The sequence below is a fragment of the Micromonospora sp. NPDC005173 genome, from assembly GCF_040608515.1.
GTDB lineage: Bacteria > Actinomycetota > Actinomycetes > Mycobacteriales > Micromonosporaceae > Micromonospora.
Window position 1 is genome coordinate 1 of the sequence record NZ_JBEXIK010000002.1, and the last position, 227,469, is coordinate 227,469.

The window sequence follows — 227,469 nt, forward strand, 5'->3', positions numbered from 1 at the left end:
GACACCGTCAAGCAGGCCTGGTCGATCGCGCTGCTGCTCGGCGTCGGGGCGATCCTGGGCTTCCGCGTCGGCAACGGGCTGCTCGGGTCAGATCTTGGCGACCTGGTTGAAGTTGAGCTCCACCGGCGTCTCCCGACCGAAGATCGACACCAGCACCTTGAGCTTCTGCTGGTCGGCGTTGATCTCGCTGATCGTGGCCGGCAGCGACGCGAAGGCACCGTCGGTGACGGTGACCGAGTCACCCACCTCGAAGTCGAGGACCTTGATCTCGGGCTTCGCCTTCTTCTGCTCGGTCTCGATGGCCGGTGCCAGCCACTTCAGCACCTCGTCAAGGGAGAGCGGCGCGGGCCGGTCGGCCCGGTCGGTCGCGCCGACGAAGCCGGTCACACCCGGGGTGTTGCGGACACACGAGTAGGACTCGGCGGTCAGCTCCATCCGGACCAGGATGTAGCCCGGGAAGACCTTGGCCTGGACCTGGGACCGCTTGCCGTTCTTGACCTCGACTTCCTCCCGGGTCGGCACCTCGACCTGGTAGATGAAGTCCTCCATGTCGAGGCTCGTGATCCGGGTCTCGAGGTTGGTCTTGACCTTGTTCTCGTAGCCAGCGTAGGAGTGCACCACGTACCAGTCGCCCGGCGCGTAGCGCAGCTTCTGCCGCAGCTCGGCGACCGGGTCGTACTCCTCGTCCGGCGCGGGCTCGGTGGTTGGGAACTCCGGCTCGCTGGCGGCCTCAACCGACTCGTCACCAGCCGCCGTCGCGACCGTGGACTGCTCGTCCACCGGTCCGGCGGTCTCGTCGTACTCAGGCACGCTCGCTCACTTCCGTCACTATCGGCTCTGGAGTCAGCCGGTCAGCTCGAGTTGCCGAAGACAAACAGCACGACCTTGGCGAACCCGTAATCCAGCACGGCCACGATCGTCAGCATCACCGCGACGAACGTCACCACCACCGCGGTGTAGGTCAGCAACTCCTTGCGCGTCGGCCAGATGACCTTACGCAGTTCGGCCACGACCTCGCGGAAAAACCGGGCGATGCGCCCGAAGACGCCCACCCGACCAGTTTCCGACCGGGTGGTCGGTCGGCTGTCCGCCGACTCCGCCCGGGCACGGGACCGCGTCGCGGTGCCTCCCCGGGAGACCGGCTCGTCCGCGCTGGTGGCGTCGTCGTCAGCTACCTCGTCGACGACCTCGTCGTCCAGACGATCGTCGCCGGCGTCCTCGCCGCGCCGCTTGTTGTCGGCCACTTCGCCCTCCGTCGCGGAAATCTCGGGTCGCACGCCGGGCGGCGTGCGCGGCGCTGTTCACGCCGGCCGGACCAACCGTCCCGCGACGGGCCGCGGCCGGTGGATCAACCGGGTGGCCCGATACCTCGGGACCACCCCGCCAATGCCACCACCACGGGCCGGACGCCGCCATCTCGGCGGCGCGACCCACGGGAACGGTCAGGCCTGAGGCGCAGGGGTGACAGGACTTGAACCTGCAGCCTGCGGTTTTGGAGACCGCTGCTCTGCCAATTGAGCTACACCCCTGTGCGGCAACACTCGCCCCACGCGGCCACAGACGACCGAGCAGGGGTCACTTACCCCACGGCGGACCAGTGTACGGGTAGCCGCTCGACTTTCCCAACCGGTCTCCCCGCCACGCGTGGCGGGCCTGACTCAACGCTTCGTACGGATGGTGGCGCGGGCCTGTGAGAGCACCTTCTCGCCCAGGCAGGTGGCGGTCACATCGAGCCGGGTGAGGCCGTCCTCGGTCACCTCACGGACCACCGCGGTGACCTCGATCTCGGTCCCCTGGTCGTCGTCGGGGACCACCACCGGCCGGGTGAACCGGACGTTGTAGTCGACCACCGCGTCGGGCGCCCCGGCCCACTCGGTGATCGCCCGGCCGACCAGCGCCATGGTGAACATGCCGTGCGCGATCACCCCGGGCAGACCCACCTTGGTGGCGAACCGGTCGCTCCAGTGGATCTGGTTGAAGTCACCCGAGGCACCGGCGTAGCGGACCAGGTCCGCGCGGGTCACCTGGAAAGTCTTGGCTGGCAGCTCCATCTCACGCCTCCCCGCGTACGACGATCTTGGACCAGACGGCGACGACCGGCTCGCCGGCGACGGTGCTGACGTCGGTGCGGGTGGTCAGGAAGCCGTGCCCGCCCCGGGTGCTGACGTCCTCGATGGTGCTGGCGCAGACCAGCTCGTCGCCGGCGACCACCGGCCGGGTGTACGCGAACCGCTGGTCACCGTGCACCACGCGGCTGTAGTCGACGCCGAGCTCCGGGTCCTCGACGATCTGACGGCTGGCTGCCATCGTGACGACCACCGGGAAGGTCGGCGGAGCGACCACGTCCGGGTGGCCCAGCGCCTGGGCCGCCGCCGGGTCGTGGTGGGCGGGATCGGTGGCGCCGATGGCGGTGGCGAACTCACGGATCTTTTCTCGGCCCACCTGGTAGGGGGCGGTCGGCGGATAGGTCCGGCCGACGAAGGAAGGGTCCAGAGACATGCCGCGAACCTACACGGAAACACAATCGCCGATCTGCTCGGTCGGCGGCGGTGGAACCGCGCCAGCCCGGTCAGATCGGCGATCGGAAAGCTTCAACGGTGGCCGGCGTTGGAGCCGGCCGCAGGTCAGCGGGTCTCGCGGTGGACCGTGTGCCGACCGTCGCGCGGGCAGAACTTCTTCAGCTCGATGCGGTCGGGGTCGTTACGACGGTTCTTGCGCGTGATGTAGTTGCGCTCCTTGCACTCCACACACGCCAAAGTGATCTTCGGCCGGACATCGGTAGCCTTCGCCACGGCGGAGTGCCTTCCTCGCTAACGGAAACAACTACGACGCGCCAGCCTAGTCGCTGACAGCGCGGACATGCAAAGTGGGCGCCAGTGGCGCCCATCCCCACGACCACCGGAAACAAGCCCGGAAGACGAGAGTAGCGGTGGCCGGACTTGAACCGGCGACACAGCGATTATGAGCCGCTTGCTCTACCATCTGAGCTACACCGCCGTGGTGGGTCCAGCTGAACCCTCGAGCCCCCTTACGGAATCGAACCGTAGACCTTCTCCTTACCATGGAGACGCTCTGCCGACTGAGCTAAGGGGGCCTGCGCGATCTCCCCGTGGGGCGCGCAGAAGTAAGAGTACACGGCCCGGCTCGGCAGGTGAAATCGGATCCCCGGAGATCGTCTACGCCCAGTTCAGGGCACGACACGAAGGCGGGGAAGCTCTCCGACGGAGATCGTTTCCGGGTCGGCCTGGGCGCCGAACCAGGCCGCCAGCCGCTCGTACGGCAGCGGTCGGCTGAACAGGAAGCCCTGCCCGATCTCACAGCCGATGTCCTGGAGCAGCTCCAGGGTCAGCTCGCTCTCCACGCCCTCGGCCACCACCGCCAGGCCGAACTGCTGAGACAGGGTCACCACCGCGTTGACGATGGCCAGGTCCCCCGGATCGGTCGCCATGCCCTGCACGAAGGAGCGGTCCACCTTCACCTCGTGCACCGGCAGCCGCCGCAGATGGGCCAGGGACGAATCACCGGTGCCGAAGTCGTCCACCGACAGCCGGACGCCGAGATCGCGTAGCCGGTGCAGGGTCGGGATGGGTCGGTCAGTGCCGTCCAGCACCCCCGCCTCGGTGATCTCCAGGGTGAGGCTCTGCGCCGGCACCCCGTACTCGGTCAACAACTCCTGCACCCGGTCGGGGAAATGCTGGTCGGTGAGCGTACGGGCGGAGAGGTTGACCGCGACGGGCAGCGGAAGGTCCGCCTCGGCCCAGTCCCGGCTGCGCCGCAGCCCCTCGCGGAGCACCACCTCGGTGAGCCGGCTCAACTGGCCGGTGTGCTCGGCCACCGCGACGAAGTCCTCCGGGGCGACGGTGCCGTGCGTCGGGTGCTCCCACCGGGCCAGGCACTCGACACCGACCAGGCGACGCTCCCGCAGCGTCACCTTGGGCTGGAAGTAGACCTCCAGCTCGTCCTGGTCCAACGCTCGGCGCAGGTCGCCCGCGAGGCCCAGTCGGCGCAGCGACCGCGACTCCAGCGCCGGGTTGAACAGCTGCACGCTGCCCGGTACCGATTTGGCGGCCGTGGCGGCGAGGTCGACCCGGAGCAGCAGGGTGGCCGCGTCGCTGCCGTGATCCGGGTGTACGGCCACCCCGACGGCAGTGTCCACATCGAGGGTGAGCGCGTCGAAGACCATCTCGTCACGAATCTGGTCGCGCAGTTGGCCGGCCAACTCCAGCGCCGCGTCGGCGTTCTCCAACCGCAGCGTCACCAGGAACTCGTCGCCACCAACCCGGCCGACCAGAGCCGACGACGGTGCGCTGGCCCGCAACCGGTTGGCGACCTCGGCGAGGACCTTGTCCCCGGCCGCGTGACCGAGGGACTCGTTGACCTGGCGCAACCCGTCGACGTCGAAGAGCAGCAGCGCCACCACCTCGTTGGGTGCGCCGATCTTGACCGACTCGTCCAGCGCGCCGGTGATCCGCCGCCGGTTGGGCAGCCGGGTCAGGGCGTCGTGGTACGCGTCGTGCCGCAGTCGATCGACCAGCCGAGAATTCTCCAGCGCCACGGCGGCGTGCGCGGCCACCGTCTCGAAGATGGGAATGTCGCCGGGGGCGAAGTGGCCGATGTCGCTGAGCCGGTTCGCCACCTCCAGGGTGCCGATCACCGCCTGCCCGGAGCGCAGCGGCACCACGATCACGTCCTTGATCTCGCGGGCGCTGATCTCGCCACGTAGCGCACTCTCGTCACCCAGCAGACGCCCCATCGACAACGTCTTCGCCAGGTCCCGCGCCCGCTCCCGCAGTATCGACGGGGTCGGGGCAACATCGAGCAGCCCTGGCGTGTCGACCCGGGCCGTCAACAGCACCTCGGGGTGCCGGCCCTGGGCGGGCAGCCAGAGGGTGGCGGACTCCGCCTGCATGAGGGCACGGACCCGGTCGAGCAGAACGTCGGCCAGCGACCCGTCGGCGCCGCTGGTCGTGATCAACCGGGCCAGGTCGTACATCCCGGTCAGGGTGCGGTGCTGCCGGAAGAACTGGGCGTAGGACCGGTAGACCAGGGTGAGCGCGGCGAAGAGGGCACCCAGCAGCAACGCGGACCACCAGGTCTGGTCCAGAGCGATCAGGACGAGCAGACCGACGGACGCGTTGATCGAGGTGGTGAGGAGCACCGACGGGGTGGTCCGCAGGGCTTCCCGGCCGGCCTGCCAGCCCTGTAGCAGCACGTGCACGCCGACGACAGAGGCGAGACTGACCAGGGTGATGGTGTTTACCGCGAGGAAGAGACTGCCCCAGGTGCCGGGGCCCACGCCCTCCAGCGGTGGCAGTCGCAGGAGAAGCAGACTGGCCAGCGACGTGGCCGCGGCGGCCCTCGCGACGTTGAACCAGAACTTCGCTGGCGCGAAGCGCTGCGAGGCGCTCCAGATCAACGAGGCGACCGTGTAGATCAGGATCACGGTCAGCGGTGGCAGGAAGAACAGCCCCACCACGAGTGGGATCTCGGTGAGCGTCACGCCCACGGACTGCCGACGGACGACGAAGTTCAGCACCGGAATGCTGATGCCGGCCATCGCCAGGAAAATCAGGAACGCCAGCCCCCACTCCCCGTAGGGATGGTCGGAGATGACGCTGATCGCGGTGCAGGAGAGGATGGCGACCAGTGCCAGCGGGCCGGTGATTAGCCAGGCGTGATCCGTGGACTTGCGCCGTTGGTCACGCCTGGCCATACCGCTCCCTCTGAAAGACGCCGCCCATGGGTGCTGCCCTCATGGGCGACGACCCGCGAGGCTACCGGGAGGCGTCCACGCCCCAGACGACATCACCCAACCCCGCACCCCAAACGACGTCAGTCAGCTGAGCGCTACCTGCGCCGGGAAGGAAATCGGTGCCGAGCAGTCCTCCGAGGACAGCGGCGAGCACGAGGAGCGGGCCAAACAGTCGACCCAGTCTTCGACCAGACATGTTTGCTCCTGTCGGGGAAGTGTCACAGGGATGGTGGAGGTTCCACGATCGTGCCACACGGTCGGTACGCCGAAAAGCGGTGAGTGTGGGACCGGTCCGAGCGTTGAGAAGGTTGCCCCCTTCGGCCCAGTCCCCCGCGACGTGCCGGGCCAGATCAGGGCTGCTTCCTGCGACTTCAGCGCTTCACACAGCGCTTGATACGACCTTCAGCACAATTCACCCACGCCGTTCGGCTTCCGCCGGCGTGATCACGTGCAGTCGCTCTCCGTGACGGATCTGCTGGCCTGGAAACGCGCCGATGCGAGCCGAGACATCGACCACCATACCCGCTTACCGCCTCGACACAAGAAGCCGGACGGACGAGTGGCACCGACCGCTCATGCCTCCATCGCACCGCTGGACAATTCAGCGACAGCGGGGACGCGGTGGCACATCATGTACGGATGCCCGGTCGCGACGTCCTCGCTCGCCTCCAGGACGCCGCCGTCTTCTGGAGTATCGGTTCGGGCAGCTCAGCCCAGGTGATCGAGGCCGCCTGCGACTGCCTCACGGCAGGCATGGACAGCCCGACCCTCCGGATCCTCGCCGGCATCTCGCCCGTGAAGGGCAACGAGAGTGACGAGTTGCGGCGATGGCTCGACGTCGCTCTGGCGCAGCACTCCCTGACCTACCACCAGGAGGGCAGTCGCGAGGGTGCGGAGGAGGCGCTTCGGATCATGGCCCGGCGACTGCTCGCAGTGACCATCGCGCCTCGCGATCTCACGTCCTGGGCGTACAGCTTCATCACGTACGAGGGCACTCCCCGGGCAGCCGAGTTGATCGCCCTCGACAACGCGTACGAGTACGTGGACGCCGTCCATGACGGGAACCCGTGCACCAGTACCGCGACCGTGGACATCGACGCGGACGTCATCGCCGAAGCTCGGCGCCTGGTCGGCGACACCACCGGCGAGAACAGCTGATCGACGACTGCGGGTTGCCTGTCAGGTGTTCGGCATCCGCCCACCCGTTGAACGGCATGAAGGATCACAAGCTGGGTGGCGTACCCGAAGCGGCGAACGTCCTCACGGCCTGGAGCAGGCGGTCGAGGAAGGTGGACAGGTCCGGAGCCGCCACGTCAAAGTGCGGGTTCTCTGAGGTATAGATGCCGGTGAGGACGAGGCCCGGCGGGAGGCGATAGACCGGTGATCCGGCCGGCATGGCCAGCCCGTACTGCAGGCCGCCGCGTCGCTGGCGAACACGACCACGTCGGCGCCGTGGCGGCTGCGATCGCTTTCAAGATCATGCGCGACGGGCGTCACGGGATTGATGCCGCAGGCGGCAAGCGCCCGGTGAGGAACCCGAGTGCCACGCGCTGACTTCGCAGCCCTCGCCTGTGACCTCCACAGGACTGACCAGGAGGGTCAGGCGCGAACCGGAGCGGGCTCAGGATTCCCGCAGCGGCCGGAACGCGGCCCGAACCTCGGCGGAGAAGAGCTCCGGCTCCTCCCAGGCGGCGAAGTGGCCGCCGCGGTCGGCCTCGTTGAAGTACGCGGGGTCGGGGTAGACCGTCTCGACCCAGCTGCGCGGGGCAGCCCAGATCTCCTCGGGGAACGTCGTGAAGCCAACCGGAACCGAGACCGGCGGAGGAGCCTGGCCGGACGCACCGGCTGCGGCCAGGAACCGTCCGAATTCCCAGTACCACCGGGCGGACGAGGCGCCGGTGCCCGTCAGCCAGTACAGCGTGACGTTGTCGACGATGGTGTCCCGGGTGAGACCGCCCACCGGCTTGCCGTCGACGAGCGCGCGGGAGATCTTGTAATAGCTGTCGGTGTCGTGGTCGAACATCCAGGCCGCCAGCCCGACGGGTGAATCCAGCAGGGAGTAGCCGATCGTCTGTGGCCGGGTGGACTGCTCCAGGAAGTAACCGAAGCCGTCCATCATGAACAGGTTGAGCGCGTCGTGCGCCGCGCGTTCCTGCTCGGACTTCGCCGGCAGTTGGTCCTTGATACCGATCGCCCCGGCGAGCAGGTTGACGTGGATGCCGAGCAGCCCATCGGGTGCTTGGCGGCCCATCGCGTCCGTGACGGCGGCACCCACGTCACCCCCCTGGGCGACGTAGCGCGTGTAGCCGAGGCGGGCCATCAGCTCCGCCCACGCTTGTGCGATGCGGCCGTTCTCCCAGCCGAGCTCGGTCGGCTCGCCCGAGAAGCCGTAGCCCGGCAAGGACGGCAGCACCAGATGGAATGCGTCCTCGGAGGTGCCGCCGTGCGCGGTCGGGTCGGTGAGCGGGCCGATCACCCCGAGCAGCTCGACGACCGAGCCCGGCCAGCCGTGCGTCATGATCAGCGGCAGGGCGTTCTCATGCTGCGACCGCACGTGGATGAAGTGGATCTCCACGCCGTTGATGTTGGTCGTGTACTGCGGCAGGGCGTTCAGCTTCGCCTCGAACGCGCGCCAGTCGTGATCGGTCGTCCAGTAGCGGGCCAGCTCCTGGACCGTCGCCAGCTGCACGCCCTGAGACCGATCGGTGACCAGCTCGCGGCTGGGCCAGCGCGTGGCCGCGATCCGGCGACGCATGTCGGCAATCGCATCTTCCGGTATGTCGAGCCGGAAGGGACGGATTTCGTTGTCGTTGGACATGCTCTCCACCTGCCGGATCGGGTCGGCCGACGCCGGGGCGCCGGCGGGGCTGGCACGCGCCCAGTCTCGCAGCGGCCCGGCGACCGGCGGACCGAAATGCGATTTCGCGCTCGGGTCTGGCTCGGACCGGTTTACTCACTTTTGTCGTGGAAAGTGCGCCGGTCACGGTGGCAGTCGCCATTGGCCGCACTGAGGCCGAACTGGCCTTCGGTCTGTTGCACAGCCGGCCTGCAGGCGACGCGACGTACATCGCGGGCGGCGTCGGTGGGCAGGAGCCGCGGCTGGGATGGCGGCTTGACGCGGACCTGACCGGCGAGCCCGGCTTCCAGGTCGTGCAGCGCCGCCCGGCCGAGGGTCCAACGGCACCCCTCACGAGCTGGTGCCTAGATCGGGCTGGACGCCCGTGGACTCCACGAGAAAGACCCCGGAGCGCGTTTCCGCAGCTCACGGGGCCGTCTCTGCACCTGGTGGCGGGTAGAGGATTCGAACCTCTGAAGCTTTCGCGACGGATTTACAGTCCGCTCCCATTGGCCGCTCGGGCAACCCGCCAGGGCACCCCACCGCGTCGCAACGCGGCGGCGGAAGCAAGGATAGCGGCTCACCCCACCCCCGTCGCAACCGGGTACGGTCAGGGGGTCGTGCCGCTGGTCGGTGGCCGACGGCAGGCCCAGACCTCCGGACAGCAGGAGTAGAAGCATGGCAGCGAACCCGTCGTTTGACATCGTGAGCAAGGTTGATCGCCAGGAGGTCGACAACGCCCTCCGCCAGGCGGAGAAGGAGCTCGCGACGCGGTTCGACTTCCGCGGCACCGGTGCGGAGATCTCCTGGTCGGGTGAGGAGGCGATCGGCCTTCAGGCAGAGACCGAGGAGCGGGTACGCGCCGCGCTGGACGTGTTCAAGGAGAAGCTGGTCAAGCGGAACATCTCGCTGAAGTCGCTGGACGCCGGCGATCCGCGCCCGTCCGGCAAGATCTTCAAGATCGACTGCAAGGTGATCCAGGGCATCGAGACGGACAAGGCCAAGGCGATCAGCAAGAAGATCCGCGACGAGGGCCCCAAGGGTGTGCAGGCTCAGATCCAGGGCGACCAGCTGCGGGTCACCGGCAAGAAGAGGGACGACCTTCAGGCGGTCATCTCACTGCTCAAGGGCGAGGACTTCGGCGTCGCCCTCCAGTTCAACAACTACAGGTAGGACAGCAGGGGAATAGTGGGGCCGGCCAAAAAGATCATTTAGCCGGACGCCACGTCCCGAGGCTAATCTGTCCGCTTTTTACCGGTGAGTGGTCGATGAGAGTTCTGGCTATGCTCCCCGGTCATGAGCGAGACGGTTCCCCAGCTTTCCCCGCCAGCAGCTCCCACCGAGGCCGAGTCCCTGCTGTCAGTCCTCGAGCGCAACCGGCGGACCTTCGCCTGGAAGACGTCGGGGCTGGACGAGAAGGGTCTGCGCGCGACCACCGCCGCCAGTGCGATGACTCTCGGCGGCCTCGTCAAGCATGTGGCCCTGGTCGAGGCGGACTGGCTGGCTGTCAAGCTCGCCGGACAGGACTACGGAGCCCCGTGGGACGCCGTGGATTTCGACGCCGACCCTGACTGGGAATGGCGCACCGGGGCGCTGGACTCTCCGGAAGACGTCTACGCGGTGTGGCGAGACGCTGTCGAGCGGTCGCGCGAGCTCGTTGCTGACGTCATCAAGGAGCGCGGGCTGGACGGACCAGCGTCCTTTACCTGGCCGGACGGCCGCACCCCCACTGTCCGCGACATGTTGTTGGACATGGTTGAGGAGTACGCACGCCACACCGGCCACGCCGACATCCTCCGTGAGGCAGTGGACGGCCGCGTGGGTGAGGGCGCGCCCCCGGACTTCACCGTCTAACCGTCTGCGTGCGGTAAGACCGGGTGGCGCCCTCACTCGCCACCCGCAGGACTTTCCTCGGTCCGCCCCCCGAACGGGCATCTCATGCGGCCCGTAAATTGTGTAACGGTCAACAAAGTATCGGAATCCCCCTTCGCTGGCCGGAACAGCCTCGCCGAACGCTTCAGCAGCGGCAACCCGCGCGAAGCACGGGTGACTACGACGACAATTCTTTGGCAGTCGTTCCAGATAATCCTACCGTTGCGGCTGGCCCGCGATCGCGTGGCCGCACTGCGCAACTAGTGGAGCGAGCATGAACCGCCTGCAGTCCAAGGTCGTCATCGTTACCGGAGGGACCTCCGGCATGGGTTCGGCGTTTGCCAGGCGCGCCGCCTCTGAGGGGGCAACAGTCGTGATCGGGGCACGTGACAAGGCACGCGGCGAGGCGACCGCTGCGGCGATCACGGCCGACGGAGGCAAGGTCCTCTTCGTCCCGACGGATGTCACGGTCGAGGAGGAGGTCGCCAACCTGGTCGACGTCACGGTCAGGGAGTTCGGGGGGCTGCACGCCGCCTTCAACAACGCGGGCGGCGGCAACATCCAGGGAACGATCCGGGACAGTGCGGCGTCGACCTGGGATCGCATCATCGCCCTCAACCTGACCAGCGTCTTCTACAGCCTCAAGCACGAGCTTCCGGCGATCCTGGCCAGCGGGGGCGGCTCCGTCGTCAACAACGCCTCCGTGGTCGGTGTGGCCGGCGATCCGACGGCTGTCGCGTACTCGGCCGCCAAGCACGGCGTCGTGGGCCTCACCCGCTCCGCGGCGCTCGACGTCGCCAAGCAGGGCGTGCGGGTCAACGCCCTGGTGACGGGCCTGGTGGACACCCCGCTCTGGCGCACCTTCACCGCGGCCAACCCGGATGCCGCGAACGACCTCCTCAGCCAGCAGCCGAGCGGCAGGGCAGCAGGGGAGGACGAGGTCGCCGCCTTCACGGCGTTCCTCCTCAGCGACGAGTCCGCGTTCATCAACGGTGCGGCCCTCGCGATCGACGGTGCGTTGACCGCCCGCTACTAGAGCCTCCACATCCGGGCCCGGCCCCGCACCCGGCGGTCCGGGCCCGCGCTGCCTCCGCACAGGTCGGGCGCGGCAGGTGACTCAACCGGCTGCGGGGTTGCATCCGGTACCCGGGTACGGGCTTACCGTCGGGAGGTGAGCGAACGACACCCAGCGGCCGACGACACGTGGGTCCCCGACTCCTGCCGCCTGCCCACCGCCGAGCTGCCTCTCCGCCTCGCCGAGTTCGACCGGTTCTTCGCCGAGGCGGTTCTTCGGATCGACCGGCCGTCCGCGCGGCGGCTGCGGCTGCACCTGGTCGGCACGGCGGAGGCCGAGCGCGGCGCCCGGGACCTGACCGCGCGCGAATCGGCGTGCTGTTCGTTCTTCACCTTCGACGTCACCCGCACCGGCCCGGACGCGGTGACCGTGGACGTACAGGTGCCGGCCTCGCACGTCGGCGTCCTCGACGGCCTGGCCGAGCGGGTGCGGCCGGGCGACGCACCGGGGGCGGCCGGGGCGTGGCTGCGGAGCGGACAGCTGGCCGGCGCGGCGGGGGTGAACCCGCAGACGCTGCGCTACTACGAACGTCGCGGCCTGCTCGCCGCACCGCGGCGGTCCCCCGGCGGACACCGGCTGTACCCGGCGGAGTCGGTCACCCGGCTGCGGATCATCAAGACGGCGCAGCGTCTCGGCTTCACCCTCGGCGAGGTTGCCGAGCTGCTCGACGCCGAGCGGCGCCGACACGACCGCGGTGTCGGCCTACCGGCGCGGGCCACGGCCAAGCTGGCCGAGGTGGAGCAGCAGCTGGCCGACCTGACGGCCGTCCGAGACTCCCTGCGGGCGGCGATCTCCGCCGGCTGCGACGACCTGATCGCGTGCGCCGGCAGTTCCTGCTGCCCCCTGCCGTTCCCGGACCCACCGCCGGTCGATGCGACCACCGCCCGATCCCGCCGAGACCCCGGCTAGGGGCGACACGCCAGGAAGCCGGGTCGCCGCGTCCGGCGGGTGGCTGGTCCGGCCCAGCCGCGCCGTGCCGATTCAGACCGTGACGGGTTCGTCGGTGCGTACCGTCGAGATTTCCGCGCGGGCGATGGGCCCGGCGGGCAGCGCGGCGACCGCGGCCCCGACGGCGACCGCCGCCCCGGCGAACAGGAACGCCCACGGCACGCCGCCGGCGTTGTCCACGATCAGGCCGGCCACCGCGCCGCCGGCGGCGCTCGCCGCCACCGACATGGTGACCACCCAGGTGTACGCCTCGTTCAGCATTCCGGCCGGCGCGATCCGACCGACCAGGGTGTTCTCCAGGGTCAGCGCGGGCGCGATGGTGGCCCCGCCGACGACCAGCGCGGCACCCAGCGCCAACGGTGTGGGCATCACCGCGAACACCACGAAACTGCCGGCCACCGCGGCGAGCAGCATGGCGAACTGCCGGGTCATGTTCGGCGACGGCCTGCGGACACCGAACCAGAGCCCGCCGGCCGCACTACCGATCCCCCAGACCGCCAGCAGGATCCCGGCCAGGCTCTCCGGGTCGTCGACGGTGTAGTCACCGGCGTACGCCGGGACGATCACGCCTGCGGCGCCGAACGCGATGCCGAGGCTGGCCACACAGACCAGCAGGGCCGGGAAGCCGGAGACCCGCAGTGGGCCCAGCCCCCGGGCGTGGTGCTCGCGCGGGTGCGGACGCCAGCCGCGCATCACCCGGCCGAGGGCCACGGCGGTGGTGCCGACCAGGGTGACCACGGCCGCCCCGATCAGCGCGGCCGCCGCGTCGGCGAGCAGCACGAAGCCGGCGACGAGCAGGGGGCCGATCACGAAGACGATCTCGAACAGTGAGGTCTCCGCGGCCAGCGCGGTGTTGCGCAGGGGGTACCGGCCGGAGGCGGGGCCGGTCAGGTCGTTCCATGCGCCACGGATGGCGGCGGTGAGCGGTGGATAGGTGGCACCGGCGACACCGGCGGCCAGGTAGATGGCGGGCAGGGCGTCGTCGCCCGACCGGCTGGCCAGCAGCAGGCCGGTGAGCGCCAGCGGGTGGGCCACAGCGGTGACCAGCAGGACCGGGCTCGGGCCGACCCGGTCGGCGATCCGCCCGGCCACCGGGCTGAGCACGGCACCGGCGATCGCGTAGATCCCGCCCGCCACCGCGGCGAGTGCGTACCGCCCGGTCACCTGCTCGACCACCAGCAGCAGCGCCAGCGGCGTCATGCCGATCCCGAGCCGCCCGATGATGCCGGTGACCAGCAGCATCGGCGCCCCCGGGATCCGCCAGACACCCAGATACTGGCGCAGTGCGGCCACCGTGAACCTCCCGAGAATGTAATGAGCGCAAGCCCTTTAGACCCTAACGCCGGGTGCTTAGCGGGCAGAACCGGATATCGTATCGCGGCCGACACAGCACTCCGCCCGTACTCGGATGCGGCCGGGTACGGGCGGAGGCGGAATCAGCAGGTCAGCGCTGGAACTGCACCGGGCCCGCGTTGGCGGCCATCTGCTCCAGCCGGGCGACCCGGTCCTCCATCTTCGGGTGGGTGGCGAAGAGCGTGGCCATGCCGCCACCCTTGAACGGGTTGGCGATCATGAGGTGCGCGGTGCTGGTGAGCTGGCCCTGGGCTGGCAACGGCCGACGCCGGGCCACCGCATCGATCTTGCGCAGGGCACTGGCCAGAGCCAGCGGGTCACGGCTCAACTCGGCACCCGAGGCGTCCGCCTGGAACTCACGGCTCCGGCTGATCGCCAACTGGATGACGCTGGCCGCGATCGGGCCCAGGATCAGGGTGAGCAGCAGCACAGCCGGGTTCGGCCGATCCTCGTCGTCCCCGCCGCCCAGCGGGATGAAGAAGGCGAGGTTCGCCAGCAGGGTGATGATGCTGGCCAGGCCGGCCGCCACGCTGGAGATGAGGATGTCCCGGTTGTAGACGTGTGACAGCTCGTGCCCGATCACACCGCGCAGTTCGCGGTAGTCGAGGATCTCGGTGATGCCCTGGGTCACACAGACCGCCGCGTGCTGCGGGTTACGACCCGTGGCGAACGCGTTGGGCTGCGCGGTCGGGCTGACGTAGAGGCGCGGCATCGGCTGCCGGGCCTCGGCCGCCAACTCGCGCACCATCCGGTACAGCTCGGGGAACTGTGCCTCGGTGACCGGTTGCGCCCGCATCGAGCGCAGCGCGAGCTTGTCGGAGTAGAAGTAGGAAACGCCGTTCATGACCAGAGACACGAGGACGGCGATGAACAGTCCGCCACTGCCGCCGAACCAGTAGCCCACCACGAGGATCAGCGAGGTGAGCAGGCCGAGCAGCGCGGCGGTCTTCAGACGGTTGTGGTGCACAATCACTCCTTCGGTGCACGGATCGCCGGGATCCGCTGACCGGTGTAACAACTCCGTACCCGCCAACCATCCGTCTCAACGCTGAGAAATGACTGAGACCTGCGGGAACGGGCCGCCCGGAGCGTGGCGGTCGGGTCAGCGGGCGGCCAGGTCGAGCACCAGTTGCGGCGCGACACCGAGCACCACGGTGGCCACCGTGGCCACCGCCAGCACCACGGCCACCACGCCCACCACGGGTACGGCCGCCGCGCCACCTGGGAGCGTCGAGGCCGGTGCGGGCGTCGCCGTCGGCGCCCACAGTGCGGCGGTCACCCGCAGGTAGTACGCCAGGCCGATCACCGCGTTCACCGCCACCACCAGCGCCAGCCAGGCGGCGCCGCCGTCCAGCAACGCCCGGACCACGGTCACCTTCGCGAACAGTCCCGCCAGCCCAGGCGGCAGACCGGCCAGTCCGACCAGCGCGAGGCCGAGCGCCGCGCCCCGCCACGGGTGCCGGCGGGCCGCCCCGCGCAGGTCGTCCAGCGTGCCGCCGTCCGCACCCGCCGGGCGCAGCGCGGTCACCGCGGCGAACGCGGCCAGCTCCAGGGCCACAAAGAAGACGGTGTACGCCACCGCGGCGGCGTACGCGGCGTCGCGTGCCTCACCCGTGCGGCCGGCGGCCAGCGCCAACGCGCCCAGCGGGGCGAGGATGTAGCCGGCCTGCGCGACCGAGGACCAGGCCAGCAGCCGGACGGTACGCCGCTGACGCAGGGCGACCAGGTTGCCGACGGTCATGGTGAGCACCGCGAGCAGGGCGAGCACCGGACCGGTCTGATCGGCCGGCAGTGCCCGCTGCACCACGGCGAGCAGCGCGACCACCCCGCCCAGCTTGGACGCCGTGGACAGGTAGGCGGCCACCGGCAACGGTGCTCCGTCGTAGGTGGCCGGCGCCCAGGCGTGGAACGGCACCGCCGCCACCTTGAAGGCCAGCCCGACCAGCACCAGCGCCACCGCTGCGGTGGTCAGCGGCAGGTCGCGCAGCTCCGGCTGCTCGGCGAGCAGCGCGCCGAGCCGGTCCAGGTGCAGTCCGCCGGTCACCGCGTACAGCAGCGCGGCACCGAGCAGCGTCACTGTGGTGGCCACCACACTGACCACGAAGAAGGTGACCGCCGCCTCGGCACTGGCCAGGCTCCCCCGACGCAGGCCGACCAGCACGTACAGCGGCAGGGTCAGCGTCTCCAGGGCGACGATCAGGGTGATCAGGTCGCCGGCCGCGCCGAGCACCACGCCGCCGGTCATCGAGCAGGCGAGCAGGAAGCAGTACTCCCCCACCGGCGACCGCCCCGCCCGCAGCGCGGGCACGGACAGCCCGAGCACGCCCAGCGTGAGCAGCGCCACCACCGCGCCGACCAGGGCCGCTCGACCGCCGAAGATCCAGGAGCAGTCGGCGCCGACGCAGAACGTCTGTCGCTCCCCACCCGCGCCCACCACGGCGGCGCCGACGGCGGTGCCGAGCGCACCGAGCGCGGCCACCACGATCGTGGCCCGCGGCCGGGCCAGCAGCAGGTCGGTGATCAGCACGAGCACGGCGGTGCCGGCGGCCAGGTAGGCCGGCAGCAGCGCCACGCTGTCCACGCTCTGCACCACGTTCACGGGAAGACCACCCCCACGAGGGCGTCGACCGGGGCCTCGGCGACGCCGAGAACGAGCGCCGGGGCCAGCCCGATGGCCAGCGCGAGCAGGACCAGCGGCACCCACGCGGTCAGCTCGGCACCGGCCAGAGCGGGGCCGACCCGGCCGACCGCAGTGCTCGGCCGACCGTGGGTGACCTGGCGCAGCAGCCGCAGGAAGTACGCGGCGGTGAGCGCGCCGCCGATCGCGGCCAACACCCCGAGGGTGGTCCAGAGCGGGCCGCCCACCTGGACCGCTGCGATCACCGCGAACGCCTCCCCCCAGAAGCCGGCCAACCCGGGCAGGCCGAGCGACGCGATCGCCGCGAACGCGAGCAGACCGGCCAGCCGGGGCGCGGTCTCCCGCAGCCCGGACAGCTCGGTGAGGCTGCCCGTGCCAGTACGGTCCTTCACCGCACCGGCCAGGAAGAACAGCAGACCGGTGATCACCCCGTGCGCGACGTTGCCGATCAGTGCCGCCTGGATGCCGGTGGTCGTCAGCGTGGCGACGCCCAGCAGCACGAAGCCCATGTGCCCCACGCTGGAGTACGCGATCAGCCGCTTGACCTCGTCCTGCGCCAGACAGACCAGCGAGCCGACCAGGATGGCGGCGACGGCCAGCACACCGAGCACCGGCGCCGCCCAGCGGGCGCCCTCCGGCGCCACCCCCACCGCCACCCGGATCAGGCCGTAGGTGCCCATCTTGAGCAGCACCCCGGCCAGCACGACACTGCCGACCGTGGGGGCCTGCGTGTGCGCGTCGGGCAGCCAGGAGTGCAGCGGCCAGAGCGGGCTCTTCACCGCGAACGCGAGCGCGAGCAGGGTGAACGCCGCGAGCTGGGTGCCTCGGGACAGCCCGCCACCACCGGTCAGCGCCACGATGTCGGCGGTGCCGGCGGCGGCGACCACGACATACACGCCGACCAGCAGCAGCACCGAGCCGAGCAGGGTGTAGAGCGCGAACTTGCGGGCCGCCCGACGCCGGTCAGCGCCACCCCAGCCGGCGATGATCGCGTACATCGGCAGCAGGACGACCTCGAAGAAGAGGAAGAACAGCACCAGGTCCAGGGCGAGGAAGGTGCCCAGGATGCCCACCTCGACCACCAGCAGCAACGCCACCAGCGTCCGGCCGCTGCCGCCCTCCGGCACCCGCCACAGCGAGTAGCCGCAGCAGAGCAGGGTGAGCAACGCGGTCAGCACCACCAGCGGCCAGGAGATGCCGTCGACGCCCAGGTGGAAGCGCAGCTCCAGGCCGGGCACCCAGGGCAGGTCCAGCTCGTGCCACGGGCGCACGGCCGGCGCGCCGGCCGACCACGCGAACCAACTCCGGTCGCCGAACACCAGCGGCACCGCGGCCAGCAGGGTCAGCGCCGCCGCGACCGTGCCGACCAGCCGGGCAGCCCGGTCCCGGGGCGTCGCGGCCACCGCGACCGCACCAAGTGCCGGCACCGCCAGTACGGCCACCAGCAGCACCTGCCCGAAGCTCATCGGGTCCCTCCGATCAGTGCGGCGGCCAGCCCGATCAGCAGCGCGCCGGCCAGCACCCCGGCGGCGGCACGGGGCAGCGCCGCCCGGTGCAGGGCGGCCAGCCCGGCACCCAGAGCGGACGCGGCCCGCCCGCTGCCCTCGACCGCCCCGTCCACGACCACCTCGTCGCCAGTGCGCGCGACCCGGGCGAGTGCGCGGACGGGGCGTACGACCAGGGCGTGCTGGACGTCGTCGAGCCGGAACGCGCGGGCGAAGACCGGCCGCAGCGGACCCAGCGCGGACGCCGGGTCGGCGGTCCGGTCCCGGCGCCAGCCCAGCACCACCAGCCCCGCGCCGACCAGCAGCAGCGCCAGCGGCAGCAGCAGCCCCGGCCCGAGATGGACCAGGCCGTCCTCGGCGCCCGCCACCGGCACGGTGGGGAACCGCAGCCGGTCGGCGAACGCCCCGACGAACCCGGCCAGGCCGAGCAACGCGGCCGGCACGGCCAAGAGCAACACCGGCCAGCGCAGCAGCGCCGGCGGGTCGTGCGGCTGGACCAGCGGCAGCCGGGGAGTGCCGAAGAAGGTCCGCAGCAGTAGCCGGCCGGCGTACCAGGCGGTGATCGCGACGCCGACAAGCCCGGCCAGCCAGACCAACCAGCCCACCCAGGACGGCGCCGGGCCGGTGCCCTCCCGGGCGGCCGCCTCGGCAACGGTCAGCACGCCGTCCTTGCTCCAGAAGCCGGCCAGCGGCGGCACCCCGGCCAGCGCGCCCAGGCCCACCACCGTGCACCAGAAGGTCACCGGCATGCAGCGACGCAGCCCGCCCATCTCCGACATCAACGTGGTGCCCACGGCGTGGATCACCGCGCCAGCGGCGAGGAACAGCAGCGCCTTGAAAGCGGCGTGGGTGAGCAGGTGGAACAGCGCCGCCGACGGCGAGCCGACCGCCAGCGCGCCGGTCATGTAGCCCAACTGGGAGACGGTCGACCAGGCCAGGACCCGCTTGATGTCGTCCTGTGCGGTGGCCGCGAGGGCGCCGAGCAGCAGGGTGATCGCGCCGATCACCCCGAGCACGGTCAGCGTCACCGGCGCGGCCGTGAACAGCGGGTAGAGGCGGGCGACCGCGTACACCCCCGCGGCGACCATCGTCGCGGCGTGGATCAGCGCGGAGATCGGCGTCGGGCCGGCCATCGCGTCCGGCAGCCAGGTGTGCAGCGGGAACTGCGCGCTCTTGCCGGCCACCCCGGCCAGCAGCAGCAGACCGGCGGCGGTCAGGGTCGCACCGGAGTGGTCGTGGGCGAGCACGTCGGCGATCCGGAAGCTGCCCGTGGACACGCCGAGCAGTGCGATGCCGAGCAGGAAACCGACGTCACCGACCCGGGTCACCAGGAACGCCTTCATCGCGGCGGCGGGCGCGCCGGGCAGCCGGCGGTCGTGGGCGATGAGCAGGTACGAGCAGAGGCCCATCACCTCCCAGCCGACCAGCAGCATGACCAGGTCGCCGGCGACGACCACCAGCAGCATCGCGGCGGTGAAGAGACTGATCTGCGCGGCGTACGGCGGATAGCGGTGGTCGACGTCGACGTCATCGTGCGGACCGCGCCGCAGGTAGCCGATCGAGTAGACCTGCACGGCCAGGGCGACCGCGGTGACCGCCACCGCGACCAGCGCGGCGGCGCCGTCCAGCCGGACCCCCAGGGTCACCGTCAACCCACCGATGTCGACCCAGGTGGTCGACGTCTCCCTTGGTTCGTCGACCGTGACCAGCAGCGCGACGGCCAGCGCCAGCGCGCCGGCAGCGCCGGTCACACCGAGCGCGACGGCCACCCGTCGGGCCCGGTCACCGCTCCCCGCGCCAGCGGTGGGATGGCGCGGGGCCGGCGGCAGCAGCAGGCCGAGCAGGCCGGCGACCAGCGGTACGGCGGGCAGCAGCGCCCCCAGCAACCCGGTCACCGGCCCACCTCCGGGTGCTGGCCGGCGCTAGCGGCGGCCGGCTGCGGCATGCCGGCGGGCCGCAGTGACTCGGCGGGCTCGGTCAACGGCACCTCGTCCACCGCCACGGTGGCCCGTAGCCGGTAGAGCTGAAGGACGATCGCCAGCCCCACCCCGATCTCGGCGGCGGCGAGGACGATGACGAAGAGCGCGAAGACCTGACCGGAGTGCGGCAGCACGGAGCGCGCGGTGGTGTCCGCGGTGACCAGGATCAGGTTCACCGCGTTGAGCATCAACTCGACCGCCATCAGCACCAGCACCGCGTTGCGCCGGCGCAGCACCCCGTAGACGCCGAGGCCGAACAGCAGCGCGGCGGTGACGTACGGGATGACCGGCCTCACCGTCGACCCCCGGTCTCCACGTCGACCTCGCCCGGCTCGGCTGTGCCGTCGGAGCCGGGGCCGGGCCGGCCGATATCGGGCCGGGACAGCACCACCGCACCCACCAGTGCGGACAGCAGCAACACCGACAGCACCTCGAACGGCAGCACCCAGGACCGGAAGATCTGCTCCCCCAGCCGCTCGGCGGTGCCCGCCCCGGGCAGCGCCACCGTGCTCCACCGGTACGCGTCGACGAGCAGGACGGTCAGCCCCAGCCCGGCACCGCCACCGATCAGCGCGGCCGGCCAGCCGGGCCGGTCCAGGTCGTCGGAGGCGCCGATCGGCGCCCGGGTCAACATCACCGCGAACAGCAGCAGCACCACCACCGCGCCCACGTAGATCAGCACCTGCACCCAGGCCACCAACTCGGCGCTGAGCACCAGATAGTCGCCGGCCAGCGCGCCCAGGCAGACCACCAGGTAGAGCCCGGCACGGACCAGGTGTTTGGTGGTCACCACCAGTACGCCGGAGCCGACCGCCACCGCACCGAGGGCGAGCAGCAGCAGGTCCGCGCCGGTCACCGGGCCGCCCTCACAGCTCGGACCGCCCCGCGTCGCGCCGTCACGACGCGGGACCCGGGTCGGTGCCGGGCTCGGGGCGTACCGCCGGCGGAGCCGGGCGTGCGGCGGCCGCCTTACGCGCGGCCGCCGTCTCCTCCTTGGCCGGATCGCCGTTCGGGTCGTGCGCGGGCGGCGGCGGGACGGTGGCCATCCACTGACCGAGGTGGTCCTTGTCGTGCAGCAGGTCCTTGATGTCGTACTCGGCGTACTCGAACTCGGGCGACCAGTACAGCGCGTCGAACGGGCAGACCTCGATGCAGATGCCGCAGTACATGCAGAGCGAGAAGTCGATGTCGAACTTGTCGAGCACGTTGCGCTGGCGGGGGCGGGCGGCGCCGGGGACCGCCACCTCCTCCTTGTGCGAGTCGATGTAGATGCACCAGTCCGGACACTCACGGGCGCAGAGCATGCAGACCGTGCAGTTCTCCTCCGAAAGCGCGATCACTCCGCGCGAGCGGGGCGGCAGCTCGGGGACGACGTCGGGGTACTGCTGCGTGGTCGAGCGGCTGGTCATCGTCTTGAGGGTGACCGCCAGCCCCTTTACCAGGCCCGCGCCGGGAAGGCCGCGCTCGCTGGCGCCGGCCGGGTCGCCGTGCTCGCTGGGGTCGCTCATGTGGACCATCCTGCCCTGTGGCCCCGGCGCGCGCGACCACCACCCGTGCGTCGACGGCGGTACCCGTGGTCGCGGGGAGAGCTGACCATCCCGTTGGACCGGTTCACGCGCCGGTAGCGGCGATACCTCCGGTCGGCGGGAGCATCTCGACGCCGAGCTGCTGGAGCAGCTGGAACAGCTCGTTGCAGCTCCACACCTCGACGATCCGGCCGCTCGCGTCGAAGCGCAGGAACGTCGCCCCGGAGTAGCTGACCACCTGCCCGGTCGGCGGCACCGGCCCGAACTGCCCGGCCTGGGTGCCGGCCGCCCGCCAGTGCACTGCCACCCGCTCACCGGCGGCCAGCACGTCCACGATCTTGTAGCGCAGGTCCGGGAAGGCGGCCCGCCGCTCGCGGTGCCAGGCCAGCGTGGCCTCCGGGCCGGTGCCGCCCAGCCCGGGGCACTCGTCGGCGATCAGCTCGTACGCCGACTCCTCCCGGCGGGCGTTCCACACGTCGGCGATGAATTGCCGGGCCGCCGCCTCCACATCCGTCATCCCGGCAGGTTAGCCGGCACCGAACCGGTCGGGCAGGACCGGTCGGATCGCGAGGCGGTCGTGGCCGGATCGCACGCCGGCGCGCAGCGCGGACCGTAATCCGCGACGATGGGGACGAGACGGCAAGCAACCGGAGGAGTGACGTGGGCGAGGAAACACGCGGGAAGTACGTCGAGCCGGGCGCCGAGTTCACCCGGGACCAGCGGTACATCGCCACCCGGATCACCGCCGACGGGCGGGACGGGTACCCGGTGGAGCCGGGCCGGTACCGGCTGGTGGTCAGCCGGGCCTGCCCGTGGGCCAACCGTCTGATCATCGTGCGGCGGCTGCTCGGTCTGGAGGACGACATCTCGATGGCGGTGGCCGGTCCCACCCACGACGCCCGGAGCTGGACGTTCGACCTCGACCCGGGCGGGCGGGACCCGGTGCTCGGCATCGAGCGCATCCAGGAGGCGTACTTCAAGCGCTTCCCCGGCTACGAGCGGGGCATCACCGTGCCCGCGATCGTCGACGTGCCGACCGGGCAGGTGGTGACCAACGACTACGCACAGATGAGCCTCGACCTGTCCACGCAGTGGGGCGCGTACCACCGCGAGGGCGCCCCGCAGCTCTACCCCGAACACCTGCGGGCGGAGATCGACGAGGTCAACGACATGGTGTTCCGGGACGTCAACAACGGCGTCTACCGGTGCGGCTTCGCCGGCAGTCAGGAGGCGTACGACAAGGCGTACCACCGGCTCTTCGACCGGCTGGACTGGTTGACCGAGCGACTGGCCGGCCAGCGCTACCTGGTCGGCGACACCATCACCGAGGCCGACGTGCGGCTCTTCACCACGCTGGTCCGCTTCGACCCGGTCTACCACGGCCACTTCAAGTGCAACCGGCAGAAGCTGAGCGAGATGCCGGTGCTCTGGGCGTACGCCCGGGACCTGTTCCAGACCCCCGGGTTCGGCGACACCATCGACTTCGATCACATCAAGCGGCACTACTACGAGGTGCACCTGGACATCAACCCGACCGGGATCGTCCCGCTCGGCCCTGATCTGTCCAACTGGATCACCCCGCACGGTCGGGAGGCCCTCGGTGGCCGGCCCTTCGGCGACGGCACGCCGCCACCGCCCCCGGCCGAGCCCGTCGACCCCGCGCACACCCCGCTGCGCTGACCCGCGGCCGAGTCAGAGGGCGATGCGCACGGCGGCGGTGAGCACCAGCTGCGCGAGGGAAGCCGGCACCAGCACCAGCCAGCAGAGCCGCTGGAGCTGGTCCTCGCGCAGCCGGGGGTAGGACACCCGGAGCCAGATGATCACGAACGCCACGGCGAAGACCTTGAGCAGGGTCCAGAGCCAACCCAGCTGATCGTCGGCGAACGGACCCTGCCAGCCGCCGAGGAACAGCACCGTGGTCAGCGCGGCGATCACCACGATGCCGACGTACTCGGCGAGCAGGAAGAACGCGAAGCGCAGGCCGGTGTACTCCGTCATGTACCCGAAGACCAGCTCCGAGTCGGCCACCGGCATGTCGAACGGCGGCCGGCGGATCTCGGCCAGCCCAGCGACGAAGAAGATGATCATCGCGGGCGCCTGCCAGAGCAACCACCACGGCTGCCACGCCTCGACGATGCCCGACAGGCTGAGCGTGCCCGCCGCCATCGCCACCGAGGCGGCGGCCAGCACCAGCGGCAGCTCGTAGCCGAGCAACTGGGCGGCCCCGCGCAGCCCGCCGAGCAGGCTGTACTTGTTGGCCGACGCCCAAGCCGACATGAGCACCGCCACCACACCGACGCCGACCACGGCCAGCACGAAGAACAGGCCGATGTCCAACGGCTGCCCGACCAGGTCGTTCGGGCCGAGCGGAATGACGAGCAGCACCAGCAGGTAGGGCACCAGGGCCACCGCCGGCGCCAGCCGGAAGACCGCCCGGTCCGCCTCGCGGGGGGTGATGTCCTCCTTCTGCACGAACTTGACCCCGTCCGCCACGAGCTGCGCCCAGCCGTGGAAGCCGCCCGCGTACATCGGACCGAGCCGGCCCTGCATGTGCGCCATCACCTTGTGCTCGGCCTGCCCGACCAGCAACGGCAGGGTGAGGAACGCGACCAGCACGCCACCCACCCGCAGCACCAGCTCCACCCAGAGCGGCATCAGGCCGTACCCCCGTCGTGCTCGGTCCGGTCGTCGCGCGCCGGCGGGTCCGCAGCCGGACCGTCGGCCGCGCCGGGCGCGGGCTTGTCCCCCGGGCCGGCTGCGGGCGCGGGCTTGTCCGTCGGGGCCGGGCCGGCGCCGGGCGCGGGCTGGTCGGCCGGGGCCGGGCCGTCGGCGGTGCCGGCAGGCCGGGGAGTACGCGCCGGACGGGCCCCCGGAGCGGGCCGCGCGGGCCGCTCACCGGCCGGTCGGGCCGGGGTGCCGCCACGCGGACCCTCCCCCACGCCGCCCGCGCCGGCCGGGGTGGGTGTGGTCCCCCACTCGCCCGGCGCCGGCACGCCCGGCGGGCGGATCGGTCGACGGCCACCGCCGGCCTCGGACTCGCCCGGTTCCTTCGCGCCCGGCCAGGGTTTGGCCACCCGGGAGGCGAGCACGAACTCCTTGCGCAACGGATGGCCCTCGAACTCAGGCGGCAGCAACAGCGGTCGCAGCTCGCCGTGACCGGCGAAGCCGATGCCGAACATCTCGTGCGTCTCCCGCTCGTGCCACGCGGCGCCCGGGTAGACGTCGACCACCGAGGCCACCGTGGCCGCGCCGCGGGGCAGCCGGGTGCGCAGCAACACGCCGTGCCGCAGCCGGGTCGACCAGAGGTGCGCCACCACGTCGAAGCCCTCGGCCAACTCGTCCACGGCCGAGAGCCAGTCGAAGAAGTCGCAGGCCAGCTCGGTGTCGTCGCGGGCGGCGCGTACCGCCTCCGGCCAACTCGCCGGCGGCACGTCGACGGTGGCCCGGGCGAACCGCTGCCCGCCGGAGACCGACGGGGTCGCCTCGACCGGAGCGAGCAGCGCGACCAGCCGAGCGCCGACCTCTTCGGGAGTCATGCCGCTGATCCTAGGACGTCTGTCCCGCGTGGGCCCGGCCCGCGCCGGTCCACCGCCGGCACCCGGCGATCTGCCCGCTTTGCGGACGGCACGGCGGTCGGCGGGGAAAGATGAGGGGCGTGCGCGCTGTGACTGTGAAACCAGGGGTCGCCAACTCGCTGAGCCTCATCGAGGATCAGCCCGAGCCGCCGCCCGAGGAGGGTGCGGTCCTGGTCGAGGCGCTGGCGGTGGGGATCTGCGGCACCGACCACGAGATCATCGCTGGGGATTACGGCGAGGCGCCGCCCGGCGCGGACCGCCTGATCATCGGGCACGAGTCGCTGGGCCGGGTGCTGGAGGATCCGACCGGCACCCTGCAACCGGGCGACCTGGTGGCCGGGATCGTCCGGCACCCCGACCCGGTGCCCTGCCCCAACTGCGCGGTCGGCGAGTGGGACATGTGCCGCAACGGGCAGTACACCGAGCACGGCATCAAGGCGCTGCCCGGTTTCGCGCGCGACCGCTGGCGGATCGAGCCCGAGTTCGCGGTCGGGCTCGACCCGGCACTGGCCCGGGTCGGCATGCTGCTGGAGCCGACCAGCGTGGTGGCCAAGGCGTGGGACCACATCGAGCGGATCGGGCACCGGGCCGAGTGGCAGCCGCAGACGGTCCTGGTTACCGGGGCCGGGCCGATCGGGCTGCTGGCCGCGCTGCTCGCCACCCAGCGCGGGCTCGCCGTCCACGTGCTGGACCGGGCGACCTCGGGGCCGAAACCGGAGCTGGTTGCCGCGCTCGGCGCCACGTACCACGCGGTGCCGGTCAACGACCTGCCCTTCGATCCGGACGTGGTCGTCGAGTGCACCGGTGCGCCCACGGTGGTCATCGACGTGATGTGCAAGGCGGCCCCGACCGGGATCGTCTGCCTGGCCGGGGTGTCCAGCGGCGGCCGGACCATCGACTTCGACGCCGGGGCGCTCAACCGGGCACTGGTGCTGGAGAACAACGTCGTGTTCGGCTCGGTGAACGCCAACCGGCGGCACTGGACCATGGCCGCGCAGGCACTCGCCCGCGCCGACCAGTCCTGGCTCGAATCGCTGCTCACCCGTCGGGTGCCGGTGGAGCGGTACGCCGAGGCGTACACCGCCGAGGCGAACGACATCAAGGTGGTGCTGGAGTTCGCCTCCTGATCAACGCGCTGCCGGCTCAGATGCCGGGCAGCCGGCCGTTGCGGAACAGGTCCACGAAGAGCTGGTGGTCCTCCCGGGCGCGCAGCCCGTACGCGTGCGCGAAGTCCACCAGATGGGTGACGAAGCCCGACTCGTCGGCGCCCACCACGGCGACGATCGCCTCCTCGGTGGAGTAGTCCACCAGGTCGTGGCTGGACTCGTCGTCGGCGACCGAGTGCATCCGGGCCACCGCCCGGCCGAGGTCGACGAGCACCCCGGTCAGCTCCTCCGGCTCGTTGACGTCGGACCAGTCCAGGTCGGCGGCGTATGGGGAGACCTCGGCGACGAGCTGGCCGGCCCCGTCCAGCTCGGTGAAGCCCAGCCACGGGTCGGCGTGCGCCTGCAACGCCCGCTGCGACTCGGCGGTCCGGTGGCCCTGGTGCTGGAAGTAGCCCCGGACCGACTCGTCGGTGACGTACCGCGCCACCGCCGGCACCTGCGCCTGCTTCATGTAGATGACGACGTCGTTCTCCAGCGCCTGGGTGTGCCCCTCCAGCAGCAGGTTGTACGACGGCAGCCCGGCCGAGCCGATGCCCACCCCCTTGCGCAGCACCACGTCCTTGATCTGTGCCGCCACCGGGCGCGGCCGGGCCGAGGCGGTGGGCAGGGTGCCCAGGTAACCCTGGAAGGCGGCGAGGACCTTGGCCCGGGTGTCCCCGTCGATCTCGAAGACCCCGTCGCTCACGGAGAAGCGTCGCTCGTAGTTGTCGATGGTGGTCTGCGTGGCGAGCAGGTCGACCCGGGTGTTGAGCCGGGCCTGCTGGAGCACCCGGCGCAGCACCCCGTCGGCGTTGTCCAGGGTGATCGAGCCGATCGCGTCGTCCCCACCGGCGGCGATCGCCCGCAGCTCGGTCAGGTACGACCGGGCGAAGCCGGCCACCAGGTTGCCGATCACCGTGTCGGAGAGCGCCTTGCTGTAGCCGAGCAGCGCCACGCTGGCCGCGAACCGCCGCAGATCCCAGGTGAACGGCCCGACGTACGCCTCGTCGAAGTCGTTGACGTTGAACACCAGTTGCCCGGAGGCGTTCATGTAGGTGCCGAAGTTCTCCGCGTGCAGGTCGCCGTGGATCCACACCCGGCCGGTCCGCTCGTCCAGGAACCGGTCGTCGGCGAAGTCGCCGCGCTGGTCGGCGTAGAAGAGCGCGGCGCTGCCCCGGTAGAACGCGAACGGCGACGCCGCCATCTTGCGGAACTTACGGCGGAAGGCGGCCGGGTCGATCGCCATCGAGGCGCCGAACTCCTCGGTGAGCACGTGCAGGATGTGGGCGGACCGCTGGTCCACGGGGTTGCTCATGGTCCGCAGGCTAGCCCGGCCCCACCACCCCGGGTGATCAGACAACCGACTGGTCCGCTCGGGCCGACCGGGCGAGGTGGGGGCCGTCTCAGTCAGCGGTGGGCGGGCGTACCGGAGGTGCGGTGAGCGAGTCGACGGAACGCGGGGCGGCGGCTTCGCGGGGCGGGGCGTCCAGCGGCGCGGCGAGCAGATCCGGGCGGGGCACCCCGCCGATGCCGGACTGCTCGGCGGCGATCTTCTCCTGCAGGCGCAGGATGCCGTGCAGCAGCGCCTCCGGCCGGGGCGGGCAGCCGGGCACGTAGACGTCGACCGGGATGAGCTGGTCGACGCCCTTGGTCACCGAGTACGAATCCCAGTAGGGGCCGCCGCAGTTGGAGCAGGCACCGAACGAGATGACGTACTTTGGCTCCGGCATCTGGTCGTAGAGCCGCTTGATCGCCGGGGCCATCTTGTCGGTCACCGTGCCGGAGACCACCATCAGGTCGGCCTGCCGGGGACCGTGGGCGAACGGAATGACGCCGAGCCGCATGAAGTCGTGCCGGCCCATGCTGGTGGCGATGAACTCGATCGCGCAGCAGGCCAGGCCGAAGTTGAAGACCCAGAGCGAGTAGCGGCGCCCCCAGTTCAGCACGAACCGGATCGGCTCTCCCAGCACTGCCGGTAGCTGCACGACGCCCCCCTCCTGTCACCCACTGGACAGTCAACCACAGCGTCCGGCGGCAACCCCGAGGGCCGCTGTGGACTTCTATCGGGGTACGGCGCCGAGAACGGCCGGGCCCGGATGTCCCGCACCCGACATAGAACCTCCGCCGTCGTGCGCAACCGGCCGACGCGTCCGGTTGTGTGACCGGTGCTGGCGGACTCACCGCCCGCGGCCACCACGGGGAGGACGAGTGCTTGTGACGAGAGACGTACGGGTGGGTGGACCCCCACCCGAGCCACCGGGAACCACAGTCCCCCCGCCGGCCGAGCTGGTCTTCGACGACTTCTATCACGCCCACTTCCGCGGGCTGGTGGTGCAGCTCACCGCGTACACCGGCGACCGCGGGCAGGCGCAGGACCTGGTTCAGGAGGCGTTCTGCCGGGCGTACACCCGGTGGGACCGGCTGGCCCGGTACGAGGACCCGCTGGCCTGGGTGCGCCGGGTCGCCTGGAACCTCGCCCACAACCGCTGGCGGCGGCTGCGCACCGCCCAGGCGTGGCTGCTGCGGCAGCGGGAGACGCACGTAGCGGGGCCGAGCCCCGACCGGGTCGCTGTCGACGCTGCGCTGGCGCAGTTGCCCCCAAAGCAGCGGCGGGCCGTCGTACTGCACTACCTCGCCGACCTCTCGATCGCCGAGATCGCCGCCCAGGAACGGGTCGCCGAGGGGACGGTCAAGTCCTGGCTGCACCGGGGGCGGGCTGCCCTCGCGACACACCTACGCGACACCAACGAGGAGGTGCGGGATGTCTGAGCAGGAGACCCTCGGCCTCGCCGAGGAGTTCGCCCACTACCGCCGTACCGTGCTGGCCGAGGTCGAGGTGCCCGGACCCGCTGCCGTCCGGCGGGCGGCACGAGGGCGCGGCCGTCGCCGGTTGGCGGCGACCACCACCGTGGTGCTCGCGCTGTTCAGCGGGTCGGCCGTCGGGTACGCGGCGATGAACGACCCGGAGCTCCGCCCGGGTCCGGTCGAGCCCACGCCAAGCGCGCCGGTGTCGCCGTCGAGCGCCCCACCCAGCCCGACCGCCAGCCCTTCCGCGACCAGCGCCAGCCCGACCTCGCCCGGACCCGACGGCCGGCTCAGCCGGTCGCAGCTCCTGGGCGCGCCGGTGACCCTGCCGGCGTGGCGGGCCGGACGCGGCTGCCCGACGTCGGGCGTACGGCTCACCGCCGACGCCCGGGAGGGCGCGAACTGGCTCCAGGCGCTCGACCACGGCGACGTCGACGGGGACGGCGCGGTGGAGACGGTGGCGCTGGTGCAGTGCGTGCTCGGCACCGGCGGTCCGCAGCAGGTGGTCGTCTTCGACCGGGATGACACCGGCCGGCTCGTCACGCTGGGTCGGGTGGTGGCGACGACCAAGGACAAGCCGCAGTGGCTGTTCGCGCTCGACGTCGTCGACGACGGCACGGTACGGGCGCAGGTCGGCGACATCGCGCCCGGAGGCGGCTGGCCCGGCGAGTGGTCACAGCGGCAGTGGCGTGGCTACCGCTGGCAGGGTGACGCCTTCGCCCAGGTCTCCGGCCCGACCAGCTTCGGCCCGAACCCGCACTCGGCGGATCTCGCCGTGACCGCCACCGATCTGGTGCTCGGCACCGCGTCGGACGGTTCCCACACGGGTACGACGACGGTACGGATCCGCAACCGGGGCGCCGGGCCGGTCCCGTACGTGTCGCTGCGGCTGAACGTGCCCCCAGGCGTGCGCCCGGACGTCGACGGCTGGGCCCCGTGCCGCAACGAGCCGCAGACGACCCAGGAGCCGGTGACCTGCGACCTGGGCAGGCTGGAGGCAGGGGCCGAGATGACGCTCACGCTGAGTTTCCGAGCCGGCGAGGGCGTCACGGTGGGCACGGGAACCGCCGAGGTGGACGCCCGGCCGATGGACAGCGGGTTCAACTTCCTGCTGGACACCCACGACGCCGACAACGTGGTCCGGATCGCCTATCGGTGAAGCGCTCGACGGGTTCGCGACGGCCGTGCCGTACGCCGGGTGGCGTGCGGCACGGCCGTCGCTCCCGTCACCAGCTCGGGCGTTGCAGCAGGCCGACGAACTCGACCAGCAGCCGCTCGCGCAGCGCTGGCGGCGCGGCGTCGAGCAGCGTGTTCACCAGCGCCATCCGCTCGGGCAGCGGCCCGACGCCCGAGTCGCCGTCCGGACCCGGCTCGGCACCCAGGCCCAGCCCGGCGGCCAGGCCGACGACCAACTCCGGGGTCAACGCGTCCGGCGTGAGGGCGCCGACCACGGCGCTCAACTCCGCGGGCAGTTGGACCGGGCCGGCCGCCCGGGCAGCCGCCACCGCGTCGGCCAGGTCCGGCCCGAACTCGGCCACCCGCGGCGCCACCGCGGCGGTCACCGTGAGGTGCACACTGGCCGGCAGGCCGGCGTACGACAACTGCGGCTGGGTGTGCCAGCCGCGCGCGGTCAACTCATCGACGAGGACGAACAGGTCGGGGCCGCCCTCGGTGGCGGTGAAGCAGACCACGGTGGACTCCGGCTCGGCCATCAGCCGCAGCCCGTCGACCCCGCGCACGGCGGCGGCCAGCCCGGCCACCGCTTCCCGGGTGCGCTCGGCCAGCGCCAGGTACCCGGCGTCGCCGAGGTGCCGCAGGGTCGCGTACGCGGCGGCGATCGGCCCGCCCGAGCGGGTGGAGGCGATCGTTGGGTTGATCATCGTGTAGCCGGGCCAGTCCGCGTAGGCGAAGTACTGCGGGGCGCGCAGCGCGGCGTCGCGGTGCAGCAGCACGGACACCCCCTTCGGCGCGTACGCGTACTTGTGCAGGTCGACCGAGATGGAGGTGACCCCGGGTACCGCGAAGTCGAACGCCGGCACCGGGGCACCGAGGCGGCGCAGGTACGGCAGGGTCCAGCCGCCGAAGCAGGCGTCCACGTGGCAGCGCACCCCGGCCTCGGCCGCCGCCGCCGCGATCTCCGCGACTGGGTCCACCACGCCGTGCGCGTACGACGGCGCGGAGCAGGCCACCAGCACCGTCTCCGGGCGGATCGCGGCGGCCATCGCGGCCGGGTCGGGGCGCAGCGTGTCCAGGGAGACCGGCACCACGTCCAGTGCCACCCGCAGGTAGTGCGCCGCCTTGGCGAACGCCGCGTGCGCGCTCGCCGGCCCCACGATCCGGGGTGCGGCCAGCTCGGGGTGGGCGTCCCGGGCCGCCTTGACCGCGAGGATCAGTGACTCGGTGCCGCCACTGGTGACACTGCCGACCACGTCCGGGGCGGTCGTGCCCGGCCCACCGCCGAGCACCCGGCCGGCCGCGCCGACCAGCGCGTTCTCCATCGCCAGCAGGGACGGGAACGCGGTCGGGTCCAGCCCGTTGACGTGCGCGCTCTCCCGGTGTGCGGCGGCGGCGAGGTCGTCCAGCCCCGGCACCGCCGGGTCGTAGACGTACGCGAACAGCCGCCCGCCGTGGGTCGGCCGATCGCCCGCGCGCAGCTCCCGAACCTCGGCCAACGCGACGTCCGCCGCCACCCCGTCCCGGGACAGCGCCCCGGCCCACACCCTGTTCTCGTCGATCATGGACCTGTGGTGCCCTTCTCGTGACGGTCAATGGCTTTCGTCCCCCACCACAACCCCATGATCGACGCGCCGGTTGTGCGTGGCTGCGGCGAGGAGGGCGGGGGTGAGGGTGTAGCGGCGCAGCAGGAGGACGGGGAGACCTACCAGCAGGGCGGGCAGGACGGTGAAGCCGAGCAGGACGCCGAGGCGGGCGGTGTCGGACTGGGCGGCCGCCGTGCCGGTGTCGGAGGAGACGTAGCCGGAGAACTGGAGCACCAGGCCGTAGATGCCCGGGCCGAGGGCCAGACCGAAGGTCTCCCCGGCGGTCCAGAGGCCGGTGAAGACGCCGGCCTGTCGCCGGCCGGTGCGCGCCGTGTCGTACGCGATGCAGTCCGGCAACATGGCCAGCGCGAACACCTGCTGACCGGCGTAGCCGACGCCGATCACCGCGACCAGGAGGTAGACCGCGACCGGCGGCAGCGCCGGCGCGGCGACCAGGGCGAGTGCCCCGGCGGCGAGGATCAGCGCGGCGGCGACCAGGGCGGCTCGCTTACCCAGCCGGGCGCCCACCCGGGTCCAGAGCGGCATCACCAGCAGCGCCGGCCCGACGAAGCAGACGAAGAGCAGGGTCGGGCCGCTCTGCTCGTCGCGCAGGATCTGCCCGGCGAAGTAGTTGACCCCGGCCAGGATGGTCGCCACGCCGGCGGACTGCACCACGAAGCAGATCAGCAGCGCCCGGAACGGCCGGTTGGCGCCGGCCACGGCGAGCTGGGCGCGCAGCGTCGGCTCGCTGCCGCCCACCGTGCCGGTCGGGGCGGACCGGGTGCCGAAGAACGCGCCGACGGCGCCGAGGGCGATCAGCACCGCCACGAACAGGCCCATCCACCGGTGCCCAGGCAGGCCGTCACCGCTCGCGGTCACCACCAGCGGGGCGACCGCGCCGGAGACCAGGATGGCCAGTGCCAGCACGGCGATCCGCCAGGTCATCAGCCGGGTACGTTCGGCGTAGTCGTCGGTCAGCTCCGCCGGCATCGCCACGTACGGCACCTGGAAGAAGGCGAACGCGGTGGCGGTGGCGAGGAAGGCGAGCGCCACGTACGCCGGGGCGGCCGGTCCGTTGCCGAACGGTGCGGCGAAGATGGCCGCGAAGAGCACGGCGAGCGCGAGGCCGGCGACGAGCAGGTACGGCCGGCGGGCGCCCCAGCGCGACCGGGTGCGGTCGGAGATTCGCCCGGCGACCGGGTTGACCAGCACGTCCCATGCCTTGGGCAGCAGCACCAGAAGGGCGGCCACCCCGGCGGCGACGCCCAGCGTGTCGGTCAGGTACGGCAGCAGCAGCAGACCGGGCACGGTGCCGAACGCGCCTGTGGCCAGTGAGCCGAGCGAGTACCCGGCGTGCACCGACCGGGGCAGCGGACCGGCGGCGGGCGAGCCGGCGTCACCCGGCGGCGGGTTCATGGGGCCGAATGTCACTCACGTTATGGCGCCGGTCACATCCCCTCATCCGGCGACCAACCCGCGGCCCGGATGTCCACGCCCTCGCCGCGCAGCGGTGTCCCCTCGGCGCGCAGCCGGGCCCGCGCCTCCCGCTCGTGCCCCGGGGGCAGCCGACCGGCGGAGGTGACCACCCGGTGCCAGGGCACCGAGCCGCCGTGCCGGGCCATGATGCTGCCCACCAGCCGGGCCGACGCACGGCCGGAGCGCTCGGCGAGCGCGTCGGCCACCGCGCCGTACGACATCACCCGCCCGGGCGGGATCCGCTCGACCAGGTCCAGCACCGCCTCGACGTACTCGTCCGGAGTCACAGTCCGCCACGATATGGGAACGCGACCGGGCCGCGCCGCACCGACCACGCAGAATGGGCGGGTGCGCGACGCAGTCACGGCGGCCCGACGGGTCGTCGTCAAGATCGGATCCTCCTCGTTGACCACCGCCAGCGGCGGGCTGGCCGACGAGCGGGTCGACGCGCTGGTCGACGCTCTCGGCAGGCTCGCCGCCGAGGGGCGCGAGGTGGTGCTGGTCTCCTCGGGCGCCATCGCCGCCGGCCTGTCCCCGCTCGGGCTGGCCCGACGCCCGCGCGACCTGGCCACCCAGCAGGCCGCCGCCAGCGTCGGGCAGGGCCTGCTGATCGGCCGGTACGCGGCCAGCTTCGCCCGGCACCGGCTGACCGTCGGGCAGGTGCTGCTCACCGTCGACGACGTGACCCGACGGGCGCACTACCGCAACGCGTACCGCACCCTGCGCAAGCTGCTCGACCTGCGCGCGGTGCCGATCGTCAACGAGAACGACACGGTGGCCACCGACGAGATCCGGTTCGGTGACAACGACCGGTTGGCCGCCCTGGTGGCCGCGCTGGTGCACGCCGATCTGCTGCTGCTCCTCTCCGACGTGGACGCACTCTGGACCGGTGACCCGGCCCGCCCGCACTCGACGCGGATCGCGGATGTCCGCGACGAGGCCGACCTGGCCGGGGTCGCCATCGGCAAAGCCGGCCGCTCCGGGGTCGGCACCGGCGGCATGGTGACCAAGGTCGAGGCCGCCCGGATCGCCACCGGCTTCGGCATCCCGGTGGTACTCACCGCCGCCGACCTGGCCGCCCCGGCGCTGGCCGGCGAGCCGGTCGGCACGCTGTTCCACCCGCAGCGGCAGCGCCCGGCGGCCCGGCTGTTCTGGCTCGCCCACGCCACCTCACCACGGGGGCGGCTGCACCTCGACCCGGGCGCGGTGGCCGCCGTCGTCGGGCGGCGCAAGTCGCTGCTGCCGGCCGGCATCACCGCCGTGGACGGGACGTTCACCGCCGGCGATCCGGTCGACCTGGTGGACACCGCCGGCGCGCCGGTCGCCCGAGGGCTGGTCAACTACGACGCGGTGGAGCTGCCCGGGCTGCTCGGTCGCTCCACCTCCGAACTCGCCGCGGCGCTCGGCCCGGCGTACGAACGGGAGGTCGTCCACCGCGACGACCTCGTACTGCTGTGAGCAGCTTGTCATCACGTGAGGAGTGCAGGATGAGCGTCGTCGAGCAGGCCCGACGGGCGCGGGACGCCGCCGCGGAACTGGCCGTGGCGACGCGTACCGCCAAGGACGCCGCGCTGGCCGCGATGGCCGACGCCCTGGTGGCGCGTACCCCGGAGATCCTCGCCGCCAACGAGACGGACCTGGCGGCCGGTCGGGACGCCGGGCTGACTGCGGCCGCGCTGGACCGGCTCGCCCTCGACGCGGGCCGGGTGGCCGGCATCGCCGACGCGCTGCGCCAGATGGCCGCGCTGCCCGACCCGGTCGGCGAGGTGGTCCGCGGCTCGACCCTGCCCAACGGCCTGGAACTGCGCCAGATCCGGGTGCCGTTCGGGGTGGTCGGCATCATCTACGAGGCACGTCCCAACGTGACCGTGGACGCGGCCGGGATCTGCCTCAAGTCCGGCAACGCGGCGCTGCTGCGCGGGTCGTCCTCGGCCGCGCACTCCAACGCGGCGCTGGTCGCGGTGCTGCGCGACGCGGTCGCCGGGGCGGGGCTGCCGGCCGACGCGGTGCAGCTGCTCGACGCCAGCTCCCGCGAGTCGGTCAAGGAGCTGATGCGCGCCCGAGGGCTGGTCGACGTGCTCATCCCGCGCGGCGGCGCGTCACTGATCCGCACCGTGGTCGAGGAGTCGACCGTGCCGGTGATCGAGACCGGGGTGGGCAACTGCCACGTCTACGTGGACGCCGCCGCCGACGTGGCGAAGGCCGTAGCGGTGACGCTGAACGCCAAGACCCAGCGGCTGTCCACCTGCAACACCGCCGAGTCGCTGCTGGTGCACGCGGACGTCGCGGACGCGTTCCTGCCGCCGATGCTGGCCGCGTTCGCCGAGGCCGGCGTGACCGTGCACGGTTCGCCCGAGGTCGCGGGACACTCCGCCGCCGTGGTCCCGGCCACCGAGGAGGACTACGCCACCGAGTATCTCTCCGCGGACATCTCCGTCGCGGTGGTCGACTCGCTGGACGCGGCGGTCGCGCACATCCGGCGCTACGGCACCGGGCACACCGAGGCGATCCTCACCGACTCGGCGAACGCCGCCCGCGAGTTCGTCGCCCGGGTGGACGCGGCGGCGGTCATGGTGAACGCCTCGACGCGGTTCACCGACGGCGGCGAGTTCGGCTTCGGCGCGGAGATCGGCATCTCCACACAGAAGCTGCACGCCCGCGGCCCGATGGGCCTGCCCGAGCTGACCAGCACCAAGTACGTGGTCACCGGGGACGGGCACCTGCGCTAGCGGTACGGGCCGCGCCTCAGCCGGCCGGCGCCGGCCGGCAGGCCCGGATGGCGGAGAGGGTCGAGTGCACGTCGAACTGGTGCCCGTCGTCGCTCTCCCAGCCGCCGTCGCTGCGCTGGGTCTCGGCCAGCCGGCGAAGCGCCCGCACCATGATCCAGTCCTGCGGGTCGATGCCGACCCGGCGCAGCGTGGCCGCCAGCCAGGCCACGTCCCCCGGTGACATCCCGGGCATCCGCTCGGCGAGCACCACCTGGATCCGCGCCGACTCCTGGAACATGTCCTGCCGGTGCAGCACCGCCGCGCTCAGCCAACCGGCGGCCAGGAAGGACGGCCAACTGCCGTCGGGGCGCAGCCGCTTGGCGATCGACTGGGCCGCCCCCTGCACCACCCCGGCGTACGCCCCGCCGACCCGGTGATCGAGCGGACCGGCGGCACGGGCGTCCAGGCCGGCGACGGTGAGCCAGAAGCCGGCGTTGGCGGTGAGGAAGAGCCCCGCCTCCGGGTCGCCGGGGCGGGCCCACTCCGGAGCCGACCCGGCCAGCGAGGGGTCCTCCTCCCAGCCCCCGTCGGGCTGCTGCCGGGACGCCAGCCAGTCCAGCGCCCGGCGCGCGGCGGGACGGCCGAGCGCCCCCAGGTCGTCCAGCTCGGCGAGCCGGAAGCAGGTGGCGTCGATCGAGGCCATCTCGCCGCCCCAGGTCGCCGGCCAGCCGCCGTCGGGAGCCGGGGCGACCTCGACCGTCTCCAGCAGCTCGGCGGGCACCGGCGTGCCGTTGAGCAGCCAGGAGAGGCGGGCACGTTCGACCGCATCTCCGTGCGCCACGACGAACCCGATCGCGGCTTCCAAGTCGACCACGGCGGAGACGCTACCTGCGCAGACACGATTCCGCCTCGGGGAATCGGCCAGCCGGGAATGGCTGCGTCGCTCCGCTCGGAGGGCTGCTCGGGGTCACTTGCGTCGATTCGCCGGCGGACGGCGCCGGCCGGGCCACGCCGGAGCCGGGGCGGCGGTGTGCGCCGCCCCGGCCGGCCGGTCAGTACGCGGGCAGCGAGGGGTCGATCTGCTTGATCCAGGAGAGCACGCCGCCCTGCACGTGCACGGCGTCGCGGAACCCGGCCGCCTTGAGCGCGGCGAGCGCCTCCGCGGAGCGGACACCGGACTTGCAGTGCAGCACGATCTGCCGGTCCTGCGGCAGCTGGGCCAGCGCCTCGCCCGAGATGATGTCGCCCTTGGGGATCAGGGTGGCGCCGGGGATCCGGACGATCTCGTACTCGGCCGGCTCCCGGACGTCGACCAGGAAGATGTCCTTGTCGGCGTCCTGCCACTCCTTGAGCTCCAACGCGGTGATGGTCGAGTCGACCACCGCCTCCTGGGCCTCGTCGGAGACAGCGCCGCAGAAGTCCTCGTAGTCCTCCAACAGGTCGGTGACCGTCGGGTTCTCGCCGCAGAGTGCGCAGTTCGGGTCCTTGCGAACCTTGATCTTGCGGTACTCCATCTCCAGGGCGTCGTAGACCATCAGCCGGCCGACCAGCGGCTCACCGATGCCGGTGAGCAGCTTGATCGCCTCGTTCACCTGGATCGAGCCGATCGACGCGCAGAGCACACCGAGCACGCCGCCCTCGGCGCAGGACGGGACCATGCCGGGCGGCGGCGGCTCCGGGTAGAGGCACCGGTAGCAGGGGCCGTGCTCGGCCCAGAACACCGACGCCTGGCCGTCGAAGCGGTAGATCGAGCCCCAGACGTACGGCTTGCCGAGCAGCACCGCCGCGTCGTTGACCATGTACCGGGTGGCGAAGTTGTCGGTGCCGTCGACGATCAGGTCGTACTGGGCGAAGATCTCGCGGACGTTCTCCCGGTCCAGCGCGGTGTTGTGGATCTCCACGTTGACCAGCGGGTTGATCTCGCGGATCGAGGCGGCGGCGGACTCGGCCTTGGACCGGCCGACGTCGGACACGCCGTGGATGATCTGGCGCTGGAGGTTGGACTCGTCGACGGTGTCGAAGTCGATGATGCCGAGCGTGCCGACCCCGGCCGCGGCGAGGTACATCAGGGCGGGCGAGCCGAGGCCACCGGCGCCGACACAGAGCACCCGGGCGTTCTTCAACCGCTTCTGCCCGGTCACCCCGACGTCCGGGATGATCAGGTGGCGGGAGTAGCGGCGGATCTCGTCAACGGTCAGCTCGGCGGCGGGCTCGACGAGCGGGGGCAACGACACGGTGGACTCCCCGGGATCGGCGGTGTGAACCGCGCCATTGTTGCTCGCCGGGGCACCGCTCGGCCATGAGGGAGGACACGTGGCCCGCAATGCGGGAGGGGAATAACCGACGGACCCATCGATCAGGGGACGAGGTCCCCCGCGTACCGACGGCCGTCGAGGTAGGGCCAGGCGTTGGCGACGCAGCCCTCCAGGCCGTACGTCTGCTGCTGCATCACCGGCGCCGGCTGGCCGGGGCCCGGGCAGGCCTCGTGCTCCTCACCGAACTCGTGGCCCACCTCGTGGTTGATCACGTAGGTGCGGTACGTCTCCAGCGGCGCGCCGTAGTCGGGGACCGCCTCCATCCAGCGGGCCAGATTGATGATGACCTGGCCGGGGAGCCGGCAGGAGGTGTACCGCTCGGTGGTCAGCCCGCCCTCGGCGCACATCTGCTCGGAGGTGACCGGGGTGGCCAGGTAGATCGTGAAGTCGGCGACCCCCGCATCGGCCACCCGCTGCACGCGCACCTCACCGGAGGCGATCCAGCTGCGCGAGTCGGTCAGCGCCTCGTCCACCGTGCCGGCGAAGGCGTCAGCGTCCTGGCCGGTGCCGTGCTCGACCACGACCCGGTAACGGCGCAGCGGCCCGTCCTCGCCGTGCACCGGGGTCTCACCGTCAGCCACGGTGAACCGTCCCGCGCCGACCGACGGGTAACTGGTGGGCGCCGGGTGCGCGCCCACTCCCCCGCCGTGACCCACCCGGCCCTGGGTGGCGGCGGGCGCCTCGGCTGGCGGTTCGCCGCCCCACGTCAGCGTCACTCCGGCGCCGACGGCGAGCACGACCACCAGACCGAGCAGCAGACTGCGGCGGCGTCGCCGGCGCATCCGGAACAGTGCAGGCCGCGCGTCCGACGCCCGGTACGCCGGTCGGCCGGGCGATTCGGGCGGGCCGTAAGGGGACGACGGCGTCATGACGTCCAGCCTGCCAGATTAATCGGGCATTTCTCCGCTTTCACCGCTAATAACGCAAGACACCTTATAAAGGCGTCGATTAGGTGCCGTGGAGGCGCTCAGAGCGGAGGACCGGCGTAGCGGCGACCGTCCAGGTACGGCCACGGATTGACCCGGCACCCGTGCAGAAAGAGGGTCTGCTGCATCATCACCGGCGCCGGCCGACCGGAGCCCGGGCAGCGCTCGTGCCGGTGCCCCAACTGGTGGCCCACCTCGTGGTTGACCACGTACGTCCGGTAGACCGCGAGCGGCACACCGGCCTGGACGTAGTGCGGCACGGACAGCCGCCACCGATCCAGATTGATGATCACCCTGCCCGGCGTCCGGCAGGACGTGTACGGCCGGCCGCCGACCCGGATGTCCACCCCACCGTCGGCGCACATCCGGCCAGCCGTACGGGCAGTGGCCAGGTAGACGGTGAAGTCCCGGGGTGAGGCCCCGGGCACCTGCTGCAACCGCAGCCGGCCGCTGTCGACCCAACTGCCCGGCCCGGCGAGCGCCGTCTGGACCGCCTCCCCGAACGCGGCGGCGTCCTCGCCACTGCCCGACTCGACCGCCACCCGATAGCGCCGCAGCTCGCCCGCGCGGCCCAGCACCGGGCCGGCGCGGTCGTCGTAACCGAACCGGCCGGTGCCGGCGGTCGGCACCGCCCCGGACAGTCGCAGCACCGGGGAGGGGCTCGGCGGCCCGGCAGGCGACGGGTCGGCCGACGGCCGCAGCGGCGCCGCCAGCAGGGGAGGTGGTGCGGCCGGCGACGGTGTGCGGATCTCCTCAGCGGCCAGCCGCTCGGCGCCGGGGTGCCCGCCCGGCCCTTCGGCGATCACGGAAACCGCCGCGCCGACGGCCAGCACCACGGCCACCAGTTGGGCGATCAACGCGAATCGCCGCTGACGGTGACCGGGGCGGCGGGCGGGGGTGGGCACCCGGTTCAGCCTGCCAGATCAGGCCGCCGGGCGGTCTCCTCCGTTTCGGCGAGCAGGCCGACAACCGCCCGGGCCACCAGTCGGGGCACCTCCAGTTGCGCCACGTGGCCGACGCCGTCGAGCATCAGCAGCCGGCTGTCCGGGATGGTCCGGGCGGTCTGCGGCGCGACCCGCACGTCGACCAGCCGGTCCTGCCGGCCACCCACCACCAGGGTCGGCGCGCGCACCGCCGCGGCGAGCCGCCACAGCGAGCCCGGCCCCGGCAGGTACGACCGCAGGAAGCTGGAGACCAACCCGCGGAACGTCCGGACGTACGCAGAGGCGTAGTGCTCCGCCTCGTAGCGCACCAGGATCTCCTCCAGCGCCTCGGCACGACGCTGCTCGCAGATCCGGCTGAGGTCGGCGACGCAGGCCTCCAGGACCTGCTCAGCCATGACCTCGGGGGCGAGCTGGGTGAGCCGCCAGGCGACCAACCGTTCACCCCCGGGGATGGCCAGCACCGGCAGCATCCGCCCCTGCAACGAACGACGGAAATCCAGGAACGGCAGCGCAGGAGAGATCAGGGTGAGGGTGCGGACCAGGTCGGGCCGGAGCCCGGCCACCTGGACCGCGACCGCACCGCCCAGGGAGTTGCCGAACAGGTGCACCGGCCCTCGACCGGAGTGCTCGATCCAGCGGACCACCAGATCGGCGAAGGCCGGAATGGTGTAGCGGCGGCCCGGCTCGCTGCGGCCGAACCCGGGCAGGTCGATGGCCTGGCCGTCCAGCCGGTCGGCGAGCAGCCCGGCCAGGTCGGTCCAGTTCTGCGACGAGCCGCCCAGCCCGTGCACGTACAGCGCCGGCTCCGCGCCGACGGCGGTGGCCGGGGTGTCCCGCACGTACGTGACCACGCCGTCGAGGCGGACCTCCCGACCCGGCCACGGCGGCGGGACCCGGTCCTCGGGAAGGAGATGGTCCGGCCAGAGGGTGGCGCGCTTCATCGCTCCAGTCTGCCCTGGACCACTCAGGACAGCAGCGCTTCCAGCCTTCGGTTGACCGCCGCCAGCGTCGCACGGACCACCGCCTGGCGCGGGTCACCGGCGACCAGGGCCGAGCCGGCGAGCTGCTCGACCCAGCCGTCACAGACCAGCAGCACCACCACGGTGGCCACCTCGCAGTTGCCGAACGGCACCACCGCCGCGTGCTCGACGAAGCAGCGCCCCCGCTCGGCGTTCTCGGCGCCACGCAGCAACTCGTCCACGGCGGCGGCCGCAGCGACCGCGCAGAGCCGCAGCACGTAGCCGTCGACCGCCGGCCCGGTGGCGTACCCGGCGGCACTCTCGCCGCCGGCCAGCAGCCGGACCTCCACGTTCGCGTCCAGGCCGAAGGTGCTGACCTGCACATGGTCGATCACCACCCGCGGCCCCGGCGCGCCGCCGGTGTCCAGCGGTCGGGACGGTGCCGACTCCGTCGTGGTCACCTGACCACCGGAGTACGACGTACCGGCCGTCGCCGGACTGCCGGTTGCCGCGCCAGCGGGCGCGGCCGAGACCGAGCCCGGCTCCTCCACCGTGGCGCGACCCCGGTGCGGGGCGCTCGGCCGACGCCGACGCGAGCCGTCCGCCCCGACCTCCTGCTCAGGGCCTACGGGCGTGGCCTCGACCCGACCACCCGACGGCCGACCGACCGTGGGCGACCCGGTGGGCAGCACCTCGCCGGTACGGAGTTCCGCACCGGCGTCGCGCGGCTCGGCGCTCCGGGGGTCGGCGCTCCGGGGCTCCGGGGTACGCCGCTCGGCGGCCCGGGGCTCGACAGCCCGACGGCGGACCGGCGGGACCGGCGTGGTCGGCGGGCCGGGCAGGTTCTGCGGTGCGGCGGCCAGCCCCATCCGCTCCTGAAGCAGCCGGGCCACCTGTCGGCTCACCTCGGCCGGGTCGGCGCCGTCGGACAGGTCCAGGCGGAGACTGTGCGCGCCGGCCGGGGTACGGCGCAGCGCCGCGTCGCGTACGCCGGCCACCTCCCGAACGGCGTCCAGGATGGCGTTGACGTCGAACCCCTCGGGGCGCTCCCGCAGCGGTGCGGGTTCGTCGTCGCGGCGCAGGTGGGTGGCGATGCGGGCGAGCTCAGGGGTTTCTGCGGGTGGCTCCACGGCTGGCGGCTCCGGCACGACGGGCACGTCCGGTTCCGCAGGGACGCGCTGCGGCAGCACCGCCAACGTCGGATCCGGCGACCGACCGTCGTCGGCCGGTTCGGTCGGCGACGCCGAGTCGGGGGCGGATCGGCGAGCCGCGTAGGGAGGGGCGCTCGTCGGGGCGGGCGCGGGTGAGGTCCGGTCGCGGCGCCCGGGCCCGCTCGTGGCAGGGGCGACACCGGTCGAGGTCGGCGGGATGGCTGCTGGTGACGTGCCGGTCGCCGAGGGAGCTGAAGGGGACGGCTCGACCGGGGACGGCAGGGGCGGCTCAGGAGTCTCCGACCGGAGCCGGAACGGTGCGGCCGGCCGGGCTTCGGGCCGGAGCGGGCCGGACGGCTCATCCGCGCCGTACGCGCGGGGCGTGCTCGCCGACCGACTGACCGGCCAGGAAGGGCGCTCGGTCGGGGTGCCAGCCGGAATGCGTCCCTCGGACCAGTCGGGTCGCTCGGCCCGCGTCGGGGTCGTCGGGGTCGGGGTCGTCGGGGCCGTCGGCGACCCGCCGGCCCAGGAGGGCCGCTCCCTCAGCAGCGCCGGTCCGGCCGGGGCCGGTGGCGCGTCGGCCAGCACCGGAGGTGGTCCGGCCGACGCCTCGGGCGGCGCCGGTGGCGGTGCTTCGGTCTGCGCAGGGTCGGCCCAGGACGGCCGCTGGACAGGGGGCGCACTGGTGGGCGCAGGGTCGCCGGCCCGGGCTGGCGGGCCACTGGCCGGGGTCGACCCGCCAGTCGGGGCTGATTCGCCAGTCAAGGACGGGCGCGACGGCCGGGCGCTGGCCGGCGTCGGGTCCGAACCGCCGGCCCAGGACGGCCGGCCGGGCGGCGGGGCACTGGTCGGGGCCGGACCGGCCCAGGACGGCGGGGACGGCGCGCCGCTGGTGGGCGCCGGGTCCGGGCCGCCGGCCCAGGACGGCCGATCGGCGCGTGCGGCACTGCTCGGCGCGGAATCGGCCCGGGAGGGCCGCTCGGCCGGTGGGCCACTGGTCGGAGCGGACCCGCCGGCCCAGGAGGGGCGATCGGCCGGTGGGCCACTGGTCGGAGCGGACCCGCCGGCCCAGGAGGGGCGATCGGCCGGTGGGCCGCTGATCGGAGCGGGACCGCCGGCCCAGGAGGGGCGATCGGTGGCGGGCGGCGCAGCCCGCGGCACCGGTGGCCCGCTGGTCGGTGTCGGGTCCTCGCCGCCGGCTCGGAGCGACCGATCGGCCGGCGGGACAGCGGTCGGCGCCGAACCGGCCCAGGACGGGCGGTCCGTCGGCGGCGCGCTGGTCGGCTCGGCTGTCGGCCCGCCCGCCCAGGAAGGCCGGTCCGCCGGGCCGGCCTCGGACGACGAATTCGGGGCTGTGCTGGTAGGGCTCGTCGCAGGGCGTCCGCCCGCCCAGGAGGGGCGATCGGCCGGGCCGCGCTTGGCGACCCGCTCCGGCGACGCCTCGGGCTCAGGTTCGTCTCGGGCGATGTCGCGCCCGCGCGGCGGGTCGACGCGTACGGGCTCGTAGGGGCGGGGTGACTCCACGCGCGCCGGCTCGTACGGCCGGTTGGGCTCGGCGACCAGGCCCGGCGCGGGCTCGTCCCGGGCCGGGCGGCCAACCGGCTCGCCATCCTGCCGCGACCAGGGCGGGGCCCAGCCGCTGCCCCAGCTCGGGCGGTTCCAGCTCGGCCCGGACCAGTCCGGCTCGATGGTCGGAGGCTCACCGGCCCGGGGCACGTCCCCGCCGCGGTCGCCCCTGGCGGCGCGACCCGGATCGGAGTCCTCGGCGTGCCCGGCCCCGTCCGGGGTGCGTCCCGGCTCAGCCGACGCGTCCGGGGTGAGCGGATCCCGCCAGCCGCGCGGCGCGGCCGGCGGTTCGTCGGTGGCCAGCCGCTCGGCGGTGGGCGCGTGGAAGCCGGGCGGGACCTCGAAGCCCGAGGCGGCGGTGCCGACGGGCGGCACCTGGACAGCCGGCGGCGCCGAGGTCGGCAGACCGGGCTCGGCCCAGCGGGCGCTGTGGCCGCCGGCCGGGTCTGCAGTGGAGTGCGGGGCGGGGCCGGTGTCGGGCTCGCCGGTCCCCTGCTCCGGCGGCGGTGCGGGACGCTGGGCGGGCACCACCAGCCGGTCGCCGGCCTGGTCGGGCCGGTCCTCGGCGGTCAACCCGGGCGGCGCGCTCACCGGCGCGGGCCGGCCCGCCGAGGGCTCGGCGCCAGGGTGGCGGACACCATTGGCCTCGGCACCGGGGCGGCGGACGCCGTTGGCCTCGGTGCCTGCGTGGCGGACGCCGTTGGCGTGGTGGCCGTTGACCCGGGCCGGCGGCTGGAGGTCGTCGGGCAGACCGGACACAGGTGGCGGCAGGTCGCCGTGTCGCGAGGAAGAGGTGCGCCAACCGGACGCGGGGTCGGGCTGCCAACGCGGTGTCTGCTCCTGGGCACCCTCGTGCTCGGCAGCGCGGGACCATCCGCCCGCCGAGGGCGCCCACCCGCTGACGGGACGGCCCGGGTCGTCGTGCTGACCCGCTCCGTCGCCGTGCTCTCCCGGGGTGGGGACTCCGGGTTGCCCTGTTTCACTCACCGCGCGCTCCTTGGTCGCCCTCGCTGAGGCTACCGTGTGGTGACAGTGGCGATAAGTTACAGCGGCGGGCCATTTCCACGACGCGGGTCACGGGCTTCGCCCGGTCTGGGGGGAAAATGCCGGCTCGTACGCAGAACTCGGAGGAACCCATGACCGCTGCGGGCAACGGTGCGCAGACCGCCGGCAGGCCCACCCGCCTGCCTCGTTCCGCGCGCCGCAAGCAGTTGCTGGCGGCGGCGCAGGAGGTTTTCGTCGCGCAGGGCTACCACGCCGCCGCGATGGACGACATCGCCGAGCGGGCCGGGGTCTCCAAGCCGGTGCTCTATCAGCACTTCCCGGGAAAGATGGACCTCTACCTGGCTCTGCTGGACACGCACTGTGACGCCATCGTCGCCAAGGTGCACGACGCGATGCGCGGCACCAACGACAACAAGGAGCGGGTCGGCGCGTCGGTGCGGGCGTACTTCGACTTCGTCGATCACGAGAGCGAGGCGTTCCGGCTCGTCTTCGAGTCGGACCTGCGCAACGACCCAGCGGTGCGGCAACGCGTCGAGCGGGTCGAGCAGGGCTGCATCGCCGCGATCACCGACACCATCATCTCCGACACCGGGGTGAGCCGGGCGCACGCCGAGCTGCTCGCCTCCGGGCTGGTCGGTGCGGCCGAGACGGCGGCGCAGTTCTGGCTGGCCGGCGGCCGGCAGGTGCCGAAGGCCGAGGCCGAGGCGTTGGTGGCCGCGTTGTCCTGGCGGGGCATCGCGAGCTTCCCGCTGCAAGGTGAGTCAGCCTGACCACTGCCCCCGTGATCGGATAGCCTTCGCAGGGCGGTTCTTTCGCCCCAGTTGAGGAGGCACAGTGGAGGTCAAGATCGGCGTGCAGTACGCGCCGCGCGAGCTGGTTCTGGACAGCGCGCAGTCGCCGGCCGAGATCGAGCAGATCGTGACCGACGCCTTCGCCGGCAACGGCGGCACGCTCTCCCTGACCGACGAGAAGGGCCGGCGGGTCATCGTGCCGGTCGAGAAGGTCGCGTACGTCGAGATCGCCGAAGCGTCGCCCCGGGCGGTCGGTTTCACCGTCCGCTGACCGGTTCGGCCGTCGCGGCAGGTCGGCGCTGGCCCACCTGCCGCGGGCCGGCACCGCACCCGGCGGCCCGGGTGGTCAGTTGTTGAGCCCGACGGCGGCCATCCGAGCGGTATGCGCGGCGGTGAGCCGCCGGAACAGCCCCGGCACGTCGACCCGGTCGCCCTGCGCGATCAGCGTGGTGAGCGCGGCCCGTTCGGCGGCGACCCGGCCGGCCTGGGACAGCGCCTCGCCGACCAGCCGCCGGGCCCACATGGAGAGCCGGTCGGCCACCCGGGGGTCGGCGGCGACCGCCACCCGGATCTCGGCGGCGGCGAACTCCGCGTACCGGGAGTCGTGCAGCACATCCAGCACCAACTGCCGGTCGGGCTCGTCCAGCGCGTCGGCGGTCTCCCGGACGAAGTCGTCGGTGATGGCGTCGCCGACGTACGCCTTGGTCACCACCTCCGCCCAGTCCCGCGGCTCGGTCGAGTCGTGGTACGCCTGCAACGGCCGCAGGTAGGGCGCCATCGCGTCCTCGGGCGGCACGCCCAGCGCGGTGAGTCGGTCGGCGAGCCGGCGGTAGTTGGCGATCTCGGCCGCGGCCATCTCGCTCAGTGCGGCGCGGCGGCGCAGGTCGGGCGCGAGCCGGGCGTCGCCGGCCATCCGTTCGAAGGCGAGCAACTCACCGAAGGCGACCAGGCCCAGCAGGTCGGCGACGGCGGGACCGGGGGTGGTCGGCGCGGACACGAGCGCAGGTTACCGTGCGCGGCCCGGTGGTGTGGCCCGCACGTGGTACGACCCAGACATCGACCCACCGTGTGACGCAGGTCACATCTCATGCCCCCGCGTGGCGGGTGCCCGACGGGGAATCGGGACGGGTGCCTGCCTGTTCAGGTAGCATAGAGCAGTTGCCGTGGGCGCCGATCTGATCGAAGCTCAGCCCGCGGCGCGCGTGCGGCCCGGTCCGGCTCGGCAGTCTGCCCCCGACCGTGTGGCCCGCGTCATACCGACAGCGCCCTGAGGACATGATGGGGCGCACCCACGAGAGGGCACCCCCAAATCCATATGAGCGAGCTGACTCAAGATCTGATGGACGGCCAGGAACTGGCCCCCACCGCCCCGGTTCGACCCGAGGCTCCCACCTTCGCCGCACTCGGCGCCCGCGAAGAGACCGTCGAGGCGCTGGCCGCGGCCGGCATCACCCGCGCCTTCGCCATCCAGGAGTACGCGATCCCGATCGCGCTCCGTGGCGTCGACCTGATCGGCCAGGCGCCCACCGGCACCGGCAAGACCCTCGGCTTCGGCGTACCGCTATTGGAGCGGGTCTTCGCGCCGAACGAGGGCAGCGACGGCGTGCCGCAGGCACTGGTCGTCGTCCCCACCCGTGAGCTGGGCATCCAGGTCGCCAAGGACCTGGCCGCCGCCGGCCGGACGCGGGGCGTCCGGGTGCTGCCGATCTATGGCGGCGTGGCGTACGAGCCGCAGATCGACGCGCTGCGCAAGGGCGTCGAGGTCCTGGTCGGCACCCCCGGCCGGCTGCTCGACCTGGCCAAGCAGAAGCACCTGCGACTGGACCGCGTACACGCGCTGGTGCTCGACGAGGCCGACCGGATGCTCGACCTGGGCTTCCTCGACGACGTCGAGAAGATCCTGGCGATGCTGCCGGAGGATCGGCAGACCATGCTCTTCTCGGCAACCATGCCGGACCCGATCGTCACCCTGTCCCGGCGCTTCCTGCGCCAGCCGATGACGATCCACGCCGGCCACACCGCCGAGACCGGCCCGTCGCCGCAGACCCAGCAACTGGTCTACCGCACCCACTCGATGAACAAGGTCGAGATCGTGGCCCGGATCCTCCAGGCCGAGGGGCGCGGGCTGACCATGATCTTCACTCGCACCAAGCGGGCCGCCGACCGGGTCGCCGAGGACCTCGACTTCCGCGGGTTCGCGGTCGCCGCGGTGCACGGTGACCTCGGCCAGGGTGCCCGCGAGCGGGCGCTGCGGGCGTTCCGGGCCGGAAAGATCGACATCCTGGTCGCCACCGACGTGGCAGCCCGCGGGCTGGACGTCACCGGCGTCACCCACGTGATCAACTACGACTGCCCGGAAGATCAGGACACCTACACCCACCGGATCGGCCGCACCGGCCGGGCTGGCGCGACCGGTGTCGCGGTGACCTTCGTCGACTGGGACGACATGCCGCGCTGGCGGATCATCGACAAGACCCTGGGTCTGGAGATGCCGGAGCCGCCGGAGACGTACCACACGTCTCCGCACCTCTACACCGACCTGCACATCTCTACCAGTGTCGCCGGCACCCTGCCCACTGCGGAGCGGACCAGGGCCGGGCTCTCGGCCGAGATCGAGGAGGACCTGGGCGGGACGCGTTCCCGCCGGGGCGACAGCGGTGGCCGGGGCTCCCGACGCGGTGAGAGCCGCGGCGAGGGCAGGAGCGAGGGCCGGGGCGAGCGTCGCGGCCGGGGCGATGACCGCCGGGACCGCACCGACGCCGGCACGCCGGCCGCCGAGGCACCCGCGGACGCCGCCGCCGACGAGGAGGGCACCCGTACCCCGCGCCGCCGGCGTCGCCGCCGGGCCGGCGAGGCGGTTGCGGGCGAGCCGACCGCGGTGATCTCCACCGAGGTGGCTCCGGCCGAGCCAGCCGCCAGCGCCGACGGTGAGCCGTCGAAGCCGCGTCGCCGCCGGCGTCGCCGTGGTGGCGGTTCCGGCGCGGGTACGCCGGCCGAGGCGACCGCGGACTGACCCACAGCCACACCCGACATCCCCCGCACCGCCCCGCGCGGTACGGGGGATGTTCCCTTCCCACCCCACCTTTGGAAGATGGAACGATGCCCGAACCGCTCGACGCCGCCCTCACCGAGGTCCGGGCGCTGCTACTCGACCCCGCGCTGACCCGGGCGGTCGCCGCCGGGCGCCGCCGCGGACGCCGCCCCACGGTGGTCCGGGCCGAGCTGCGGCCGGTGACGCTCAAGGCCGGGCCCCGGCTCCAGATCACCACCTCCGACGGCGCCCGCCCGTACACCCGCAATGTCGCCCCCGGACCGGAAACGGCCGCGGCGGTCGACGAACTGCTGGCCGAGCCATTCGGCAACTGGCACCTGGAGACGGCCGACGCGACGCTCCAGCTGCGGGTGACCAAGTCGGGCGAAGCGCAGGTGCACCGGGCCGCGACGGCGCGGCCGGCGGCGACACCGGGCGGGAACGACCGGGCGAAGGAGTACCTGCTGGACCCTGGGGACGAGATCTTCACCGAGATCGGCGGCTCGGCGGCGAAGCGCCGCCAGGTGGACGCGTTCCTGCGAGCCCTGGCCGCGACCCTGCCCGACGAGCTGACCGGCCCGCTGCGGGTGGTCGACCTGGGCTGCGGCAACGCCTACCTGACCTTTGCCGCGTACCGCTATCTCTCCGGTCGGGGGCTCGACGTCGAGTTGATCGGCGTGGACGTCCGGGAGGACCAGCGGCGGCGCAACACCGAGTTGGCGCAGCGACTGGGCTGGGCCGACCAGGTCACCTTCGTGGCCGGCACGATCGCCGACGCCGTCGTCGACCCCGCACCGGACCTGGTGTTGGCGCTGCACGCCTGCGACACCGCCACCGACGAGGCGCTGGCCCGCGCGGTGCGCTGGGAGGCCCGCTGGGTGCTCGCCGCGCCCTGCTGCCACCACGACCTGGCGAAGCAGCTACGCGCCGACCCCGCCCCGGCCCCGTACGAGCTGCTGACCCGACAGGGCATCCTGCGCGAGCGCTTCGCCGACGTGCTCACCGACGCCCTGCGGGCCGGGCTGCTGCGGGTGCACGGGTACCGGGCCGAGGTGGTGGAGTTCGTGGACTCCCAGCACACGCCGCGCAACCTGCTGATCCGGGCCCGCCGTACCGGCGCCGGGGCCACCGACCCGCAGCGCGCGGAGTACCGCGAGCTGGTGGACCAGTGGCGGGTCACTCCCCGGCTGCAGACCCTGCTGGCCGCCGACGAGCCGCCCGCCGCCTGACGAGGACGGCGCCTCGGCGGTGGTCTGGTCGGTCGCTGCCTGAGACAAGTCCCATCAACGGGACAGTTTGTGCGGTCAGTCAATTGTTTCCGGCTGTGGGCGTACTACCCTCGGAAGGCGCATCGTCCCAGTGCTCCGGCCGGGAGGAGAAGACCCGCGAGGATGGCTTCCGCAGACGTTTCGCCGCAGATGGCGTTCGCCCGCTTCGTCCGGCGAGCCATCGATGACGCTCGCGACGAGCGCGGGTGGACGGTGACCGACCTCGCCTCCCACACGGGTGTGGGCCGCTCCACGGTGTTCCGTTGGCTGGCCGGTGACTGGCAGGACTACCCCGAACTGGCCAAGGTCCGCGGCTTCTGCGCCGCGCTGGACCTGCCGGTCGCGGCCGCGTTCCGGGCGCTCGGGCTGCCCGACGCCGGCCCGGCACCCCGCCGGCGTAACGACGAGGGCCCGGTCGAGGCGGACGTCCGGGCGATCCTGGACCGGCTCGCCGACCCCACCGTCCCCGCCGAGGAGAAGCACCACATCCGCGATCTCCTCCGCTACCTGGCCCGCCGCCCCATCCGCCGCGCCGGCTGACCTACCCCTCCGGGGGTTACGGGACCGTGAGGGTGAACTCGGCGGTGTGGACCTTGGCGGCGACCTGGAAGTCGAGGTAGAGGCGGTAGCGGCCAGGGCCGGGGGCGGTCAGCCAGAACTTCACCTGGCCGTCCACCAACTCCGGCTCCGGGTGCACGTGCAGGTAGCCCAGGTCGCCCTCGCGCAGCGCCACCAGGTGCCCGTACGCCCCGAGGTAGCGCTCCAGCGGTGCGGCGCCGCCAGCGGCGTCGACCCGGAAGGTCAGCGGCACCGTCTCCCCGGCCTGCGGGTTGCCCTGGTAGCCGACGGTGAACCCGTCCACCGTCGTCGAGGTGGCTGGCGCTGGCAGCGCACGGGGCTGATACCCGCCGGGCGCGACCAGGTCCGCGCCGAGGGTCAACGCGGTCTGGCCGCCGTCGTCGGCGACCACGGTGAAGTCGGCGTACGCCCGCCAGACGCCGGGCTGCGCGAGGGTCAGCGGCACGGACCAGGTGCCGTCCGGAGCCATGGTCGGGTGCAGGTGCTGGTAGCCGGTCAGGTCCCGGCGGACCACGATGAGGTGCAACGGCTTGTCGTGCACGACGGCGAAGCGGGTGACCGGCCGGCGCTGCGCGTCCCGTACCTGGAACCGGAGCTGCCCCGGGCGACCGGCCAGGAACTCGGTGGTCAGCGGGGCCAGGGTGTACCCGGCCGAGCTGACCGACAGGCCACCCGGCTCGCCGCCCACGCCCTGGTCCGTGCCCGTGGCGCTGCCGTGGTCGTGCGGCTCCGTGCCCGCCGGGTGGGTGTGGTCGGCGGCCAGCGCCGAGCCGCCGGTGGTGGCGCCGTCGGCGTTCATCCGGCCGAGGCCGAAGCCGAGCAGCACCGCGAGCACCAGCCCACCGACCACCAGCGCCAGTCGGAGCGTGCTCCGGTCCGGCGCGGCGGAGATCTGGTCAGGCACCGCCGGCGTCCAACGCGTGGCCGGCCTCGTCGACGGGCTGATCGGTCATGCCGCCCACGGTACCGCCGCACCGGGCCGGGCCCGGCCGACGTCGGGACGGCGTGGCGACGGTCGCAATCCGTCCTGCCCGGGAACTTTTCCGCCGCGAGCGCGCGGCGGGCTCAGCCGGCCACGGCGAGGGCGAGCGGGAGCACGTCCGGCGCGCCGGCCCGGCGTAGGGCGCGGGTCACCATCGTCATCGTCCAGCCCGAGTCGACCAGGTCGTCCAGGAGCAGCACCGGCCCGGCCAGTTCGGCCAGCGCGTCGGCCAACTCGGCCGGCACGGTGAACGCGTCGTGCAGCGCGCGTACCCGCTGGGCGCTGTTGCCGCGCGGCCCGCCGGGGCCGCCCGGACCGGTCCGGGTGACCTCGCCCAACAGCGGCAGCCGGCCCACGGCGGCGACCCGCTCGGCCAGCGATCCGATCAGCCGGGGCCGCCGACGGGAACCAACCGCGACCACCGCCACCGGGCGGCGAGGCCACGGGTCGTCGCCGTGCGCCCACGCCTTCAGCACCTCCACCACGGCGCCGGCCACGTCGTCGGGCACCAGCGCGTCGGGCGCGTCCGGGCCGACCAGGCCGCGCAGCCGGCCACCCCAGCCCAGGTCGGAGAGGCGCCCGACGGCCCGGCCCGGCAGCGCCTGCTCCGTCGGGGGGATCCGGCCCTTCAGGGGTACGCCCACCGCGTCCAGTCCGGTCGGCCAGAGCTTCTTCGGGGCGATCTCCACGCCGGGTCGGCCCAGGAACGTCTGCGCGGCGGTCAGCGCGGCCGTCGACACGTCCGAGGAGAACAGCGGGTCAGCGCACCGGTCACACCGACCGCAGTCGGCTGTCCCGGTATCGTCCAGGCACTCCCGCAGATACCGCATCCGGCAGCCGGACGTGGTCGCGTACTCCCGCATGGCCTGTTGCTCGGCGGTGCGCGCCTCGGCGACGCGGCGCAACCGGGCCTCGTCGTAGACCCAGGGCTCGCCGGTGGCGAGCCAGCCACCGCGCACCCGGCGGACCGCGCCGTCCACGTCGAGCACCTTGAGCATCAGCTCCAACCGGGCCCGACGGAGGTCGACCAGCGGTTCGAGTGCCTGGGTGGAGAGCGGTCGGTCGCTCTGCAGGGCAGCCAGTACGGCCCGGACCTGCTGCTCGGGTGGGAACGCCAGCGAGGCGAAGTAGCGCCAGATCGCGGCGTCCTCGGCACCGGGCAGCAGCAGCACCTCGGCGTGCTCGACGGCCCGGCCGGCGCGGCCGACCTGCTGGTAGTACGCGATCGGCGAGGGTGGCGCGCCGAGGTGGACCACGAAGCCCAGGTCTGGTTTGTCGAAGCCCATGCCGAGCGCGCTCGTGGCGACCAACGCCTTGATCTTGTTGTCCAGGAGGTCCTGCTCGGCGGCCCGCCGGTCGGCGTCGTCGACCTGCCCGGTGTACGAGGCCACCGGGTAGCCCCTGGTACGCAGGAACTCGGCCGTCTCCCCCGCCGCCGCGACGGTCAGCGTGTAGATGATGCCGGAGCCGGGCAGCTGGTCCAGGTGGTCGGCTAGCCAGGCCAGCCGGTGCGCCGGGGTGGGCAGGTCGAGCACGCCGAGGCGCAGTGACTCGCGGTCCAGCGTGCCGCGCAGGACGAGGGCGTCCCCCAACTGCTCCGCCACGTCCTGGGTGACCCGGGCGTTGGCGGTGGCGGTGGTGGCCAGCACCGGGGTGCGCTCGGGCAGGTTGCCGAGGAACGTGCGGAGCCGCCGGTAGTCCGGCCGGAAGTCGTGCCCCCAGTCGGAGACGCAGTGCGCCTCGTCGACCACCAGCAGCCCGGTGGTCGCGGCCAGCTTTGGCAGCACCCCGTCGCGAAAATCCGGGTTGTTCAGCCGTTCCGGGCTGATCAGCAGCACGTCCACCGCGCCGGCCTGGATCTCCGCGGTGATCTCGTCCCACTCGTCGAGGTTCGCCGAGTTGATCGTGCGAGCCCGGATGCCGGCTCGGGCGGCCGCCTCGACCTGGTTGCGCATCAGCGCCAGTAGCGGCGACACGATCACCGTCGGGCCGGCGGGGTGCTCGCCCTGGCGTAGCAGCGCGGTGGCCACGAAGTAGACCGCCGACTTGCCCCAGCCGGTGCGTTGGACGCAGAGCACCCGGCGCGCGTCGACCACCAGCGCCTCGATGGCCCGCCACTGATCTTCGCGCAGCCGGGCATGGTCACCGGCCAGCCGGCGCAGCACCGCCTCGGCCCGCTCCCGTACCGCCGCCCGCTCTTCGCTCACCCGGCATTTCTACCAGCCGCGCCGGAAAACCCCGCGATCATCGAGGCCCGGCTGGCTCCGCCTTCACCGCCGCGGGGGTGCCTGTGGGCGGGGCGGGTGGCGGCAGGAAGAGCAGGACGCTGCGAAGCGCGTCGGTAACCGCGAGCGGCAGCGGGCAGCGCGCGGCCAGCTCCTCCATCGACGTGTACGGGCCGCGTACCCACCGGTCCATCGCCACCTGCCGGCGTTGCGCGTCGGTGAGCCCGGGCAGTGTGGCGAGTACGTGGTCGGGTACGGCGTTGACGTCGATGAGCCCGCCGTCGTCGAAGGCGCGGGCCAGGTCCGGTCGGCCGATGGCGAACTCCTGACGCGCCGAGGGGTAGCGGTGCAGCAGGTTCCGCGCCTGCTGGCGGCGAACCCGTCGCTCCTCGTCGCGTGCCTGGGCCACGAGCGGCCGCCCGGTGACCCGTCCCCAGACCCATCGGTTGAGCAGTACCACGTGCGCGGCGCCCACCACCCAGCAGAGACCGATCACGCCGAGCCCCAAGAACGCCTCCGCCGCCGAGTCCTCCGTCTCGAGGTCGTCGGTGGCGATCATGTAGACCAGCAGCGACGCGGTGATGAGATAGCCGACGGCCGCAAGGCCGAGCCGTCCACTGCGCCGCCGCACCGCGTACGCCAGCATCACCAGCCAGGTCCCGGTGCCGAAGGACAGCAGTGGCAGGAGGGTGCCGGCGACGGTGGCCGTGGTGCTCACCCACGTGGGCAGCGGGTGCCGCTCCTGGCGCGGCTGGTCGACCCCGAACGGGGAAGGCGGGCCGGCGGACAGACCGCCCAGCGCGGGGTACAGCGGCGAGGGGAGATCCGCGTAGGGCGGGACGGCCGCCGAGAACGGCGGGGCCGACGCCTGGACCGGGGCGGTCGAGGCGGGCGGTGAAACGGGGGGCGGCACGGTCGGGTTGAGGGCCGGGGCAGCCGGATGTGTGTCGGCGGACGGATGCGCCGGCACCGGGGGCACCATGCTCTCCACCTGCTGTGCGGCGGGAGCCGAAGCGGGCCACCCCGATTCCGGGATGCCAGCGGTGAGGGTCGGATCGGCGCGCAGTATCCGCCCGTGCAGCTCGCGGAGCGCCGCACCGGGCCCGATGCCGTACTCCTCGCGGAGGAAGCTGTCGATCTCCCGATACGCGGCCAGCGCCTCCGCCTGCCGTCCGCTGCGGTACAGCGCCAGCATGTACTGGTGGCGCAGCCGCTCCCGGACCGGGAACTCGGCCACCAGCTCGACCAGCTCGCCGACCAGCTCGCGATGCCGTCCGCTGTCCAGTTCCAGCTCCACGCGGGTCTCCAGAGCAACGGCCCGCAGTTCCACCAGTCGGTGCCGGGCAGCCTCGAAGACTCCTCCGGGGACGCCGGCGAACGGCTCTCCCCGCCACAGGTCCAGGGCAGCGGTCAGCTCGGCCAGCGCCTGCTCCGTACGTCCGGCAGCGTGCCGCTGCCGTGCGGCCTGGACGCCCCGTTCGAAGCGGACGGCGTCCACCGCCTCGGGATCCACCCGGAGCAGGTAACCCGCGTCGGTGAGGCTCAACACCTGCCCCGGCGTACGCGGCGACCGGTCGGGCTCCAACACCCGACGCAGCCCGGCGACATACTTCTGCACCACGTTGGGGCCGTTCGCGGGCGGATCGTCCGGCCACACCGCCTCGACGATCTGTCCGGTGGTGACCGAGCGACCGGCGGAGAGCAGCAGTACGGCCAGCACGGCGCGCTGCTTACCGGGGCCGAGATCGAGCTGGCGGTCGCCGTACCAGGCCCGCTGAGGCCCGAGGATCTCGAAACGCAGCGTTCCTGACATGCGAGTTTCCGCTCCTGACACCCCCGAGGGCGCCGGACGGCAGTGCCCGGCAGCCGGACGGCAGCATATCGGCAGCCGGACCGCCGTGCCGGCCGGCAACCTCGTCGTCGGCAGAAGCCACGCAGCGAGAAAGAGAAGTGCGATGACACAGGCAACGGGCACCGCCGGCACCATCCGACGGACGGTCGGCACGGTCGCCGCCGTGCTGGCCACGACCACCCTGCTCGCGGGTTGCGGGTCCAAGGACGAGCTGACCGCGGCACCGCAGAGCAGCCCGACCGCCAGCCCGAGTGCCAGCCCGAAGGACGCGCTCCTGGACGCCGTTCCGGATGGCACCGAGGGGGCGTTCCGGTTCAGCGGCAAGGACTCGTCCAGCACGCTCACCGGCCGGATCGACCCGGAGGCGAAGGCGTTCGAACTCAACACCACCATGGCGCCGGACTCCGACGGCATCGTCGTGAAGATGTCGTTCCTGGTGATCGAGGACGAGAACTGGATAAAGGCAAAGTTCAGCGGCCGCCCGGGCCTGCCGAAGTTCCCGGACAAGTGGATGAAGCTGGACCGCACGAAGCTGACCGATGGCGGGAGTATCCCGACCTACGACGGCGTGGACCAGGGCAACGCCGGTCCGCTCATCCAGGCGGCAACCTCCGTCGAGGAGCAGAGCGCCGGGCAGTACGTCGGATTCATCGACGTGAGCGACACGGAAGCGGCGAAGGCGCTGGATGACGGTGAGGCGGCGGCGCTCGGCGAGGCCGCCAAGAAGGTTCCGTTCACCGCCGTGGTCGGTGCGGACAAGCACCTGGCCTCGCTGACGCTGAAGATCCCGGCCGCTGGCAAGGCGAAGGCGTACGACTACGTGGTCACGTACGCCGACTACGGCAGCACTCCGAAGATCAGCGTTCCGACCGGCGCCGCCGCGACGAGCGCACCGAAGATGGCGTACGAGATGTTGAACAACTGACCCACGACGCAGGGAGGGCGGCGGCCACACGGGGGGCCGCCGCCCCTTCTGTCGTACCTGGACGCTTGTGTGCTCAGCGGCCGAGGACCGAGCCCCCGTTGACGCCGAGCACCTGACCGGTGACGTAACCGGCAGCCGGGCTGGCGAGATAGCGAACGGCCTCGGCGATGTCGTCCGGCACTCCGGCCCGCCCGACGAGGGTCGCCGCCACCCGTTTGGCGTGCCCCTCGGCGGTCATCCGGTCACCGAAGAACTCGGTCTCGGCGACGTAGCCGGGGCTCACCACGTTGACCGTGATCTGTTCCGGGCCGAGCTGCGCGGCCAGGTCGTACGCCCAGCCGTGCAGGGCGGCCTTCGCCGCCGAGTACGCCCCGGCGCCGCCGCGCTGGGCGGCGATCGAGCTGACCAGGATCACCCGGCCGCCGGGGCGACGCAGGGCCGGACGCAGCGCCTCGGTCAGCAGCACGGCGGTGAGCACGTTGGCGTCCAGGTTGGCCCGCCAGTGCGCGGCCGTTCCGGCGAGCGTGCCGGTGTCCCCGCCGAGGTAGCCGCCAGCGTTGTTGACCACCACGTCGACCGGTCGGTCGCCGATAGCCGCGAGAACCCGGCCGAGCTGCTCCGGGTCGGTCAGGTCGGCGGTAACGATGGTGACGGCGTCGGTACGACCACAGCCGGCGGAAATCCGCTCGGCGGTATTCGCCAACACGTCCGCCCGCCGCCCGACGATCAGAACGTCGTACCCATCCCCCGCGAGCACCCCCGCAACGGCCGCGCCAATCCCAGTCCCGCCCCCACTAACAACCGCAACCCGCCCGTCCATCTCCCGACCTCCCCATGCAGAGAACTCCGTCGATCATGAAGTTATCGCCCTTGGCCACGGCGCGTCGTGGCAATAACTTCATGATCGACGGGGTGGGGGGTCAGCGTGAGGGGCGGAGGGATTTGCGGAGGTGGGACAGGCGGGGGGCCAGGCTGGCCAGGCCGCCGGGGAAGAAGTAGACGGCCAGGATGAAGACCGTGCCGAGGACGAACAGGGGCTGGCTCAGGGGGTGACTCAGGACGGCGGGCAGCTTGTCGACCGCGTCGGAGGTGCCGAAGGCGGTGAGCCGGTGGTCCAGGTACATGTAGAGGACGCCGCCGAGCACCGGCCCCCACCGGGTGCCCGGCCCGCCGAGCACCACCATGACCAGCAGCGACAGGGTCAGCTCGGAGGACGTGATGTGCGGCGACGCGCCGCCGACGATCAGGCAGTAGACCACCCCGCCGGCCGACGCCAGCCCGCCGGCCAGGGTGAACGCCACCAGCTTGTAGCGGTACGGGTCCAGCCCGAGCACGCCGATCCGCCGCTCGTCGTCGCGCAGCCCGGCCAGCACCCGCCCGGTCGGCGAACCGCTCACCCGGTGCACCACGAAGACCACCAGGGTCAGGTACGCCAGCGCCAGCCAGTACAGGTTGACCGTGTTGGTCACCCCTACCAGCCCGGCGGGCAGCCCGGACACGTCCAGCGGCAGGCCCTCCTCGCCGCCGGTCAGCCCGCCGAAGTCCCGTGCCACCAGGATCGCCCCGACCTGGGCGAAGGCCAACGTGACCATGGCGAACGCGATGCCCACGGTACGCAGCGCCACCGCGCCGAGCAGCGCGGCGAGGATCGTGCCGCCGGTGACGGTCAACAGCGCCGCCTGCCAGAGCGGCAGGCCGGCCCGGGTGACCAGGATGTCGGTGCCGTACACGCCAGCGGCGAAGTACAGCGCGTGCCCGAAGGAGAGCATCCCGGTCCGGCCGAAGAGCAGGTCGTACCCGGCGGCCAGCCCGCCGAAGATCAGGCAGATGGCGAGCAGTTGCAGGGTGCCGGGCGAGTTGACCGGCCCCTCGAAGATCCCCGGCAGGGAGATCGTCGAGTACGGCAGGATCGCGAAGACGGCCAGCGCGACCAGCGGCAGGAACGGACGGACACGGTGCCACCGCCCCCGCTGCGGGGTCAGCTCGTCGGGTACCTGCGCGGGGGGCGCGTCGACCACGGAGTTCGTCATGCTGTTGCCACCTTTCCGGCGATGCCCTGCGGACGCAGCAGCAGCACGACGGCCAGCAGCCCGACCACGCAGATGTCGCCCAGACCGGACGTGCCGTAGTAGTTGACGAACTGTTGGACCAGCCCGACCACGACCGCCGCGTACGCGGAGCCGACCACCGAGCCCATCCCGCCGATCACCACCACGATGAACGCGAAGATCAGCAGTGAGCTGCCCTGCCCGGGCGAGACGGTGCCGAAGTAGACCCCGCCGAGTGCACCGGCGAGCGCGGCGGCCGCCCCACCGATCGCGAAGACGAGCGTGAACGCCTTACGCACGTCGATGCCGAGCGCGGTCACCATCTCCCGGTTCTCCACTCCGGCCCGAATCACCAGGCCGTACCGGGTCCAGCGCAGGAAGGCCAGCAGCGCGCCGAGCACCAGCACTGCCGCGATGATCAGCAGCAGGCCGCCGTTCGGCACCTGCGCGCCGAGGATCCCGGTGACCTGCCGGGTCCAGTCGGGGCGGGGGAACGGTCGGGCGTCCGCACCCCAGGTGGCCTGGAGCAGCGCCACCCCGGCCAGCGACAGGCCGACGGTGACCAGCACCTGCTCGATGGTGCGGGAGTAGAGCGGGCGAATCAGCACCAGCTCGACCAGCACCGCCACCAGCGTGCCGGCGGCCACCCCGAACGCGACCGCGAGCACGAAGCCGAACCCGTCACCACCGGCGCCCGGCAGGTTGCCCGCCGCCCACCAGGTGGCGTACGCGCCGACACCGAGGAACAGCCCGTGCGCGAAGTTGAGCACGTCGGCCAGGCCGAAGACCAGGGACAGCCCGGAGGCGACCAGGAAGTACAGCGCTGCCAGGCCGAGCCCGGTCAGCGTCAACAGGATGACGGTGCCCATCAGTGCGCCACCTCCGCCGAGCCGACGCCGAGCAGCGACTTGGTCAGCGCGGTCTCCAGCAGCAACTCGCGGGCGTCGCCGGTCCAGGCGACCTTGCCGGCTGCCAGCACCACCGCGTCTCGGGCCAGCCGCCGTACCACTGCCAGGTTCTGCTCGACGAGCAGCACCGGCACCGACTCCGCGACCCGTTCCAGCACCTCGGCCACCTCGGTCACCACTTTCGGCGCCAACCCCTTGGTCGGCTCGTCGACCAGCAGCAGCCGGTTGTCGTTGAGCAGCACCCGGCCGATCGCGAGCATCTGCTGCTGCCCGCCGGAGAGCGAACCGGCCCGTTGCCGTCCGCGCCGGTCCAGCTCCGGGAAGAGCGCGAAAACCTTGTCGTACGCCGGAGTGACGCCGCGCCGCTCGGCGAGCCGCAGGTTCTCCGCGACGGTGAGGCCGGCGAACACGCAGCGGTCCTCGGGCACGTAGCCGAGCCCGCCGCGAACCAGCCGGTGGGTGGGGCGGGCCAGCAGGCTCTGCGCGCCCATCCGGATGGTGCCGCGGATCTCCCCGGCGGGCGGGGTGAGGCCGACGATCGCGCGCAGCGTGGTGGTCTTGCCAACCCCGTTGCGGCCGAGCAGGACGGTCACGCCGGTCGGGGCGACCGTGAAGGACACCCCCTGGAGGATGTGCAGCCCGGAGATCCGGACCGACAGGTCCTCCACGTTGAGGATCGGCTCGGTCATAGCGACTCTCCGAGATAGGCCTCTTGCACGGTGGGGTTGGCCATCACCGTCTCCGGGGTGTCGCAGGCCAGCAACGCGCCGTGGTGCATGACGGCGATCCGGTCGGCCAACTCCAGGATGACGTCCATGTGGTGCTCGACCATCAGCACCGCCCGGCCGCTGTCCCCGGTCAACGACTTGATCACCGAGACCAGCTCGGGCACGTCCTCGGCGCTGACCCCGGCCATCGGCTCGTCCAGCAGCATCACCCGCGGTTCGCCGGCGAGCAGCAGAGCGATCTCCAGCTTGCGCTTCTCGCCGTGCGCCAGGGTGCCGGCCAGCGCCGTACCCCGGTGGCCGAGACCGACCCGGTCGAGCGCCGCGTCGGCGGCGGCGGCCACCTCCCGGTCGGCCGCCGCCCGCCGCCACAGTTTCATCGAGCCCCCGCGGTGCGCCTGCACGGCGAGCCGGACGTTCTCCCGCACGCTGAGCGAGCCGAAGACCGAGGACGCCTGGAAGGTACGGCCCAGCCCGAGGCGTGCCCGCCGGTGCGGCGGGAGCGCCCCGATGTCCTGCCCGTCCAGGGTGATCCGGCCCTCCGTGGCCTGGCGCAGGCCGGTGATCAGGTTGAACAGTGAGGTCTTGCCGGCGCCGTTCGGCCCGATCACGCCCAGGAACTCCCCGGGCGCCAGGTCGAGGTAGACGCTGTCGACGATGGCGACCTCACCGATCCGCCAGGTCAGACCGCGGGTGGCGAGCATGGTTCAGCCCTTCATGGCCACGGCCGGCGGCGCGGACTCGTCACCGGTGAGGCTCTTCTGCGCGGTTGCCGTGAAGGCGGTGCCGCTGCCGGTCAGCTTGGCCTGGAACATCGGCTGGAGCAGCGCGTGGTCCGCGGCCCGGATGGTCATCTTGCCCTTGACCCCGTCGAAGCTCCAGCCCTCCAGGGCGGTCACCATCTTGTCGACGTCGTCCCCGCCCTCCTGCACGGCGCGGACCACCATCTGGGCGGCGGCGAAGCCGTCCGGGTGGAACAGGTCCAGCGTGCCGCCGGGGATCTTCGCCTTGGCGGCCTTGGACGCCTCGGTGTCGCTGGCCCCGTCGAAGTAGTGCGACAGGAAGGAGATCTTCGTGCCGGCGGCGCCGAACGTCGGCCAGGAGGAGCGGATGTCCAGGCCGGTGACGACCGTGGTGGAGGAGAGCACGCCCTGCTGGTCGAGGCTCTGCCACATGGCCGGGGCGGTGGTACCGGCCCAGGCGACGAAGAGCAGATCCGGCTTGGCCGTCTTGATCTGGCTGGCGAACGGGGTGAACTCGGTGGCGCTGGCCGGCGCCCGGACGCTGCTCACCGTGGCGCCCGCGCCGCCGATGACCGCCTTGACGGCAGCCTCGTTGGCGTCGCCGAACGCGCCGTCCTGGGCAAAGACCACGACCTTCTTGCCGGACGGGTCGCCGATGAACGACTTGGCGGTCACCACATCCTGGTAGGACTGGCGGCCAGAGCGGAAGGTGTACTTGTTCGCACCGGTCACCGCGTCGGTGGCGGCCGGCCCGGAGATGAACAGGACCTTGTTCTGCGCCGCGATCGGCGCGACCTGGAGCGCCACGCCGGAGGCGGTGGAGCCGGCAATGATCTTCGTGCCCTTGCCGATCAGGTCCTTCGCCGCGGAGACCGCCTTGGCCGGGTCGCCCGCGTCGTCGACCTCGGTCAGCTCGATCTTCCGGTCACCGACCTTGCCGGTGCCCTGGGTGGCGAAGTCGAGCCCCGCCTTGAACCCCTCGCTGTACTGCTTTCCGTAGCTGGCCAGGGCTCCCGACTGGGAGTACACCAGGCCGACCTTGACCGGTGCGGCGCTGTCGCCGCCGCCGGTGGCGGTGTCCTGCGGGCTGCCACAGGCCGTGGCGGCCAACGCCGCGGCCATCATCGTGGCGGCGGAGAGGAACACCCGCCGCGTCGTCCGGACCGTCATTGCGACTCCACATGAGGACTCGGAGGGAGAGAACTTCTTCGTGTCGGCTCACGCTAGAAGTGACGTCACCCACGAGCTATGTGGCGGAAACACACAAGTAACAGGAATGAGGTGGCCGGGCGTTACAACGGGCCGACCTACCACGCGAAAGCCCGGTCGCCCGATGGCCCGAACCCCCACGGACCGCCCGAGCCCTGTGTCGTCGCGCGCCATCCGCGGGCCCGGGGCGATCTTGCGAGCGGGTCGTCGGTGAGCGTGGGTGGCGCGGGGTGGAGGTGCCGCTGGCCCGCCGTCCGGGTGACGGACGACGGGCCAGCCTGCGAGCCAGGCGCGGATCAGCCCGGCGGTACGGCTCGGAGCCGATCAGCTCCGGGCCGGGTCAGCTCTCGGCGAGACCGGCGCGGGCGGCGACGGCGGTGTCCGGCTGGTCGGTGAAGACGCCGTCCAGGCCCAGGCCGAGGAAGAGCTCGTATTCCGCGGTGATGTCGCCGCGCCCGTTCGGGTCGGTACCGATCCGGAAGTCCACCGGCAGGAACTGGTTCTCCGCGCGGAACGTCCAGGAGTGCACGAGCAGCCGCTCCCGGTGCGCGTCGCGCACCACCGTGGTCGGGGCGAGCAGCGCGCCGGCCGCGTCCCGGGGCACGATCAGGTTCTTGTTCGCCCCGATGCCGTCGGCGTACGCGGCGATCCACTTCAGCCCGGCCGGCTTGGCCAGGTCCTGGTAGCTACGGGCGTCACCGGCGACGGTGAAGTCGTACGGGCGGCCGGTGGCGTCGAGCAACTGGACCAGGTTGACGTCGATCATCCGGTTCAGCTTGCGCAGGTTGGCCGTCTCGAACGACTGGATGAAGACCGGCGCGTTGCGGTTGGTCAGCTTGTTCTGCCGGAGCACGCGGACCAGCGGCTCCTCCAGCGGCAGCCCGATCGAGGCGAAGTAGCTCGGGTGCTTGGTCTCCGGGTAGATGCCGATCGTGCGGCCCCGTGCCCGCCCCTCGGCACGGGCCAGGTCGATGACCTCCTGGAGAGTGGGCACCTCGAAGCGACCGTCGAACGCGGTGTTCGCAACCCGGACCTGCGGCAGCCGCTCCTTGGCCCGCAGTGTCTTCAGCTCGGCCAGGGTGAAGTCCTCGGTGAACCAGCCGGTGACCGCGACACCGTCGATGGTCTTCGTCGCCTTGCGGGCGGCGAATTCCGGGTGCGTCGACACGTCGGTGGTACCCGAGATCTCGTTCTCGTGCCGGGCGACCAGGATGCCGTCGGAGGTGGAGACCAGGTCCGGCTCGACGTAGTCGGCGCCCATCCGGATCGCCAGCCGGTACGCCTCCAGGGTGTGCTCCGGCCGGTAGCCGCTCGCGCCACGGTGACCGATCACGATCGGCCGGTCGGACGCCCGGGAGCGGTCCGTCTTGGCCGCCGGGTCGGCGGTGGCGATGGTCGGTACTGCCACGGCGGCGGCGAGCAACACGCCGGCCAGGCCGAGGGTCGAGAGGGTACGTCGCAACGCCGTCTCCTGTCGTCGGGGGAACCGCTTCAGCAGATCGGCTTCGATTGACCGGGAGTTGGTCGGTGACTGGCCGGCAGATGAATCTCCGGAATGGGCGTTCCCACTCCCCTGATGACACGGAAAAGGAAGATTGTCTGGTGCGCCGGTTTCTCCGCAACCCCGTGCGGCTGGTGCCGTTCGGGTTCCTGGTGCCGATCCTGCTCGGCACCGGGCTGCTGATGACGCGCTGGGCGACCGTCGACCACCAGCGCCCACCCCTGGTCACCGCGCTCTTCACCGCCACCTCCGCCGTGTCGGTCACCGGCATGGCCGTCACCGACACCCCCAACTACTGGTCCGGCGGCGGACTGTTGGTGATCACCCTGCTCACCCAGCTCGGCGGCCTCGGCATCCTCACCGTCGCGGCGCTGGTCATCCTGGTGGTCTCCCGCCAGCTCGGGCTGCGTAACCGGCTACTGGTGCAGGCCGAGACGGCGGAGTTCGGCATCGGTGACGTGGGGCGGCTGCTGCGCCGGATCGCGGTGACCGTCTTCGCCTGCGAGGCGGTGATGACCGCGCTGGTCGCCGGCCGGCTGTGGCTGGCCTACGACTACCCACCCGGGCGGGCCCTCTGGTCGGGCGTCTTCCACGCCGTCCAGGCGTTCAACAACGGTGGCTTCGCGCTCTACTCCGACGGTCTGCTGGCCTTCGACCGCGACCCGTGGGTGTCGCTGCCGCTGGCGTTCGGCGCGATCGTCGGTGGGCTCGGGTTCCCCGCCCTGTTCGAGGCGGTCCGCGAGTGGCGCCAGCCGACGCGCTGGGCGGTGGCCACCAAGCTGACCATCTGGGGCAGCGCCGTGCTGCTGTTGCTCGGCTTCGCCGGCCTGCTCGCCGCCGAGTGGACCAACGACGGCACCATCGGGCCGTACGACGTCCGGGGCAAGGCGCTCGCGTCGTTCACCCAGATCGCGCTGAGCCGCACCGGGGGCTTCAGCGTCCTGGACACCACCGCCCTGCAGGAGGAGAGCTATCCGCTACTGATCGTGCTGATGTTCATCGGCGGCGGCAGCGCCAGCACAGCCGGCGGGATCAAGGTCTCGACGTTCTTCCTGCTGGCGTTCACCCTCTGGGCGGAGCTGCGCGGCGAGCCCGACGTGACGGTCGGGCACCGCCGGGTGGCCACCGCCAGCCAGCGACAGGCCATCACCGTGGCGCTGCTCAGCGTCGCGCTGGTCACGGCCGGGACGATGACCCTGCTGCTGCTCACCGAGGGGGTCCGCTTCGTCGCGGCCCTGTTCGAGGTCACCTCCGCCTTCAGCACCACCGGCCTGACCATCGGGCTGGCCGGCACGCTGCCGGCCAGCGGCCAACTGACCCTGACCGTGTTGATGTTCATCGGCCGGGTCGGGCCGCTCACCCTCGGTTCGGCGATCGCCCTGAACACCCGGCGCCGGCTCTACCGCTACCCCCAGGAACAACCCGTTGTCGGTTAGCAGCAAGGAGGGTCGAGGTGTCAGCTAGACGCGCGGACGGCCGCGGCGTCGTGGTGATCGGGCTGGGTCGGTTCGGCTGCCACCTGGCGGGGTCGCTGAGCCGGATGGACCGCGAGGTGCTGGCCATCGACCGCAACCCGGAACAGGTCCAGCGCTGGTCGGCTCAGCTCGACCGGGTCGTCCAGGCCGACGCGACCGAGGAGGGGGCGCTGCGGCAGCTCGGCGTTGCCGGCTTCGGGCGGGCGGTGGTGGCCATCGGGGCGTCGGTGGAGGCGAGCGTCCTCACCGTGCTGGCGCTGGTCGAGCTGGGCCTGCCGCAGATCTGGGCGCGGGCGACCTCGCAGAAGCACGCCAAGATCTTGTCGTCGGTCGGTGCGCACCACGTGATCTTCCCCGAGGCGGAGACCGGCGACCGGGTGGCGCACCTGATCGTCAGCCGGCTGCTCGACTTCATCGAGTTCGACGACGACTTCGCGATCGCCACTGTCCGGGTGCCGGAGTCCCTGGTCGGGCGGACCCTGCTCGACCTGCGTCCGGAGGAGCGCTACGGGGTCCGGGTGGTCGGCGCGAAGCTGCCGGGCGAGCGCTTCCGGTACGCCTCCGACAGCATGGCGCTGTCCGAGGGTGTGGTGCTGGTCGTGGAGGGCGGGATCGACCAGGTGCAACGGTTCGCGGGGCAGCGCTGAGCGGCCCACTTCTTCCCGCCGCCGTGACCCTTGGTCACTTTTCCGCTTTTCCCGAACCGCCACCCTTGCCCTTGCTGGGCTTCGCGGGCTTGGCCTTCGTGGTGCCACTGGCCGGACCCGAGCCGCCACGGACCGTCGCCGCCTTCGCCGGGGCCTTCGTGGCCGGCTTCTTCGGCGGGGCGGTGGACGGAGCCGTGCCGGCCACCCCGGAGACCCGTACCCCGCAGGTCGCGTCGCCGAGCCGGAACTCCACCGGCAGCGGGTTCGCCCCGCTGTACTTCCCGGCCAGGGTGAGCTTCTCGGCCGCGCCGGGCGCCAACGTGGCGCGCTGGGCCGCCGGCCGGATCAGGACCGTGCGCCCCTGCTGGTGCACCGGGGTCGGCTCCGCCTTCGTCACCGTCTGCTGACCCGGAAAGGTGAAGCTCATCGTCCAGTCACGCAGCTCGCTGCCCCCGGTGTTGGTCAGGGTCAGCTCGGCGGCGAAGTCCTTGCCGGAGTCCGCACGCAGCGCGTACGCCACCTCGCAGGGCGCCGCCTTCGGCAGACCCATCCGGGCCTCGGTCGGCGGCCGGTCCTCACCGCTGGCCGGGCTGCGCGAGGTGAACCCCCACAGCGCCCCGGTGACGGCGATCAGGCTGGCGGCGGCCACTCCGGCCTCCACCCGTCGGCGCCGGTTCGCCCGCCGGATCCGGTTGCGGGTACGGGACAGCGGCAGCGCGTCGGTCTCCGCCGACCAGGGCAGGATCGTGGTGCCCGCGCTGGCCAGCGCGGCCGGGTCCAGCGGTCCGGCGGCCGGCGAGACCGGCACCGCCGCCAGCATTCCGGCCGCGTCGGCGAGGGTGCGGGCCAGCTCGGCGGTGGCCGGCCGGTCCCCGGGCTGCTTGGCCAGGCAGCGCCGCACCAGGTCGGTCACCTCGTCGGGCAGCCCCGGCACGGCCTGCATCGGCTCCGGTTCGTTGTACATGTGCGCGCGCAGCATCTGCGTGGTCGTGCTGGCCTGCCACGGCAACCGGCCGGTGAGCATCCGGTAGAGCAGCAGCCCCACGGCGTACACGTCGGTGGCCGGGGAGACCTGGCCGTTGTCCAGCCGCTCCGGTGCGAGGTACGCGGGCGTGCCCAGCAGTGTCCCGTCCGGGCCCTTCTCGCTCTCCCCCACCAGCGCGGAGATACCGAAGTCGACCACCTTGACCCCGGTCGAGGTGAGCATCACGTTGCCCGGGGTGACGTCGCGGTGCACCACGCCGCGGGCATGCGCGGTGGCGAGCGCGGAGCTGACCTCCGCGCCGACGGTCACCGCCTCCCGCCAGGGCAGGCGGCCTTCCCGGCCCAGCCGGTTGGCCAGCGAACCGCCGTCGACCAGCTCCATCACCACGTACGGCACGGTCAGGCCGACCTGTTGGGACTCGCCGTAGTCGTACACGTTGGTGATGTGCGGGTGGCAGAGCCGCGCGGCGGCCTGCGCCTCAATCCGGATCCGGTGCCGGAAGGCCCGGTCGCTGGCCAGCCGGGAGGCCAGCACCTTCACCGCGACCTGGCGGCCGAGCACCTCGTCGTAGCCCCGCCAGACCACCGACATGCCGCCCGCGCCGAGCTGCTCGACGAGCCGGTACCGCTCATCGAGGAGTTGCGCGCTGTTCCGGTCCCCACCACCCATGGTGGCCGTTGTTGCCCGCACGGGGCCCGGCTACACCTCAAGTATCGGAATCGGTCAGGAATGTCACCCGTTCAGGCGGTCGCCAGCAGTTGGTCCACCGGGGCGTAGTCGTCGGTCAGCACCAACGCGGCACCGATGAAATCCGTCAGCTCCGGGCCGGACAGCAGGCTCACCTGCCGATCGACCTCGTCGAGCCGGGCGCGGACGGCGGCCAGCGGCAGTGGCGCGTCGGAGGCGACGATGAGGAAGTTGGCACCCTGCTCCTCGGCGAGCGCCTCCGGCGGGGCGATCAACGCGATGTGCTCGAACTCGGCGGCCACCGTGGCCAGCTCCGCGCGGATGAACCGCAGCGGCGGATAGTCGATGACGTTCTGCACGTACACCCCACCGGGGCGGGTCACCCGCCGGACCTCGGCGGCCATTTCGCGGGTGGCCAGGTGCCAGGGCACCACCAGGTGGCCGAACGCGTCGCCGACCACCAGGTCACGGCTGTCCGTCGGCTCACCGACGACCAGCATCCGGGCGTCACCCACCACCGCCCGCAGCTCCGGCCCCGGGCGTACGCCCAACTCCCGCTCGCCCAGCTCGACCAGCCCGCCGTCGATCTCGAACACCACGTTGTCGGTGCCCGGCCGGGTGGCGGTCAGGTAGCGCGGCACGGTGAACCCGCCGCCGCCCAGGTGCAGCGCGTCCAACCGCTGCCCGGCCGGCGCGGCCACGTCGGCGACCGCGCCGATCCACTTCGTGTACGCGTACTCCAGGTGCTTCGGGTCGGCCAGGTCCACGTACGAGTGCTGGGCCGAGTTGAGCAGCAGCGTGCGCCCGCTGGGCCGGTCCGGGTCGGACGTCACCCGGGCGCAGTGGTACGCCGTCTCGATGTCGCACGGGTTCGGCGCCACGGTGGTCAGCCCCGCCCCGACCAGGCCGAGCACGGCCAGCGCGGCCCGGGCCCGGGCCGGACCGGGCAGCTCGGTGGGCGCCTGCCGGCGCAGGTACCAGCCGAGGCCGATGCCGGCCAGACCGAGCGCGATCGCCAGCGCGAGCAGGATCACCGTGCTGGGTAGCGCGGCGACCAGCACGAAGCCGGTGAGCAGGGTGGCGGTGATGCCGCCCAGGGTGCCGATCCCGGACAGCCGCCCGACCACCTGGCCGGTCCGGCGCAGGTCGGCGAGCTGGAGCTTCACCACCAGCGGGGTGACCGCCGCCAGCAGCGCCGCCGGCACGAACACGGCCAGCGCCACCAGCAGCAGGATGGCGGTCGCCGCACCGCCGCGCAGCACCTCACCGGCGTACCGGACCACCGGCAGGGTGATCGCGGTGGCGATGCCGGCCAGCACCAGCGCCGGCGCCAGCAGACCCCGCGGGTTGCGCCGGTCGGCCAGCCAGCCACCGGACCACGCCCCGTACGCGATCGCGGCCAGCGCGATGCCGATGACCGAGCTGGTCACCTGGAGGGTCACCCCGACGTACGGGCCGACCAGGCGCAGCGCGACGGTCTCCAGCACCAGTACGGCGCCGCTGGAGAAGAAGACCAGAAAGGCGGCCAGGCCGTTGGGCAGCGCCCGGCCGGTGATCGGCACGGACGAGGCCGAGGACGCCTGCGGGGCGGCCACGTCGGACGGTGGGGAGCTCATCGTCGCGATGGTACGCAGCGAAGCTGGTGCTCCGGGTCAGTACATCGAGAGATGAACATGGTTCGTGTGGCTCGCTGCCGGGCTGCCGCTGCCGCTGTACGAGCGCCAGCCGGTGCCGGGGTGCCAGATCTGCCGGTACCAGATCACGTAGAGCACGCCCAGCCGGTCGGCGTTGCGCACGTGCCAGGCGGCCAGGCTGTCCCCGTACGCCTTGTCGCCGCCGGTCGCGTTGCGGTCCTCGAAGCCGTTGGTGGCAGCCGCGAAGTCGCAGGCCCGCCCCTTCGGGTGCTCACCGCCGCCACCCTCGCGTTTGCAGGAGACGTACCGCTTGTAGCCGGCCGCCTGGGTCTGCTTGAGCGCGTTGAGGGTGCGGGGGGTGATGCAGCCGGAGGTGGTCGGGTCGTCCACCGAGCAGGACTCCGACGGCCAGGAACCGTCGGGGTTGCGCGGAGCCGGCTTCGCCGAGGCGGAGCTGCCGCCGCTGAAACCGTTGCTGCTGCCCGAGCTGACCTCGGCGAGCGCCGCCTCGGCCTCCTTCTTCTTCTTCGCCATCACGGCGAGCTGCTTCTGCTGCTCGCGGACCTCGGCGTCGATGGCGACCTTGGCCTGCTGCGCCTGCTGCCGGGCGTCGGCGAGATCGCGCAGCCGCTTGCTGTCCCGCTGCGCCATCAGGTCGAGGTCGGAAGCGCGTTGCAGGAACGCCTGCGGCGTGGCGGTGTTGAGCAGCATCGACGCCGGGGTGAGCCGACCGACCCGGTACGACTGCGCGGCCACCTCGCCAACCTGGGCGGTGAGCCCGACCAGCCGGGCTTCGACGGTGGTCAGCTCGCCGCTGAGGGCGGTCTGCCGGCGCTTGGAGTTGTCCAGCTTGGCCTTGGCCTCGATGTGGCCCTTGGCGGTCAGCTCCAGCGCGTCCTGCAGCTTCTTGCTGCCGCCCTCACCGGGCTCCGCGTACGCGGGCACCGCACCACCGGCGAGCACCAGCGTGACGGTAGCGAGCAGAGCGAGCAGCTGACTGAGCCTGGTCCTGGGCACGAAAGCGTCCTTCCGTCGACCGCCGGCCCCCGGTGAACTCCACTGCACGGCGGCGTCCCCGCCGGCGCCGATCGGCGGCCTGCTGGCGGAGACCGCCGGTCACGATACCGGAACGAGCGCCGGTGACCAGCCCCGTGCCCGCCCCGCCGCTCCGGTGTCGACGCAGCGTGCTGCCACCGTCGCGGACTGCGTGGATCAGGAGCCGAGCAGGGCGTCGTGCACCTCGGCCCAGACCTGCTCGTTGGCCGCGACGAGCAGGCCTCGCCCCTCGCCGGCAGGGTGATAGTCGACGCCGTCGAACCGACGGGCAACGCCACCGGCCGCGCGGACCAGCAGGGCACCTGGGGCGTGGTCCCACGGCAGGGTGCGCCAGAAGAGGGTGAACTGCTGCTCGCCGGTGAGGATGTCCAGGTACTCGCGGCCGGCGCAGTGCTGGCCAGGCAGCAACTCGCCGAGCCGCCGGCCGCCGGCGCGGACCCGGTCCCGGGCCTCCGGTGGCAGGAAGCGGGTCATGGCCGCGCCGCGCAGCTCGCCCAGCGGCGGCACCCCGACCGCGCCGCCCACCGGCCGGCCGTTGAGCAGGGTGCCGTCGTCGGCCCAGCCGGCGGCCAGGGTCTCGGCCAGCGGGTCGAGGATCCAGCCGGCGGTCAGCCGCCCGTCGGTCAGCAACGCCACCATCAGCGCGAACGGTCGTCGGCCGGCGGCGAAGTTGGCGGTGCCGTCGATCGGGTCCACCAGCCAGACGTCCCCGCCGTCGCGCAGGTGCCGCAGCAGCCCTGGATCGTCGGCGACGCCCTCCTCACCGACCACCATCGAGCCCGGCCGCAGCCGGCGCAGCCTCGCGGAGATCAGCTCCTCGGCCCGGCGGTCGGCGATGGTGACCACCTCGCCGGGCGCCTTCTCCGACACGTCCGCCTCGTCGAGCTTGCGGAACAGCGGCAGCACGATCTGGTCGGCGGCCTCCCGGAGCAGGTCACTGACGTCGTCGAGCAGGGTGTCAGCCACGCGGCGGCAGCTTGACCACGCTGACGAAGAACTCGTCGATCTGGCGGACCACCGAGATGAAGCGCTCGAAGTCCACCGGCTTGGTCACGTAGGCGTTGGCGTGCAGCTGGTAGCTGCGCAGGATGTCCTCGTCGGCCTGCGAGGTGGTGAGCACCACCACCGGGATCCGGCGCAGTTCCTCGTCCTTCTTGATCTCTTCCAGCACCTCCCGGCCGTCCCGGCGCGGCAGGTTGAGGTCGAGCAGGATCAGGTCGGGCATCACCGCGTCGGCGTACTGGCCCTCCTGCCGCAGGTAGGCGAGCGCCTCGGCGCCGTCGGACACGACGGTCAGCCGGTTGCGCAGCTTGTGCTCCTCGAACGCCTCCTGGGTCATCAACACGTCACCCGGATCGTCCTCCACGAGCAGGACCTCGATCGGGCTCTTGCCGTCCGCTGGCGCGGTCATCCCACCGTCTCCCTCATGTCACCCGTTCTACCGCTTTCCCGGGACCCGTCGGCCCGGTCCGGCCGGTCCGCCTCGGCGGACTGCTCCGGCAGCGCGGGCGGCGTCTCGGCCGAGGGCTCGGATTCGCCCGTCGCGTCACCCTCGACCGGCGGCTGCTCCGGCGTCTCGGCGGCCGTGGCGGCCGCCTCGATGGCCTCGGGCAGCGCCGGCAGGGTGAACCGGATGGCGGTGCCCTCCGGCACGTCGGTGTCCACCCAGACCCGGCCGCCGTGGTATTCCACGATCTTCTTGGCGATGGCCAACCCGATGCCGGTGCCCGGGTACGCATCCTTCGAGTGCAGCCGCTGGAAGATCACGAAGATCTTGTCGGCGAACTCCGGCTCGATCCCGATGCCGTTGTCCTGGCAGGTGATCTCCCACTCGGTCCCGACCAGCCGGGCCGAGACGTGCACCTTCGGCGGCACGTCCGGGCGGCGGAACTTGATCGAGTTGCTGACCAGGTTGGCCAGCAGGTTGGTGAGCAGCGGCTCTTCGCCCCGGATCACCGGCAGCTCGGTCCAGGTCAGCTCGGCGTCGGCGTACTGCCGGGCGGCCTCGGTCTGGCCGGCCACGTCGCCCATCACCTTGTTGAGGTCGACATCGACGAAGCCCGCGGTGAGCCGGCCGATCCGGGAGAACGCGAGCAGGTCGTTGATCAGCCGCTGCATCCGCTGCGCGCCGTCCACCGCGAAGGCGATGTACTGGTCAGCCCGCTCGTCGAGCTGCCCGGCGTAGCGGCGCTGGAGCAGCTGGCAGAAGCTGGCCACCTTGCGCAGCGGCTCCTGGAGGTCGTGTGAGGCCACGTACGCGAACTGCTCCAGGTCGCGGTTGGACCGGGTGAGCTCCTCGGCCTGCTTCTGGAGCTGGGTGTTGACCCACTCGATGCGCTCGCGCGCCTCCCGCACCTCGGCCAGGTCGGAGGCGATCTTCTGGCGCATCGCGTCCACGTCCTCAGCGAGCCGGATGAACTCCGGCGGGCCGGTGGTGGCGATGCCGTGCTGGTAGTCGCCGTCGGCGACCTCGCGGACCTGGTCGGCCAGCCCGACGAGTGGCCGGATCACCATCCGGTCCAGGGAGAGCAGCAGCACCGTGCCGGCGACGACCACCACCAACGCGGCGATGATCAGGAGCACGACCAGCACGTTGCTGCTGCTACGCACGGCGGCCGCGGCCTCTTCCCGGGCGGTCAGGATCTCCTGCTGAAGGTCGCCGACCGCCGACCGGACCTGGTCGAACTGCTGCCGGGCCTGGTCGTTGACCAACGCCTGGCCGGCGGTGGTGCCGCGCTGGTCGGTGGTGGTGATCACCGGCTCCGCCACCACCTGCCGCCACTGCTCGGCACGCTCCTCGACGGTCCGCAGCTCCTGGCCGATCTGTGGATAGTCATCGAGCAGCGTGCGCATCGAGGCGACGAGGTCCTTCTCCTGGTCGAGCCCCGCCCGGTACGGCTCAAGGTCGGCCGGGTCACCGCTGACCGCGTACCCGCGGACCCCCGTCTCCTGGTCGAGCACCGCGTTGAGCAGTTCCTGCGCCTGCACCCGCAGCGGGCCGGTCTTGTTCAGGATGGCGTCGATCTGGGTGCGGTTGCGGGCCGCCATCGCCGCCTCGGCGGCGGCCAGGCCGATCAGCAGCACGCCAACGACGGTGAGCAGGGTGATGACCCTGCGGCGCAGACTCCAGCCGCCGACCACCGGCGTCACCGGCCACCGCCCCGGCTGACCAGCAGCATGGCAACGTCGTCGGCGAGCGGGCCACCGTTGATCTGCTCGGCCCGGCCGACCAGCCACGCCGGCAGCTCGGGCAGCGGCACCTGGCGGTTCGCCGGCTCATCGAGCAGCCCGCTCAGACCTGGCACGTCGAGCCGCTCGTTGCTCGTGCCCACCCGCCCCTCGATCAGGCCGTCGGTGTACATCAGCAGGGACCAGTCATCGGTGTCGAACTCCAGGTCGTAGGCGATCGGCCGGCGGGGTCGTACGCCCAGCAGCAGGCCGCCGGGCGCGGGCACCGGAACGACCCGGCCGCCGGAGAGCAGCAGCGGCGGCGGATGCCCGGCGAGTCGGACGGTGGCCCGGTTGGCGTCCAGGTCCAGTCGGGCGGTGGCCACCGTCGCGAAGATCTCCTGGAGCCGGCGCTCGCTCATCAGCACCTGCTCCAGCGCGGGCAGCACCTCGTCGTCCGGTACGCCGGCGAGCACCAGTGCCCGCCAGGCCACCCGCAGCTCGACGCCGAGCGCGGCCTCGTCCACGCCGTGCCCGCAGACGTCCCCGACGATCAGGTAGAGACGGTCCGGACTGGTCTGCACCACGTCGAAGAAGTCGCCGCCGATCAGCGCGGCGTGCCTGCCGGGTCGGTAGAAGGTGTGCACCGCCACCTGGTCGGTCGTCATCAGTGGCTGGGGCAGCAGGCCGCGTTCGAGCCGAGCCGACTCGGCCTGGCGCAGCTCGACCTCGCGCAGCCGGCGGGCGTTCTCGTCGGCGCGTTTGCGCTCCACCGCGTAGCGCAGCGCCCGGGTCAGCAGCACCCCGTCGACCTGGCCCTTGACCAGGTAGTCCTGCGCGCCCTCGGCGACCGCCACGATGCCGAGGTGCTCGTCCGAGCGGCCGGTGAGCACGCAGACCGCCGCGCCGCTGGACATCTCCAGCACCTGGCGCAGCCCGTCCAGCCCCTGCGCGTCCGGCAGGCCCAGGTCGAGCAGGACACAGTCGACGTTGCTGATCCGTTGCCGCGCCTCGCTGAGGCTGCTGGCGATCAGGAGGTCGATCATCGAGTTCGTCTCGGCGAGCAGCTCACCGACGAGGAAGGCGTCACCCTCGTCGTCCTCCACCAGCAGCACGCGCAACCGCTCGCCCGGCGGCAGGTTGGCGTGCCTCGACAGGCCGCCGTGCGGGTACGGCACAACGGGGGAACCGGCCAGGCCGGCTCCCCGGTGCGGCCGGGTCACCGCCGCGAGGCGCGGGAGATCGCTGGTGATGTCGGGCTCCTTCCGAGTGCCCTGCTGATCCTGTATTAGACAACGGTCGGACACAACACGATGGCGTCGGCGCGACCGGTAATGGGCCGGATCACTGCCCGCGAAGGACAAACCGGGCGGCGGTGGAGGCCAGGACGTCCGGCCGTCCCACCCGGAGCCGCCTAGGGGAAGGATGGTGCCACCCCAGGCCCCACCACCCCGAGGAGTTCCCGTGGGCGCACCCCCCACCCCCGTCACGAAGGGCAGGCCGGCCCGCACGGGTCCGGACGTACCCCTCGCCGACCGTGCGCTGGCCCGGCCCCGCCGGCGGCTCGCGGCCGCCGTGGCCGCCCTCGTCGCGCTGGTCGCCGTCGGCGCCGGCGGCCTGCTGGACCTGCGCACCCCGGCGCCGAGGGCGGCCGACGCGCCGGCGGACGCGTTCAGCGCCAGCCGGGCGTACGAGGACGTCCAGGTCATCGCAGCCCGGTCGCACGTCGCCGGCAGCCCGGCCAACGACCAGGTCCGCGCGCACATCGAGCAGCAGTTGCGCGGGCTGGGCCTGGAGACCGAGGTGCAGGACACCGTCGCCCCGGAAGCCGGCCAGCTCAGCGGGGCGGCAGGTGGGGCCACCCTGGCCCGGGTACGCAACGTGGTGGCCCGGCTGCCCGGCACCGACCCGACGGGCCGGGTCTTCCTGGTCGCCCACTACGACTCGGTGCAGACCGGGCCGGGCGGCAACGACGACGCGGCCGGCACCTCCGCCATTCTGGAGGTCGCCCGGGCGTTGGCGGCCGGCCCCCGGCCGCGCAACGACATCGTCTTCGTGCTGACCGACGCCGAGGAGGCGTGCCTCTGCGGCGCCTCCGCGTTCGCCGCCAGCCATCCGCTGGCCGCCGACGGTGGGGTGGTGCTCAACCTGGAGGCGCGCGGCTCGACCGGCCCCGTGATCATGTTCGAGACGTCCCGGAACAACGCGAAGCTGGTGGACGTCTTCGGCCGCGCCGCCCCGCACCCGGTCGGCACCTCGTTCGCCGTGGAGATCTACCGCGCGCTGCCCAACGACACCGACTTCACCGCGTTCCTGGACCGGAAGTTCGTCGGTCTGAACTCGGCGTACATCGACGGTGGCGCGATCTACCACACGCCACTGGACACCCCGGCATCGATGGATCGGGGCAGCCTCCAGCAGCATGGGGACAACGCGCTGGGTCTGGCCCGGGAGTTCGGCCGCACCGACCTGACCGACCTACGCTCCGGGAACGACGCCACCTACTTCCCGGTCCCCGGCGGGCTGGTCCGCTACCCCGGCTGGCTCACCCTGCCGCTGGCCCTGCTGGCAGTGCTCGCGGTGGCCGCGCTGGGCTGGCTGACCCGTCGGCGGGGTCGGGCCAGCACCGGCCGGCTTGCCGCCGGCTTCGGACTGGCCCTGGTGCCGATCGTGGCCGCGCCGCTCGCCGCACAGCTGCTCTGGATGGCGATCACCGCGATCCGGCCGGGGTACGCCGAACTGCTCGACCCGTACCGGCCGATCTGGTTCCGGTTGGCCGTGCTGGCGCTCGCCGCCGCCATCCTGTTCACCTGGTACGCGCTGACCCGCCGCCGGATCGGGCCGGCCGCGCTCGCCGTCGGCGGGCTGGCCTGGCTGGCCCTGCTCGGGGTGCTGCTCGCCGTGGCGGTGCCCGGCGGGGCGTACCTCACCACCCTGCCGGCGCTGGCCGGCGCCCTCGGCGGGCTGGTCGCGCTGCGCACCCGGCAGACCGGGCCGTGGCCGGTGGTGGCGGTGACCGCCGCCAGCGCGGTCGGCGTGGTCATCCTGCTGCCGACCGTGGTGCTGCTCTTCCCCGCGCTGGGGATGGCCATGGGCGGCGTGGCCGCGCTGGTCGCGGTGCTGCTCGGCCTGGCCGCGCTGCCAGTGGTCGACCTGCTGCATCCGCAGGCCGGTGGCCAGCGCGGGATGCGGGCGTTGCGGGCCCGGCGGCTCGCGGTGCTGCCGGCCGGGGCCGCCGCCGTGGCGGCGGTGGTGCTCGCGGGAGTCGGTCTGGCCGTGGACCGCTTCGACGCCGCCCACCCCGCGCCCACCCACCTGATGTACGCCATGGACGCGGGCACCGGCCAGGCCCGCTGGCTGAGCCACGAGACCGATCCGCAGCCGTGGACCGATGGCTACGTGGACGGGGTGACCGACGTCGGGGACGAATTCCCCGGGCTCGGCGATGGTGAGCTGCGGGCCGGCCCGGCGCAGGCGGCGAGCCTGCCGGCGCCGAAGCTGGAGGTGCTGGCCGACAGCGTCGCGGGCGGCGAACGCACGCTGCGGCTGCGGCTCACCCCGCAGCGGGTGGCGCGGCTGGCCACCCTGCACGTCGACACGTCGACCGCCACCGTGCTGCGGGCCGAGGTGGCCGGTCGGTCGGTGCCGGTGGAGCCCCGCGCGGGCAGGTGGGGCTTCGGGCTGGTCTTCCACGCCCCGCCGGCCGAGGGGATCGAGGTCACGCTGACCCTGCGACCGATCGCCGGGCAGGTGGCGCTGCGGGCGATGGACGCCAGTGACGGGCTGGACGCGCTGCCCGGCTTCCGCCCCCGGCCGCCAGCCGTCGGCGTCGTCGGCTCGCACAGCTCCGAGATGCTGGCGGTTGCCCGCACCTATCCCCTGTGACGGACGGGCCGGTGGTCCGGCGGAGCCAGTTCTCCGGCGGGCCACCGGCCGTGCGTACCGATCGGAAATGCCGCATGGCGCCGTTGCGGATCCGCCCGGCGATATCCGGTCAGCTCGCCGGTTCGGGTTGGCCGGCGCCGCTGCGCCGCCAGCGGTTTCCGTCGTGATCGGTGTACGTGAGATCCACCAGAACGGTGTCGGCCGCGCGCAACCGATGCTCCGCCGTCACGGTGACGAACAGTTCGTGACTGTCCCGACCGTGTATCCGGCGCACCTGTTTCACCGCGGCCAACTCGGTGGGCGTGCCCTCCGGATCGTCGGGCGGGACGAGCCGCGGCAGCACCGTCACGTCCAGCACCGGGGCGTCGCTCTCGTTGGCCACGGTCACCCGGAGCACCGAGTTGCCCCGGATCTCGGCCACCGCCGAGATCAGCCGGGCCTGGGTGGCCCGGACCCGCAGCTCGTCGGTCCGGCGGGCACGGATCTCCCGGCGCAGTCCAAGGTAGACGAACAGGACGCTGGCGATCGAGCCGACCGCGCCAAACCAGTCCGGCACGGAACCCCAGTCGACGGCGGCCTGGTGTGGCGACCAGTTCATGCGTCCATCGTGGATGCGCCAGGCGAGTGTCCCGTACGGCGGATCGGCCCGAATCTATCGCGAAATGGAAATGGCGGCACCGATTCCGGTCACGCGGGTGACCTAAACGGAGAGTGTGCGAGTCAGTACGGTGGTGGATATCCTTGCGGTTGGCGTGGTGCGAGCGACAATCCCTCCCACTGTCCACCAGCTGGACATGATCTTTTCTGTCGCCTACCCCGCCGCAATTTCGCCACCGAAGGGGGACCGCATTGACTGCGGACGTTCCACCCGACGATGCCGGCGTGCCCCGGCCGGCTTACGACCGGCCGAGTCGGGTCTCTGTCGACCCGCCGCTCGGGCGGCTGGACTGCCCGTTGCACGGGCGGGACGACCTGATCGACGAGATCATGCGGCAACGGGAGATCGCCGGGGACCGGGCCTCGGTGCACATCCTCTGCGGCATGGGCGGCTCCGGTAAGAGCCACGTCGCCCTGGAGATCGCCCGCCGTGCCCGTTCGGACGGACGGACCGTCTGGTGGGTGCAGGCGGGCCGGCTCAACTCGGGGATGCGCGAGGTGGTCAGCCAACTCGGCGCCTCGGAAACCCAGGTCGACCAGGCATGGGCCGGGATGATCAGCGCAACGGACCTGGTCTGGCGCTACCTCAACCAGGCCGGGCAGCCCTGGCTGCTGATCTTCGACAGCGTGGACGAGCCCGGCACGCTCGGCCCCACCGACGGGGTGCTCGCCGACGGCACCGGCTGGCTGCGCAGCCCGGAGGCAGAGGACGGCATGGTCCTGGTGACCACCCGGGACGGCAACCGGAGCACCTGGGGCACCTGGTCGACTCTGCACCAGGTGCGCCCGCTCGACGCCGACGCCGGCGCGCAGGTGCTGATCGACCGGGCCGGCCCGCAGGCCGGTGACCTGGCCGACGCCCGGGAGCTGGCCCGGGAGCTGGGCGGGTTGCCGCTGGCCCTGCGCGCGGCCGGCAACTACCTCCGGTCGGTCAACGCCAGCCCGGTCTGGCGCGGCTCCTCCACCATCACCACCTTCGCCGACTACCGGGCTGCGGTGGAGCGCCGGTTCCGCTCGCCGCGCGACGCCGCCGACATCGACCTCGACGAGTCACTCGGCCTGGAGATCGTCCGCGAGGTCGACGACATCTCACTGGACCTGCTGGCCCGCCGCCAGCTCCAGCAGAGCCGCCCACTGCTCAACGTGCTGGCCTGCCTGAGCATCTCCCCGGTGCCCTACGAGGTGGTGCTCAAGCCGGCCATCCTGGCCGGGTCGCCACTGTTCGAAGGGCTCACCGGTCGGCAGCGGGTGAAGGTGCTGGAGGGCATCGGGGACCTCGCCCTGGTCGACTTCGACGTCCGGGAGGACGTCACCGACCCGGCCTTCGCACACGTGCTGTCGCTGCACCCGCTGGTGCACGCGATGTTCCGGGACCGGGACGAGGTCCGCGAGCAGATCGCCGAGTACCACGGGCTGGTGATGAGGCTGCTGCTCGCCGCCACCGACGGGCAGAGCCCGGACGACTCGGCCGTCTGGGCCAACTGGGACGTGCTGGTGCCGCACCTGGTCGAGGCGGTCCGCGAATACCTCGTGCCGCAGCAGCAGAAACACGACCCCGAGACGGTACGCCGGGCGCTGGAGCTGGCCCGGCTCACCGCCCGCTACCTCATCGCGGTCGGCCTGCCGGGCTCGGCCTTCGACATCCTCGACCCGATCGTGCGCGGTTGTGCCGCGTACGACCACGAGCGCGACCGGCCTCAGGTACTGGCGCTGCGGCACGAGCTGGGCCGCACCTGGCTGGAGCGGAACCAGCCGGAGATGGCCGAGCGGGTGCTCCGCGACGTGATCGCGGACCGGACCAGGGTGCTCGGCAGCGACGACGCCGACACGCTGGCCAGCCGGCACAAGCTGACCAAGGCGATCATGGCGCAGCGTCAGTGGCCAGAGGCCGAGCTGGAGCTGCGGCAGATCGTCATTGCCGAAGACCAGGTCCGCGGTCCGGAGCACTGGGACACCATGGTGGTGCGGCACAGCCTCGCGCTGGCCGTGCTCGCCCAACGCCGGGCCGCCGAGGCCGAGGAGATGCTGCACGCCATCCTGGAGGTCCGGTACCGCACCTGGCCGCTCAACCAGCCGGAGACCTGGCAGGCCCGGCACACGCTGGCCCGCTGTATGCAGGAGCAGGGCCGGCTCGACGAGGCGGAGACGGAGCTGCGGGCCACCCTGGCAACCGTCGAGCCTCGGCACGCCGACCGCAGCGAGGTGCTCGCCATCCGGGCCACCCTGGCCGCGCTCCTGCTGCTCGACGGGCGTCTCGACCCGGCGATCGAGGCGTACGAGCAGTTGCTGGCCGACCGGCGGCGGCTGCTCGGAGACACCCACCTGGACACTCTGCAGGTGGAACATGCGCTACGTCGCCTGCGCAACGGCGACGACACGGCCGGGCCCACCGCCGGACGCTGAGCACCGGCGACCGGCAGCGGGCTCGGCGCAGCGGGCGTCGGGGTCAGTGCGGGGCGGCCGGGCCCAGGTCGCTCGGGTCGGTGTTGCCGCCGCAGACGATCAACGCCACCCGCTCCCCCGCCTGCGGCACGTACGCGCCACCGACCAGCGCGGCCAGCGCCGCGGCGCCGCCCAGCTCGGCGGCGACCCGCAGCTCCGACCAGAGCAGCCGGCGCGCCCGCACCAGGTCCTCGTCGCGGACCAGCACGGAGACCACCCCCGTCCGGCGGGCCGTGTCGAAGGCGATCTCGCCGATCCGACGGGCGCCCAACGAGTCCGTGGCGATGCCGCCCACCTCGATGTCGACCGGCCGGCCGGCCTTGAGGGCGGAGTGCAGGGTGGGGATCTGCTCGGGCTCGACGGCGACGACGCGTACCGACCCGTCGAACCAGGTGGCGATGCCGGACACCAGCCCGCCCCCGCCGACCGCCACCAGCACGGTGTCGATCCCGTCCAGCTGCCGTTCCAGCTCCCGACCGACGGTGCCCTGACCGGCCACCACCTCCGGCTGGTCGTACGCGTGCACGACCAGCGCGCCGGTCTCCTCGGCCCGCTGGGTGCTCGCCGCCAACGCCTCCGCGTAGTGCTGGCCAACCTGCCGCACCTGGGCGCCCAGCCCGGCCAGCCGCTGCACCTTCACCGGCGAGGCGGTGACCGGCACGAAGACCTCCGCCGGCACGCCCAGCGAGCGGGCCGCGTACGCGACGGCGAGGCCGTGGTTGCCACCCGAGGCGGCGATCACCCCCGCCGAGGGCAGCGACCCCTGGAGCATCCGGTTGAACGCGCCGCGCGGCTTGAACGAGCCGGTGTGCTGGTGCAACTCCAGCTTGAGGCTGAGTTGCCCCGGCACACCCAGATCGGCACCGTCGATGGTCAACACCGGGGTTTCCCGGACCCGCCCCTCGACCAGCGCCGCAGCCGCCTCGACGTCGCTTCTGTCCACCATGGGAAAACGCCCTTCGCTACGACCAGAGGGCCAGTCGACCGTCGTCGGTGAGCCCGACGAAACATCCTATGGAGATCCGCCGGCCATCCGTCGCGGGACGCACCGTGTGGTAGTGCCGCGGGTCGAACAGGAAGCCCTCGCCGAGCGTGGGTCGCAGCGTCAACGACTGCGCGTCGGCGGTCACCGACTCGTCATAGCCGTACCCGCCGGGCACGCGCAGGTCCTCGTCGTCCGGCTGCCACCGCCGCCGCCACAGCACGGTCTCACCGCCGGCCGGCGGCACGCGGACGTAGATGTTGAAGGCCAACTGGGCCACCACATCGGTGTCGAGCAGTCGGCCGGCGTACTCCCGGACGGCGTCGTCGAAGTGCACCTGGAGGCCGGCGTTGATCTCGCGGACGATGCCGACGTGCATCTCCCGCCGCTGCCGCCGCCCGGGTGCGACGTCCGGCCAGGCGGCCCGGAACGCGGCCAGACACAGCTCCCGCGGCGCGTCCGACAGGCCCAGCGTGGACCAGGTCTTCTCGGCCGCGCGGGCCGCATCCCAGTAGTCCTCACGCAGGTCACCGGCATCGCGGTGGTCGTTGATGGCCGGGCCGAACTTGGCGACGACCGGAAACACCCGGCTCTCCTCGTAGCGGTCCATCGGGGCGGCGGCGAGGGCGGCGGTGATCGCGTGACAGCGGGCCGGGGAGAGCAGGCCCGGCACCCGGACGGCAGCCAGCCGCCCTGCGACGAGCCCGGCGACGTCCGCTCGGGTGATCAGTTCGGATTCGACGGCGACGAACAGCGGGTCGGTGTTCCTCGGTTGCTGCACGGCGGTCCTCCTGTTGCGAAGATCCCTCACCGGACATGTCGCGCCCCACGACAGCGCACCGTGCAATGTACCGACCGACGGCAACCGGGCCGGGGTCATCGACATTGACCGCGCCACATGCCGCGAACAGTTTCCGCAGTTCCGGATGGGGTGGCGCGGACACCGCTACCATCGGCGCAACAGGGGTACGGCGCACAGAGCCGTACGGCGGTTGGATTCCGCCGATCGGGGAATGGTGACAGCCCCCGGCCTGACGGATGATGCGACTAGTTCGAACGCTGACAAGGAGTTCGATATGGCTGGCGCCGGCCCGACGGATCTTGACAGGCAGACCGACCGCCTGGAGATGGCGCGTCGAATAGCCCGGGAAATGATCGAGTCCGACCATCAGGCACTGGAGCTCGCCATCCGGCAGCGCCCGCAGTGCTGGTCCCGGCGCCCGACCGGCCACGGTGCCCGCCCGGAGCCGACAACTCACTGACCCGACAGGTCACGGGAGCCGTCGCCGAGTCAGCTCGCCGGCTCGTGATCTCCGTCGTGGTCACGGATCAACGCCGCCCACGCTCTCCGCTGTCACGGGTGGACCTGCTCCAGGTCGTACCCGCAGGTAGCGCCCGCTATGGAATAGCCGACGGTGGCTGCCGCCAGCACGAGGCCGACACCGACGCCGAGGGCTGCCGCGCCTTTGCTGGACAGCCCAGTTCGCCAAACGAACACGGCCGTCACCACGGCGGCCAGGGGCAGCGAGAACGCGAGGGAGAGCCACACGGTCTCGCGGAACACCCAGACCAACCAAGCTGGATCCCCGGTGATCTCCTCGCACGGGACCGGGTGTGCGGGCCTAGGTACCGCCGCCAGCGGCGCAGTGGCAAGACCAACGAACGCGTATGCCAACACCGTCCAGCTCAGCGCAGCCCGGGTCCTCGGCCAGTCGATCACAACGGCGACTGTGCCAGACGTCACCGAAGACGGCTACGGAACGCGGACCTGATCGCCGTACAGTCGGGGCCTCTACTTCCAGCGGTATTGATCGCGGGCCGAGGCGTAGTCGATCAAACCGGACGAGACGTCCTGTGACCTGGGCCGGGACGCGTCATCGAGGGTCATCGGTGGGCACTGCTGGTTCACCTCAGACGGCCTGGAGACGGCCTGATCTTGAGGGCTCGCGCGTAGTTGTCCCGGAAGGTGAGCCGAACGCGGGTGTGCAACGATGATCGGCATGTCGACTCCACGAAAGGGCAATGCCGCGTAGGCGCCCCGCACAACTGCGTGCCGACTCCATCTACCGGCGACCGCTTGACGAGTCAACCTCCGTCATCCCCGGGCTCTCGGCCCGCGGCTTGAAAGCCATCGCCTACCTCGAACGCACCCGCCTCTGGAACCAGGCCGTGTCTGATGCACTGCGGACCTGGTCATGGTTCATGCGCCACCCCTGGCATCGCTTGTGGGACCCGAATGCCGGCTGCGGAGTGATGGAGTGCTGTCCGAACCCGCCCGAGTTGCGCTGGATCCTGGACGTCGCCGTTGCCGTCCTGCCGCCGCAGGACGCCCGAACCCTCCGCAAGCAGATCGCGGCCCTCGATGAGCTGTGGTGACCCGCCGCAACGGCTCGGGCGTCTCCGACCCGTCGTTCATGACCCCCGTCGGGGGGAGCCTGATCGCGCTTGTCAACCTGTGTCAGCAGAGGCCGTCCCGTGCGGTCAGGCACGTCGGCTGCCTCGGTCCTTCCGGCCCGGCATCGTCGAGTCGCGCGCTGGTTGCTGACTTGTCGCTGACTGGGGGCTGGGCCCTGACTCCTCGCTCACAAGCCCTGCCTACCGCATTGGCGCCCGTCCGAGAACGGTCGCAGGCTCCGACCGGCACCCGTGCCGGCGCTCGTCGGCATGCGGCCGTCGGATGCTGTTGCTGTCAGCGTTGGTGTCGACAGCCGTTGCGCCGGCGACCCCGATCTACCCCCGCGCCGGGGGGGCCTGCTCCCGCTTGTCAGCATGTGCCAACGGACGCCGTCCCGTGCGGCCGCACACGGCCGCAACTCGCCCTTCCGCCCGACGTCGTTCAGCAGCACGCTAATGCTGAGTGCGCCTGGCGCAGCCGTCTCGCTCGTGGGCAGTTCCAGCCTCGTCTAGCTCCCCTACTCTGGCTCGTGGACAGCCGGGGGCCGGTAAGCGTACTCGGTTGGGGTAAGCGCTTCGTTATCGATCGTCCAAGGCCAGATGCACCGATCCACTCCCCCAAAGGCTTCGACGGCCGGGGAGCGCCGCAGTTGGATGTTGGCCACGACGAAGAGCGCATGTTCGGCGTCGCAGCCGTCTGTCAGTTGGTTGTGGCGTACTTCGTTCCGGGTGAGGACTACTTCCTCCCCGAGCGACTGAGTGCCCTTTACCTCGACGTGCAGTTGACGGCCGTCTGGGTGCGAGCATTCGAGGTCGTAGCCGCGGTTGAGTGGCCCAACCCTCTTGACAGTCCAATCTCGCTTTCGAAGGTAAGCTTCGGCGACGTTCTCGGCGTGCACTTCGATAGCTCTCCGCGCGAGCGGGTCAAGCTGTCTGCCTTGTGCCCGCCCGAGGGCTCGCCTTGCTGTCTTTACGACCTCGTCGCCGGATGCGCCCAATCCTTCTGACGTCTCGTCCAGCGTCTCTGGCATGGCAATGGAGCCATAGAGGCATGCGAGCAGGGGCAGCATCGCGGCGACGTCATCGAACAGCTGGCTGTCAATGGGGATCTGGCCAGACTCGTACAGGCTGGCCGCGATGTTCCCGTCCTCGTAGTTGCGGATACGGATCTTGCTTTCGCGGCCGACGGAGGTGAGGCCAGACCAGGCCAAGTCAATCTCTAGCCTAGAAGCCCTCTCGGGTAAGGCCTCGCCGTAGTCTTCCAACCGGCAGCGAGCCTCCGACGCCCGTGATAAGAGAACCCTCCTGTCGTTGACAGGTCTCATGGCGCCCGAGCGGTACTCGCTGGTGCCTTGGTTCAATGAGAGATAAAACCGAGATCCGTCCGCAGCGAAGAGGTAGACCAGGTAAAAGCCCTCCATGGCGGTTGGAGAGTGCCGCTTCGAGTACAGGCGAACCCATGGAACGGGGCTGTAGTTCGATTGCCGCCCGCCGGTCTGAACTTGGAGATCAAGGCCACCGAGCCCTAGTTCTTCAGCGAGCGGTACGACGAACTTCCGTAGGGCTTCAGCTATCTGCCTGGTCCGTGCGTCCCGCTCCGCCATCTCAGGCGTCGAGTCCTTGGAGTAGCAGGACGCAAGACCGAGTATGGCTTGGCAGGCCCGCTGCAAGCCGGGCAACTCCTGTGGCTGCCTCGGGCTGGGAAGGCCCTCCGGGCCCTCGACGGTGAACCCTAGCGTTACATCAGCGTGTGCCACGCGGGCAGCATAGGCCCATCGGCAGCGCCCTTGTGGACCGCCGGGTCGACCGTTCCTCAAACCAGGGCGCTGCGTGCAGAAGGTGGGAGGAGCACCTCCACGTCGGCCGGAATGCGCCACGGTGGGAGCCCATCGCGCTCGCACTCGATCATTAGTCGCACCGGCTTGCCCGAGTATTCATCGCGCCACCAGTTGGGACTTCGGCTCTCGCTCCAAGCTGGAATCAGCGTCTCCTCCAGGGAGCAGACCAGGTCCTCGCCGACCGTTACTCCGTCGGGGAATGCGACTCGTCGACCGTGCGGCTTGTCGACGTTCTCCACGTTCGTGTTGAACCGGTACGGCCCCCACACCTGGTTGGCAACCTGCTCCGCCGTGGGCCCGCCGGCGAGCAAATGCCGGCCGCGGTCGGGTCGGTCATCGCGGATGCTGACGGTGACCCGGTCGATACGTTCGAGCGTGTACGGGCCGTCCAGCCGGATTCGCAGATCGGCGCGTGCGTTGTTTTGCCCGGCGACACAGGTGAATGTGAACTGCGGTAGCAGGGCTGACCAGCGCCGGTCGCGATCGGAGTCCGACGCGACCCGGGCTGACGTGTGTGCTGCTTCGCTGGCTGATCGCGCCGCCCGCCAGGCGAGGTATCCGGCGCCCGCGCCCGCGATGGTGGCGACTGCGGACAGGCCTGCGAAGGCCAGGTTGTAGTCGATGTTCACTGCGGCAGTCTGCCGGTGAAGAGCGGCGCACGTGTGCCGCTGGTCAGGCTTGGTTGGGTCGGCTGTTCGGTTCGCTGTTTGCCTGCGTTCGGGCGACGTGCGGGTCTCTTCAGTTTCAGCCTGGCGGCCTAGGGTCCCGACCCCCGCCGGGGGAGATGGACAAATGTTGTAGGCCTGTGCCGGTCGGTGCCGAGCACCTCTGCTGCGCACCTGGCACTAAGTGTCCCCTACTGCTTCGTACCGACCTGGCTCTAGGAGCTTCCAGCCTCGTCGCTGCCTCCAGCCCCGGCTGGAACGTGGCCGTAGCCTGGACCAAGGACGGACCAGCAGAGCGGTTAGGGTTGCGCCGGCTGTTGCGTCGCAACGTCCTGCGGTTGGTTGTGGCCGGGAGCAGCCGATGCGCCTGCCGGACAGCAGAGATGTGCCACCTGCTGACCGACGCATTACGAATCGGTCGCGGCGTGCTGGCCGTCGCGGTCCTCGTCCTCGCTCACCTGCGATCTGGGTGATCATGGGAGGCCTGCCACAAGTAGGCATGGTGTCTCGAGTTTTTCGGTGATCCTTTGTATCGTCGGTGGATTGCAGGAGTTAAGGAGGATGACTGTGACCGGCTCGTTCCGGGTTGCTGGTCTGTTCGCAGGCATCGGTGGAATCGAGACCGGCTTCCGGCGCGCGCTTGGGGATCAGCTTGAAACGGTCCTGCTCTGTGAGTCCTGGGGACCGGCGCAGCAGGTGCTAGAGGCGCGCTTCCCAGACGTGGAGATGCACGCAGACGTCGCCACACTACGGGATCTTCCGGCACAGTTGGACCTGGTCGCAGCCGGCTTCCCGTGCACGGACCTGTCCCAGGCCGGCAGGACAGCGGGGATCCGCGGTCAAGAGTCGGGACTGGTCGCTCATCTGTTTGAGGTGCTACGGCTGGCCGAGGATCGTGGTGACCAGCTGCCGTGGCTACTCATCGAGAACGTACCCAACATGCTCGCCCTCGACCGTGGCGAAGCCATGGCCTACCTGGTGAAGGAACTCAACAACCTGGGTTACCGTTGGGCTTACCGCGTAATCGACTCCCGCTTTACCGGCGTACCGCAGCGGCGTCGCCGCGTACTGCTGCTCGCCTCGCGCACCGAGGACCCGCGAGCGGTCCTGTTCGCCGACGACAGCGGTGGCCTGGACGAGGAGGCCCTACATGATGACGCGTTCGGGTTTTACTGGACCGAGGGGCGCGGCGGCCTTGGCTGGGCTAGGGATGCCACACCCACGTTCAAGGGTGGCTCTACCGTAGGGATTCCATCGCCACCCGCCGTGTGGTTACGAGACGAGCAACCGGGGCGCAAGGTCGTGATTCCCTGCGTCGAAGACGGCGAAGCGTTGCAGGGCTTCGAACGCGGATGGACCTTGCCTGCAGATCTAGGACGCCGCAACGGACCCCGATGGAAGCTTGTCGGAAACGCAGTCACCGTCGGCGTCGCGCAGTGGGCCGCAGAGCGCATCGTTTCGCCAGGAGTGTTCGACCGTCCCTCAAGGGAGTGGGCTCGCAAGGGCGCGTGGCCCACTGCCGCCTGGGGCGAAGGCGAGAAGGTCTGGACGGTGGATGTCTCAGAGTTCCCCCGACTGGCGCCGTACACGCACCTCCGGGATCTTCTCGACTTGGACAAGGCACGGCCGCTGTCACACCGGGCGGCGAGCGGGTTCTGGCGACGCCTACAGGAAGGCAACCTAGGGCGTTATCCGGGCTTCCGCGTTGACATCGCCGAGCATGTCGACATCGCCGCTACCGATCCCCTATCCGTGGCGGTCTGACTGCTTAAAAAAGTCAACCAGTCGCACGACGGCGGTCTGCGTGGTTGGGCTCGATGGCTTCGGCGTGACCATCTTGGGTCTCCATCCCAACGGCGATGACGTGGGAGTCGCCGAGATGCGGCCCGCCTGCGCACAGCGACCACGTCCACTGCTTCAGAACGATCGCCCGGTTGACAAACTAGTACGACTCGGTCTTCGCCTGGGCGCGACGGCGCGTGCCCAACGAGGTGGCGGCAGGCACCGTGAGATTGTCCAGCCGTTTGGCCTCCCCCAGCGCAAGGCGAACCCGAAGTAGTCTGCCTGACGTGGTAGATCCCCGCGGCCTCCCCGACACAGTTGAAACGCGCGTCGCTGGCTTGCTGTCCAGCGTAAATCACGCTGCTCCAAGCATCGCCAAGTATCGAGGGCTTGAGCGTCTCCTAGCCGAGACACTGGCCATTGACCCGAGAGACCTCTACGCCGCTTACATCTCAAAAGCGGCCAATACCTCAGTTCGGTTCAACCAATCTGATCGTTCTCGGTCCGCCATCGTCCTAGTGGCGTTGATCGACCCGCCGTCCACGGAGCCTGTGGAGCGAACGATTGAAGCCCTGCGGCGCTACTGCTCAAAGCGCTCTGGAGTCGAAGTCCTCGTCTTCCTGCTGAGAGATGACAAGTGGCAGTTCCTTCTCGCACTCGTGCCGAGAGAAGAGCCGTCACCTCTACTGTTGATGGCTTTCTCCGGCTTAGAATACGGCGTCAGCGTTCAGACTTATGAGACGGGCATTTCCCAGGCTGGCCCTGTACCTGCTCAGCCTCGGAGGGCCAGCCCTCAAGCGGTTCCCATCGTTGTAGTGGACCCTGAGCTTGAGCCCTGGTCTATCAACAGCTTCCCCCACGCGTATCTCACCCGCGATTACTGGGACGACTTCGGTCTAAAGACCTCCTTCGAGCTGATCGTCCAACTAGAACCCGGTAGAGCGATCAACGTCGGGGCCGTAAAGATTCTCAGGCGCGGCCAAACGGAAGGACCTACGGAGCTTCCGGTAGTCCCCTTCACCCACTTGGCCGACATTTACTGTTCACTTGGACAGAGCCACTCCTATTACCAGACACTCAAGCTTTTACCCCAAGCGGTCTATCGATCGATTCTGACGGGACTGCGGGACATTGTCTTCAATCCCAAAGTCGAAGCGAGCTTCAGAGGCGAAGAAGGCCTGCGCACCTCTCTACTCAGAACGGGAACGGCAGCCAGAGCCCTAGAGGACGCGAAAGCCCTGTTCCGTACGCAGGCCCGGCCTTCACCTTCAACGGCTACTACCTTTACTTTCGAGACGACAGTAGGAGGAGATTGGTTTAACATCGATTTTTCTTTCAGCGGGCTGGACCGCCTTCCTGACAGAATAAACGCGATCATTGGCTATAACGGGACCGGCAAGACGCAATTACTTGCTAATATCGCGCGCATTGCCTCTGGAGACCTGCAACAGCGCGCAGAGTTGGCAGACAAGGTAGGCCGCATCAGTTCAGAGGATGAGCTTCGCTTCGGGAAGGTCATAGCAATCTCGTACAGCGCGTTCGACACCTTTGCTCTGCCCGATTCCTTCTGGCGCGGCGAGGAGTCCCGGCTTGCGCATCAGAAGCTCGAAGAGAGCGGCGAAGTCGGAGGGTACGCGTATTGCGGCCTCCGCAGACGCGCCGATAATCAGAGGATTGATACGGACTCGCCTCGCGAGCTCAAGAACATAGACGAAATTGGTTCGGAGTTTTCACAAGCGCTGTACCTAGCGATGTCGGGCAAGCGGCGGCCGGTCCTGCGACAGGTTCTCTCGATCATTTCAGATGAACCGTCTATTGGTCGGCTGGGCCTCAACCCTCAGCTAACTGGAACGGGTACCGACTGGTTCGTACGGTTCGATCGCCTGAGTACCGGCCACAAGATTGTCATCAACATACTCGTCCAAATCATTGGACGGATCGAACCCCGCTCTCTTGTTCTGATCGATGAGCCGGAATCCCACCTGCACCCGTCCCTACTGGCCGCATTGATCCGGGCGTTGAATCGGGTGCTTCAAGAGTTCGACTCTTACTCGATAATCTCGACACACTCAGCTGTCGTCCTACAAGAGATACCTAAGCGGTTCGTCCGCATACTGCAGCGCTACGGCAGCCGGACTATGGTCAGGGAGCCCCTCGCTGAAACGTTTGGCGAGAATGTCGGCTATCTAACGAGCAACGTTTTTCACCTCGACAGCACTAAAACCGACTATCACGCGGTTTTGGAGGATTTGGCCGAAGATTTGTCGTTGGACGAGATTGATGAGCTTTTTGACTTTGATATGAGCACGCAGGCTCGATCGTACGTACTCAATATCAAGCAGGGGCGCGAATAATGATATTTTCGATGCCAAAGCCTACTCGTGACAGTGAGGCTGATTACCGGCTTGCACTTTCGAAGCGACCCAGCGAGGACCAGTTCATCCTGGCGTATTTGCAGGACAAAGTATTCGAGGCCTACCGGAAGTACGACGAAGTAGGCGGCGTACCTCACCTGATCACAGCCATCACCGACGACCGGACCCGGGCCCGAGCTCTCCAAGGCATGTACGGCCTGACCTATTCGGGTAAGTGTCTAGGAGAGATAAGCGAGCAGGCATTCGCCGCGGCTCCGTACGATCTTTGCCCAATGTGCGGCCGCGTTACGCCCACTACCATCGACCACTTCCTGCCCAAAAATAAGTATCCGGAGTTCTCGCTACTCAGCATCAATTTGATACCCGTCTGCCCCGACTGCAACCGCTACAAGTCGACATTAACGGGATCGCAGGACGGTGCGCGGTTCTTCCACGCCTACTACGATGAGATCCCTCAGGAGGTTTCGTTACTGACATCCCAAGCAACTGTCGAGAGGGGTGTCGTAATCTCTTTCTTTGTCAATGACGCACTTTCGGGCAGCGTATACCAGAATGCGCGATACCAATTCGATAGGCTCCGCCTTGGAAAGCTTTATCCGAAGGCGTCAGTGTCAGAGTTGCTAGAACGCTACGATGCATTCCCGGCCGCCTTCGCTTCCGGCGGAGCGGATGGCGTTGCTCGTGAAGCAAGGAGGATAGGCAGGGGAATCGAACGCAAGCTGGGCCGACACTACTGGAAGGTCGCGCTGTACGAGGGCCTCGCCCGAAGCAGATCTTTCTGCGATGGCGGCTTTGCGCTGCTGGAATCGAAGACGCCCGGTGAGATGACATCCCGTCTGCCATCGACCCGCCCTCTTGGGGAGCGGTCCGCCGCCCGGCCCGCCACGCCAAGCGGACCTTGACGGGACGTTCGGGCGCTGGCGGGTCGGGCGGTGGTCTGCTCGGCTTGCCCAGGGCGATGGCAGACGGGATGACCTACCGCAACCACCCACGGACCCGGCACCCGCCGAAGGAGCCCCGCCATCCCGGAGCCGGAGCGCCCCCGCCGGAGGCGCCGTGACCGCAACCCCGCGACCGCCGCCAGCTCGCCTTTGCGGCTGGCGTCCGCTCCCGCACGCCGCGCGGGCCTCGGCCGTGCGGCCCGGCCGGCTGCCGGCTTACCATTTCACCGGTGAACAGTCTGTCGTTCTGCGGCGGCTCTCCGGGCTTCCCCGCTGTCCGCGCCAGCCGCCGGGCGTCAGGCGGGACGGCCGCAGAGCGACAGCGGCAGCGGCCGGCGCGCGTCCAGGCGGCGGCGCGTGCGGCCCGTTACGGGCCGCCTTGAAGACGTACAGAAACTTTGCACAACATCGCCGGCAGTCCGGTGTCCGGTCTCAGGACCGCCGTGACACATCGGTATCAGGACCTGGGTGACATTCCGCCGTCCTGTAGCGCCGGCCGGACGGCCTGGGCAGAGCTCTACAAGCCGATCAGGCTGGAGGGAATTCACCGAGCTTCACCGTCGCCCGTCGGGGCAACGCGGCCGCCCGCCTCCAGGCAACGGCAGGACATCCGTATCCGCCAGCGCTGCTGGCTGGTACGAATGCTTCAGCGGCCGAAAAAAGCGGCAGAAGCGGGGCGAGACAATGACCAGGAGTAGGGCCGGAGAGCTGCTGCGGAGGCCCGAGGAACCGCGGGCGGGGTTCCTGGAGTTGTTCTTCGACCTGGTGTTCGTCTTCGCGCTCGCAAAGCTCTCGCAGAATCTGGTGGAGCATCTGACCTGGAGCAGCGCCCTTCAGACGCTGGTGTTGCTGCTTGCCCTGTGGCAGGTCTGGACCCGTACCGCCGGGCTCACCGACCGGCTGGACCCGCAGCAACCGCCGGTGCAGGTGCTGGTCATTGCGACCATGTTCGGCACGCTGGTGATGGCGGCGGCGGCGCCTGAGGCGTTCGGCGAGCGAGGCGTGGTCTTCGCAGGCGTGTGGGTCGCCGTCGAGGTCGGTCGCAACGTTTTCCTGGTGCTCATCCTGTCGGGCCACGAGACGCAGCGCCTGTTTGCGCGACTTTTCTTTTGGAGCGGTGTGTCCGCGGTGCCGTGGATCGCGGGCGCCGTCGCTGAGGACACGGGGCGGATCGTGCTGTGGACCCTGGGGGTGGCCGTGGATTACGGGGCAACCGCGCTCGGCTTCCCCACACCATGGCTGGGCCGATCGAGTGCGGCGGACTTCGCGATCTCTGGCGAGCACCTTGCCGAGCGCTTCCGGCAGCTGTTCATCATCGCGCTCGGCGAGCTGATCCTGGTCACTGGGCTGGCCTACAGCGGCAGCGGGTTCGGGGCCGACAGCACCGCCGCGGCGGCGGTGGCGTTCGCCATCACCGCGCTGCTGTGGCGGATCTACATCCACCGCGCCGGGCAGCTGCTGGCGGAAGCAATCGCAGCGGCCGCCGACCCGGTCCGCGTTGCCGTCTCGGCGGTACTCGCCCACCTGGTGATGGTCGCCGGCATCATCGCCATCGCCGTCGGCGACGAGCTTGTCATCGAGCACCCGTTCGGGCACACCTACCCGGCCCTGACCGCCGTCATCCTCGGCGGACCTGCGCTGTTCCTGGCCGGACGCGCCCTCTTCGAGTACGGAGTGTTCAGCCGGGTGTCCCCCAGCCGGCTGATCGGTATCGGGGTTCTCGCCGCCCTATCACCGACGATGATCTTTCTACCGCCGCTGGTGGTCGCGGCCGCCGCTGCCCTCGTCCTGGCCGGCATCGCCGTATCCGATGCAGCCCGCGCCCGAGGACGCCCACCCGAGCCGCCGTCACCACCCGCCTAGCCGGACGTGTCACCCACGTCCTGAGACTGATCTGTCAGGACGTCCTGAGACTCGACATCGCCGGCAGTCCGGTGTCGTACTCCGCTTGATGCGTTACCCGGTGGCTTCGCTTGACGGGTGACTCCGGAGTCTGATGACTACCTGCGGTCCGGGCCCGGTAAGGTGGCGCCTTCGGCGGGCGCCAGCTCCGGTCCTGATTGGAGTTCCCACATGGGTGAGTGGAGCACGATCACCTACCTGCGCACCGCCGACCTTGACCACGCCGAGCGCGCGGTCACCGCGCTATGCGCCGGCGAGGGATACGCGCCGCTTCCGCCGGGCACGCCGCCAGGGCACGACACATGGCGGCCCGGACCGTCGTACGTCCAACCGCTGTGGACGATGGCGCTGATACCCGGCGCCGGCGAGTGGACCATGGTGATGACCCTCCCGCACGCGTTGCTCGGCACCCGCCGCCCCGGAGCCGACCGCCCCCGGCTTGTCGACCTGGCGGTCGCGGCCGGGTGTGACGCGTTCACCTTCGACCTGTTCGACGGGACCGCCTGGGTGCTCGCCGAGGCGAACCCGCGCGGCGAAATGGCTCTGTCCGGGTTCCTCGACGACGATTGGCGCTACTTCGAGGAACCGCTCAGCGAGGACAACGCCGATGTCGGATTCCGGCTGCTGGACGTACCGGAACCGCTACGCCAGGCCGGTAGGCGCGGCCTGATGTCGTTCCTCGATATCGGCGAGCTGATGGTCGGCGACCGGTACCCGGACGAGTTCGGTCCCGCCGACCGGCCATGGAGCCGGCACTGGCTCTGGTACAACGGCGTGCAGGCGGAGCTGCAAGACGGCCGGGACATTCCCGTTCCGGGCGTCCGGGTGCGCTTGTTCGCGGCGTAGCACCCGGACCCGGCTACGGCATCCTGCACGGCGGCCCTCCGGCGGCTCGATGTCCACCCGCTGAGGCGAAGATCGTCTAGCCGGATGGGTAACGGATCAACTGAGCGCAATCCGTAACACATCAACTGGAGCCCGACATCGCCGGCAGTCCGGCCGGCCCTCCGGGTGACGACCGCCGCCGGTTGCCCGGGTCAGGCGTTGGTCGAAAGAAGGAGGGCTCGTAGCGCGATCGCCCGGGACTCGATGAGCTGCATGCGGAGCTGCCACTCCGCGGTTGCAGTCCAGTCGGCCTGTGCGGTGATCTGGTCGGGGTGCTTTCGGTACAGCAACCCTGGTTCGTCAATGAAGTACCCGTCGGCGACTACTGAGGCTGCGAGTAGTAGTCCGGTGTCCTCGCCGCCGGGTAGCGCCATCCAGCCGCCGAGGGCAAGCGCGAGTTCTCGTCGGATGCACAGCGTTGCTGGGTGCACAGGTAGCCGGTAGCCGTTGTTGTGAAAGTAGGACAGCACCTCGGCCCGGTCGAGTCTGCCTTCCGCCGGGTCGGCATGCTGCCAACTGACCGTTGACCCGTCAGGCATCAGGTCAAGGACGCTTGATGTTGTCCAGCCAATGTCAGGGCGAGAGCTAAGAACCTCGATCTCGCGTGCGAGGGCGCCGGGTGTGAGCTGGTCATCGGCATCTAGGACCCGCAGTAGTGAGCCCTGGCTCCGCGCCATCGCCATGTTGCGGGCGACTCCGGGGCCGCCCGCTTTGCCGGTCGCGCCCAGGACGCGTGAGTCTTGGGGTAGAGCGGCCTCGACATCTCCGGTGCGGCCATCCTCCTGAACGAGCCATTCCCAGTTCCAACCGTCGGGCATCTCCTGTGCCCGCAGCGACTCGTAGGAGTCCGCAAGGTAGGGGATGCTCGGCGCGTGGACCGGGGTGACTACGGAGATCAGCCTTCTCATTCCGACCACCTCGCCAGCTTCGTTGTGTAAACGAACTCAGTTCGGTCACCTGGAAGGACGACGTTCGACACCTCGACCACGCAGTCGCGCGTGTCGATAGAAATCTTTCGGAGGATCAGCACTGAGACCCCCGGCGGCAGATTCAACGCCTCGGCTTCCTCCGGCCCCGGAGGTCGCGCAGTGATCTCGTCAACGATCCGATCTAGCTCGATCCCGATGCTGAGGAGCTGGTTCTGCGTTCCGCCCGGCCACGGCTCGTTGTGAGCATCAAGGAGCGCTGGATTCTCGGCAACGACGTCGTACACCATGTAGGAGTTGTTCAGGCTCAATGGCGCGTGCTCTCGTCGTGAACCTGTTCGATAGACGCGCTCAAGCATCTTGGCACCTACCGGGACACTGAACAGTCGACCCAGCTCGACGGTCGCGGGAACTGTTCGGTACTCCGCCGAGAACTCAAGGTCCTGCATGGTCAGTCCCGTGTCGCGTTCCGTCGCGCCCGTGCGACGTCTCTGGGACTCGGGTAGCCGTGCTCGGTCCTTCTCCCATTGGTACCGCTCTGGCGATCGCCGCACACGCTGACGTGGTGCCCGAACGAACGTGCCTCGTCCGTGGCGACGATCTACCAGCCCTTCGGCCTCTAGTGCGTCCAGGGCTTGCCGCACAACCGGAAGGCTGACCTCGTAGTCGGCCTTCAACGTCTGTTCGTTCGGCAGCTTGAATTCCGGTGCCAGCTCGCCCGAATGGATTTTTTCCCGCCAGTCTGCGGCGATTCGCTCCCATTTAGCCACGGCTTCACACTCCTTCGCGTCACCACCGAGTTTAGGTCTTCATGAAGTCTTGACGCGAGACATCCACCGTCGTACGTTGTCTACACGTCTTCATGAAGACATGATGACGACGGAGTGCACCGATGAACGGTGCCCCAGCAGAAGGAGACAGCCTTGAAGCTGTACGTGGACACCACGAGCAAGCAGGTGACGGCGTCGAAGGACCCGGAGCCGAAGAACGACCAGAACGGCAATCAGAAGTCCGAGAAGAACACGGGCCGGCTCATGTGGTCCACCCAGGTCTTCGTGCTCGACGAGAACGGCGGGGAGGTCATCACCATCACCACGGCGGGTGAGAAGCCGAGCGTGAAGGTGGGCGACTTCCTGGCCGTCGAGCAGTTGGAGGCCATTCCGTGGGCGACCAACGGGCGCAACGGCGTCGCGTTCCGGGCGGTCTCGCTGAAGCCGAAGACTGGTTCTCCGGCCGGCAAGTAGGTCCCTCGCACCGCTGTGCTGTGTGAGCCGCTGGTGTCTGTGGCTCGCGAAGCGGCCTGATGGTCCGCTGTTCCCATCCACACCATGGGTCCGGGAGTGCTTCTGACTCCTACATTCCCGTACCTGGTCATCACCTGTGGTGGTGGCATCCCCGTAAGAGCTGGCGCGGGGTCGGTCTGACTCCTACATCACCCGACCCCGTGCCTTCCAACTCATCCCAACCCAACTTGCACTTGGGAGGACTCGTCGTGTCCAAGTCTAGCCCCCGCCGCTTCGGCGGCAGGTCAACCGGAACGGTGACGGTCATCGAGGCCAAGGTCCACCGTTCCTCAGCACGCAACGCCAAGATGGCGTTCATCCTGACGGCGGTCATCGTCGGCCTTCTGTCGGCCGTGGTGGCCGCTTCCTACATCCACCCGATCCTCGCCGTCTTCGTCGGCGCGTTCATCGGCGTACCGACCGGCGGGCTCGTCTGGGTGCTCGTCCGCGTGTGGCCGGTGATCCGGCTGCTGTGGTGGTGGACCCCGGAAACCATCCTCGGTGTCCTTCTGCTCACCGCGTGGGTGCAGCTGGCCAACCACACTCCAACCCTGGTGACCCTGCTCGTGGTCGCCCTGGTCGTCGGCGTCCCCGCCGCCATCCGTCCGATTCGCCGCCAGGTCAAAGCCTGGACCTGGTGCCTGATCGTCCGGCACCGCCTGCGCGTGTGCTTCGCGCAGTTCATCATCGCCAACCAGTCCGGCAGCCTGCCGCTGATCCTCTGGGCACGCCCCACCCCCGTCGGCGAACGAGTGTGGGTCTACCTGCGCCCTGGCCTGTCCGCCAAGGACCTGGAAGGCCGCCTCGACAAGATCGCGGTCACCTGCCACGCCTCCACCGTGCTCATCGAGCGCGCCTCGGAGAACAACGCCGCCTACCTGCGGTTCGACATCAAACGCCGCGAGGTGCTGACCGCCCACGTCGGTTCCCCCCTGGTGGACGTGATCGACCCGACCGCCCCCGTCTCGGCGTCGCCGCTGACGGTCCCCACCGCCCTGGACCTGCCGGACATCGACGCTCCGACGATCACCCTCCCGACCCAGGGCAAGCCGGCGAAGAAGCCGGCCGCCACCGCCAACGGCAGCAAGCCCGCGGCTTCGTCGTCGTCCGTGCCGGACGACGACACCTCCGACTGGATCTGACCCACACCCACCCGGGACGCGAGGAGTCGACTTCGGCTCGTTCCTGTGGCTCCTCGCGCCCACAACGCCCAGGAGGGCACCCATGACCACCACGACTCCCACCACCGCTGAGGCGGTGCCGGTGGGTCCTGGCCTGTCGATGTTCGACCCGATCTTCATCGGAATCGACGAGTTCGGCCAACCCGTCTACCTGGACGTCATCTACCGCAACCTGCTCACCGCAGGCGAACCCGGCGGCGGTAAGTCCGGCCTGATCAACAACATCTGCGGTCACGCCGCCCTGTGCGACAACACCCGCCTCGTGCTCTTCGACGCCAAACTCGTCGAACTCGGCCCCTGGCGCGACCTCGCCGACGCCTTCATCGGCCCCGACATCGACCAGAGCATCGACGTGCTACGCCGCCTCCTGGTCGTGGCCACCAACCGCTACGCCTGGCTCCTTGCCAACCGGCGCCGCAAGCTCGCCGACGGCGACGGCATGTCCGTCATCGTCACCATCATCGACGAACTCGCCATGTTCTCCACCGTGCTCGGCACCAAGCAGCAACAGGAGGAGTTCTCCACCCTCCTGCGAGGGCTCGTCTCCCTCGGTCGGGCCTGCGGCATGCCTGTTGTCGCCGCGACTCAACGGCCGTCGTGGGACATCATCCCCGCCTCATTGCGGGACCTGTTCGGCTACCGGGCCGCGTTCCGCTGCACCTCGCTGAACAGCTCGAACATCATCCTCGGTCAGGGCTGGGCCGAGCAGGGCTACACCGCCTCCGACATCTCCCCAACTAACCAGGGCGCGGCCTACCTCCTGGCCGAAGGCGGCGTTCCCCGCCGCATCAAGGCCGCCTACCTCACCGACACCGACATCTACAACATCGCCGACTACGCCGCCTGGACCCGCCGCCCCACCACGGGCAGCAGCAGCCCGGCGGTCAACCCCACCGAGTGGGAGATGGCGGCATGACCACCCGCGAACGCGCCTACGCCAAGGCCAACAACCAGCACGCCGCGACCTTTACCGAACTGTGGATCGTCGGCCGTCCCGAGGACATCGCCGCCATGGTCCGCGTCGCGTCCGCTAGCGGCCGGCTCGTCTACGTCTCCGCGCCGACCCTCGTGGGCGGCGACGACAACCGCCACCGCCGTTACCTGCGGCTGCGCACCCACTGATCGGCCGACAGGACCGGGACTTCGCCTGGCAGCAACTGCCGGTCCTGCCGACCACCAACCAACAGCCCCGAAAGGACGTGGCTGCCATGAAGGCTACCCACAACCCACCCACCCCCGCGCCGGTCAACACTCCTGCTGACCTGCTGCGGATGGCTGCCCTCTACCTGCGCCGGCACGGCTGGACCCAGGGCACCTACTACGACATCTACGAGCCCGCCGACTTCCTCACCCCGCCGGCCTGCGCCGCCGGAGCTATCGGCATCGCCTGCGCCGGTCACCGCGTCGAGCACTTCTCGCAGCTCGAGCCCGACGCCCTGGCCGACTACCTCGCCACCCTCGGCGTGTTCGTCGACTACCTCGACACCACCGCGCCGGTCTTCCTCGTCGACCCCGACGGCTACCTGACCGACGAGCACACCTCGCCCTACTCGTGGAACGACGACCCGGCCCGCACCGCCGAGCAGGTCGTCACCGCCCTCGGCGCGGCTGCTGATGAGTGGGACCGCCTCCACAACCAGGGAGGCGAGCTCTGATGTTCACCGTCAAGGCGTCCTTGACGCACACCCCCCGACGGAAGCGCCGTGAGGTCGTCGAGAACGACGCCTTCGCCGCGTTCGCCCGGCGCATCATCCGCGCCCACGGCCGCCGCGTCGCCACCGGCGACGTCGAAGCACTCCGCGACCTGGTCGCGCTGTCCTCGGTCATTGACGACGCCATCGGTGAGGCCGTGATTGGCCTGCGGTCGTTCGGCTACTCCTGGTCAGAGATCGGTACCCGGCTCGGCATCTCCAAGCAGGCCGCCCAGCAGCGCTGGGGAGGCCAACTGTGACCGACCTTCGCAGCTTCGACCTCGACCAGCTCGGCGACCGCACCGGCATCCGGGTCGAGTTCTACGACCCGCTCGGCACCCGCTACGGGTTCCCCACCTTCCCCTTCCACTGCGCCCCGGACGGCCTGGCCACCGTGCGGCAGCTCCGCGCCGCCGGCCTTCGCCCCGCAGGGCAAACCCCGGTCGCCCAGATCCTCTGGCGGCACCGCAAAAACCGTCGAGTCGCCTACCTCTACCGCCTCGACATGGCCGCACCCAAACGCACCGCCACACCCGCCCAGCGGGAGGCCATCGCCAAAGCGCTTCGCGCCCGCCGAACCTGCCGCGTCTGCGCCCAGGTCAAGCCCTACTACATCCCCCGCTGCTACGGCGAATGCCTCGACTGCCACGAAGGGAACCCGTCGTGAGCTTCCACCTGTCTGACCCCTGCCTGTGGTGCATCGAGGGCAGCTCGCCCGCCGGCATCCACGACATCCTCGGCCCGGTCTACAAGCCCTGCCCCGTCTGCCTCGGCCCCTGCGCCCTCTGCGAGGGCGACGGACTGTTCCCGGCCGACGTCGCCTGCCTGCCCTGCTTCCGCGAGCAGATGGCCGCCCAAGGGCTGGCCCCCATCATGTGCGCCCACTGCTCCGGCGTCGTCGACCTCATCCCCCTCGACACCATCCCCGCTCCGGAGGTGACTCCCCATGTCGAGCACTGACCCCAGCACCGTCACCGAACAGTTCGCCGCCGAATACGCCCGCAACGCCGTGCCGACCATGCTCAAGGCGATCGGCTCCATCAAGCGCTACAACCGCTTTGTTCTGCTCGGTGCGCTGCTGACCAGCTACCTGCACCAAGCCCACTACCTGTGGACCCAGAACGCCGGCTACTTCGCCTACCTCGTGCCACTCATCTTCGACGCCGCCATGGTGTCCATGCTGACCGTCGTCCGCACCTCCGGCATCGCCAAAGACGCCAAACGCGGAGCCATGGTCGTCTTCGCCGCCGCCGCACTGCTGTCGGCCACCATCAACTTCGCCTCCCCAGGCAGCCTCGGCCTACGCCTGGTCTTCGCCCTGGTCGTCGTCCTCGTCATCGGCGTCGAACTCGTCGCCGGACGCATCCGCCCCGACTTCGCCGCCATCCAAGCCGAAGCCGCCGCCCTCCTCGCCGCCATCAACGACCTCACCACCACCACGGCACCGGCCACTGAGCCGACCGACACCCCGGCAACCACGCCGCCCGTCGACACCCCGCCGGCACCCATCCCGGCCGCCATCCAGGCACCCGCCTTCACTCCGATCCCGGTTGCCCGGCCCGAGGTCCCGGCGCACCTGATGCCCACCGCCCGCTTCGTCATCGGACGCCACGAGCAGAGCACCGGCCGACCCATCACCGCCGATGAACTCGCCGGCCTGCTCTCGGTCACCCCGGACATCGCTCGGGAACTGCTGCACACCATCACCGGCCACACCCCGGCCGTCAATGGCACCCCCGTTGGTGGTGCCCGGTGACCATCCACGTCGTCGACATCGAGCAGGTCACCCACACCTGCCCGGCCTTCTCCGAGTCGCACCCCTACGACACCCGACGCACCGTCATCCACGTCATCCCCGGCGGCCCGTGCCGGACTCCGGTCACCATCCGCTGCGGCACGACGACCGCCACGATCGCGTGTCACCGGCATGAACCGGCCGACCGCCAGTGCGGCGCCTGCCGCATCATCGTCACCCAACACACCATCACCAACCGACACCACGAGGTTGTCGGCTGATGGCTTCGACGCTGGACCTCACACCCCGTGCCACGGCCCGGGGTGTGGGCTCGAACGCCGACACCACCACCCCCTACGTCGGCTACACCGCCGCCGGCTCCGCGTTCACCCGCGCCCAGCAGCCCGACTACTTCGGCTGGCTGGAACACGTCCGCGCCGCCGCCGGCTGCACCCGCCCCGTCCGCCTCGCCGGGCAGCTCCTCACCGTCGAACCGGCCACCGGCCGGCTCCTGGACGCCCGGCACACCGACGCCATGCCCGACGCCGCCATCTACAAGGCGTGTGGCAACCGCCGCGCCACCGTCTGCCCTACCTGCGCCAACGTCTACCAGCGCGACGCCTTTCAGGTCCTGCGCGCCGGCCTCGTCGGCGGCAAAGGCGTCCCCGAAACCGTCTCCCGGCACCCGGCGGTGTTCGCCACCTTCACCGCCCCGTCCTTCGGTCCCGTGCACGTCCGTGCGGTCAAGCGGCACACCTGCGCCAACCGCAAACGCTGCGACTGCCGACCCGACCCCTGCCACGCCCGCCGCAGCACCGACCCCACCGCCGGCCTCTGCGCCCATGGTCGTCCGGCCGTCTGCTGGGCCAGGCACGAACCGGCAGACGCCGCCCTTGGTCAGCCGCTGTGTTTGGACTGCTACGACCATGACCACCAGGTCGTGTGGAACGTGTTCGCGGGAGAGCTGTGGCGGCGCACCAAGCAAGCCGCGGAACGCCGTCTCGCCCAGCTCGCCCGCCGACGCGGCATCCCTCCGGCCCGGGTGGTCACTGACTCGGGCAAGGTCCGCACGGTCTCCCCGGTCCGGCTGTCCCACGGCAAAGCCGCCGAGTTCCAAGCACGCGGAGCAGTCCACTTCCACGCCCTGGTGCGCCTCGACGGCGTCGACCCCACCGACCCCACCGCCGTCGTCCCACCACCGGCCGGGTTCACCGCCGCCGACCTCGACGACGCCATCCGCCACGCCGTGGCCCAGGTCGACTACACCACCCCCACCCACCCCGACCGGCCCGAAGGCTGGTCGATCGTGTGGGGTGACCCGTCCAAGGGCCTCGACATCCGGCCCATCAGCCTGACCGGAAGCGGCGAGGTCACCGACGGCATGGTCGCCGGCTACCTTGCCAAGTACGCCACCAAAAGCACCGAGGTAACCGGGCACCGCTCCGTCAGGCTCACCGCCGACTCGATCGGCGACTACGCCGACCCTGACGGCGACCACACCGCCCGCCTCATCGACGCCTGCTGGCGACTCGGCCGACCCACCGGCACGGCCGTGCCGCTTTCTGAGCGGCCCCGGGACCACCGACCCCGGCCCGGCTTCGTCCAGCGCTGGGAATGCCCCGACTGCGGCACCCACACCCGCTACGCCGCCTGCCCCGTCTGCATCGCCCACCGTCAAGCCAGCCTTGACGCCGAACCGACGAAGTCAGTGACCGGCAACCCCTACGCCCGGCTGCGCAGGTGGGCACACATGCTCGGCTTCGGCGGCCACTTCCTCACCAAAGCCCGCCGCTACTCCGTCACCTTCCAACTCCTGCGCGACACCCGCGTCACCTACCGACGCAACGACGACCAGGACCAGGCCGACGAGCAACCCGGCACCGTCTGGGCCGTCGACCACCCCGACGACACCACCCTGATCGTCGGCACCCTCACCTTCGCCGGCGTCGGCTGGCACACCACCGGAGACGCACTCCTCGCCAACACCGCCGCCGCCCTCGCCCGAGCCCGACAAGCCACCGGCCGCGAAGAACTCGCCCACGAACTCGGCACCACCCCCGCCGGCACCGTGCCGGTCGCCGCATGACCCCTCGACCACGGGAGACCAGATGACCACCGCGCAGCAGCCGAAACTATGGACCGTCAACGATGTGTCGACGTACCTCGGAGTTCCGGTCCAGACTCTGTACACCTGGCGCAAGCGCCAGATAGGTCCACCCGCCGGCCGCGTCGGTCGGCATCTGCGATACGACGCCGACGCGGTACGCGCCTGGTTCGCCGACCAGACCAAGGCGGCCTGACATGGCCCACATCGTTGACCGCTGGTACCGCACGGTCGTCGGCCCCGACGGCAAGCCGCGTCAGGAACCGAAGCCGGAATGCGGGCAAGGAATGCGCTACCGCGTCCGGTACCTCGCTCCGGACGGCAAAGAGAAGTCGCAGTCGTTCCCCGACAAGAAGAAGCGCGAGGCACAGGCATTCCTCGCCAACGTCCAGGCCGACATCCTCAAGGGCACCTACGTCGACCCCGACGCCGGCCGCACGACCTTCAAGCAGTACGCCGACGAATGGCTCGCCGCTGCGACGACCGACGTCCTCACCCGCGACCGGATCGAGTACGAACTCCGGCTGCACGTGTACCCGGTCATCGGGCACAAACCGATCGCGTCCATTCAGCCGACGACGATCCGGGAGTGGGCGCGGAAGATCCAGGAGAAAGGGCTGTCGGTGGGCTACCGCCGGGTCCTCTTCACCGATGTGTCGATGATTCTCAACGCGGCGGTGGACGACAAAAAGATCGTCAGCAACCCGTTCGCGGTCAAGAGCATCCGACGGCCGAAGCCCGCTCCAACCAAGGTGGTGCCGTGGCCGGTCACCCGGTTGACTGCATTCAGGGAAAACGTGCGGCCCCGGTACCGGATCGCGGTGGACCTGGGCGCGGGATGCGGCCTGCGGCAAGGAGAAATCTTCGCGGCCAGCCCTGGGGATCTCGACCTGACCCGCCCGGTCCTGCATGTCACTCGGCAGATCAAGCTTGTTCGTGGCTCGCTGATCTTCGCGCCGCCAAAGGGCGGCAAGTCCCGCGAGGTTCCGTTACCGGACTCGGTAGCCCGCAGGCTGAGACAACACGCGAAGGACTGCCCGCCCCTCGCGGTCACCCTGCCGTGGGAGACGCTGACCGGCGAACCACGAACCGTCGAGCTGTACCTGACAACGCCTGCCGGTCTGGCGCTGTCCCGCTCGATGTTCAACTCCGGCGTCTGGAAGCCCGCGATCCGGGCGACCGGCATCCCCGATGACCGACACAACGGGATGCACGTCCTGCGGCACACCTACGCCTCGGTCCTCCTGGACGCCGGGGAAAGCATCAAGGCCCTGTCGGCCTACCTGGGCCACGCGGACCCGGGCTTCACCCTCCGGACCTACACCCATCTACTGCCGGCCAGCGAGGATCGCACCCGCCGGGCCATCGACAAGGCACTCGGTGGAGGCCGGTCCGGCAAAGACGCCCCACCAGCCCATGACGGCCTGGAGACGGCATGATCATGGTTCGTCCGCCACGGGAGCGGCCAGAAATGCAGGTCAGAGGCTATGCCGTCTCTACTTCCAGCGGAAGTGCACGAAGAGCCGGCCGAAGTTCTTGGAGTCCTTCTCCACCCGGTGATAGAGCTGCTTGACGTCCTTCTGATCGAGGAACCGCAGCACCCGCTTCTTGAGCTGGCCCGACCCCTTGCCAGGGATGATCTCCACGAGGGTGGCCTTCTTCGCCACCGCCTCGTCCATGATCCCGCGCAACGCCCGGTCGATGTCCTGGCCCTTGTTGAAGATCTCGTGCAGATCCAGCTTGAGCTTCATGCCGCAGCCCCCGGCCGGTCAGGTCCCATGTCCGCCATCCTAGGCACGCCCGGCGGCCCACCCGCCGCACGATGACGGGGCGACCCCGAAGGGCCGCCCCGTGCATATCACCGCTCCGCGCTCAGCGCCTGCCGCCCAGGCGGGTTTCCACCCGCTCCAGCGCGACCCGGTAGTCGTCGTTGGCCGCGTACATCGCTGCAGCGATCCGCAGGTGCCGCAGCGCGTCCGAGTGCCGGTTGAGCCGCTCCAGCGTCCGACCCAGCACGTGGTGCGCGTAGTGGTCGCTCGGATCCCGGTCGACCAGCTCCCGCAGCTGCTCCTCGGCCCGGCTGAGCTGGGCCGACTGGAAGTAGGCCCGGGCCAGCAGCTGCCGTACCGCCGCGTTGCCGGGTTCGGCGTCCACGATCGGCTCCAGCAGTCGGGCCGCTCCGCTCGGGTCACCGGTTTCGAAGAACATGGTCGCCCGCCGGTAGTCCGCCAGAAGATCCATCTGCCCACCTCCTCGGGTCGCGCCGTCACCTGTTCCGACGCTGGCACAACGCTGGCCGTTTAGCGACTGTTCCCCGGGTTGGGATCGGGCCGAATCCGGCCCTCGGCGGGTCAGGCGCGGGCGTCCCGGCGCCCGGCGGCCAACTCCCAGGCGCGGACGCCACCGACGATCCCGGCGGTGTTCGGCACCACCACCACGTCATCGCCCATCCGGGCCAGTTGCTCGGGCCGAATCAGCCGGGAGTTACCCCCGCCCAGATAGAGCCGGTCCCAGCGGAACACCGGGCGGAGCCCGTCCACGACCTGGCGGATCCGCCGGGACCAGAAGGCGTCGCCGAGCCGGCGGCGCTCCGGCTCGCCCACGTACGTGTCGTAGGTGGTGCCCCAACGCACCGGCGCGTGGGACAGCTCCAGGTGCGGGGCGAGCATCCCGCCGTCGAAGAGGGCGCTGCCCAGCCCAGTACCCAGGGTCAGCACCAGCTCGCAGCCGGTGCCGGCGACCACCCCGGCACCGTGCACCTCGGCGTCGTTGAGCACCAGCGCCGGCACCCCGAACGCCTCGGCCAGCGCGCCTCGCGCGTCCCAGCCGGACCACTCGGCCAGCAGGTCCGGGTCGACACGCGTACGGGGGCCGCTGCGGGTCACGTAGTGCGGTGTGGTCACCACCACGCCGTGCCGGATCATCCCGGGCACGCCGACCGTCAGCCGGTCCGGCGTTGGCAGCCGAGCGCCCAGGTCGAGCAGGGTCTGGACAAACAGCGCAGGAGGCAACGGGTACGGGGTCGGCACCCGTAGCGGCCGGGCCCGCATCGTGCCGGCCTCATCGAGCACCGACGCCTTGATGCCCCCGCCACCGCAGTCGATCGCCAGTGTGGTCACCACGTCGATGAGTCTGCCCGCTGCCGGCCGGTCATATGCGGGCGGCCGGATAGGCTGCCGTCCTGATGAGCGCCACGATGATCGTCAAGGACCTGGCCGCCGGGCACGGTGACCGCCCACTCTTCGCCGGATTGGACCTGGTGGTCGCCCCCGGCGACGTGGTCGGCCTGGTCGGGCCGAACGGTGCCGGAAAGTCGACGCTGCTGCGTACCCTCGCCGGGTTGCTTCCGGTGGAAGCCGGCAGTGTCACGCTCAGCCCGCCCTCCGCGAGCGTCGGACACCTGCCGCAGGAGCCGGACCGGCGGCCGGGCGAGACGGTGCGCGGCTTCCTGGCCCGGCGGACCGGGGTGACCGCCGCGCAGGCGGCGCTGGACGCCGCGACCGAGGCGCTGACCGCCGGGACGGCGGGCGCCGATGACGCGTACGGCGACGCGCTGGAGCGCTGGCTCGCCCTCGGCGGCGCGGACCTGGACGAACGCGCCGAGCAGGTGACGGCCGACCTGGGGCTCGCCATCGACCTGGACCACCCGACGACCGGGCTCTCCGGAGGCCAGGCGGCCCGGGCCGGGCTGGCCTCGCTGCTGCTCAGCCGCTACGACGTGTTCCTGCTCGACGAGCCGACCAACGACCTGGACCTGGCCGGGCTGGAGCGGCTGGAGGAGTTCGTCACGGGGCTGCGCGCCGGCACCGTGCTGGTCAGCCACGACCGGGAGTTCCTCACCCGCACGGTGACCCGCGTGCTGGAGCTGGATCTGCCGCAGCAGCAGGTGCACCACTACGGCGGCGGCTACGCGGCCTACCTGGAGGAGCGCGAGGTGGCCCGGCGGCACGCCCGCGCCGACTTCGAGGAGTACGCCGACACCCGGGCTGGGCTGGAGGCGCGGGCTCGTACCCAGCGTGCGTGGATGGAGAAGGGCGTCAAGAACGCCCGGCGCAAGGCCACCGACAACGACAAGATCGGTCGCAAGTTCCGCAGCGAGGCCAGCGAGAAGCAGGCGGCCAAGGCCAAGCAGACCGCGCGGCTGATCGAACGGCTCGACGTGGTGGAGGAACCCCGCAAGGAGTGGGAGCTGCGGATGGAGATCGCCGCCGCACCCCGCGCCGGCGCCGTTGTGGCCACGCTGCGCGGCGCGGTGGTACGCCGGGGCGACTTCACTCTCGGCCCGATCGACCTCCAGATCGACTGGGCGGACCGGGTGGCGGTGACCGGGGCGAACGGCTCGGGCAAGTCCACCCTGCTGGCCGCGCTGCTCGGCCGGCTGCCGCTGGACGCGGGCACCGCCTCACTCGGACCCGGGGTGGTGGTCGGCGAGGTGGACCAGGCCCGGGGTTTGTTCCTCGGCGACGCGCCGCTGATCGACGCGTTCCAGGCGGCCGTACCGGAGATGTCGCCGGCGGACGCGCGGACCCTGCTGGCCAAGTTCGGGCTGCGCGCGGCGCACGTGCCACGGCCGGCGGCCACCCTCTCCCCCGGTGAGCGGACCCGTGCGGCGCTGGCCCTGCTCCAGGGGCGCGGGGTCAACCTGCTGGTGCTCGACGAGCCCACCAACCACCTGGACCTGCCCGCCATCGAGCAGCTCGAATCGGCGCTGGCCAGCTATCCGGGCACGCTGCTGCTGGTCACCCACGACCGGCGGATGCTGGCCGCCATCGAGACAAACCGTCGACTGCGGGTCGACGCCGGGCGGATCGCCGAGGATTGATCCGTGCCGGCGCGTCGCCGCGGGGTGACAATGACGCCATGCTCAAGTGGGAGTACGCACTGCTGGTCCGCCGTCGCCAGGCGGCGACCAACGACCTGGGCTGGGAAGTCGTCTTCGTCTGGTACGGCCCGGACGGCTCGATGGTCGACGTGACGCCGTACGGCGACACCGCGCTGGCCCACCTGAACCGGGCCGGCGACCAGGGCTGGGAACTGGTCGCGATGAGCGAGGACCCGTCCCTGCCCGGCCACCATGAGCTGCACCGCTACCACCTCAAGCGGCCGAAGCCCGCCGCTGCGCCGCCCCGGCAGCGGATGCGCGGCGGCGGCCGGCCCGGCCGCCGCACCCTCTCCGGCTGACCACTGCGATCGCTCGGCGGACTGACCCGGTCCGGCCCTGCGGTTCCGGCTCGACCCCTGCCCGGCCCGTGCGGTTCCGGCTCGGCCCATGCCCGGCCCTGCGGTTCCCGCTCGGCCGTGCCCGGATGTGCGGTTCCGGCTCGGCCGGGCACCAGTCACAGTTGAGCGTGATACCTCAGAGGCATTTTTATGACTCTGAGGTATCACGCTCGCTGCGGTCTGGCCTCGGAAACTGCGACACGCCGATCAACGGCACGCCGACCCGCCGACGCGGTAGACGAGCGGGGCATACCGGGCGCGGATGCGGGTATCGCGCGGCGGGAGGTGACCCGAATGGTCGCGTTGGCACAGACTCCGCCCTCGGCCGACCGGCTGCGGGCGATCGACGAGTTCCTCGCTCAGGCGTGGGCGGACCAGGTCCGGCACGACGACCGGCTGCGTGGTCTGGCAGTCGAGGTGCGGTTCGACCGGGGGGTGGCCCATCTCAGCGGGGAGGTGGCCGAGCCCGACGACCTGCGGCTGGTCCGGGACCTGGTGGGGCGGCTGGCCGGGGTCTACGGCGTCTGGTGCCGGGTCGGCGTTGGCGGGCGGGAGCCGGTGGTGGTGGACCTCGGCTGCGGGCCGACCAAGCAGTGGTCGGGCAACCTGGGGCTGGACATCTACCCGGCGCCGGGGGTCAACGCCGTGGCGGACCTCTCCGGCTCGCTACCGCTGGCCGACAACTCGGTGGACGTCCTCTTCGCGGTGCACATCCTGGAGCACCTGATCGACTTCCTGCCGCTGGTGGACGAGTGCCACCGGGTGCTCCGCCCAGGCGGCGTACTGCACGTGATGAGCCCCTGGTGGGGGCATGTGAACGCGGTGGCGGACCCGACCCACGTCCGACTGATGGACGTGCAGACGTTCAAGGGGATCTGCCAACTCCGGCCGCCGGGCACCCCGCGCTGGTACCCGCTGCACGCCGGCTGCGACGGTGCCTCGATCTTCGCCGACCTCACCCCGCTACCCCCCGACGCCGACCTCGCAACCCAGTCCCACCTGGCCCGCTTCTTCGACTGACCAACCCACCCCGGCCTGCCCCAACCGAGTGGACCGGTTAGGGGGTTTGGGTGGATTCGCGGATTTCCAGGCGATAGGGGGCGGAGAGTTCGCGGGCAGGGGCGGAGCGGTCGCCGTCGAGGCGCTCGGCCAGCAGCTCGACGGCGAGCCGGGCGATCTGTGCCTTGTCGGGGGCGACGGTGGTCAGTGTGGGGATCGAGAAGCGGCCGTCCTCGATGTCGTCGAAGCCGACCACCGCCACATCCTCGGGCACCCGCAGGCCGGCCTCGTGCAGGGCGCGCAGGGCACCCAGGGCGAGCGTGTCGTTGAAGCAGAAGACGGCGTCGGGGCGTACCCCGGAGGTGAGTAGACCGCGCATGGCGGCGGCGCCGTCGGCGCGGTGCCAGGCCGACGCGGGCGCCACCAGGGCCTCGTCGTAGTCCAGGCCGGCGGCGCGCAACGCGTCGGCGTAGCCGGTCAGGCGCAGCCGGGCGCTGGCGCCCTCGGGCGTGCGCTGCGAGCCGATGGCCGCGATCCGACGCCGGCCGAGCTGGATCAGGTGGTCGGTGATCTCCCGGGCCGCGCCGACGTTGTCGATCACCACGTGATCCGCCGGGCCGTGGTCGACCCGCTCGCCGAGCAGCACCATCGGCGTGCCGTCCAGGCCGGTCAGGTCCTCTGCGGTCAGCGCCAACGGGCTGAAGATCAACCCGTCGATCAGGTGGTCGGTGATGCCGGAGGCCACCACGCGTTCCTGCTCGCGCCGGCCTCCGGTCTGGTCGATCAGCACGGTCCAGCTGAACTGGGCGGCTGCGGTGACGACGTGGCGGGCCAGCTCGGCGAAGTACGGAATGTCCAGTTCCGGCACGGCCAGCGCGATCACGCCCGTGCGGCCCTTGCGCAGGTGACGGGCGGAGAGGTTGGGCCGGTAGTTCAGCTCGGCGATCGCCTCCTCGACCCGGGCGCGGGTGTCCGGCCGCACGTGCACGTAGCCGTTGACCACGTTGGAGACCGTCTTCACCGACACGCCGGCCCGTTCGGCCACGTCCTTCAGCCTGTTTCGCACGCCGCAACCTCCCCGAGGTAACCCAGCGCACCATACCTCGACATCAACTCTTTACAACGTTGCCTACAACGTTGTAGAAACGACTGATACCGGGTGGGCGGTGACTGCGGTCACCCGGCACCGGCAATGAGGAAAGGTGGCACCCTTGCGGACCGCGCAGCTGACGATCGACCCGGCCTTCGCGATCGGCCCGGCCGACCGACGTCTCTTCGGCTCCTTCGTCGAGCACATGGGGCGGTGCGTCTACGGCGGAATCTACGAGCCCGGCCACCCGAGAGCCGACTCCCGCGGCCTCCGCCGTGACGTGCTGGAGCTCACCCGGGAGCTGGGCGTCTCGGTGGTGCGCTACCCGGGCGGCAACTTCGTCTCCGGCTACCGCTGGGAGGACGGGGTGGGCCCGGTCGGCGACCGGCCGCGCCGGCTCGACCTGGCCTGGAAGACGATCGAGACCAACGCGTTCGGGCTGGACGAGTTCATGACCTGGGCCGCCGAGGCCGGTGTCGAGCCGATGATGGCGGTCAACCTCGGCACCCGCGGCGTCCGGGAGGCGCTGGACCTGCTGGAGTATGCCAACCACCCAGGCGGCACCGAGCTGTCCGACCTGCGGCGCAAGCATGGCGCGGAGGACCCGTACGGGGTGCGGCTGTGGTGCCTGGGCAACGAGATGGACGGCCCGTGGCAGGTCGGCCACAAGACCGCCGACGAGTACGGCCGGCTCGCCGCCGAGGCCGCCCGCGCCATGAAGATGATCGACCCGTCGATCAGCCTGATCGCCTGCGGCAGCTCCAACCGGCGGATGCCCACGTTCGCCGCGTGGGAGGCGACCGTGCTGGAGCACACCTACGAGCACGTCGACTACATCTCGGCGCACACCTACTACGACCCGTCCGACGGTGACCGGGCCAGCATCCTGGCCTCGGCCGTCGACATGGACAACTTCATCACCGAGGTCGTCGCGACCGCCGACCACGTGGCCGCCAAGCAGCGGCACAAGCGCAAGCTGAAGATCTCCTTCGACGAGTGGAACGTCTGGTACGAGTCCCGACTCCAGGCCGACCTGGACCGGCGCGGCTGGGTCGAAGCCCCGGCGCTGATCGAGGACGACTTCACCGCGGTCGACGCGGTGGTAGTCGGCGACCTGCTGATCACCCTGCTCCGGCACGCGGACCGGGTCGGGGTGGCCGCCCAGGCCCAGCTGGCCAACGTGATCGCGCCGATCCGCACCCGCAACGGCGGCCCGGCCTGGCGGCAGAGCATCTTCCACCCGTTCGCGCTGACCGCCCGGTACGCCCGCGGCACCGTGCTGCGCACCGAGCCGGTATCGCCGCGCTACGACACGAAGAAGTACGGGGACGTGCCGGTGCTCGACACGGTCGCCGTGCACGACGAGGAGACCGGTGAGCTGACCGTCTTCGCGGTCAACCGTGGCGAGGAGGATCTCCCCCTGGAGATCGACCTGCGCGGCCTGCCGGGACTGTCCGGTCTGTCCTTCCTGAGCCTCGCTGCCGGATCTGACCCGTCGGCGATGAACACCGAGGCCGAGCCCGATCGGGTGACGCCCCGGGAAATGCCCACCCCCACCCCCGACGGCGGCCGGTGCACCGTGCGCCTGCCCGCCGTGTCCTGGAGCGTGCTGCGCTTCGGCCCGACCAGCGCCTGAAGTCGCACCGGGTTTGACCAGGCACAATTCATTCCGTCCCCCTCCAAGGAGATACCAGCATGATCCAGAACGACATGAGCCGGCGCCGCCTGCTCGGCCTCGGTCTCGGACTCGGTGCCGCGGCCTCGCTGACCCTCGCCGGCTGCGGCGGCGGCGATGACAGCACCTCCGGGCCGGCGGCCGGCAACGGCGGCAAGGAGTACACCGGTCCCAAGGTGGACCTGAAGCTGTGGAACGGCTTCACCGGCGGCGACGGCGACATCTTCAAGACGCTGGTGAACCAGTTCAACACCGAGCACCAGAACATCGCCGTCTCGGTGGCCACCTACCAGTGGGAGGACTACTACAACAAGCTCCCCGGTGCGGCCTCCAGCGGCAACGGCCCGGACATCGCGGTCATGCACATGGACCAGCTCGCCACCTTCGCCGCCCGCGGCGTGATCACCGAGCTGGACGACGTGGCCAAGAACCTGGAGCTCTCCGAGGGGGACTTCGCCCCGACGGTGTGGAAGGGCGGGCTCTACAACAACAAGCGGTACGGCATCCCGCTGGACATGCACCCGCTGGGCTTCTACTACAACAAGTCCGTCATGCAGAAGGCCGGCCTGGACCCGAACAAGCCGCCGACCACCAAGGACGACTTCACGGCGGCGCTGGTCGAGCTGAAGAAGGCCGGCGTCCAGGGCTTCTGGGTCAGCCCGTTCCAGTTCACCGGCGGCATGACCTTCTACTCCCTGCTCAACCAGTGGGGCGGCACGCTCTTCGACGCGGACGTGGCCAAGGCCACCTTCAACACCGACCCGGCGGTCGAGGCGTGCACCTGGCTGGTCGACATGATCAAGCAGGGCCACTCGCCGGCCAACGTCGGCCAGGACGCCGAGTACCTGGCGTTCAAGAGCGGCAAGAACGCCTTCACCTGGAACGGCATCTGGCAGATCAACGATCTGAAGAAGAGCCCCGAGGTGCAGTGGGGCGTCGCCCCCCTGCCCCAGATCGGCAGCAAGCAGGCGGCCTGGGCCAACTCGCACAACTTCACCATCGTGAAGCAGCGGGCCAACGACGCCAACAAGGTCGCCGGGTCGAAGGTCTTCATCAACTGGCTGAGCCAGCACTCGCTGGACTGGGCCAAGGGCGGTCAGGTGCCGGCCCGCAAGGCGGTCCGCGAGAGCGCCGAGTTCAAGGCCCTGCCGGAGATCTCCGTGCTCGCCCCCGAGCTGGAGTACGCGGCCTTCCCGCCGGCGGCGCCGGGTCTGGGCGAGGTCATCACCACCTTCTACAACTCCTTCAACGAGGCCGCGTTGGGCAAGAAGTCGCCCAAGCAGGCGCTCGACGACGGTGTGGCCAAGGCCAACAAGCAGCTCGAGGACAACCGCAAGAAGTACGGGAGCTGATAACCCGTGGCGGACGTGATCGAGGTCGGGGCGGCGCGCGATGACGCGCCGCCCTCGGCGGCCAAGACTCCCCGCCGGGGCGCCTCGGCGGGCCGGACCGGACGGGCGACGCCGTATCTGTTCCTCGCCCCCTACCTGATCCTGTTCGGGGTGTTCGGCCTGCTGCCGATCATCCTGGGCCTGTGGCTCAGCGTGCACCAGTGGGACTTCCAGCTGCCCAATCGGCCGTTCGTCGGGTTGGACAACTACAAGGAGCTCTTCTCCAGCGACTCCGCCGTCTACGGCGACTGGTGGGAGAGCGTCCGGGCCACCGCGATCTTCACGCTGCTGTCGGTGCCGCTGCTCGTGGTCGTACCGCTCGGGCTGGCACTGCTGCTGAACCGCTCCTTCCCCGGCCGGACCTTCTTCCGGGCGATCTACTTCGCGCCGTACGTGCTGGGTGTGGCCGTGATCGGCCTGCTCTGGCGGTTCCTGCTCGATGCCAACCTGGGCCTGGTCAACCGGCTCCTCGGCGTGGTCGGGCTGCCGGCGGACACCCCCTGGGTGACCAACATGCCGTGGGCATGGATCTCACTCGTCGGCGTGACCGTCTGGTGGACCTCCGGGTTCAACGCGGTGATCTACCTGGCCGGCCTGCAGGACATCTCGCCGGAGCTGTACGAGGCGGCCCGGATGGATGGGGCCAACGCCTGGCAGCGGTTCCGCAACGTCACCCTGCCCGGGCTGCGCCCGGTGCTGCTGTTCGTGATCACCACGACCGTGCTCGCCTCGGCGAACATGTTCGGCCAGTCGTTCCTGATCACCCAGGGAGCACCCGGCACGGAGACGCGCACGGTGGTCTGGTTCATCGTCGAGGAGGGCCTGCGGGACAACGACGCCGGCCGGGCAGCCGCGATGAGCATCGTGTTCGCCCTGATGCTGGCCGTCGTGAGCATCGCCAACTTCCGCCTCTTCCGCTACAAGGAAGACTGAGGGGACCGCCATGACGACGCCCACGCCGACCACCCGCGGTTCGGCCACCGCGCTGCGCCGGGTCGTGCTCTACGCCACCCTGGTAGCACTGGCCCTGATCTTCCTGATGCCGCTGGTGTGGATGGTCATCACCTCGCTGAAGACGTACACGGCCGCCCAGCAGATCCCGCCGAGCTGGCTGCCGAACCCGCTCGCCGGTTACGGCTACGAGCAGATCCTCAACAACTCGGCGAACCCGGTGCTGCGGTGGTTCCTCAACAGCATGCTGGCCGCCACGCTGCACTCGCTGCTGGTGCTGGTGACCGCCTCGATGGCCGCGTACGCGCTGGCCCGGCTGCGGTTCCGAGGGCGCGGGGTGAGCTTCGCGCTGATCGTCGGGACGCTGTTCATCCCGCCGACCTCGCTGATCATCCCGAACTTCCTGATCGTCGACCAGCTCGACTGGATCGACACCCTCGCCGTGGTGGTGGTGCCCGGCGCGGCCAGCGCGTTCGGCGTCTTCTTCCTGCGGCAGTTCTTCCTCTCGCTCCCGAACGAGCTGGAGGAGGCCGCCACGCTGGACGGCGCCAACCAGTGGCAGATCTTCTTCCGGGTGGTGCTGCCGCTGTCCAAGCCGGCGCTGGCCACCCTGGCCGTGCTGTCGTTCCTCACCAACTGGAACGATTTCCTCTGGCCGATCTTCGTGCTGTTCAGCCCGGAGAAGCTCACTCTGCCCCCGGGCCTGGGCCTGCTCCAGGGCTCGTACGTCACCGACTACCCGGTGATCATGGCGGGGGCGGTGCTGGCGAGCCTGCCGGTGCTGATCCTCTTCGTGCTGGCCCAGCGGCACATCATCCAGGGTGTCTCCCGCAGCGGTCTGAAGGGATGACCCGGGCAACCACCCGGCGACGCGGCGCGGCGGCGATCATCGCCGCCGCGTTGCTCGTCGCGGGCTGCGCCGACGGCAGCGAACCCACCCCCACGAGCAGCGGGAGCGACCCCAGCATGTTCACCAACCCGGTCGTACGCACCGACGCCCCGGATCCGCACGCGATCCAGGTGGGCGACACCTGGTACCTGTTCCACACCAACTCGGGGGGCCGCAACGTCCCGGTGCTCACCTCCCCCGACCTGGTCGCCTGGACCGAGGCCGGGGACGCCCTGCCGGCGCTGCCGGACTGGGCCGACGCCGGCAAGACCTGGGCTCCGGAGGCGATCCAGCTGGCACCGGAGAAGTTCCTGCTCTACTACACCGTCGCGGGCCGGGAGTCCGGGCGGCAGTGCGTCGGGCGGGCGGTGGCCAGCGCGCCGCAGGGGCCGTACCGGGACGACTCGACCGGCCCGCTGATCTGCCAGGCCGAACTGGGCGGGGCGATCGACGCCAGCCCCTTCCGGGACACCGACGGCAGCCTCTGGCTGCTGTGGAAGAACGACGGCAACGCCATCGGGGTGGACACCTGGCTCTGGTCCCAGCGCCTCGCCGAGGACGGCCTGACCCTTCTCGGTGAGCCGACGAAGCTGCGCAAGCAGACCGAGCCGTGGGAGGGCACCCTGATCGAGGGGCCGTTCTTCCACCGCCAGGACGGTCGGCTGCATCTCTTCTTCGCCGCCAACGCCTACGACCGGGCCGAGTACGCCGAGGGCTACGCGGTCTGCGAGAGCCCGAGCGGTCCGTGTGTGAAGGCCGCCGAGAACCCGATTCTGAAGACCAACGAGGTTGCCTCCGGCCCCGGCCACGCCTCGATGGTGGTCAAGGACGGCCGGACCTGGCTGCTGTACCACGCCTGGCCGCCCGGCCAGGAGGGCAGCACCGACCCGGGCCGCCAGGTCTGGCTCGACGAGGTGACCTGGGCCGACGGCAAGCCGGTCGTCAAGGGCCCGACGGGCGAACCCCAGCCCCGCCCCTGACGTGGAAGGAAGGGCCCCTTGCGATCGCAGGGGGCCCTTCCGCACATCCCGGATCGGCTGTCGGCGACCGGGTTTGCCACCCAGCGGCGAGAACTGTCAACCCGCCTGAGCTGGCCTCCATCGAATCGACCGGGTGCGAACTCTTGCGGTAACGACCCGAGTGTGAAAATTTCCTTCCAGCGGCAGTTAGCCTGCGGCGAATCTTGCCGGAAGTGCCGCGCTGAACACCCGGGAGCCCCAACGAAGGGACACACCGCATGAAGGCAACTCGGCTCGGAGCCGCCGGGCTGGTCGCAGCCCTGCTCGGCACGCTCGTCTCCGCCACCCCCGCCAGCGCCGCGCCCGGCGCCGACACCGCCACCACCTCAGCCACCTGCACCACCGACCCGGCCACCCCCAAGCGGCAGTTCCGGGCCATGTGGATTTCTTCGGTGGTCAACATCGACTGGCCCAGCAAGGCGTCCCAGACCGACCCGGACCGGATCGCCGCCCAGCAGGCCGAGTACCGCGGCCTGCTCGATCTCGCCGAACGACTCAACCACAACGCCGTCGTCGTGCAGGTCCGGCCGACCGCGGACGCGCTCTGGCCCTCGCCACACGAGCCCTGGTCGGAGTTCCTGACCGGCGTACGCGGTCAGGACCCGGGCTGGGACCCGCTGGCCTTCCTGGTCGACGAGGCGCACAAGCGAAACCTGGAGTTCCACGCCTGGTTCAACCCGTACCGGGTCTCCATGCCGGCCCCCGGTGGCGCCGGCGCCGACATCAACCAGCTCGCCCCCGACCACCCGGCCCGGCAGCACCCGGACTGGACCTTCGCCTATCCACCGGCCGGGGTGGCCGGCAGCCGCCTCTACTACAACCCCGGCATTCCGGAGGTCCGCGAGTTCGTACAGACCGCAATGATGGACGCGGTCAAGCGGTACGACATCGACGGCGTGCACTTCGACGACTACTTCTACCCGTACCCGAGCGGCACCCACCAGGTGCCGGACGACGCCACGTTCGCGGCGTACAACCGGGGCTTCACGGACCGGGCCGACTGGCGGCGGGACAACATCAACCTGCTGGTCCAGGAGATGAACGGCAAGATCAAGGCGGCGAAGCCGTGGGTGAAGTTCGGGGTCAGCCCGTTCGGCATCTGGCGCAACAAGGCCGCCGACCCGCTCGGTTCGGACACCACCGGCAGTCAGTCGTACGACATCATCTCCGCCGACACCCGTAAGTGGGTCAAGGAGGAGTGGATCGACTACGTGGTGCCGCAGCTCTACTGGTACATCGGCCAGTACCCGGCGGCCGACTACGCCCGGCTGGTCCCGTGGTGGGCCGAGACGGTGCGTGGCACCCGCGTGCAGCTCTACATCGGCCAGGCCGACTACAAGAGCGGCGACCCGGCGTTCGGGCCGTTCTGGCAGAACCCGAGCGAGCTGTCCGACCACCTGACGCTCAACCGGGCGTACCCGGAGGTGCAGGGCAACGTGCACTTCTCCGCCGTCCAGGTGCGGGCCAACCGGCTCGGCGCCACGGACATCTACGCCGCCGAGCACTACTCCCGCCCGGCGCTGGTGCCAGCCATGTCGCACCTGCCGGCCAAGCCCCTGCTCTTCCCGGTGGTCACCAAGGCCGCCCGGGAGGCCGACGGGGTTCGGCTGACCTGGCATCAACCGGCCGACGGCGTCGGACCGTTCGGCACCGCCACCTCGTACGCGATCTACCGGTTCGACGGCACCACGCTGCCCGGTCGGTGCGGGACCGCGGACGCCGCGCACCTGGTCGACACGGTCCGGGCGACGCCCGGTGGAAAGCAGTCCTGGGTGGACACCTCGGCGGAGGCTGGCCAGCGGTACACCTACCAGGTGACCGCGCTGGACCGGTCGGCCAACGAGAGCCCGGTCAGCCCGCCGGCCTTCGTTCTGCGCTGACCGTACGACCCTCGCCGGATGCCCCGGGTGCCACCGCGCACCCGGGGCATTCGTCTGTTTCAACGTATGTCACCAATAGGTGGCGCGACATATACCGACAAGTTGATCAGTTAATCGAGACTGATCGACATCCGGTAACCCGCCGGTAACTTCCGTCCCACCCGCTCACCCCCGCGGAGGTAACCCGTGCCCCGACGTCTCGCCACCCTGATCGCCTCGGGCGCGCTCGCGCTGCTCGCCACCCTCGCCGTCGCCTCCCCCGCCGCCGCCGTCACCCCCCAACAGCGGCTCTCCGTGCTCTCCAGCTGGACCCAGACCAGCGCCTCCAGCTACAACTCCTGGAACAACGCCCGGACCAACCGGGCACCCTGGGCCGAGTACGCCTTCGACTGGTCCACCGACTACTGCTCGTCGAGCCCGGACAACCCCCTTGGGTTCACCTTCAACCTGGGCTGCTACCGGCACGACTTCGGCTACCGCAACTACAAAGCCGTCGGCCAGTTCTCGGCCAACAAGTCCCGTCTGGACAGCGCCTTCTACCAGGACCTGAAGCGCGTCTGCGCCACCTACAACGCAATCGTCCGGCCGGCCTGCAACAGCCTGGCCTGGACCTACTACCAGGCGGTCAGCATCTTCGGTTCGGTGGCGGCCGTGCAGCAGGCCGACATCGACCGGGCCGCCCGGATGAAGGCCGACGCCGAGCGCCGCGCAGGCGTACGCGCCTGACACCGGCACCCGACGGAGGGTCGCGTCGCTGGGGAATCCCGGCGGCGCGGCCCACGCCCAACCGCTCAGGCCCGCTCGGTCCGGGTGGCCGGGTGCCGGTACGGGTCGACGAGACGACGCGGTGCGGGCTGGGACAGCCCGGTGCTGAACCGGGTCGAATCCGCCGCCAGGTCCGGGTGTTCCACGTCCAGCGCCAGCGCCGCCGCCTCGTCCAACCCCAGCTCGGCGCCTTCGCCGTACGCGTCGTCGAAGGCCGCGTCGCCCAGCACCTCACGCAGCTTCGCCTGCTCGTCGGCCCAGTAGCCGCCGTAGATGCCCGGCGTGGCTCGCATGCTGGCCCGGGTGGCCTGCGCCGCCCCGAACAACCGGGCCGCGGTCAGCCCGTCCCCGCCAGCCGCGCAGCGCACCGCGATCGCGTTCAGCGTGTCGCACGCCCGGCCGTGGTAGCCGTGACCCATCCGGGAGCGCAGCGCCACCAGCAGGTGCTCGTGCGCGGCGATCACGTCGCCCCGCGCCAGCGCCACCATGCCGAGCAGCATGTCCACCGACCGCCGACCCCGCTCCACCGGCCGGGCCGCCTCCACCGGACGAACCGCCCCCAACAGGTCCGCCGCCTCCTCCAGCGCGCCCCGCCGCCAGAGCAGCTCGGCAAGGCTGAACACCGCGAACAGCGCCTCGCCGACCACGTCCTGCCCGTGCGCCCAGTCGATGACCTCCCGGCACACCCGCTCGGCCTCGACGAACTGGCCCATGTCGACCAGCGGCGCGGCCCGCCCGGCGAGCACCCGGGCCAGCAGCCCGGCGTCACCGGCCTGCCGCGCGGCCGCCTCCGCCCGCTGGGAGTAACGCAGCTCCTCGGCGAACTCGCCGTCCGCGCCGGCGTGCAGCGAGTGCATGTGGTACGCCGCCGCCAGCTCCGCCTCCGGGATCCGCTCGCCGGTCTCGGCGATCCGCCCGTACAACCGGAACAGCCAGAGCCGACACTCCCGGGCCAGCCCACGCTCGCGCCACCACTGGTCCAGGCCGCCGGCCAGACCGAGGCCCGCGCGGGCGCTGCCGCCGGTGGCGCACCAGCGCAACGCCGGCCGCAGCTCCCCGGCCAGTGGGTCGAGCGCGTACAGCGACAGCGTCACCGGCCCGCCGTCCGGGCCCAGGCGAGCCCGCTCGAGCGCGTGCGCCGACCAGGCCACATGCCGGTTCCGGGCGGCGTGCTCCTCGCCCGCCTCGACCAGCCGCCGCGCGGCGTACGCCCGGATGGGGTCGAGCATCCGGTACGTGCTGCCGGCGGCACGGGGCTCGGCCAGCACCATCGACTTGTCCACCAGCACCGAGAGCGGATCCAGCGGGTCATCCCCCAGCAGCCACTCCACTGTCGCCAGGTCCACCGGCCCGGCGAAGACCGCCAGCCAGCGCAGCAGCCGGGCGGCCCGGGGCCCCAACGTCCGGTACGACCAGGTGACGGTGGCCTGCATGGTCAGGTGCCGCTCGGTGGCCGAGCGCTGCACCGCCCTGCTCGCCGGGCTGGGCGGCGGCACCCCGACCGCCGCGGCCACCAGGTCCACGGTGTCCTGCTGGTTGCCCGACCAGCCGCGCTCCACCGGCGGTGGCTCCGGGTCCTCCCGGCCGGCGTCCAGCGTGCCGAGCATGTCGTCCAGCCGCTCGGCGAGCTGGCCGACGGAGAGCACCCGCAGCCGCGCGGCGGCAAGCTCGATGGCGAGCGGCAGCCCGTCCAGCCGCTGCACCACCCGGCGCAGATCAGCCGACTCAGCGGGGTCCGGCTGCCGGCCACCGCGTGCCGCCATCGTACGGTCCAGCAACAGCGCCACAGCGTCGCTCTCCGCGCCGTCCGGGCTCGGTTCGACCGAGAGCGGCGGGATCCGCCACACCACCTCGCCAGGCAGGCTGAACGACTCCCGGCTGGTGGCCAGCACCCGCACGCCGTGCCCACCTGAGAGCAACCGCGAGATGACCGCCGCGCAGGCCGCCGGCTGGGTGTCGCAAGTGTCCAGCACGACCAGCATCCGGCGGGCGGCGGCGTACTCGACCAGGGTGTCCAGCATCGGTCGGCCCGGCTCGGGTCGCAGCCCCAGCACCGCGGCCATGGCGAACGCCACCAACCCCGGGTCGGTCACCGCGGCGATGTCGACGAACCAGACCCCGTCCGGGTACGCCTCGACCACCCCACTGGCCAGCTCCACTGCGAGCCGGGTCTTGCCCGCACCGCCGGCGCCCAGCACGGTGACCAACCGGTACTCCTCCACCAGCCGGCTCAGCTCCGCCCGCTCGGCCTGTCGGCCAACGAACGAGGTCACCTGGGTCGGCAGGTTGTGTGCCACGGCGTCGGCGGTACGGGGCCGCGGGAACTGCCGCTCCAGACCGGGCGCGACCAGTTGGAACAGCCGTTCCCGGTCGTCGAAGCCGCGCAACCGGTGCAGGCCCAGGTCGAGCAGGGTGGCACCGGGTGGCAGCGGATCGGCCCGGCGGACGGTGGACGCCGAACAGAGCACCTGCCCGCCGTGCGCGGCGGCCGCCACCCGGGCCGCCCGGTGCACCTCGGGGCTGGCGTACTCCCCGTCGCGTGGCTCGGCGTAGCCGGTGTGCAGCCCCATCCGCACCCGGGGCGCGGACTCCTCAGTGGGCCAGTCGTGGCTCGCCAGAGCCCGCTGAGCGGTCAGACAGGCGGTCAACGCCGCCGCCGCGTCGTCGAAGGCCAGGAAGAACGAGTCGCCCTCGGTCAACAGCTCCGCGCCACCGGTGCTGGCCAGCGTCCGGCGCAGCAGACGTCGGTGTTCGGCGAGCACCGGGCGGTAACCCGGGCCGAGTAGCTGGGCCAGCCGGGTCGAGCCCTCGATGTCGGTGAACACGAAGGTCACCCAACCGCTCGGGAGCTGGATCCGTGGCGACATGCGTGGAACCTCCGCCCGTGACGTCGGGTTCATGCTGCCCGAATCCGACCGGTCACGCATCGTGAGAACGGCCGGGCAGGTGCCGCCTCAAGGTGCCACTCGGACCCGATCCCGGCAAGGGTGGCTCACCAGGCGGCCGTGAATCGACCGGATCAGCAGCCGCAGGCGCCGCCGCAACAGCCGCCCCCGGTGGGAGCCGCGGTGCCGCCGCCCGGGCCGCCCGCGCCCCGGCCGGTCACCGCGACCGCGGAAAGCAACTTGACCGTGTCGGCGTGTCCCTGCGGGCAGGCGGCCGGCGCACCGGCCGCCGCCATTGGACGGTTGACCTCGAAGGTGTCGCCGCAGGCGCGGCAGCGGAACTCGTACCTGGGCATGGAACCCAGGGTACGTGGGCCTGACTCCCGGCGGGGCATGGGTGATACTCGACGGGTGGTGGACGGCGAGGACCAGACGCGTGTACGACCGCTACGGCCGGCAGCGCCGCTCGACGGCCCGCTCGAAGGGTCGGGAGCCGCGCCGGATCCGGTGCCACGAGCCGTGCCCCGCCCCCGCCGCCCCTGGCTGAGTGGCCGGGCCGCAGACACCCCCACGCCGCCAGCGGCCACCGCCGCCGAGGTCCCGAAGACGGAAACCCCCGCCGCCGAGGCCCCGCAGACGGAAACCCCCGCCGCCGAGACACCCAAGACCGAACCTCCTGCCGCCGAGGCCCCGAAGACCGAGCCTCCTGCCGCCGACACAACAGCGCTGACCCCGGCCACCGAATCGACCGCGGTTTCCCCGCCCGGGCCGAGTGCCGAGACGCCGGCCGATCCGAAGGCCGCGACGTCGACCGACGCCGCTGCGGCAGACCCAACGGCGACCACCGTGGACACCACCGCCAGCACCACTGCCACCGCCACGGCCACGGCCACTGCGAGCGCCAGCGCGCCGACGTCCGGCACCGGCCGGCGGCGGCGGATGCCGTTCGCGCACGCGGTCCGCATGCCGCCGCGCCAGGCGGCGGCGACCGCGGCCCGGGCGACCCGCGCCTGGGCGCGCCGACCCAGCGGCCGACTCACCCTGCCCGGGGTCTTCCTGCTCGCCCTGGTGGCCGCGACCGCCGCGGCCGGCGCACTGCTCGTCCCGGCCACCATCCGCGCTCCCCGGCCTGTTGCGGTCGACGCCTCCGCGAACGTTCCGCCGGCCATGCCGTCCGGCGGGGTACCCCTGCCCACCGACCCGCTCCCCACCGGCGCGTTCCCGACCGGCCCGCTGCCGACCGGGCCGCTCCCGACCGGCGGGCTGCCGACCGGACCGGCCATCGGGCCGGTGACCGGTGGGCGGCCCTCGGACGCCCTGGCCGGCTGGGCACAGCAGGTCGGCGCCAAGGTGGGCGTCCCGCCAGCGGCGATGCAGGCGTACGGCTATGCCGAGCTGGTGCTCGCCCAGACCAACCGCAGCTGCGCGCTGAGCTGGACCACGCTGGCCGCGATCGGGCAGGTCGAGTCCGGGCACGGCTCGGCCAACGGCGCGAGGCTGGGGCAGGACGGCAAGGCGCTGCCGGAGATCATCGGTCTGCGGCTGGACGGGCAGGACGGCCGGATGCGGATCATCGACACCGACCGCGGGCTGCTCGACAAGGACGCCACCTTCGACCGGGCGATCGGGCCGATGCAGTTCATCCCGACCACCTGGCAGGAGATCGGCGCGGACGCGGACAACGACGGGGTCAAGGACCCGCACGACCTGGACGACGCCGCCCTGGCGGCGGGAAACTACCTGTGCAAGGGCGGCCGCAACCTGAGCATCCCGGGCGACTGGTGGAACGCCATCCTGTCGTACAACGACGTGCGCCGGTACGCCCAGGACGTCTACGACACCGCAAATCGGTACGGACGGGCCAGCCGCACGTGAAGTGATCGTTCACATACATTGGAGAACTGGACACTTCCCCCGGGCAGCGGTTAGCGGCAAGCTAGACGGGTGATGGTGCGCGAGTGGGACCCCAGGACCGCGTCGTCCGCCGAGATCGGGTCGCTGGTGGACACGCTGAACGCAGTCCTGGCGGTCGATCTACCACAGGACCCGCCGTGGCGGGAGAGTTCCCTGCGGGAATACCTCGCCGAGGTGATGCCCGGCGAACGGCGGATCTCCTGGGTCGCCCAGGGCGAGTCGACCGTCCCCGGTGAGCCGGGCGCGATCCTCGGGCAGGTCCACGTGCTGCTCCTCGGTGACATCGGCGTGCTCGAGGTGCTGGTGCACCCGTCCGTGCGGCGCGCCGGGCTCGGCCGTGACCTGGTGCTGCGTGCCGCCCGCCGGGTCTACCAGGAGGGCTTCCGGTCGATCGGGGTCGAGGTGGTCGGCGACACGCCGGCGGTGGCCTTCTACGAGGCACTCGGCTTCACCCGTGAGTACGTGGAGACGCGCAGCGTGCTCGACCTGGCCACGGTCGACTGGGCCGAGTTGGCCGAGATGGCCACCGGCATCGGGGCGGGCTACCAGCTGGAGTTCTTCCCCGGCGGGCCGCCGGACGACCTGATCGAGGCGTACGCGCGGGCCAAGGCCGAGGTGCGCGACGTCGACGACGGTGAGCTGCGGCCCAGCTCCTACGACCCGCAGCGGCTGCGAGACAGCCTGGACACCCTGCACCGGCGTGGCATGAAGCCGTACATCGTGCTGGCCCGGCACGAGCAGAGCGGTGAGGTGGCCGGCCTGACCGAGGTGGTGGTGCCGGCACAGCACCCGACCCGTGCCGACCAGTACGACACGATCGTGGCGCAGGACCACCGCGGCTACGGCATCGACCGGGCGATCAAGGCCCGGATGCTGCTGGAGCTGCGCTCCGCCGAGGCGGAGCTGGCCGAGGTGCAGACCTGGAACGCACAGGCCAACGAGGCGATGCTCAAGGTCAACGCGGAGTTGGGCTACCGGCCCGACCGGGACTGGTGCGAATACAGCGTCGACATCGCTGAGCTGGTGCACCGCCTCGATCCGCCACGCTGAACGAATTCACGAAACTGTCCAATGGGGGATGGACGGTGGACAGCCGCGCACCTTAACGTGCGTTGACTCGTCCACCCATCGTGGAGGCCCTATGCGCCCGCGCCGCACAATCGCCGCGCTCGCGACCGCCACCGCCGCCGTGACCATCACGGCAGTCGGCGTCGCACCCACCGCGGCAAGCGCCGCGCCCACCGACCTGTTCATCTCGGAGTACGTCGAAGGTTCGTCGAACAACAAGGCGATCGAGTTGTTCAACGGCACCGACGCCGCCGTCGACCTCACCGCCGGCGGCTACCAGCTCCAGCTCTTCTTCAACGGCTCCAGCACGGCCACCACCATCGCGCTCACCGGGACGGTGGCCGCCGGCGACGCGTTCGTGTTCGCCAGCGCCTCGGCCGGCCCCGCGATCATCGCCCAGGCCGACCAGACCACCGGGGCGAGCCTGTTCAACGGCGACGACGCGCTCGTGCTGCGCCGGGGCACCACTGTGCTCGACTCGATCGGCCAGGTGGGCGTGGACCCGGGCACCGAGTGGGGCGCGGGGGCCACCAGCACCGCGGACAACACGCTGCGTCGGCTGCCCACGGTGACCGCCGGCGACACGGACCCGTCGGACGCGTTCGACCCCGCGGCGCAGTGGGCCGGCTTCCCGGTCGACACCTTCGACGGGCTCGGCACGCACACCGTGGACGGTGGTGGGCCGGTCGACACGCCGGCCACGCTGACCTGCGGCGGGCCGCTGGTCACCGCTGCGGGCACGGCGGCGACCCGCGAGGTGACCGCCACCGACCCCGACGACACGATCGTCGACCTGGCGGTGACCCAGGTCAGCCCGACCCCGGCCACCGGCTCGATCGCCCGCACCGCGCTCACCCCGGCCGACGGGCTGGGCGGCACCGCCCGCGCCACGATCGGTGCGAGCGCCGACCTCGCCGCCGGGGCGTACACCGTCACCGTCACCGCGACCGACGCGGGCGGCGGCTCCGCCAGCTGCGCCCTGGTCGTGCAGGTGACCCGGGAGCTGACCGTCGGCGAGGTGCAGGGCACCACCACCGACGCCGAGTCCGGCCCGACCGACCGGTCGCCGCTCGCACCGGCGAGCGGCAACGGCACCAGCAGCACGCTGTACGACGTACGCGGCGTGATCACCCAGTTGACCCTGGCCCGCACCTCGGCCGGGGCGGAGCAGCACGGGTTCTTCCTGCAGAGCCGCACCGGCGACACCGACGGCGACCCGACCAGCTCCGACGGCATCTTCGTGTTCATGGGAACGTTCACCTCGCTGATCGGCGGTTACGTCCCGACGGTCGGCGACGAGGTGGTGCTCCGCGCCCGAGTGTCGGAGTACTTCAACCTCACCCAGCTCTCCGGCGCCTCGCTGGTCCGCCGGATCGCCTCCGGCCTGGACGTGGGCACCGCGGTCGCGGTGGCCGACGCGGCGCCGCCGACCGAGCTGACCGACGCGCAGCGCTACTGGGAGCGGCACGAGGGCACCCGGCTGAGGGTGCGGGCGGGCAGCGGCGCGGTGAGCGGCCGGGACGTCTTCGCCTCCACCGCCGACGCGGAGCTGTGGGTGGTCGACCGGGACGACCCGCTGTTGGACCGCGCCGACCCGTACTCCCGGCGGGTGTTCCGGGACTCCCACCCGCTGGACAACGACCCGACCCGCCGCTTCGACGACGGCAACGGCCAGCGAGTGCTGCTCGGCAGCATGGGCGTGAAGGCCACCGCCGGGGACAGCACCGCGCTGCTCCCGCCGGCACACACCTTCGACACGCTGCGCGCGGACGCGGTGGGCGGGGTCTACTACTCGTTCGAGAAGTACGGCGTCCAGGTCGAGCGGGCGGAGTTCGACGCCGGGGCCGACCCGTCGAAGAACAACCCGCCCAAGCCGGCCGACCGGTCGCAGGAGGTGGCGGTCGCCACCTACAACGTGGAGAACCTGTACGACTACCGGGACGACCCGTTCGACGGGTGCGACTTCGCCGGTAACGCCGGCTGCCCGGGCGTCGACCCGCCGTTCGACTACGTGCCGAGCAGCGAGGCGGACTACCGCGAGCACCTCACTGCGCTCGCCGACCAGATCGTCAAAGACCTGCACGCGCCGGACCTGATCCTGGTGCAGGAGGCCGAGGACCAGGACATCTGCACGGTGTCCGGGGCGGCGCTGGCCTGCGGCGACACGAACAACGCCGACGGCGCGCCGGACAGCATCCAGGAGCTGGCGGTCGCGGTGGCGGCTGCCGGCGGGCCGTCGTACGCCGCCGCCTATGACCGGACCGGCGCGGACGCCCGCGGTATCACCGCCGCGTTCCTGTACCGCACCGACCGGTTGTCGCTGGCGGCCGCGACGGCGGGCGACCCGCTGCTGGGCTCCTCGCCGACCGTCCAGTACCGCGCCCCGGGGCTGCCGGCCAACGCCGACGTGCAGAACCCGAAGGCACTCAACGCGGTGCTGCCGTCCGACGTGGACACGTCCACCGGCCGGGACGGCAACAACGTCTTCACCCGCGCTCCCCAGCTGGGCAAGTTCAGCGTGGCCGCGACGCCCGGTTCGTCCGAGCGGTACACCCTGTACGCGCTCAGCAACCACTACTCGTCCGGCCCGGACAGCCGGATCGGGCAGCGTCGGGAGCAGGCGGCGTACGGCGCGGCGATCGTCACCGCGATCGAGGCGGCCGACCAGAACGCTCGGGTGGTCTACGGCGGGGACCTGAACGTCTTCCCCCGCCCGGACGACCCGATCGCCACCGGCAGCCAGCCCACCCCGTCGGACCAGCTCGCCCCGCTTTACCAGGCGGGCCTGCACAACCTGTGGGACAACCTGGTCGCGGACGTGCCGGCCTCCGCCTACTCGTACAGCTTCGAGGGGCAGGCGCAGACGCTCGACCACCTGTTCGTCAACGACGCGCTCTACGGCGACCTGGTGCAGGTGCGGGCGGCGCACATCAACGCCGACTGGCCTGCGGAGTTCACCGGCGACGGGTCGCGCGGTTCCAGCGACCACGACCCGCAGGTGGCCCGGTTCCGGTCCCGGGCGTCGCTGACCGTCGCCGACGCGACGGTGGTCGAGGGCAACCAGGGCACTCGGCAGCTCGCCTTCACCGCCACCGTGTCCCGGCCGCTGTCCCAGCCGGTGCTGCTCTGCGCCGCCACCGTTGGTCTCACGGCGCAGGCCGGCTCGGACTTCGACCCGTACGTGGGCTGCCGGACCCTGGCCGCCGGGCAGACCTCGCTGACCTTCCCGGTGACCGTGCGCGGTGACCGGAAGCGGGAGTCGGACGAGAAGCTGACGCTGCTGGTGGCGGGCGTGCCCGGGTTGCGACTGAGCGATCCGCTGGCGGTCGGCACCATCACCAACGACGACTGATCCTGGATCAGGCCGACGACGGCCCGCCGCCCCGGGTACCTGCCCGGGGCGGCGGGCCGTTTCCGTACCGCTCCCGGATGTAACGTGGCGCCCCCGCCGAGCCAATGAAGGGGTGCAACGACGGCCAACGAGAGGACGGCCTGTGAGTGACCCAAGCCCGGGCGGGGACGATCTCGCCGCCATCGGTACGGACCCGGCGGCGTTCGAGGAGTTCTACCGCCGGCACGTCGAGACGATCGGCCGGTTCGTCGCCCGCCGGGTCGACGATCCACACACCGCGGCGGACCTCACCGCCGAGGTGTTCCTGGCGGTGATCGACTCCGCGGCGGGTTACCGGCCGGAGCGGGGCAGCGAGCTGGCCTGGCTCTTCGGCGTGGCCCGCAACGTCATCGCGGCCGAACACCGCCGGGTGACCCGACACCTGCGGGCCAGCGGTCGCGCTGCGGGACGACGGCTGCTGGATGCCGACGACATCGCCCGGATCGAGGAGCGCATCGACGCGGAGTGGCTGGCCCGCCGCACCTATCAGGCCCTCCGCGGCCTACCGGAGCGCACCCGCGCCCTACTGGAGCTGGTCGCCGTCGACGGCCTGTCCATGGCTGACGCTGCCGCCGCGCTCGGGATGTCCCCGGTCGCCGCCCGGGTCCGTGTGCACCGGGCCCGCCGGGCGGTACGCCTCGCGCTCGCGCATTCCGAATCCGCGCTCGTCTGATCGGAGGGAAGATCACCATGACCCACACCGGATCGCCACAGGGCAACTTCGAGGAACGACTTCTCGCCGAGTTGAAGGAACACGTCACCACCCGGGCCGCCGACGCGGCCCCGACCGCCGTCCGCACGACGCGCCGGGGCGTACGGTGGCGCGCGCCGGGCTGGCGCCTGGCCGGCGTCGGTGGGCTGGTCGCCCTGCTGACCGTCGGTGGGCTGATGGCCCAGACGTTGGGCGACGCTCCACCGACGGCGAGCGCGGCCGAGATCCTGACCGAGGCCGCGGTGACGGCTCGGCAGCAGCCGGACCTGGTGGCGCACCCGGGCCAGTTCCTCTTCATCGAACTGCGACTCACCCAGCGGGAGTTGCCGGCTGCCGGGCCGTACATCGAGGAGCGGCTCCAGCGCTGGGTGCCGGTCGGCGACAGCTCGACCTGGCAGCAGCGGCGGCGGCCGGAGAGCCACCCGGAGCAGTGGCGGACCGACGACGTCTCGCACCTGGCTCCGCCACCCGGCTACTACCAGGATCTGCCGACCGACCCGGTGCAGATGGTCCGATACCTGCGGGACCAGCCGCTTCCCGTACCGCTGCCCGCCGGCGCCGACCTGGAGGCGATCAGGAACGATCCCCAGCTGCCCTTCACCCAGGGGAGCTGGATGCTCCAGGGCCACCTGCCGCCGCAGTCGCTCGGCGCGCTGTTCCAGGCGATGACCCAGGTGCCGGGGGCCAGGGTGATGCCCGGCGAGGTGCGGGACGCCGCCGGCCGGCGAGGGGTGGCGCTGCGGACTCCGGGCGTGATCGGCGCACACATCGACCTGATCTTCGACCGGGAGACCCACGCCTACCTCGGCACCCGGGACGTTCTGGTACGGGACGGCAAGGAGTCGCTCTACACGAGTACCGCCGTCACCCGGATGGCCGTCGTCGATCGGTTGGGGCAGTTGCCCTGAGCCGTAGGCACTTTCCCGCCACCGTTGACTTCATCATTGGTTCAAGTCCTAGCGTCTGCGGCATGACAACGCTGAACGAGCTGTCCTGGTGGGCCGAGGCCCGCCGGGCCCGGCCGTGAGGCCGCCGACGTGGACGCTTCCGCTCGGCGGCTCGGCTGGTACCTGACCCTGGGCGGTCTGCTCGCGGTGATCGACACCACCGTCACGGTGGTGGCTCTGCCGAAGCTGGTCGACGACCTGGACACGAACCTGACCACGATCGGGTGGGTCACCAGCGGCTACGCGCTCGCCCTGGTCGCGGTGATGCCCACCGCGGCCTGGGCGATCGGGCGCTTCGGTGCCCGCCGCACCTACCTGACCGCGCTACTGCTGTTCACCCTGGGCTCGGTGCTGGCCGGGGCCGCCTGGGACGTCGGGTCGCTGATCGCGTTCCGGGTCCTCCAGGGGCTGGGTGGTGGACTGCTCAACCCGGTCGGGATGGCGGTCGCGCTGGCTGCGGTGCCTCCGCACCGGCGCGGCCGGATGATGAGCCTGCTCGGTCTGCCCGTCCTGGTCGGGCCGCTGATCGGGCCGGTGCTCGGAGGGCTGCTGCTCGACCACGCGTCCTGGCGGTGGATCTTCTGGATCAACCTGCCGGTGGGGCTGCTGGCCGTGCTGCTCGGCCGGTCGGTGCTGCCGGCCGCCGACCCGCGACGACCACCGGTCCGACTGGACGTCGTCGGGCTGCTGCTGCTCTGCCCCGGCCTGGCGTTGGCCGTGTTCGGGCTCAGCGTCACCGGCGACCGGGGCGGAGTCGTCACCGCGTCCGTGCTGCTGCCGCTCACGCTCGGCGCCGCCCTGGTGGCCGCCTTCGCCTGGCGGGCGGGCAGGGTGCGGCAGCCACTGCTGCGCCTGGCCGTGCTGCGCGCGCCGGGGATGGCCGGTGGCGCCGCGACAGTGGCGTTCTTCGCCGCCGGGTACTTCGGCTCGTTCCTGATCATTCCGGCGTACGTGCAGGTGGTACGCGGGGACTCCGCCACCCTGGCCGGTGTGATCGGCATCCCGCAGGCGCTGACCACCGGGTTGATGCTTCAGGTGGCCACCCGGCTGGTCGACCGGGTCTCCGCGCGGCGGGTGGTCGGGCTCGGCATCGCGACCGCGCTGGCGGGCACGATCGCCCGAGTGCTGGTGCTCGACGCGGACACGTCGTACCCGCTGCTCGCCGCGCTGGGCGCGGTCATCGGCCTGGGTATGGGCGCGACGCTGATGCCGACGATGACCGCGGCCAGCCGTTCGCTGCCGCCCGACGACCTGCCGTCCGGCTCCACGCTGCTCACCACGGTGTCGCACACCTCGGTCGCCGTCGGCACAGCGCTGATCGCCGCAGCCCTGTCCTGGATGGCCGGTCGATTCGCGTCGGGCCTGGGCGGCGGAGGCATAGCGGCCGCCACCCGGCTCGACCCGCTCACCCGTGCCGGTTTCGCACCGGAGCTGGCGCAGGCCACTCGGCTCGCGCTGGCGGTGTCCGCCGTGCTGCTGGCGCTCGCCTGGCTGACCAGCCGGCGACTTCCGGCCGCCCCGCCCAGCGCGGAGGCAGGCGCCGCCCCGGCGGAACCCGAGGTGGCGGTGAACGAACCGGTCAGTACCGCTGGCGGAGCAGACCGGCGGCCTCGACCGCCCAGTAGGTGAGGATGATCTGCGCGCCGGCCCGCCGGATCGAGGTGAGCGTCTCCAGCATCACCCGCTCCCGGTCGATCCAGCCGTTCGCGGCGGCCGCCTCGACCATCGCGTACTCGCCGGACACCTGGTAGGCGGCGACCGGGACGTCCACCGCGGCCCGCACCGCCGACACCACGTCGAGGTAGGGCAGCGCCGGCTTGACCATCACCATGTCGGCGCCCTCGGCGACGTCCAACGCCACCTCACGCAGCGACTCGCGCAGGTTGGCCGGGTCCTGCTGGTAGGTACGCCGGTCGCCCTCCAGCGCCGACTCCACCGCGTCCCGGAACGGGCCGTAGAAGGCCGAGGCGTACTTCACGGCGTAGGCCAGCACGGCCACGTCCTGGTGCCCGGCCGCGTCGAGCGCCCGGCGGACCACGCCGACCTGGCCGTCCATCATCCCGGACGGCCCGACCACGTGGACCCCGGCGGCGGCCTGGGCCACCGCCATCTCGGCGTACGCCTCCAGCGTGGCGTCGTTGTCCACGTCGCCGCTCGGGGTGAGCAGACCGCAGTGCCCGTGCGAGGTGAACTCGTCCAGGCACAGGTCGCTCATCACCACCGTGGCGTCGCCAACCTCGGCCACGACGTCACGGATGGCGACGTTCAGGATGCCGTTCGGGTCGATACCGCCGGACCCGGACGGGTCCCGCTGGGCCGGCACCCCGAAGAGCATGATCCCGCCGACGCCGGCCTGGACTGCCTCGACCGCCGCCTTGCGCAGCGAGTCCCGGGAGTGCTGGAGCACCCCCGGGAGCGACGCGATGGCCCGCGGCTCGGTCAGCCCCTCCTTGACGAACATCGGCACGACCAGCTGGGCCGGGTCGACCTGCGTCTCGGACACCAGCCGCCGCACCGCGGGGGTCCGGCGCAGCCGGCGGGGCCGGATCTCGGGGTACGGCATGGGAGGTCCTCCTCGGACGACTACCGGAAGCGCAACGCGGTCGGCCCCTGCACCTTCGAGCCGCGACGCTGCTTGGCCGGCATGGCGGCGAGCTTCTCGCGCAGCTCGACGGCGTAGGCGGCGAGCGCCTCCACCAGGTCGGGCACCGAGGCGTGCGGCGGCTGGACGTCGACCCGCAGGCCGAACTCCGTCGCGGTCTCCGCCGTCTTGGGCCCAATTACGGCTACAACGGTACGCGCGTGCGGCTTCCCGGCGATACCGACCAGGTTCCGCACGGTGGAGGACGAGGTGAAGAGCACCGCGTCGAACCCGCCCGACTTGATCGCGTCCCGGATCTCGGCGGGCGGCGGCGCGGCCCGCACCGTCCGGTACGCGGTCACGTCGTCGACCTCCCAGCCGCGCTCGGTGAGCCCGGCGGCGAGCGTCTCGGTGGCGATGTCGGCGCGCGGCAGCAGCACCCGGCCCACCGGGTCGAGGATCTCGTCGTGCGGCGAGAACTCGGCCAGCAGCCCTTCGGAGGACTGCTCCCCGGCGGGGATCAGCTCCGGCTGGATGCCGAACGCGCGGACCGCGTCCGCCGTCGCCTCACCGATGCAGGCGATCTTGACGCCGCCGAAGTGCCGAGCGTCCAGCCCGTGCTCGGCGAACTTCTCCCAGACCGCGCGGACCGCGTTCACCGAGGTGAAGATCACCCAGGCGTACCGGCCGTCGACCAGGCCCTTGACCGCCCGCTCCATCTGCGCCGGGGTGCGCGGCGGCTCGACCGCGATGGTCGGCACCTCGCACGGGATCGCCCCGTACGCGCGCAGCCGGGCACTCATCACGCCGGCCTGCTCCTTGGTCCGCGGGACCAGCACCTTCCAGCCGTACAGCGGGCGGTTCTCCCACCAGCTCAGCTTGTCGCGATGCCCCACCCCGGCGCCGACGGTGAGCACCACCCGGCCGGTGAAGCCGAGCGCGGCGGCCACGAAGCTGTCCACGGTCGACGTGGTCGTGTACTGGGTCTCGCCGGTGCCGTCGCCGGTCACCCCGACGCCGGTGGTGCCGTCGACCCCGGCGGACAGCAGCCCGTCCCGGACGGCGGCGAGGTCACCGGCGTCCACCGCGAGCGCGAGCGAACCCCGGCCGACGGCCGCGGCCAGCGCCTCGAAGTCCAGCACGCTGACGTCCTCGACGTCGGCGGCGGTACGCACGCCCGGCAGCGGGACACCCGCGTAGGTGGCGACGCCCTCGGCCTGGCCGACGCCGGGCACCACCTCGAAGTGGGCGGCGGTACGGGCCACCGCCTGCACCTCCTTGACCACCGAGTCGTGGCCGAAGGGGTCGCCGGCGACCAGGTGCACCGCGTTCAACCCGGACCGGGCCGCGGAGATCAGCACCTTCGCGACATCCCCTGGCACGCCTTCGGCCGGGGTGAACTCGGCGTCGTCCCTGGCCTCGGCGCGGACGACGGCGAGCAACGACTCCGGGACTCCCCGGTCGTAGATCACCTGATCGGCGTCGACCAGGGCGTCGTGCGCCCGACGGGTCAGCAGGCCCGGGTCGCCGGGGCCAGCCCCGACGAACGCGATACGGCCGACGGGCTTACGGGTGCGGGTCATTCTGTGCTCCCAAATTGCTGGGTCCCCGGGCCGGTGCGTCCTTCGTGGCCGAGGATCGAGTCGGCGCCGAGCTCGAGGAGTTCGGCGGCGAGTGCCTTACCGATCTCCGCCGCGTCGGCGGGCGTTCCGGTGCGGGACAGCCGGAGGTCACGAGTGCCGTCCGGGCTGATCACCGCCCCGCGCAGGTAGATCTCATCGCCGGCGTCGCCTTCGGCGAGTTCGGCATAGGCGGCGACGGGTGCGCTGCACCCGGCCTCCAGGGTGGCCAGCAACGCGCGCTCCGCGGTGACCGCGGCGTGCGACGGTGCGTGGTCGAGCACCGCAAGCAGCTCGACCAGGTCCTGGTCGTCGACCCGGCACTCCACGGCCAGCGCGCCCTGAGCGGGCGCGGGCAGCATCAGCATCGGATCCAGCGTCTCGGTGATCACGTCGGCCCGCCCGAGCCGGGCGAGCCCGGCCCGGGCCAGTACGACGGCGTCCAGGTCGGCCTCCGGGCCGAGCGCCCGCGACAGGCGGGTGTCCACGTTGCCGCGGATCGGGGTGACCTCCAGCTGCAGGCCGAGCGCGTGCAGCTGGGCGATGCGGCGCAGCGCTCCGGTGCCCACGGTGGCACCGGGCGGCAGCTCGGTGAGCGTCCGGCCGTCCCGGGCGACCAGCGCGTCGCGCGGGTCCTGCCGGGTCGGCACCGCCGCGATGTGCAGCCCGCCAGCGGCCGCGGTGGGCAGATCCTTGTAGGAGTGCACCGCGAAGTCGATGGTCCGGGCGGCCAGCGCGTCGCGCAGCGCGGAGACGAACACCCCGACGCCGAGCCGGTGCACCGGCGCGTTGGAGCGGTCGCCGGCGGTGACCACCTCGACCAGCTCGACCTGGCGGCCAGTGGCGGCGGTCAGCGCCTCGGCGACCTGGCCGGACTGGGCCATCGCGAGAGCGCTGCCGCGGGTGCCGAGGCGCAGGGGGGCGGTCATCGCGCACCTCCGGTGGGTGGAGTCGGGTCGGTGACGTCCGCACCGAGCATCGGGTCGATGCCGGTGAACGCCGCGCCGAGGTCGGGGGCCACCACGTCGGGGACGGTGTCCACCGGCGAGGTCTGTGGCACCTGGAGGTCGAACAGCTCGCGCAGCAGCGCCGCGTACTGGTCTCCGCCGGGCTCCGCGGCCAACTGGCGGACCTTGACGGTGGGCTGGTGCAGCAGCCGCTGCACCACCCGGTGCACCGTCCGGGCCACCTCGGCCCGCAGGTCGTCGCCGAGGTCGGGGCGGCGCTGGGCCAGCCGGCGCAGCTCGGCGGTGACCACGTCGTCGGCCCGACCGCGCAGCGCGGCCACGGTGGGTGCCACGTCGGCGCCGCGCAGCCAGGTGAGGAAGCTCTCCACCTCGCCGAGCACGATCCGCTCGACGGCGGCGGCGTCCGCGGCGGCCGGACCGTCGGCGAGCAGCGCCGCCATCCGGTCGATGTCGATCACTTCGACGCCGGACAGCTCGGTGACGCCCTCCTCGACGTCGCGCGGGACGGCCAGGTCGAGCAGGACCAGCGGCCCTCGGGACGGGTCCCGCTCGGCGAGCGCCGCCCCGACCACCGCTCGGGTGAGAACCGGTTCGGTGGACGCGGTGGCGGCCACTACGATGTCCACTGTGGAGAGGGTGTCGGCCAGCTCGGTCATCGGCGCGGCGTTCGCCCCGTACGACTCGGCCAGCCGGACGGCCCGGTCGGCGCCCCGGTTGGTGACGGTGAGTGGCCCGGCGCCCAGCCGGGACAGCGTGGCCACCCCGAGCGAGCCCATCGCGCCGGCCCCGACCACCAGGGCCGGGCGGGCGACGAGGTCGCCCTGGAGGTGCCCGGCGGCCAGCTCCAGCGCGGCGGTGACGACGCTCTGGCCGGCCCGGTCGATGCCGGTCTCGGAGTGGGCCCGCTTGCCGACCCGCAGCGCCTGCTGCATCAGCTCGTGCAGCAGGCGGCCGGCCGAGTCGGCTCCGGTGGCCCAGTGGTACGCGTCGCGCAGCTGGCCGAGGATCTGCGCCTCGCCGACCACCATCGAGTTCAGCCCGCTGGCGACTCGGAAGACGTGGTCCACGGCGGCGGCGTCGTAGTGCACGTAGAGGTGACTCGCGAGCGCCGTCGGCGTGCAGTCGGCCTGCTCGGCCAGGACGGCGCAGATGTCGCCGAGCCCGCCGTGGAAACCGGACACGGCGGCGTAGACCTCTACCCGGTTGCAGGTGGAGACGAGCACGGCCTCGGTGACGTACGGCTGGGCGACCAGGCGGTCCAGGGTGCGGGTGAGGTCGGCGGGGGGCACAGCCAGCTGCTCCAGCGTGGCGACCGGGGCGGTCCGGTAGGACGCGCCGACGACGAGCAGTTTCACGTGCCGATCGCCTCCTGGGTGTCGGTGGCCGCGAGCCCGCCGGGCAGGGCGGTCAGGCCGGACCCGCCGGTGGCGGGCAGCGCCGTGAGCGACGCCTTGCGGTGCTCGTGGAAGGACAGAATCTGCAGCTCGATGGCGAGGTCGACCTTGCGCACGTCGACCCCCTCCGGAACCGAGAGTACGCACGGTGCGAAGTTGAGGATGCTCGTCACGCCGACCGCGACCAGCTGATCGGCGACCCGCTGGGCCGCGGCGGCCGGGGTGGCGATCACGCCGATCGCGATGGATTCGGCCTCGGCGACCGCCGGAAGCTCGTCGACATGCCGTACAACCAGGCCGTTGATCTCTTCACCCACCCGGGAGGGGTCGGCGTCGAGCAGCGCGGCGATCCGGAAGCCCCGGCCCGCGAAGCCGTCGTAGCCGGCCAGAGCGTGACCGAGATTACCCACGCCGACCAGGGCGACCGCCCGGCGTTGGGTGAGCCCGAGCACGTACTCGATCTGCTCGATCAGCAGCGCGACGTCGTAGCCGACGCCCCGGGTGCCGTACGAGCCGAGGTGTGAGAGGTCCTTGCGGAGCTTGGCGGAGTTGACCCCGGCGGCGGCGGAGAGGCCCTCGCTGGAGACCGTCTCGTGCCCGGCGTCGGCGAGGTTGTGCAGCGCGCGCAGGTACTCCGGGAGCCGAGCGACGGTGGCCTCGGGTAGGTCCGGGAGCACCGGTACGGCACCGGCGCGGCCGGACGCGCCTGGGTGACGATGCTGACTCATGAGACTCCGTGCGGTGCGTTCCTCGGCCAACTCCGCTGGTCGGCCGCTTATGGACTCCCGCTGGCGACCGAGATTGCCGGCTGTGCTAGCAGGGCGCGTCGGAACTAGAGAGTAGGCGCTTGTGAAGACGTGCACAAATCGCGATCTTGTCGCTCCGTGACGCGACTCCACCAGCACCTCCTTTCGGCAAGATCGATCCAGCGGCCCTGCACCCCCACCGCCCGAGGCGATTATTGCTCAATCCCGACTTCTCTGACCAATCCCGCGCCGCCGCACCCACCCCCGCGATCTTGCAGTTTCCGCCCCGCATCAGGCCCATACCGTGCGAATCGGCGACCACAGGTGCAAGATCGACGCGCCGGAGGGGGTTGGGGTAGGGGCAGCACTACGAGGGAGAGGCGGGGTTTCGGGATGGGTTGGCCGATCGTGGGTGCCTAGCCTTTGGGGCATGACCGCCGTTGCCGCCACCAGCGACCAACCGACGCTGGCACCGAGCATCCCCCGCCAGCTCTTCGTCGACTCCGGGTACGTACTGCTCGGCCTGCCCCTGGCCCTGGCCAGCTTCGTCGTCCTCGTCGTGGGCCTCGCGGTCGGCGTCGGGCTGGTGGTCACAGTGATCGGTCTGCCGATCCTCAGCGGCACCCTGTACGCCGCCCGCGGGCTGGCCGACATCGAGCGGCTGCGGCTGCCCGCCGTGCTCCGGCAGCCCCGGATCCGGCCGCACTACCGGCTGGCGGAGGCGGGGGCGAACGCCTGGCGGCGGATCTTCGTGCCGATGCGGGACGCCCAGTCCTGGCTCGATCTGGCGCACGGCATCCTGCGGCTGATCGTGGCGGTGATCACCTTCGTGGTGGCGCTGGTCTGGTGGGCCGCCGCGGCCGCCGGTTCGCTCTACTGGGCGTACGACTGGGCGCTGCCGCGCAGCGACGGCGACAGCGACCCTGCCCAACTGCTCGGCCTCGGCGACTCGACCACCGCCCGGATCGGGCTGACCACCGCGGTCGGGGTGTTCTTCCTGATCACTCTGCCGATCGTGGTCCGGGGCTGCGCGCTGCTCCAGGCCACCTTCGCCCGGGCCATGCTGACCGGGGTGGCCGAGATGCGGGACCGGATCACCGTGCTGGAGGAGCAGAAGCGGGCCGCCGTCTCCGCCGAGGCGTCCGCGCTGCGCCGGCTGGAGCGCGACATCCACGACGGCCCCCAGCAGCGTCTGGTCCGGCTGGCGATGGACCTCAGCCGGGCCCGGCTGCAACTCGCCTCCGACCCGGAGGCGGCCGGCCGGACCATCGACGAGGCGGTCACCCAGACCCGGGACACGCTGGCCGAGCTGCGGGCACTGTCCCGGGGCATCGCCCCGCCGATCCTGGTCGACCGGGGCCTACCCAGCGCCCTGGCCGCGCTCGCCGGCCGAGGGCTGATCCCGATCGACCTCCAGGTGGACCCGCAACTCGGCACGCCGGGTGGGCGACTCGACCCGGCGGTGGAGAACACCGCGTACTTCATGGTGGCCGAGGCGCTGACCAACATCGCCAAGCACAGTCGGGCCACCGAAGCGCTGGTCGCCGTGTCCCGGCAGGGCACCCGACTCCTGGTGCAGGTGGGCGACGACGGGCAGGGTGGCGCGCACCTGGCCAAGGGGCACGGGCTGGTCGGCATCGCCGACCGGGTCCGGGCGGCCGGCGGCGAGTTGGCCGTGGTCAGCCCCACCGGCGGGCCCACCGAGCTCCGCGCGGAGCTGCCGCTGTGAGCCCGCTCCGAGCCCGCACGACAGGCCGGACATGGTAGACAACACAGCCATGCGCATTGTGATCGCCGACGACGCTGTCCTGCTCCGCGAGGGGCTGGTGCGGCTGCTGACCGAGAGCGGGCACCAGGTGGTGGCCGCCGTCGGTGATGGCGACGCGCTGGTCGCGGCGGTGGTGGAGCACCAGCCGGACGTGTCGATCGTCGACGTCCGGATGCCCCCGTCGCACACCGACGAGGGGCTGCGGGCGGCCGTGGAGGCGCGTCGGCTGGTGCCGCGTACCCCGATCCTGGTGTTGTCCCAGTACGTCGAGGTCTCGTACGCCGACGACCTGCTGGCCACCACGGGCGGTGCCGGCGGCGGGATCGGCTACCTGCTCAAGGACCGGGTGGCCGCGATCGACGAGTTCCTGGACGCGCTGCGCCGGGTGGCGGCCGGCGGCACCGTGCTCGACCCGGAGGTGGTCGGCCAGTTGTTCGCCCGACGGCGTCGGGACGACCCGCTGCGCGAGCTGACCCCGCGCGAGCGCGAGGTGCTCGCCCTGATGGCCGAGGGGCGCTCGAACACCGCCATCGCCCGCGCCCTGGTGGTGAGCGACGGCGCGGTGGAGAAGCACGTGCGCAACATCTTCACCAAGCTCACGCTGCCGCCGGACACCGAGCAGCACCGGCGGGTGCTGGCCGTCCTCACCTACCTGCGGAACTGACCTCCCGGGCCAGGGTCACGGCGTCGGTGAGGGTGTCGGCCACCGGGTGACCGGAGGCCTGCAGCCGTGCCCGGTCGGTGAACCCGCCGGTGTAGAGCACCGCTCGGCCACCCACCGCGAGCGCCGCGTCCGCGTCGTCGATGGAGTCGCCGATCAGCACCACCGAGGTGCCGTCCACGCCCAGCTCGGCCAGGTGCTGCTGGAGCGACTCGGCCTTGCGGCCTCCACCGACCGTGGCCCGCAACCCGTCCACCCGGGCGAAGTGGCTGGTCAGCCCGTAGGTGTGCACGGTCGGGACCAACTCCTCGTGGAACCACATGGAGAGCAGACTCTGGCTGCCCGTCCAGGAGGCCATCGCGGTCCGCGCGTCGGCAGCCAGCTCGCAGGTGGTCAACCCACTGCGGTACGCGTCGTGGAAGATCCGGTCCAGCCGGCCGAACTCGTCGTCGTCCACGGCCTGGCCGAGCACCTCGGCGTAGTACTCGGCGATCGGCCGGCGAAACCGCACCCGGTGCTCCTCGGAGGTGACCGCCGGCCCGCCCACACTGGCGAAGACCGCATTGGTGGCGGCCACCACCAGGCTGAGGTCGTTGAGCAGAGTGCCGTTCCAGTCCCACACCAGGTGGGGGTGCGCAGGGGTCATCAGAGCACCATAGGCACTCCTCAGAGCTGCGGCGTGGTCAGGTCCCGCAGCAGCCGCTCCTCCTCCACCCGCCAGTAGCCGTGCTCCTTGCCGTCGAGCATCACCACCGGCAGCCGGTCCCCGTACTCCCGCTCCAGCTCCTGGTCACCGCTCACGTCCCACTCGACCCACTTGTCCCCGGTCACCGCCACCACCCGGTCGAGCGCCGCCTTGGCGTCGTCGCACAGATGACACCCGGGCCGGGTGATCAGGGCGAGCCGGGCGTCAGTGGACATCGGTTACCTCCGTGCGGGCGTCGGCCGGCGTCGGCGGCCGGAGCTGGGTCTTGCGTACCTTGCCGATCGCCGAGTGCGGCAGGGCGTCGACGAACTCGACCGCGGTCGGGCACTTGAACCGGGCCAGGTTCCGTGCGCAGTGGGCGAGCAACTCCTCGCTGGTCACCGGCCGTCCCGGTGCCGGCACCACATACGCCCGCACAGTCTCGCCGGTCCGGGGGTGCGGCACACCCAGTACCGCCGACTCGGCCACCCCGGGGTGCCCGGCGAGCACCACCTCCACCTCGTGCGGATAGACGTTGAACCCGTTGACCAGGATCAGCTCGCCGAGCCGGTCGACCAGGAAGAGGTCACCGTCCTCGTCGGCGTACGCGATGTCGCCGGTGCCCCACCAGCCGTCGGCGTCCGGACCGCCCCGACCGTCCGGCCAGTAGCCGGAGAAGAGATTGGGGCCGGACACCACGATCTGCCCCGGGTCGGTGCCCGGCGCCACGTCGGAGATGTCCAGCTCATCCGGGTCATCGTCGGGGACGGCCAAGCCGTCGCGCCACAGGTCCGCCCCGTCCGCGCCGACCAGGCGCAGCCGCACGCCGGGCAGCGGCCGACCGATCGAGCCGACCTTGGCGACCCCGCCGACCAGGGTGGAGGTGAGCACGGGCGCGGTCTCGGTGAGGCCGTACCCGACGTGCACCGAATGACCGCTCACCTCGGTGAAGCGCGCCGCGACCGCGGGCTCCAACGGCGCCGCGCCGCAGACCGCCACCCGCACCGACGCGGTCGCCGCGCGGACCTCGTCCGCACCGGCCCACGCCAGGAACATCGACGGTACGCCGACCAGCACGCTGATCCGGTGCCGGGCGATCTCGTCCAGCCCCACTGTCGGCCCCAGCTCGTCGAGCAGCACGCCGGTCGCGCCATGGTGGACGACCGCGCCGAGCCCCGAGTTGAGCCCGTACGCGTGGAACAGCGGCAGAGCCAGCAGCACGGTGTCGCCCGGACCGACCACCGGCGGCTCGATCCGGTCGACCTGCTCGTGGTTGGCCAGCAGCGCGCGGTGCGAGAGCATCGCACCCTTGGGCCGGCCCTCGGTGCCGGAGGTGTAGAGCAGTACGGCCAGGTCGTCACCGCCCCGGTGCGGGCGCGGGTGCTCGGGTGCGTCGGCGGTCGGCGGTGGCGGCACGCCGTGCACGGCGGTGAGCGCGGGCAGTTCGGCGGCCACCTCGGCGACCAGGCCTCGGACCCGGTCGGTGCCGATCAGCACCGACGCGCCGGAGTCGGCCAGCACGTGCCGCAGCTCCGGTGCCGTGAAGCCGGGGTTGACCGGCACCGCGATCAGCCCGGCGCGCAGGGCTCCGAGCCAGCCGATCACGAAGTCAGGGCTGTTGGCCAGGGCGATCGCGACGCGGGGCGGCGTACCGTCCGGGTCGGTGGGCGGCGCGGCGGTGGCCAGGCCGTGCGCGGCGGCGTCGACCGAGGCATCCAGTTCGGACCAACTGAGCGTCCGGTCGCGCCAGTGCAGCGCGGCCCGGTCACCGTGGTCGAGAGCCACCCGGCGGACCCGGTCGGCGAGGTTCGGCGCGGGGTTTTCCGCTGCGTCCTGCACGGTGACCGAGTCTGGCACAGCGGACGGCGACAGGCCACGCCCGACGGTCGGGCCAGCGGCCGGACAACCGTGCCGCGCGAGTCCCGTAGGTGGGACCAGCCACGGTGCCGCCAGCGACCCGATCAGGTCCCGTCGATGGGACGGATGACCCTTCCGCCGGCGGTTCGGCCGGGCCCGCACCGACCACCCGTCGGGGCGGGTCAGCCGAACGGACGACGCACCCCGACCAGGGGATCCACCCTGGATCATCGAGCCGGTCCAAAGTCAATCGCACACGACGGACAACCGGTCCGCCGACGGTGCGACGGAGAAGGAAATACTTCCGCCCTGTGTAACGGACTTGCCACGCGCGGGTGACGTTGGCCCTATCATCACTCGGGTCGGCTCACCCCATTTGCCGTGAGTCGACACCCCTCAGCCCGAGGAGGCCCCCGTGCCTGTGAGCGCATTGGACCAGCACCTCAAGGGGAACTGCCGCCCGTCGGCACACCCCGGAACCGTCCTGCCCGACCGGAAGCCCGGTCGGTCCGCACCAACGACCCGCAAACCGGCCCGTCCGGTGACCGACGGGACGGGGGCGTCGCGGTGACCACTTTCGGTTACGCGGAACGCCCGGTCGGCCTGACCGGTTCGGCGGCACGCTCCCACGTCAACGAGCGGCCGGCGGCCCGCGCGCCGCTGGACGATCCACACGGCACCGCCGTGCGGGGTGACGGAACGGCGAAGCGGATCCGCAACCGGCCACACCACAACGAGCCGCCGCCACGACCGGCGGTGCCCGGTGGGAACGCGAAACCGGCCGGCGGTCGGGTCGCTGTGCCGGCCCGTCCGACCATGCCGGTCCAGGGCCGACGGGTCGGCGACACGCCGACGGCGACCACCGATCCGTCGGCGGGCGAGACGGCGGTGATCCCGGCGGTGCCGGCCACCACCACCCCAACCGGCTTTCCGAGCCGACCGGACCCGTCCGACCCCGCCACCGAGGTCTGGACGCTGGTCGAACGGGCTCAGGCCGGTGAGTCCGAGGCGTTCGGTCTGATCTACGACCGGTATGTGGACACCGTGTTCCGGTTCGTCTACTTCCGGGTCGGCAACCGCCAGCTCGCCGAGGACCTCACCTCGGACACCTTCCTGCGGGCGCTCAAGCGGATCGGCAGCTTCACCTGGCAGGGCCGCGACCTCGGCGCCTGGCTGGTGACCATCGCCCGCAACCTGGTCGCGGACCACTTCAAGTCCGGCCGGTACCGGCTGGAGGTCACCACCGGCGACGTGCTCGACGCCGACCGGGAGGACCGGGGCCCGGAGGGCAGCCCGGAGGCGGCGGTGGTCGAGCACATCACCAACGTCGCCCTGCTCACCGCCGTGAAGCAGCTCAACCCGGAGCAGCAGGAGTGCATCGTGCTCCGCTTCCTCCAGGGCTTCTCGGTCGCCGAGACGGCCCGTGCCATGGGCAAGAACGAGGGTGCCATCAAGGCCCTCCAGTACCGGGCGGTCCGCGCGCTGGCCCGACTCCTGCCCGACGGTTTCCAGCCATAGCTTCCTTCCGCGGGACCGATGGGCATCTATCGATGTCCGGGCAACTCAAGTCGGTCCCAACTGGTGACAACGATCACATTCCGTGATTTCCGCCCCACCAGGCCCGTAACCCGTGCCCGGTCCGCCGCGTTTCTCCGGGTGCGACCGGTGGTTGCCCCGGCAGGCCCGGGTCACCGGGGTCCGACCGGCATACCGGACGGGGCCTCACCTCCGTGGTGTCACACTGCCGCCCGGTCGCTGGCAACGACGGCGGCCGACCGGCCGTGACCAGCGAGAGGAGGTGCCTGCGGTGGACAACATCCTCTTCTCCCGCCGGCGCGCCGAGCGCTTCGCGCAGCTTCTCGACGAGGCCAACGGCGGCCGGCGACACCATGTCCGGTCTCGGGCCGACGGCCAGCTCGCGCCGCTCGTCGCAGTGGGCCAACGGCTCAGCGTCGACCCTCCGGCGGTCGAGGTGAACCCCGACTTCCGCACCGGCCTGCGGGCGATGCTGCTCGCCACCGCCGAACGGGAGGGGCTGGGCACCCCGGCGGCTGTCGAACCGGCCGCCACGCGTCCCGCCGCCGCCACCCGTGGCTCGCTGCTGCCCGCGGTGACCGCCCGTCGGGCCCGCGCCCGCGGCGCGATCCTGATCGGCATCGCCGCTGGCGCCATCGCCGTCTCCGGCATCTCGGCCGCCAGCGAGAACGCGGTCCCCGGCGACGCGCTGTACGGCATGAAGCGCTCGACCGAGCGCGCCCAACTCGCCCTGGCCAGCTCGGACATCAGCCGTGGCCAGCTCTTCCTGGACTTCGCCCGGACCCGGCTCGGCGAGGCCGCCGAGCTACGCGGTGACCGGATCGGTTACAGCGCGGTCCTCGACGACATGGACGCCGACACCCGGCAGGGTGTCCGCCTGCTCACCGCCGCGGCGGTGCAGCGGGCCGAGCCGGCGAGCCTGGACACCGTCAACACCTTCGTCACCGGCCAGCGCCGGGCGGTGGGCAACCTGGTCGACGGGGCCACCCGGGCCGACCGGGAGCGGACGCGGCGGTCGCTGGAGCTGCTGGACAGCGTCCGGGAGCGCTCGGACGGGCTGCGCGCGGCGATCCGCTGCGGCCTGCCGGCGCCGACCGGCAGTGATGCCCTCGGCCCTGTCCCGACCGCCTGCCCCGGCACCCGCTGACCCCAGTCGGCGCCCACCCGCCCCCGGCCACTCCCCTATACCTCAGGTCCTGCGGGCCACGGCACAGTTCGCTGTGTGCCCAGCCGTTCGACCAGGCACGCCGGCTACCCTCGCTGGAGGCATCCGGCGAGGAAGGGAGTCGCGTGGCGCGTAGCCGCAAGGTGACGGTCAGCACCGACGCCCGTGGTCATACCGCCGGTTGGGTGGAGACCGAGCTGGCTCCGGCGACCGGACCCGCACCGGACCCGACCGCCGCGGCCTTCTTCGACGTGGACAACACGATGATGCAGGGCGCGTCGATTTACTGGTTCGCGCGCGGGCTCGCCTCCCGGAACTACTTCACCACCGCCGACCTGGCCCGGTTCGCCTGGCAGCAGCTCCGGTTCCGGCTGCTCGCCCGGGAGCACGCCGGTGACATGTCCCAGGCCAAGGAGGCCGCGTTGGCCTTCGTCGAGGGCTGGCGGGTGGACGACGTGGAGCGCCTCACGGAGGAGATCTTCGACGAGCTGATGGCCCCCCGGATCTGGGCCGGCACCCACCGGCTCGCCCAGGGCCACCTGGACGCCGGTCAGCGGGTCTGGCTGGTCAGCGCCGCCCCGGTGGAGATCGGCCGCGTGATCGCCGCTCGGCTCGGCCTGACCGGCGCGATCGGCACGGTGGCCGAGGTGCTGGACGGGGCGTACACCGGACGGCTGGTGGGCGACCTGATGCACGGGCCGGCGAAGGCCGAGGCGGTCACCCAGCTCGCCGCCGTGGAGGGGTTGGACCTGAGTCTCTGCTCGGCGTACAGCGACTCGGCAAACGACCTGCCGCTGCTCTCCGCCGTGGGCCGGGCGGTGGCGGTCAACCCGGACGGCACCCTGCTGCGGCAGGCCCGGCAGCACGGCTGGGAGGTGCGGGACTTCCGCACCGGCCGCCGGGCGGTCAAGATCGCCGTACCGTCGACCGCGGCGGCCGGCCTGGTCGCCGGAGCGGTGACCGCCGGCCTGGCGCTGCAGCGCCGCCGTCGCACCGGCTGACGCCGCGGGTCAGGGGCCGAACGGGTCGGGACGGCGCTCCAACAGCGTGTGCAGGGTCTGCTGGATGGTCTCCCGCACCTGGTCGGCGAGGTTGAAGACCACCAGCGGGTCGTCCGCCGAGTCGGTCAGGTGCGCGGTGGGGATCGGCGGGCAGAACTGGATCAGCCACTTGCTGGGCAGCGGCATCATGCCCAGTGGCCCGAGCCACGGGAAGGTCGGCGTGACCGGAAAGTACGGCAGCTTGAGCAGCCGCGCGAGGGGCTTGATGTCGGCGAGCATCGGGTAGATCTCCTCGCCGCCGACGATGGCGACCGGCACGATCGGGGTGCCCGTGCGCAACGCCGCCGAGACGAACCCTCCTCGGCCGAACCGTTGCAGCTTGTACCGGTCGGAGTAGAGCTTCCCGATGCCCTTGAAACCCTCGGGGAACACACCGACCAGGTCGCCGCCGCCGAGCAGCCGCTCGGCGTCCGGGTTGCAGGCCACCGTGCCGCCGGTCTTGCGGGCGATCTCCGACACCACCGGCATCCGGAAGACCAGGTCGGCGCCGAGCAGGCGCAGGTAGCGGTGGGCGGGGTGCTTGTCGTGCAGCGCCGCCGAGAGGATCAACGCGTCCAGTGCCACCGTGCCCGAGTGGTTGCCGACCACCAGGGCGGGCCCGTCCACGGGTACGTGCTCCACCCCGCTGACCTCGGTGCGGAACCAGTCCCGGTAGAGCAGCCGCAGCAGCGGGTGGAAGACCGCGTCGGTCAACTCCGGGTCGAAACCGAACTCGTCGACCTCGTAGTCGCCGGACAGCCTCCGACGCAGGAACGCCAGCCCGTTCGCGACCCTGCGGTCCCAGTGGTCCCCCGGCCGGTCCGGCACGGCCGGTCCGGTGCCACCCGGCTCGCCGCCGGTGGCCGGGTCGCCCGTGTCGGCCGGCTCGCCGGTGACCAGGTCAGCCGCACCCGTCGGCTCGTCGGTGGTCGGGTCAGCCACGGCGGCGGTCTCGTCGGTGGCGGAAGTGTCGGTCTCGCCGGACGATGACTGGATCGGCGCGATCCGGGCCGCCGACCGGTGTCCGTTGCGCCGCGCCGGCTCCGTGCCCGGTGCGGCCGGCCCCGGCGGTACGTCGAACCGGCCGATGCCCGCCGGATCACGCCCCTCGCCCGGCCCGGTCACGACCGCTCCCGCACCGCGGAGCGGACCTGCCGGATGCCGTCCAGGACGAGTTGCTCGGCGGTGGCCAGCTGGCTCCGGGTGACCACGACACCGCCGTGGTGGGCGCGGATGAAGTCGTCGAAGGCCGCGGCGGTGGAGCGGGGCGTGAAGCCGTACTCCTGCTCCAGCCGGGTGGTGTCGACCACCCGGCCATGCACGAAGAGGTCGACCTGGTCCAGGCCGTAGCGGCCGAAGCCCATGCTGCGGGCCAGCGCGGCGGCGCCTGAGAGGCCCGGCTCCAGCACCGGCACGGCCACCCGACCGGCCCGCCGGATCGCCTGGGACAGCGACAGCACCCCCGGGCCGGCGACGTTGTACGTGCCCGGGTGGTCCTCCACGATCGACCGGTGCAGCACCTCCAACGCGTCGTCGAAGTGCAGGAACTGCAACCGAGGGTCACGGCCGAAGACGGTGGGCACCAGCGGCTGCGAGAAGTAGCGGGTCAACGTCGTGTCGGCGGTCGAGCCGATGAACGGGGCGAAGCGCAGCACCGTCGCGGTGACGTCGGACCGGCGGCGGCGGAAACCGCGGACGTACCCCTCGACGTCGAGGATGTCGCGGCCGAAGCCGCCGCGGGGCACCTCGCGCGGCTCGGTCTCCTCGGTGAACACCGCCGGGTCCCGGAACGACACGCCGTACGCGGCGGTGGACGAGCGGACCACGAGCTTGCGCAGTCGGGGTGCCCGTTGGCAGGCGGCGAGCAGTTGCATGGTGCCGATGACGTTCTGGTCCTTCATCGCCGACCGGCCACCGTGCTGCGGGTCGGGAGCGCTGACCAGCGCGAGGTGCACCACCGCGTCGACGTCCAGATCGGCGAGCAGCCCGCCGATCGAGCCGGCGTCGACGCGGATCCGTTCGACCCGGTCCAGCAGATCGGTGAACTCGGCGCCGGGCTCCGGCGCGTCCACTCCGATGACCCGCTCGATACGCGGGTCGGCGGCCAGCCGGGCCGCCACGTGGGCGCCCAGGTAGCGGCCGACCCCCGTGACGACGACAACCCCCGGAGCACCTGAGGTGCTGCCGGGGGTCATCTGCCGCACCTACCCCGGCAGGAGGGATCGAGCCGGGACAACCACGGCCTGATCACCTGAGCCTCCGGGGGTCGACAGTTGGCAAGTGACGCCGGACGCCGGGCCGCTGGCCCGGCGGCGATCACTTGCCGAGACGGCGACGCTGGACGCGGGTCTTGCGCAGCAGCTTGCGGTGCTTCTTCTTAGCCATGCGCTTGCGGCGCTTCTTGACCACCGAGCCCATACGACAGCCTTTCGATACAACGTGCGGGGCGGACCGGATGACACCACGCAGGTGGCGACGGCGACCGCTTGCGGACAACGGACCGGACCAGTCTGGGCGGCGGGGCGCACCGGTGGGGTCTCGGTCGGGCTCCAGGGTAGCCGGAGAGGGTCAGCCGGACCAACGCGCCCCCATCGAGGCCCTACCGATGTCCGTTACGTCGCGCTCGACGTGCGGGGCGGTGGCTCAGGCGGTCTCCTGAAAAGCACCCCGCAGATATTCGTGCACCGCGTGCTCGGGCACCCGGAATGACCGGCCAACCCGGACAGCGGTGAGCTCACCGCTGTGCACCAGGCGATAGACCGTCATCTTCGACACCCGCATGACCGTTGCCACCTCGGCGACGGTCAGGAACTTGACCTCCGACAGCCGTCCGTCGGACTGCGACCCGGCCATGGCTCACCGACCCATCCCATGCCCGGCGCGTGCCAACCCGACGGATGCTCCGGGCCGGGCCGGCGACGCGCGTGTTACCAGTACGGTAGCGGGGCGGCTGTGACCGGCGCGATCCCTTCGTACAACTGATCATGTTTCGGCCGCTGGTTCACCCGATCCGCGCTCCCGGTATCTCCCAGCCTGCGCCCGGCGTCCGGGTTGCGGTTCACTCGGCGCGCAGCGCGACCACCGGGTCGAGTCGGCCGGCGCGCTGCGCGGGAACCACGCCGAAGACGATGCCCACCACCGCCGATACGCCGAAGGCGAGCGCCAACGACCACCAGGTGATCGCCGCCGGGATCGGTGACAACGCGTCCACCAGCAGCGCGGTACCCACGCCGAGCGCCATCCCGGTCAGCCCACCGATCGTGGTGAGCAGCACCGCCTCCAGCAGAAACTGCACCCCGATGTCGCGGGGGCGGGCACCGACGGCCTTGCGCAAGCCGATCTCCCGGGTCCGCTCCCGGACGCTGACCAGCATGATGTTGGAGACGCCGACCCCGCCGACGAGCAGCGAGATGCCGGCGATGGCGGCCAGCACGCCGGTGAGCACGCCGAGGATGTCGCCGAGCACGCCGAGGATCTGCTGCTGGGTCACCGCGCTGAACTCGGTGTCCGGATGGCGGCGGTTCAACTCGGCGACGATTCGCTCGCCCAGCTCGTCGATCCGTTCCCGGTCCGGCGCCTTCACCGCGATGCCGTCCACCCGCTGAGTGCCCCAGAGCCGTTGCGCGGCGGTCACCGGCACGTGCACCTCGTCGTCCCGGTCGACGCCGAGGCTCTGCCCGAGCGGCGCGAAGATGCCGATCACCCGGAACCGAACGCCGGCCAGCGTCACCTGTTGCCCGAGTGGGTCCCGGTCGGGGAAGAGCGCGCGGGCCACCGAGTCGCCGAGCACCGCCACCCGTCGGCTGGTGTCCACGTCCGTGCCGGTGAGGTAGCGGCCTCGGGCCAGCGACCGGGTGAACACCGCCGGGGTGGTCTCCAGCACGCCCTGCACGGTGGTGAAGTCGGACCGGGCGCCGGCCCGTGCGGTCGCCCCGGAGGCGACGGTGACCGCCACCCGCTCGGGGTCGCCGACCACCCGGGAGACCGCGTCCGCGTCCTTGAGCGTCAGCGGCGAGACCACCGGCGCGTTGCCCACCTCGATCCTGCCGGGGACGACCAGCAGCAGATTGGAGCCGAGCCCCTCGACCTGCTGCTCCACCTTCTGCTTGGTTCCGGTGCCGATGGCCACCAGCAGCACCACCGAGGCCACCCCGATGATCACCCCGAGCATGGTCAGCGCGCTGCGCAACCGGTTGGCCCGTAAGGCGCCCAGTGCCACCCGCCACGCCTCGGCGACCCTCACGACCCACTCCCGCCGCCGGTCGCCTCGCCGGCGTGACCGGTCCCGCTGCCGACGCCGGGCGGATCCGGAAGGCGTCCGGTGGCTCCGGCGGCGCCGCCGGAGCCACCGGACGGGTGCCCCGGCCCGCTTCCGGACGCGGACCGAGGCTCCGCGCTGGGAGCGGAGACCAGTGTCGCAGGTCGACCGTGATCAACGGACGGCGGTCGATCATGAAGGGCGGCCGGGTCGTCACCGGTGGCGCTGTCCGCCACCACCACGCCGTCGCGCATGGTGATCCGGCGACGGGCCCGGGCTGCCACCTCCTGATCGTGGGTGACCATCACCAGCGCCACCCCGGACTCGATGTTCAGCTGCTCCAGCAGCTCCAGCACCGCCGCGCCGGTGACGCTGTCCAGGTTGCCGGTGGGCTCGTCGGCCAGCAGCACCGTCGGCTCGGTGACCAGAGCGCGGGCGATGGCCACCCGCTGCTGCTCGCCGCCGGACATCTGGTTGGGCCGGTGGTCCAGCCGGTGCCCGAGGCCGACCCGGCCGAGCATCGCCGCCGCCCGCTCCCGACGCCGCCGGGCTGATACGCCGCGGTAGACCAGCGGCAACGCCACGTTCTCCACCGCCGAGGTCCGCGGCAGCAGGTGGAACGCCTGAAACACGAAGCCGATCGTCTCGTTGCGCAGGGTGGCCATCTCAGGCGGCGAGAGGGCGCTGACGTCCCGCCCGCCGATCACCAGCCGGCCGCCGCTGGGCCGGTCGAGCCCGCCGAGCAGGTGCATGAGGGTGGACTTTCCCGAGCCGGACGGCCCGACCAGCGCCACATGGTCACCCGGCTGCACGACCAGCGACACCCCGCGTAGCGCCTCGACGGACACCCCGTCCAGTTGGTACGTCCGGGACACGTTCACCGCCTCGATCGCGGGCGGGGATCCGGTCACCGCACCTCCTGGCCGTCGCGCACCTGGTCGGTGCCGCGCACCACGATCCGGTCACCCGCCTGCACGCCGTTGAGGATCTGCACCAGGTCGGAACCCTGGACGCCCACGGTCACCGCCGCCCGGTCCGCCTTTCCGTCCCGGACCACCCAGACCGCGTCCCGGCCGTCGGCGGAGAACACCGCCGAGGCGGGGACCGTCACCGCGTCGGCGGCCTCGCGTACCCGCAGGTGCACGATTGCGTTCATCCCGGGGCGCGGCGCCGGTGCCGACTCGTCCTCGGCGAGCTTCCCGGCGCCCAGCGCCAGACGTACCCGGTAGGTGACCCCACCCTGCGCGGAGTTGGTGGGGAGCACGTCGACCGAGCGGACCGTGGCGTCATAGCTGGCACCGGGCACCGCGTCCAGCTCGACCGTGGCGGTCACGCCGCTCTTGACCAGCATCACGTCGGTCTCGTCCACCTCGGCGAGCAGCCCCAGCTGCCCGGTGTCCACCACGGTGAGCACCGGCGTGCCGGCGGTGACCTGGCCACCGACCGCGACCGCGTCGTCCACCCCGGCGGGCGGCCCGCCCTGGCCGGGGGCCAGCACCGACGGGTCGATCCCCGCCGCCTGAGCGCCGCCGGCCTGCTCCAGCAGCCCGGCCAGACCACCGCTCGATCCGCCGCCGGCCCGGGTGCCGCCCGGCTGCACCACCCCGGCGATCGGGGCGCGCAGGGTCAGCGCGTCGACGGTCGCCTTCGCCAGGTCGTACGCCTGCTGGGCCTGGAGCCGTTGCGCGGCGGAGAGCGCGCCGACGGCGGAGTTCAGCCCGCTGATCCCCCGCTGCACCGCCCGGACGGCCTGGTCGGCGCTGCGCGCGGCGGCGGCGTACTGCCGCTGGGCGGAGGTCACCTGGGTCAGCAGCGCATCCCGCAGTTGCGGGTCGGCGATCTTCTCGGCGGCCTTCCGGGCGGCGTCGAACGCCTCGTCGGCTGCCTTGTCGGTGCCGCGCCGGCTGCCGGTCAGGTCGCCGGTGGAGACGCCCCGGCCGGCGCGCTTGGCGGCGGCCAGCGCCTCCCGGGCCTGGCGCAGCCGATCCTGCGCCGACGGGGAGGCGACCACGGCGAGCACCTGATTACGCGTGACCCGCTGTCCAGGCTGAACCCGCAGGCTGGACAGGGTGCCGTCGGCGGGAGCGGTCAGGGTGGCGGCGGCCCGGGCGGTCACCGTCGCCGGCGCGTCGATCACCTCGGTGACGGGGCTGCGGGCCGCCGAGGCGAGCGCGACGGGCGGCTGGTCGTCGCCGCACGAGGCGGCCGTGGTGGCGGCGAGGACGGTGAGGGCGGTCAGGGCGGTGAGCAGGCGGGGCCGCGTAAGGCTGGCGGGCCGCGGCGAGTGGGTGCGGCGCACCCATCGATGGTACGGCTCACCGTCACAGCGCTGACATGTCGTCAGGCGGCGGTGGCCCGGACGTACGCCACGCACTCGTCGTGCAACGTCGACCACTGCTCGCCGAACGCCTCCTGGGCAGCGGCGTCGAGGGCCTTGCGGTCATGCACCACGGCCTTGAAGAAGGTGAGCAGCCGCTGTGGTCCGTACCGGTCGACGAGGTGCCGGACGGCGAGGTAGCCGGCGCCATAGCTGCCGCCGACCCGCTCGGCAGAGGCGTCATCGGCGGGGGTCATGCCCTCCAGCCGGCCGTCCCAACCGCCCCGGACCAGCTTTCGCACCTCGGCGAGCCCCTCGTACCGGTCAACCGGCTGCCCGCCAGCGCCCGCGAACTCGGCCAGCCCTTCCACCAGCCACCAGGTCGTCTTGCCCGGATAGCCGCGCTCCGGCAGCGAGGCGGCGTGGGTCAGCTCGTGCCGGAGCAGGTCATCGGCGCTGCTGCTGGAGAGACCCTCGGCGTTGAGCACCACCTCGTGGTGGCCGCCGCCCACGGTCACCGCGTAGCCCCCGGTCCACTGTGGTCGTCCGCCGCCGTACCAGCGCTGCCACTCGGCGCGGCCGGCGTAGAAGATCCGGTACCGGTCCGGTGGGGCCCCGGCCACCACGTACCCGTCGGCGACCTTTGCCGCCGCCTCCGCCTGCGCGAGCAGGCCGGGTAGCTTGCCCCGCTGCGCCGGGGTGGTGGCCACGATGGTCCGCGCGCCGACCGCCACGGCCAGGTCGCTGATCTCCCACGGCCGAGTGCCGGTCTCCGCAGACTTGGATTCCTCCAGGGCGACCAGTCGGGGCTGGTCGCCGTTCTCCCGCCAGCGGGTGCCGATCAGCACCGGGCTGGGCCGGCAGCCCGGCACCACGAAGCAGTACTGGAAGCGCACCAGCAGCCGCCACTCGCCCGGCTTGCCGACGACCGGAGCGGGCAGGCCGCTCGGCTCGGGCCGCCAGACGGTCACCTTGAGCGCGCGCAGCGCGGCAAAGCGCCGGCGCAGGTCGGTGTGCGCGGCCGGCTCGGCGACGGAGAGGAAGCCCGCCGGGTCGCCGCCGAGCAGCGCCGTGGACTGCCGCTGAAGCTGGGCGGTCATCCGGTCGGCCAGCCCGCGGGCGACCGCGGTGGCCGGGTCGTCGGTCGCCGAGGCACCGATCCGGCCGACCGTGGCCCGGTCGCCGGACTCCCGAACCACCCCCGCCACCAGCAGCGCCGGCAGCCCGCAGCCCAGCAGCAGGACGACCACCACGAGCCCGGTCCACAGTGGCCACAACCGCCGTAGCGATGGCTGATGCACCCCGTCAGTCACCCGGCGAAGGGTACGACCTCTGGACGGATCGGGCGAGGCCGGCACGGCCCCGCCCCACCTCCTGGACCGCACTCAGGCCGGGCGGCCGGCGCGGCGGAGCAGGATGATGACGACCGCCCAGACGACGACCAGGGCGAGGCCGAGCCACGGCTGCCCGAGCAGTGCGAGCATCCCGCCACCCAGCACGAACCAGCCGGCCTGGAAGGTGTGCTTGGCCAGCGGGCGCAGCGGCACCCGGGCGCGCGGTGAGCCGAGGACGCCCCAGAGCCCGGCGAGCAGCAGCGGCACGCCGACGGCGGCGAGTAGTCGGCCGGCGGTGGGCGCGTCCAGGGACCAGCCCCACCGGGCGCCGATGGCCAGCACGGCCAGCTCCAGCAGGAAGACCAGGAGCAGCCCAAGTGCCCGGATCACGGCTGGTCCGGCTGGTCGACGGCGCGACGAGCGCGCGGCCAGGATCGGAACGCGACGTCCAGACCGGCGACCAGTTGGTGGTACGACCGGTCGACCTCGCGGGGCAGCCCGAAACCACCGGCCGCCTCCAGCGACACGAACCCGTGCAGGGCGCTGCGCAGCGCCCTGGTGGCGTCCACCGCGTCGTCGGCGGTCAGCCCGTACCCGCGCAGCACCGCGTAGATGGCGCCCACCGCCCGCTCGCCCGCCACCACGTGCTCGGGGTCGGCCGGATCGGGCGCCCGCAGCGTGGTCGGGTAACGGCCGGGGTGCCGTTGGGCGTAGCCGCGGTAGGCATCGGCCATCGCCCGTAGCGCGTCCCCGCCGGCGCGGCCGGCGGCGGCGGTGGTCAGGTCGGTGGCCAACTCGGTGGTGGCCAGCGCGGAGAGCTTCTGGCTCAGCGCGTCGGCCCCTCGGACGTGCTTGTAGAGGCTGGGCAGCGCCACGCCGAGCCGGCTGGCGAGCGCGGCCAGGGTGAGCTGCGGGAGGCCGACCTCGTCGGCCAGCCGGGCGGCCTCCCGCACCAAGGTCTGCTGGTTGAGCCCGACCCTAGGCACCGGTGCACACCTTCAGGAAGCCGAGCAGCTCCTCGGCGGTCCGTTGCGGCCGGTCGGCGTGCGGGTAGTGCCCGGACTCCTCGACCATCCGCGCCTCGGCGGTGCCGAAGAGCCGGCGGGCCGCCCGCGCCTCGGCGCCCGGGTCGGGGAAGTCCGGGTCCTTGGCACCCATCAGCACCAGCACGGGTTGCCGGACCTGCGGGGCGCGGGCGGTCCAGTGCGGCTCGACCGGCTCGGCCACGCCGCGGGTCGCGGCCATCCGGCCGGGCTCGCGCAGCTTGGCCACCATCGACCGGCGGTACGCCGCGTCGTCGGCGGGCCGGTGCACCGGGAAGAGCGTCTTGTGGAACATCCCGAACAGTCGAGGGATGCGCACCACCGCTGCCAGCGCCATCCGCATCAGCGGGTTGAGCTTCGGCTGGCTGACGAACCCGCCGATCTGCACGATGCCGGAGACCAGGTCGGGCGCCTCGGCCGCCGCGAACACCACCGCCGCCGCGCTGGATGAGCTGCCGACCAGCACGGCCGGGCCGGCGTCGAGGTCGCGGACCACGGCCAGCAGGTCGGCGCCGACCTCCGCCGGGGCGTACGTGGGCCAGCCGACGCTGGACTCCCCGTGCCCCCGGACGTCGACCGAGGCGACCCGGTAGCCGGCCGCGACCAGCAGCGGCACCAGGTGCCGGTAGCTCGCCCGGTTCTCACCCATGCCGTGCGAGAGGACGACCAGCGGGCCTTCCCCGTGCACTTCGTACGCGATGTGTCCGCCGTCCCGCTGCACCTGGCTAGTTGTCATAGCCATAAAGCTAACCCCATTAGCCAACGTCGTCAAGCCGGATACGCGAACGGGCCGGCGGGGACCACGAGGGTCACCGCCGGCCCGTCGGCCGGTCCGTCCGGGTTACTTCTTGGAGATCAGGGCACGGCCGAAGAAGACCAGGTTGGTCGGGCGCTCGGCGAGCCGGCGCATCAGGTAGCCGTACCACTCGTCGCCGTAGGGGACGTAGGTGCGCACGGTGTAGCCCTCGCCGGCCAGCCGGGCCTGCTCCTCGGGGCGGATGCCGTAGAGCATCTGGAACTCGAACCGCTCCGGCCCCCGGTCGAACCAGCGGGCCCGGTCCTCACCGATGGCGATCATCCGAGGGTCGTGGGTGGCCAGCATCGGGTAGCCGTCGCCGGACATCAGGATGTTCATGCAGCGGACGTAGGACTTGTCCACCTCGCGGGCGGACTGGTACGCCACCGACTCCGGCTCCTTGTACGCGCCCTTGCACAGCCGCACCCGCGACCCGGCGTAGGCCAGCTCCCGGCAGTCCGACTCGGTCCGGCGCAGGTACGCCTGGAGCACCGCGCCGGTCGACGGGAAGTCCTTGCGCAGCTTGCCCAGCACCTCCAGCGTCGAGTCGGTGGTGGTGTGGTCCTCCATGTCCAGGGTGACCGTGGTGCCCGCCGCGTCGGCCGCCGCGCAGATCGCCCGCGCGTTGTCGTACGCCAACTGCTCGTCGAACATCTGGCCGAGAGCGGAGAGCTTCACGCTCACCTCGGCGGCCGGGGTGAGCCCCGCCCCGGCGAGCATCTTCAGCAGCCGCAGGTATTCGTCCCGGGTGGCCGTGGCCTGCTCGGGGGTGACGGTGTCCTCACCCAGGTTGTCGAGGGTGACCGCCAGACCGTCGTCAACGAGTTCGCGGGTCGCGCGCAACGCGTCGTCGGTGGCGGCGCCGGCGACGAACCGGCGGACGACGTCCCGGGTGTACGGGGCAGTCGCGACGAGCCGCTCGACCTGGGATGACCGGGAGGCGGCGAGGATGACGGAACGGAGCATGAGCCGAGCGTATCGCCCCTGCTGGGCCCTCCGCCGAGGGGCAGCCAGCACCCGACCCCCGAGTTGGAAAGTGCCCCTTGCACAACAAAATCCGATAACAAGGAGTCGTTCCTCACCGTGGGGCGGGGCGGCGGCAGTGGCGTCGATCGGCTACAACGATGCCGTGGACCAACGCCCCCGCCGCCGGCTCCGGTCGGCCTCCGTGCAGCTCGGCGCGCTCACCGCTCTCGCGCTCGCCCTCTCCGGCTGCAACATGACCTCGGACGACGACGATGACGACGACTGCGCTCTCGGGCCGACCGGCGGCGGTGACACGGTCGCGCTGGCGATGCGGGTCGCCGAGCCGGCCGCCGGCCGCGCCGCACCGGAGCCGACGACCGCAGCCGCGCCCGAGCGCGGCGGGTTCGGCACCCACCTCGCCTCCTGCGGCGGCTGAGGTGCGCCGCGAATCGGTCGCGCCCCGACCCGACTGGGACGCCACCATCCGGGCGCAGGGGCTGGTCTACGTCGACACCGAGCTGCCCGACGGCGGGATCATGTCGTACTGGGACGAGACCGCCGCGTACGCCTTCGACCTGGACGAGGTGCTGCGACTGGAGGAGGCCACCGAGGAGCTGCACCGGATGTCGGTGGCCGCCGCCGAGCACGTGGTGGCCCACCACCGGTACGCCGAGTTCGGCATCCCGGAGTGGGCGGCCGAGGCCGTGGCCCGGTCGCTGCGGGAGGCGCCACCCACCCTCTACGGGCGCTTCGACCTGGCCTACGACGGCAGTTGGCCGCCCAAGATGCTGGAGTACAACGCCGACACCCCCACCGCGCTGGTCGAGGCGAGCATCATCCAGTGGTACTGGCTGGAGCAGACCCGGCCGGAGCTGGACCAGTGGAACAGCCTGCACGAGCGGCTGGTCGGCGCCTGGGCGAAGATCGGCGCCGGGCTGCACGATCCCCGGGTGCACGTGCTCTGGTCGAGCGAGGAGGAGTCGGGCGAGGACCACATGACCGCCGGCTACCTCGCGGAGACCGCCCGGCAGGCCGGGCTGACCGTCGACCTGTTGCCGATCCAGGACATCGGCTGGGACGGCCGGCGGTTCGTCGACGCCGCCGACCGCCCGGTGACCACCTGTTTCAAGCTCTACCCGTGGGAGTGGATGCTGGCCGAGCCGTACGGGCCTGCGGCGTTGGCTCCGGGCACCCCGACCACCTGGATCGAGCCGGCCTGGAAGCTGCTGCTGTCCAACAAGGCGCTGCTCGCGGTCCTGTGGGAGCTGTACCCGGGCCACGAGTACCTGCTCCCGGCGTACCTCGACTCGCCCCGCGGAATGTCGGAGTACGTGGCCAAGCCGCTGCTCGGACGGGAGGGCGGCTCGGTGCGCATCGTCACCGCCGAGCAGGAAATCACCAACCCAGGCATCTACGGCGACGAGGGCTGGTGCTACCAGGAATTCCGGGCGTTGCCAGAGTTCGCCGGCAATCGGATGGTGCTGGGCAGCTGGATCGTCGACGGCGAATCGGCCGGGGTGGGGGTGCGGGAGAGCGCCAGTCTGATCACCGACGGCTACGCGCGGTTCCTGCCGCACTACATCGACGCGCCGCGCACCCCGTGAGTCGTCTACCGTTGGGGGCGTGAACTTCGACGCGTACGCCCGGACCGGTGTTGACCTGGTCAACGCCCGCCTGGACGACCTCGACGACCTGCGGGCCATCTTCCCCGACGACAACGCCTGGATGCGCGACGAGGTCGCGGACCGGGACGTCGCTACCTTCCGGCGGGCGCAGAAGCGGCTGCGCGATGTCTTCGAGTACGGCACCTCGGGGCGGGACGCCCAGGCGGTGACGGAGCTGAACGCGCTGCTCGAGGCGTTCCCGGTCCAGCCGCGCATCTCCGGGCACGACTCCAGCGACTGGCACATGCACGTGACCAGCCGGGGCGCATCGGTCAGCGCGGAATACCTGGCCGGTGCGGTCTGGGGGCTGTCGGTCTGGCTCTGCGAGTACGGCAGCGCCCGGTTCGGCGTCTGCGCCGACGAGCGGTGCGGCAACGTCTACCTGGACACGTCGTCCAACTGCTGCCGGCGGTTCTGCTCCGAGCGCTGCGCCACCCGCTCGCACGTGGCAGCGCACCGGGCCCGCAAGCGGGCTGCGGTCGGCGAGCAGGTGACGGTCGCCGCGCAGCCGACCGCGGGCGCCGAGTCGCTCACCCCGGTCAGCTAGCTGACGCCGTACCGGTCGGCCCGCCCTGTGTGGGGACGACGGGTCAGGCGTCGACCGGGGACGGCGCGGTCAGGTGCTGGCGGGCGAACTCCAGCGCGGCGCGCAGGTCCGCCTCGCGCACCGCGCGGCTCTTCGCGCCCCGGGTGGCCACCTCCACCGCCACCGACCCGGTGAAGCCCCGCCCGGCCAGCGAGGAGAGCAGCTGGCCGCAGGGCTGGGTGCCGCGCCCGGGCACCAGGTGCTCGTCGCGGCCCTCGCCGGTGCCGTCGCCAAGGTGCACGTGGGCCAGCCCGGCGCCCATCCGGTCGGCCATCTCCAGGGGGTCACTGTGCGAGGCCGCGCAGTGCGACAGATCCAGGGTGTACGACGGGTAGCCGGTCTCCGTGGGATCCCAACCCGGCACGTACGGAACGAACTGCCGGCCCGCCATCCGCACCGGGTACATGTTCTCCACCGCGAAGCGCAGCCCGGTGAACCGGTCCGCGACCGCGGCGAGCCCTTCGGTGAAGGTGCGCGCGTAGTCGCGCTGCCAGGTGAACGGTGGGTGCACCACGACGGTCGGCGCCCCCAGCGTCTCGGCCAGCTCGGCGGCCTTGCGCAGCCGCTCCCACGGGTCCGGGCTCCACACCCGCTGGGTGACCAGCAGGCAGGGCGCGTGCACTGAGAGCACCGGCACGTCGTAGTGGGTGGAGAGGCCGCGCAGCGCGCCCAGGTCCTGGCTGACCACGTCGGTCCAGACCATCACCTCGACGCCGTCATAGCCGAGCGCCGCGGCCAGTTGGAACGCCGCCGCGGTCGGCTCGGGGAAGACCGACGAGCTGGACAGGAGCACCGGAACGCGGGAAGTCACATCAGCCAGGGTAGCCCGGCGCGGGTAGGGCCACCGTGACGAGCGCCGGCAAATCGGTCGTAACCACCCGGCCCGGTCATACCGGTTCGAGTTGATCGAGCCGACGGAGGATGACCCCTTCCCGCAGCGCCCACGGGCAGATGTCCAGCGAGTCCAGATCGAGGCGGCGCATCACCGCCTCGGCGACCACCGCCCCGGCCAGCAACTGGTGAGCCCGGCCGGCGCTGACCCCCTCCAGCTCCATCAACTGCGCCGGCGGGATGTGCCGGATGAAGCCGATGACCTGCCGCAACCCGGCGCGGGTCAGGCTGCGCCGCGCCCAGAGCCCGGCCCCGGACGGCGCCGCCCCGGCCAGTCGGGCCAGGGTGCGGAACGTCTTCGAGGTGGCCACCGCCCGCTCCCAACCCACCTCGGTCATCTGGTCGACCACCTTGTCCAGCCGGCCGTCCACGTACTCCCGCAGTTTCTCGACGGTTTCCGCGGATGGAGGCGCCGCGCTGTCCGGGTCGACCCGCAGCCGCTCCCGGGTCAGCCGACCGGCACCGAGCGGCAGTGAGACGGCGACGTCCGGGTCCTCGTCGATCCCGGCGGCGATCTCCAGCGAGCCGCCGCCGATGTCCAGCACCAGCAGCCGTCCCGCCGACCAGCCGAACCAGCGCCGCACGGCCAGGAAGGTCATCCGCGCCTCGTCCGCCCCGGACAGGACCGCCAGGCGTACGCCGGTCTCGTCGCGGACCCGGGCCAGCACCTCGGCCGCGTTGGTGGCGTCGCGTACCGCCGAGGTGGCAAACGCGATCAGGTCGTCCGCCTCCAGCCCGGCGGCCGCCGCCTTGGCCATGCCGACCGCCTTGACCAGGCTGTCCGCGCCCGCGTCGGTCAGCGCGCCGTCCGGGCCGATCTGCTCGGCCAGCCGGAGCACCACCTTCTCGGAGTGCGCCGGCCACGGGTGCGCGCCGTGGTGCGCGTCCACCACCAACAGGTGCACCGTGTTGGATCCGACGTCGAGGACACCCAGTCGCATGGTGAAGACACTAGGTGCAACACGTTTGCGCGGCTCGGCGGCCCGCGGAGGTCACCGCGCGTACGCTGGGCCGGGTGACGATGGAGCTCCGCGTGGTGGTGGACGACCCGGGCGACCCGCGCAGCCGCGAGGTCCCACTGGACTTCCCCCGAGAGTGGATCGAGTTCGCCGACCCGGCGGACGAGAATCACCTGATCCGGGCGGACCTGACCTGGCTGCTTTCCCGCTGGACCTGCATCTTCGGCCAGGGCTGCCACGGCATCATCGCCGGCCGGGCCGCCGACGGCTGCTGCTCGCACGGCGCGTTCTTCACCGACTCCGACGACGAGAAGCGGGTCCGCAACGCCGTCAAGCGGCTCACCCCGTCGACCTGGCAGCACTTCCGGCGCGGGTTCCGGAACTGGACCGACGAGGACACCATCGACGGCAAGACCCCGGCCCGCCGGACCGCCACCCAGGGCACCGAGGGGCCGTGCGTGTTCCTCAACGACGCCGACTTCGCTGGCGGGGGTGGCTGCGCGCTGCACGCCCAGGCGCTCCGCGACGGGGTGCACCCGCTGGAGTACAAGCCGGACGTCTGCTGGCAGCTGCCCATCCGGCGGGACCAGGACTGGGTCAAGCGGCCGGACAACACCAAGGTGCTGGTCTCCACGCTGTCGGAGTTCGACCGGCGGGGCTGGGGTGCAGGTGGGCACGACCTGGACTGGTGGTGCACCTCCTCGACGGACGCGCACGTCGGCGCCGAGCCGATGTACCTCTCGTACTCCCCCGAGCTGACCGCGCTGATCGGCGCGGCCGCGTACGAGCGGCTGGCCGAGCTGTGCGCCGCCCGGACGAAGCAGGGCATGGTCGCCCCGCACCCCGCCGACGACATCTGACGAGTCAGCGTGATCTTGGTAGCACTCTTGCTACCATTCGAGGTATGGCCATGACGCTCCGGCTCGACGACGAACGTGAACAGCGACTCCGTCTTGTCGCAGAGGAAGAGACGCGGTCGATGCACGCCGTCGTCGTCGCCGCCATTGACGACTACCTGGCACGGCGCAACGCCCGTCAGTTCGGCGAACTCGCAGACGAGATCATCGAGCGCCACTCCGCACTGCTCGCTCGCCTGGCGGAGTGATGACCGAGGTCCACTACCCCACGCTCACCGACGTCGCCGGCATCGCCCGCAAGCTCGGCGTCGGGATCCGGGATGCCGGCCTCGTCGAATCGGCCGTGGCCCGCCCAAGGACGAGCGTGTTCGGCGAGGACGCCTACCCCGACCTGTGGACCAAGGCGGCGGCGTTGCTGCACTCGCTGGTCAACAACCACCCCTTCGTCGACGGCAACAAGCGGATCGGCTGGATCGTGGCCGTCGCCTTCCTGCTTCAGAACCGTGCCGTGACCGTGGCCCAGCTCGACGAAACCAACCAGGACGTCGCGTACGACCTTGTCATCAGCGTGGCGGAGAGCCGGGTGACCGAGGTCGGCGACATCGCGGCCGCCCTGCGCAAACTGTTCTGACCGATGCCGGAAACGCCGAAGGGGGCCCGCGCCGCGCGCGGGCCCCCTTCGGTACGCCGATCACGGCTCGAACTTGTAGCCCAGACCCCGAACGGTGACGATGAAGCGCGGCGCGGACGGCTCCGGCTCGATCTTGGAGCGCAGCCGCTTGACGTGCACGTCCAGCGTCTTGGTGTCACCGACGTAGTCGGCGCCCCAGACCCGGTCGATGAGCTGACCCCGGGTCAGCACCCGGCCGGCGTTGCGCAGCAGCAGCTCCAGCAACTCGAACTCCTTGAGCGGCAGCTGCACCGCGCCACCCTCGACGGTCACCACGTGTCGCTCGATGTCCATCCGCACCGGCCCGGCGGCCAGCGTCGGGACACCCGCGTCGGCCACCTCGGGGCTCTGCCGGCGCAGCACCGCCCGGATCCGGGCCACCAACTCCCGGGGCGAGTACGGCTTGGTGACGTAGTCGTCGGCGCCGATCTCCAGCCCGACCACCTTGTCGATCTCGCTGTCCCGGGCGGTGACCATGATGATCGGCACGGCCGAGCGCTGCCGGAGCTGCCGGCAGACCTCGGTGCCCGACATCTCGGGCAACATCAGGTCGAGCAGCACGATGTCCGCGCCGGTCCGGTCGAACTCGGTGAGGGCGTCGGTGCCGGTCGCGGCGACCGAAACCTCGAAGCCCTCCTTACGGAGCATGTACGACAGGGCGTCGGAGAACGACTCCTCGTCCTCGACCACCAGAACGCGGCTCAACGGGGTGTTCCTTTCATTGCTGTCAGACCTGCCGTAGCTCGGCCGGACCGGCCTCGATCCCAGCCGGCGGCAGTGTCGCCAGCAGGTCGTCCGGTGGACTGGCGGGCAGCCGGAGGGTGAACGTCGATCCACCACCAAGAGTGCTCGACACCTCCACCCTTCCGCCATGGTTGCTCGCGATGTGTTTGACGATGGCCAATCCGAGCCCGGTGCCGCCGGTGGCACGCGAGCGGGCCTGGTCGGCCCGGTAGAACCGCTCGAAGACCCGGTCCACGTCCGTCGGGGCGATGCCGATGCCCTGGTCGGCGACGGCGATCTCGACGTGCTCGTCGTCACCGCGGGTGGTGACCCGCACCGTGGTGTCGTCGCCGGAGTAGTTGATGGCGTTCTCCACCAGGTTCGCCACCGCCGTGGCGAGCTGGGTGTCGCTGCCGTACACGGTGAGGCCGCGCTCGCCGGTCACCGTCACCTCGACGCCCCGGGCGGAGGCGGTGGTGCGGGTCCGGTCGACCACCTCGGCGATCACCCAGTCCAGCGCGACCGGCTCCGCTGGCGGCTGCGGCTCGGCGCCCTGCAACCGGGTCAGCTCCAGCAACTCCTGCACCAGCCGGCCCAGCCGGGTCGACTCGTGCTGGATCCGTTCGGCGAACCGACGGGCGGCGACCAGGTCCTCGGAGAGGTCGGGCGTCGCGGCGTCGGCCGGCTCGGTGGCGTCCAGCAGGGCTTCGGCGAGCAGCTGGAGCGCCCCGATCGGGGTCTTGAGCTCGTGACTCACATTGGCCACGAAGTCACGTCGCACCCGGGCCAGCCGGTGCGACTCCGTCACGTCGACCGCTTCCACCGCGATGAAGCCATTGCCCAGACCCATCGCCCGCAGGTGCACACCGAGCGGGTTCTCCCCCGCGCTGTCGCGACCCCGGGGCAGGTCCAGCTCGATCTCGCGCCGCACCCCGGTGCGCCGCACCTGGCCAGCGAGAGTACGGATCAACGGGTGCGCGGCGATCGACCCTGGCGTGCTGCCGGTACGCAGCAGACCCATCGCGCGGGCGGCCGGGTTGATCAGCACGGGCACGTCGTTGTCATCCAGCACCACGACACCGGCCCGGAGCGAGTCGATCGTCCGGCGGCCGAGCCCGGCCTGTTGCTCGTCGACTATCGCGGGCCTCCCCCTGCTCCAGCGGGAGCTCGCGCTCCCCGTCGACGTGGAGAGGCCGTCCCGCGTCCGCAGGAACCGGGGCAGCAGGAAACCGGCGGCCAACCCGGCCACCAACGCCGCGGCCACCACGACCGCCACCACCCACTCCACCCGGCGATCGTAGGGTCATTGTTAACCTGGCTACCACACAGACCAGGACGAACCACCCTCACTTTCGCGAATGTTCACCCCTGCGTCCGGTGCCGTTCACCGGGGTTCATCCGGGGTCCGTCCGCGCCACCTACCGTTGGCGTCGCACCTGCTCAACCCCTGCGCCGGCACCCGTCGGCGGCGACCGACCACAGGACGTGATGATGCGCGACGAGTTCCGGGCCGACCTCCAGATCGTCAGCCAACTGCTGGTGGACATGGCGGAGGGCGTCCGCGCCGCCATGCGCCAGGCCACCCGGGCCCTGCTCACCGCCGACCGGCAGGCCGCCGAGACGGTCATCGAGCGGGACGCCGAGATCGACGACCTCTACCGGCACGTGGAGGAGCGGGTCTGTGACCTGCTCGCCCGGCAGGCGCCGGTCGCCTCCGACCTGCGCGCCATGATTACCGCACTGCACGTGGCCGCCGACCTGGAGCGGATGGGCGACCTCGCGGACCACGTGGCGAAGACCGCGCTGCGCCGGCACCCCTCGCCCGCCGTACCCGCCGAGCTGCGGACGATCTTCACCGAGATGGCCGAGATCGCCGACCGGATGGCCGTGAAGATCGGCTCGGTGCTGGCCAAGCCCGACGCCGACCTGGCCGGCGAACTGGACCGCGACGACGACGCGATGGACGAGCTGCACAAGAACCTGTTCGCCGTGCTGCTCGGCGACGACTGGCCGTACGGGGTGGAGACCGCGATCGACGCCACCCTGCTGGGCCGCTTCTACGAGCGCTTCGCCGACCACGCGGTCAACGCCGGTGAGCACGTGGTCTACCTGATCACCGGGCAGACCTCGCCCACGGCGAGCTGATCCACGTACGGCGAAGGCCCCCGGGTTCCCGGGGGCCTTCGTCGTAGGCTCAGCGGCCCTGGTTGGCCACCGCGGCGGCGGCCGCCTTGGCGGCGTTCGGGTCGAGGTACGTGCCACCCAGGGTGAGCGGGCGCAGCTGCGGGTCGAGGTCGTAGCGCAGCGGGATGCCGGTCGGGATGTTCAGCTTGGCGATCGCCTCGTCGGAGATCTGGTCGAGGTGCTTGACCAGGGCGCGCAGCGAGTTGCCGTGCGCGGCCACCAGCACCGTCCGGCCGGCCAGGATGTCCGGCACGATCGAGTCGTACCAGTACGGCAGCATCCGGTCGACGACGTCCTTGAGGCACTCGGTGCGCGGCATCAGCTCGGTCGGCAGCAGCGCGTACCGCGGGTCGCCCACCTGCGACCACTCGTCGTCGTCCGCGATCGGCGGGGGCGGGGTGTCGTACGACCGGCGCCAGAGCATGAACTGCTCCTCGCCGTACTCCTCCAGGGTCTGCTTCTTGTTCTTGCCCTGCAGGGCGCCGTAGTGCCGCTCGTTGAGCCGCCACGACCGGCGCACCGCGATCCAGTGCCGGTCGGCGGCGTTCAGCGACAGCTCGGCGGTGCGGATCGCCCGGCGCATCACGCTGGTGTGCACGACGTCCGGCAGCAGACTGTGCTCGCGCATCAGCTCGCCGCCGCGCCGCGCCTCATCCTCGCCCTTCTCGGTCAGGTCGACGTCCACCCAGCCGGTGAAGAGGTTCTTGGCATTCCAGTCGCTCTCACCGTGCCGCAGCAGGACCAGCGTCCCGACGGTGGGCCCCTCGCTCGCAGTCATGCGGATCATCCTGCCCCACCCGGGGACGTGACACGCGGGCACCCGTGGTGACGACCACCACGTGAAAAAGCGGATGACCTGCGGATCCGTCCAGCACTAGGGTTGTAAGGCGCTGTAGTCACATCGGTCATTACTTGCAAGCGGGGGAACCACGTGCGGACGATGCGGAGCTGGTTCCGGGACACCACCGGCGGCCTGCCCACCACTTTCTGGTACCTGTGGAGCGGCACCCTGATCAACCGGCTCGGCTCGTTCGTGCTCGTCTTCCTCGCCATCTACCTGACCCAGGAACGCGGCTTCTCCGCGTCCCAGGCTGGCCTGGTGCTCGGCCTGTGGGGCGTCGGCGGCGCGATCGGCACCACCGCCGGCGGCACCCTGGCCGACCGGTGGGGACGGCGACCCACGTTGCTCACCGCGCACGTGGGCGCGGCCGCCATGATGCTGGGCCTCGGGCTGGCCCGGGACCTCTGGGCGGTGGCGCTGGGTGCGCTGCTGCTCGGCATGTTCGCCGAGGCGGCCCGGCCCGCGTTCGGTGCCATGATGATCGACGTGGTGCCGGCGAAGGACCGCCTGCGCGCCTTCTCGCTCAACTACTGGGCCATCAACCTGGGCTTCGCCTGCGCCGCCATCCTCGCCGGCCTCGCCGCGCAGGCGAACTACCTGCTGCTGTTCGTGGTCGACGCGGCCACCATGCTGATCACCGCGCTGATCATCTTCGTGAAGGTGCCGGAGACCCAGCAGACCGGGCGTGCCGTCACCCCCGCGGCCACCGCCCAACGCGGCGCCCTGCGCACCATCCTCAACGACCGGGTCTACCTCGGCTTCGTGGCGCTGAACCTGTTCGCCGCGCTGGTCTTCCTCCAGCACATCTCGATGCTGCCGATCGCCATGGGCGACGACGGTCTCAGCCCGGCCACCTACGGCTCGGTGATCGCGCTCAACGGCGTCCTGATCGTGGTCGGCCAACTCTTCGTGCCCCGACTGATCCGGGGCCGGAGCCGCTCGCACGTGCTCGCGCTGGCCGCCGTGGTGATGGGTGTCGGGTTCGGGCTGACCGCGTTCGCCGGCACCCCCTGGTTCTACGGGCTGACCGTGCTGATCTGGACGGTCGGCGAGATGCTGAACTCACCGTCCAACTCCACCCTGATCGCCGAGCTGTCCCCGGCCGAGCTGCGTGGCCGGTACCAGGGCGTCTTCTCCCTCTCCTGGCAGATCGCCGGGGCCTGCGCGCCGATCCTCGGCGGCCTGGTGCGCGAGCACGCCGGCAACGACACGCTCTGGTTCGGCTGCGCCGCGATCGGCGTCCTGACCGCGGTGGCCCACCTGGTGTCCGGCCCGGCGCGCGAGCGCCGCGCCACCGCGTTGCGTCGCTCCGGCGAGGCGCTGGCACCGGTTGAGAACCCCCGGCCGCCGGCTTCGCAGCCCGCCGAGGCTGCCGTCTGACGGTGGCCCCATCGCTGTGACGAAGGGCCCATGATCAGGAAATCGACTAGCGGGACCGGGCCCGAGTTCCTACCGTGCAGGAGAAACGGTTAGGAAACTGAACTGTCGGGAGGTCGGGTGCACACCCTGCGGCGCTGGTGGCACGACACCGCAGGTGGGCTCCCCGCCACCTTCTGGTACCTCTGGGCCGGCCTGCTCATCAACCGAGCCGGCGCGTTCGCCATGCTCTTCCTGTCGCTGTACCTCACCGACGCGCGGGGGGCCAGCGAGGCGCTGGCCGGCACGGTGGTCGGCGCGTACGGGGCCGGTGGGGCCGCCGGCGTCCTGCTCGGCGGAGTGCTGGCCGACCGGTGGGGTCGCCGAGCCACCCTGCTCGCCGCGCACCTGGCCACCGCCGGCTTGATGGTGGCACTGGCCTTCAGCCGACCCCTGGTGCTGATCGCGGTGCTCTCCGCGCTGGTCGGCGTGGTGCACTCGATGCCGAGCCCGGCCTTCGTCGCGGCGATCGTCGACGTGGTGCCCGCGCAGCGTCGCTCGCGCGCGTTCAATCTCCAGTTCTGGGCGTTCAACCTGGGCATGGCGGTCGCCTCGCTGCTCGCCGGCGTGCTGGCCGAGGCGAGCTTCACCGCGCTGTTCCTGGTGGACGCGGGCGCCACCCTGGCCGCCGCCGGCGTGATCGCCTGGAAGGTGCCGGAGACGCTTCGACGCACCGCACCGACGGCTGACCTCCCGCCGCCCACCCCATCGGCGCCGGGGGCGAGCCGGGTTCGGCAGCCGGGCCTGCACACCGCACTCACCGACCGGACCTTCCTGATCTTCGTCGGGCTCACCTTCGTGCTGGCCGTACTCACCCTGCAGACCTCGACGATCATGCCGCTGGCCATGCGCGCGGACGGCCTGGGTCCGTCGGCGTACGGGCTGGTGGTGGCGCTCGGCGGAGGGCTGATCGTGATCGGCCAGTTGTTCGTGCCCCGGCTGATCGACCGGCACCGCAAGGCCGTCGTGCTGGCGGCCTCGACCGCCCTGCTCGCGCTCGGCTTCGGTGTGCTCGCCGTCGCCGACGAACTGGCCGTTTACCTGGGCGCCGCGGTGGTCTGGACGGTCGGCTCGATGCTCGCCGCCCCGCCCAACGCGCAGATCAACGCGGATCTGGCGCCGCCTCAGCTGCGCGCGCGGTATCAGTCGGTCTTCTACCTGACGTTCCCGGCTGCGGCGTTCGTCGCACCCACACTCGGCGGGGTGAGCCTGCAATACCTCGGCGACCGGCACTGGCTGATCGTCGGCGGGCTCGGCCTGCTGGCCGCGCTCGGCCACCTGCTGGCCGGACCGCCCCGGGAGCGGCACGTCGCCGCGCTGCGCCGGGCCGCCGACCGGGAGCCGACACCGCCCGCGGACCGCGTGCCGGCCGCGTGACCGACCCACCCCGCCCACGGGGTACGACAGACGCAAAGCGCCCACCACGGCCCGAAGGTCGTGGTGGGCGCCCGCCGGCGGGGCCGGCGGCGGCGGGCAACACTCACCCCCGTAAGCATCGCCCGCTCACGCCGCCGGTCCAAACAGGTGGGCACCGTCCCCCAACGGTTGATCCACCCGTCCCCTCGCGTCTCGCTCGGTGCACGGATCTGATCGATCCGCCGCTCCCCCGAACGTTTCCAAGCGTGACGCGGTGCAATAAAGCTAGTTCGCCCGGATTCTGGATTCAACCCAGATCGGCTGTCTCGCCGATCACAACTCGCGAGTATCCGCTGCTCGGGCCTCGGTCTTTGGTAACAGCCGCATACCCGTCGCGCATTCCCGCAAACACCTCAACCGTCCTCTCGATCCGGTGATTCCGTCCGGAAGAAGTTGCTCTGCCGACCGTCGCGCATCTGCTCCTGATAAATCAGGTTCAGTCGCCGCAGGTCGAAAGTGTGGAACCACGCATCCCAGGTGATCTCGCGGATCCGGCTGCTCTCCCGGTAACCGGGGATGTTGAAGGTCAAAACCCCCGCCCGGCCGTCCCGCTCGGTGCCGGCGATGGTCGCCGGCTTCGCCCCGCGTTCCCGGGCCCAGCGCATGATCACCTCGTGGTTCGCCGTGATCAGGCTCCGCCCCGGGCGCTCCGGCCGGTCCGCGATCGACGAGATCACCTGCGAGCTGCGAACCGATCGCCCGGTGCTTCGCCCTACCCGGATCCCACCCGCCGTCGTACCACCGCCGGCCGGCCGGCTCGGCGCAGCGCGCTTTGCGGGCGCCGCCCGCTTCGCCGCCGGTCGCGCCGGGGCCTTCTTCGCCGGGGCCTTCTTCGCGGGCGCGGTACGGGCCGTAGTCGTCTTGCGCGCCGGCGCCGTCTTGCGGGCGGCCGCCGTCTTACGGGCGGCAACCGTCTTACGTGCCGGCGCCGTCTTGCGGGCAGCCGTCGCCTTGCGCGCGGGTGCAGTCTTGCGCGCGGTGGCCGTCGCCTTGCGCGCGGGTGCAGTCTTGCGCGCGGTGGCCGTCGTCTTACGGGCGGGCGCGGTCTTACGGGCGGCCGTCGACTTCGCCGCTGCCGTCGTCTTCTTCGCGGCGGCTGTCTTCTTCGCCGCCGTCGTCTTCTTCGCGGCGGTCGTTTTCTTCGCCGCCGCTGTCTTTCGCACGGCGGCCGTTTTCTTCGCGGCGGCCCGCTTCGCGGGGGCGCTCTTGTTCGCCGGCGCGGCCTTCGCGCGGCTCGGCACCGCCCTGGCCGCCGACTTCTTCGTCGCGGCGGCACGGCCCGCCGACGCCCTGGTGCCGGTGGCCCGGCCGGCCGGGCCGGTGCTGCGTCGGCCGGCCCCGCCACGCTCGGCCCGCAACGAGCGCACCAACTGTTTCACCAGGTCGGGCTTGCGCAGTGCGGAGATCCCGGAGACCCCGCGTTTGCGCAGCTGCCCGCGGATGTCGTCCACCCGCATCCGGGAGATCTCCGACTCGGAGATCCCCGGTGTGTTCGGCGTCTGGTTGCCAGCCTGTCGTTTGGTAGTGGTCGCAGTCCCGCCGCGACCTGAGCTGTTCCGCTGAGCCATGGGACGCTCACGCTCCTCGACACTCCGTCCTCGGCGCGCGGGGGTCCCTGTGCCGCACCGCGCGGTGCGGCATACCCGTCAGGAGCGGTCCGAACCACCAGCCGGCAGACAGTCGGGTCGGACCGGTCAGGACAGACGGTCAGGCGGGGTCTGGGCCCACCGTCAAGCGGGGTCGGGGCCGGTGCCGGACGGCTCGAAGAGGTGGGCAAAGGCGGCCAGATTGGCCGTCGACTCACCGCGCTTGACCCGCCACTCGTACTCCCGACGGATGGAGCTGCCGAAGCCGATCTCCAACATGGTGTCGAAGGACTCGTCGGCGTACGTGAGCACCGCGCCAAGCAGCCGGTCCAGCTCGTCGGCGTCCACCCCGGCCGGGTTGACCCGCCCCGTCAGGTACACGTCGCCGACCGCGTCCGTGGAGAAGGAGACCCCATACATCCGTGCGTTGCGCTGCAACAGCCAGGCCCACAGCTCCTCGCGCCGCTCGTCCGGCTGACGCATCACGAACGCCTCGACGCGTAGCGCATGCTCGCCGACGATCAGGTTGCAGACCGTCTTGAGCTTGTGGGTGCCCGGCAGGGTCACCGCGTACGAACCCGGCCCGGTCGACTCCCAGGCCAGGTCCCGCTCGGCACAGACGGACTCGATCAGGGTCGCAAGATCGCTCTTCGGGCTCACCGGACCCACTCTACGACCGACCCGGCCGGTGCACCCGGCGGCGACCGGTAGCCCCGGTCACCAGGAGCAGGAGAGCGCGGGATCGCCCGCCAGGTCGGCGGCGAGGCGGGCGCGGTGCGCCGTGATCGCCTCGCCGTAGACGGCGAGAAGGCCGGCGACCGTACGGTCCCAGGAGAAATGGCGGGCGTGCTGCTCGGCGCCTCGGGACAGCTCCGCCCGCCGGGCCTGATCCGGCAGCAGGCGGGCCAGCGCGACCGCCCAGTCCGCTGGGTCGTGCCCGTCGATCAGCACCCCGCTCACCTGGTCCCGCACGGCGGTGACCAGCCCGCCGACGGCGGCGGCCAGTACGGGCGTACCGCAGGCCTGCGCCTCCAGGGCGACCAGCCCGAAGGACTCGTTGTGCGACGGCACCGCGACCAGGTCGGCGGCCCGGTACAGGGCGGGCAGGTCGTCCCCGGTCTGCGGTGGCAGGAAGCGCACCCGGTCGGTGACCCCCAGGGTGGCGGCCAGCTCGATCAGCGCGGTGGGCCGGTCCAGCCCGCTGCCGCTGGGGCCGCCGCAGATCGCCACGGTCACCTCGTCGGCCAGGGCCGGGTCACGCTCCCGCAGCGCGGCGACCGCGCGGATCAGCACGTCGGGGGCCTTGAGCGGCTGGATCCGACCGACGAAGGCCACCACGTACCCGTCGACCGGCAGCCCCAGCCGGCGGCGGGCCGCCCGGGTGGCTGCGGACCGGTCGCCCGGCGCGGGCCGGAACCGCTCCAGGTCGACGCCCGGCGGGACGACGGCGACCTGGGTCGGGTCGGCGTCGTACCGTTCGACGAGGTCGCGGGCCTCCACCCGGGTGTTGGCGACCAGGCGGTTCGCCTCGGCGACCACCTGCTCCTCGCCGATCACCCGGGCCTTGGGTTCCGGCCGGTCGCCGGCTGCGAGCTGGGCGTTCTTGACCTTCGCCAAAGTGTGCGCGGTGTGCACCAGCGGCACCCCCCAGCGCTCCTTGGCCAGCCAGCCGACCTGGCCCGAGAGCCAGTAGTGGGAGTGGATCAGGTCGTAGTGCCCGGGCGGGCGGGACGCCTCGGCCCGCAGCACCCCGGCCGTGAAGGCGCAGAGCTGGCCGGGCAGCTCCTCCTTGGTGAGCCCCTCCAGCGGGCCGGAGGTGATGTGCCGGACCTGCACGCCGGGGGCCATCTCGACCACCGGGGGCAGGTCGCCGGAGGTGGCCCGGGTGAAGATCTCCACCTCGACGTTGGCCTCGGCGAGCCGCCGGGCGACCTCGAGGATGTAGACGTTCATTCCGCCAGCGTCACCCGTGCCGGGCTGGTGCAGCGGGGAGGTGTGTACGGACAGGGTCGCGATACGACGGGGCCGGGGCCACGGTTGCGTACCTCGCTGACGACCGACACCGGTGTGCAGTTCCGCCACGTCCGCTCCTCTTGTCACGGTTAATGCCGTCGCACGACCGGCGCTTCTCGCTCAACCTGTACGCCGGATGTCATCTTCCCCATCGGGCTACGGAAATTCCCCGGTGGTCCCCCGGGGGTGACGGACCTCATCTCCGTGCCTCATCTCCGTGCCCGCCTGCGGCGGCCCCCACGCCCGCCCGGAGCGGGTCGGATCGGCGGGGTGACAATGACGGGATGACCTCTGTCGCCATCGTCACCGGAGCGTCCAGCGGGATCGGCGCGGCCACCGCCCGCCGGCTCGCCGCCGAGGGTTTCCACGTGCTCGCCGCCGCCCGCCGCCCCGACCGGCTCGCCGACCTGGTCGCCGAGATCACCGCCGCCGGTGGAAAGGCCACCGCGGTGACCTGCGACGTCACCTCGGACGAGTCGGTGGCCGGGCTGGCCGAGGCCGCCGCACGGGCACCCGGGCCGGTGACCCTGCTGGTCAACAACGCCGGTGGCGCGCGCGGCCTGGAGCCGGTGGAGTCCGGGTCGGTCGCCGACTGGCAGTGGATGTACGACGTCAACGTGCTCGGCACGCTGCGGGTGACCCAGGCGCTGCTGCCGGCTCTGGAGGCGTCGGGCGCCGGCACCATCGTGGTGGTCTCGTCCACCGCCGGCCTGACCGTGTACGAGGGCGGGGGCGGCTACACCGCCGCGAAGCACGCGCAGACCGCCATCGCCGGCACGCTCCGGCTGGAACTGTGCGGTCGGCCGCTGCGAGTGATCGAAATCGACCCGGGCATGGTGAAGACCGACGAGTTCGGCCTGGTCCGTTTCGGCGGCGACGCGGAGCGAGCCGCCGCCGTCTACGCCGGGGTGCCCGGGCCGCTGGTCGCCGAGGACGTCGCCGACTGCATCGCCTGGTGCGCCACCCGCCCCGAGCACGTCAACGTGGACCGGCTGGTGGTCCGGCCTCGGGCGCAGGCTGCCCAGCACAAGGTGCACCGCGTCGGCCAGTGAAGCGCGAGGAGTGAGCCGGGCCTGCGAGCCCCGCAGTCGCGAACGGGGTCGGCAGTGACGCGCGAGGAGTGAGCCGGGGCGGGAGGTCGGGATGAGCGGAGCGGCGAGACGCCGGCCGCTCGGCGTGGTCACCCGGGGCACGACCAACCCGAACCGGCTCCGCCGGGTGGACAACTGGATCGTCGCCACCTGCGCCGACCGACTGCGAGCGGCGGCCGACCCCCTGGTGGTCGATCTCGGCTACGGCGCCACCCCGGTGACCGCGGTGGAGCTGCGGGCCCGGCTGGCCGCCGGGGTCCGTCCGGACGTACGACTGGTCGGGTTGGAGATCGATCCGGCCCGGGTGGCCGCCGCGGCACCGGCCGCCGACCCGCCCGGCCTGACCTTCGCTCGCGGCGGGTTCGAGCTGGCCGGGCTCCGGCCGGTGCTGGTGCGCGCGTTCAACGTGCTGCGCCAGTACGACGAGAACGAGGTGCCCGAGGCCTGGCGGACGATGACCGCCGCGCTCGCCCCGGGCGGGGCGCTCATCGAGGGCACCTGCGACGAGTTGGGCCGACTCGCCAGCTGGCTGCTGATCGACTCTGACGGCCCCCGGACGCTGACCCTGGCCGCGAAGCTCGTCACGCTGGGTAGCCCCGCCGAGCTGGCCGAACGGTTGCCCAAGGCCCTGATCCACCGCAACGTCCCCGGTGAACCGGTGCACGATCTGATCCGGGCGCTGGACGACGCCTGGCAGGCCGCCGCCCCGTACGCCCCCTTCGGCCCCCGCCAGCGCTGGCTACGAGCCGTAACCCAGCTCAAGAGCGCCGACTGGCCCATCCTCGACGGCCCGCACCGCTGGCGCCAGGGCGAACTGACCCTCCCCTGGCCCACCATCGCCCCCCGAACCTGACCGCAATCCCCGCACTTTCGCCGCTTTTGCACCATCAAGGCCGGTTTTCACCGCCAGCGCAAGATCGGCGAGGGTGCCGGGGCGGGATCACACCGTGCAGTTGATGAGGACGGGTTCCGGGTGGAGGGTTACGCCGAAGCGGGTGTGCACCGTGTCGCGGATGTCGCGGGCCAGGGCGATCAGGTCGGCAGTGTGAGCCGTGCCGGTGCGGTTGGTGAGTGCCAGCGTGTGCTTGCTGGAGATGGCCACCCCGTCCGGGCCCGGGTGGCCCTTGACGAAGCCGGCCTTGTCGATCAGCCAGGCAGCGCTCACCTTGACCGTGTCGTCGGCCCCGGGCCAGTGGGGCGGCTCGCCCAGCTCGACGGCGCGCTCCCGGAGCAGCTCGTACGTCGCCCGGTCGAGCACCGGGTTGGTGAAGAAGGAGCCGACCGAGCGAGTGTCGGGGTCGGTGGCGTCGAGCACCATGCCCTTACCGGCGCGCAGCCGCAGCACCGCCGCCCGGGCGTCCGCCAGCGGCACCCGCTCGCCGACCTCGACTCCGAGCGCCCGGCCCAGCTCGGCGTAGCGCACCGGGCCGGAGAGTGGGGACCGGGCGAGCCGGAAGTCGACGGAGAGCACCACCCAGCGGTCCCGGTACTTGAAGATGCTGCCCCGGTAGACGAACCCGCAGTCGGCGGCGGGGATGAACTGACGGGTGCCCTCGACCCGGTCGTACACCTCGACTCCGGTGATGGTCTCGGCGACCTCCTGGCCGTACGCGCCGACGTTCTGGATCGGGGTGGCACCGGTTGAGCCGGGGATGCCGGAGAGGCACTCCACGCCGGCCCAGCCGTTGGCCACCGTGGCGGCGACCAGGTCGTCCCACGGCTCGCCGGCCTCGACCCGTACGGTGACCGACCCGGCGTCATCGGCGACGACCCGCAGGCCACCGGAGCGCACCAGGACGACCGTGCCGGGGAAGCCGGCGTCGCCGATCACCATGTTGCTGCCGCCCGCGAGGATCAGGACCGGCTCGTCCGCGGCCTGCACGGCCCGGATGATCTCGTCGGCACTGCCTGCGGCCACGATGCGCCCGGCCGGCCCGCCCATCCGCAGCGTGGTGTAGCTGGCCAGTGGACCAGGGATGGCACGATCGGCTTCGGTTGTCGACTGGGCGTAGGCGTCTGACACGTCTTTCACCTTAGGCTGAGGGGTAGCCGCGGCACCCACTGGTGGCCCGGCACCCCCGGGAGGATGGCGATGAGCAGACTGCACGGCAGCAAGGATTTCTGGATCGGGGCGCTCCGAACGGAGGGCCCGGCCTTCGCCGCAGCGGTGGCCGAGGCACCGCCGGAGACACCGGTGCTGTCTTGTCCCGGCTGGACGGTCAACGATCTCACGCTGCACCTCGCCGGCATCTACCACTGGGTTTATTCGTTCGCCGGCTCCGGCGTGACCACCGCGCCGGCCCCCCGGGTCCAGGTCGAGGCGGACCGGGCCGAGGCGGCCCGGGGTCTGAGCGCTCTCCAGTTCTGGCAGCAGGGGTACGACCAGCTGATGACCCTCTTCGACGGGCTCGACCCGGAGACCCCGGCGTGGAACTGGGCTCCGCAGCCGAAGAAGGCCGGCTTCTGGCCGCGCCGGATGGCACACGAGACGGCGGTACACCGCTGGGACGCCCAGCTCGCCATCGGAGCCGGTGACCCGGTCGAGGCGAAGCTGGCCGCCGACGGCGTGAGCGAGGTGCTGGACACCTGGTTGCCCGCGGGCCGACGGCAGGTGCCGGGCGACTGGCACGGGGTGGTGCAGCTCTCCGCGGTCGACGCGGCCCAGGTGTGGTATCTGCGGCTGCGCGGCCAGGGGGTGGCGCTGCTCGACACCTCGACCATCTTCGACCACGACGACCATCACGCCCGGGCGCAGGTCAGCGGCAACGCGAGCGACCTGCTGCTGGCGCTCTGGGGCCGGGTCAGCTTCGAGACGCTGGATGTCAGCGGCGACCGGACCCTGCTCGACGGCCTGCGTACCGACTGACCGCCACCCGGCCCGCACGTCGAGGGCGTCACCCCACGTGGGTGGCGCCCTCGTTGGCGTCAATGTCTCGGTAACGAATGAAAACCGAGAGAGCGCTCTCTTGACAGCGCGGAAACGACCCAGCACCCTGTCCGTGAGAGCGCTCTCCCAGCCACTTGCCACCACCCGATCACCTTGAGAGGGGTCCGAATCCCATGGCTGTCTTCCCGCGCCGCCGCCTCGCCGCGGTGGCCCTCGCCGCCGCCACCGCCCTGCTCGCCACCGCCGGCTGCGGCGGCGCCGACGAGGCGGACGGGGACGGACCGGTCACGCTGACCGTCGACGTCTTCGGCCAGTTCGGCTACGAGCAGCTCTACCAGGAGTACATGAGCGCGCACCCCGACGTGAAGATCGTCGAGCGCGGTGCCGGCACCAACCTCGACGAGTACTCGCCGAAGCTGACCCAGTGGCTCGCCGCCGGCCGGGGGGCCGGCGATGTGGTGGCCATCGAGGAAGGCCTGATGGTCGAGTACAAGGCCAACCCCGGCAACTTCGTCAACCTGCTGGACCACGGCGCCGCCGACCTCAAGGGCAACTTCCTCGAATGGAAGTGGAACGCCGGGCTGACCGCCGACGGCAAGCAGCTGATCGGCCTCGGCACCGACGTCGGCGGCATCGCCATCTGCTACCGCTCGGATCTCTTCGCCAAGGCCGGCCTGCCCACCGAACGGGACGAGGTCTCCAAGCTCTGGCCGACCTGGCAGGACTACATCGCCACCGGGGAACGGTTCGTCGCGGCGAAGACCGGGGCGTCGTTCCTCGACGCGGCAACCAACACCTTCAACACCATCCTGCTGCAGACCGCCGGCAACACGACCGGGTACAGCTACTACGACACCAGCGGCAACGTCGTCGTCGACAGCAACCCGGCGGTACGACAGGCCTGGGACACCACGATGGACATCATCGACTCTGGCCTCTCCGGAAAGTACGGCTCCTGGTCCGAGGAGTGGGTTTCCGCCTTCAAACAGTCGAAGTTCGCCACCATCGCCTGCCCCGCCTGGATGACCGGGGTCATCGAGAGCAACGCCGGCCCGACCGCCCAGGGCAAGTGGGACATCGCCCGGGTGCCCGGCAACGGCGGCAACTGGGGCGGGTCACACCTCGCCGTGCCCAAGCAGAGCAAGCACCAGGCCGAGGCGATCGAGCTGGCCAAGTTCCTGACCAGCGCCAAGGGCCAGATCGGCGCGTTCAAGGCCAAGGGCCCGCTGCCCTCCTCGCCGCAGGCGCTCGACGATCCGGCGATCACCGGCGCGACCAACGCGTACTTCACCGGGGCACCGGTCGGCGCCATCTTCGGCACCGGCGCGAAGAGCCTGAAGCCGGTCTACATGGGCCCGAAGAACCAGGCCGTCCGCACCGAGGTGGAGAACGCCGTACGGACCGTGGAGCTGGGGCAGCGCAACCCCGGGCAGGGCTGGACCGACGCGGTGGCCAACGCGAAGAAGGCCGCCGCCAAGTAGCCAGACCCAGCGTGCGGGCGGGCTCCGGCTGCCGGAGTCCCGCCCGCACCGCGAAAGGAGCTCCCGGGCATGACCGTCCAGCTCGACGCCCGCCCGCCGGCCGCACCGACGCCCGGCAACCGCCGCGGATCGTCGGGTCGACTCACCCGACTCGACACCCGCTACTCCCCGTACCTCTACATCGCCCCGTTCTTCCTGCTCTTCGCGGTCTTCGGGGTCTACCCGCTGGCGTACACCTTCTGGGTCTCGCTGCACGACTGGGACCTGCTCGGCACCGACCACCCGTTCGTCGGCGCGGCGAACTACACCCAACTGCTGGCCGATGCCGACTTCTGGCACGCGGTGGTCAACACGCTGGGCATCTTCGTCATCTCCACCGTCCCGCAACTGCTCGCCGCGCTCTGGCTGGCCAACCTGCTCAACCGAGGGCTGCGGGCCCGTACCGGCTGGCGGATGGCGGTGCTCGTCCCCAACGTGACCTCCACCGCCGCCGTGGCGATCGTGTTCGGGGTGCTCTTCGGCCGCGAGTTCGGCATGATCAACTGGATGCTCGACCTGGTCGGGGTCGACCCGGTGGCCTGGAAATCCGACCGGGTCGCCTCCTGGGTGGCCATCTCCGCCATGGTCGACTGGCGGTGGACCGGCTACAACGCGCTGATCCTCCTGGCCGCGATGCAGGCCATCCCCCGCGACCTGTACGAATCGGCGGCGATCGACGGCGCCAACCGGGTCCGGCAGTTCTGGTCGATCACCGTTCCGCTGCTCAAGCCGACGATCATCTTCTGCGTCATCATCTCCACCATCGGCGGGTTGCAGCTCTTCACTGAGCCCCGGCTGTTCCACTCCGGCACCAACCCGATCCGGGGCGGATCGCTCCGGGAGTCGCAGACCGTGACCATGTACATGTTCGAGAACGCCTTCGCACCGCACTACAACTTCGGGTACGGCTCGGCCGTGGCCTGGCTGCTCTTCGCGCTCATCGCGATCGTGGCGGCGGTCAACGTGCTGGTCCTGCGCCGGATGGGCGGCGGATCGGGACCCGGTCCCGGGAAGGGAGCGGCTCGATGAGCCGGCTCTGGCGGGCCAGCCCGCTGACGTACCTGGCCCTGGTGATCGCCGCTGGGATGTCGGTCTTTCCGATCTGGTGGATGTTCGTGGTGGCCAGCCGGTCCAGCGACGCGATGGGTCAACTGCCGCCGCCGATGACCCCGGGCGGCAACCTGGGGGCCAACATCGCCCGGCTGTTCGACAACACCGACGCGTACTTCCTGACCGGCCTGATCAACTCGACGATCGTGGCCTGCACGGTGACCGTCTCCGTGGTGTTCTTCGCCAGCCTGGCCGGCTTCGCCTTCGCGAAGCTACGGTTCCGCGGCCGCAACGCGCTGCTGTTGGCGATCATCGCGACCATGATGGTGCCGACCCAGCTCGGCGTGATCCCGCTGTACATGTTGATGACCCGGCTGCAGTGGAACGACCGGCTGCCCGCGGTGATCGTGCCGGCACTGGTCACCGGGTTCGGGGTCTTCATGATGCGGCAGTACGCCGGACAGGCGGTCAGCGACGAGCTGATCGAGGCCGCCCGGATGGACGGCTGCGGCACGGCCCGGATCTGGTGGCACGTGGTGGTGCCCGCGCTGCGACCGGCCGCCGCCGTGCTCGGCCTGCTCACGTTCATGACCACCTGGAACGACTTCCTGTGGCCGTACGCTGTGCTGAACGACCCGGCGAACCCGACCGTTCAGCTCTCCCTGCGGGCGCTGTCAGACGGGTACTACCAGGACATGTCGCAGGTGTTCACCGGGACGGCCATCGCGACGCTGCCCCTGCTGCTGGTCTTCGTGCTGTTCGGCCGGCAGATCATCGGCGGGATCATGGAAGGTGCGGTCAAGGCGTGAATGAACTCCGGTTTCCCGAGCACTTCCTCTGGGGAGCGGCCACCGCCGCGTACCAGATCGAGGGCGCGGCCCGCGACGACGGACGCGGCCCGTCCATCTGGGACACCTTCAGCCGCACACCGGGAAAGGTGTACCAGGGCCACACCGGCGACGTCGCCTGCGACCACTACCACCGGTACGCCGACGACGTGGCGCTGATGGCCGAGCTGGGGCTGCGGGCGTACCGGTTCTCGGTCGCCTGGCCACGGATCCAGCCGGACGGCACCGGGCCGGTCAACCCGCGCGGCCTGGACTTCTACGACCGGCTCACCGACACGCTGCTCGACCGGGGGATCGACCCGATCGTCACCCTCTACCACTGGGACCTGCCGCAGACCCTTGGCGACCGGGGCGGCTGGACCAACCGGGACACCGCCGAGCACTTCGCCACGTACGCCACGGCGATGTACGCCCGGCTCGGCGATCGGGTGGACGTCTGGACCACGCTGAACGAGCCGTGGTGCTCGGCCTACCTCGGCTACGGCAACGGGGTGCACGCCCCCGGCGAGCAGGACCCGGCGGCGGCCTTCACCGCCGTACACCACCTGCTGCTCGGGCACGGCCTGGCGGCGCGGGCGCTGCGGGCGGCCGGCGCACGCAGCGTGGGCATCACCCTCAATCCGGCCGACGTGCGGCCGGCCGACCCGCAGAGCGCCGCCGACGCCGCGGCGGTCCGCCTGGTCGACGGCCTGCACAACCGGATCTTCCTCGACCCGCTGTTGGCCGGTGGCTACCCGGACGACGTGCGGGAGCACGTGGCGCGGATCGTCGAGCCGACGTTCATCCGGGACGGCGACGAGAAGCTGATCGCCGCCCCGATCGACCTCCTCGGGATCAACTACTACCAGCCCAGCTACGTCGCCGGTCGGCCGGACGGCGCTGGCGGCGGCGGTGCGTACCCGGGCACCGAGGGTGCGGTGCAGTTCCTGCCGCCGGCCGGGCCGCTCACCGACATGGACTGGATGATCGAGCCGGCGGGGCTGACCCGGCTGCTGGAACGGATCGCCACCGACTACCCCGGGGTGCCGCTGCTGATCACCGAGAACGGCGCGGCGTTCCCCGACAAGCCGGGCGCCGACTCGCCCGACGGGCCGGGGCAGGTGATCGACACCGACCGGATCGCCTACCTCGACGGGCACCTGCGTGCCGCACACGAGGCGATCTCCCGGGGCGTGGACCTGCGCGGCTATCTCGTATGGTCATTCCTGGACAACTTCGAGTGGGCGGAGGGCTACCGCAAGCGGTTCGGGATCGTGCACGTCGACTACCTGACCCAGCGGCGCACACCGAAGGCCAGCGCCCGGTGGTACCAGGAGGTGATCTCCCGGAACGGGCTGTGACGAGCGGGGGGAAGGCGCTATGACGACGGCGCAACGGCCGACGCTCGAGGCGGTGGCAGCGCTGGCCGGGGTGTCCCGGGCCACCGTGTCGCGCGTGGTCAACGGCTCCACCACCGTCGCCGAGCCGATCCGGGAGGCGGTCAACCGGGCGGTCGCCGAGCTGGGGTACGTACCCAACCTGGCCGCCCGCAGCCTGGTCACCCAGCGCACCGACTCGATCGCCCTGGTCATGCCGGAGGCGGCCACCCGGGTCTTCTCCGACGACCAGGTCTTCCCCGGCATCATCCGCGGGGTGAGCCAGGAGTTGGAGGCGGCCGACAAGCAGTTGGTGCTGATGCTGGCCGGGTCACCGGCCGGGCACCACCGGGTCGAGCGGTTCACCACCGGCCGGCACGTCGACGGCGTGCTCTTCGCGTCGCTGCACGGCGCCGACCCGCTGCCCGGAACGCTGGCCCGACTCGGCATCCCGGTGGTGTGCAGCGGCCGGCCGCTCGGCGACGTGCCCGTGCCGTACGTGGACGTCGACCACGTCGGCGGCGTGACGGCGGCCGTGTGGCACCTGATCGACAGCGGTCGCCGGCGGATCGCCAGCATCGCCGGGCCACAGGACATGGTGGCCGGGATCGAACGGCTCGCTGGCTACCGCGACACGGTTGCCGCCGCCGGGCTGCCCGAGCTGGTCGCGATCGGCGACTTCACCCGGGAGTCCGGGGCTGCGGCGATGCACCGGCTGCTCACCGAGCATCCCGACCTGGACGCGGTCTTCGCCGCCTCCGACCTGATGGCGCACGCCGCCATGCGGACGCTGCGCGAGGCCGGTCGGCGAGTGCCGGAGGACGTCGCGGTGGTCGGCTTCGACGACATCGAGACCGCCGCGTACACCGAGCCGCCGCTGACGACCGTCCGGCAGCCGATCGTGGAGATCGGCCGACGGATGACCCGACAGCTGCTCCGGCTGGCTGCCGGCGAGACCATCGAGCCGGCGGTCATGCTCCCCACCGAGCTGATCCTGCGCGACTCGGCCTGAGTCGGCCGGGCCGCTCGCCGGGGGCCCGCAAGATCCACACAACTTCAGGGATGTAGTGACCTCCGCACGCCCGGAGGCCACTACATCCCTGAAGTTGCTGCCTGCCGCCGGTTAATGCGTCGCCCCGATACCCGATCGTGGTTAGCCTCGCCGGCATGCCGCAATCCGTCGCGTTGTTGCACGTCCCTGCCCTCACCGACGTCGCCGAGTACGCGTACGCGGCAACCGTCGAGCCGCCCGCCCGGCTGGTGTTCACCGCCGGCGCGTGCCCGCTCGACGCGGAGGGACGGACCGTCGCGCCGGGCGACCACGCGGCGCAGGCCCGGCAGGTGATGGCGAACCTGGAGACCGCCCTCAATGCGGCCGGGGCCCAGCTCACCGACGTGGTCAAGACCACCGTCTACGTGGCGTCGTCACGGCAGGCGGACCTGGTGACGGCCTGGGAGGTGGTACGGGACTTCTTCGGCGACCACGACCCGCCCAGCACCCTGCTCGGGGTGGCCGTGCTCGGCTACACCGACCAGCTCGTCGAGGTCGAGGCCGTAGCCGCCGTCCGGACGGGAGCCTGATGCGGATCCGCGTGGCACGACCCGACGACGCTCCGGCCGTGGTGGCGCTGCGGGCCATCGTCTACCCGTACCTGGTGCGCGGGGTCGAGTCGACCCGCAAGATGCTCGCCGAGCCGCCGCCCGAGGAGGGGTGGACCGCCTTCGTGGCCGAGGTCGACGGGCAGGTGGTCGGCTGGGCTTCCGCCCAGCGCGTTGCCTGGACCTCGACGCCGGACGTCGGCGACATCGCCCTGCTGCACGTCCACCCGGAGCACCGGCGGCGCGGCATCGGCAGCGCGGTGCTGGCCGCCGCGACGGACCACCTCGCCCCGCTGGGGATCCGCAGGTTGCGCACCTGGGCGCAGCCGGACTCGCTGCCGTTCGCCCGCCGGCACGGCTTCGAGCCAAGCCGGGAGGTGCGGTACTCCGCGCTCGACCTGGACCCGGCACCGCCCGCGCCGGACCTGCCGGCGGGCGTACGGCTGCACCCGATCGCGGACCTGGACCCGCACCGGCTGTACGTGGCGAACGTGGCCGCTGGGGCCGACGAGCCGAGTGACGTCCCGATCGACGCGGTCAGCTACGAGAGCTGGCAGTACGACGTCTGGGAGAACCTCGGCCTGGACAAGGCGGCCAGCACCGCCGTCGAGGTCGACGGGGAGATCGCCGCGTTCAGCCTGGTGAAGCGGGACGGAGACCGGATGTGGTCGGACTACACCGGCACCGTCCCGGCGTACCGGGGTCGAGGACTGGCCCGGCTGGTCAAGACGGCGGCGCTGCACCGGGCCGCCGGCGGCGGCGTCCGCGTCGCGTACACCTCGAACGACGAGGCGAACGCGCCGATGCTGGCAATCAACGCGCGGCTCGGCTACCGGCCGGTCGCGTCCCAGTGGTCCTGCCTGGCCGAGCTGACCTGATCAGCGTCGGTCGACACGAGGAACCCGGCGCGTCCGGGGGCTTTCGCTATGCCGAGGGGTCGGCGTCGAAGACCTGGCGCGCGGTGGCGTGGGTGTCCGCCCCGAAGAGGACCATGCGCGCCTCGGTGACGTTCGCCGGCGCGGCCGGGCGCAGCACCGTCAGCGCCTGGCGGACCGCGTCCTCGATCGGCCAGCCGTAGATGCCGGCGGAGATCAGCGGGAACGCCACGGTGGACGCGCCCAACTCGTCGGCCACCCGCAGGCTGTTGGCGTAGCAGTCGCGCAGCAGCGCCGAGCGGTCCTCGCCGGCCGACCAGACCGGACCGACGGTGTGGATGACCCAATGGGCCGACAGCTCCCCGGCCGTGGTGGCCACCGCCTGCCCGGTGGGCAGACCCCGGCCGTACCGGGACGCCCGCAACGCCCGGCATTCGGCCAGGATGGCCGGGCCGCCGCGCCGGTGGATGGCACCGTCCACTCCGCCGCCGCCCAGCAGGGACGAGTTCGCGGCGTTCACGATCGCGTCCACCCGCTGGACGGTGATGTCGCCCTCGACGAGGTTGATCTGCATGTCAGCGCCCCTCGATGGGGTGGCCTGCCGGCGGCGCGGGCACCCGTTCGTCGATGGGCTGGCCGAGGGATCGGCGGGCCAGCAGAGTGGCACCGGCGACCGCGGCCGGCATGATCAGCACCGCGCCGAGCGGGATCAGGAAGCAGACGAAGACCGCCACTCCGAAGCCGAGCGCCATGGGTCGGTCCGCCTTCAGCACGGACCGGCGGTCCGGGAGCCGCATCCCCCGCCGGTAGAAGGGTGCCCCGACCAGCTCCAGCGCGAGGAACCAGCCGCCCACCGCCGCCCCGATCACCGGGACCACCGTCTGACCGACCACCGGGATGAAACCGGCGACGAAGAGCGGAATGCCGACCAGCGCAGCGAGGGCCACCAGCCGTACGGAGTCGGCGATGCTGCGGCGCAGCGAAGGCCAGAAGGAGACCTCCACCGCGCCGGGAGTGCCCCCGAGCCGTTCCTCCACCCGCTCGGAGATCTTCTCGTAGAACGGGTCTCCGATCACCAGGGTCACCGCCGTGAAGGTGAGCACGCCGAGCAGCCCGCCGAGACCCAGGATGGCCAACCCGGCGATCACCCGGACCAGGTTGCGGGCGGTGGTCGACCAGTCGTCGGCGAACGGCGTGACCAGGGCGGCGATGTCGTCCACGAAATACGCCAGGGTGGCGATCGCGGCCACGAAGAGCGCACCCGAGATCAACGCCGGCACGATGCCGAGCAGCATCAGTCCGGGGCTGCGCACGTAGAGGCCGAGCCCACGCAGGAGCAACCCGACCCCGGCGAAGAAGCGTCCGACGACCCCGGTCACCGGGCTGGCGATTCTGCTGGCGTCCACGACCGAGCAGCCTAGCGATCAGTGCCAACCGCCGCCGGGCGGCGCGTTGACAGGGATCCCGTCCGTGCACATCAACCGGTTGGTGGATTGCCGGGGTCAGCCGCTGCCACGAAAGATCACCAACGGCTGGTCGATTCGCCGCCGAGCCGCCGCCGCCACGCTGAAGAGGTACGGGTACGACGGCGGAAGGCGGCACGATGCCGGTCATTGAGGTGACCAACCTGCACAAACGTTACGGCGACCTGGTGGCCGTGGACGACGTTTCGTTCACGGTCGAGGCCGGGGAGATCTTCGGGGTCCTCGGCCCGAACGGCGCCGGCAAGACCACCACGGTGGAGTGTGTCGCGGGGCTCCGCGTCCCGGACGGGGGCGGGGTGTCGGTCCTCGGGCTCGACCCCCGCGGGGACGCGGCCCAACTCCGCCAGCGGGTTGGCGTGCAGCTCCAGGAGAGCCAACTGCCGGACCAGCTGCGGGTCGCCGAGGCGCTGGAGCTGTACGCCTCGTTCTACCGCAACCCGGCCGACCCGGCGGGCCTGATCGACAGGCTGGGTCTGGGCGAGAAGCGGAACACCGCGTACAAGAAGCTCTCCGGCGGCCAGAAACAGCGGCTGTCGATCGCGCTGGCGCTGGTCGGCAACCCGAGCGTCGCGATCCTGGACGAGCTGACCACCGGGTTGGACCCGCAGTCCCGGCGGGACACCTGGGCCCTCATCGAGCAGATTCGGGACAGCGGCGTGACGATCGTGCTGGTCACTCACTTCATGGAGGAGGCCGAGCGGCTCTGCGACCGGGTAGCCGTGATCGACCGGGGACGGGTCGTCGCACTGGACAGCCCGGCCGGCCTGGTGTCGACGGTGGCCCCGGAGCAGCGGGTCCGGTTCCGGCCGTCCGCCCCGGTCGACGACCAGCTCTTCACGGACCTGCCCGAGGTGATCTCCGTACACCGCACCGGCAATCAGCTGGTGGTGACCGGCACCGGAGACGTGCTGCACGCGGTCACCTCGGTGCTCGCCCGAAACCAGATCGTCGCCGCCGACCTGCGGCTGGAGCAGTCCACCCTCGACGACGCGTTCGTCGAGCTGACCGGGCACCGGCCCGCCGCCTGAGGGAGAACCGACATGCACGCCTTCGGGCAGATCCTCAAGATCGAGACACGACTCTTCCTGCGGGACTTCGGCTCGCCGTTGACGACCGTGGCGTTGCCGCTCGCGCTGCTGCTGGTGTTCGGGCTGATCCCGGCGGCTCGCCAGCCGGAGGCACAGTTCGGCGGCCTGTCCTTCATCCAGTACTTCGCCCCCTCGCTGCTGGTGATCACGCTCGCCATGTCAGCGGTGAACATCCTGCCCACAGTGTTGGCCACCTACCGGGAACGTGGGGTGCTGCGCCGGCTGGCCACCACCCCCGCCAGCCCTGCCGCACTGCTGGCCGCCCAACTGGTCATCACGCTCGGCACCATCCTGGTCAGCGCCGTGCTGCTCGTCGTGGTCGGCCGGTTGGCGTTCGACGTACCGCTGCCCCATCGCCCGCTGGGCTTCACGCTGGCCCTCATCCTCGGTACGGCGGCCCTGCTGGCGCTGGGCCTGCTGGTGGCGGCGGTGGCGCGGACAGCAAAGTCGGCGCAGGCGCTGGCCGTGCCGTTGTTCATGGCGGTCATGTTCTTCGGCGGCGTCTACGTGCCCCGGTTCCTCCTGCCGGACTTCCTGGTCCGGATCGGCGACTACACGCCACCCGGGGTGCAGGCGCTGCTCGACGCCTGGACCGGGCCGTCGCCGCAGCCGCTGCACCTGGCGATAATGGCGGTCATCGCCGTGCTCGCTGGTTCCGTCGCGGCGAAGTTGTTCCGCTGGGAGTGAGTGGGGGTCCGATGACCAGCACCGCCGAGCAGGTCGACCGGCTGGCAACCTGGGAGGCCCGAGAGGCACGCCTCCACCGGGTGCTCCCGTACGTCGGGCTGGCCGTCGGGGCACTGCTCACCGCCGCCGCGCCGGCACCCCTGGGCATCTCCCTGGCCCCCCACCTGCTCGTCGCCGCGACCGCGGCGTGCTGGATTACCTGGTTCATCAACCTGCACCCCGGTTGGGCGACCCGGCGCACCCTGATGACCGTCTACTACGTCGGGCTGCTCGCGCTCAGCGCCATGCTGGTGCTGATCAGCCCCTGGTACGGCTTCTTCAGCTGGGCCGGCTTCCTGCACGCGGTGCTGCTACCCGGCAACTGGCGGTTCGCCGGGGTGGCTGCCTCGGCCGTCCTGGCGGCCACAGCGCAGGGCGGCGGACTCCCGTCCTCCCTGTCGCACTGGCTGCTCTGGGGCGTGCTGGTGCTGTTCAACCTGGGTGCGGCCGGTGGAATGATCTGGTTCGCCACCATCGCTGATCGACAGCACGCCAACCGCAAGCGGCTGGTCGACGAGCTGGCCGAGGCGAACCGCCGGCTGGCCGAGACGATGCGGGAGAACGAGGGCCTGCACGCCCAACTGCTCACCCAGGCCCGGGAGGCCGGCGTGACCGACGAACGGCAGCGGATGGCCCGGGAGATCCACGACACCCTGGCGCAGGGCCTCACCGGCATCATCACCCAGCTGGAGGCGGCCGGGGTGGCCCGGGACCGGCACGCCGACTGGCAGCGGCACGTGGACACCGCGGTCGCCCTGGCCCGCGAGAGCCTCACCGAAGCACGCCGCTCGGTGCGGGCGGTCCGCCCCGAGGCACTGGAAGCAGCCCGGCTGCCCGAGGCGCTCGCCGAGCTGACCCGGCGCTGGTCGACGATCAACGAGGTACGCGCCGAGGTGAGCGTGACCGGCGACGCCCAGGCGCTGCACCCGGAGGTCGAGGTGACCCTGTTGCGGACCGCTCAGGAGGCGCTGGCCAACGTGGCCCGGCACGCCAAGGCGTCCCGGGTCGGGCTCACCCTGTCGTACATGGGTGACGTGGTCACCCTGGACATCCGGGACGACGGCGCGGGTTTCCCGGTCACGGACCCGCCCGCCCTCCACCGTCCCGACGGCGGATACGGACTGATCGCCATGCGGCAGCGGGTGGCCGGGGTCGGCGGCGAGCTGGCCGTCGAGAGTGAGCCGGGCTGCGGTACTGCCGTCTCGGCGTCCGTGCCCGCACTTTCCGGCGGTGCCGGGTGAACGCCCCGGTCCGGCTGCTGATCGTCGATGACCACCCGGTGGTGCGGGATGGCCTGCGTGGCATGTTCACCGGCGACCCGGATTTCGAGGTGGTCGGCGAGGCCGGTGACGGTGCCGAGGCGCTCGCGCTGGCCGCGCACCTGCGTCCGGACGTGGTGCTGATGGACCTGCGGATGCCCGGGATGAACGGGGTGACCGCGATCGGCCGGCTGGCCCGTTCCGGCAGTTCCGCCAAGGTGCTGGTGCTCACCACGTACGACACGGATGCCGACGTGCTGCCGGCCATCGAGGCCGGCGCGACCGGCTACCTGCTGAAGGATGCTCCCCGGGACGAGCTGGTCCGAGCGGTACGGGCCGCCGCCCGGGGCGAGTCGGTGCTGTCCCCCAGCGTGGCCGGCCGGCTGATGGGGCGGCTCCGCGCTCCCGCCGAGGAGCCGCTGAGCCAGCGGGAGCTGGAGGTGCTCACCCTGGTGGCGAAGGGCGCGTCCAACCGGGAGGCGGCGGCCCGGCTGTTCATCAGCGAGGCCACGGTGAAGACCCACCTGCTGCACGTGTACGCCAAACTCGGGGTCAACGACCGGGCCGCGGCGGTGGCCGTCGCGTACGACCGGGGCCTGCTCACCCCCGGCGGGCGGTGAGCGGGGGCCGGGCAGGATGGGCGGATGCGCGCTTCCCGACTGATCTCGCTGCTGTTGCTGTTGCAGGCCCGCGGGTCGATGACCGCGGGCGAGCTGGCGCGGGAGCTGGAGGTCTCCGAGCGGACGGTCTACCGGGACGTGCTGGCGCTCTCCGCCGCCGGGGTGCCGGTATACGCCGACCGGGGCCGGGCCGGCGGGTACCGGCTGCTCGGCGGCTACCGGACCCGGCTGACCGGGCTGACCCGGGACGAGGCGGAGGCGCTCTTCCTCTCCGGCCTGCCCGGGCCGGCCGGCGACATGGGGCTCGCCGACGCGGTCGCCGCCGCCGAGCTGAAGGTGCTCGCCGCGCTGCCTCCCGCGCTACGGGACGCCCCGGCCCGCGCCGGACAGCGGTTCCACCTGGACGTGCCGGGCTGGTTCCGGGAGACCGGACCGCCGCCATGGCTGACCGAGTTGGCTCGGGCGGTCTGGCGGGACCGGGTGGTGCAGCTGGGGTACCGGCGCGGCGACCGGGAGGCGACCCGCCGGGTGCAGCCGTACGGGCTCGTGCTCAAGAGCGGGGTCTGGTACCTGGTCGGCCGGGTCGGCGAGGACGCCCGCACCTACCGGGTGGACCGGGTGACCGGGGTCGAGGTGGGCGAGGAGAGCTTCGACCGGGACGAGGACTTTGACCTGGCCGGGTACTGGCGCGAGCAGGCCGGGTCGTTCCTGCGGACCATGCTGCGCGCCGAGGTCACCGTCCGGCTCAGCCCGGCCGGCCTGCGCCAGCTCCGGCACCTGGTGGACGCCCCCTTCGTGTACGACGAGGTGGTCGCCACCGCCGACGAGCCCGACGGGCAGGGGCGGGTCGTAACCCGGCTGCCGGTCGAGTCCGTCGAGGTGGCGTACCACCAACTTCTCGGGCTCGGCCCCGAGGTGGAGGTCCTCGAACCACCCGCGCTACGGGAGCTGTTCGCCGACGCGGCGGACCGGCTCCGCGAGCTCTACCGGTAGCCGGTGACGTCCGCCGGCTTGCCGGCGTTGACCACCTCGGTGATGTACCGGATGGCCTCCGGCTGGCTGCCGTCGACGTCGGTGAACCCGTACACCTTGGCCAGCGAGCCGGCGTCGACGGACTCGCCGTTCCAGCGGGCCTTGTCCTCGTCGGCGGCGAGCGCGGCGACCGCGCGTCCGACGAAGGCCGGCGTCTCCGAGATGAGGAAGTGCGGGTCGGTGGCCGCCCCGTCGCGCCAGTTCTCCTCGGTCACGCCGAAGATCTCCAGCATCGCCTCGGAGCGGAGCCAGCCTGGGGTGAGAGCGACGGCGGTACAGCCGTGCGGCTTCAGCTCGTGCGCCTGGCTGAAGGCGAGTCGGTTGACCGAGGCCTTGGCCAGGTCGTAGAAGACCGAGAGTCGATAGTTGTCGTCGTTGTACGCCTTGGTGCCGTCGCCGATCTCCACCACCAGGCCGCCAGGCTTGCGGATCAGTAGCGGCAGCGCGAAGTGGCTGGTGATGATGTGCGTGTCGATGGCCAGGCGCAGGGTGCGGAAGCCTGCGTCCAGCGGCTGCTCCCAGATCGGCTTCTCCCAGGTGACCAGCGGGTCGCCGCCCCAGATGTCGTTGACCAGCACGTCGAGTTGGCCCTGCTCGGCGTCGATCCGGGCGACCAGGTCCCGGACCTGCTCGGGCACCAGGTGGTCGACCCGGACGGGAATGCCGACGCCTCCGGCGGCGGTGACCAGCTCGGCGGTCTCCTCGATGGTCTCCGACCGGTCCATCTCCGAGCGGCCGGCGCGGCTGCTGCGGCCGGTGGCGTACACGGTGGCCCCGGCGGCGCCGAGCTGGACGGCGATCTGCCGACCGGCACCCCGGGTAGCGCCGGCGACGAGCGCGATCTTTCCTGCGAGCGGTTGTGTCATGCCTTCGAGGCTGCCAGCAATACCTGACAGCCTCCGTCCGAATTCCGGATCGGGTCACGAGCGGCCGTCGAGCCTCCACGCCGCCCTGTCGAGCTGCCCCATTTGTGGGGCAGCTCGACGTCTGGGCCCGCTCGACGTCTAGGCCCGCTCGACGTCTAGGCCCGCTCGACGTCTGGCCCGCTCGACGTCTAGGCCCGCTCGACGTCTGGGCACGCTCGACGTCTGGCCCGCTCGACGGGCGGCGAGCCACCCGTGCCACGCCCCATATCTGGGGCAGCTCGACAGGCCCGCATCCAGTCATGCCCGGCCGAACGGCTGCCCGGCTGTCACTGCACGTCGAACTCGTTGCCCTCCGGGTCGGTCATGGTGGTGTGCACGCTGCCCCGGTCGGCGACCTCGCGCAGCACGGTGGCGCCGAGCCCGACCAGCCGCTGCACCGTCGCCTCCCGCTCGTCCGGGCCGGCGTGCAGGTCGATGTGCAGCCGGTTCTTGACCTGCTTGGGCTCCGGCACGGCCTGGAACAGCAGCCGGCGGCCGAGACCGATGCCGCTGACCGGTTGGACCGGGTCCTCCGGGTGGCGGACCGCCGCGAGTTCCCGAAAGGCCCGCCGGCCGTCGACCTCGACGTACTCGTCCGGCCCGACCCTGCCGGCCGCGGCCAACTGGTCGATGAGGGCGCTGTTGTCCTCGACCTCGTATTCGAGGGCCGCCGCCCAGAACCGGGCCAGCGCGATCGGCTCCGCGCAGTCGACGACGAGCTTCCATGCCAGGGCCATCTGGATCCCCTTCACCTTCGTCGGCGACCCGCAGCGTGCGGACCACCCCTGTAACCGTTTATAGTGGTTACGTGACCGACGTCGCAAGTGGAATCACCCTGGTGTCGCTGCAAGGGGCCCGTTTCCTCTTCGATCCAGGAGCGCTCTGCCTGGAGTTCCTCACCAGCGGCGGGCCGGGCATCGGGGCCCGTTTCGAGGTGCTGCACCGCCCGGCGGATCTCGCCGACTGGCTGGGGCGGTCGCGGCTGCGCTTGGACCCTGCCCGGGTCGACGTCGACCTGGCGGAGTTGGCCGCCGCGCGGCGCCTGCGGGACGCGCTGTGGCGGCTGGTGTGCGCCCGCACCGGCACCCGGCCACCGGCCACCACGCCCACGGACTTCGACGCGACGCCCGGCGACCTCGACACCCTCAACGAGGCGGCGGCCGCTGCGCCGCTGGCGCCCCGGCTGGATGCGGACGGGACGCGGCACTGGGTGCTCCCGGCCAGCGGGCAGCAGGCCCTCGCCAGCATCGCCCGGGACGCGATCGACCTGTTCAGCGGGCCGTACGCCGACCGGATCCGGGAGTGCGGCGCGCACAACTGCTACCTGGTCTTCGTGGACACCTCACGCCCCGGGCGACGCCGCTGGTGCAGCATGGAGCGCTGCGGCAACCGGCACAAGGTCCGGTCGCTGCGCGCCCGCCGGGACGCCTAGTCCACCAAGCGACAGCGCCCTCAGTCCACCAACCGACAGCGCCCCTCAGTCCGCGAGCCGGACGCGGACCCGGCGATTGGCCCGGCCCTTGCTCTCCACCTTGACCACCTGCACCTTGCCGATCTGGGCGGTGGAGGCGACGTGGGTGCCGCCGTCGGCCTGCACGTCCAGCCCGACGATGTCGACGATCCGGACCTCCTGCTCGTCCGGCGGAATGAGGTTGGACTGGGTGCGGATGATGTCCGGCAGGGACAGCGCCTCGACGCGCGGCAGCACCCGGACCGCAACCGCACGGTCGGCGGCCACCTCGGCGTTGACCAGCTCCTCGATCCGGCTCTTGAAGTCGGCCGGCACCTCGGGCAGGTTGAAATCCATCCGAGCCTCGCCCGGTTCCATGTTGCCGCCGGTGACCAGCGCGCCGAAGTCGCGGAACACCACCCCGCAGAGCACGTGCAGCCCCGAGTGGGTGCGCATCAGCCGGGTGCGGCGCTCGTCCTCCACCGCGCCGGTCACCTCGGTGCCGGCCGGCGGCAGCGGGTCACCCTCGGCGGGAATCAGGTACGGGTCGTCGCCCTTGCGGGTGCCGACGATCCGGGTCTGCACGCCCTGCCAGAGCAGCACTCCGTGGTCCGGCGGCTGCCCCCCGCCGCCCGGATAGAAGGCCGAGCGGTCCAGCACGATGCCCTGCTCCGGGTCGGCGTGCAGGACCGTGCAGGTCCACTCGCGCAGGGTCGGGTCGGCAAGGTCCAGCCGGTGCGTCCGGCCATGCTGTGTGACGCCCATGACAGGGCACGCTACTCGTTCAGGAAGCTGGACACTCGCTCCCGCAGGTCGGCGCGTTCCGTCCAGAGCACGCCGGGCCGGTCGTACACGTGCAGGGTGGCCTGGGGCAGCGCGGCCGCGAGCTGCTCGGCCACCTCGACCGGGTGCAGATCGTCGCCCGCACAGCCGATCACCAGCGCCGGTGCGGTGACCGCCGCCAGGGCGGTGGCGTCGCGCAGCGGCGCCTGCTCCGGCAGGGTGGCCAGACCGTCGGCCAGACCGTCGCGGAGCAGCTGGTCGAGTCGCTGCCGCAGGTACGCCCAGCCGGCCGGGGTGTTGCGCACCGCCGTCGGCAGCTCCAGCGAGACGATGTCGGCGACCGCCGAGGCGTCCCCGCTCTCCACCGCCTCCAGCAGGTCCGTGACGCGTTCCTGGGCGACCTGGCCGCGCGGCTGGTCAAGCACCGCCGGGAGGAAGAAGACCAGCTTCTCGAAGCGTTCCGGGCTCTCGGCCAGCAACCGGCAGAGCGCACCCGCGCCGAGGCTCACCCCGAACGCCCGACTGGCGCCGCCGAGATCCGCGACGGCGCGCAGATCCCGGGCCAGGTCCAGGTAGCTCCACGGCCCGGCCGGCGCGTCGGAGCGGCCGTGCCCGCGGAACTGGAAGAACACCTTGCGGCCGGTCACCCCGCTGCCGAAGGGGCGGGTGGTGGCGATGCCGTTGCCCAGCCCGTGCGCGAACACGGTGACGGGATCACCGGTGCCGGTGACCAGCCGCTCCAGCCGTACCCCGTGCGGGGTGGTGACCAGCTCGGTCTCCGGCTCCGGCAGCGCCGGCCGGCCGGTACGCGGACCACCCGGACCGGGCCCCCAGGTGCGAGGCCCACCGTCCGGCGGGGGTGGCCAGCGGAAACTTCTCACCAGAACCCTTTGCCGTCGCTCAGGTCGCGCAGGCCGACCCGGACGTCGAGCAGGTAAATGAGGGCGGCGGCGATGCCGATCAGTCCGAAGAGGCTGATCGGACCGAAGCCGAGAAGGGTCAGCACCAGGCAAACCGCCAGGATGGCGATCCACCCACCCTTGGGCAGCGTCCCGATGGCGGGGAAGCCGTCGGAGCGCTGTGTGACGGCGTGCACCAGCGCGACACCCTGGATGATCAGCGCGAAGACGAGCAGGATCAGCTCGATCACGTAGCGGACTTCGAACGCGAAGATCGGCGCGGCGTTGGCCATGCCGGCAAGCTTATGTCGACGACCCCGACTACGTCCGACAAGGACGCCGCCGGGGTCGTCGACACCACGAACTACTCGGCCGCCGGACGGGTCCGCTTGGTGGCCCGGGGCAGCTTCGCCGACGGGGTCGCGGCCGGCTTGGCGGCCGTCCGCGCCCGGGCGGCCTTCTTGACGGCGGCCGGCTTGGCCTCGGCGATCTCGGCCACCTCGGCCGGGCTCGGCACGTCGGCCGGGCTGGACACCTGGGCCGGGCTCACCGGGGCGGTGGCTACCGCGTCGGCGGTCGCCGGCGACACGGCCTGGGTCGCCTCGATGTCGGCGTTGACCGTCTCGGCGGCCTCCAGCACGCCGGCGCCGACGACCCGCTCACCACGGGCGACCAGTGCGCCGTACGCGGCGAACGCGCGCTCCTGCGCGGCCTGGGCACCTGCGACCACCACAGCGGCGTTACGGGTCGCGGCGGCGCGCAGCTTGTCGAGGTCGGTGACCTCACGCAGCTTGGCCAGGTCGGCGGACTCACGGAGCTTGGCCAGGTCCAGCTCGGCCTGAGCCCGGCCGCGCAGGGTCTCGGCGGTCTCGTTGGCGGTACGCAGCGTCTCGGTGGCCTTCTGGCGCAGCTCGAAGCCGGTCAGCACGGCCCGGCCGCCCAGGTCGGCGACGACCCGGGTGCCGAGGACGCCGACCACGGCCGGCAGCTTGCGCAGCTGCTGGAGGGCCAACTCTCCGGCACCGGCAGCGGCGTAGATCGGGGCGGGGATGCGGTTGGTCTTCGGCTCGGTCATGAGGTCTCCTCTTCGGCCGCGTCGGCGGCCTTCCGGACCGCCGGACCGGCGGCCTTCTTCTCGGGGGTGCTGGTGCTGGGCGGGGCGGGGGCGGACCCCGCCTCGGTGACCGCGACCGACTCGAGCACGGCCTCGGTCGGGGTGCCGCCCGCGGTGGTGGGGCCGGTCGCGGCCAGGTTGGCCACGTCGGCCGGCTGGTCGGCGATGTCGGTCGGGGTGGTCACCCCGGCCGCGCCGCCGGTGTTCGTGCCGGCGCCCTCGGCCTTGGCCTCGGCCTCGGTCAGCCGGGCGTTCTCCCGGCGGAAGGTCTCGTAGATCTGGCTGAGCGACTGCTTCTGGGCCATCGTCAGGTCGGCGTCCACCGCGATGGCGGCGAGCACACCGTGGCCTTCCTTGTCGTCGAGCAGCCCGGCCCGCAGGTACATCGCCGGAGTGGACACCCGCAGGGCGCTGGCCAACTGCTGGAGCACCTCCGCGCTGGGCTTGCGCAGGCCGCGCTCGATCTGGCTGAGGTACGGGTTGCTGACCCCCGCCTGCTCGGCGAGCTGCCGCAGCGAGATCTTCGCGTTGCGCCGCAGGTCGCGGATGAACCCGCCGACGTCGGGGAGGTCCTTCGGTGTGGCCATGACACCGACGCTAACCGACCCCGCTAGCTCCTGCAAGCGAAACGCTAGCAAGAGTTAGCAAGGTCTCAGCATCCTGTTTGCGCGTCGCTCATCCGATCCGTACCGTCCGTCCGTGCACAAGACCACAGTCAATGGAGCAGTCATCGCGTACGACGAGGCCGGCAGCGGCTCGCCCGTCGTGCTGCTGCACGCCGGCATCGCCGACCGCCGGATGTGGCGGGGGCAGTTGTCCGCGCTCGCCGCCCGGCACCGGGTGATCGTCCCGGACCTGCGCGGCTACGGCGACTCCGAGTTGCCCCCGATCCCGTTCGCGCACCACGACGACGTGGCCGGCCTGCTGGACGCGCTCGGCCTGCCCCGGGCCACCCTGGTCGGCTGCTCCTTCGGCGGGTCGGTGGCCATCGACACCGCGCTGGCGTATCCGGACCGGGTGAGCGCGCTCGCGCTGTTCGGCACGGCGGTCTCCGGCAATGAGTGGTCCGAGGAGGCCAACGACCTCTGGGACAGCCTGGTCGGCGAGGTCGATCCCGACGACTTCGCCGCCGGAGCGGCCGGTGAGGTGCGGTTCTGGGTGGTCGGTCCGGGCCGTCAGCCGGCCGACGTCGACCCCGGGCTGATCGCGTTCGCGCAGGAGATGGATCAGCGCGCGCTCGCCGCCGAACTGGCCCTCGGCGCGGTGGAGGTGGGCGAGCTGACGCCGCCGGCGATCGAACGCCTCGGCGAGCTGCGGCTGCCCGTCCTGGTCACCGCCGGCGCGGCGGACGTGCCGGACATCCGCCGGCTCGCCGACCGGATCGCCGCCGAGGCGCCCGACGCGGTACGGCTGCCCGACGTGCCGGACGCCGCACACCTGCTGCCGCTGGAGCGGCCCGAGCCGGTCAACGCGGCCCTGCTCGACTTCCTGAGCTGAGCCCACCCGACTCCGCAGAGCCCGCACCGAGGGTGTCGGGCGAATGAGGCTGATACCTCAGAGGCATGAATATGCCTCTGAGGTATCGCGCTCATCCGCGAGTGGCCGTCCCCGACGGTCGGGACCAGCCGCCGCTCACCAGAGCGGACGGACCGCGCCGACCGGGACGCCGCCGCCGAAGAGCGGCACCTCGGCGTACTCGGCAAGCACCGGGGCGTCCACGCCGAGCCTGCGCAGCGCGGAGACCAGCACCGGCATCCGGGCCCGGTCGGCGCCATCGTCGATCTTGAGCGCCACCGCGCCGACGCCCGGCAGGCCCACGGCGATCACGCCCTCGGCGCCGACCTTCGCCAGCAGGCCCGGAACGCCGCGCATCAGCCGGGTGTCGTCGGCCCGGGTGCCACCCACGATCTCCGGGTGGGCGCGCATGGCGTCGGCCACCGCGCGCGGCACCGAACCGGGCTCGGCGTCGACCAGCCGGAGGTACGCCCCGGCCAGACCGGTCAGCGACACGGCGAGCACCGGGGCGCCGCAGCCGTCCACCCCCACCGCCGCCGCCTGCTCACCGGTGAACTCCTCGATGGCTGCCCGCAACCGCTGCTGCAACGGGTGCTCCGGCCGCCAGTAGCCGTCCAGCGGCCACCCGGCGGCCTGGCAGGTCAGCAGCATCCCGCTGTGCTTGCCGGAGCAGTTCATCTGCACCCGGGTCGGGCCGCCCCCGGCGCGCAGCACGGCCTCCCGGGCCGCCGCGCCCACCGGCAGGTCGGGCGGGCAGTGCAGAGCCGAGGCGTCCAACCTGGCCCGATCCAGCAGCGCACCGACCCGGGCCAGGTGGAATTCCTCACCCGCGTGACTGGCCGAGACCAGCGCCAGGTCGGCCGGGTCGGTCAGCGGCAGGCCGGCGCGGAGCATCCCGATCGCCTGCATCGGCTTGCTGGCCGAGCGGGGAAAGATCGGTGCGGTCACATCCCCGACGGCTGCCACCGGCACACCGGCGGCGTCCAGCACCACCACCGAGCCGCGGTGCGCGCCCTCCACGAACCCGGACCGGACCACCTCTGCGAGCGGCGCGCCGCCCTCGTACGTCTTTCCCACGTGCTGGACGGTACCGACGGTCCCGGGGGTCTCGGCGGCGGGGTGACCAGGTCGTCCACCGCCCGGGTGACAGGGGTGCCCGACAGAGCCGGCCTTACAGGCCGAGCAGCTCGCGGGCCTCCGCGGTGGTCAGCGGCGGCCGCTGCGCGAGCTGGGCGAAACCGACCGCGCGGGCGACCAGTTGCATGTTGGACTCCACCGGCCGGCCCTTGGCGTACGTCACGGTGTCCTCCATGCCGACCCGCAGGTGCCCACCGGTCGACAGCGAGGCCAACATGACCGGGATGGTGCTGCGACCGATGCCGGTGGCCGCGAAGGTGGTGCCCTCCGGCAGGTCCCGCAGCATCCGGTGCGCCGCGACCAACGTCTCGGTGGTGCCCGGCATACCGCCCGGCACACCCATCACGAAGTCGACGTGCACGTGCCCCCCGGCCGGCAGGCCGTACTTGCCCAACAGCCGCTGCAACGCGGACAGGTGGCCGAGGTCGAAGATCTCGTACTCCGGCACGATCCCGCGCTCCTGCATCCGGGTGTGCAGGTCGACGATGAACTCCCAGCGGTTGAGGAAGACGTCGTCGCCGAAGTTGACCGTGCCCATGGTGCACGAGGCCATGTCCGGGCGGGCGTCGAGCACGGCCAGCCGGGATGCCTCCGGGTCGGTCACCGCGCCGCCGGAGGAGAGCTGCACGATCAGGTCGGTGCTCTCGCGGAGCGCCGCCACGGTCTCCCGCAGGCGCACCGGGTCGAGGGTCGGCCGCGCCGCGTCGTCGCGGATGTGAACGTGGATCACGGCAGCGCCGAGGGCCTCGCACTCCTTGGCGGTGAGCACCAGCTCGTCGAGCGTCACCGGCAGCGCCGGCACCTCCGCCTTGGCCGACTCCGCGCCGGTCGGGGCTACCGTGATCAACGTCCCTGTCGTCATGCCGGCGATCCTAGACGGCCCGGTCAGGCCGGGTCGATCGCCGCCGCGGTCTCGCCGATCCGCAGCGCGGCGTCCTCCGGGACGTTCCGCTTCAGCACCGCCAGGGCGATCTGGCCCAGCTCGTGGTGCAGCACGGCGGTGCCGACGAAGCCCACCGTCCGGCCGTCGAGGGTCACCGGCGTACCGGCGGTCGGCGGCTGGTCGGTGGTGATCCCGTCCAGGTGCAGCAGCACCAGCCGACGCGGCGGACGGCCCATGTTGTGCACCCGGGCCACCGTCTCCTGCCCCCGGTAGCAGCCCTTGTCCAGGTGCACGGCCGGGCCGATCAGGTCCACCTCGGCCGGGATCGTCCGGTGGTCGGTGTCCACCCCGACCCGGGGCCGCCGGGCAGCCACCCGGATCGCCTCGTACGCCCAGAGCCCGGCGACCGGTACGCCAGCGCCGCGCAGCTCCGCCACCACCTGCTCCATCGCGGCCCGGGGCACCAGCAGGTCCACCCCGAGCGGCCCGCGTCGGGCCCACCCGCCGGTGGGTAGCGGGCGTACGTCGTACCGAACGCTCGCTCGGGGTGGCACGGCACCGGCGGCGAACTTCGGACCCGGCACGGCGATCAGGTCCGGTGCGGCCATCCCGGTCACGCCGAGCACGCCCAGCACGTCCGTCGCCGCCGGCCCGACCAGGGACAGCAGCGCCCGCTCGGCGGTGGCGTCGCGCGGCTCGACCTTGCTGAAGAACCGCATCTTCTCCAGGTACGCCAGCAGGCCGGCAGTCGCCCCCGGCTCAGTGTCCAGCCAGGTGGTCTCGCCATCCTCGGCGACCATGGCATGTTGCTCGACGTGCCCGTGCGGGGACAGCACCAGCAGCTCGGTGCCGTCGTTGGCGGCCAATGTCGCCAGGTGCTGCGAGGTGATCGTGTGCAGCCAACTGGCCCGCTCCTCCCCCGGCACCGCGATGATCCCCCGGTGCGACCGGTCGACCAGGCCGACCTCGGTGTCCAGGATGCGCTGCTCGCGCAGCGGGTCGCCGTAGTGCGCGGCCACCCCTCGCACCCCGGCCGCCGCGTGTGCCGGCTCCGGCTGGTCGCGGCTGGCCTCGTCGATGCTCTCGACGGCCACCGCACCCGCTATGTCGATCATTTCTGGTCCCCGTTCTCGCAGCGTCCGCAGACACCGAAGAGTGACACGTGCCCGATGTCCACCCGGAACCCGCGCTGCGCGACCAACTGGTCGGCGAGCGGGCGGAGCAACTCCGGATCGATCTCGTCGATCGCGCCACACTCGCGACAAACCAGGTGGACGTGCTGGTGCTCACCGGCCGCGTGGTAGGTCGGCGAGCCGTGCGAGAGGTGCGTATGGGTCACCAGGCCGAGCCGTTCCAGCAGCTCCAGCGTGCGGTAGATGGTGGTGATGTTGACGCCGGCAGCGACCTCCCGCACCGCGTTGTGCACCTGCTCGGGGCTGGCGTGGCCCAGATCGAGCACCGCTTGGAGGACAAGCTGCCGCTGGGCCGTCAGCCGCAGCCCACGGGCCCGCAGCATTTCCGCGAGGGAGGATTCGGACACCGTCCGATCATAGTTCGGCAACCATGCCGATCTCCGCATCGCGATGGACCGCCGCTAGGCTCGACGGTCATGGTGATGTCGTCCGTCGGAAAGGTCGCGGCCGACCCGACCGCGCGGATCGTCGTCCTCGGCCGCGGCCCGGTGCCGGCCGGCGAGCCCGTGCTCCGCGGTGACGACCTCGGTGTGCTGCGCGGCGACGGCCTCTTCGAGACCATGCACCTGCGCCAGGGCCGGCCGTGGCTGCGCGACGAGCACCTGGCCCGGCTGGCCGCCTCGGCTGCCGCCGTCGAGCTGGCCCTGCCACCCATCGCCGCGCTGATCGACCTGCTCGACACCGTGCGCGCGGGCTGGCCGGCGCGGGTGGAGGGGGCGCTGCGACTGGTCTGCACCCGGGGCCCGGAGGCCGGCGGCCCGCCGAGCGTCTACGCCACGCTGACCGAGGTGCCCGCGTCGTCCCGGGTTGCCCGTCGGGACGGGATCAGCGTGGCAACCCTGCCGCTGGGGGTGCCAGCGGGGGCACGCACCGGACTGGACTGGCTGCCCGCCGGGATCAAATCCACCTCGTACGCGGTCAACACCGCCGCCCGCCGCTGGGCCGACCGGGCCGGGGTGGACGACGTGCTCTGGATCTCCTCCGACGGGTACGCGCTGGAGGGCCCCACCGCCAACGTGGTGTGGCTCACCGGCGGCACGCTCTGCACCGTGCCCGCCGCCACCACGGGCATCCTGCCCGGCACGACCGTCGCCTGGCTGCTGGGCCACGCTGGCGAGCTGGGCCTGACCGCCGCCGAGCGGATGGTCACCCCGGCCGAGCTGCACGCGGCGGACGGCATCTGGTTCACCTCGTCGGTCCGCGGGCTCACCGAGATCCACACGCTGGACGGGGTGCGCCGTGCGCGCTGCCCGCGTACCCCCGCCCTGCACGCCGTGCTGGGTTTCCCCGTCCCGTGACGGTCAGCCGCCGACCCGGACGAGCCGGGCGGAGAGGTGCGGGCTGAGCCCGTGCCCCATCGCGGCCATGTCCTGGGCGTAGAGCAGCGCGCCCTCGACGATGCCGAAGAGCCGGTGCCCGCCGGTGACCTCCTTGGCGGTCGCCGTCCGGACCACCGCGTCGGTGGCGAACTCGACCTGGGTGCCGTTGCGCTTACCGAGGTGGAGCTCCATCACCCCGCTCGGGGTGGTCAGCAGAGCCTCCAGCTCGTCGGTGGCCCGGCCGTCCACCAGCACCGGCCGCCACCAGCCGACCTCACGCCCGGCGGGTTGGACCGGCTTGCTCTGCTCGTCGAGGATCCAGGCGCGGGACTCGTAGTGCAGGAACGGACGGCCGTCGTGGCTGATCCGGATTTCCTGGGCGTAGTCGAAGTCCTCGACGGTGGGGAAACCACCCTTGCCCCGGCCGCGCCACAGGCCGATGTAGGGCAGCAGGCCGTCCAGCGCCGGGTGCAGCTTCGGCCCGACCCGCAGGTCGTGACTCTCCTCGAACGGGTACGGGTCGACCGGCGGCGCGTTCAGCCACGGCGGCTGCAGCGGGTTCTCGTCGCTCACCAGCGTCACCAACGTCCTCTCGATATGCGTACGGCGAGGTAGACCAGGCCACCGGCGAGCCCGCCCAGGCCGGCGACCAGCAGGCTGACGAACCCGATCTCGGTAACCATCCCGGCCATCCTATGCTGGGCCTCATGGCCCGCACTCTCGTCGTCAAGGCCACCGCGGGGGCGGACGCCCCGGAGCGGTGTGCGCAGGCGTTCACGGTCGCCGCCACGGCGGTCGCGGCCGGGGTGGACGTATCGCTCTGGCTGACCGGCGAGGCGACGTGGTTCGCGCTGCCCGGCCGTGCCCAGGAGTTCGAGCTGCCGCATTCCGCCCCGCTGGCCGAGCTGCTGCACGTCATCCTGACCAGTGGCAGGGTGACCGCCTGCACCCAGTGCGCGGCCCGGCGGGAGATCGGCCCGGACGACGTACTGCCCGGCGTCCGGATCGCGGGCGCCGCGGCCTTCGTCGAGGAGGCGCTGGCCGAGGGCGCGCAGGCCCTGGTCTACTGACCAGCGGCGGGACGACCCGGACGGTAGGGGCGGAGTGCGGATACCGACCCGACATCTCGGACGGCTGCCTACGATTCGGATGTGACCGAGGCGACGGAGAGGTTCTTCGAATCACTGCCGGCGCGTGCCCCGGAGGTCCTCGGCGGCCTGGTCGCCGGAACCCTTCAGATTGACCTCGGCACCGACGACCAGACGACCGAGCACTGGCTGGTCCGGATGCGGCCGGGGTCGGTGCAGGTCAGCCGCAACCGCGGGCCGGCCGACGCCATCTGGTACAGCAGCGCGGCCCTGTTCGACCGGCTGGTGACCGGCGAGGCCCAGGGGGTCGCGGCGGTGCTGCGCAACGAAAGCACGTTCAGCGGGAACGTGGTGCTCTTCCTGGCCTTCCGGCGGTTCTTCCCGAACCCGCCGGGCACCCGCGATCCGCGCGAGGTGGCTCGGAAGCAGGCCGGGCGGATGGCGTGAACGATCTCGTCAGCATCCTGGACGGCAACACCTTCCTGGTCAGCGACCGGACGGGGGACATCGAGCCGTCCTACGACTTCCCGACCGGGCTGTTCTCCTTCGACACCCGCTTCCTGTCCAACTGGATGCTCACCCTGGACGGCGAGCGGCTGCACGCCCTGTCGATGGACGATTCCGAGTCGTACCGGACCAAGTTCTTCCTGGCCCCCGGCGAACCGACGCACTACCTGGACGCCAAGGCGTCGGTGATCCGCAGCCGGGCGATCGTGGGCAGCTTCGAGGAGGAGCTGACCGTGCTGAACCACACCGGCGAGGAGGTCGAGTTCACCGTCCGGGTGGAGATGGCGTCTGACTTCGCCGACCTTTTCGAGATCAAGAACGCCCGGCGGAAGCGCGGTCAGACGACGATTTCGGTGGCCGACAACGAGTTGCGCCTGACCTACCGGCGGGAGGCGTTCCACCGGGAGACGCTGATCACCTCCAGCGCACCGGCCATGGTCGACTCCTCCGGGATGACCTTCCAGATCCGGATCGCCCGGAACAGCGAGTGGAGCACCCGGCTGCACGTGTCCACCGTCGTCTACGGCGCGCGGGGGGAGGACATCCGGGCCACCCTGCCGTACGGCGGCAGCCGCAGCGCGGACGCCATCCGCGCCGAGCAGCAGGAGCTGATCGACCGGGCGCCGAAGCTCGGCTGCGACTGCGAGCCGTTGGCCGGGGCGTACCGGCGCAGCCTCAACGACTTGGCCGCGCTGCGCTATGAGTCGATCGCCCTGGGCGTGCGGCTGCTCGCCGCCGGGCTGCCCTGGTTCATGACCCTGTTCGGCCGGGACAGCATCATCACCTCGTTGCAGGTGCTGCCGTTCCTACCGGAGCTGATTCCGCCGACCATCGTGATGCTGGCCGGCCTGCAGGGGCACCGGGTGGACGACTTCCGGGACGAGGAGCCGGGCAAGATCCTGCACGAGTTGCGGTACGGGGAGACCGCCGGTTTCGAGGAGCAGCCGCACTCGCCGTACTACGGGTCGGCCGACTCGACGCCGCTGTTCATCATCCTGATCGACGAGTACGAGCGCTGGACCGGCGACTCCGAGTTGATCCGGCGGCTGGAGCCGCAGGTGCGCGCGGCGCTGGAGTGGATCGACACCTACGGCGACCTGCTCGGCACCGGCTACCTCTGGTACCAGACCCGCAACCCGGAGACCGGCCTGCAGAACCAGTGCTGGAAGGACTCCTGGGATGCCATCTCGTACGCCGACGGCCGGTTGCCCGGCTTTCCCCGGGCCACCTGTGAGCTGCAGGGCTACGCGTACGACGCGAAGATCCGGGCCGCCCGGCTGGCCCGGACGTTCTGGAACGACCCGGCATACGCCGACCGGCTGGAGCGGGAGGCCGCCGCGCTCAAGCAGCGGTTCAACCACGACTTCTGGATCGCCGACCGCGGGTACTACGCGCTCGCCCTGGACGCCGACGGGAAGCAGGTCGACGCGCTGTCCTCGAACATCGGGCACCTGCTGTGGAGCGGAATCGTCGACGAGTCCCGGGCCGGCAAGGTGGTCGAGCATCTGCTCGGGCCGCGACTGTTCTCCGGCTGGGGGGTGCGGACCCTCGCCGAGGACCAGGGCCGGTACAACCCGATCGGCTACCACGTGGGCACCGTCTGGCCGTTCGACAACTCGATCACCGCCTGGGGGTTGTGGCGGTACGGCTTCCGGAACGAGGCCGGGCTGATCTGCGACGCGATGCTGGCCGCATCCCGCTACTTCGATGGGCGGCTGCCCGAGGCGTTCGCCGGCTACGCCCGGGATCTCACCGACTACCCGGTGGAGTACCCGACCGCGTGCAGCCCGCAGGCGTGGTCGACCGGCACACCGCTGCTGCTGCTACGGGTGATGCTGGGGCTGGAGCCGCAGGGCGAGCACCTGATCATCGATCCGGCCGTGCCACCGGGCATGGGCCGGATCGAGCTGCTGGACATCCCCGGCCGGTGGGGTCGGGTCGACGCACTGGGCCGCAGCCGCGGCCCGGAGGAGCAACAGCCGGGCGTCTGACCCGGCGGGATGCTCGGCTCAGCCCGGGCAGCCGACGGTGGCGGCCAGCCGGGCGGCGTCCGGGGTGAGGTCGGCCAGCACGGTGACCGGGCCGGCGCGGTACGCGTACACCGGGGGGTTGTCCAGCAGCGGGTTGCCGCCGGCCAGCGGTGCGAGCCCGCCCGGCGACGCGGCCGGGTCGGGACCGGCGGCGGACCGCGCGGTACGGGCCGACGCGCCGCCCGGACAGGGCGCGGTGACCAGCTCCGGCGCGGCGTCGGCCGGCCGGCCGAGCGCCCGCAGCGCGGCCGTCAGGGCGGCGACCTCCGGGCCGCCGTCGGTGGTCGAGGGCGGGGTGTAGCCGGAGCCGACCGGCCGACAGCCGGTCTCGACGGTCAACCGGATCCGACCGTCCCCGGTCGGCCGTCCCTGGACGGCGACGAACTCACCAGCGTCAGCGCGCAGCACCGGGCCGTCCCGCCCGGACCCGACCCAGGCCCGCCAGTTCGCCGGAAGTCGCTCGGCGATCCCGGCCAGGACGGCGCGCTCGGTGCCGGCGGGCGCGAGCACACCGACCTCCCGGCGAAGCGTGGCACCGTCAGCGAGCGGGGTGACCCGGCAGCCCGACCCGATCCGCGCCGGGCTCAGCTCCAGCAGCCCGGCCGCGCCGGCCGCCCGGGCCAACTCGCCGACCGCCCGGTCGACCACCGGGCCGGCCTGGTCGAGGGAGCGCTGCTCTCGCACGGTCGGTGGATCGTCGCGGACCGACGTCCAGGCGAGCAGGGCCAGCAGCACGGCCCAGACCACGCTCGCGACCAGCAGCCAGCGCCGCCGTCGCCGGGGTGCCGGCGCGGCGGGACCGGTCGACGGGGCCCACCCCGTCCGGACAGCACCGCTCACCCGGCCATGGTGTCACGGGCGATCCGCCGGCCCGGCGGCGACCGGCGCCCGCCGCGGCGGGTGGGCAGCCCGGGTCGTCGGGCGGTGGTCAGGCGGGCCGGGATGGCGGGTCGAGCCGGTAGCCGACGCCCCGCACGGTGTGCACCCGCGGGCCGCCCGGCAGGCTGCGCAGCTTGTGCCGGAGCCGCTTGATCGCGGAGTGCACGACCGCGCTGTCGCCCAGGTACGCGCCGTTCCAGACGGCCGCGAAGAGCTGCTGGTAGCTCCACACCACCGGCGGCGGACCGATCAGCCGGGCGAGCAGCTCCCGCTCGGTGCGGGTGAGCGGGAGCGGATCACCGCACCAGGTGACCAGGCGCCCGGCCCGGTCGACGACCAGCTCGCCCCACGTGACCGGCCCCTGCGGCACCGCCGGCGGGCTGACCGGCGCGACGGCCGTGGCCGCGCCGCCCGGCGGCGACGGGAACAGCATGGCCCGCAGTTCGGCCAGGTCGGCGCAGCTCACCACTGGACCGATCCCGTCGAGCTGGCGCACCACCCGCTCCCGCACCGAGACGTCCGCGGTGACGCAGACGACGATCGGGACCCCTGCACCGGGAACGGCGCCTTCACCCGCACTGACCGTGAATTCCACCCGACGATAGTGACGTACGCCGATGGATTTCGGGGCGACCCATGGTCGGGGTCACGCTACGTAACTGACTCCGACCATCTCGACCGGGAAACGACCGGGGCCGGTCACCCCACGAGGGTGACCGGCCCCGGTCGATCAGAGGGTGGGCTGTCAGGCGACGGTGACGCTGACCTCGTTGATGCCCCGGCCGGCGGTGACGGCGGTGTCGCCGTTGCCGTGTCGGGACAGCGCGCGCAGCGTCCAGGAGCCCGGCGCGGCGAAGAACCGGAACTGGCCGGCGGCTGAGGTGACGACCTCGGCGGTGAACTCACCGGTCGAGTCGAGCAACCGGACGTACGCGCCCGCCACGACCTCGTCCGCCTCGGAGCGGACGATGCCGGTGATCACGGTTTCCTTCTCCAGGTCCAGGCTGGCCGGCAGCGGCGCGGCCTGGTCCGGGGCGGCGCAACCCGCGGTGGTGGGAGCAGTCATGGTCAGGCCTCCCCGGGCTCGTCGCCGAGCGCGACCGGCACGCCGACCAGCGAGCCGTACTCGGTCCAGGATCCGTCGTAGTTCTTCACGTTGCGGTGACCCAGCAGCTCCTGGAGCACGAACCAGGTGTGCGAGGAGCGCTCACCGATCCGGCAGTAGGCGATGGTCTCCTTGCCGTCGTCGAGCCCCGCGTCCCCGTAGATCCTGCGCAGCTCGTCGTCGGACCGGAAGGTGCCGTCCTCATTGGCCGCCTTGGACCACGGGACGCTGATCGCGGTGGGGATGTGCCCGCCGCGCTGCGCCTGCTCCTGCGGCAGGTGGGCGGGGGCGAGCAGCCGGCCGGCGAACTCGTCGGGGCTACGCACGTCGACCAGGTTCTTGGTGCCGATCGCGGCGACGACCTCGTCGCGGAAGGCCCGGATGGAGGTGTCCGGCTCCTGCGCGACGTACTGGGTCGCCGGACGGGTAACCGCGTCGGTGACCAGCGGGCGGGCGTCCAGCTCCCACTTCTTGCGACCGCCGTCGAGCAGCTTCACGTCGCGGTGGCCGTAGAGCTTGAAGTACCAGTAGGCGTACGCGGCGAACCAGTTGTTGTTGCCGCCGTACAGGATGACGGTGTCGTCGTTGCTGATGCCGCGCTCGGAGAGCAGCGCCTCGAACTGGGTCTTGTTGACGAAGTCCCGGCGGACCTGGTCCTGCAGGTCGGTCTTCCAGTCGATCTTGATTGCGCCGGCGATGTGGCCGGTGTCGTAGGCCGAGGTGTCCTCGTCGACCTCGACGAAGACGACGCCCGGGGCGTCGAGGTTCTTCTCGGCCCACTCGGCCGAAACGAGTGCGGTGTCGCGACTCATCGAATCACTCCCTGGTGAGGATGGATGGTGAGCCAACGCGCGAATATCGATGGGTTTGACTGTCGCACCGCGCGCGGGACCCAGCAAAAGGACGGGATCACGGGTTCGTGCGACGGCGCCGCTGCCGGGCGTTCGGTGGGATCACCGGAGGGTACGAGAACCCTGCGTGCCGGTGGCCGCCGTCAGGCGGCCGAAAACAGCCCCGCCGTCAGATGACGGGGCGACACAGGCAGGTGGCCACGCGGCACAGGTCGACCGCGCGCCGTTTGGTGAGGTGGGTCCCCATGGCCACGGAGCCTACCAGCCAGTGACCGTGCTGCCACTGGGTCGACCAGCATCCGGGAATCCAGGGCCGACCGCCGGCGTCCCTCCGCCCGGCGGCCGGCTGGCCGATCAGCTCGCGGAGTTGATCGGCACGTTCTTCGCGTCGGCGGTGACCGCCAGCCCTTCGGGCAGCGGCCGGACCTCCCGAACGGCGAGCTGGAAGGGAAGGTCGGGCAGGGGCACGTCGATGGAGATGCCCTTGGCGTAGTTGTTCAGCAGCGCGCGGGCCAACGGCAGGTTCGGCAGGCCCTCGGCGTCCAGGTCGTTGAAACGCAGCGCGACGGCGCCACTCTTGGCGACCGTGACGTCGGCGGTGCCGCTGACGGTGAGCGTCTGGCCGAGGATGTCGACCGGGGCGGTGACGGCGAGCTTGCCGCCCTGCTCACCGAGGGTGAGCCCGGGCCGGTCCAGCAGCGCGGCGAGACTCTCGTAGCTGATCGTGCCGGTGCCGTTGACCGTGTCGGCGACAACGTCGCCCTGCCCGGTGCGCAGAGTGTCCAACGAGGCCCGCACGTTGCGGGCGTCCACGTCCAGCACCAGCAGCCGCACGGCGTCGCCCTCAACCGAGGCCTGCACGTCCCGCAGCTTGATGGAGATCCGCTGGTACCGGCCGTCTAGCACCTGGGTCAGGAACGGAGTTCCGCCGACCTCCACATCGGGCGCGGCGGCCTGCGCGCCCTGCTTGGTGACCTCCTGGCTGACCCGGTCGGCGATGGCCCGCTCGGCCACCCCGACCGCCACCCGGTCCGCGATCACCAGCAGCCCTGCCATCAGCAGGAGCAGGACGACCAGGCCGATGAGCAGCTTGCGACCGCGCCGTCGGGGCCGGGCTCCGTCCGCCGGATACTCCTGCGCCACGCCGCCTCCTGTCTCCGCCCGCCGCTTGCGGCGGATCGTCGGTACCGGTTGCCGCAGCGCGGCGCACCACCCGTAGGTACCCGACCGGTCCCGGGCTCAACCGTGACTCAGAGAAAGAGCATGCACATGGCGTACGCGGCCGGCGCGGCCAGGGCGAAGCCGCCGAGCGGACCCTGCATGTGCCGGGCGACCCACATGGTGGGTGGCTCGCCGGCCATCAGCCGGCCCGCCTCCGCGTACCCGACGGCGAGGTCGGAGAGGACGGCGGTGACCGCCGCGACCAGGCCGATCACCGCAGCCCGTGTCGGCGTGAAGGGTGCCACCAGGTAGCTGCCGAGCATCGCGCTGACCAGCGTGCCGACCATCGCGCCGGCAACCACGCCGGCGGCGCCCCGGGGGACCTGCGGGGCCAGCCGGGGCCAGGGCAGCACCGCGTCGGTGAGCCGGGCGACGGTCAGCGCGACCCCGCTCGCGGTCAGGCAGACCGTGATCGCCTGGGTGCCGGCCGGGATCCTGCTGAGCACGATCAGGGTGCCGAAGGCCACCACTCCGACCACGATGAGCAGCGTGGCGCCGAGCGAGTCGGTGACCCGGACCCGGTCGACCCGTCGGACCAGCTGGCCGAGCACCGCGGCGAGGAACCCGCCGGCCGCCAGGTAACCCAGGGGCGCCAGGCCGGCGACGTCGGTCTGCACCGCGGCGATGTCGACGACCGCGGCGACCGCGGCGCTGACCCCGGCGACCAGCAGCAGCGCCGGTGGACGCATGGCCATCGTCCAGGCGAGCACGAACAGCAGTTGGACGCCGAAGATGATGAAGGCGAACGGCAGCCGGTGACCGGGGCCCGAGGTCTGCGCGCCGAGCACCAGGCCGACACCGAGCAGTGCGGCGAAGCCGGCGATGGTCAGCGCCAACGAACGGCGCACCTCGACCGGGGGTACGACCTCCTCCTCCGGCTCGTCGATCTCGTCTTCGGAGCGGCGGGCCGGCTCGCCGGCGCGGCGTGCCCGGCGGGGCCCACCCCGCTCGCGGCGGTTGCCGTCGATGACAGGCGGGCCGGTACGCGGCGCAGGCGGGTGACCACGGGTCGGTGCGGCCGGGCCCGGGCGGGGCCCGTCGGGCCACGATTCGCGGCCGGCGTCGGGCGAGGTGGAGGGAAACACGCCCCGATCGTGCCAGACCGACCGCCCGACGCGGTGGTCACGGGTTTCAGCAACGTTAAAACCTGTGCCACGATCAGGGGCAAGCTGGACAAACGGGAAATTGCCTGACGGCACAGCCAAGGCGATCGGTTAGGCTCAACGCGTTACCCGCCCGTCAGCGACGCCGGGACCACGCAATTTCTCAGCGCACTCCCCCGTGAGTGTGTCTGGTCGCGCGCGGCCGAGCGCCGCCGGGACGGAGGTGATCGTGGAGATCCTGCTGCTGGTGACCGCACGCGCAGGGGAACCGTCCGCTGTTCTGCCGGCACTCGACCTGCTGCCGCACTCGGTCCGCACCGCACCGCGCGACGTCCGCACCCTGGTCGCGGGCCCCAGCCCCGACGCGGTGCTGGTGGACGCGCGGTCGGAGCTGAGCGAGGCCCGGGCGACCTGCCGGATGCTGCACGCCACCGGGCTCGGGGTGCCGCTGGTCGCGGTGGTGACCGAAGCCGGCCTGATCGCGTTGAACGCGGACTGGGGCGTCGACGACGTCATCCTCGCCGCGGCCGGCCCCGCCGAGGTGGAGGCGCGACTGCGGCTGGCGGTGGGCCGGCTGAGCAACGCGACCGCTGGCGCCGGCGGCTCGATCCGGGCCGGCGAGCTGACCATCGACCCGGACACCTACGCGGCCAAGCTGAAGGGGCGCCCGCTCGACCTCACGTACAAGGAGTTCGAGCTGCTGAAGTTCCTGGCCCAGCACCCGGGCCGGGTGTTCACCCGGGATCAGCTGCTGCGCGAGGTCTGGGGCTACGACTACTTCGGCGGCACCCGCACGGTGGACGTGCACGTCCGACGGCTGCGCGCCAAGCTCGGCTCGGAGTACGAGTCGATGATCGGCACCGTCCGCCAGGTGGGTTACAAGTTCGTCGTACCGCCCTCGCGGTCGCTGCCCGAGGCGGAGCACGCGCCGCTGCCCGTCTGATCCGCACCCAGGCGGGGAACGATTCCCTGTATGCCCTTTTTGCACAGCTCGTCAGTTCTATTCTGACTGCCGGGTTTGTCGGAGAAAGGGGCGACGGTGCGCGCAGTGACCACGGGGACCACGGGCCGGCGTGACCGGTCAGCCAGGCGGAAGCCGTGAAGTGGAGCAACCCGACCGTCCGGGCGGCGGGGATCGTGGTGTTGGTGGTGACGGCGCTGCTCGGCTCGGCGTACGTGCTGGGCCGGAGTCTCATCCCCGACCAGCCTCAGCGGCAGGGGACCGGGGTCAACACGAACGCCGACGGGCCGTACTACGCCGACCAGCCCACCGACGACGCGTCCAGCCCGGCCCCGACCACCAGCAGCGGCCCCGCCCAGGCCGGTCAGGACGGGTCGGGGCGGGACGCCGAGGGCGAGAAGCTGTTCGGCGCGCACTCCACCACCGGCACTCCACGACTCGCGCTGACCTTCGACGACGGACCGGACCCGCGATACACCCCGCAGGTGCTCGCCACGCTGCGCGATTTCGACGTCAAGGCCACGTTCTGTGTGGTGGGCGAGAACGCCCAGGCCCACCCCGATCTGATTCGGGCGATCGTGGCCGATGGGCACACCCTCTGCAACCACTCCTGGCACCACGACGTCACCCTGGGCAATCGTTCGGCGGACACGATTCGCGCCGACCTGTTGCGGACCAACGAGGCGATCCGGGCAGCGGTGCCGGACGCGCCGATCGTCTGGTATCGCCAGCCCGGCGGCGCCTGGACCTACCCCGTGGTGTCGATGGCGCAGCAGCTCGGCATGACCCCGCTGCACTGGTCGGTGGACCCGGCGGACTGGGAGGCCCCCGGCGCCTCCAAGATCGCCGCGTCAGTGCTCACCCAGGCCGAGCCAGGATCGGTGGTGCTGCTGCACGACGCGGGTGGGGACCGGCAGGGCACGGTGGACGCGCTGCACCGGATCCTGGCCGACCTCACCGGACGGTTCGAGCTGGAGGCGCTGCCCACCGACCCGACGTGAGCCGGTCGGGGATCCCGGCCGACCGTCGTCCCCGGCGACTACGGTGACGGGATGAGCAGCGCGGAGCCGACCAGCGACCAGGTGACCCGGACCGACCGACTGGCCCCGGCGGAGATCGCCGACGTGCTGGCCCTGTCCCGCTCCGCGGGCGACACCGACGGCGCGGACCCGCTCGACGAGCACGTCCTGCTCCGGCTTCGTGATCCCGGTGCGCCGGCCGTGCACCTGATCGCCCGCGCCGACGACGGCACCCTCACCGGGTACGCGCACCTGGACACCACCGACCCGGTCGGCGGGATCGGGGTGGAGCTGGTGGTGCACCCCGCGTACCGCCGGAGGGGCACCGGGCGGGCGCTGGTTCGGGGCGTGCTCGCCTCGGCCACCGGGCCGCTGCGGGCGTGGGCACACGGCGACCACCCGTCGGCCGCCGCGCTCGCGGTCGACCTCGGGTTCACCCGGGTGCGGGTGCTCTGGCAGCTACGCCGGCCACTGGCCGCCCCGCTGCCCGAGCCGCGGCTGGACGACGGGGTGGTGCTGCGCGCGTTCCGGCCGGGCGCGGACGACGCGGCCTGGCTGGCCCTCAACGCGCGGGCCTTCGCCGAGCACCCCGAGCAGGGTCGGTGGACCTCGGACGACCTGCGGGTCCGCCTCGCCGAGCCGTGGTTCGACCCGGCCGGCTTCCTGCTCGCCGAGGAGACCGCCACGGGCCGACTGCTCGGCTTCCACTGGACCAAGGTGCACGAGCGCCCGGGGTCGGCCCGGATCGGCGAGGTGTATGTGCTCGGCGTGGAACCGACCGCGCACGGCGGCGGGCTCGGCCGGGCGCTGACCACCGCCGGGTTGGCGTACCTGCGGGACCGGCGAGGGCTGGACCGGGTGATGCTCTACGTGGACGACTCGAACACCGGCGCGGTGGCGCTCTATGAGCGGCTGGGCTTCGCCCGCTGGTCTGCGCACATCAACTACCACCTGGGCTGACCAGCGGAGTTGACCTCCGGGCAGCCGCTGCGACCGGGTCACCGGGGGGTAACGGCCACGCGTCGGCGGGATAACGCCCAACCGGATATATGACCATACTTCCGACAGGTGTACCCGAGTTCACTTAACGGACAACCCACCCTCAGCAAGCGGTCACCTCGAGGGGCGTACGTGTTCACCTCGCGTTCACTTGCGACCGGCGAACCGGCTACCTGGCACTTCTAACTTTCGTGTCAGCCGGTCAGTGCCGGTCCTCGGGCCCCGGGATCGGGGCGCCAAGTCAGACGCGAAGGGAAACCCCTCAGGTGAAGCTCCAGCGGTACGGCACTCTTGCCTGCCTCGCTCTCGCCGCGACGCTCGGTCTCAGTGCATGCGGCTCGGACAACAACGAGCCCACCTCCAGCGCCAGCGCTTCGGGCTCGGCCGCCGCGGTCGACTGCGCCACCGGCACGCTGAACGCCCAGGGCTCGTCGGCGCAGAAGAACGCCATGGCCGAGTGGATCAAGGCGTACCAGCAGAAGTGCCAGGGCACCACGATCAACTACGAGCCGACCGGCTCGGGCGCCGGCATCCAGGCGTTCATCGCCGGGACTGCCGACTTCGCCGGCTCCGACTCCGCGCTCAAGCCGGAGGAGCAGCCGCAGGCTGACGCGAAGTGCGTCGGTGGCAAGGCCATCCACCTGCCGATGGTGATCGGCCCGGTTGCCGTCGCCTACAACGTCAGCGGCGTGGACAACCTCCAGCTCAAGCCGGCCACCCTGGCGAAGATCTTCGCCGGCAAGGTCACCAAGTGGGACGACGCGGCGATCAAGGCCGACAACCCGGGCGCCACCCTCCCGGCGACCACCATCCAGACCGTCCACCGTTCGGACGAGTCGGGCACCACCGACAACTTCACCAACTACCTCTCGAAGACCGCCGAGGCCGACTGGACCCTCGGTAAGGCCAAGCAGTGGAAGGGCCCGGGCGGCACCGGCGCCAAGGGCTCGGACGGTGTGGCCAGCTCGGTCAAGGGCGCCGACGGCTCCATCGGCTACATGGAGTGGTCGTTCGCCGAGAACGCCGCTCTGAAGATGGCCAAGATCGGTAACGGCAACGGCGAGTTCGCCGCGCTGACCGCCGAGGCGGCCGGCAAGACCATCGCCGGCGCCAAGGTCGAGGGCCAGGGCGACGACCTCAAGCTGTCGATCGACTACAACACCAAGGAGGCCGGGGCCTACCCGATCGTCCTGGCGACGTACGAGATCGTCTGCAGCAAGGGCCTCCCGGCCGACAAGCTGCCGCTGGTCAAGGGTCTGCTGGGCTACGCCGCCAGCACCGAGGGCCAGGCTGCCATGACCGAGTTGGGCTACGCCCCGCTGCCGGAGAGCGTCCGCACCAAGGTCGAGGCCGCAGTCAAGAACATCTCCTGACCGACACCACTCCGCAACCGAATCGAGCGAGCAGATGGGTGACACCCCTCCCCGCTCGGCCGACGCCGGCACCGGCGGGACGCGCGTGACCCAGAGTCACGAGTGGCCCGCCGGTGCCTCGGCGCGTGTGGCCGAGGCACCAGTCAGCACCCGTCCCCCGGGCGGCACCGGGCTGGGCGGCGGCGGCGCGCTGCCGCGCAGCCGTAAGTTCGGCGCCGAGCGGGCCTTCCGCGGTCTCACCCTGGCCGCCGGCACCGCCGTTCTGGTCATCATCGCCGCCATCGCGATCTTCCTGGTCGCCAAGGCGGTGCCGGCCCTGCGCGCCAACACCGAGAACTTCTGGTCCTACGAGGGCTGGTCCCCCAACGAGACGCAGCCAAAGTTCGGCATCGGTGCGCTCGCCTTCGGCACCGTGCTCAGCTCGGCTCTGGCGCTGCTCATGGCGGTACCGGTCGCACTCGGAATCGCGCTCTACCTCTCGCACTACGCGCCCCGCCGGCTGGGCACCGCGCTCGGCTTCCTGGTCGACCTGCTCGCCGCCGTGCCGAGCGTGGTTTTCGGCCTCTGGGGGCGGGACATCTTCATCAACCCGGTCCGGGATTTCTCGGTCTGGCTGAACAAATACTTCGGCTGGCTCCCGATCTTCGGCGGCGACGGCCCGTTCGGTAAGTCGATCATGCTGGGTGCCCTGGTGCTCGCGATCATGGTGTTGCCGATCATCACCTCGCTCTCCCGCGAGGTGTTCCTCCAGACGCCGACCGCGAACGAGGAGGCCGCCCTCGCCCTGGGTGCCACCCGCTGGGAGATGCTCCGCACCGCAGTGCTGCCCTACGGACGCCCCGGCATCATCGCCGCGGTGATGCTCGGGCTGGGCCGCGCCCTCGGTGAGACCATCGCCCTGGCGATGACCCTCGGCATCACCTTCGGCGTCTCGTTCAACCTGATCCAGAACGGCGGCAACACCATCGCCGCCAACATCGCCAACGCGTTCGGCGAGGCGAACGAGACCGGCCGGGGCGCACTGATCGCCTCCGGCCTGGTGCTGTTCGCCATCACGCTGATCGTCAACATCACGGCGCGGGCGATCATCTACCGCCGCCGGGAGTTCACGGAGTCGGCCGCATGACCACAACCGTCACCTCCCACCGCACTCGTCCGCCGGCCCAGCCTCCCTCGCTGCGGGCTCGGCGGCTGCCCTGGTACGCCGCACCGGCCATCGCCGTGGCGGCCCTGGCGCTCTCCGCCGTGATCGTCTACGGCACCGGCACCGGCGGCCCGGTCCTCGTGGTCGCCCTCGGCGCGGTGCTCTACCTGGTCGGGCTCTTCGCCGCGGCGAACGCGGTCGAGGGGCGCCGGTCGGCCCGCAACCGCACCTGGAGCGCGTTGATCCACTCCGCGTTCGTGCTGGCGGTGCTGCCGCTCGTGTCGGTGGTCTGGACGCTGGTCAGCAAGGGCGCCGAGCGGCTGGACCTCAACTTCTTCCAGACCTCGATGAACAACATCGGGGCCCGAGACACCAACGGCGGCGCGTACCACGCGATCATCGGCACGCTGGAGCAGGTCGGCGTCGCCACCCTGATCACCGTGCCGCTCGGCATCCTCTGCGCCATCTACGTCGTCGAGTACGGCCGGGGCAAGTTCGCCTTCGCGATCCGGTTCTTCGTGGACGTGATGACCGGCATCCCGTCGATCGTCTCCGGCCTCTTCGTGCTGGCGTTCTGGGTGCTGGTCGTGTCGCCGTGGTTCAACGACGGCCGGCCGAGCTTCTCCGGCTTCGCCGCCGCGCTCGCGCTGAGCGTGCTCATGCTGCCCACCATCGTCCGGTCCACCGAGGAGATGCTCCGCCTCGTCCCGGCGCCACTGCGCGAGGGCGCCTACGCGCTCGGCGTACCCAAGTGGAAGACCATCCTGCGGGTGGTGCTGCCGACGGCGCTGCCCGGCATCGTCACCGGCGTGATGCTCGCCATCGCCCGTGCGGCCGGCGAGACCGCGCCGGTGCTACTGGTCGCCGGCGGCGGTGCCGCGATCAACACCAACCCCTTCGAGAACAACCAGTCGTCACTGTCCCTCTTCGTCTACCAGCAGGCCGGCGACGCGTCGAGGTACGCGCCGGCACGGGCATGGACCGCGGCACTCACCCTGGTCGCCCTCGTGCTCATCCTGACGATCGGGGCGAAGCTGCTGGCCCGTCGTAACAGGCTCAGCCGATGAACCCCGGAGGTTCCACCATGGCCAAGCGCGTCGCAGCCTCGAACGTCACCGCCTACTACGGCGGCTTCAAGGCGATCGAGAACATCAACCTGACCGTCGAGCCGAAGACGGTCACCGCCCTGATCGGCCCGTCCGGTTGCGGCAAGTCCACCTTCCTGCGGTCGATCAACCGGATGCACGAGGTGCTGCCGGGGGCCCGGGTCGAGGGCAGCCTGACCATCGACGACCAGGACATCTACGACCGGGACGTGGACGTCACCGCGGTTCGGCGCATGATCGGCATGGTCTTCCAGCGGCCGAACCCGTTCCCCACCATGAGCATCTTCGAGAACGTGGTGGCCGGGCTGAAGCTCAACGGCGTCCGGAAGAAGTCGATCCTGGAGGACGCGGCCGAGAAGGCACTGCGCTCGGCGAACCTGTGGGACGAGGTCAAGGACCGGCTGGGCAAGCCCGGCGCGGGCCTCTCCGGCGGTCAGCAGCAGCGGCTCTGCATCGCCCGGACCATCGCGGTCGAGCCGCAGGTCGTGCTGATGGACGAGCCCTGCTCGGCCCTGGACCCGATCTCCACGCTGGCCATCGAGGACCTGATGTTCCAGCTCAAGGACAAGTTCACGATCATCATCGTGACGCACAACATGCAGCAGGCCGCCCGGGTGTCGGACCGGACCGCCTTCTTCTCGATCGAGAAGACCGGCGACCCGGGCCGGCTGATCGAGTACGACAACACCCAGAAGATCTTCAGCAACCCGAGCGTGAAGAAGACCGAGGACTACATCACCGGCCGCTTCGGCTGAGCCGTCCGCAACCGGTCACCGGCGCCCCGCCCACCCGGCGTGGGCGCCGGTGTCGTATCCGACGCCGCCCGTGCGCCGCCACCTCCAAGATCGTGCTCGAACATGGAAGTAGTGGCCTCCGTCGCACGACGACCCCACTACTTCCTGGATCGAGCGCGATCTTGGCGGGAGGGCGCGGCGGGGTGGGGCGGGGCGGGGTGCTCAGCCGAGCACGAAGCGGGGCTCGCCGTCGGGCGGCAGGTCCAGGCGGGGGGTGATCGGGGTGGCGGCGTCCCGGCTGGCCGCCGCTCGCGCCACTCCGGCCAGATCGCCGGCCGCCGCCACCTGGGCCAGCGTGACCAGGGTCGGCGGCAGCATGGTCAGCTCACCCGCCTCGGCCCGGGCCAGCGCGTCCGCCGGGCGAACCCACAGGGTGTGGTCGGCCTCGCCGGAGACGTCCCGGGTCCGCTGCCCCTCAGGCAGCAGGGCGACGAAGAAGTACGTGTCGAAGCGGCGCGGCTCGAACTCCGGCGTGATCCACCGACTCCACGGCAGCAGCAGGTCCGACCGCAGCGTCAGGCCCCGGTCGGCGAGCAGCGCCGCGAAGCCCAGCCGACGCCCCTCCAGGTCCTGCCGGGCAGCTTCCCAATCGTCGCCGCTGACGTCGCCCACCACGGTCGCCGGGTCCGGGCCGGCGAGCAGCACGCCCGCCTCCTCGAAGACCTCCCGGGCGGCGGCGCAGACCACCGCCTGGGCGGCATCCGGAGCCACCCCGAGCCGCCCCGCCCACTCGCTCGGCGCTGGGCCGGCCCAGTCCAGGTGGGCCTCGGAGTCGGAGCGGTCCACCCCGCCGCCGGGGAAGGCGTACATCCCGCCGAAGGTCATCGCGGCGACCCGGCGGATGACGTACACCTCGAAGTCGGTGCCGGTCGGGCGGAGCAGCAGGACGGTGGCCGCGACCCGGGGCACCGCCGGGGTGCCGCCCTCGGCCTGGAACCGGCGGGCGTGCTCGACCAGGGCGGCCGGGGCGGCGAAACCGTCGCTGTCGATCGTCATGCCCGCGAGCCTAGTTCCCCGCGACGCGGCTACCGGGAGCGCGCCCAGCCTACAAAGCGGGTTCGGCGCCGCATCGGCGATGTCGGGTGTCCTGGTCGCGGGATAGCGCGATATCGCCGACACGGAGTCGATCACGATCAGGCGCGCGCCCCGGGCAGGCATGGCCGGCGAGCCGGCGGTTCACCTGGCTGGGCTAGCGTGCCGACATGACTCGTTGGGGCATCCTGGCCACCGGCCACATCGCCAGCCGTTTCGCCGAAGACCTCCGGTTGGTGCCGGACGCCGAACTGGTCGCGGTCGGCTCCCGCGCCGCCGACAGCGCGCAGCGCTTCGCCGAGAAGCACGACGTGAAGCGCGCCTACGCCTCCTGGGTGGAGTTGGCCGCCGACCCCGAGGTGGATGTGATCTACGTGGCCACCCCGCACGCCGCGCACTACGAGGCGGCCATGACCTGCCTGACCGCCGGGCGCCCGGTGCTGCTGGAGAAGCCGTTCACCCTCGACCTGGCCACCAGCGCCGAACTGGTGGACACCGCCCGTGCCGCCGGGACCTTCCTCATGGAGGCCATGTGGATGCGGACCAACCCGATGATCCTGCGGGTGGTGCAGCTGATCGCGGAGGGCGCGATCGGCACGGTGAGCAGCGTCCGGGCGGACTTCGGGGTGTCCGGGCCGTTCCCGGCGGAGCACCGCATGCGGGCCGCGGCGCTGGGCGGGGGCGCCCTGCTCGACCTGGGGGTCTACCCGATCAGCCTGGCCCACCTGCTGCTCGGTGTGCCGCAGCAGATCCGGTCCTGGGCGCAGCTCGGCCCGGAGGGGACGGACGAGAACACCGGCATCCTGTTCGGCTACGACACCGGCGCGCTGGCCACCCTGAGCTGCGGCATGGTCGGGTCGAGCGGGCAGACCGCCTCGATCACGGGCACCGCGGGTCGGATCGACCTGCCGGAGCCCTTCTTCCGGCCGGGTTCGCTGGTCCTGCACCGCGACGGCGCCGAGCCGGAGACGATCGCCGCCGACACGGTCGGTAACGGCTACCAGTACGAGGCGATCGAGGTGCAGCGCTGCCTGGCCGCCGGGCTGACCGAGAGCCCGCTGGTGCCGCACGCCACCACGCTTGAGGTGATGGCCCTGCTGGACGCCGTACGCGAACAGATCGGCGTGCGGTACGCGTGAAGGAAGGGCCCCTTGTCGGCTGACAAGGGGCCCTTCCGTTGTGGTGCGACGGGGTGCGGTCAGCCGAAGAGCGGCCGGACCAGCAGGTAGGTGAGGCAGGCGATCAGCGCGGCGGCCGGGAACGTGACGATCCAGGCGATCACGATGTTGCCGGCGACGTTCCAGCGGACCGCGGAGAGCCGCTTGGTGGCGCCCACGCCCATGATCGCCGAGGTGATCGTGTGGGTGGTGGAGATCGGCGCCTTCAGCACCAGGGCGTTGAAGTAGAGCACCGCGCTGGCCACCGTCTCGGCGGCGAAGCCCTCCGGCGGGCCCAGGTCGATGATCTTGCGGCCGAGGGTGCGGATGATCCGCCAACCACCGGCGTACGTGCCCAGCGCCAGCATCGTCGCCGAGGTCCAGAACACCCAGCCGGGGATGTGGGACTTGTCGTCCTGGAAGCCGCCCGTGTACAGGGCGAGAACCACGATGCCCATGGTCTTCGCGGCGTCCTGCATGCCGTGGCCGACCGACATGGCGGCCGCCGAGGCGGTCTGCGCCCACCGGAAGCCCCGGTTGAGCTTGCCCGGCTGCCCCTTCCGGAACAGCCAGAGGATGGCCAGCATCAGCAGGTAGCCGAGGGTGAGACCGACGATCGGCGAGAGCACCATCGGCAGGAGGACCTTCTCACCGATGGTGGCCCACTGCACGATGCCGCCGGTGGACAGCAGGGTCGCGCCGACCAGGCCGCCGAAGAGCGCGTGTGAGGACGACGAGGGCAGACCGAAGTACCAGGTGATCAGGTTCCAGGCGATGGCACCGAGCACCCCGGCGAAGACCACCCCGAGGCTGGCGACCCCGGTGGGCAGGGTGACCAGGCCGTCGCCGACGGTCTTGGCCACCCCGGCGCCGAAGTGGGCGCCGACGAAGTTGCCGACCGCGGCGAGCGCCAGGGCGATCCTGGGTGTCAGCGCCCGGGTGGAGACGCTGGTCGCGATCGCGTTGGCGGCGTCGTGGAAGCCGTTGGTGTAGTCGAACGCCAGGGCCACCGCGATCACCGCCAGCACGGCGATGAGTTCGGGGGTCACAGGCTCAGGACTCCTTGACGGCGATGGTCTCGACGGTGTTGGCCACGTGCTCGAAGGCGTCGCAGGCGGCCTCCAGCTCGTCGGCGACCTCCTTCATCTTCAGCACCGTCAACGCGTCGTACTCGCCGGAGAAGAGACGGACGAGCAACTGCCGGTTGATCCGGTCGCCCTCGTTCTCCAGCCGGTTGCACTCGATCCAGTAGTCCTCGAGGTCCTTCATCGACTTCAGCCGCGGCATCGCGTCGGCGGTCAGCTTGGCCTGCTGGTCGAGCACGTTCACCATCTCGTGCAGCTCGCGGGGAAGCGCCGGGAGCTCGGTCAGCCCGTACAGGTAGAGCAGGTCGCCGACCGCCTCCAAGTGGTCCATCACGTCGTCCAGCAGCGAGCCGAGCCGGTAGATGTCCTCCCGGTCGAACGGCGTGATGAAGGTCGAGTTGATCTTCTTGTACAGGTCGTGGGTGATCTGGTCGCTGTCGTGCTCGACCTCGGTCAACCGCTCGCTGACCGACTGCACATCGACGCCGGGCAGGGCCAGTTCGTTCAGCAACGCGGTGCCCCGGACCAGGTTCTGCGCGGCCCTGGTGAAGAGCTCGTAGAAGGCGCCCTCGGTGGGGCGGAAGGAAAACTTCACAGCACAGACCTCGTCGCGTCGGTGGAAGGGTGGCGGTGCCCGTCGGGTACCCGCCCGGTGAATGCTAGGAAACGGCGGAACGGCGAATTCGTCGGCCCACCCCTGGCCAGGCCGCATTCACCGGTCGTTCACCTGCTGTTCATCTCGGGCGTCCCACCCGCCCCCGCGTCCCCAGCACAGAGCCGCTCCCGCTCGTGCGCCACGTCGAAATCGGCAGCCGGATACCCCAGATCAAGCGTGTCGAACGTCTCCCGCAACAGGTGGGCCACCGCCCAGTCCCGGTACCACTTGCGGTCCGCCGGCACCACGAACCACGGCGCGGCGTCCGTGCCGCACCGGCTCAGCGCCTCGGCGTACGCGGCCTGGTAGTCGTCCCAGAGAGCCCGGGAGTCGACGTCCGACGGGTTGTACTTCCAGTGCTTGCGCGGGTCGGTGAGCCGCTCGAGCAGCCGCCCGCCCTGCTCGGCGTAGGAGATGTGCAGCATCACCTTGACCAGGGTCACCCCGCCATCGGTGAGCTCCCGCTCGAAGGAGTTGATGTCGTCATACCGGGCCCGCCAGGTGGCCTCCGGCACCAGCGAGCCGACCCGGGCGATCAGCACGTCCTCGTAGTGGGACCGGTTGAACATCCCGACGTACCCCGGTGGCGGCAGCGCCCGCCGGATCCGCCACAGGAAGTCGTGCCGCAGCTCCTGCGGGGTCGGCGGACCGAACGAGCGGATGTGCAGGCCCAGCGGGTTCATCGCGCCCGCCACCCGCTTGATCGTGCCGTCCTTACCGCCGCAGTCCATCGCCTGGAGCACCAGCAACACCCGACGTGCCGGCCCGTCCGACCCGGCCTTGGCCATCGCGAAGAGCATCTCCTGCTGGCGGCCCAACTCGCCGCCGACCGACTCCACCTGCTCGCGGGCCCAGGCCTTGCGGCGCTCCCCGGTCACCTCCGACGCCGGCAGACCGGGCGTGGACCGGGGGTCGATCGCGCCGAGATCCACCGGTGCGGTGACCCGCAGCAACTCCCGCACGGAGCCGCCGACGGGCGCCACGATCTGCGCTTGCTGGGGTGCGCTCATCCTCGGATCATCGCCCACCTGCCGGCCATCCGCCCGCCGAGCGCAGCCCTGCCCGGGCCGGCTGTCACGTTCGGGGCTGCCGGCGCGTCCAGTTGGCGGGAGGATGTACGCCGGGACGAGCCGGCCGGGGAGGGTGGTGGGTCGTGCAGGACCTGGCGACGGAGTTCGAGACCAAGCGGGGCCGGCTGCTCGCGGTGGCCCACCGCATGCTGGGCAGCCGCAGCGAGGCCGAGGACGCGGTGCAGGAGACCTGGCTGCGCTACGCCGGCGCGCTCGCCGACCCGGCGGCCCGCGCCGAGATCCGCGACCTGTCCGCCTGGCTGACCACCGCCTGCGCCCGGATCTGCCTGGACGTGCTCCGCTCGGCCCGGGTCCGGCGTGAGGCGTACCACGGGGAGTGGCTGCCGGAGCCGGTGGTGAGCCCGGTCGGCGCCACCCCGCCCACCGACGGGTACGCCCCCGACCCGGCGGAGCGGGCGGTGCGCACCGACCAGGTCGGCACCGCGCTGCTGGTGGTGCTGGAGCGGCTCGCGCCGGAGCAACGGGTCGCCCTCGTGCTGCACGACGTGTTCGCGGTGCCGTTCGCCCGGGTCGCCGACGTGCTCGGCACCACCGAGGCCGCCGCCCGGCAGCTCGCCTCCCGGGCCCGGCGGGCGGTCACCGCGCCGGACCTGCCCCGACACACCGCCGAGCCGGCCGAACAGCGCCGGGTGCTGGCCGCGTTCGTCGCCGCCACCGAGTCCGGTGAGCTGGATCCGCTGCTCCGGGTGCTCGCGCCGGATGTGGTTCTCATCGGCGACTCGGGCGGGCATTTCCCGGCCGCCCGCCGACCGGTGGTCGGCGCGGACAAGGTGGGCCGCTTCGCACTCGGTCTCTTCGGCCGGGCCGGCCGGTACGCCAGCCGGGTGCTGTCCCGGCCGGTGCTGGTCGACGGCGTACTCGGCCTTCAACTGGAGACGGTGCACACCGACGGCCGGCCGATCCGCCTGGTGACCGCGTTCGCCGTGGACCAGGGCCGGATCACCGCCATCTACAACCAGCTCAACCCGGAGAAGCTGACCGATCTGCCGCCACTGAACGACGACGACCACTGGCCGCCGCGCTGGTGAGCTGGCTCAGACCACCAGGGCCAGCCACTTGCGGTACGAGGTGGCGAACGGCTCGGTGCCGTCGCCGAGCGCGCCGAACAGCCACCGGGCCGCCGCCTCGGCCTCGACCACCACGTCCTCCGGGTAGCCGTACCGGGCCCGGTGCTCGGCGAACTCGTCCTCGTCGAGCAGCTCCACCAGGCCGGTGGCCCGGCGCCGGACCACGTCCAGGTCCAGGTCGATCAGATGGACCGTGTCGTCGGATTCCCAGCGGGCCGGGGTGGCGATGTCGCAGTAGACCTCGCTGGTCCGCGGCGGCGGGTTGAACATGCCCGTCCACCAGGCGTGGCGCGGCACCAGCAGGACGAACGGGATCTTCTCCACCGACGGACGGCCGTGGTAGACCGACTCGGTGCCCGCGGGGACGCCGAGCCAGACGCCGAGGTCGTCCTCGGCGAGCCGGCGGGCGGGATAGTCGCGGTGGGCGCTGCCGTCGTACTTGCGGTAGATCACTCGGACCACGTCGCTCGGCATGATTCGCACCCTAACCGATACTGCCCACGCGTCGTAGCACAGCTGTAACCGGACGGCGCCGGACGGGCCGGCCCACCAACCGGTACCGCGCCACGCGGGCGGATGGGCGCGGCCCGTGTCGGGCACGACGGGTACCGTCGCACGGTGACTCCGCCCCGCACCGCCACCGGTTCCGCCACCCCGTCGGCCCGTGCCGGGAGCCGGCGGCGGGGTGCCCGGCCCAGCGGCACCGAGCTGCTCGCGGCGGCGGTCGGCGCGGTGCCTGGCGGTGCTGCGCGCCCCGGCCAGCAGCAGATGACCACCGCGATCGAGGAGTGCGTGACCAGCGGCGAGCACCTGCTCGTCCAGGCGGGCACCGGCACCGGCAAGTCGCTGGCCTACCTCGCGCCGGCCCTCACCGTGGACGGCCCGGTGGTGGTCTCCACCGCCACCCTGGCGTTGCAGTCCCAGTTGGTCGACCACGACCTGCCCCGGCTGGCCGACGCGGTCGAGCCGCTGCTCGGCCGGCGGCCCACCTTCGCGGTGCTCAAGGGCCGCCACCACTACCTCTGCCTCGCGCGACTGGACAACTCCACAGAGGAGGAGCCGGAGGACACCCTCTTCGACACCCCGGCCGCCCGCCCCGGCGGCGGCACGAAATGGCTCGGCGAGGCGGGCCGGATGGGCAAGCAGATCGAGCGGCTGCGCGGCTGGGCGGAGAAGACCGCCACCGGCGACCGGGACGAGCTGGACCCGGGCGTCGACGACCAGGCGTGGCGGCTGGTCTCGATGCCGGCCCGGGAGTGCGTCGGGGCGACCCGCTGCCCGTTCGGGGCGGAGTGCTTCGCCGAGGCGTCGCGGGCACGGGCCCGCGAGGCCGACATCGTGGTGACCAACCACAGCCTGCTCGCGGTCGACATGCTGGCCGACCGGCACATCGTGCCGCCGCACAAGCTGCTCATCGTGGACGAGGCGCACGAGCTGGCCGACCGGGTCTCCTCGGCGGCCCAGGCGGAGCTGGTGCCGGATCTGATCGACCGGTCCACCCGGCGGGCCCGCCCGCTGCTGCGGCCGGAGACCGCCGAGGCGCTCACCGCAGCCGGCGACGCCCTCGCGGTCGGGTTGGCCGAGGCACCGGCCGGGCGGATCACCGCCGGGCTGCCGGCGCCGCTTCGCGAGGCGTGCACGCTGCTCGACGCGGCGACCCGCGCCGCGCTGGACGCGATCGGCGAGGTCAAATCCGACGATCCCGACCCGGTCCGCAAGCAGCAGGCCAAGGCGGCGTTGGACGAGCTCTCCACGACCGCGCAGCGGCTGCTGGAGGAGGCCGAGCATGACGTGGCCTGGGTGGAGAAGAACGACAGCGGCAGCCGGCGCGCACTGGTGGTCGCGCCGCTGTCGGTGGCCGGCACCCTCGCCACCCACCTGTACGACGAGCGCACCGTGGTCGCCACCTCGGCCACCCTGGCGCTCGGTGGCCGGTTCGACACGGTGGCCCGCGCCCTCGGGCTGGACGCGCCGCCGGTCCCGGCGTCCCCGGCCGCCGCCGCGCTGGCCGCCCGCACCGGCCCGGGCCGACCGGCCGCCGAGACGCCGGGCCGCCGGCTGGCCGACGACGCCATCCCGGGTGCCACCATCCCGGCGACCGAAGGTCCGGGCTGGCGGTCGCTGGACGTGGGGTCGCCGTTCGACTACGCCCGGCAGGGCATCCTGTACGTCGCGGCGCACCTGCCCCGGCCCAGCGTCTCCGGGCTGCCCGAGGCGGCCGGGGAGGAGCTGATCGCGCTGGTCGAGGCAGCCGGTGGGCGTACTCTTGGGCTCTTCTCCTCCCGGCGGGCCGCGCAGCAGGCGGCGGAGCTGCTGCGCGCGCGGACCGACCTGCCGGTGCTGCTGCAGGGTGAGGAGGCGCTGCCGCTACTGGTCCGCCGGTTCCGCGAGGAGCGCGCCAGCTGCCTGTTCGGCGTGATGTCGCTCTGGCAGGGAGTGGACGTGCCGGGCGACGCCTGCCAGCTCGTGGTCATCGACCGGCTGCCCTTCCCGCGGCCGGACGAGCCGCTGGCGGCGGCCCGCGCCGCGGCCGTGGACGCGGGCGGCGGCTCCGGCTTCGCCGCGGTCAGCGTGCCGATCGCGGCGGTCCGGCTGGCCCAGGGGGTGGGCCGGCTGATCCGGGCCACCGGCGACCGGGGGGTGGTCGCGGTACTCGACTCCCGGCTGGAGACCGCCCGCGGTTACGGGCCGTTCCTGCGTCGTTCGCTGCCGCCGTTCTGGTACACCACCCGCCCCGAGGTGGCCCGCGGTGCGCTGCAACGCCTCGCCACCGCCTGACCGCCCGCCACGCCCCCACGCACACCGCGCCGCAGCTCAAGATCCGCACAACATGAGCGAAAGAGTGGCCTCCGACAGCGGGGAGACCACTCTTCCCAGGAAACTGTGTGGATCTTGAAGTGGGCCGGCGGGTCAGGGAGCCTGTGCGGCGACGACCACGGCGTCCGGCGGGGTGTCCGGGACCGTTCGGGCGGCCAGCCTGCGGACCGCGGTGTTCAGCACCGCAATCAGCGGCACGGAGACCAGCGCGCCGGTGATCCCGGCGAGCACCACGCCGGCGGCGATGCCGATGATCACCGCGAGCGGGTGGAGGGCCACCGCCCGTCCCATGATCAGCGGCTGGAGCACGTGCCCCTCCAACTGCTGCACGCCGATCACCACGCCCAGGATGATCAACGCGGTGACCGGGCCGCTGTCGACCAGCGCCACCAGTACCGCCACGCCGCCGGAGAGCGCCGCACCGACGATCGGGATGAACGCGCCGAGGAAGACCAGCGCGGCCAGCGGGAAGGCGAACGGAATGTCGAAGATGACCAGGAAGATGCCGATGCCGACCGCGTCGATGAAGGCGACCAGCACCGTCGCCCGAACGTAGGCGACCAGCGTCTGCCAGGAGGCCCGGCCGGCGTCGTCGACCTTCCACCGGGCGGCCACCGGCAGCAGCCGGACCAGGAAGCGCCAGATCCGGCTGCCGTCGCGCAGGAAGAAGAACGTGGCGAAGAGCACCAGCAGCGTGCCGGTCAACACCTCGGCCAGCGTGGCGGCGGTGCTCAGCGCGCCGCTGGTGAACTTCGAGGTGTTGTCGTTGATCCAGCCCTGCGCCTCGTCGATGTAGCGGTCGAGCTGGTTGTCGGAGACGTGCAGCGGGCCCGTCTTCAGCCAGTTCTGGATCTGTCGGACGCCCTCCGAGGACTTCTCGCTCAGCTCCGGCACTCCCCGGATGAACTCGTTGACCACCAGGGTGAGCGTGCCGATCACCGCCGCCAGGCCGCCGACCAGCACCACCGCCGTCGCCAGCGACCGGGGCAGCCGGGCCCGCAACAGCCAGCCCACCGCCGGCGCGAGCAGCGCCGAGAGCAGTAGCGCGATGGCCAGCGGAATGATCACGATCTTGACCGTGCCGACGATCCGGAGCAGCGCCCAGGCCACCACGCCGATCACGATCAGCCGCCAGCACCAGGCGGCGGCGATCCGCAGCCCGTGCGGGACGTCGGCGTCGTCGCGGCTGGAGGTCGAGCTGTGCACGTCCACCGGAGGTTCCGCGCCGACGACCGTGGCCGTCGGCGGCGCGGCGGGCCCCGGCACGGCGGGCGAGGCCACCCCGACGGGCTCCGGGACGTCGCTCGACGCGCTCCGGTCGGCGCGCACCGAGTCCCGTCCTGACTGGTAAGCGCGGCGAACCCGCCCGCGTACCCGCTCGAAGCGGCTCAAGCGCACCTCCTGGCAGAGAAACCGGCCCGCCCACGACGACAGGTCGGACAGCATACGTCCGTTCCCGACACCGTAGGGCAGTTCCGCCACACATTGCCCC

At 71.8% G+C, this 227,469-nt stretch carries 214 protein-coding genes, 4 tRNA genes and 5 pseudogenes; 101 read left to right on the forward strand and 122 right to left on the reverse strand.

Features of this window, described 5'->3' with window-relative positions; translation table 11 throughout:
- Positions 1 to 87 precede the first annotated feature (87 nt).
- The 9 genes from nusG to ABZV00_RS03015 form a co-directional block, all read right to left on the reverse strand.
- Positions 88 to 810 (reverse strand): transcription termination/antitermination protein NusG, encoded by a 723-nt coding sequence (gene nusG, locus ABZV00_RS02975; protein WP_328420569.1) that lies wholly within the window; start codon positions 808 to 810, stop codon positions 88 to 90.
- A gap of 41 nt (positions 811 to 851) precedes the next feature.
- Positions 852 to 1,244 carry a preprotein translocase subunit SecE gene (secE, locus tag ABZV00_RS02980; RefSeq protein WP_328420571.1) on the reverse strand — a complete coding sequence of 131 codons (393 nt, stop codon included), beginning with the start codon at positions 1,242 to 1,244 and terminating at the stop codon, positions 852 to 854.
- Positions 1,245 to 1,456: 212 nt separating this feature from the next.
- Positions 1,457 to 1,529 (reverse strand) — tRNA-Trp (locus tag ABZV00_RS02985).
- 129 nt (positions 1,530 to 1,658) lie between these two features.
- On the reverse strand, positions 1,659 to 2,051 hold the full coding sequence (locus tag ABZV00_RS02990; protein WP_328420573.1) for a MaoC family dehydratase: 393 nt from the start codon (positions 2,049 to 2,051) through the stop codon (positions 1,659 to 1,661).
- A gap of 1 nt (position 2,052) precedes the next feature.
- Entirely contained in the window at positions 2,053 to 2,499 is a 447-nt protein-coding gene (locus tag ABZV00_RS02995) for a MaoC family dehydratase N-terminal domain-containing protein (protein ID WP_328420575.1), read from the reverse strand.
- A gap of 125 nt (positions 2,500 to 2,624) precedes the next feature.
- On the reverse strand, positions 2,625 to 2,792 hold the full coding sequence (rpmG, locus tag ABZV00_RS03000; RefSeq protein WP_007073056.1) for a 50S ribosomal protein L33: 168 nt from the start codon (positions 2,790 to 2,792) through the stop codon (positions 2,625 to 2,627).
- A gap of 132 nt (positions 2,793 to 2,924) precedes the next feature.
- Positions 2,925 to 2,997, reverse strand: a tRNA-Met gene (locus ABZV00_RS03005).
- Between the two features lie 24 nt (positions 2,998 to 3,021).
- Positions 3,022 to 3,094, reverse strand: a tRNA-Thr gene (locus ABZV00_RS03010).
- Positions 3,095 to 3,187: 93 nt separating this feature from the next.
- On the reverse strand, positions 3,188 to 5,713 hold the full coding sequence (locus ABZV00_RS03015) for a bifunctional diguanylate cyclase/phosphodiesterase (protein ID WP_328420577.1): 2,526 nt from the start codon (positions 5,711 to 5,713) through the stop codon (positions 3,188 to 3,190).
- A gap of 678 nt (positions 5,714 to 6,391) precedes the next feature.
- Here ABZV00_RS03015 and ABZV00_RS03020 point away from each other — a divergent pair.
- Positions 6,392 to 6,910, forward strand: a complete 519-nt coding sequence (locus ABZV00_RS03020) for a hypothetical protein (RefSeq protein WP_355601375.1) — start codon at positions 6,392 to 6,394, stop codon at positions 6,908 to 6,910.
- A 463-nt stretch (positions 6,911 to 7,373) separates the two neighbouring features.
- Here the strand turns inward: ABZV00_RS03020 and ABZV00_RS03025 are convergent, their stop codons facing one another.
- Together ABZV00_RS03025 and ABZV00_RS03030 are read right to left on the reverse strand one after the other, a co-directional pair.
- Positions 7,374 to 8,570 (reverse strand): epoxide hydrolase family protein, encoded by a 1,197-nt coding sequence (locus ABZV00_RS03025; protein ID WP_355601377.1) that lies wholly within the window; start codon positions 8,568 to 8,570, stop codon positions 7,374 to 7,376.
- A gap of 465 nt (positions 8,571 to 9,035) precedes the next feature.
- A tRNA-Tyr gene (locus tag ABZV00_RS03030) sits at positions 9,036 to 9,119 on the reverse strand.
- 147 nt (positions 9,120 to 9,266) lie between these two features.
- Here ABZV00_RS03030 and ABZV00_RS03035 point away from each other — a divergent pair.
- The 4 genes from ABZV00_RS03035 to ABZV00_RS03050 all read left to right on the forward strand — a co-directional run bounded on the left by ABZV00_RS03035 (position 9,267) and on the right by ABZV00_RS03050 (position 12,444).
- Positions 9,267 to 9,761 (forward strand): YajQ family cyclic di-GMP-binding protein, encoded by a 495-nt coding sequence (locus ABZV00_RS03035; protein ID WP_328420594.1) that lies wholly within the window; start codon positions 9,267 to 9,269, stop codon positions 9,759 to 9,761.
- Positions 9,762 to 9,884: 123 nt separating this feature from the next.
- Entirely contained in the window at positions 9,885 to 10,442 is a 558-nt protein-coding gene (locus ABZV00_RS03040; RefSeq protein WP_355601379.1) for a DinB family protein, read from the forward strand.
- Positions 10,443 to 10,734: 292 nt separating this feature from the next.
- Positions 10,735 to 11,496: an SDR family oxidoreductase gene (locus ABZV00_RS03045; protein WP_355601381.1), complete on the forward strand. Its 762-nt coding sequence runs from the start codon at positions 10,735 to 10,737 to the stop codon at positions 11,494 to 11,496.
- 135 nt (positions 11,497 to 11,631) lie between these two features.
- The gene (locus ABZV00_RS03050) at positions 11,632 to 12,444 is read left to right on the forward strand and encodes a MerR family transcriptional regulator (protein WP_355601383.1); all 813 of its coding nucleotides are present in this window, start codon (positions 11,632 to 11,634) and stop codon (positions 12,442 to 12,444) included.
- A 72-nt stretch (positions 12,445 to 12,516) separates the two neighbouring features.
- Here ABZV00_RS03050 and ABZV00_RS03055 read toward each other — a convergent pair whose 3' ends face one another.
- The 9 genes from ABZV00_RS03055 to ABZV00_RS03095 all read right to left on the reverse strand — a co-directional run bounded on the left by ABZV00_RS03055 (position 12,517) and on the right by ABZV00_RS03095 (position 22,001).
- The gene (locus ABZV00_RS03055; protein ID WP_328420601.1) at positions 12,517 to 13,776 is read right to left on the reverse strand and encodes an MFS transporter; all 1,260 of its coding nucleotides are present in this window, start codon (positions 13,774 to 13,776) and stop codon (positions 12,517 to 12,519) included.
- Between the two features lie 151 nt (positions 13,777 to 13,927).
- Entirely contained in the window at positions 13,928 to 14,803 is an 876-nt protein-coding gene (htpX, locus tag ABZV00_RS03060) for a zinc metalloprotease HtpX (protein WP_328420603.1), read from the reverse strand.
- Between the two features lie 135 nt (positions 14,804 to 14,938).
- Positions 14,939 to 16,435 (reverse strand): NADH-quinone oxidoreductase subunit N, encoded by a 1,497-nt coding sequence (locus ABZV00_RS03065; RefSeq protein ID WP_355601386.1) that lies wholly within the window; start codon positions 16,433 to 16,435, stop codon positions 14,939 to 14,941.
- Entirely contained in the window at positions 16,432 to 17,940 is a 1,509-nt protein-coding gene (locus ABZV00_RS03070) for an NADH-quinone oxidoreductase subunit M (RefSeq protein ID WP_355601388.1), read from the reverse strand. Before ABZV00_RS03070 ends, ABZV00_RS03065 begins: the two co-directional genes overlap by 4 nt.
- Complete coding sequence (locus ABZV00_RS03075) at positions 17,937 to 19,874, reverse strand: NADH-quinone oxidoreductase subunit L (protein WP_355601390.1); 1,938 nt, start codon at positions 19,872 to 19,874, stop codon at positions 17,937 to 17,939. The genes ABZV00_RS03070 and ABZV00_RS03075 overlap by 4 nt, the downstream gene beginning before the upstream one ends.
- The gene (gene nuoK, locus ABZV00_RS03080) at positions 19,871 to 20,254 is read right to left on the reverse strand and encodes an NADH-quinone oxidoreductase subunit NuoK (RefSeq protein WP_355601392.1); all 384 of its coding nucleotides are present in this window, start codon (positions 20,252 to 20,254) and stop codon (positions 19,871 to 19,873) included. Before nuoK ends, ABZV00_RS03075 begins: the two co-directional genes overlap by 4 nt.
- Positions 20,251 to 20,814, reverse strand: coding sequence for an NADH-quinone oxidoreductase subunit J (locus tag ABZV00_RS03085; protein ID WP_355601394.1), 564 nt, complete (start codon positions 20,812 to 20,814; stop codon positions 20,251 to 20,253). Before ABZV00_RS03085 ends, nuoK begins: the two co-directional genes overlap by 4 nt.
- A 40-nt stretch (positions 20,815 to 20,854) precedes the next feature.
- Positions 20,855 to 21,475 carry an NADH-quinone oxidoreductase subunit I gene (locus ABZV00_RS03090; RefSeq protein WP_328420615.1) on the reverse strand — a complete coding sequence of 207 codons (621 nt, stop codon included), beginning with the start codon at positions 21,473 to 21,475 and terminating at the stop codon, positions 20,855 to 20,857.
- A 94-nt stretch (positions 21,476 to 21,569) separates the two neighbouring features.
- Complete coding sequence (locus ABZV00_RS03095) at positions 21,570 to 22,001, reverse strand: ester cyclase (protein WP_355601397.1); 432 nt, start codon at positions 21,999 to 22,001, stop codon at positions 21,570 to 21,572.
- Positions 22,002 to 22,144: 143 nt separating this feature from the next.
- On the opposite strand from ABZV00_RS03095, the gene ABZV00_RS03100 reads away from it, so the two are divergent.
- On the forward strand, positions 22,145 to 23,164 hold the full coding sequence (locus ABZV00_RS03100; protein WP_328420619.1) for a glutathione S-transferase C-terminal domain-containing protein: 1,020 nt from the start codon (positions 22,145 to 22,147) through the stop codon (positions 23,162 to 23,164).
- A gap of 12 nt (positions 23,165 to 23,176) precedes the next feature.
- On the opposite strand, the gene ABZV00_RS03105 is transcribed toward ABZV00_RS03100, so the two are convergent.
- Both ABZV00_RS03105 and ABZV00_RS03110 read right to left on the reverse strand, forming a co-directional pair.
- The gene (locus tag ABZV00_RS03105; RefSeq protein ID WP_210917475.1) at positions 23,177 to 24,139 is read right to left on the reverse strand and encodes a complex I subunit 1 family protein; all 963 of its coding nucleotides are present in this window, start codon (positions 24,137 to 24,139) and stop codon (positions 23,177 to 23,179) included.
- A 314-nt stretch (positions 24,140 to 24,453) separates the two neighbouring features.
- Positions 24,454 to 25,020: pseudogene (locus ABZV00_RS03110) on the reverse strand (NADH-quinone oxidoreductase subunit C); the annotation flags it as partial.
- 119 nt (positions 25,021 to 25,139) lie between these two features.
- Between ABZV00_RS03110 and ABZV00_RS03115 the strand changes: the two are divergent.
- Positions 25,140 to 26,186, forward strand: coding sequence for a glucose 1-dehydrogenase (locus ABZV00_RS03115; RefSeq protein WP_328420626.1), 1,047 nt, complete (start codon positions 25,140 to 25,142; stop codon positions 26,184 to 26,186).
- 16 nt (positions 26,187 to 26,202) lie between these two features.
- Here the strand turns inward: ABZV00_RS03115 and ABZV00_RS03120 are convergent, their stop codons facing one another.
- Positions 26,203 to 27,519: a DUF2252 domain-containing protein gene (locus ABZV00_RS03120; protein ID WP_328420628.1), complete on the reverse strand. Its 1,317-nt coding sequence runs from the start codon at positions 27,517 to 27,519 to the stop codon at positions 26,203 to 26,205.
- Between the two features lie 88 nt (positions 27,520 to 27,607).
- On the reverse strand, positions 27,608 to 28,189 hold the full coding sequence (locus ABZV00_RS03125) for an NADH-quinone oxidoreductase subunit B family protein (protein WP_355601401.1): 582 nt from the start codon (positions 28,187 to 28,189) through the stop codon (positions 27,608 to 27,610).
- Between the two features lie 247 nt (positions 28,190 to 28,436).
- Here ABZV00_RS03125 and ABZV00_RS03130 point away from each other — a divergent pair, with 247 nt between their 5' ends.
- Both ABZV00_RS03130 and ABZV00_RS03135 read left to right on the forward strand, forming a co-directional pair.
- The gene (locus ABZV00_RS03130) at positions 28,437 to 28,973 is read left to right on the forward strand and encodes a SigE family RNA polymerase sigma factor (RefSeq protein WP_355602002.1); all 537 of its coding nucleotides are present in this window, start codon (positions 28,437 to 28,439) and stop codon (positions 28,971 to 28,973) included.
- The gene (locus ABZV00_RS03135; RefSeq protein WP_355601403.1) at positions 28,966 to 30,168 is read left to right on the forward strand and encodes a hypothetical protein; all 1,203 of its coding nucleotides are present in this window, start codon (positions 28,966 to 28,968) and stop codon (positions 30,166 to 30,168) included. Before ABZV00_RS03130 ends, ABZV00_RS03135 begins: the two co-directional genes overlap by 8 nt.
- A 67-nt stretch (positions 30,169 to 30,235) precedes the next feature.
- Here ABZV00_RS03135 and ABZV00_RS03140 read toward each other — a convergent pair whose 3' ends face one another.
- The 3 genes from ABZV00_RS03140 to ABZV00_RS03150 are packed head-to-tail and all read right to left on the reverse strand — an operon-like array spanning position 30,236 to position 33,531.
- A complete protein-coding gene (locus tag ABZV00_RS03140; protein WP_355601405.1) occupies positions 30,236 to 31,747 on the reverse strand; it encodes an aminotransferase class V-fold PLP-dependent enzyme in 1,512 nt (503 codons plus the stop codon).
- Positions 31,748 to 31,774: 27 nt separating this feature from the next.
- Positions 31,775 to 33,184: an MFS transporter gene (locus ABZV00_RS03145; RefSeq protein ID WP_355601407.1), complete on the reverse strand. Its 1,410-nt coding sequence runs from the start codon at positions 33,182 to 33,184 to the stop codon at positions 31,775 to 31,777.
- A 32-nt stretch (positions 33,185 to 33,216) separates the two neighbouring features.
- The gene (locus ABZV00_RS03150) at positions 33,217 to 33,531 is read right to left on the reverse strand and encodes an MGMT family protein (protein WP_355601409.1); all 315 of its coding nucleotides are present in this window, start codon (positions 33,529 to 33,531) and stop codon (positions 33,217 to 33,219) included.
- 13 nt (positions 33,532 to 33,544) lie between these two features.
- On the opposite strand from ABZV00_RS03150, the gene proB reads away from it, so the two are divergent.
- Both proB and ABZV00_RS03160 read left to right on the forward strand, forming a co-directional pair.
- A complete protein-coding gene (gene proB, locus ABZV00_RS03155) occupies positions 33,545 to 34,702 on the forward strand; it encodes a glutamate 5-kinase (RefSeq protein WP_355601411.1) in 1,158 nt (385 codons plus the stop codon).
- 29 nt (positions 34,703 to 34,731) lie between these two features.
- The gene (locus tag ABZV00_RS03160) at positions 34,732 to 35,973 is read left to right on the forward strand and encodes a glutamate-5-semialdehyde dehydrogenase (RefSeq protein ID WP_355601413.1); all 1,242 of its coding nucleotides are present in this window, start codon (positions 34,732 to 34,734) and stop codon (positions 35,971 to 35,973) included.
- A gap of 16 nt (positions 35,974 to 35,989) precedes the next feature.
- On the opposite strand, the gene ABZV00_RS03165 is transcribed toward ABZV00_RS03160, so the two are convergent.
- The 6 genes and pseudogenes from ABZV00_RS03165 to ABZV00_RS03190 all read right to left on the reverse strand — a co-directional run.
- Positions 35,990 to 36,877 carry a prenyltransferase/squalene oxidase repeat-containing protein gene (locus ABZV00_RS03165; RefSeq protein ID WP_355602004.1) on the reverse strand — a complete coding sequence of 296 codons (888 nt, stop codon included), beginning with the start codon at positions 36,875 to 36,877 and terminating at the stop codon, positions 35,990 to 35,992.
- 127 nt (positions 36,878 to 37,004) lie between these two features.
- A pseudogene (moeZ, locus tag ABZV00_RS03170) lies at positions 37,005 to 38,253 on the reverse strand (adenylyltransferase/sulfurtransferase MoeZ).
- A 55-nt stretch (positions 38,254 to 38,308) separates the two neighbouring features.
- On the reverse strand, positions 38,309 to 39,049 hold the full coding sequence (locus tag ABZV00_RS03175) for a DUF3152 domain-containing protein (protein WP_355601415.1): 741 nt from the start codon (positions 39,047 to 39,049) through the stop codon (positions 38,309 to 38,311).
- 185 nt (positions 39,050 to 39,234) lie between these two features.
- Positions 39,235 to 40,098: a DUF3152 domain-containing protein gene (locus tag ABZV00_RS03180; RefSeq protein WP_355601417.1), complete on the reverse strand. Its 864-nt coding sequence runs from the start codon at positions 40,096 to 40,098 to the stop codon at positions 39,235 to 39,237.
- 5 nt (positions 40,099 to 40,103) lie between these two features.
- Complete coding sequence (locus tag ABZV00_RS03185; RefSeq protein ID WP_355601419.1) at positions 40,104 to 41,078, reverse strand: alpha/beta hydrolase; 975 nt, start codon at positions 41,076 to 41,078, stop codon at positions 40,104 to 40,106.
- Between the two features lie 23 nt (positions 41,079 to 41,101).
- A pseudogene (locus ABZV00_RS03190) lies at positions 41,102 to 42,412 on the reverse strand (hypothetical protein); the annotation flags it as partial.
- A 2,537-nt stretch (positions 42,413 to 44,949) separates the two neighbouring features.
- On the opposite strand from ABZV00_RS03190, the gene ABZV00_RS03195 reads away from it, so the two are divergent.
- Both ABZV00_RS03195 and ABZV00_RS03200 read left to right on the forward strand, forming a co-directional pair.
- Entirely contained in the window at positions 44,950 to 45,588 is a 639-nt protein-coding gene (locus ABZV00_RS03195) for a TetR/AcrR family transcriptional regulator (RefSeq protein WP_328420650.1), read from the forward strand.
- Between the two features lie 64 nt (positions 45,589 to 45,652).
- The gene (locus ABZV00_RS03200; RefSeq protein WP_030329796.1) at positions 45,653 to 45,880 is read left to right on the forward strand and encodes a DUF3107 domain-containing protein; all 228 of its coding nucleotides are present in this window, start codon (positions 45,653 to 45,655) and stop codon (positions 45,878 to 45,880) included.
- Positions 45,881 to 45,955: 75 nt separating this feature from the next.
- Here ABZV00_RS03200 and ABZV00_RS03205 read toward each other — a convergent pair whose 3' ends face one another.
- Complete coding sequence (locus tag ABZV00_RS03205) at positions 45,956 to 46,606, reverse strand: ferritin-like fold-containing protein (protein ID WP_355601421.1); 651 nt, start codon at positions 46,604 to 46,606, stop codon at positions 45,956 to 45,958.
- A gap of 318 nt (positions 46,607 to 46,924) precedes the next feature.
- On the opposite strand from ABZV00_RS03205, the gene ABZV00_RS03210 reads away from it, so the two are divergent.
- The 3 genes from ABZV00_RS03210 to ABZV00_RS03220 all read left to right on the forward strand — a co-directional run bounded on the left by ABZV00_RS03210 (position 46,925) and on the right by ABZV00_RS03220 (position 50,448).
- The gene (locus ABZV00_RS03210) at positions 46,925 to 48,622 is read left to right on the forward strand and encodes a DEAD/DEAH box helicase (RefSeq protein ID WP_355601423.1); all 1,698 of its coding nucleotides are present in this window, start codon (positions 46,925 to 46,927) and stop codon (positions 48,620 to 48,622) included.
- 86 nt (positions 48,623 to 48,708) lie between these two features.
- The gene (locus ABZV00_RS03215; protein WP_355601425.1) at positions 48,709 to 49,869 is read left to right on the forward strand and encodes an SAM-dependent methyltransferase; all 1,161 of its coding nucleotides are present in this window, start codon (positions 48,709 to 48,711) and stop codon (positions 49,867 to 49,869) included.
- A 162-nt stretch (positions 49,870 to 50,031) separates the two neighbouring features.
- Positions 50,032 to 50,448, forward strand: coding sequence for a helix-turn-helix domain-containing protein (locus ABZV00_RS03220; RefSeq protein WP_328420661.1), 417 nt, complete (start codon positions 50,032 to 50,034; stop codon positions 50,446 to 50,448).
- Between the two features lie 16 nt (positions 50,449 to 50,464).
- Here the strand turns inward: ABZV00_RS03220 and ABZV00_RS03225 are convergent, their stop codons facing one another.
- The 3 genes from ABZV00_RS03225 to ABZV00_RS03235 form a co-directional block, all read right to left on the reverse strand.
- Positions 50,465 to 51,391, reverse strand: a complete 927-nt coding sequence (locus ABZV00_RS03225; protein ID WP_355601428.1) for a hypothetical protein — start codon at positions 51,389 to 51,391, stop codon at positions 50,465 to 50,467.
- Positions 51,392 to 51,552: 161 nt separating this feature from the next.
- A complete protein-coding gene (locus ABZV00_RS03230) occupies positions 51,553 to 53,676 on the reverse strand; it encodes a DEAD/DEAH box helicase (protein WP_355601430.1) in 2,124 nt (707 codons plus the stop codon).
- Positions 53,677 to 53,713: 37 nt separating this feature from the next.
- Complete coding sequence (locus ABZV00_RS03235) at positions 53,714 to 55,507, reverse strand: BTAD domain-containing putative transcriptional regulator (RefSeq protein ID WP_355601432.1); 1,794 nt, start codon at positions 55,505 to 55,507, stop codon at positions 53,714 to 53,716.
- A 142-nt stretch (positions 55,508 to 55,649) separates the two neighbouring features.
- On the opposite strand from ABZV00_RS03235, the gene ABZV00_RS03240 reads away from it, so the two are divergent.
- Complete coding sequence (locus tag ABZV00_RS03240; RefSeq protein WP_355601434.1) at positions 55,650 to 56,471, forward strand: hypothetical protein; 822 nt, start codon at positions 55,650 to 55,652, stop codon at positions 56,469 to 56,471.
- Positions 56,472 to 56,544: 73 nt separating this feature from the next.
- Here the strand turns inward: ABZV00_RS03240 and ABZV00_RS03245 are convergent, their stop codons facing one another.
- The 7 genes from ABZV00_RS03245 to ABZV00_RS03275 form a co-directional block, all read right to left on the reverse strand.
- Positions 56,545 to 57,291, reverse strand: coding sequence for an SDR family oxidoreductase (locus ABZV00_RS03245; protein WP_355601436.1), 747 nt, complete (start codon positions 57,289 to 57,291; stop codon positions 56,545 to 56,547).
- Positions 57,292 to 57,391: 100 nt separating this feature from the next.
- On the reverse strand, positions 57,392 to 58,501 hold the full coding sequence (locus ABZV00_RS03250) for a branched-chain amino acid ABC transporter permease (RefSeq protein ID WP_328420673.1): 1,110 nt from the start codon (positions 58,499 to 58,501) through the stop codon (positions 57,392 to 57,394).
- Positions 58,498 to 59,388, reverse strand: a complete 891-nt coding sequence (locus ABZV00_RS03255) for a branched-chain amino acid ABC transporter permease (protein WP_328420675.1) — start codon at positions 59,386 to 59,388, stop codon at positions 58,498 to 58,500. Before ABZV00_RS03255 ends, ABZV00_RS03250 begins: the two co-directional genes overlap by 4 nt.
- The gene (locus tag ABZV00_RS03260; protein WP_355601439.1) at positions 59,388 to 60,116 is read right to left on the reverse strand and encodes an ABC transporter ATP-binding protein; all 729 of its coding nucleotides are present in this window, start codon (positions 60,114 to 60,116) and stop codon (positions 59,388 to 59,390) included. The genes ABZV00_RS03255 and ABZV00_RS03260 overlap by 1 nt, the downstream gene beginning before the upstream one ends.
- Entirely contained in the window at positions 60,113 to 60,856 is a 744-nt protein-coding gene (locus ABZV00_RS03265; protein WP_328420679.1) for an ABC transporter ATP-binding protein, read from the reverse strand. Before ABZV00_RS03265 ends, ABZV00_RS03260 begins: the two co-directional genes overlap by 4 nt.
- Before the next feature lie 3 nt (positions 60,857 to 60,859).
- A complete protein-coding gene (locus tag ABZV00_RS03270) occupies positions 60,860 to 62,065 on the reverse strand; it encodes a substrate-binding domain-containing protein (RefSeq protein WP_328420681.1) in 1,206 nt (401 codons plus the stop codon).
- A gap of 379 nt (positions 62,066 to 62,444) precedes the next feature.
- Positions 62,445 to 63,566, reverse strand: coding sequence for a glycerophosphodiester phosphodiesterase (locus tag ABZV00_RS03275; RefSeq protein ID WP_355601441.1), 1,122 nt, complete (start codon positions 63,564 to 63,566; stop codon positions 62,445 to 62,447).
- A gap of 140 nt (positions 63,567 to 63,706) precedes the next feature.
- On the opposite strand from ABZV00_RS03275, the gene ABZV00_RS03280 reads away from it, so the two are divergent.
- Positions 63,707 to 65,041 (forward strand): potassium transporter TrkG, encoded by a 1,335-nt coding sequence (locus tag ABZV00_RS03280; protein WP_355601443.1) that lies wholly within the window; start codon positions 63,707 to 63,709, stop codon positions 65,039 to 65,041.
- A 17-nt stretch (positions 65,042 to 65,058) separates the two neighbouring features.
- Positions 65,059 to 65,727 (forward strand): TrkA family potassium uptake protein, encoded by a 669-nt coding sequence (locus tag ABZV00_RS03285; protein ID WP_355601445.1) that lies wholly within the window; start codon positions 65,059 to 65,061, stop codon positions 65,725 to 65,727.
- A gap of 34 nt (positions 65,728 to 65,761) precedes the next feature.
- On the opposite strand, the gene ABZV00_RS03290 is transcribed toward ABZV00_RS03285, so the two are convergent.
- From ABZV00_RS03290 to ABZV00_RS03320, 7 genes are all read right to left on the reverse strand, one after another.
- The gene (locus ABZV00_RS03290) at positions 65,762 to 67,402 is read right to left on the reverse strand and encodes a serine/threonine-protein kinase (protein WP_355601447.1); all 1,641 of its coding nucleotides are present in this window, start codon (positions 67,400 to 67,402) and stop codon (positions 65,762 to 65,764) included.
- Between the two features lie 50 nt (positions 67,403 to 67,452).
- The gene (locus ABZV00_RS03295; protein WP_355601449.1) at positions 67,453 to 69,015 is read right to left on the reverse strand and encodes a fused MFS/spermidine synthase; all 1,563 of its coding nucleotides are present in this window, start codon (positions 69,013 to 69,015) and stop codon (positions 67,453 to 67,455) included.
- Between the two features lie 36 nt (positions 69,016 to 69,051).
- Positions 69,052 to 70,026, reverse strand: a complete 975-nt coding sequence (locus tag ABZV00_RS03300; RefSeq protein WP_355602007.1) for a hypothetical protein — start codon at positions 70,024 to 70,026, stop codon at positions 69,052 to 69,054.
- 219 nt (positions 70,027 to 70,245) lie between these two features.
- Positions 70,246 to 71,055 carry an inositol monophosphatase family protein gene (locus tag ABZV00_RS03305; protein WP_355601451.1) on the reverse strand — a complete coding sequence of 270 codons (810 nt, stop codon included), beginning with the start codon at positions 71,053 to 71,055 and terminating at the stop codon, positions 70,246 to 70,248.
- Positions 71,048 to 71,500, reverse strand: coding sequence for a response regulator (locus ABZV00_RS03310; protein ID WP_328420695.1), 453 nt, complete (start codon positions 71,498 to 71,500; stop codon positions 71,048 to 71,050). Before ABZV00_RS03310 ends, ABZV00_RS03305 begins: the two co-directional genes overlap by 8 nt.
- Complete coding sequence (locus ABZV00_RS03315; protein ID WP_355601453.1) at positions 71,497 to 73,239, reverse strand: CHASE3 domain-containing protein; 1,743 nt, start codon at positions 73,237 to 73,239, stop codon at positions 71,497 to 71,499. The genes ABZV00_RS03310 and ABZV00_RS03315 overlap by 4 nt, the downstream gene beginning before the upstream one ends.
- The gene (locus ABZV00_RS03320) at positions 73,236 to 74,480 is read right to left on the reverse strand and encodes a fused response regulator/phosphatase (protein ID WP_328420699.1); all 1,245 of its coding nucleotides are present in this window, start codon (positions 74,478 to 74,480) and stop codon (positions 73,236 to 73,238) included. Before ABZV00_RS03320 ends, ABZV00_RS03315 begins: the two co-directional genes overlap by 4 nt.
- A gap of 241 nt (positions 74,481 to 74,721) precedes the next feature.
- On the opposite strand from ABZV00_RS03320, the gene ABZV00_RS03325 reads away from it, so the two are divergent.
- Complete coding sequence (locus ABZV00_RS03325) at positions 74,722 to 77,142, forward strand: M28 family peptidase (protein ID WP_355601455.1); 2,421 nt, start codon at positions 74,722 to 74,724, stop codon at positions 77,140 to 77,142.
- A gap of 109 nt (positions 77,143 to 77,251) precedes the next feature.
- Here ABZV00_RS03325 and ABZV00_RS03330 read toward each other — a convergent pair whose 3' ends face one another.
- Positions 77,252 to 77,740: a hypothetical protein gene (locus ABZV00_RS03330; protein WP_328420701.1), complete on the reverse strand. Its 489-nt coding sequence runs from the start codon at positions 77,738 to 77,740 to the stop codon at positions 77,252 to 77,254.
- 284 nt (positions 77,741 to 78,024) lie between these two features.
- Between ABZV00_RS03330 and ABZV00_RS03335 the strand changes: the two genes are divergently transcribed.
- Positions 78,025 to 80,202: a tetratricopeptide repeat protein gene (locus ABZV00_RS03335; protein WP_355601457.1), complete on the forward strand. Its 2,178-nt coding sequence runs from the start codon at positions 78,025 to 78,027 to the stop codon at positions 80,200 to 80,202.
- Positions 80,203 to 80,245: 43 nt separating this feature from the next.
- Here the strand turns inward: ABZV00_RS03335 and ABZV00_RS03340 are convergent, their stop codons facing one another.
- The 3 genes from ABZV00_RS03340 to ABZV00_RS03350 all read right to left on the reverse strand — a co-directional run bounded on the left by ABZV00_RS03340 (position 80,246) and on the right by ABZV00_RS03350 (position 82,943).
- Positions 80,246 to 81,187, reverse strand: coding sequence for a threonine/serine dehydratase (locus ABZV00_RS03340; protein WP_328420705.1), 942 nt, complete (start codon positions 81,185 to 81,187; stop codon positions 80,246 to 80,248).
- A gap of 16 nt (positions 81,188 to 81,203) precedes the next feature.
- Positions 81,204 to 82,004, reverse strand: a complete 801-nt coding sequence (locus ABZV00_RS03345) for a hypothetical protein (protein ID WP_355601459.1) — start codon at positions 82,002 to 82,004, stop codon at positions 81,204 to 81,206.
- Between the two features lie 573 nt (positions 82,005 to 82,577).
- Positions 82,578 to 82,943 (reverse strand): hypothetical protein, encoded by a 366-nt coding sequence (locus ABZV00_RS03350; protein ID WP_355601461.1) that lies wholly within the window; start codon positions 82,941 to 82,943, stop codon positions 82,578 to 82,580.
- A 401-nt stretch (positions 82,944 to 83,344) separates the two neighbouring features.
- Between ABZV00_RS03350 and ABZV00_RS03355 the strand changes: the two genes are divergently transcribed.
- Positions 83,345 to 83,599, forward strand: coding sequence for a hypothetical protein (locus ABZV00_RS03355; protein ID WP_354964870.1), 255 nt, complete (start codon positions 83,345 to 83,347; stop codon positions 83,597 to 83,599).
- 536 nt (positions 83,600 to 84,135) lie between these two features.
- On the opposite strand, the gene ABZV00_RS03360 is transcribed toward ABZV00_RS03355, so the two are convergent.
- Positions 84,136 to 85,374, reverse strand: coding sequence for a DUF3578 domain-containing protein (locus ABZV00_RS03360; RefSeq protein WP_355601463.1), 1,239 nt, complete (start codon positions 85,372 to 85,374; stop codon positions 84,136 to 84,138).
- A gap of 56 nt (positions 85,375 to 85,430) precedes the next feature.
- Positions 85,431 to 86,084 (reverse strand): hypothetical protein, encoded by a 654-nt coding sequence (locus ABZV00_RS03365; protein WP_355601465.1) that lies wholly within the window; start codon positions 86,082 to 86,084, stop codon positions 85,431 to 85,433.
- Positions 86,085 to 86,687: 603 nt separating this feature from the next.
- Here ABZV00_RS03365 and dcm point away from each other — a divergent pair.
- The 5 genes from dcm (at position 86,688) to ABZV00_RS03390 (ending at position 93,966) form a co-directional block, all read left to right on the forward strand.
- Complete coding sequence (dcm, locus tag ABZV00_RS03370) at positions 86,688 to 87,884, forward strand: DNA (cytosine-5-)-methyltransferase (protein WP_355601467.1); 1,197 nt, start codon at positions 86,688 to 86,690, stop codon at positions 87,882 to 87,884.
- A 305-nt stretch (positions 87,885 to 88,189) separates the two neighbouring features.
- Complete coding sequence (locus ABZV00_RS03375; protein WP_355601469.1) at positions 88,190 to 90,256, forward strand: AAA family ATPase; 2,067 nt, start codon at positions 88,190 to 88,192, stop codon at positions 90,254 to 90,256.
- Between the two features lie 11 nt (positions 90,257 to 90,267).
- The gene (locus ABZV00_RS03380) at positions 90,268 to 91,179 is read left to right on the forward strand and encodes an HNH endonuclease (protein WP_355601471.1); all 912 of its coding nucleotides are present in this window, start codon (positions 90,268 to 90,270) and stop codon (positions 91,177 to 91,179) included.
- Positions 91,180 to 91,902: 723 nt separating this feature from the next.
- Positions 91,903 to 93,081, forward strand: coding sequence for a low temperature requirement protein A (locus ABZV00_RS03385; protein WP_355601473.1), 1,179 nt, complete (start codon positions 91,903 to 91,905; stop codon positions 93,079 to 93,081).
- 210 nt (positions 93,082 to 93,291) lie between these two features.
- Positions 93,292 to 93,966 carry a hypothetical protein gene (locus tag ABZV00_RS03390; protein ID WP_355601475.1) on the forward strand — a complete coding sequence of 225 codons (675 nt, stop codon included), beginning with the start codon at positions 93,292 to 93,294 and terminating at the stop codon, positions 93,964 to 93,966.
- 191 nt (positions 93,967 to 94,157) lie between these two features.
- Here the strand turns inward: ABZV00_RS03390 and ABZV00_RS03395 are convergent, their stop codons facing one another.
- The gene (locus ABZV00_RS03395) at positions 94,158 to 94,913 is read right to left on the reverse strand and encodes a glycosyltransferase (RefSeq protein ID WP_355601477.1); all 756 of its coding nucleotides are present in this window, start codon (positions 94,911 to 94,913) and stop codon (positions 94,158 to 94,160) included.
- Positions 94,910 to 95,701: a GntR family transcriptional regulator gene (locus ABZV00_RS03400; protein ID WP_355601479.1), complete on the reverse strand. Its 792-nt coding sequence runs from the start codon at positions 95,699 to 95,701 to the stop codon at positions 94,910 to 94,912. The genes ABZV00_RS03395 and ABZV00_RS03400 overlap by 4 nt, the downstream gene beginning before the upstream one ends.
- A gap of 153 nt (positions 95,702 to 95,854) precedes the next feature.
- Between ABZV00_RS03400 and ABZV00_RS03405 the strand changes: the two genes are divergently transcribed.
- From ABZV00_RS03405 to ABZV00_RS03465, 13 genes are all read left to right on the forward strand, one after another.
- Entirely contained in the window at positions 95,855 to 96,175 is a 321-nt protein-coding gene (locus ABZV00_RS03405; RefSeq protein WP_203123010.1) for a hypothetical protein, read from the forward strand.
- 296 nt (positions 96,176 to 96,471) lie between these two features.
- Positions 96,472 to 97,356: a hypothetical protein gene (locus ABZV00_RS03410; RefSeq protein ID WP_355602009.1), complete on the forward strand. Its 885-nt coding sequence runs from the start codon at positions 96,472 to 96,474 to the stop codon at positions 97,354 to 97,356.
- A gap of 82 nt (positions 97,357 to 97,438) precedes the next feature.
- The gene (locus ABZV00_RS03415; RefSeq protein ID WP_355601481.1) at positions 97,439 to 98,311 is read left to right on the forward strand and encodes an FtsK/SpoIIIE domain-containing protein; all 873 of its coding nucleotides are present in this window, start codon (positions 97,439 to 97,441) and stop codon (positions 98,309 to 98,311) included.
- Entirely contained in the window at positions 98,308 to 98,517 is a 210-nt protein-coding gene (locus tag ABZV00_RS03420) for a hypothetical protein (RefSeq protein WP_355601483.1), read from the forward strand. Before ABZV00_RS03415 ends, ABZV00_RS03420 begins: the two co-directional genes overlap by 4 nt.
- An 86-nt stretch (positions 98,518 to 98,603) precedes the next feature.
- On the forward strand, positions 98,604 to 99,050 hold the full coding sequence (locus ABZV00_RS03425) for a hypothetical protein (RefSeq protein ID WP_355601485.1): 447 nt from the start codon (positions 98,604 to 98,606) through the stop codon (positions 99,048 to 99,050).
- Entirely contained in the window at positions 99,050 to 99,346 is a 297-nt protein-coding gene (locus ABZV00_RS03430) for a hypothetical protein (RefSeq protein WP_355601487.1), read from the forward strand. Before ABZV00_RS03425 ends, ABZV00_RS03430 begins: the two co-directional genes overlap by 1 nt.
- Entirely contained in the window at positions 99,343 to 99,753 is a 411-nt protein-coding gene (locus ABZV00_RS03435; RefSeq protein ID WP_355601489.1) for an RRQRL motif-containing zinc-binding protein, read from the forward strand. Before ABZV00_RS03430 ends, ABZV00_RS03435 begins: the two co-directional genes overlap by 4 nt.
- Positions 99,750 to 100,046 (forward strand): hypothetical protein, encoded by a 297-nt coding sequence (locus ABZV00_RS03440; RefSeq protein WP_355601491.1) that lies wholly within the window; start codon positions 99,750 to 99,752, stop codon positions 100,044 to 100,046. Before ABZV00_RS03435 ends, ABZV00_RS03440 begins: the two co-directional genes overlap by 4 nt.
- A complete protein-coding gene (locus ABZV00_RS03445; RefSeq protein ID WP_355601493.1) occupies positions 100,033 to 100,842 on the forward strand; it encodes a DUF2637 domain-containing protein in 810 nt (269 codons plus the stop codon). The genes ABZV00_RS03440 and ABZV00_RS03445 overlap by 14 nt, the downstream gene beginning before the upstream one ends.
- Positions 100,839 to 101,102, forward strand: coding sequence for a hypothetical protein (locus ABZV00_RS03450; protein WP_355601495.1), 264 nt, complete (start codon positions 100,839 to 100,841; stop codon positions 101,100 to 101,102). Before ABZV00_RS03445 ends, ABZV00_RS03450 begins: the two co-directional genes overlap by 4 nt.
- Positions 101,102 to 102,907, forward strand: a complete 1,806-nt coding sequence (locus tag ABZV00_RS03455; RefSeq protein WP_355601497.1) for a replication initiator — start codon at positions 101,102 to 101,104, stop codon at positions 102,905 to 102,907. Before ABZV00_RS03450 ends, ABZV00_RS03455 begins: the two co-directional genes overlap by 1 nt.
- A gap of 22 nt (positions 102,908 to 102,929) precedes the next feature.
- Positions 102,930 to 103,121: a helix-turn-helix domain-containing protein gene (locus tag ABZV00_RS03460; RefSeq protein WP_355601499.1), complete on the forward strand. Its 192-nt coding sequence runs from the start codon at positions 102,930 to 102,932 to the stop codon at positions 103,119 to 103,121.
- A 1-nt stretch (position 103,122) separates the two neighbouring features.
- On the forward strand, positions 103,123 to 104,364 hold the full coding sequence (locus ABZV00_RS03465) for a site-specific integrase (RefSeq protein ID WP_355601501.1): 1,242 nt from the start codon (positions 103,123 to 103,125) through the stop codon (positions 104,362 to 104,364).
- A 57-nt stretch (positions 104,365 to 104,421) separates the two neighbouring features.
- On the opposite strand, the gene ABZV00_RS03470 is transcribed toward ABZV00_RS03465, so the two are convergent.
- The 3 genes from ABZV00_RS03470 to ABZV00_RS03480 form a co-directional block, all read right to left on the reverse strand.
- Positions 104,422 to 104,676: a Smr/MutS family protein gene (locus tag ABZV00_RS03470; RefSeq protein ID WP_007465523.1), complete on the reverse strand. Its 255-nt coding sequence runs from the start codon at positions 104,674 to 104,676 to the stop codon at positions 104,422 to 104,424.
- Positions 104,677 to 104,797: 121 nt separating this feature from the next.
- Positions 104,798 to 105,166, reverse strand: coding sequence for a tetratricopeptide repeat protein (locus ABZV00_RS03475; protein ID WP_328420711.1), 369 nt, complete (start codon positions 105,164 to 105,166; stop codon positions 104,798 to 104,800).
- 110 nt (positions 105,167 to 105,276) lie between these two features.
- Positions 105,277 to 106,047: an ROK family protein gene (locus ABZV00_RS03480; protein WP_355601503.1), complete on the reverse strand. Its 771-nt coding sequence runs from the start codon at positions 106,045 to 106,047 to the stop codon at positions 105,277 to 105,279.
- A 62-nt stretch (positions 106,048 to 106,109) separates the two neighbouring features.
- Here ABZV00_RS03480 and ABZV00_RS03485 point away from each other — a divergent pair, with 62 nt between their 5' ends.
- The 3 genes and pseudogenes from ABZV00_RS03485 to ABZV00_RS03495 all read left to right on the forward strand — a co-directional run bounded on the left by ABZV00_RS03485 (position 106,110) and on the right by ABZV00_RS03495 (position 109,165).
- On the forward strand, positions 106,110 to 107,747 hold the full coding sequence (locus ABZV00_RS03485) for an ABC-F family ATP-binding cassette domain-containing protein (RefSeq protein ID WP_355601505.1): 1,638 nt from the start codon (positions 106,110 to 106,112) through the stop codon (positions 107,745 to 107,747).
- 38 nt (positions 107,748 to 107,785) lie between these two features.
- A pseudogene (locus ABZV00_RS03490) lies at positions 107,786 to 108,031 on the forward strand (hypothetical protein); the annotation flags it as partial.
- 408 nt (positions 108,032 to 108,439) lie between these two features.
- Positions 108,440 to 109,165, forward strand: coding sequence for a methyltransferase domain-containing protein (locus ABZV00_RS03495; protein ID WP_355601507.1), 726 nt, complete (start codon positions 108,440 to 108,442; stop codon positions 109,163 to 109,165).
- A gap of 37 nt (positions 109,166 to 109,202) precedes the next feature.
- Here the strand turns inward: ABZV00_RS03495 and ABZV00_RS03500 are convergent, their stop codons facing one another.
- On the reverse strand, positions 109,203 to 110,210 hold the full coding sequence (locus ABZV00_RS03500; RefSeq protein WP_355601509.1) for a LacI family DNA-binding transcriptional regulator: 1,008 nt from the start codon (positions 110,208 to 110,210) through the stop codon (positions 109,203 to 109,205).
- A 145-nt stretch (positions 110,211 to 110,355) separates the two neighbouring features.
- Here ABZV00_RS03500 and ABZV00_RS03505 point away from each other — a divergent pair, with 145 nt between their 5' ends.
- The 7 genes from ABZV00_RS03505 to ABZV00_RS03535 all read left to right on the forward strand — a co-directional run bounded on the left by ABZV00_RS03505 (position 110,356) and on the right by ABZV00_RS03535 (position 118,765).
- Positions 110,356 to 111,870, forward strand: a complete 1,515-nt coding sequence (locus tag ABZV00_RS03505; protein ID WP_355601511.1) for an alpha-N-arabinofuranosidase — start codon at positions 110,356 to 110,358, stop codon at positions 111,868 to 111,870.
- Between the two features lie 59 nt (positions 111,871 to 111,929).
- Positions 111,930 to 113,261: an ABC transporter substrate-binding protein gene (locus tag ABZV00_RS03510; protein ID WP_355601513.1), complete on the forward strand. Its 1,332-nt coding sequence runs from the start codon at positions 111,930 to 111,932 to the stop codon at positions 113,259 to 113,261.
- Between the two features lie 6 nt (positions 113,262 to 113,267).
- Positions 113,268 to 114,233, forward strand: coding sequence for a sugar ABC transporter permease (locus tag ABZV00_RS03515; RefSeq protein WP_355601515.1), 966 nt, complete (start codon positions 113,268 to 113,270; stop codon positions 114,231 to 114,233).
- A 10-nt stretch (positions 114,234 to 114,243) separates the two neighbouring features.
- Positions 114,244 to 115,101, forward strand: coding sequence for a carbohydrate ABC transporter permease (locus ABZV00_RS03520; RefSeq protein WP_328420727.1), 858 nt, complete (start codon positions 114,244 to 114,246; stop codon positions 115,099 to 115,101).
- Positions 115,098 to 116,120, forward strand: coding sequence for a glycoside hydrolase family 43 protein (locus tag ABZV00_RS03525; RefSeq protein WP_355601517.1), 1,023 nt, complete (start codon positions 115,098 to 115,100; stop codon positions 116,118 to 116,120). The genes ABZV00_RS03520 and ABZV00_RS03525 overlap by 4 nt, the downstream gene beginning before the upstream one ends.
- 257 nt (positions 116,121 to 116,377) lie before the next feature.
- The gene (locus ABZV00_RS03530; protein WP_355601519.1) at positions 116,378 to 118,039 is read left to right on the forward strand and encodes a family 10 glycosylhydrolase; all 1,662 of its coding nucleotides are present in this window, start codon (positions 116,378 to 116,380) and stop codon (positions 118,037 to 118,039) included.
- A 186-nt stretch (positions 118,040 to 118,225) separates the two neighbouring features.
- The gene (locus tag ABZV00_RS03535) at positions 118,226 to 118,765 is read left to right on the forward strand and encodes a phospholipase (RefSeq protein WP_328420733.1); all 540 of its coding nucleotides are present in this window, start codon (positions 118,226 to 118,228) and stop codon (positions 118,763 to 118,765) included.
- Positions 118,766 to 118,830: 65 nt separating this feature from the next.
- Here the strand turns inward: ABZV00_RS03535 and ABZV00_RS03540 are convergent, their stop codons facing one another.
- Positions 118,831 to 121,671, reverse strand: coding sequence for an adenylate/guanylate cyclase domain-containing protein (locus ABZV00_RS03540; protein WP_355601521.1), 2,841 nt, complete (start codon positions 121,669 to 121,671; stop codon positions 118,831 to 118,833).
- A gap of 152 nt (positions 121,672 to 121,823) precedes the next feature.
- Positions 121,824 to 122,045 (reverse strand): zinc ribbon domain-containing protein, encoded by a 222-nt coding sequence (locus ABZV00_RS03545; protein WP_355601523.1) that lies wholly within the window; start codon positions 122,043 to 122,045, stop codon positions 121,824 to 121,826.
- A 37-nt stretch (positions 122,046 to 122,082) separates the two neighbouring features.
- On the opposite strand from ABZV00_RS03545, the gene ABZV00_RS03550 reads away from it, so the two are divergent.
- The 6 genes from ABZV00_RS03550 (at position 122,083) to ABZV00_RS03575 (ending at position 131,350) form a co-directional block, all read left to right on the forward strand.
- A complete protein-coding gene (locus ABZV00_RS03550) occupies positions 122,083 to 123,564 on the forward strand; it encodes a lytic murein transglycosylase (protein WP_355601525.1) in 1,482 nt (493 codons plus the stop codon).
- Positions 123,565 to 123,636: 72 nt separating this feature from the next.
- Positions 123,637 to 124,653 (forward strand): GNAT family N-acetyltransferase, encoded by a 1,017-nt coding sequence (locus ABZV00_RS03555; protein ID WP_355602011.1) that lies wholly within the window; start codon positions 123,637 to 123,639, stop codon positions 124,651 to 124,653.
- A 91-nt stretch (positions 124,654 to 124,744) separates the two neighbouring features.
- The gene (locus ABZV00_RS03560) at positions 124,745 to 128,023 is read left to right on the forward strand and encodes a lamin tail domain-containing protein (protein WP_355601527.1); all 3,279 of its coding nucleotides are present in this window, start codon (positions 124,745 to 124,747) and stop codon (positions 128,021 to 128,023) included.
- Between the two features lie 142 nt (positions 128,024 to 128,165).
- Entirely contained in the window at positions 128,166 to 128,735 is a 570-nt protein-coding gene (locus ABZV00_RS03565) for a sigma-70 family RNA polymerase sigma factor (RefSeq protein ID WP_355601529.1), read from the forward strand.
- Between the two features lie 17 nt (positions 128,736 to 128,752).
- Positions 128,753 to 129,682, forward strand: coding sequence for a hypothetical protein (locus ABZV00_RS03570; protein WP_355601531.1), 930 nt, complete (start codon positions 128,753 to 128,755; stop codon positions 129,680 to 129,682).
- Positions 129,683 to 129,811: 129 nt separating this feature from the next.
- On the forward strand, positions 129,812 to 131,350 hold the full coding sequence (locus ABZV00_RS03575) for a DHA2 family efflux MFS transporter permease subunit (RefSeq protein WP_355601533.1): 1,539 nt from the start codon (positions 129,812 to 129,814) through the stop codon (positions 131,348 to 131,350).
- On the opposite strand, the gene hemB is transcribed toward ABZV00_RS03575, so the two are convergent.
- The 5 genes from hemB to ABZV00_RS03600 are packed head-to-tail and all read right to left on the reverse strand — an operon-like array spanning position 131,301 to position 137,011.
- Positions 131,301 to 132,284, reverse strand: coding sequence for a porphobilinogen synthase (gene hemB, locus ABZV00_RS03580; RefSeq protein ID WP_355601535.1), 984 nt, complete (start codon positions 132,282 to 132,284; stop codon positions 131,301 to 131,303). The two genes, ABZV00_RS03575 and hemB, sit on opposite strands and share 50 nt — an antisense overlap.
- 20 nt (positions 132,285 to 132,304) lie before the next feature.
- The gene (locus ABZV00_RS03585; RefSeq protein ID WP_355601537.1) at positions 132,305 to 133,885 is read right to left on the reverse strand and encodes a uroporphyrinogen-III synthase; all 1,581 of its coding nucleotides are present in this window, start codon (positions 133,883 to 133,885) and stop codon (positions 132,305 to 132,307) included.
- Positions 133,882 to 134,850, reverse strand: a complete 969-nt coding sequence (hemC, locus tag ABZV00_RS03590; protein WP_328420747.1) for a hydroxymethylbilane synthase — start codon at positions 134,848 to 134,850, stop codon at positions 133,882 to 133,884. The genes ABZV00_RS03585 and hemC overlap by 4 nt, the downstream gene beginning before the upstream one ends.
- Positions 134,847 to 136,244 carry a glutamyl-tRNA reductase gene (locus ABZV00_RS03595; protein WP_355601539.1) on the reverse strand — a complete coding sequence of 466 codons (1,398 nt, stop codon included), beginning with the start codon at positions 136,242 to 136,244 and terminating at the stop codon, positions 134,847 to 134,849. The genes hemC and ABZV00_RS03595 overlap by 4 nt, the downstream gene beginning before the upstream one ends.
- Positions 136,241 to 137,011, reverse strand: a complete 771-nt coding sequence (locus tag ABZV00_RS03600) for a redox-sensing transcriptional repressor Rex (RefSeq protein WP_328420751.1) — start codon at positions 137,009 to 137,011, stop codon at positions 136,241 to 136,243. The genes ABZV00_RS03595 and ABZV00_RS03600 overlap by 4 nt, the downstream gene beginning before the upstream one ends.
- Before the next feature lie 448 nt (positions 137,012 to 137,459).
- Between ABZV00_RS03600 and ABZV00_RS03605 the strand changes: the two genes are divergently transcribed.
- Both ABZV00_RS03605 and ABZV00_RS03610 read left to right on the forward strand, forming a co-directional pair.
- Entirely contained in the window at positions 137,460 to 138,758 is a 1,299-nt protein-coding gene (locus ABZV00_RS03605) for a sensor histidine kinase (protein ID WP_328420753.1), read from the forward strand.
- A gap of 49 nt (positions 138,759 to 138,807) precedes the next feature.
- Positions 138,808 to 139,461, forward strand: coding sequence for a response regulator transcription factor (locus tag ABZV00_RS03610; protein ID WP_328420755.1), 654 nt, complete (start codon positions 138,808 to 138,810; stop codon positions 139,459 to 139,461).
- Here ABZV00_RS03610 and ABZV00_RS03615 read toward each other — a convergent pair.
- From ABZV00_RS03615 to ABZV00_RS03625, 3 genes are read right to left on the reverse strand one after another with little or no spacing between them, the layout of a single operon-like run.
- Positions 139,442 to 140,104, reverse strand: coding sequence for an HAD hydrolase-like protein (locus tag ABZV00_RS03615; protein ID WP_355601542.1), 663 nt, complete (start codon positions 140,102 to 140,104; stop codon positions 139,442 to 139,444). The genes ABZV00_RS03610 and ABZV00_RS03615 overlap by 20 nt on opposite strands.
- Before the next feature lie 20 nt (positions 140,105 to 140,124).
- Positions 140,125 to 140,379 (reverse strand): glutaredoxin family protein, encoded by a 255-nt coding sequence (locus ABZV00_RS03620; protein WP_328420759.1) that lies wholly within the window; start codon positions 140,377 to 140,379, stop codon positions 140,125 to 140,127.
- Positions 140,369 to 141,982, reverse strand: coding sequence for an AMP-binding protein (locus ABZV00_RS03625; RefSeq protein WP_355601544.1), 1,614 nt, complete (start codon positions 141,980 to 141,982; stop codon positions 140,369 to 140,371). The genes ABZV00_RS03620 and ABZV00_RS03625 overlap by 11 nt, the downstream gene beginning before the upstream one ends.
- 585 nt (positions 141,983 to 142,567) lie before the next feature.
- Here ABZV00_RS03625 and ABZV00_RS03630 point away from each other — a divergent pair.
- The 3 genes from ABZV00_RS03630 (at position 142,568) to ABZV00_RS03640 (ending at position 145,702) form a co-directional block, all read left to right on the forward strand.
- On the forward strand, positions 142,568 to 143,518 hold the full coding sequence (locus ABZV00_RS03630; RefSeq protein ID WP_328420763.1) for an ECF subfamily RNA polymerase sigma factor, BldN family: 951 nt from the start codon (positions 142,568 to 142,570) through the stop codon (positions 143,516 to 143,518).
- 289 nt (positions 143,519 to 143,807) lie between these two features.
- Positions 143,808 to 144,683 (forward strand): DUF5667 domain-containing protein, encoded by an 876-nt coding sequence (locus tag ABZV00_RS03635; protein WP_355601546.1) that lies wholly within the window; start codon positions 143,808 to 143,810, stop codon positions 144,681 to 144,683.
- Positions 144,684 to 144,826: 143 nt separating this feature from the next.
- Positions 144,827 to 145,702 (forward strand): HAD-IB family hydrolase, encoded by an 876-nt coding sequence (locus ABZV00_RS03640; protein ID WP_355601548.1) that lies wholly within the window; start codon positions 144,827 to 144,829, stop codon positions 145,700 to 145,702.
- Positions 145,703 to 145,711: 9 nt separating this feature from the next.
- Here ABZV00_RS03640 and ABZV00_RS03645 read toward each other — a convergent pair whose 3' ends face one another.
- From ABZV00_RS03645 to ABZV00_RS03700, 12 genes are all read right to left on the reverse strand, one after another.
- Positions 145,712 to 146,569, reverse strand: a complete 858-nt coding sequence (locus tag ABZV00_RS03645; protein ID WP_355602013.1) for a lysophospholipid acyltransferase family protein — start codon at positions 146,567 to 146,569, stop codon at positions 145,712 to 145,714.
- Positions 146,570 to 146,862: 293 nt separating this feature from the next.
- Positions 146,863 to 147,936 (reverse strand): NAD-dependent epimerase/dehydratase family protein, encoded by a 1,074-nt coding sequence (locus ABZV00_RS03650; RefSeq protein WP_355601550.1) that lies wholly within the window; start codon positions 147,934 to 147,936, stop codon positions 146,863 to 146,865.
- A gap of 121 nt (positions 147,937 to 148,057) precedes the next feature.
- Entirely contained in the window at positions 148,058 to 148,159 is a 102-nt protein-coding gene (locus ABZV00_RS03655; protein WP_007465623.1) for an AURKAIP1/COX24 domain-containing protein, read from the reverse strand.
- Between the two features lie 225 nt (positions 148,160 to 148,384).
- Complete coding sequence (locus ABZV00_RS03660) at positions 148,385 to 148,594, reverse strand: helix-turn-helix domain-containing protein (protein WP_007465625.1); 210 nt, start codon at positions 148,592 to 148,594, stop codon at positions 148,385 to 148,387.
- Positions 148,595 to 148,799: 205 nt separating this feature from the next.
- Positions 148,800 to 149,984: an ABC transporter permease gene (locus ABZV00_RS03665; protein WP_355601552.1), complete on the reverse strand. Its 1,185-nt coding sequence runs from the start codon at positions 149,982 to 149,984 to the stop codon at positions 148,800 to 148,802.
- Positions 149,981 to 150,910, reverse strand: coding sequence for an ABC transporter ATP-binding protein (locus ABZV00_RS03670; RefSeq protein WP_355601554.1), 930 nt, complete (start codon positions 150,908 to 150,910; stop codon positions 149,981 to 149,983). Before ABZV00_RS03670 ends, ABZV00_RS03665 begins: the two co-directional genes overlap by 4 nt.
- A complete protein-coding gene (locus tag ABZV00_RS03675) occupies positions 150,907 to 152,298 on the reverse strand; it encodes an efflux RND transporter periplasmic adaptor subunit (RefSeq protein ID WP_355601556.1) in 1,392 nt (463 codons plus the stop codon). The genes ABZV00_RS03670 and ABZV00_RS03675 overlap by 4 nt, the downstream gene beginning before the upstream one ends.
- Positions 152,299 to 152,339: 41 nt before the next feature.
- Positions 152,340 to 153,629: a hypothetical protein gene (locus ABZV00_RS03680; RefSeq protein ID WP_328420777.1), complete on the reverse strand. Its 1,290-nt coding sequence runs from the start codon at positions 153,627 to 153,629 to the stop codon at positions 152,340 to 152,342.
- Between the two features lie 72 nt (positions 153,630 to 153,701).
- Positions 153,702 to 154,040 (reverse strand): YrdB family protein, encoded by a 339-nt coding sequence (locus ABZV00_RS03685; RefSeq protein WP_355601558.1) that lies wholly within the window; start codon positions 154,038 to 154,040, stop codon positions 153,702 to 153,704.
- Positions 154,037 to 154,636 carry a WHG domain-containing protein gene (locus ABZV00_RS03690; RefSeq protein ID WP_355601560.1) on the reverse strand — a complete coding sequence of 200 codons (600 nt, stop codon included), beginning with the start codon at positions 154,634 to 154,636 and terminating at the stop codon, positions 154,037 to 154,039. The genes ABZV00_RS03685 and ABZV00_RS03690 overlap by 4 nt, the downstream gene beginning before the upstream one ends.
- Positions 154,629 to 155,429: an alpha/beta hydrolase gene (locus ABZV00_RS03695; RefSeq protein ID WP_355601562.1), complete on the reverse strand. Its 801-nt coding sequence runs from the start codon at positions 155,427 to 155,429 to the stop codon at positions 154,629 to 154,631. The genes ABZV00_RS03690 and ABZV00_RS03695 overlap by 8 nt, the downstream gene beginning before the upstream one ends.
- A 105-nt stretch (positions 155,430 to 155,534) precedes the next feature.
- On the reverse strand, positions 155,535 to 156,455 hold the full coding sequence (locus ABZV00_RS03700; protein WP_355601564.1) for a proline dehydrogenase family protein: 921 nt from the start codon (positions 156,453 to 156,455) through the stop codon (positions 155,535 to 155,537).
- A 163-nt stretch (positions 156,456 to 156,618) separates the two neighbouring features.
- Between ABZV00_RS03700 and ABZV00_RS03705 the strand changes: the two genes are divergently transcribed.
- From ABZV00_RS03705 to ABZV00_RS03715, 3 genes are read left to right on the forward strand one after another with little or no spacing between them, the layout of a single operon-like run.
- Positions 156,619 to 156,891: a hypothetical protein gene (locus ABZV00_RS03705; RefSeq protein ID WP_355601566.1), complete on the forward strand. Its 273-nt coding sequence runs from the start codon at positions 156,619 to 156,621 to the stop codon at positions 156,889 to 156,891.
- Position 156,892: 1 nt separating this feature from the next.
- Complete coding sequence (locus tag ABZV00_RS03710; RefSeq protein ID WP_328420789.1) at positions 156,893 to 158,059, forward strand: glutathionylspermidine synthase family protein; 1,167 nt, start codon at positions 156,893 to 156,895, stop codon at positions 158,057 to 158,059.
- 19 nt (positions 158,060 to 158,078) lie between these two features.
- Complete coding sequence (locus ABZV00_RS03715; protein WP_355601569.1) at positions 158,079 to 158,666, forward strand: CGNR zinc finger domain-containing protein; 588 nt, start codon at positions 158,079 to 158,081, stop codon at positions 158,664 to 158,666.
- A 43-nt stretch (positions 158,667 to 158,709) separates the two neighbouring features.
- On the opposite strand, the gene ABZV00_RS03720 is transcribed toward ABZV00_RS03715, so the two are convergent.
- Positions 158,710 to 159,516, reverse strand: coding sequence for a sugar phosphate isomerase/epimerase (locus ABZV00_RS03720; RefSeq protein ID WP_328420793.1), 807 nt, complete (start codon positions 159,514 to 159,516; stop codon positions 158,710 to 158,712).
- Positions 159,517 to 159,592: 76 nt separating this feature from the next.
- Positions 159,593 to 160,537, reverse strand: a complete 945-nt coding sequence (locus ABZV00_RS03725) for a Ppx/GppA phosphatase family protein (RefSeq protein WP_355601571.1) — start codon at positions 160,535 to 160,537, stop codon at positions 159,593 to 159,595.
- Between the two features lie 80 nt (positions 160,538 to 160,617).
- Between ABZV00_RS03725 and ABZV00_RS03730 the strand changes: the two genes are divergently transcribed.
- Genes ABZV00_RS03730 through ABZV00_RS03740 form a run of 3 tightly spaced genes read left to right on the forward strand, consistent with a single transcriptional unit; the run spans position 160,618 to position 162,043 of the window.
- Entirely contained in the window at positions 160,618 to 161,415 is a 798-nt protein-coding gene (locus ABZV00_RS03730) for a hypothetical protein (RefSeq protein WP_328426121.1), read from the forward strand.
- A gap of 44 nt (positions 161,416 to 161,459) precedes the next feature.
- Positions 161,460 to 161,660, forward strand: a complete 201-nt coding sequence (locus ABZV00_RS03735) for a hypothetical protein (RefSeq protein ID WP_355601573.1) — start codon at positions 161,460 to 161,462, stop codon at positions 161,658 to 161,660.
- Positions 161,660 to 162,043, forward strand: a complete 384-nt coding sequence (locus tag ABZV00_RS03740) for a type II toxin-antitoxin system death-on-curing family toxin (protein ID WP_355601575.1) — start codon at positions 161,660 to 161,662, stop codon at positions 162,041 to 162,043. The genes ABZV00_RS03735 and ABZV00_RS03740 overlap by 1 nt, the downstream gene beginning before the upstream one ends.
- Before the next feature lie 60 nt (positions 162,044 to 162,103).
- Here the strand turns inward: ABZV00_RS03740 and ABZV00_RS03745 are convergent, their stop codons facing one another.
- Together ABZV00_RS03745 and ABZV00_RS03750 are read right to left on the reverse strand one after the other, a co-directional pair.
- Positions 162,104 to 162,787, reverse strand: coding sequence for a response regulator transcription factor (locus ABZV00_RS03745; RefSeq protein ID WP_328420801.1), 684 nt, complete (start codon positions 162,785 to 162,787; stop codon positions 162,104 to 162,106).
- 22 nt (positions 162,788 to 162,809) lie between these two features.
- Positions 162,810 to 164,093, reverse strand: a complete 1,284-nt coding sequence (locus tag ABZV00_RS03750; RefSeq protein WP_355601578.1) for an ATP-binding protein — start codon at positions 164,091 to 164,093, stop codon at positions 162,810 to 162,812.
- A 203-nt stretch (positions 164,094 to 164,296) separates the two neighbouring features.
- On the opposite strand from ABZV00_RS03750, the gene phoU reads away from it, so the two are divergent.
- On the forward strand, positions 164,297 to 164,950 hold the full coding sequence (gene phoU / locus ABZV00_RS03755; protein ID WP_328420805.1) for a phosphate signaling complex protein PhoU: 654 nt from the start codon (positions 164,297 to 164,299) through the stop codon (positions 164,948 to 164,950).
- 49 nt (positions 164,951 to 164,999) lie between these two features.
- Here the strand turns inward: phoU and ABZV00_RS03760 are convergent, their stop codons facing one another.
- Entirely contained in the window at positions 165,000 to 165,767 is a 768-nt protein-coding gene (locus ABZV00_RS03760) for a phosphoglyceromutase (protein WP_355601580.1), read from the reverse strand.
- A 153-nt stretch (positions 165,768 to 165,920) separates the two neighbouring features.
- Between ABZV00_RS03760 and ABZV00_RS03765 the strand changes: the two genes are divergently transcribed.
- Positions 165,921 to 167,210 carry an MFS transporter gene (locus ABZV00_RS03765; RefSeq protein WP_355601582.1) on the forward strand — a complete coding sequence of 430 codons (1,290 nt, stop codon included), beginning with the start codon at positions 165,921 to 165,923 and terminating at the stop codon, positions 167,208 to 167,210.
- A gap of 117 nt (positions 167,211 to 167,327) precedes the next feature.
- A complete protein-coding gene (locus tag ABZV00_RS03770) occupies positions 167,328 to 168,623 on the forward strand; it encodes an MFS transporter (RefSeq protein ID WP_355601584.1) in 1,296 nt (431 codons plus the stop codon).
- Positions 168,624 to 169,015: 392 nt separating this feature from the next.
- On the opposite strand, the pseudogene ABZV00_RS03775 reads toward ABZV00_RS03770, so the two are convergent.
- The 3 genes and pseudogenes from ABZV00_RS03775 to mshA all read right to left on the reverse strand — a co-directional run.
- Positions 169,016 to 169,606, reverse strand: a pseudogene (locus ABZV00_RS03775) (hypothetical protein); the annotation flags it as partial.
- Positions 169,607 to 170,392: 786 nt separating this feature from the next.
- Positions 170,393 to 170,908, reverse strand: coding sequence for a YbjN domain-containing protein (locus ABZV00_RS03780; protein WP_355601586.1), 516 nt, complete (start codon positions 170,906 to 170,908; stop codon positions 170,393 to 170,395).
- 57 nt (positions 170,909 to 170,965) lie between these two features.
- The gene (gene mshA, locus ABZV00_RS03785; protein WP_355601588.1) at positions 170,966 to 172,330 is read right to left on the reverse strand and encodes a D-inositol-3-phosphate glycosyltransferase; all 1,365 of its coding nucleotides are present in this window, start codon (positions 172,328 to 172,330) and stop codon (positions 170,966 to 170,968) included.
- 215 nt (positions 172,331 to 172,545) lie between these two features.
- Here mshA and ABZV00_RS03790 point away from each other — a divergent pair, with 215 nt between their 5' ends.
- Positions 172,546 to 173,313, forward strand: a complete 768-nt coding sequence (locus tag ABZV00_RS03790) for an SDR family oxidoreductase (protein ID WP_355601590.1) — start codon at positions 172,546 to 172,548, stop codon at positions 173,311 to 173,313.
- A gap of 91 nt (positions 173,314 to 173,404) precedes the next feature.
- A complete protein-coding gene (locus tag ABZV00_RS03795) occupies positions 173,405 to 174,205 on the forward strand; it encodes a class I SAM-dependent methyltransferase (protein WP_355601592.1) in 801 nt (266 codons plus the stop codon).
- A gap of 87 nt (positions 174,206 to 174,292) precedes the next feature.
- Here ABZV00_RS03795 and ABZV00_RS03800 read toward each other — a convergent pair whose 3' ends face one another.
- Entirely contained in the window at positions 174,293 to 175,375 is a 1,083-nt protein-coding gene (locus ABZV00_RS03800) for a UDP-N-acetylmuramate dehydrogenase (protein ID WP_355601594.1), read from the reverse strand.
- Positions 175,376 to 175,444: 69 nt separating this feature from the next.
- On the opposite strand from ABZV00_RS03800, the gene ABZV00_RS03805 reads away from it, so the two are divergent.
- From ABZV00_RS03805 to ABZV00_RS03840, 8 genes are all read left to right on the forward strand, one after another.
- Positions 175,445 to 176,218, forward strand: a complete 774-nt coding sequence (locus ABZV00_RS03805; RefSeq protein WP_355601596.1) for a maleylpyruvate isomerase family mycothiol-dependent enzyme — start codon at positions 175,445 to 175,447, stop codon at positions 176,216 to 176,218.
- Between the two features lie 194 nt (positions 176,219 to 176,412).
- Positions 176,413 to 177,720, forward strand: a complete 1,308-nt coding sequence (locus tag ABZV00_RS03810) for an extracellular solute-binding protein (RefSeq protein ID WP_328420825.1) — start codon at positions 176,413 to 176,415, stop codon at positions 177,718 to 177,720.
- 69 nt (positions 177,721 to 177,789) lie between these two features.
- Positions 177,790 to 178,788, forward strand: coding sequence for a sugar ABC transporter permease (locus tag ABZV00_RS03815; RefSeq protein ID WP_355601598.1), 999 nt, complete (start codon positions 177,790 to 177,792; stop codon positions 178,786 to 178,788).
- Positions 178,785 to 179,618: a carbohydrate ABC transporter permease gene (locus ABZV00_RS03820; protein ID WP_328420829.1), complete on the forward strand. Its 834-nt coding sequence runs from the start codon at positions 178,785 to 178,787 to the stop codon at positions 179,616 to 179,618. Before ABZV00_RS03815 ends, ABZV00_RS03820 begins: the two co-directional genes overlap by 4 nt.
- The gene (locus ABZV00_RS03825) at positions 179,615 to 180,997 is read left to right on the forward strand and encodes a GH1 family beta-glucosidase (protein WP_328420832.1); all 1,383 of its coding nucleotides are present in this window, start codon (positions 179,615 to 179,617) and stop codon (positions 180,995 to 180,997) included. The genes ABZV00_RS03820 and ABZV00_RS03825 overlap by 4 nt, the downstream gene beginning before the upstream one ends.
- Before the next feature lie 19 nt (positions 180,998 to 181,016).
- Positions 181,017 to 182,024, forward strand: a complete 1,008-nt coding sequence (locus tag ABZV00_RS03830; protein WP_355601601.1) for a LacI family DNA-binding transcriptional regulator — start codon at positions 181,017 to 181,019, stop codon at positions 182,022 to 182,024.
- Between the two features lie 155 nt (positions 182,025 to 182,179).
- Positions 182,180 to 182,593 (forward strand): RidA family protein, encoded by a 414-nt coding sequence (locus tag ABZV00_RS03835; RefSeq protein ID WP_355601603.1) that lies wholly within the window; start codon positions 182,180 to 182,182, stop codon positions 182,591 to 182,593.
- Positions 182,593 to 183,489 carry a GNAT family N-acetyltransferase gene (locus ABZV00_RS03840; protein WP_355601605.1) on the forward strand — a complete coding sequence of 299 codons (897 nt, stop codon included), beginning with the start codon at positions 182,593 to 182,595 and terminating at the stop codon, positions 183,487 to 183,489. Before ABZV00_RS03835 ends, ABZV00_RS03840 begins: the two co-directional genes overlap by 1 nt.
- Before the next feature lie 46 nt (positions 183,490 to 183,535).
- On the opposite strand, the gene ABZV00_RS03845 is transcribed toward ABZV00_RS03840, so the two are convergent.
- Both ABZV00_RS03845 and ABZV00_RS03850 read right to left on the reverse strand, forming a co-directional pair.
- Positions 183,536 to 184,060: an O-acetyl-ADP-ribose deacetylase gene (locus ABZV00_RS03845; RefSeq protein WP_355601607.1), complete on the reverse strand. Its 525-nt coding sequence runs from the start codon at positions 184,058 to 184,060 to the stop codon at positions 183,536 to 183,538.
- 1 nt (position 184,061) lies between these two features.
- Positions 184,062 to 184,892 (reverse strand): EI24 domain-containing protein, encoded by an 831-nt coding sequence (locus ABZV00_RS03850; RefSeq protein WP_355601609.1) that lies wholly within the window; start codon positions 184,890 to 184,892, stop codon positions 184,062 to 184,064.
- A 197-nt stretch (positions 184,893 to 185,089) separates the two neighbouring features.
- On the opposite strand from ABZV00_RS03850, the gene ABZV00_RS03855 reads away from it, so the two are divergent.
- The 5 genes from ABZV00_RS03855 to ABZV00_RS03875 are packed head-to-tail and all read left to right on the forward strand — an operon-like array spanning position 185,090 to position 189,656.
- Positions 185,090 to 185,998 (forward strand): ABC transporter ATP-binding protein, encoded by a 909-nt coding sequence (locus ABZV00_RS03855; RefSeq protein ID WP_355601611.1) that lies wholly within the window; start codon positions 185,090 to 185,092, stop codon positions 185,996 to 185,998.
- Between the two features lie 12 nt (positions 185,999 to 186,010).
- The gene (locus ABZV00_RS03860; protein WP_355601613.1) at positions 186,011 to 186,745 is read left to right on the forward strand and encodes an ABC transporter permease; all 735 of its coding nucleotides are present in this window, start codon (positions 186,011 to 186,013) and stop codon (positions 186,743 to 186,745) included.
- Positions 186,746 to 186,756: 11 nt separating this feature from the next.
- Entirely contained in the window at positions 186,757 to 188,025 is a 1,269-nt protein-coding gene (locus ABZV00_RS03865; protein WP_355601615.1) for a sensor histidine kinase, read from the forward strand.
- Positions 188,022 to 188,663 carry a response regulator transcription factor gene (locus ABZV00_RS03870; protein ID WP_328420850.1) on the forward strand — a complete coding sequence of 214 codons (642 nt, stop codon included), beginning with the start codon at positions 188,022 to 188,024 and terminating at the stop codon, positions 188,661 to 188,663. The genes ABZV00_RS03865 and ABZV00_RS03870 overlap by 4 nt, the downstream gene beginning before the upstream one ends.
- 24 nt (positions 188,664 to 188,687) lie before the next feature.
- The gene (locus tag ABZV00_RS03875; protein ID WP_355601618.1) at positions 188,688 to 189,656 is read left to right on the forward strand and encodes a YafY family protein; all 969 of its coding nucleotides are present in this window, start codon (positions 188,688 to 188,690) and stop codon (positions 189,654 to 189,656) included.
- Here the strand turns inward: ABZV00_RS03875 and ABZV00_RS03880 are convergent.
- Together ABZV00_RS03880 and ABZV00_RS03885 are read right to left on the reverse strand one after the other, a co-directional pair.
- Positions 189,647 to 190,561 carry an SDR family oxidoreductase gene (locus ABZV00_RS03880; RefSeq protein ID WP_328420854.1) on the reverse strand — a complete coding sequence of 305 codons (915 nt, stop codon included), beginning with the start codon at positions 190,559 to 190,561 and terminating at the stop codon, positions 189,647 to 189,649. The genes ABZV00_RS03875 and ABZV00_RS03880 overlap by 10 nt on opposite strands.
- A gap of 326 nt (positions 190,562 to 190,887) precedes the next feature.
- On the reverse strand, positions 190,888 to 191,337 hold the full coding sequence (locus ABZV00_RS03885) for a VOC family protein (RefSeq protein ID WP_328420856.1): 450 nt from the start codon (positions 191,335 to 191,337) through the stop codon (positions 190,888 to 190,890).
- 71 nt (positions 191,338 to 191,408) lie between these two features.
- Here ABZV00_RS03885 and ABZV00_RS03890 point away from each other — a divergent pair, with 71 nt between their 5' ends.
- Positions 191,409 to 192,032 (forward strand): ABATE domain-containing protein, encoded by a 624-nt coding sequence (locus ABZV00_RS03890; RefSeq protein WP_355601620.1) that lies wholly within the window; start codon positions 191,409 to 191,411, stop codon positions 192,030 to 192,032.
- Positions 192,033 to 192,077: 45 nt separating this feature from the next.
- On the opposite strand, the gene ABZV00_RS03895 is transcribed toward ABZV00_RS03890, so the two are convergent.
- The 5 genes from ABZV00_RS03895 to ABZV00_RS03915 form a co-directional block, all read right to left on the reverse strand.
- Positions 192,078 to 192,815 carry an alanyl-tRNA editing protein gene (locus ABZV00_RS03895; RefSeq protein WP_355601622.1) on the reverse strand — a complete coding sequence of 246 codons (738 nt, stop codon included), beginning with the start codon at positions 192,813 to 192,815 and terminating at the stop codon, positions 192,078 to 192,080.
- 11 nt (positions 192,816 to 192,826) lie between these two features.
- On the reverse strand, positions 192,827 to 193,714 hold the full coding sequence (locus tag ABZV00_RS03900; protein WP_355601624.1) for an alpha/beta hydrolase: 888 nt from the start codon (positions 193,712 to 193,714) through the stop codon (positions 192,827 to 192,829).
- Positions 193,711 to 194,025, reverse strand: a complete 315-nt coding sequence (locus tag ABZV00_RS03905; protein ID WP_328420864.1) for a DUF2516 family protein — start codon at positions 194,023 to 194,025, stop codon at positions 193,711 to 193,713. The genes ABZV00_RS03900 and ABZV00_RS03905 overlap by 4 nt, the downstream gene beginning before the upstream one ends.
- Before the next feature lie 71 nt (positions 194,026 to 194,096).
- Positions 194,097 to 194,807, reverse strand: a complete 711-nt coding sequence (locus tag ABZV00_RS03910; protein ID WP_355601626.1) for a hypothetical protein — start codon at positions 194,805 to 194,807, stop codon at positions 194,097 to 194,099.
- Entirely contained in the window at positions 194,804 to 195,433 is a 630-nt protein-coding gene (locus ABZV00_RS03915) for a helix-turn-helix domain-containing protein (protein ID WP_328420868.1), read from the reverse strand. Before ABZV00_RS03915 ends, ABZV00_RS03910 begins: the two co-directional genes overlap by 4 nt.
- 112 nt (positions 195,434 to 195,545) lie before the next feature.
- Between ABZV00_RS03915 and ABZV00_RS03920 the strand changes: the two genes are divergently transcribed.
- Positions 195,546 to 196,343 (forward strand): alpha/beta hydrolase, encoded by a 798-nt coding sequence (locus tag ABZV00_RS03920; protein WP_355601628.1) that lies wholly within the window; start codon positions 195,546 to 195,548, stop codon positions 196,341 to 196,343.
- 135 nt (positions 196,344 to 196,478) lie between these two features.
- Here ABZV00_RS03920 and ABZV00_RS03925 read toward each other — a convergent pair whose 3' ends face one another.
- The 4 genes from ABZV00_RS03925 to ABZV00_RS03940 form a co-directional block, all read right to left on the reverse strand.
- Positions 196,479 to 197,438, reverse strand: coding sequence for an asparaginase (locus tag ABZV00_RS03925; RefSeq protein WP_355601629.1), 960 nt, complete (start codon positions 197,436 to 197,438; stop codon positions 196,479 to 196,481).
- A gap of 94 nt (positions 197,439 to 197,532) precedes the next feature.
- On the reverse strand, positions 197,533 to 198,360 hold the full coding sequence (locus ABZV00_RS03930; RefSeq protein ID WP_355601631.1) for a 3-keto-5-aminohexanoate cleavage protein: 828 nt from the start codon (positions 198,358 to 198,360) through the stop codon (positions 197,533 to 197,535).
- A gap of 23 nt (positions 198,361 to 198,383) precedes the next feature.
- A complete protein-coding gene (locus ABZV00_RS03935) occupies positions 198,384 to 199,496 on the reverse strand; it encodes a folate-binding protein (RefSeq protein WP_355601633.1) in 1,113 nt (370 codons plus the stop codon).
- Positions 199,493 to 199,921: a Fur family transcriptional regulator gene (locus ABZV00_RS03940; protein ID WP_328420878.1), complete on the reverse strand. Its 429-nt coding sequence runs from the start codon at positions 199,919 to 199,921 to the stop codon at positions 199,493 to 199,495. The genes ABZV00_RS03935 and ABZV00_RS03940 overlap by 4 nt, the downstream gene beginning before the upstream one ends.
- A 75-nt stretch (positions 199,922 to 199,996) precedes the next feature.
- Between ABZV00_RS03940 and ABZV00_RS03945 the strand changes: the two genes are divergently transcribed.
- Positions 199,997 to 200,872 (forward strand): aminotransferase class IV, encoded by an 876-nt coding sequence (locus tag ABZV00_RS03945; protein WP_328420880.1) that lies wholly within the window; start codon positions 199,997 to 199,999, stop codon positions 200,870 to 200,872.
- Between the two features lie 3 nt (positions 200,873 to 200,875).
- Here the strand turns inward: ABZV00_RS03945 and ABZV00_RS03950 are convergent, their stop codons facing one another.
- Both ABZV00_RS03950 and mtfM read right to left on the reverse strand, forming a co-directional pair.
- A complete protein-coding gene (locus ABZV00_RS03950; RefSeq protein WP_355601636.1) occupies positions 200,876 to 201,466 on the reverse strand; it encodes an FABP family protein in 591 nt (196 codons plus the stop codon).
- Positions 201,467 to 201,471: 5 nt separating this feature from the next.
- Positions 201,472 to 201,576, reverse strand: coding sequence for a small membrane protein MtfM (gene mtfM, locus ABZV00_RS03955; protein ID WP_030327764.1), 105 nt, complete (start codon positions 201,574 to 201,576; stop codon positions 201,472 to 201,474).
- Positions 201,577 to 201,588: 12 nt separating this feature from the next.
- Here mtfM and ABZV00_RS03960 point away from each other — a divergent pair, with 12 nt between their 5' ends.
- From ABZV00_RS03960 to ABZV00_RS03970, 3 genes are all read left to right on the forward strand, one after another.
- Complete coding sequence (locus ABZV00_RS03960) at positions 201,589 to 201,963, forward strand: DsrE family protein (RefSeq protein WP_328420884.1); 375 nt, start codon at positions 201,589 to 201,591, stop codon at positions 201,961 to 201,963.
- An 81-nt stretch (positions 201,964 to 202,044) separates the two neighbouring features.
- Positions 202,045 to 202,428 (forward strand): SCP2 sterol-binding domain-containing protein, encoded by a 384-nt coding sequence (locus ABZV00_RS03965; protein ID WP_328420886.1) that lies wholly within the window; start codon positions 202,045 to 202,047, stop codon positions 202,426 to 202,428.
- The gene (locus tag ABZV00_RS03970; RefSeq protein ID WP_355601639.1) at positions 202,425 to 204,479 is read left to right on the forward strand and encodes a glycogen debranching N-terminal domain-containing protein; all 2,055 of its coding nucleotides are present in this window, start codon (positions 202,425 to 202,427) and stop codon (positions 204,477 to 204,479) included. The genes ABZV00_RS03965 and ABZV00_RS03970 overlap by 4 nt, the downstream gene beginning before the upstream one ends.
- 18 nt (positions 204,480 to 204,497) lie before the next feature.
- Here ABZV00_RS03970 and ABZV00_RS03975 read toward each other — a convergent pair whose 3' ends face one another.
- The 7 genes from ABZV00_RS03975 to ABZV00_RS04005 all read right to left on the reverse strand — a co-directional run bounded on the left by ABZV00_RS03975 (position 204,498) and on the right by ABZV00_RS04005 (position 209,659).
- A complete protein-coding gene (locus ABZV00_RS03975; protein ID WP_355601641.1) occupies positions 204,498 to 205,358 on the reverse strand; it encodes a hypothetical protein in 861 nt (286 codons plus the stop codon).
- Between the two features lie 88 nt (positions 205,359 to 205,446).
- Entirely contained in the window at positions 205,447 to 205,938 is a 492-nt protein-coding gene (locus tag ABZV00_RS03980; protein WP_355602015.1) for a winged helix-turn-helix domain-containing protein, read from the reverse strand.
- 204 nt (positions 205,939 to 206,142) lie between these two features.
- Positions 206,143 to 206,463, reverse strand: coding sequence for a DUF1416 domain-containing protein (locus ABZV00_RS03985; RefSeq protein ID WP_328420892.1), 321 nt, complete (start codon positions 206,461 to 206,463; stop codon positions 206,143 to 206,145).
- A 2-nt stretch (positions 206,464 to 206,465) separates the two neighbouring features.
- Complete coding sequence (locus ABZV00_RS03990) at positions 206,466 to 207,314, reverse strand: sulfurtransferase (RefSeq protein ID WP_355601643.1); 849 nt, start codon at positions 207,312 to 207,314, stop codon at positions 206,466 to 206,468.
- A 208-nt stretch (positions 207,315 to 207,522) separates the two neighbouring features.
- Positions 207,523 to 207,600, reverse strand: a complete 78-nt coding sequence (locus ABZV00_RS03995) for an Ms5788A family Cys-rich leader peptide (RefSeq protein WP_310503780.1) — start codon at positions 207,598 to 207,600, stop codon at positions 207,523 to 207,525.
- Positions 207,601 to 207,707: 107 nt separating this feature from the next.
- Positions 207,708 to 208,496, reverse strand: coding sequence for a DUF2993 domain-containing protein (locus ABZV00_RS04000; protein ID WP_355601645.1), 789 nt, complete (start codon positions 208,494 to 208,496; stop codon positions 207,708 to 207,710).
- Between the two features lie 107 nt (positions 208,497 to 208,603).
- Complete coding sequence (locus tag ABZV00_RS04005) at positions 208,604 to 209,659, reverse strand: hypothetical protein (protein WP_328420898.1); 1,056 nt, start codon at positions 209,657 to 209,659, stop codon at positions 208,604 to 208,606.
- Positions 209,660 to 209,900: 241 nt separating this feature from the next.
- On the opposite strand from ABZV00_RS04005, the gene ABZV00_RS04010 reads away from it, so the two are divergent.
- From ABZV00_RS04010 to pstB, 7 genes are all read left to right on the forward strand, one after another.
- On the forward strand, positions 209,901 to 210,620 hold the full coding sequence (locus ABZV00_RS04010; protein WP_328426127.1) for a response regulator transcription factor: 720 nt from the start codon (positions 209,901 to 209,903) through the stop codon (positions 210,618 to 210,620).
- Between the two features lie 155 nt (positions 210,621 to 210,775).
- A complete protein-coding gene (locus ABZV00_RS04015; RefSeq protein WP_355601648.1) occupies positions 210,776 to 211,639 on the forward strand; it encodes a polysaccharide deacetylase family protein in 864 nt (287 codons plus the stop codon).
- Between the two features lie 51 nt (positions 211,640 to 211,690).
- Positions 211,691 to 212,617, forward strand: coding sequence for a mycothiol synthase (mshD, locus tag ABZV00_RS04020; protein WP_355601650.1), 927 nt, complete (start codon positions 211,691 to 211,693; stop codon positions 212,615 to 212,617).
- A gap of 305 nt (positions 212,618 to 212,922) precedes the next feature.
- Entirely contained in the window at positions 212,923 to 214,029 is a 1,107-nt protein-coding gene (pstS, locus tag ABZV00_RS04025; protein WP_328420904.1) for a phosphate ABC transporter substrate-binding protein PstS, read from the forward strand.
- 34 nt (positions 214,030 to 214,063) lie between these two features.
- Positions 214,064 to 215,155, forward strand: a complete 1,092-nt coding sequence (pstC, locus tag ABZV00_RS04030; RefSeq protein WP_355601653.1) for a phosphate ABC transporter permease subunit PstC — start codon at positions 214,064 to 214,066, stop codon at positions 215,153 to 215,155.
- Positions 215,152 to 216,240 carry a phosphate ABC transporter permease PstA gene (pstA, locus tag ABZV00_RS04035; protein WP_328420908.1) on the forward strand — a complete coding sequence of 363 codons (1,089 nt, stop codon included), beginning with the start codon at positions 215,152 to 215,154 and terminating at the stop codon, positions 216,238 to 216,240. Before pstC ends, pstA begins: the two co-directional genes overlap by 4 nt.
- Positions 216,241 to 216,257: 17 nt before the next feature.
- Positions 216,258 to 217,034: a phosphate ABC transporter ATP-binding protein PstB gene (gene pstB / locus ABZV00_RS04040; protein WP_328420910.1), complete on the forward strand. Its 777-nt coding sequence runs from the start codon at positions 216,258 to 216,260 to the stop codon at positions 217,032 to 217,034.
- A gap of 201 nt (positions 217,035 to 217,235) precedes the next feature.
- Here the strand turns inward: pstB and ABZV00_RS04045 are convergent, their stop codons facing one another.
- Positions 217,236 to 218,069, reverse strand: a complete 834-nt coding sequence (locus tag ABZV00_RS04045; RefSeq protein WP_355601656.1) for an NUDIX hydrolase — start codon at positions 218,067 to 218,069, stop codon at positions 217,236 to 217,238.
- Positions 218,070 to 218,275: 206 nt separating this feature from the next.
- On the opposite strand from ABZV00_RS04045, the gene ABZV00_RS04050 reads away from it, so the two are divergent.
- On the forward strand, positions 218,276 to 219,244 hold the full coding sequence (locus ABZV00_RS04050; RefSeq protein ID WP_355601658.1) for a Gfo/Idh/MocA family oxidoreductase: 969 nt from the start codon (positions 218,276 to 218,278) through the stop codon (positions 219,242 to 219,244).
- Between the two features lie 59 nt (positions 219,245 to 219,303).
- On the opposite strand, the gene ABZV00_RS04055 is transcribed toward ABZV00_RS04050, so the two are convergent.
- From ABZV00_RS04055 to ABZV00_RS04065, 3 genes are all read right to left on the reverse strand, one after another.
- On the reverse strand, positions 219,304 to 220,311 hold the full coding sequence (locus tag ABZV00_RS04055; protein WP_355601660.1) for an inorganic phosphate transporter: 1,008 nt from the start codon (positions 220,309 to 220,311) through the stop codon (positions 219,304 to 219,306).
- 4 nt (positions 220,312 to 220,315) lie between these two features.
- The gene (locus ABZV00_RS04060; protein ID WP_053655020.1) at positions 220,316 to 220,942 is read right to left on the reverse strand and encodes a DUF47 family protein; all 627 of its coding nucleotides are present in this window, start codon (positions 220,940 to 220,942) and stop codon (positions 220,316 to 220,318) included.
- 128 nt (positions 220,943 to 221,070) lie between these two features.
- A complete protein-coding gene (locus ABZV00_RS04065) occupies positions 221,071 to 222,012 on the reverse strand; it encodes a PPK2 family polyphosphate kinase (protein ID WP_355601662.1) in 942 nt (313 codons plus the stop codon).
- Positions 222,013 to 222,155: 143 nt separating this feature from the next.
- Between ABZV00_RS04065 and sigJ the strand changes: the two genes are divergently transcribed.
- A complete protein-coding gene (gene sigJ, locus ABZV00_RS04070; protein WP_355601664.1) occupies positions 222,156 to 223,121 on the forward strand; it encodes an RNA polymerase sigma factor SigJ in 966 nt (321 codons plus the stop codon).
- A 6-nt stretch (positions 223,122 to 223,127) separates the two neighbouring features.
- Here the strand turns inward: sigJ and ABZV00_RS04075 are convergent, their stop codons facing one another.
- Positions 223,128 to 223,634, reverse strand: a complete 507-nt coding sequence (locus tag ABZV00_RS04075) for a DUF402 domain-containing protein (protein WP_328420921.1) — start codon at positions 223,632 to 223,634, stop codon at positions 223,128 to 223,130.
- Between the two features lie 102 nt (positions 223,635 to 223,736).
- On the opposite strand from ABZV00_RS04075, the gene ABZV00_RS04080 reads away from it, so the two are divergent.
- Positions 223,737 to 225,938, forward strand: coding sequence for an ATP-dependent DNA helicase (locus tag ABZV00_RS04080; RefSeq protein WP_355601666.1), 2,202 nt, complete (start codon positions 223,737 to 223,739; stop codon positions 225,936 to 225,938).
- Positions 225,939 to 226,070: 132 nt separating this feature from the next.
- Here ABZV00_RS04080 and ABZV00_RS04085 read toward each other — a convergent pair whose 3' ends face one another.
- The gene (locus ABZV00_RS04085) at positions 226,071 to 227,423 is read right to left on the reverse strand and encodes an AI-2E family transporter (RefSeq protein ID WP_355601668.1); all 1,353 of its coding nucleotides are present in this window, start codon (positions 227,421 to 227,423) and stop codon (positions 226,071 to 226,073) included.
- Between the last annotated feature and the right edge of the window lie 46 nt (positions 227,424 to 227,469).

Excerpts from the sequence above, each read along its gene's own strand:
- ABZV00_RS02990 (WP_328420573.1), bottom strand. The coding sequence starts at position 2,051 with ATGGAGCTGCCAGCCAAGACTTTCCAGGTGACCCGCGCGGACCTGGTC.
- ABZV00_RS02995 (WP_328420575.1), bottom strand. The coding sequence starts at position 2,499 with ATGTCTCTGGACCCTTCCTTCGTCGGCCGGACCTATCCGCCGACCGCC.
- ABZV00_RS03015 (WP_328420577.1), bottom strand. The coding sequence starts at position 5,713 with ATGGCCAGGCGTGACCAACGGCGCAAGTCCACGGATCACGCCTGGCTA.
- ABZV00_RS03020 (WP_355601375.1), top strand. The coding sequence starts at position 6,392 with ATGCCCGGTCGCGACGTCCTCGCTCGCCTCCAGGACGCCGCCGTCTTC.
- ABZV00_RS03025 (WP_355601377.1), bottom strand. The coding sequence starts at position 8,570 with ATGTCCAACGACAACGAAATCCGTCCCTTCCGGCTCGACATACCGGAA.
- ABZV00_RS03035 (WP_328420594.1), top strand. The coding sequence starts at position 9,267 with ATGGCAGCGAACCCGTCGTTTGACATCGTGAGCAAGGTTGATCGCCAG.
- ABZV00_RS03040 (WP_355601379.1), top strand. The coding sequence starts at position 9,885 with ATGAGCGAGACGGTTCCCCAGCTTTCCCCGCCAGCAGCTCCCACCGAG.
- ABZV00_RS03045 (WP_355601381.1), top strand. The coding sequence starts at position 10,735 with ATGAACCGCCTGCAGTCCAAGGTCGTCATCGTTACCGGAGGGACCTCC.
- ABZV00_RS03070 (WP_355601388.1), bottom strand. The coding sequence starts at position 17,940 with ATGAGCTTCGGGCAGGTGCTGCTGGTGGCCGTACTGGCGGTGCCGGCA.
- ABZV00_RS03090 (WP_328420615.1), bottom strand. The coding sequence starts at position 21,475 with ATGGTCCACATGAGCGACCCCAGCGAGCACGGCGACCCGGCCGGCGCC.
- ABZV00_RS03095 (WP_355601397.1), bottom strand. The coding sequence starts at position 22,001 with ATGACGGATGTGGAGGCGGCGGCCCGGCAATTCATCGCCGACGTGTGG.
- ABZV00_RS03105 (WP_210917475.1), bottom strand. The coding sequence starts at position 24,139 with ATGCCGCTCTGGGTGGAGCTGGTGCTGCGGGTGGGTGGCGTGCTGGTC.
- ABZV00_RS03120 (WP_328420628.1), bottom strand. The coding sequence starts at position 27,519 with ATGAGCAACCCCGTGGACCAGCGGTCCGCCCACATCCTGCACGTGCTC.
- ABZV00_RS03135 (WP_355601403.1), top strand. The coding sequence starts at position 28,966 with ATGTCTGAGCAGGAGACCCTCGGCCTCGCCGAGGAGTTCGCCCACTAC.
- ABZV00_RS03140 (WP_355601405.1), bottom strand. The coding sequence starts at position 31,747 with ATGATCGACGAGAACAGGGTGTGGGCCGGGGCGCTGTCCCGGGACGGG.
- ABZV00_RS03145 (WP_355601407.1), bottom strand. The coding sequence starts at position 33,184 with ATGAACCCGCCGCCGGGTGACGCCGGCTCGCCCGCCGCCGGTCCGCTG.
- proB (WP_355601411.1), top strand. The coding sequence starts at position 33,545 with ATGGGAACGCGACCGGGCCGCGCCGCACCGACCACGCAGAATGGGCGG.
- ABZV00_RS03160 (WP_355601413.1), top strand. The coding sequence starts at position 34,732 with ATGAGCGTCGTCGAGCAGGCCCGACGGGCGCGGGACGCCGCCGCGGAA.
- ABZV00_RS03175 (WP_355601415.1), bottom strand. The coding sequence starts at position 39,049 with ATGCGCCGGCGACGCCGCCGCAGTCTGCTGCTCGGTCTGGTGGTCGTG.
- ABZV00_RS03185 (WP_355601419.1), bottom strand. The coding sequence starts at position 41,078 with ATGAAGCGCGCCACCCTCTGGCCGGACCATCTCCTTCCCGAGGACCGG.
- ABZV00_RS03195 (WP_328420650.1), top strand. The coding sequence starts at position 44,950 with ATGACCGCTGCGGGCAACGGTGCGCAGACCGCCGGCAGGCCCACCCGC.
- ABZV00_RS03210 (WP_355601423.1), top strand. The coding sequence starts at position 46,925 with ATGAGCGAGCTGACTCAAGATCTGATGGACGGCCAGGAACTGGCCCCC.
- ABZV00_RS03215 (WP_355601425.1), top strand. The coding sequence starts at position 48,709 with ATGCCCGAACCGCTCGACGCCGCCCTCACCGAGGTCCGGGCGCTGCTA.
- ABZV00_RS03220 (WP_328420661.1), top strand. The coding sequence starts at position 50,032 with ATGGCTTCCGCAGACGTTTCGCCGCAGATGGCGTTCGCCCGCTTCGTC.
- ABZV00_RS03235 (WP_355601432.1), bottom strand. The coding sequence starts at position 55,507 with ATGTCAGGAACGCTGCGTTTCGAGATCCTCGGGCCTCAGCGGGCCTGG.
- ABZV00_RS03240 (WP_355601434.1), top strand. The coding sequence starts at position 55,650 with ATGACACAGGCAACGGGCACCGCCGGCACCATCCGACGGACGGTCGGC.
- ABZV00_RS03245 (WP_355601436.1), bottom strand. The coding sequence starts at position 57,291 with ATGGACGGGCGGGTTGCGGTTGTTAGTGGGGGCGGGACTGGGATTGGC.
- ABZV00_RS03250 (WP_328420673.1), bottom strand. The coding sequence starts at position 58,501 with ATGACGAACTCCGTGGTCGACGCGCCCCCCGCGCAGGTACCCGACGAG.
- ABZV00_RS03255 (WP_328420675.1), bottom strand. The coding sequence starts at position 59,388 with ATGGGCACCGTCATCCTGTTGACGCTGACCGGGCTCGGCCTGGCAGCG.
- ABZV00_RS03260 (WP_355601439.1), bottom strand. The coding sequence starts at position 60,116 with ATGACCGAGCCGATCCTCAACGTGGAGGACCTGTCGGTCCGGATCTCC.
- ABZV00_RS03265 (WP_328420679.1), bottom strand. The coding sequence starts at position 60,856 with ATGCTCGCCACCCGCGGTCTGACCTGGCGGATCGGTGAGGTCGCCATC.
- ABZV00_RS03270 (WP_328420681.1), bottom strand. The coding sequence starts at position 62,065 with ATGACGGTCCGGACGACGCGGCGGGTGTTCCTCTCCGCCGCCACGATG.
- ABZV00_RS03295 (WP_355601449.1), bottom strand. The coding sequence starts at position 69,015 with ATGAGCTCCCCACCGTCCGACGTGGCCGCCCCGCAGGCGTCCTCGGCC.
- ABZV00_RS03310 (WP_328420695.1), bottom strand. The coding sequence starts at position 71,500 with ATGACCGCGCCAGCGGACGGCAAGAGCCCGATCGAGGTCCTGCTCGTG.
- ABZV00_RS03330 (WP_328420701.1), bottom strand. The coding sequence starts at position 77,740 with ATGAACTGGTCGCCACACCAGGCCGCCGTCGACTGGGGTTCCGTGCCG.
- ABZV00_RS03340 (WP_328420705.1), bottom strand. The coding sequence starts at position 81,187 with ATGGTGGACAGAAGCGACGTCGAGGCGGCTGCGGCGCTGGTCGAGGGG.
- ABZV00_RS03380 (WP_355601471.1), top strand. The coding sequence starts at position 90,268 with ATGCCAAAGCCTACTCGTGACAGTGAGGCTGATTACCGGCTTGCACTT.
- ABZV00_RS03385 (WP_355601473.1), top strand. The coding sequence starts at position 91,903 with ATGACCAGGAGTAGGGCCGGAGAGCTGCTGCGGAGGCCCGAGGAACCG.
- ABZV00_RS03390 (WP_355601475.1), top strand. The coding sequence starts at position 93,292 with ATGGGTGAGTGGAGCACGATCACCTACCTGCGCACCGCCGACCTTGAC.
- ABZV00_RS03395 (WP_355601477.1), bottom strand. The coding sequence starts at position 94,913 with ATGAGAAGGCTGATCTCCGTAGTCACCCCGGTCCACGCGCCGAGCATC.
- ABZV00_RS03415 (WP_355601481.1), top strand. The coding sequence starts at position 97,439 with ATGACCACCACGACTCCCACCACCGCTGAGGCGGTGCCGGTGGGTCCT.
- ABZV00_RS03420 (WP_355601483.1), top strand. The coding sequence starts at position 98,308 with ATGACCACCCGCGAACGCGCCTACGCCAAGGCCAACAACCAGCACGCC.
- ABZV00_RS03425 (WP_355601485.1), top strand. The coding sequence starts at position 98,604 with ATGAAGGCTACCCACAACCCACCCACCCCCGCGCCGGTCAACACTCCT.
- ABZV00_RS03430 (WP_355601487.1), top strand. The coding sequence starts at position 99,050 with ATGTTCACCGTCAAGGCGTCCTTGACGCACACCCCCCGACGGAAGCGC.
- ABZV00_RS03445 (WP_355601493.1), top strand. The coding sequence starts at position 100,033 with ATGTCGAGCACTGACCCCAGCACCGTCACCGAACAGTTCGCCGCCGAA.
- ABZV00_RS03455 (WP_355601497.1), top strand. The coding sequence starts at position 101,102 with ATGGCTTCGACGCTGGACCTCACACCCCGTGCCACGGCCCGGGGTGTG.
- ABZV00_RS03460 (WP_355601499.1), top strand. The coding sequence starts at position 102,930 with ATGACCACCGCGCAGCAGCCGAAACTATGGACCGTCAACGATGTGTCG.
- ABZV00_RS03465 (WP_355601501.1), top strand. The coding sequence starts at position 103,123 with ATGGCCCACATCGTTGACCGCTGGTACCGCACGGTCGTCGGCCCCGAC.
- ABZV00_RS03470 (WP_007465523.1), bottom strand. The coding sequence starts at position 104,676 with ATGAAGCTCAAGCTGGATCTGCACGAGATCTTCAACAAGGGCCAGGAC.
- ABZV00_RS03475 (WP_328420711.1), bottom strand. The coding sequence starts at position 105,166 with ATGGATCTTCTGGCGGACTACCGGCGGGCGACCATGTTCTTCGAAACC.
- ABZV00_RS03485 (WP_355601505.1), top strand. The coding sequence starts at position 106,110 with ATGAGCGCCACGATGATCGTCAAGGACCTGGCCGCCGGGCACGGTGAC.
- ABZV00_RS03495 (WP_355601507.1), top strand. The coding sequence starts at position 108,440 with ATGGTCGCGTTGGCACAGACTCCGCCCTCGGCCGACCGGCTGCGGGCG.
- ABZV00_RS03510 (WP_355601513.1), top strand. The coding sequence starts at position 111,930 with ATGATCCAGAACGACATGAGCCGGCGCCGCCTGCTCGGCCTCGGTCTC.
- ABZV00_RS03520 (WP_328420727.1), top strand. The coding sequence starts at position 114,244 with ATGACGACGCCCACGCCGACCACCCGCGGTTCGGCCACCGCGCTGCGC.
- ABZV00_RS03525 (WP_355601517.1), top strand. The coding sequence starts at position 115,098 with ATGACCCGGGCAACCACCCGGCGACGCGGCGCGGCGGCGATCATCGCC.
- ABZV00_RS03530 (WP_355601519.1), top strand. The coding sequence starts at position 116,378 with ATGAAGGCAACTCGGCTCGGAGCCGCCGGGCTGGTCGCAGCCCTGCTC.
- ABZV00_RS03540 (WP_355601521.1), bottom strand. The coding sequence starts at position 121,671 with ATGTCGCCACGGATCCAGCTCCCGAGCGGTTGGGTGACCTTCGTGTTC.
- ABZV00_RS03545 (WP_355601523.1), bottom strand. The coding sequence starts at position 122,045 with ATGCCCAGGTACGAGTTCCGCTGCCGCGCCTGCGGCGACACCTTCGAG.
- ABZV00_RS03550 (WP_355601525.1), top strand. The coding sequence starts at position 122,083 with ATGGGTGATACTCGACGGGTGGTGGACGGCGAGGACCAGACGCGTGTA.
- ABZV00_RS03555 (WP_355602011.1), top strand. The coding sequence starts at position 123,637 with ATGGTGCGCGAGTGGGACCCCAGGACCGCGTCGTCCGCCGAGATCGGG.
- ABZV00_RS03560 (WP_355601527.1), top strand. The coding sequence starts at position 124,745 with ATGCGCCCGCGCCGCACAATCGCCGCGCTCGCGACCGCCACCGCCGCC.
- ABZV00_RS03570 (WP_355601531.1), top strand. The coding sequence starts at position 128,753 with ATGACCCACACCGGATCGCCACAGGGCAACTTCGAGGAACGACTTCTC.
- hemB (WP_355601535.1), bottom strand. The coding sequence starts at position 132,284 with ATGCCGTACCCCGAGATCCGGCCCCGCCGGCTGCGCCGGACCCCCGCG.
- ABZV00_RS03585 (WP_355601537.1), bottom strand. The coding sequence starts at position 133,885 with ATGACCCGCACCCGTAAGCCCGTCGGCCGTATCGCGTTCGTCGGGGCT.
- hemC (WP_328420747.1), bottom strand. The coding sequence starts at position 134,850 with ATGACCGCCCCCCTGCGCCTCGGCACCCGCGGCAGCGCTCTCGCGATG.
- ABZV00_RS03600 (WP_328420751.1), bottom strand. The coding sequence starts at position 137,011 with ATGAGTCAGCATCGTCACCCAGGCGCGTCCGGCCGCGCCGGTGCCGTA.
- ABZV00_RS03605 (WP_328420753.1), top strand. The coding sequence starts at position 137,460 with ATGACCGCCGTTGCCGCCACCAGCGACCAACCGACGCTGGCACCGAGC.
- ABZV00_RS03610 (WP_328420755.1), top strand. The coding sequence starts at position 138,808 with ATGCGCATTGTGATCGCCGACGACGCTGTCCTGCTCCGCGAGGGGCTG.
- ABZV00_RS03615 (WP_355601542.1), bottom strand. The coding sequence starts at position 140,104 with ATGACCCCTGCGCACCCCCACCTGGTGTGGGACTGGAACGGCACTCTG.
- ABZV00_RS03620 (WP_328420759.1), bottom strand. The coding sequence starts at position 140,379 with ATGTCCACTGACGCCCGGCTCGCCCTGATCACCCGGCCCGGGTGTCAT.
- ABZV00_RS03650 (WP_355601550.1), bottom strand. The coding sequence starts at position 147,936 with ATGACCCCCGGCAGCACCTCAGGTGCTCCGGGGGTTGTCGTCGTCACG.
- ABZV00_RS03655 (WP_007465623.1), bottom strand. The coding sequence starts at position 148,159 with ATGGGCTCGGTGGTCAAGAAGCGCCGCAAGCGCATGGCTAAGAAGAAG.
- ABZV00_RS03660 (WP_007465625.1), bottom strand. The coding sequence starts at position 148,594 with ATGGCCGGGTCGCAGTCCGACGGACGGCTGTCGGAGGTCAAGTTCCTG.
- ABZV00_RS03695 (WP_355601562.1), bottom strand. The coding sequence starts at position 155,429 with ATGACAACTAGCCAGGTGCAGCGGGACGGCGGACACATCGCGTACGAA.
- ABZV00_RS03700 (WP_355601564.1), bottom strand. The coding sequence starts at position 156,455 with ATGCTCCGTTCCGTCATCCTCGCCGCCTCCCGGTCATCCCAGGTCGAG.
- ABZV00_RS03725 (WP_355601571.1), bottom strand. The coding sequence starts at position 160,537 with ATGCGACTGGGTGTCCTCGACGTCGGATCCAACACGGTGCACCTGTTG.
- ABZV00_RS03730 (WP_328426121.1), top strand. The coding sequence starts at position 160,618 with ATGGAGCTCCGCGTGGTGGTGGACGACCCGGGCGACCCGCGCAGCCGC.
- ABZV00_RS03735 (WP_355601573.1), top strand. The coding sequence starts at position 161,460 with ATGGCCATGACGCTCCGGCTCGACGACGAACGTGAACAGCGACTCCGT.
- ABZV00_RS03740 (WP_355601575.1), top strand. The coding sequence starts at position 161,660 with ATGACCGAGGTCCACTACCCCACGCTCACCGACGTCGCCGGCATCGCC.
- phoU (WP_328420805.1), top strand. The coding sequence starts at position 164,297 with ATGCGCGACGAGTTCCGGGCCGACCTCCAGATCGTCAGCCAACTGCTG.
- ABZV00_RS03760 (WP_355601580.1), bottom strand. The coding sequence starts at position 165,767 with ATGACTGCGAGCGAGGGGCCCACCGTCGGGACGCTGGTCCTGCTGCGG.
- ABZV00_RS03790 (WP_355601590.1), top strand. The coding sequence starts at position 172,546 with ATGACCTCTGTCGCCATCGTCACCGGAGCGTCCAGCGGGATCGGCGCG.
- ABZV00_RS03795 (WP_355601592.1), top strand. The coding sequence starts at position 173,405 with ATGAGCGGAGCGGCGAGACGCCGGCCGCTCGGCGTGGTCACCCGGGGC.
- ABZV00_RS03805 (WP_355601596.1), top strand. The coding sequence starts at position 175,445 with ATGAGCAGACTGCACGGCAGCAAGGATTTCTGGATCGGGGCGCTCCGA.
- ABZV00_RS03810 (WP_328420825.1), top strand. The coding sequence starts at position 176,413 with ATGGCTGTCTTCCCGCGCCGCCGCCTCGCCGCGGTGGCCCTCGCCGCC.
- ABZV00_RS03815 (WP_355601598.1), top strand. The coding sequence starts at position 177,790 with ATGACCGTCCAGCTCGACGCCCGCCCGCCGGCCGCACCGACGCCCGGC.
- ABZV00_RS03820 (WP_328420829.1), top strand. The coding sequence starts at position 178,785 with ATGAGCCGGCTCTGGCGGGCCAGCCCGCTGACGTACCTGGCCCTGGTG.
- ABZV00_RS03830 (WP_355601601.1), top strand. The coding sequence starts at position 181,017 with ATGACGACGGCGCAACGGCCGACGCTCGAGGCGGTGGCAGCGCTGGCC.
- ABZV00_RS03835 (WP_355601603.1), top strand. The coding sequence starts at position 182,180 with ATGCCGCAATCCGTCGCGTTGTTGCACGTCCCTGCCCTCACCGACGTC.
- ABZV00_RS03840 (WP_355601605.1), top strand. The coding sequence starts at position 182,593 with ATGCGGATCCGCGTGGCACGACCCGACGACGCTCCGGCCGTGGTGGCG.
- ABZV00_RS03845 (WP_355601607.1), bottom strand. The coding sequence starts at position 184,060 with ATGCAGATCAACCTCGTCGAGGGCGACATCACCGTCCAGCGGGTGGAC.
- ABZV00_RS03855 (WP_355601611.1), top strand. The coding sequence starts at position 185,090 with ATGCCGGTCATTGAGGTGACCAACCTGCACAAACGTTACGGCGACCTG.
- ABZV00_RS03860 (WP_355601613.1), top strand. The coding sequence starts at position 186,011 with ATGCACGCCTTCGGGCAGATCCTCAAGATCGAGACACGACTCTTCCTG.
- ABZV00_RS03865 (WP_355601615.1), top strand. The coding sequence starts at position 186,757 with ATGACCAGCACCGCCGAGCAGGTCGACCGGCTGGCAACCTGGGAGGCC.
- ABZV00_RS03875 (WP_355601618.1), top strand. The coding sequence starts at position 188,688 with ATGCGCGCTTCCCGACTGATCTCGCTGCTGTTGCTGTTGCAGGCCCGC.
- ABZV00_RS03880 (WP_328420854.1), bottom strand. The coding sequence starts at position 190,561 with ATGACACAACCGCTCGCAGGAAAGATCGCGCTCGTCGCCGGCGCTACC.
- ABZV00_RS03885 (WP_328420856.1), bottom strand. The coding sequence starts at position 191,337 with ATGGCCCTGGCATGGAAGCTCGTCGTCGACTGCGCGGAGCCGATCGCG.
- ABZV00_RS03895 (WP_355601622.1), bottom strand. The coding sequence starts at position 192,815 with ATGGGCGTCACACAGCATGGCCGGACGCACCGGCTGGACCTTGCCGAC.
- ABZV00_RS03905 (WP_328420864.1), bottom strand. The coding sequence starts at position 194,025 with ATGGCCAACGCCGCGCCGATCTTCGCGTTCGAAGTCCGCTACGTGATC.
- ABZV00_RS03910 (WP_355601626.1), bottom strand. The coding sequence starts at position 194,807 with ATGACCGAGCCGAAGACCAACCGCATCCCCGCCCCGATCTACGCCGCT.
- ABZV00_RS03915 (WP_328420868.1), bottom strand. The coding sequence starts at position 195,433 with ATGGCCACACCGAAGGACCTCCCCGACGTCGGCGGGTTCATCCGCGAC.
- ABZV00_RS03930 (WP_355601631.1), bottom strand. The coding sequence starts at position 198,360 with ATGACGACAGGGACGTTGATCACGGTAGCCCCGACCGGCGCGGAGTCG.
- ABZV00_RS03935 (WP_355601633.1), bottom strand. The coding sequence starts at position 199,496 with ATGATCGACATAGCGGGTGCGGTGGCCGTCGAGAGCATCGACGAGGCC.
- ABZV00_RS03945 (WP_328420880.1), top strand. The coding sequence starts at position 199,997 with ATGTCGTCCGTCGGAAAGGTCGCGGCCGACCCGACCGCGCGGATCGTC.
- mtfM (WP_030327764.1), bottom strand. The coding sequence starts at position 201,576 with ATGGTTACCGAGATCGGGTTCGTCAGCCTGCTGGTCGCCGGCCTGGGC.
- ABZV00_RS03960 (WP_328420884.1), top strand. The coding sequence starts at position 201,589 with ATGCTGGGCCTCATGGCCCGCACTCTCGTCGTCAAGGCCACCGCGGGG.
- ABZV00_RS03985 (WP_328420892.1), bottom strand. The coding sequence starts at position 206,463 with ATGACTGCTCCCACCACCGCGGGTTGCGCCGCCCCGGACCAGGCCGCG.
- ABZV00_RS03990 (WP_355601643.1), bottom strand. The coding sequence starts at position 207,314 with ATGAGTCGCGACACCGCACTCGTTTCGGCCGAGTGGGCCGAGAAGAAC.
- ABZV00_RS03995 (WP_310503780.1), bottom strand. The coding sequence starts at position 207,600 with ATGGGGACCCACCTCACCAAACGGCGCGCGGTCGACCTGTGCCGCGTG.
- mshD (WP_355601650.1), top strand. The coding sequence starts at position 211,691 with ATGAGCAGCGCGGAGCCGACCAGCGACCAGGTGACCCGGACCGACCGA.
- pstC (WP_355601653.1), top strand. The coding sequence starts at position 214,064 with ATGGGTGACACCCCTCCCCGCTCGGCCGACGCCGGCACCGGCGGGACG.
- pstA (WP_328420908.1), top strand. The coding sequence starts at position 215,152 with ATGACCACAACCGTCACCTCCCACCGCACTCGTCCGCCGGCCCAGCCT.
- pstB (WP_328420910.1), top strand. The coding sequence starts at position 216,258 with ATGGCCAAGCGCGTCGCAGCCTCGAACGTCACCGCCTACTACGGCGGC.
- ABZV00_RS04045 (WP_355601656.1), bottom strand. The coding sequence starts at position 218,069 with ATGACGATCGACAGCGACGGTTTCGCCGCCCCGGCCGCCCTGGTCGAG.
- ABZV00_RS04050 (WP_355601658.1), top strand. The coding sequence starts at position 218,276 with ATGACTCGTTGGGGCATCCTGGCCACCGGCCACATCGCCAGCCGTTTC.
- ABZV00_RS04065 (WP_355601662.1), bottom strand. The coding sequence starts at position 222,012 with ATGAGCGCACCCCAGCAAGCGCAGATCGTGGCGCCCGTCGGCGGCTCC.
- ABZV00_RS04075 (WP_328420921.1), bottom strand. The coding sequence starts at position 223,634 with ATGCCGAGCGACGTGGTCCGAGTGATCTACCGCAAGTACGACGGCAGC.
- ABZV00_RS04080 (WP_355601666.1), top strand. The coding sequence starts at position 223,737 with ATGGGCGCGGCCCGTGTCGGGCACGACGGGTACCGTCGCACGGTGACT.
- ABZV00_RS04085 (WP_355601668.1), bottom strand. The coding sequence starts at position 227,423 with ATGCTGTCCGACCTGTCGTCGTGGGCGGGCCGGTTTCTCTGCCAGGAG.